Origin of the sequence: Paraburkholderia sp. RAU2J, from assembly GCF_003634845.1 — a bacterium.
GTDB lineage: Bacteria > Pseudomonadota > Gammaproteobacteria > Burkholderiales > Burkholderiaceae > Paraburkholderia > Paraburkholderia fynbosensis.
Map to the genome: position 1 here is coordinate 230686 of NZ_RBXG01000003.1, position 230686 is coordinate 461371.

The following is a 230686-nucleotide window of genomic DNA, read 5'->3' on the forward strand; positions in this document are numbered from 1 at the left end:
GACGTTCGTGATTTGACGTTCAGCCCCAACGCCGCCGACCGAAACGACGCCGACCGGAGCCGTACCGGCAAAACCGCCGTACGTCACGCCGTTGACGACAGCTTCCGTGATATTCGCTGCTGCCTTCGTCGTTTCCGATTTGTAGCCGAGCGCAACGGAATTACCGAGCGTGGCTTTTGCCTGTGTGCCTACTGCCACCGAAGTTGCGCCGCTTGCCGTCGCTTGCGAGCCCAAGGCCGTTGAACCTGCCGTGGTAGCTAGCGACAGATAACCCAATGCGGTTGTTTGTGGCGCTTCGGCTCCAGCTTTATAGCCGACAGCCACAGCGCCGCCGCCCGCAGCAAACGAGCCATCACCGATTGCGACCGGGCCTGCATCGTCTTCCGTTATCACTTGCGCTGTTGCGTTCTGACCGATTGCGATTGCGCCAGAACCGCCCTGATTCGTGCTACCCGTCGCAACGGCGTTCAAACCTTGTGCAATAGAACCTGGGCCCGTCGAACTTGCGCTTTGCCCGACTGCGACTGCGCCATCACCGTTCGCGAGTGCATTTGTGCCCGAAGCAAATGCGCCGAGGCCGGTCGATGAACTGCCCGTACCAATTGCAATTGCCTGAGCTGTATTTGCCGCGGCGCCTGCGCCGACGACCGTCGTGTATTGAGCCGCTGCATTTGCGCCTGCGCCCACGGCCGTGGCGTTCAGGCCCGTTGCTGTTGCTGTCACTCCGAGCGCGCTTGCGTTCTGGCCCGTCGCATTTGCGTTCGCACCGTAGGCCGCTGCATTAACACCGCTTGCCGTAGCCATTGCGCCGGTTGCCGTAGCGTTCGCGCCATTCGCCGTTGCCGAATCACCGACTGCGGTAGCAAAGCCGCCGTTTGCCGTCGAACTTTGACCGACTGCTGTATTCAGGCTCGTGCCATCTGCACCGGCAGTCGCAATAGAGCCCGTTCCTGCCACCGCAGGGTCTGCCGCAGTGAGTCCACCAGATGTCGCAACCATTCCCGTTGTGTTGGAACCGCCGATTGCGAAATTGTTTGCGTGCGCAGCCCCCGCCGACAGCGCGAGCGCCGTCAGAACCGCGAGCGAGATTTTGTTTTTAACCGGGTGATGCTTTTTCATTTTTTCTTCAAGAGGTTTGGTCTATTTTTGACCGCTTCGCAGCCCTTCCTACGGGCTGTTTCGCAGCAATTCACATCTTTGCTGATTTTCACGGAAAATCAGCATTCACCGCCAGCAACATCCTAGATTACATGGACGATTTGATGCAATTCTACAATATGCGCGCCAACACAACTTTTTGTGTTGCCTGAAATGCACGATTTTTGTAAGGAAAATCGAGGGATTTAACAAATTGGGGCAAAAAATCGCGACTGCGGCACGCTTTTTCGTGCCCCACAAATGTGCGCGGCAAGAAATGCAGGGAATGTAGGGAGAATCGACGGACGAACGTCGCGAGTTGGACGCGGCCACGAGGGACCGGCGCTAATTTGCGAGCGGGATTGATGCGCGGATCGCGACACGTCCCCGCTCACGTCGATTGAGTGAGCGAGGCCAACCGGAATTTAGAAGGGCGGACTTTTCAATGCGGTGATCGGGGCGCGAGAATCACGGACAACACAATGTGCAGCACGCCCCAAGTCAGCAGAATGGCGACGATCAATGCGACGATTTTTCGTCGGCGATTTTGCGGAACAACCGGCTGTTCCGTTTCGTGCGACCGAAGGACGACGCTCAGTCGCTTCAGATCGCCAATTCCATCGTTGAGATTCGGCACAGGCTGCTTCGCGTTAATCAGTTTTGAATTTCGGCGAACGCGGACCGTACAGTAACCCATTCGGCGGACCCGCAGACAGCAGGCGCGTGCTCGTCAGACCGGCTACGTCGTGCGCCTCATCCATGAGGTTATGCGCAATCTGCTTGACTGCTGCTTGCGCGAGCATGCCGACTAAACTCGTGCCGACGCTGAAATTCGTCCCGACTTCCTTACCCGTCGCATGCCCCGTTCCCTGCCAGAGCACATCGCCGGATTTCAGGTCTATCAGTTTCGCTGATGCATCAACGACCGATGTGCTGTCCACGATCCTATAGACCGAACCGTACTGCGTGATTTTCGTGTACAGCACAGCATCTGCGCCGAAGATCGAGCGAAGCTTTTCGGGCGCTACCTGCGCGATTTCAGCCGGGGAAGTCAGACCGTTCTGCTTGAACGTTTCTTCGACAAGTGCGACCGGCATGACGTAATAGCCCGCTTCGGCGAGCGGCATCGTCATTTGGGAAAGCATGCTCGCCGTTGCGTTCACGTCCGTGGTTTCATTCACAGGCGGCAGCACGAGAATCGAACGCGGCTGGCTGTTCTTGAACGCCGTGTAGTCCATCTGCTTCACCGGTTTAACCGCGCACGCGGCCAGCAGGCTCAACAACGACGCTGCAAAAATGAGTTTTAGAGAAATAGATTTGAACATGGCAGCGCCTTATTGTTGCTTGTGTTTCTTCAGCAGGAAATCCATGTAGGCGGTGGACTCCGGGAACAGTTGTTTTTCGGCCTGCAATTCCTGCTGCGCCTGCTGATCCTTGCCTACGCTCGCGTACAGCATCCCAAGCTGTGCATGAAAACCGGGCGGCGGCGTTTTGCCTTTTGCGCTGATCTGCTGCAAGCCTTTTTCAAGCGCGTCGATCTGCTGCTCCGAGCTCGTCTTGCCCTTCAGATATTCGTACACCTGCGGCTCATAAGCATCCCATTGATAAAGCGGCGGCGGTGGCGGCGTTGCGCAACCCGTCAGGATCGCGCCGAGGGCGGCGATCGACATGCCCTTGATTGCTTTATTCTTCATCGTTTTTGTTCGTGTGTGTGGTGTGTAGCTTTGCTTCGTTTATTTCGCTGCGTTCAACGCGCCCGCATCGACCTGTTCAACGAGGTGATTGACTGCCTCTTGCATCGCCAGATCGAGCACCTTGCCGTTCAGCGTCGAATCGTATGAAGCAGTTCCGCCGAAGCCGATGATTTCGCGGTTCGACAACGTATATTCGCCCGCGCCCTGGCTTGATAGCACGACTTGCGAGGTCGTCACATCCACGATATTCAGGCTCACCTTTGCATACGCGACCTGAGTCTTGCCGCTGCCGAGAATGCCGAACAATTGCTGATCGCCGACTTCCCTGCGACCGAATTCCGTCACGTCACCCGTAATGACGTAATTGGCGCCCTTGATGGCTTGAGCCTTCTTCGTGAATCCGGCCTCCTGCTTGATTTCGTCCAGGTTGTCGCGATCCATGACATTGAAGCGGCGGCTTTGTTGCAGGCGGGTAATCAGCACGGTTTTCGCCTGACTGCCCAGGCGGTCAACGCCGTCCGAAAAGAGCCCGCGCATGTAGCTCGAACGGTTATCGAATTTGCCGACCGCGATTTCTACAGGCTTGCCCGCGAACGGCGTTTGCGCGCTGCTGATGACCGGGACCGGCAACGACTGCGATGATTCGGTTGCGCAACCGGCGAGCGTAGCCGCAGCCGCCACGACGAACAGCGCGCCATATTTTTTCGTTGATTTCAAAACAGCTACTCCCTGTTGAACTACAGTGAAAAATCCGGCGGCCAGTTTTTTGGCGTTGTGGCCCCGCTCGTCAAGTCCCGCTCGTCAAAACTGTTAAATCCGGCTTTCCGAATCGCGCTCGTCAGTACTGCGCCGTCATCTGGAATCCGACCGTGACGCGTGCTGTTGGAATCCGGACGGTTTGTAAATCGGCGTATCCGGCGAACACGTCATAGCCGACGCCGCCGGAATGCAATGGGTCCGAGAAGCGGGCACCCACTCGAAACAATAAAGGCCCACGCAAACCCGAATTCGATGACGACGGCATCGCGGCCTTTTTTGAAAATCAGTTTGCTGCTCATGCGCGTTTCCGTCTTCATCCTTCCCAACCCGCGTGATCGAGGCTCCCCTCTTCCATCCACGCTGGATAAGACACGCGGATAGGAAAGCGCTCGATTTCGAACAGCCCGACAGGTGTCGAATGAGACGCGAGCTTTGCCCAGGTTGCGCCCTCTAAGTCGGGCATGCCGTACAGAATTGCCGTATCAGACGGCCAGAAGTATTCGCGCATCCACTTGTGAAACGAGTTGAATACCTCGCATTGCCAGAGCGTATCGATGTTCCGATAAATGACCGGGCGCTCCGGTAAAGCCAGCGTGTTATACCAGCCGCCCGGTGCCTTCTGCGGATTGCAGTCGACGTCTACTAACAGGTCCCAACATTTCCCGCCCTGGTGAACGCTGACGATGATCGAACGTGCGTTGACGCTGAACACGATGGCCGGGTTAATTTTCGTCAGCGTGAATTCACACCACGTCTTATGCTGCTCGATAGGCCGGATCTCGCCGACCCACGCTGCAATCTGCTCAAACCAATAGAAAACTGCGTATCGGCGCTTGCTGCACTGCATGTGCTCGTGACGAACCTCGCTTGCCTTCCATTTGCGTGCGGGAACACCATCCCGGCGACGTTTGCCGCGTGTGCGATGCGGCCACCGCGCGCGGCGCAATGCCAGGCGCTTTGCAAAGAAAACGCCTCGTGACCTGTCGGGGCGTCTTTTGATCTGCCCACTCACGTTGAAAATCGTTTCGCGTTCCATGCTCAGGACTCCCCTTCCATGTCTTTGATGGTGTCGAGCAGATCGGCTTGTTTCTTGATCGCATCGAGCGGATATTCGTTACTGACGGTAAAGACGGCTGACTGCCTCACAATGGGCGAAAATCGATGCATACGGCCTTCCTTGGCTGCAGCAGCTAATCGAGCGCGCCAAATCGCCAAAAAGATTGCAAGAGCCTGACGATTAATTCGAAAAAGAGTCGGCGAGGCGAAAACACCCCGCCGACTTGAAAATGCCCCGGCGTTACGAGGGATGCCGGGACAGGAGGGCCAAACCAATTCTGAGTAGCCGGTTTATTTGCTGACGACGCGCATCGTCGAAGAGACGGAACCGGACGCGATTGCATCGCCATGCGCCGACGAGTTGATTAGCTGCGTCACGAAGGAACTGACTTCCGGCCAGTGATAGACTTTCGCCCACACGAAAGCCGCGATCAGTACAGACGCCGTAGTCAGCGCGAACACTCTCCACACGCGCCTAGGTCGCGGTTTTTGGTCTTTCGCCACCGCGAGCGCAGCTGCAATTGGCGAAGCGGAGTTAATCGTGCTCGTGAAACGGACTTCGTTCGCGAACACCTTTCTGATTTCAAAGCGGTTGTGGGCCGGAATTTGCGGCTGCTGCTGCGCCCGCTTTGCTTCCTCGCTGACTTGTGGCCGCTGCGGTTCAAAATCCGCAGCCACAGCCGCGAGCCGCACCGATACCGTGTCGAGAAATGCATTCACGTCTGGATGCAGATAGCCGAGCGCATCAATTGACTCTGTATTCAGATGATCCGCAATCGTTGCAAGCTGCGACGCAAACAGCCCCGGCAATTCCGAAATGTCGCCCTGCTCGATCAACACGTGATGCTTGATGAGTCCGCCGAGAATCGCAGCGCAAATGCAGGTCAGTGCGCACGTAGCCTGTGCCGGTACGCCGATTTGCGACGCAATGTGATCGCTCAGGACGCTCGCATCTTTCCCGGTCGCGCGAGCCACGAGCGTGAAACCCGCGTGCTCAAGTTCCTTCAGTCGACCGGTCGTGTCGACCAGCTTTGCGCATTCGTCGTCAATGCGCGGGTTGATATCGCGTGACATCAAGGCGCCGAATACCATGACGGTATCCTCGCGCCCGTCCGATGCGCGCCCTGCGAAAGCAGCTATCAGAATCGAACCGGCGCGACTGAAAACGTCCGCGATGGCAGGCGGGGGCAATCCGACTTTCATCGCGATTTTTTGACGAACGATATCGTCGGCGCACGCACTCAGTGCGGCGCAAAGGTTTATCCGTTTCAATGCACGCTCCCCGTTGCAATTTCCGTTTCCTCAGCCTGCGCATCGTGATTGAACGCGAGCACCGTTAGATCACACGTGAGCGCTTCAAAAACAGGCGTCCAATCGCCGTATCTGGATTGCCGGTAAAGTCGCGTGTTTGCATACCACGGGCTATCAGTACGTTCCGTCATCCATACCCAATGCGGATTCACGTCGAGCAGGACCCACGTCGGCACGCCCAGACCGCCCGCCAGATGCGCGATGGACGTGCAGACCGTAATGACCAGATCGAGGCCGCTGACGACCGCTGCCGTATCGTCAAACGATGAGAATTCCGCTGCCGGATTGGCGACAGTCAGCCCCGCACCGCGCAGGTGCTGCACATCGGTTTCCGCATCCATCTGCAAATTGACGAAAGTGACGTTGCTCATGCCTGCAAACGCGCGGGCGTAATTCAGCGGATCGACTGAGCGCAGGCGGTTGCGCTGGTGTGTTTTGCTGCCGCTCCACGCGATACCAACACGCAGTTTCCGGTCGTTCGGCAGATAGTTGCCCCAGGTCTGAACTTTCTTCGGATCGGCCTTCAAGTACGGTTCAGCGGGTATTTCGTTTAGCGTTACACCGAGCACGAAAGGCAGACTGCCAACAGGCAAATGAAAATCGAACGCAGGCAGCGGGCGCTGATCGTGCGCAATGATCGTTTGCATTCCGTCACCGAGGCTGCGGGCGAAAAGCGTTCGCAGAGGGCTGAAACAGCAATAAATGAGCTTGCCGCCCTGCTGTTCCACGAATTCAGAAACAGCCGGGACGAAACGCACGAACTGCAAGGCATCGCCGTGGCCTTGCTCGCCCCACACGAAAATCGTTTTGCCTTTCAGCGATTCGCCGTTCCAGCGGGGCGCCGGAATGTTCGGCACGACATCACGCAATTCAGGCGAACCGCTCCAACGCGCCTCGTGATTCCGCCAACCATTTTCGTAATCACCGAGCAGCAATTGCAGCATGGCGACAGTCCAGATGATCGACGGGTTGTGCGGTTCCAGGCTCAAGGCGCGCTGCGCAACCTGCAACGCTCCCGTGAACTGTTGGAACTCACGCAGCACGTACGAATACGTCTGCAACGCAGTGACGAAATTCGGCGCGAGCGCGCATGCACGTTCGGCTGCGACCAGGCTGTCGTCCATCTTGCCGGTTTTCATCAGCACGGACGCGAGATTCGTCCAGGCAAACGCATGGTCCGGATCTTCAGCAATCGTCGCATCGAACAGTTCGCGCGCTTTATCGAACTGATCCAGTTCGAGATATGCCGCACCGAGGTTATTGCGCAGCATTGGCAATCGCGGATTCAGATTTGCCGCCCGCCTGTACGCATCGAGCGCCTGCGAATGGCGACGTGCCTGCTGATGCGCGAGCCCAAGCCGGAACCAGTTTCCTGCATCAGCGGCAAAATGCTGACAGAGGATGACTGCGATTTCTACCGAGTCATTTGCATTGCCGAGGCGCAAGGCCGAATCAAACCAGTCGATCAACCAACCGTCACCCCGTGCGCCCGTATTCCACGCGCGCCGGAAATAGTCCTGTGCGCCCTCGTCATCACCGAGCCGAATTGCGAGGCGCGCACGTTCGATCAGTGCATCGACATTTGCGGGCTCGATGCCGATCGCCTTGTCGAGCAGATTCTGTGCTTCAGCGAAGCGAGCGCGCAGCGTCATCAAGCGACTGCACGCAACGAGCACACGCGGCTCTGTCGATTCCATCGCGTGATGTGTGTCGAAGAGCCGTGAGGCCCCAATCAGATCGCTGCGCGTGATTTTCGTTTCTGCTTCCGCGAGCCATTCCATTTTTGTCTGCGTCATTTGGATGCGCTCCGGAAAACTTGCTGCGGACGGACAACCGTTTTTTCCGCTAGCCCGCCAATCAGCCCTGCGAAAGCGTCATCGTTCTTTTTGCCTTGCATCGCTTTGCGCATCGGCTCGCGGGCTTCGTCGTAAGACGGAATTACCGTATCGCGTCGATCATCAAGGCGCGCAACGATATAGCTGTCTCCGGCACGAACCGGCGCGCTTGTGACTTCGCCCGCTTTCATGGTCGCGATAACCTGCGCGAGCGGCACCGGCACACCTTGCGTATGGCCTTCCGTGATCGGATTCTTGAAACTGACCCAGGAGGTATCGGCGGCACTCGCCTGCGCGCGTGCCGCGACCTGGGCAAATGACTCACCGTTCTGGAGCAGCACCAGCGCAAATCGTGCTGACGGCTCATCGGCAAAAGTCAGCCGGCTCACCTGATATTGATACGGGCCGAGTTCGCTGACGACTGCGTTGTAGCGTTCACGTACTTGCGCATCCGTGACCGGTTCAGCAGACAGATGCCGCGCAACATAAAGGCGATTTTCCGTATCAACTTTGGCTTTTTGCATCGCGGCGCGAACCGGTTCGGTGTTGCCCAAACCATCACGCTCTGCTGCCTGACGAAGTAATTCACGCGCGACGAGCCCTTGCAGGATTTCCGGTCGCATCGACTCCTGACGGCCCACCATGGCTTCGTCCAGTTCCTCACGATGCAAGGCCACGCCGTTCACTGTCGCCACCACATCGTTAGGTGCCGAAAGCGCCACCGGCATATGCAGTGCAGCCGCGACCATCAGCAGAAACGTGAAGCCTGTCACGCGCGAAATCAATGGCTTGCCGACGAATGAAATGTGTACGTTTTGCATGTATGTTTTCCTCACGTGTGCAGTTTTCTGGTTAGGCCGCGACGAGCGCGGCGAGCAGTTCGTCGTAGTGGGCAATAAGCGGTTCGTGTGTCGCGAGAAAAGGTTTGATCGCTGCGCGCTGACGCACGCGGTATGTGTCCCAATCGCTGTTGTGATTTTCAATCGCGTGCACGAGCCGCTGCGTACCTGCATCCAGATCGCTTTCGGGGTAGTAATAGCCGACTTCCTTGCACAGATGCGCGTTGTGCACGAGCGCATACCCGTTCCACGCAGCATCGAAATAGAAATAGTTGAGCGCGAGGCCCCACTGATGCGAGACGACCACGTCAGTGTGTTCGGCGAGAAATTGCGGCGTGTCGTGACGACCAACGAAGCTGACCTTGCTGTCGCGTATCAGGTCCATGTAGTGCGCGATCCCGATAAATTCCGGACACGAGCGTGCCAGATGCTCAGCGTTCGTCACATGCACGTACCCGAGCTTTTCGCCAACCTGCCGATATGCACTTTCTGCGATAAGCAGCGGATTCAGGCAGAACTTCAGCACGTCGATATTCGGTTCCATGATCGAAATGCGCGCCGGTCCTTGACGCGGCCTGTATTCGCCTTCGAACGGCATGCCCTTCGTGCGCATCGCGAGACACATCGGGTCCCACACGAAAGGCACAGGGACGACCTTCTGACGCCTCAGCACGCCGAGAAAGCCTGCGCTTGTCTCCATCACCTGGGGAATGACCCACACCTGGTCATAGTTCTGATTGATGAAGACATGATCGGTCAGACGACGACCGAAAATCATCGCCTCTGTCATCTGCACGTATTCAGGCCCGCAGCAATAGCTGACGATCTTCGTACCACGTGTCTTGAGATAGGCTGTCTGCTCGTTGCTGATCTGCCCGCCCAGCTCGATCAACACATCGAGGCTGTCTTTTGCATGTTCAAATGCACGTGTCGGGAAGCGTTTCAGGTCCCAGGGCAGCGCGGATGTAACGACCACGTTCGTTGTGTTGACGAGCGTCACCTCGTGATCCAGCGGCGAATGCTGAAACAGTTTCGCGAGATACAGCGCGTTCTGCTTGATGCCGTTGACCCACAGACTTTCAGCCTCGTGGTGAAGCCCAATCGTGATACCGATTCGTAGTTTTCGATTCATGGATTCCCTCCGGAATTTTTTATAGAACCAAGCCGTTCAGGCGCTGACGACCACCGAGATGGCTGCGCTGTACTGTTCGATATTTGCAGGCGCAAGCGGATCGAGCGTCGTCAGAAAGGCACGCGCTTTCGCCTTGTAGTTAGCGAGATTTGCATCGTGTAGGGCGAACGCTTCGCGCAGCGCGAGCGCCCCGCCTTCGCAGTCAAAATCCGCGTACCGGTAACCGCAACCGCCCAACAAATCCGAATTGTGAATGAGCGGGTAGCCACCGTGCAGCGCTTCGTAGTAGACGTAGTTCTGTGTGTTTTCCCACGTGTGCGAAACGATGGCATCCGCTTGCTGCGTCAGAATCTCGTGGACCGGCAAGCGCGGCTCGAATGTCGCGCGACCCTGCGTGACCAGATCGAGGCTGCGCGCGAAGCCGACGAATTGCGCATCGTTCTTCAGTTGCAGGGTGTTGAACACTCGGAGGTACTCAACGAGGTCCGGCTGTTGACGGTACGCGAGGTCCGCGAGCAGCATCGGAATATGCGACGTTTTCACCATGCAGATATTCGGCTCGAGCACCGCAAGCCGCCAACGCGCCCGCCCCGGTTGATAGCCGAATGCGCCATTTGCCGAATGCTCAACGAGTGCGGGGCTCCAAAGGTGCTGCATTGCCTTCACTGGCGCACGCAGTGCCGTTTCGTAGTAGCTCGCGCACGTCTTTTCAAAGGCAGGCAATGTCCAGATTGCGCTATACGGTGTGCCTGACACGAGCATTCCGTGCGGCAAACCGAACATCATTCGCTCGATGTCGATCACGTAGTCATTCGCTACGCGCATGCCGATGACATGACCGCCCTTCTCCCGAAAGCTGCGCGCCCAATCCGGGTTAAGCTGCGCGCTCAGCTCGATAACCACGTCGAGCTTTTCGCGCGCCGTGTCGAGGTCGATGACCGGCACCGGTGCGAACTCGAGAAATTGCGCCGCTCCTGCCGGATCACCGTCGCCGCCGTTGACCAGATAAGCGGCTTGGACATTCGGTGCGTGCTTGAGCAACATCGCGAGGAAATAGCAATTCTGAAAGATGCCGTTTTCCCAGATGGATTGCTGCCCGTTGCGCAGATAGATCGTCACGCCGACTTTGAGCTTTTTCATGCCGACACCCCCGCCTTTTTGGCAGTCAGGGCGAGCAGGCGACGCGCGTAAGACGAAGTGTTTGGCGGTGCGTGCGGTGAGAGGGACGCGAGGAAGCTGCGCGAACGCTGCAAGTAATATTTGTGATGCGCGTCATGCGAGCGTGCACGAAGAAGCTGCGCCGCGCCAGCTTCAATGTCGGAATCCGGATAGTAATAGCCGTAATCGCCGAGCCACGGCGAATTGTGGATAAGTGGATAGCCACCGTACAGGGCATCGAGGTACAGAATGTTCTGATCATTCTGCCAATGATGCGCGATCACGGCATCAGCGCTCTGGCTCATGAAGCCCGCAAAGTCGTGCCGACCGTCGAGGCGCACGCGTTCCTGCCGGTGCAAATCCATCGAATTGAGCAGAAAGGAAAATGACGGGTGCTCGCGCATCTGCACACTGTTCAGGACGTGCAGCGATTTGACGGCCTCAGGTTCCGCGCGAAAAGCAGCTTCCCCGATGAGCATCGGGATCACGCAGCATTTGACAACCGAAATATTCGGCTCGAATACAGCCACGCGCAGACTACGACGCATAGACTCGCCAAGCACCGACCCCGATTCATAGCCGAATTGCAGTCCGGCTTTTTCGACAGCCGCGATTCGCTGCTCGATAAATGTGCTGTCCCAAAGAAACGGCACTTCGATAACCGGGCAGCGATGCAGCGCGCGCATCATCGGAATAAGCGCACGATCCTTGCCGAGAATCCAGATTTCATCGCAGCGGGTGGCCCGCGAGAAATAGCCGTCCCGCTGAAACACGCTTGGCTCGATCAGGCCCACATAAGGTTGACCGCAGCAGAAAAACACAACCTTTTTGCCTTGTGCCCGTGCGTAATCGAGCCATTCGACATCGAGGCCACCACCCATTTCGAAAATCACATCCGGCAGTTCGGCCAGATCGCGCGGCGCGATGAGCGGTACGCCTTGCGCCAAGGCTTCAGCTTCTGGCGGCAAGCGTGGCTGATCGCCGCAATTCAGCAGCACGATATCTGTCACGAACGGCAACGCGCGCAGCAGTTGCACGAAGTAAAAGATGTTCTGGCCTAACCCGTTTTCCCATATGCTCTGCCCCTCATGCGTGAGCACAGAAATCCCGATCTTCATTTCACGTTCCCTCTTTTTAGTTTGTTGGTCTCTTCGCGCTAAAGCGTGTCCGTTTAGCTTTTTATTTGAGCCCCATACCGGTCGTGCGCCAGTGCTTACTCCAACGTGATATCGACGCGCCGGTTTTTCGCACGGCCCTCAATCGTGGCATTGCTCGCGACCGGACTGCTTTCGCCGTAGCCGTGCACGTTGAATTTTTCAGCCTTCAAACCGTGATCACGCAGATACTTCGCAACCGCCTGCGCGCGCCGTTCAGACAGGTCCTGGTTGTGATCCACGGAGCCCGTCGAATCGGTGTATCCGTTGATCGTGATTGCCCGAAAAACTGTTCCATTTGCAGCTTCAACCAGAACGTCGAGTTTTTCGCGCGCATCAGGTTTCAGCGTCGATTTATCGGTGTCGAAATTCGCGTCACTGTCAAGCGTGATGCGTTTCGGGGGAGCAACTGGAACCACGACAGGCGCCGGAGCCGGTGCGGGTTTGGCTACAACAGGCTGCGCAGGTTGCGGCGGTGTAGCGCATTGAAAGGTCAACACACGCACGTCACGCGGGTTTTGATCGTCGCCCAGGGGCGAAACCTGCTCGATAGGCTGCACCTGTTTTTTGCCGCAGATTTCGCTCGCTTGCGAAAAGCAGGCGTTCTGACCTTCGAAAAGGCCATGACAATCAACCCGAAACGCCTGTTGACCGTTCGGCATGCCGACCCGATATGCATTCCAATGGGGAGCCTGGGCAGTCGAGCAGGCCGCGAGCAACGCGGTTGCGAAAGCAACAAGCAGAATTTTTGCTGACATTTTTTCCTCGTTCTTGATCGGCTTTTTTCGGCGCGGGATGGACCTCGTGAAATCCGTCCCGCGCACGTTTCAATACATCAAGCAGGCGTTACCATTGATACGACGCGCCTATGCCGTACGAACTACCGGCGCTGCTGATGCCCACACCGCCCCGAACCTTCAGGTTGCTCGTAATGCGTGCAGTGAAGCCGATTGCAGTCGCACCGTAGCCCTGATAGCTCGCCCCGCCAATTCCGACCGAAAGCGTCTTGCCTTGATCAACATCCGGAATCATCGTGAGAGCCGTCGCCGCAGCAACGCCGCCGTATGCTTTGCGAGCAACGGAATTGATGCTGTTGTTCAGGCTGTTTTGCACGCCTTGCAGTTGGGACATGTTCACGCCGTCGGTCGGATTGATACCCGGCGCCACGTTCGTCAGGCGACGTTCGTTACCTTCCGATCCAATCGATACCGTGTTCGCCTCGCTTGCGACCGAATTCATACCGAGTGCAACTGAATTCGGCGCGCTTGCGACGGCACCAGAACCGAGTGCCGTTGCGTTGTCACCCGATGCAGTCGAACCGACACCGACAGCGGTTGTATTGGCTCCGGTTGCGTTCGCGTTGTTGCCGAGCGCCGTCGCGGCTTGACCCTTCGCATTTGCCTTGTTGCCATAAGCCGAAGAATTCGTACCCCCAGCAGTAGCGTTCACGCCAACAGCGATAGCATTTGTGCCTGTTGCACCATCGTTGTTGTAGTTACCGCCTTGCACACCGTCATCGTTGATGCTCACGTAATGCGACGGTTTCAGAGTCGAAATCGCCGTGGACAGCGAAGACACATTGCTGTTCGTCGTGGACAGCCCCGTCGAAAGCGAGGTGACGCCGCTCGTCACAGTCGAAAGTCCGCTCGAAGTCGAAGTGCTCAACGACGACAAACCGGTGCTCGTGGACGTGCTCAGCGACGACACGCTAGTCGAAAGCGAACTCGTTGCTGTAGACAGCGAACTCGTTGCAGTCGAAGTCGAAGTACTCAACGAATCAACGCTGCTCGTGACGGTCGAGAGTCCGGTACTCAGGCTCGAAATACCCGTCGAAGTCGAAGTGGACAGCGACGAAGTGCCGGTACTCAAACTCGAAATTCCCGTGCTCGTGGACGTGCTCAGCGACGAAATTCCAGTCGAAGTCGAAGTGCTCAGCGACGAAACGCCCGTGCTCAAGCTGCTGATGCCTGTGCTAGTCGAAGTGCTCAGCGAGCTAAGGCCCGTACTGAGCGACGACACGCCGGTACTCAGACTGCTGATGCCCGTCGAAGTCGAAGTGCTCAGCGAGTCGATGCCGCTCGTCACGGTAGACAGACCCGTCGAAAGCGAACTGAGACCCGTGGACAATGAGCCTATGCCGGTCGACGTGGACGTACTGAGCGAATCGACGCTGCTTGTCACAGTCGAAAGACCCGTCGAAGTCGACGTGCTCAACGAATCAACGCTGCTTGTCACGGTGGACAGGCCGGTACTGAGCGACGAAATACCCGTCGACGTCGAAGTCGAGAGCGACGACACGCCCGTGCTTAAACTCGAAATACCGGTGCTCAGGCTAGATACAGCCGTCGAAGTCGAAGTGCTCAACGACGAAATACCCGTGCTGAGACTGCTGATTCCGGTCGAAGTCGAAGTAGACAACGACGACACGCCGGTACTCAAACTCGAAATGCCGGTGCTTGTCGAAGTGCTGAGCGAATCGACGCTGCTCGTCACCGTGGACAGACCCGTACTCAGGCTCGAAACAGCCGTCGAAGTAGACGTGCTCAACGACGATACGCCGGTGCTCAAGCTGCTGATGCCCGTGGATGCCGAAGTCGAAAGGCTCGACACGCCCGTGCTCAACGATGACAGACCCGTCGAAGTCGAAGTGCTCAGCGACGAAATTGCAGTCGAAGTCGAAGTCGAGAGCGACGAAACACCTGTGCTCAATGACGAAAGGCCGGTCGAAAGCGACGATACGCCCGTGGACAAAGAACTGATGCCCGTCGAAGTCGAAGTCGAAAGCGAATCCACACTGCTTGTCACAGTGGAGAGCCCCGTCGAAAGCGACGATACCCCGGTGCTCAGCGAGCTAAGGCCGGTCGAAGTCGAAGTGCTGAGCGACGACAAACCGGTACTCGCAGAAGTCGAGAGCGAACCGATTGCCGTGGACGTGGACGTACTCAACGAATCCACATTACTGACGACCGTCGAAAGGCCCGTGCTCAACGAACTGAGGCCGGTGCTCGTGGACGTGCTCAACGAGCTGAGGCCCGTGCTCGTTGAAGTCGAAAGCGACGACAAACCCGTCGAAGTCGAAGTGCTCAACGAATTTACGTCGCTTACGACCGTCGAAAGACCGGTGCTCAGCGACGACAGGCCCGTCGAAGTGGATGTGCTCAGCGAAGAAACGCCGGTACTCAGGCTTGATACAGCCGTCGAAGTCGAAGTCGAGAGCGAAATAATTCCGGTGCTCGTGGACGTGCTCAGCGTGTCGATCGCTTGGTTCGTCACATAAAGCTGCGAACCATTGATTGCATCTGTGCTGTCCTTCGTGACCTGACCGGCTGCAACGTTCGTGATTTGACGCTCAGCGCCAGGAGCACCGACGCTTACCACGCCGACCGGATTTGCACCGGCAAACTGATACGTTGCGCCGCCGATAATCGCGCTCGCCGTCGGATGCGAAATATCCGTCAGCGAACCTGCGCCGAGCGCAACCGAATTATCGTTAGCAGCATTTGCACCGTCGCCAATCGCAACGCTGCTCGCGCCGGCTGCTGTGGCGTTCGTACCCGCTGCAATTGCGTTCAGACCAGTTGCACCGTCGTTGTTGTAATTCCCTTGCTGCACGCCGTTATCGTTGACGCTGTAGTAATGCGTCTTCGCGGCTTCGATTGCAGTCGAGGTCGATGTGGACAAAGAACTGATGCCTGTCGACGTCGAAGTGCTCAATGACGAAACGCCGGTACTGAGGGACGACACGCCAGTCGAAAGCGAGCCGACATTACTTGCAACCGTAGACAAACCGGTCGAAGTTGAAGTGCTCAACGAATCAACGCTGCTTGTCACCGTCGAAATTCCCGTCGAAAGCGAACTTGCGACAGTCGATGCGCTCGTGCTGAGCGACGAAATACCCGTCGATGCGGAAGTGCTCAACGACGACACGCCTGTGCTGAGTGACGATACGCCCGTACTCAAAGATGCAACGCCGCTCGTCACGGTGCTGAGGCCGGTCGATGCGCTCGTGCTGAGTGAATCAACGCTGCTCGTGACGGTGGACAGGCTGCTCGATACAGACGTGCTGAGCGATGACAAACCGGTCGAAGTCGAAGTAGACAAAGACGACAGGCCAGTGCTTGCGGAAGTGGACAGCGAACTTACGCCGGTGCTCAGGCTAGAAACGCTTGCTGATGTCGAAGTGCTCAACGAAGCGACGTTGCTCGTCACCGTGCTGAGGCCCGTCGATGCGGATGTGCTCAGGGACGAAATACCTGTGCTCAGCGAACCGACGCTGCTCGTCACGGTAGACAGTCCGGTACTCGTGGACGTGCTCAACGAATCAACTGCGCTCGCGACCGTGGACACACTTGCGCTGACGCTCGAAATTCCGGTCGAAGCAGAAGTCGAGAGCGACGAAATGCCCGTGCTCAGCGAACCGATACTGCTTGTAGCGCCCGAAATTCCGGTGCTCAAACTCGATACAGCCGCCGAGGTCGAAGTCGAGAGCGATGCAACGTTGCTCGTGACCGTGGACAGACCGGTCGAAGTGGACGTGCTCAGCGAAGAAATGCCGGTGCTGAGCGAGCCGATGCCACTCGTCACCGTGGACAATCCGGTACTCGTAGAAGTCGAAAGCGACGAAATACCCGTGCTCAGCGAAGAAACCGCCGTGCTCGTCGATGCGCTGACTGTATCGATTGCCGTATTCGTCGCGTACAGTTGCGAACCGTTGATTGCGTCCGTGCTGTCGTTATTGACTTGTCCTGCGGCGACATTCGTAATCTGCCGTTCTGCGCCCTGCGCGCCAACGCTCACAACGCTTTGCGGATTTGCCCCTGCATACTGATAGGTCGTACCGCCGACCGTACCGCTTGCAGTCGGATTTGCGCCAGCCGTGATGGAACCTGAACCGAGAGCCACGTCGCCGGTATTTGTTGCGACAGCGCCCGAACCGATAGCAGTCGCATTGGTGCCTACGGCACTCGCATTATTTCCGACTGCGACGCCTGCGGCACCAGCTGCGGTTGCGCCCACGCCCGCCGCGAGCGCATTTACGCCGGTTGCGCCATCGTTGTTGTAATTCGCGCCCTGGACACCGTTGTCGTTCACGCTGTAATAGTGCGTCTTGCTCGCCGAAATCGCCGTAGACAGCGAACTCGTTGCACTAGACAAACCGGTCGAGAGCGAACCGATTCCGCTTGTCACGGTAGAAAGCCCCGTGGACGTTGATGCGGATACCGAATCAATTCCGCTCGTGATCGTGGACAAACTAGCAGAAGTCGCAGTGCTCAACGAAGACAGCCCGGTCGAAGCAGAAGTGCTCAACGACGACATGCCAGTCGAGAGCGACGACACGCCAGTCGAAAGCGAACCGATATTGCTTGCGACCGTTGAAAGACCCGTGCTTGTCGAAGCGCTCAACGAAGAAATGCCGGTGCTTGCGGAAGTCGAGAGCGATGAAACGCCTGTACTGAGGCTCGAAACGCCGGTACTGAGCGACGAAATTCCCGTCGAGAGCGAGGAAACGCCCGTGCTGAGGCTAGAAATCCCGGTCGAAGCGGAAGTGCTCAGGCTCGATACACCCGTGCTCAACGACGAAATTCCGGTCGATGCGCTCGTGCTCAATGAAGAAACGCCGGTGCTCAGCGATGACAAGCCCGTCGATGCAGACGTAGACAGCGATGCGACATTACTGTCAGTTGTCGAAAGTCCGGTCGAGAGCGAATTAATTCCGCTCGTGACGGTGGACAAGCCGGTCGAAGTCGAAGTGCTCAACGACGAAATTCCCGTCGATGCGCTTGTACTGAGCGACGTAATTCCCGTTGAGAGCGAGGAAACGCCAGTGCTCAAAGACGATACGCCGGTCGAAAGCGAAGATACGCCCGTGCTAAGGCTCGAAGCTGCCGTGCTCGTGCTCGTGGACAGCGACGACAAACCGGTGGATGCGGAAGTGCTCAATGAACTGAGGCCCGTCGAAGTCGAAGTGCTCAACGAGGACACGCCTGTGCTGAGGCTAGAAACGCTCGTGCTCAAACTCGAAACGCCAGTGCTGAGCGACGACACGCCGGTCGAAAGTGACGACACGCCAGTGCTCAGTGACGAAGCAACCGTGGACAGACTAGAAATGCCCGTCGATGTGCTTGTCGAAACCGCGTCCACTGCAAGGTTCGTGGCGTTCAGTTGCGAACCGTTGATTGCGTCAGTCGAATCTGCATTGACCTGGCCTGCTGCAACGTTCGTGATTTGTCGCTCAGCGTCTTTTGCTCCAACGGAAACGACGCTCGCGGGCGTGGTGCCTGCATATGCATAGGTCGTACCGCCGACCGTGCCGTTTTGCGTGGGATTTGCAGCGGCAGTCACCGAACCACTACCGAGCGCAACGTCACCTGCATTTGTTGCGACAGCAGCCGAACCCAATGCAACGCCGCCATTTGCTGCGGCAGTCGAAGTGTTGCCGAGTGCAATCGAGCCGGTTCCGGTTGCGCTGTTTGAATTGCCCATCGCGAGCGCGCCGGTGCCATTTGCCGTATTGTTTGCGCCGACCGTGACCGCGCCCGTACCGGTTGCGGAATTCGGATCACCAATTGCGACAGCACCGTCACCGCTTGCCGTTTGCTGATTTCCGATGGCGACCGCACTACCGCTCAGTACAGCCGATTTCGAACCCATCGCAACGGAACCAGGACCAGCAGCCGCCGCGACCGTGTTGCTGTCGCCGACTGCCACGCTCGAATCCGCTAGCGCCTGCGAGTTGTAACCGACTGCCGTTGCACTCGCACCGCCCGCCGATGCAGCGACGCCTGCGGCAATTGCATTTACGCCCGTTGCACCCTTGTTGTCGTAGTTCGCGCCCTGGACGCCGTTGTCGTTCACACTGTAGTAGTGCGTTTTGCTCGCATCGACAACCGTGCTCAACGAAGCGACATTGCTATTCGTCGTTGAAAGACCCGTGGACAGAGAACCGATGCCCGTCGATGCGGAAGTGCTCAACGACGACAGGCCAGTACTTAAGGAAGAAACGCCCGTGCTTAGCGACGACACGCCGGTCGAGAGCGAACTTACGCCAGTGCTCAGGCTAGAAACTGCCGTGGAAGTCGAAGTGCTCAGGGAAGACAGGCCGGTACTCAGTGAGATAACGCCCGTCGAAAGCGACGAAACGCCCGTGCTCAGGCTAGAAATGCCGGTGCTCGTGGACGTGCTGAGTGCATCGACTGCAAGATTCGTTGCGTTCAACTGCGAGCCGTTCACGGCATCTGTGCTGTCCGTGGTAAGCCGACCTGCCGCAACGTTCGTGATCTGCCGTTCGACACCCTTTGCACCGACACTCACAACGCTCGCGGGAGCTGCGCCCGCAAAATCGTACGACTTCCCGCCGATGGTTGCGCTAGCCGTCGGATTAGCAGCCGCAGTCACCGAGCCCGAACCGAGAGCGACATCACCTGCATTTGTCGTGGCTGCGTTCTGGCCGATTGCAACTGAATTTGCCGCTGCACCGGTTGCCGCATCGCCCAGGGCGACAGCGCTCGCACCTGCTGCCGTAGCGTTCGTGCCTACGGCAATTGCATTGACGCCGCTTGCGCCATCATTTGCGTAATTGCCTTGCTGCGTGCCATTGTCGTTAATGCTGACGTAGTGCGTGCGCGTTGTGGAAACGACCGTGCTGAGCGACGACACATTGCTATTCGTCGTGGACAGGCCGGTCGATAGAGAGCCTACGCCGCTCGCCACGGTAGACAAACCCGTCGAGGTCGATGCGCTGAGCGAAGAAAGTCCCGTCGATGCGGAAGTCGAAAGGCTCGAAACGCCCGTGCTGAGTGACGACACGCCTGTAGACAGCGAACCGACGCTACTTGCAACCGTCGATACGGAATTTGATAGCGAACTGATGCCGGTCGAAGCCGAAGTCGAGAGCGACGACACGCCTGTACTTAGTGACGAAACGCCCGTGCTCAAACTCGAAACGCCAGTGCTGAGCGACGACACGCCGGTCGAAAGTGACGACACGCCAGTGCTCAGTGACGAAGCAACCGTGGACAGACTAGAAATGCCCGTCGATGTGCTTGTCGAAACCGCGTCCACTGCAAGGTTCGTGGCGTTCAGTTGCGAACCGTTGATTGCGTCAGTCGAATCTGCATTGACCTGGCCTGCTGCCACGTTCGTGATTTGTCGCTCAGCGTCTTTTGCTCCAACGGAAACGACGCTCGCGGGCGTGGTGCCTGCATATGCGTAGGTCGTACCGCCGACCGTGCCGTTTTGCGTGGGATTTGCAGCGGCAGTCACCGAACCACTACCGAGCGCAACGTCACCTGCATTTGTTGCGACAGCAGCCGAACCCAATGCAACGCCGCCATTCGCTGCGGCAGTCGAAGTGTTGCCGAGTGCAATCGAGCCGGTTCCGGTTGCGCTGTTTGAATTGCCCATCGCGAGCGCGCCGGTGCCATTTGCCGTATTGTTTGCGCCGACCGTGACCGCGCCCGTACCGGTTGCGGAATTCGGATCACCAATTGCGACAGCACCGTCACCGCTTGCCGTTTGCTGATTTCCGATGGCGACCGCACTGCCGCTCAGTACAGCCGATTTCGAACCCATCGCAATGGAACCAGGACCGGCAGCCGCCGCGACCGTGTTGCTGTCACCGACTGCCACGCTCGAATCCGCTAGCGCCTGCGAGTTGTAACCGACTGCCGTTGCACTTGCACCGCCCGCCGATGCAGCGACGCCTGCGGCAATTCCATTTACGCCCGTTGCACCCTTGTTGTCGTAGTTCGCGCCCTGGACGCCGTTGTCGTTCACACTGTAGTAGTGCGTTTTGCTCGCATCGACAACCGTGCTCAACGAAGCGACATTGCTATTCGTCGTTGAAAGACCCGTGGACAGAGAGCCGATGCCCGTCGATGCGGAAGTGCTCAACGACGACAGGCCCGTACTCAATGAAGAAACTCCCGTGCTCAGCGACGACACGCCGGTCGAGAGAGAACTCACGCCCGTGGACAAGGAACTGACGCCGGTCGAGAGGGAACTTCCAACCGTGGACAGCGAACTTACGCCAGTGCTCAGGCTAGAAACTGCCGTGGAAGCCGAAGTGCTCAGGGAAGACAGACCGGTACTCAGTGAGCTAACGCCCGTTGAAAGCGATGAAACGCCAGTGCTCAGGCTAGAAATGCCGGTGCTCGTGGACGTGCTCAGCGCATCAACCGCAAGATTCGTTGCGTTCAACTGCGAGCCGTTCACGGCATCTGTGCTGTCCGTGGTAAGCCGACCTGCCGCAACGTTCGTGATCTGTCGTTCTGCATCCTTTGCACCGACACTCACAACGCTCGCGGGAGCTGCGCCCGCAAAATCGTACGACTTCCCGCCGATGGTTGCGCTAGCTGTCGGATTAGCAGCCGCAGTCACCGAGCCCGAACCGAGAGCGACATCACCTGCATTTGTCGTGGCTGCGTTCTGGCCGATTGCCACTGAATTTGCCGCTGCACCGGTTGCCGCATCGCCCAGGGCGACAGCGCTCGCACCTGCTGCCGTGGCGTTCGTGCCTACGGCAATTGCATTTACGCCGCTTGCGCCATCATTTGCGTAATTGCCTTGCTGCGTGCCGTTGTCGTTGATGCTGACGTAGTGCGTACGCGTTGCGGAAACGACCGTGCTGAGCGACGACACATTGCTATTCGTCGTGGACAGGCCGGTCGATAGAGAGCCTACGCCGCTCGCCACGGTAGACAAACCCGTCGAGGTCGATGCGCTGAGCGAAGAAATACCCGTCGATGCGGAAGTCGAAAGGCTCGAAACGCCCGTGCTGAGTGACGACACGCCAGTCGAAAGAGAACTGACGCCCGTGGACAGACTTGAAACGCCTGTGCTCAGCGACGATACGCCGGTCGATAAGGAACTTACGCCGGTCGATAAAGAACCGACCGCAGTTGAGGTCGAACTGGATAGCGAAGCGACGTTACTATCGGTTGTCGAAAGCGCGGTGCTCAGCGACGAGATGCCCGTGCTTGCCGATGTGCTGAGCGACGAAATGCCGGTGCTCAGACTGCCGATTCCCGTCGAAGTCGAAGTGCTCAACGAATCGAGATTGCTGTTCGTCGTTGAGAGGCCGGTCGAAAGCGACGAAATTCCGGTCGAGGTCGAAATCGAAAGGGTATCAATTGCCGAATTCGTTGCGAAAAGCTGCGAACCGTTGATTGCATCCGTGCTCGTGCCTGTAACACGGCCTGCGGCCACGTTCGTGACTTGACGCTCAGCGCCCGTTTTGCCCACGCTGACAACGCTCGTCGGTGCGCCCCCGGCATACGTATAGCTCTTGCCGCCAACTGTGCCCGTGGCCGTGGGATTTGCAGCAGCAGTAACTGAACCGCTTCCCAATGCGAGACTGTTTGCGTTCGCAGCGGTTGCGCCCTGCCCCAATGCCATTGCACCGGCGAGTGAAGCAGTTGCGCCCTGACCGATTGCTGTTGCGCCAGCCGCTGATGCGACCGAAGCTCCACCAAACGCAAGCGAATTTCCGCCGACAGCCGACGCACTGACGCCGAGCGCAATGTCGTTGATAATCGTTGTGCTACCCGCAACGCCTGCTACAGCATTCGTGCCTTCTGCGAGTGAATCAGTACCGTTCGCTTTGGAGCCGGAGCCGATAGTAACGGCACGCAGACCAGACGCAATCGCTGAAGCACCAATTGCTGTTGCGTTTGTATTTGAGGACGTGGAATTCGTGCCAATGACTGTTGCGTTGAGTCCTGACGACTGCGCGCCGTTCCCGATCACCAGCGAATTCGTATTGCTACTGACGGCGGAATTGCCGATTGCCATCGCTCCTGCGCCGCTTGATGAAGCTTGGAATCCGAGAGCCGTCCCCGCAGTTCCTGTCGCCATCGCGCTAGCGCCGAACGCATTCGAATTGTCACCGCTTGCTGTTGCCGCTCCACCGAACGCCATACTTCCGGTTCCGGTAGCTGCTGCAAGGTGACCTGTCGCGACCGAATCTGTGCCTGATGCAGTTGAAGACGCGCCGTTGGCGACGGAATAGTCACCGCTACCGAGCGCCCGCAATCCGAAAGCGGTACTAGCCGAGCCGCTCGCTATCGCAATGTGGCCGACGGCCAGTGCATCAGTTGCCGTTCCGGCAGCACCGGAACCAACTGCGATGGCGCCAGAAGAATAGACCTTGGCAGCAGAGCCGACTGCAACCCCGTTTCCGCCGTTAGCCGTGGCTCTAGTACCGAGTGCGGTGTCGTTGAGGATAGTTGCGTCGCCATTCGCGCCAGCCAAAGAACTGGCACCGACCGCAAAAGCCCCATATCCTAAAGCCTGTGCGCCAGCACCGATTGCGGACCCATTAGCCCCGGTCGCTGTGGATAAGGCGCCGATAGCGGTGTTGTTTTGCGCTGCGGCTGTCGCACCAAAACCGATTGCTGTTGCATAGACTGCCGACGAGGTACTGTTGCCTCCTACAGCAGTTCCGCCAGTAGTCGATGCAGTTACGTTACAGCCGAGAGCAACATCATTTACGTTGCCGCCGAACGACGCGTTCGTACAACCGGTGCCCTGATAAACGGCGTTCTGCGCATACGCTACATCAGGTGCGCTTAAACCCGCGACAACTGCAACTGCTGCGACGGTCAGCACACTGAGCGCAGGCATGCCGTCCATGAAGCCGTCCACGATTCCGCCTATGGCGCTAATACTCGTGACACTGCTCGTGACCCCACCATTCCCTTTCCCGTGCGCGGTATCCAATTCAGACACCGCGACGAAAGCCCCTAACGATTCATTCCAGATCGTTCGATAACTTATGTTCATTTTCTGCCCGCCTTTCTCAAAGGTTTTTCTTTAAACATCGTCAAGCACACGCATACCTCCGGCGCAGGGGCTACTCCACGCGACGGCGATTTGTAGTCCTATTTGTTAAATCGAAATCTACAATTGCAAGTTACTGGCAACCCATTCAAGGGCGTCAGGTGCTTTGACGAACTGGCCTTGTACCCACTTCGTCCCGCACTCGTGGACATGCAGTAAGTCCAGCGGATCATCAACGCCCTGGATCACTACATCGTCAGCCTGCTCTGCTGCGAGGCGTACTAATCGCGCGAGGCGTGCAACGTGTTTTTCGCCGTGGCGGGCAGCGGCAACGAACGACGCATCGATTTTGATGATGTCAGGCGCACGGATGCCGATCGCAGTTTCGATCCCGAAATTGTCTATCGCGATCTTGCAACCGGCCTGCTTGAGGCGATATGCGAAATGCTGTGCTTGCTCGTGGGCGTCGAACCAGGCGGGTTCCGGAAATTCAATCACCAGCCGCTCGGCCACATCAGGCGTTTCTTCGAGCAGATGAAAAATCGCCTTCCATACGACATCGGCGACAGCGCTTTGAGTAGAAATACCGAAGCCAAGCCGCAGAGTGGGCGAAGCTTGCAAGGCCGCAATGGCTTGCTTGACGACATACCGATCACACAGACGGATGAGCGACATGCGCTCAAGCGCAGGCATGAACAGAGCCGGGTTTAATGGCCTGCCCTGCGAATCAGAAACTGCCGCGGCACATTGCTGATACAGCACATTGTCGTTGCATGTGACGTCGCGCACCGGTTCACGGTGCAACCCCACACGCGAATCGATCATCGCGCTAAACACTTCCCCCGCCAAACCCCTCTCGTCCATCTCGTTCTCCGGATCGGTCATTTCCGTACCGCCATTGCGGTCAAAAGAGCGCTTTTAAATGTCGTTTTTTACCACTGCGTCAACTTAAAGATTGATTAATCGTTTTTGGCTTGCTTGTAAATTACGCACTGCGAACCGATGGTGCCCGTCGGCCGAGAAACTCCGGATGTGTAGAGATGCGGGCCCGGGGTTCGGGAACGCGACCGCGTTACGATTGGCGGCCCAACCCGCATTTCTCAGTACGGCGACGTCATCTCTCATAGCGCTACCGCCTAGGCCCGGAAGTGTTCCATCGCGAACGACTGATGCGCCAAGTACGGGTCTGAACCTAGGTCTTACCCGGCGCTCCCCATTGCACTCAACGCCACTTCCGAGACTTCCAGGGCCGCCATTGTTGCCCCGATCTATCGGTCCCGCTCGTCGACTTCCACTTGCGAAATACTGTCAAACCTTCGTTTTAAGGGCGGTCAAAAAAGGAAGGAACCCTTTTTGTCCGCCCCTTGTTGCTTTCTTCTAATCCTTACTGACGCACCTGCAGGGAAACGAAAAAACCTTGTTAATAATCTGGCTTAAAGGTTTTTTCTGGACGAGCGAGTGCCTGCGCTTCGTTTCACACAAATTTATTAAATAAATTAATTGGTGACAGATGTCACCAGTGACTCGCCTACGTATTCACAAACAATCAATAGTTTTTATTTGCGCGATCGATCTGCTTTAACACTATCTCGAAAAGTCATGACAAGGATGGATCGCGGCACTTCAATTGTCCATAAAAATTTATGCGAGTTGACTATCGTTTACGGTTCCACCAACCAGCGAAGATCTTGAATTTTCTTTAACTCGTAATTAGACACGCTCATTCCCGCTTTCAATGGCGCAAGCGCCCCAATGCTTGTTGCGGAAAGAAGAACGCACCATAGCGCGTCAATAGATCGCTCCGGATTTCCACATCGCCATTGGTCAAAAAACTTGATCGACCGGACAACAGTTGTAGCCAGCTTTTACGCATTGCACGACATCTAGCGTGCTACCAACGAACCGGCGCGCGCAAATTGCTGCCCATGCAGATACGATCCATGTTGCGGGCCCTCCATCCTGAACCTAGGCCAAATCGGCCGCCTTCCCTATTTTTTCAAGGCGGTAACCGTAGCCGTAAATAGGCGTGACACGATAGCCGTGCTCTGGACGAAGCCCAAGTTTGGTGCGCAACGAAGACACATGAGTGTCCATCGTGCGCGATGGAACGTCCACATTGGTCTTCCAGATGACGTCCTGGATATGCGCACGCGAAAGCGGGCGGTTCAAGTGCTGAAATAGCAACAGTGCGAGATCAAACTCCTTCCTTTTTAGCGCGACCGGCGTGCCACGAACAACCGCCTGCGCCGTGGCCAGGTCAAATACAACATCGTCGAACTCTGCCTTGCTCGGCCCCCTGTCAAGGAGATAGGCTCGCCGCAACAATGCTTCAACGCGCGCCAATAGCACCCCCGCGGGGACAGGCTTGACGACGTAATCGTCGGCACCCAGGTTCAATACGCGGGCGATGTCGACCTCCTCGCCACGAGCTGTCAGGAAGAGCACCGGCAGACGCTCTGATAGGTTTTCCCGCACCCATCGGAGTACCTCTTCTCCAGACACGCCGGGTACATTCCAATCAAGCACGAGCAGGTCGAAACTTTGACGCCGCAACTGCTGAATCAAAGCATTTCCATTGCTGAACGCATAGCAAACGTGTCGCTCCGTTGACAGAGCACGACAAACGTAGTCTGCATCGGCCGGTTCGTCATCCAGGACTGCAATTCTCATCGTATTCCCCGCTTTCAAACTTCTTTTAATTTAGCTCGGCTATTGCACGACTATTTTATCTCAAAATATATATTGGTGATGCTTGACCATACGAATCGGACTGCGGCGCCCTCGAATTGTCCCGACACCATTTAAAAAAAGTCACCGCGCTACGTGAATCGTCAACAATGATCAATTCTTGTTGGTTTCTTGCGATCATTTTTTTGCTTCCGTAGCGAGCCGATTTCGAACGCGATAGACGATCCCATGGCGAAGAATGAAAGTCAATTTACCAATTCGCAACACCTTTTGAGCTTTATTCAAAAAGACCGCTGCCCAATTGCTGAGACAAAACGCGTTGTCACGTAGCTGAGCTGGGGGACTTACATACCGTGATGAAAAAGACGAAATGGTTCTATCACGGCCATCGCTTTCGGCAGCTCTCACCAGTTGCGCAGTTCGCTGGTACTTTCGGTTCCGTTCAGTCTGCGAGACATCGAAGAGCTGCTGTCTGAACGTGGCGTGGTCGTGAGCTGCGAGACGGTCCGCCGCTGGCGCGGGAAGTTGGCGCAGGCTTCACATCTCCCGTCAGGGCGGCTCGCCGGAGGCGGGGCACGACCTGGCATCTGTTGAAGTATTTCTATCGTTGCGTCGGGAGCCTTGCCTGCTTTGGCGTGCGGTGGATGAGCGTGGCTACGAATTCGACGTCCTGGTGCAGAAACGGCGGGAAAAAGCGGCCGCCGAACGGTTCTTCAGGCGCGTGCTTCGTTCATGCCCGGTTTCCCTCACCCGTCAGAGCGAACCCACGCCTTCAGCAGGCGCGCCGTCGACAATTCAATGTGACAACGTCGTTCATAACAACGTCAATCATGCGGTGTCGTTCGATGTATACGAGCCTCCTCGAGAAGCCAGTTGCGAAAGGCCCTTAGTGATGTGTTGTGACTGAACTCGGTTGGATAAACAAGATGGTATGCGGAGCCCAATTTCGGCTTTGCACTGAACGGTACGGTTAGTCCTAGTTCATGTAGTCGTCCCTCGACAAACACCTTAGGAACCAGAGCGATCCCCAGCCCCTCAACTGCGCCCGCGATGAGCATTCCCTGCATTTCGAAGCGAGCCCCTTGCGCCGTCCGATCGTCTTCGACGCCGAGATCGGCAAACCACTCGGTCCAACTGTCAGGGTTCGAAGTGAGCTGCAGCAGGGGATAGGCAAGCAGTTCATCGGCGGACTGTATCGGCTTCGTTATGAGCGATGGCGAACATACTGGAACCGGCTCCTCGTCGAAAAGAAAGTCAGTAGAGGTGCCGGGCCAAGTGTGTTGGTCACCATGGTGAATGGCAGCCTCGAAATGCGACTCGGTAAGATTGAATGACGTTATGCGAACGCTCATGTTGACTCGTATCCCGGGGTAGCGATCATTGAAATTTTTAAGCCTGGGAATCAGCCACTGCATTGCGAAAGTGGGCAATACCACGACTTCGAGATCGTCATCGCCTTGTCCACCGTGCGCGACTATCGCTCTTGTGGCACGAGCAAGGCTCTCCAGCGCGCTGCGCACCTGTCCACTATACAAGCGGCCAGCGCGCGTTAGCACGAGCCGCTGCTTCACGCGCACGAATAGCTGCACGCCGAGATTCGATTCGAGCGTCGAAATCTGACGCGATACGGCGCTCTCCGTAAGAGATAGCTCTTTTGCCGCATGGGTCACGCTTTCGTGACGGGCCGTTGCTTCATATGCTTGCAGCGTGCCGATATTGGGAATCCTAAACTTACGCATCTCGCTCTCTGAAAATCACCGAGTCAAACGTTTCATTTGCATAGCGGTGCAAACGAAAAGAACTGTCCCTCGTGTGCAGGTGCATCTTCATCAGTTATTTGTTGTGTCACGCGATCTCTTACTACTAGCCGCGCGACCAGTACGCCGTATCGTTGGTCTTGCACGTTACAACCCGGTTCCCTAACTTTGGAATCCAACCATCTTCGATGCATGCGTGCGCGCGTGTCATGCATGTCACGAGTTGACACTTGTCCCGCGGCTCGGATCGCAAGCGAAAAGTATGATTCGGCCTGGAATCTTCCGCGCGCGAGTGCACGCCTGAATTTGTTGAACGCGACGGCGCGGCCCACAGTACTTATGGCGAGACGCGTGAACCCGCTCTGGAGCTTCTTTCTGAAAGACATGAAGTTGAAAGACAGAAGTGATAGGTCCGACTGCATGGAAATTTGGATCAAAGTAGAATGGATCGAGGATGAGAGGCTTGGGGATCGCTACTCACCTAATTGCTGACGCTGGCAACGGTGGCGGCGATCTCCGCGACACGTGAGCCACAAGCTAACGAAGGCCGAATGTACACGCGCGCCTTCGGATGCAGAGATGTTCGAACGCAGCTAGATGCTGTCAACAGATTGACATTCATACGTAGTTGTTGCTTCAATGGATGTCCGCTCACACCAATGCGCAGACCGACTTGAGTAAATTACAATAAATTTCAACACGCTTTCAATTACAAACACAGCGCCATGGGGCATTCAAGAAAATCGTCACAAACGGGCCGGATTGACGCAACATCCAATGCACGTTCGACACTGTTCATCGGTTCAACTGAGAAAGCCTTTATGGTGTTGCATGCGTTCGACGGAGCTAGCCGCTACATGACGCTAGGTGATATTGCGAAAGCAGCCGGACTGGACCGCAGCTCCACGCAACGTCTTGTGCATACGCTTGAAGTGCTGGGTTACCTGTGGCGAGTACCCTGCACTCGTGAGTACGGCCTTACCTCAAAGCTCCTTCATTTTTCCTACAACTACATTCGGTCCCATGAGCTCATCGACAAGGGATCACCGTATCTGCTTGACGTCAGTTTGCGCCTAGGAGAGACCACCAATCTGTTCGAACTCGACGGCCATGAAATCGTTCTTGTCTCGCGTTATCCGGGCAAACACATCTGTAACATCGACTTTGCCGTTGGTTCACGGCTTCCGGCGTTCTACACTGCTTCAGGGCTCGCCATCTTGTCCCGCTTGCCGGAAAAGCGGGTTCTCGAGATTCTTCACCAGACACCCCTCGTTCCAATGACGCCATACACGCAGACTGATCCCACGAAACTGATCGAAGGGGTTAAGAGTGCTGCTAACCGTGGTTACGCGGTAACCGAAAATCAGACCGTGTTGGGGCATATTTCAATTTCCGCTCCGATCACCGATCACACCGGCGCGCCAGTCGCCGCAATCAACATTTCACTGCCTACCTCACGTTGCTCGATCGAACGCGCTGAGACAGAACTTGCTCAACATGTCCAGGTCGCCGCGACTTCGATTTCCAAGGCGAGGCCCTTGACATTGCCGCGTTAGTGACGTAGCGCTCCCGCTCGGGATGACGCGGCACTTTGACCACGGACAACCAGCCTCATAACCTCGCGCAGGAACCTTTCGGTCTCGACGGTTAGTATTGCTTGTCGTTGCGCTGACCGCTTGGGTGGATGTTTAGCCAAACGTCCGGCTTCCGGTCGCAGCAACGGTTGATGGGCCACTAGAGCAGCATCGGTCGGGCACCCGCTTGATGACACGCTGATGTCCTTGCCTCTAGACAACACGAATCGCCCGCGAAGCAAGGTGGACTATCCGATACCTGGGTCCCATTGCTGCCGAGCGCCGGCAAGACTGCCGGTTGGCGCCTCTTTGATAACGCGGGCTGGAACCATGTCATTTGACGAATCGATCCGATGCGAAACACATTAGAGGGTGTTAGGAACTTTGAGTTAGACCGGGTGGGTATCCTGGTGGAATAAAAAAACAGGCCATACCCAACGGATGTAGCGGATGAAGAGTGGTACTTCGCCGCTGCGTACCTGACCTTGATGAACAAAGACACGCCGCAGCGCCGCTACGAACTGCGCGAGATGTTCAACGCGCTGCGCCGGATCGTACGTGCGGGTGCGCCGTGGCGTTTGTTGCCCAATGATTTTCCACCTTGGGAACTGGTCTACCAGCAGACGCAACGCTGGATTCAGGCCGGCTGTTTCGAGGCCATGGTGAATGACCTGCGTTCGATCATCCGGATCGCCCAGGAGCGTCGTGGTCAACCCAGCGCGGTCATTCTCGACGGGCGGACCCTGCAGTCGACCTGCGAGAGTGGGCCTCGCGCCGGTTACGACGGCTACAAACGCAAACGCGGCAGCAAGGTCCACATGGCGGTTAATACCTTGGGGCAGTTGCTTGCTGTGCATGTCACGCCGGCCAACGAACAGGAATGCGCGCAGGTCGGAGAACTGGCGCGTCAGGTTCAGCAGGCCACGGGCCAGACGGTCGAGGTGGCATTCGCCGATCAGGGATATAACCGCGAAGAGTCTGCGCAGGCGGAACTCGACGAAGGGATCGAGCTTCAGGTAATCAAGCTGCCGGAGGCGAAAAAGGGCTTCGTGCTGTTGCCGCGCCGCCGGGTGGTCGAGCGTAGCTTCGGCTGACTCAACCGCTTTCGCCGACCGGCCAGAGACTACGAGCGATTGCCCGGCACCTTGGCTGGCTTGCACTTCGCCGTATTCTCCGTGCTTATGCTTGTTCACTTTGCATCCCTTAACAAAAGTTCCTAACACCCTTTAGAGGAATAATACTAACTTAACAGTAAATGTCAAATTGAACGTAATTGCATTGCGATTAAACAACATTGCAACACGCGCATCCCGACGCTTTTAAGATCGATTCGGAGGAGCCGCCTGCGTTCGTTGGCGGGCCGTTGTCACGTTGACTCGTGGAGGGCACGATGCTGCAGAAGGCGTGGGTTTGCGCAGACGGGTGACGGATTTTGGGCGAGCTCGGTGAACCAATGCCTTGCGGCAAAGCGCTCAGCGAGCTGCTTGCGGTAGAGCGTACCAGCGAACGACGCAACTGATGACGATTGCGGAAAGCGATGGCCGTGATAGAGCCATTTCGTTTTTTTTATCACGGTATGTACGCGACCAGCTCAGCTACGTGGCAACGCCGGCGCATGCCAATAAGTGCGTCACCGAAAGTTCGAGCGTGGCCGACTCAGCTCGTGCAGGCTGTCTTCCCGGAGCGAGCCATCGCCCCGACAAACTCACATGAGATCAAACCTGTAAAGCTTCGCAGGCGTGTCCACGAATATCGCCCGGCGCTCGTTTCGAGCAGGAAAAATCGCGTGCAGCAGGCGGAGCGTGCGATTGAAATTCACCCGTGTTTCGAACTGCGTATGGGGCCAGTCGCTGCCCCACATGAGCCGCTTCACACTGAATGCCGTTTTCAGAAGCTGAATGGCCTCGTCTACATCATCGTAGTCGTGCCTCGAGTTCTGCCAGCTTCGATAGGCAGCCGATACCTTCACCCACACGCGCTGCGAGTTCCCAAGTTCGAGAAGACGGCGAAAGCCCGGATCATCGATGCCTTGCACGGGGTCGGGTCTACCGAAATGATCGACCACCACGTTCACGCCTTCGTCCAGAAGCGGCCGGACGATGCGCTCGAGACGTGCCGCTTCGGCGTGCACTTCGACATGCCATCCAAGTTCCCGGATATGCGCAAGCGTTTGCGCGCTCACCCAGCGATGCAGTGGCAAACCGGCCTGCCCGATCGGATTCAGGCGGATGCCGACGATGCCCGCCCGAGCCATCGCCGTGAGCGTGTCAAGTCCGCAGTGCGGCTCGATCACGGCGACGCCGCGAAGGCGTTCAGGCGCGCGACGTAACGCGTCGAGCAGATAACCGCAATCAGTGCCGAGAAAGCTGGGCTGCACCAGTACTGCGTGCGACACACCGTGCTCATCCAGTTGCGCGAGATAGGTGTCGAGCGGCGCATCGTAGTCGGGCACGTAGCGGCGCTGTCGAGCGAGCGGCAAGCCGTACTCGAACACATGCGCATGCGCATCAATCGACGCAATACGGGGCCGACGATGCACTGCCAGTGTTTGACTCGCGTCCGAACCCTGTTTCTCCATCATTGATGTTCCTCTACTATCCTTCAGCGACCTCGCGACAACGGTCTTCTTCAATGCCTGCGCGCCTGCAACAGAGTGCCTGCGTGCCCTGCTTCAGGCACGACTTCATCAAGGACTCGGCCGCGCGTCTCCGGCAGCATGAGTACAGACAGCACCACGATCGCATAAGCCAATCCTGCACCGATGCCGATGGCCGTTCCGAGCGACATGGTCGCCGATATGTGACCAACGAGCACGGGAAAGCCTGCCGACACGACGCGGCCGAAGTTATAGCAAAAGCCGACTCCTGTGCCGCGGATGCCACGCGGATAAAGCTCGCTGAACAGCGCGCCCATGCTCGCCGGAATGCCTGCTGCGAAGAAGCCGAGCGGAAAGCCGAGGAACAGCATCGCGGTGTTGCCGAGTGGCAGAAACAGATAGGCAAGGACAGTCAGCACGCAGCAGATTGCAAACAGGAGGATGGTCTTGCGTCGCCCGATACGGTCGAGCATTTGCGCACTCGCGAGGCACCCGAAAAAGAACGCGGCGATCACAACGGCGAGATAGCCGCCCGTGCCGAGCACCGACAGATGGCGTTCAGTCTTCAGAAACGTCGGAAGCCAGGTCATCAGCGCGTAGTATCCGCCATGCGCACCGACACCGAGTAATGCGCCAATGAGCGTCATGCGCAGCACTTGCGGAGAAAAGATGCCGACGCCAGGTCTTGAAGCCTGTGCATCCTGTTGACGCGCGGCGCGCGCCGGCGGCACTGGTTCCTGCACGCAACGTCGGACATAGAGGATCAGTAGCGCCGGCAGGATGCCGATCGCGAACATCGCGCGCCACGCCATCTCGCCCGGCAGCATCGAGAACATCAGCGCATAGAGCAGCACCGCCGCCGCCCAACCGACGGCCCATGCGCTTTGTACACTGCCCATCGCCTTGCCGCGATGCTCGTTGCGGATCGTTTCCGCCATCAGCACAGCGCCAGCCGCCCACTCTCCGCCAAAACCGAAGCCCTGCAAGGTCTTCAGGAAAAGAAACTGGGGATAGTTCTGCGCGAACGCACAGAGAAACGTGAACACGGAGAAGAAAGCGATTGTCCATTGCAGCGTCTTTACGCGTCCGAGCCGGTCGGACAACATGCCGGCCGCCCAGCCTCCGAGCGCGGCCGCCACCAGCGTGGCGCCGCTCACGAGTCCCGCTTGCGTACGGCTGATCGACCATTGCGCGACGATGGTCGGAATCACAAGGCTGAATATCTGCACATCGAGTGAATCGAGCGCCCATCCACCGAAGCACGCCCAGAACGTGCGTCGCTCGCTGCTGGAAATCTCGCGAAACCACTTCAAGATGGCTGCCTCCTGCGTTCGCGATCCGTTCGTGTGGACCGGCGTTTTGCTATGAGAGACGACAGTCAGCAGATCTCGGCCTGATAAATGAATTCGCTGGCGGGACCGCGCGAACGCCGCCATTCGAGCGGTTGCCTGTCGTATCCACACGCGAGCCGCTCGATCACCACAGCGGGCGCACCCGGCTTGATGCGCAAGAGCCGTGCGTGCAGAGGGCCGATCGCCTCGACGGTCAGTGTTTCTGTCGCACAGGCCACGACCTGGTTGCACGTCGCCTCGTACACTGGATATAGGAGGTCGCCGATCTCCGTCAGCTCAAGTTGCGCAAACGCGGCAAAGCGGACGTACGGCAACCATATCTCTTCGGCGAGCATTGGCACGCCGTCGATCAGACGAAGACGCGACATCTGGATGACCCGCGCGTTACTCGAAATCTGCAATGCGGCAGCGACGGCGGACGGTGCATCGACGACATCGCGACGCAGGATGCGGCTCTCGGGAATGCGCCGCTCGCCCTGGCGCGTTTGGAAACGGAAGAAGCGGAACAGCGAGCTGTCGAAGCTGGCGCGGCGAACGAACGTCCCCCTGCCCTGGAAGCGCTCCAGCAAACCCTCCGTGACGAGCAGATCCACCGCCTTACGGACCGTGCCTACGGCCACGTCGTAGCTTTTGGCGAGCGCCTGCTCGGTGGGAATGGCCTCACCCGGCCGCCAGTAGCGGGCCGCAATCAGAGCAACCATTTCATCGCGCAGCCGCTGGTAGCGAGGTAGCCGGTCTTCAGCGTGCATCATCGTCTTTCAGGAATTCATATATATGAATGCATAGATCAGTGTCGTGTCGGCTTGGTAAAAAGCCTGTACGTCCTTAAATTACGGCCTGTAGCGCGTTTATACCTATTGCGCTCAAACAAGTCAACGAAAACATATATATGAATTTGAACCGTTTCGCCGCATTAAGGCACTAAGATAAAAATTCGCGGCCCGGTCATGGATGACAAACAACGGCTGTGTCAACTTGGCGGGCACAGCCTACCTGTGTCGCTCAAGAGTGGGTATCCTTAGCAAATAAGTTTCTCGACTGCGGCAGAGACAGTCCAAGCATGCCATGCGGCGAAGCGTTCTCTGAGTACGGCACGATGACAAGCCGCGTTCATCCGATGTCTGGGCAACGCGAAGGGCTGCCGGATCGGGCCAAAGCATGAGAGAAACGCCTGCGTGCGACGCGGATCGCGAAAGCCGCACATCTGGCGTTCGCGCCTGCGGGTCGGTTGGTGGCTGTGCTCGGCGCGGTTGTTCAAGCGTGCCGCTGCTTTGACGAAAACGTGCTTCACATGAGCGAGCTCGGGAATCTCAGCCCTCGCCGCCGGATAGCTGCGCAGCTGGTCGCTAACGATCCGGCGCGGCGCCGGGTTTGAACGTAGCAGGCGCTTAAAGAAGCGCTTTGCCGCGGCCTTGTTGCGCCGCTTTTGCACCAGCACATCGAGTTCGGCGCCATGCTCGTCCCCTGCACGCCGCAACAGATACGGCTCGCCGCGCAGCGTCACGAACAGCTCGTCCAGATGCCAGGTGCTGCCCGGATTGCGCCGCGCCGCTTTCGCGCACTGGGCGAATCGAGCACCGAACTTGTTGCACCAGCAACGGATCGTTTCGGACGTGACCACGACACCACGCTCAAGCATCAACTCCTCGATGTCGCGCAAGCTCAGGCTGAACCGGAAATACCAGCGAACCGCGCAACTGATGATGACCGCAGGGAAGCGGTGGCCGTGATAAGGTGATTTTGTCTTTTTTAATTCATTCTACCGCCGCCTCCCCACCAACCTGACAGCGCCAAGAACAGTCCTGTGACCTATCAATATCTCTACATTCTCACAAATAAACTGCATGTTTAACTGGAACCGTGGCCGCTGATACTCAATGAAATATCAGCGGGCCGGCAGGCAACGAAGCGACGACGACCCCGCTTTCCCGGTATGCCGATGAAGAATGCTCGCGAGCAGTGCGCCGACCCCGAACTCCCAAGGCGCAATGCGATGCGAATAGTTGACCGTGTTGACGAGCGCTCCGAATCGCGGGCTCGATATCGTTACGGTATCGCCGATCTGATGCGTGAATCCTTGCCCCGGCACGTTACGATCTGCGGTCGGTGCAAACAACGTCCCGAGATAAAGCATCATTCCGTCCGGGTATTGATGGTGAGAGCCCATCGCTTGCGCAACGAGTTCTGACGGGTCCCGGCTGATGCACTTCATGGAACTCGCCCCTGTCAAAACATATCCATCTGTTCCTTCTACGCGCAGCGAGAGCTCCGCGGCCCGAACATCATCGAGACCGAATGTACTGTCGAAGAGGCGAATGAACGGGCCAATAGAAGCCGACGCGTTGTTGTCTTTCGCCTTACCGAGCAACAGTGCACTCCGGCCTTCGAAATCCCGAAGATTGACGTCGTTCCCAAGCGCGGCGCCGACGATTTCCGCCCGGCTGGTCACCGCCAGCACGATTTCAGGCTCCGGGTTATTCCACTGCGAATTTTCATGAATTCCGATTTCGCTGCCGGTGCCGACGGCGGACATCGGTTGCGCTTTCGTGAAGATTTCCGCATCCGGACCGATGCCGACTTCCAGATACTGCGACCACATTCCTTCCTGAATAAGCACGTGGCGCACCGCCCCGGCTTGCTCAGACCCCGGGCGGACGCTGGCGAGCCGATCGCCCAGCACGGACATGACACGCGCGCGCACTTCATCGGCCCGGCTCGCGTCGCCGCCCGAGCGCTCCTCGATCACCCGCTCCAGAAGGCTTTCGACGAACGTCACCCCGCTTGCCTTGACCGCCTGTAGGTCACATGGCGCGATGAGCCAGGGGGCGGACGGATCGCGTCGATCGAAGGCGGAATTGGCAAGAACCGGGTCCAGCGCCGCAAGCCTCGGCAGGTTAGCAGCGGCCTCCTTAAGCCGAAGGCCGATTTCTGGTTGTTCAAGCAGCGTGCTGGTCGTCAGCGCGACCGACGACACATCCACCAGTTCGCCACCGATAACGGCAACAGGACGCGGCCCGCCGATAGCGGGGCACCACGCGCGCCCCACGAGCACAGCCTGCTCCAGATCGTCCGGCAGCGCGGATCGGTCATTCAATGGCATCTATCTTTCTCCAACCTGTATGGGTTATTGCCGGGCATCAGTCCGGTGCACGCTCTGCTTATGCCCGGACACCGGCGGCTCACATGATTGCGCTAATCTGCCAGGGGACGAATTCGTTTTGTCCGTAACCGTGCTGCTCGCTACGGGAACGTGTCCCGGAGGCCACGTCGAGCAGCAGTTTGAACAGCACTGCGCCAAGTTGCTCGATCGTTGTGCTCCCTTCCAGCACTTCTCCGCAGTTCAGGTCCATATCGTCGGACTGACGTTGCCAGAGTGCCGTGTTTGTCGCGAGCTTCACCGACGGCGAGGGCGCGCAGCCGTAAGCTGAACCGCGTCCCGTCGTGAAGCAGATCAGGTTCGCACCGCCGGCAACCTGGCCAGTAGCCGACACTGGGTCGTAGCCAGGCGTGTCCATGAACACCAGACCGCGCGCCCTAACCGGCTGAGCGTATTCGTACACCTCGACAAGGTTCGTCGACCCTGCCTTTGCGATGCCGCCCAAGGATTTCTCGAGGACGGTCGTCAAGCCGCCGGCCTTATTGCCCGCCGACGGATTGTTGTTGATCTGCGCCCCTTGCCGCTGTGCATACGCTTCCCACCACCTGATGCGATCGACCAGCTTCTGTCCCACTTCGGGCGTTACCGCGCGGCGGGTCAACAGGTGCTCGGCGCCATAAATCTCCGGCGTCTCGGAGAGAATCGCAGTACCGCCGTGCCGCACGAGCAAATCGACGGCTGCACCCAGTACGGGATTGGCCGTGATGCCCGAATATCCGTCCGACCCACCGCATTGAAGGCCAATGGTGAGATGACTTGCCGAAACTGTTTCCCGCTTGACGTCATTCGCGTCGGGCAACATCTGCCGAACCAGTTCGATACCCTTTGCAATTGTCAGGGTCGTGCCACCGGTGTCCTGAATCGTGAAGGTTCGCAAGCGGTCGTGTTCTTTGAGCCCCTGAGTTTCGAGCAGCCGCGAAATCTGATTAGTTTCACAGCCCAGGCCGATGATCAGCACGCTCGCGAAGTTGGGATGGCACGCATAGCCACCAAGCGTGCGCTGGAGCATCGCGAGACCATCGCCTTCTGAGTCGATGGCGCAACCCGAACCATGGGTGAGCGCGACGACCCCATCGACGTTCGGAAACGCGGCCAGCGCTTCGGGACGAATGTCACGGCGGAAATAGTCGGAAATGGCTCGTGCGACCGTGGCCGAGCAATTCACCGAGGTGAGAATGCCGATGTAATTGCGCGTGGCCACACGGCCGTCTTCACGCACAATGCCCTGGAATGTCGCGGGCTCGGTTGACGGGACAGTGGCACGCACGCCCTGACTGAATGCGTAGTCACGGGCGAATTCGCCCATCGCAAGATTATGCGTATGAACGTGCTGCCCCGCGCGGATCGGCTGGCTCGCAAAGCCGATGATCTGGCCATAACGGTGCACGGCTTGACCCTGACCGATGTCGCGTGTCGCCACTTTGTGACCGGGCGGGATCAATCCGGAGACCGTCACCGCTTCCCCATCCAGCACCGTGCCGGACATAAGCTGATCCAAAGCGATGACGACATCGTCAGCGGGATTGAGTCGAATGACGCGCACCGGCCTGAGCGCGGTCGATGAGACGGACTTGCCCGCAACAGGGGACGACATGGAACTACTCCTTCGTTTCTCAATGCGTGACGACAGTTTCAGGGCCGGCTGCGCCGCGTCGCGTGACGCGCCGCACAGCCGTGTTCAAACGACGTTTCAGCCGGCGCTCCACGGCGTCTTGCACCGTGTGTATTCCAGTTGATAGAGCGTGGAGTCCGGCGCAACCGCAGCGGCCCCGGGCAAAGCAGCGAGTCCGGCAATGAACGCGTCCACCGCTGAGCGGACATAGTCGGCGCGGCATCCTTCGATCATCACTATCCATGTCGGCACCTCGGTGCCTTCCGAACGCGCCTTCTTCTCCGCAGTTTCCACCTTGCTGACGGCCTCATCGGCCAGACACAGGTGCACGCCCGTGATGCCGCGCTGGTCGGCGAGCGGCGGCAAGACCTGCTGACGCAATCCCTTCACGACGTCGGCCCGGGCCGCGGAAGGCACGTCGAAGCGCACCGTCATGAGATTGGCGCCCTGGCCCACGCCGTCAGAATACGCCACATGGCAGATCGAGCGGGCCACGCTGCGAAACGAGGGAACGACCTGCTTCGTCCACGGCGTCGGCGAATTCAGCCGAAGCAGGTAGTCTTGCGCGCCGAGCACCTCCACGGTGTCGGCTTCATACAGATTGAAGTACTCGGGTCCCGCATCCAGCGCAATGTAGCGCCGGCCGCGCCTGAACCCGGGAATTCCGGCGCGTTCCGGCATGTGCTCGCGGTTGTGCCACTCGTAGAATTCATCCTTCGCTTCCGGCAGCAGGTCATGCCAGATCGCGACCACGCCCGTTCCAGCAAGGCTCATATCTCCTCCTTCTACAGGTTCAATCGTTTTATCGTGCCAACGGATATTCGCCGCGGACCCATGCCGCGCCAAGCGAATCCGCGTATTGCACAACCTTCTGGACCTGCTCGCCGAGTCCGCTGCCACCAAGGGTCATGGTGTCGCCCGCTTTCAGAAAGACGGGCGGCTTCTGACCGAGGCCGACGCCGGGGGGCGTCCCGGTAATAATGACGTCGCCAGCCATCAGTGGCATGAAGCGGCTGAGATACGCCACGATATGCGCGACGTTGAAAATCATCGTGCGTGTATTGCCCGTCTGACGACGTGAGCCGTTAACGTCAAGCCACAGGTCGAGCACCTGCGGGTCGGGCACTTCATCACGCGTGACGAGCCACGGGCCGAGCGGGGCAAAAGAGAAGCCGCTTTTGCCCTTGGTCCACTGACCCTCGCGTTCGAGTTGATAAGCGCGTTCGGAAACGTCATTGGCAAGGCAGTAACCCGCCACATGATCGAGCGCGGAGTCTTCATCGATCTGCCAGGCGGGTTTGCCGATCACCACGCCCAGTTCAACCTCCCAATCCAGCTTTTGCGCGTCTGCCGGCAAGATGACCGGATCGTTCGGACCGCTGATCGAACCCGTATGCTTGTTGAACACGACGGGTTCCCGCGGGATCGGCGTATCGGTTTCGGCGGCATGATCGGAATAGTTCAGGCCAATGCACACGAGGTTACGGACATTGCCGATACAGGCGCCGAGGCGCGTGCCCGCTTCCACGGTGGGCAGACGATTCAGATCCAGTTCGCGCAGCTTTGCAAGGGCCGCTGGCGAAACAGTCGTTCCATCGATGTCGTCGACGATGCCGCTCAGATCGCGGATCGCGCCGCTCGAATCGATGACACCGGGATGCTCCTGACCAGGCTGGCCGAAACGGACGAGACGCATTTGAAGACTCCTATCATGGCAAAAAAATTAGGGGCAACGTGCCCAGATCACCGAAGCCGATATGCAACTCACAACCGATCGGCAATTCGAGCACGCCCGCGTAAGAGCCCGTGATCACAGCCTGCCCGGCCTGCAATCCAACGCCGCGGACGCGGAGAAAGTTGGCGAGCCACACGATCGGCGCGAGCACGCTGCGATCAGGGTGGCGGCCTGCAAAACTGACCGTGTCGTGCCCCGCGCGAGCCAGAGTGACGGTGAATTCAACCGGGAGATCGGCCGGCGTCGCGCCCTCGCGCAATCGAACGCGCGGCCCAATGACAAGACCGGCATTGAACAGGCCGTCTGCCAGCAATTCAGGAAACGTCAGCGATTCGGGATGCGCATAGCGACTGCCCAGCAGTTCGAGCGCGAGGTGAACATTCCCGAGAGCGTCGAGCACTTCGGCTTCGCTATACGCTTCGCGCCGTGGCGGCAGATCGCGGGCCAGCAAACAGGCGAGTTCAGGCTCTGCCCTTACCCAAGGTTGCCCAGGCACGGCGCGAACGCGGCATTGAGCGCCTCGATGAATGTTGGCGTCATAGATGGGTGCGGCGATGATTTTGCCCGCCGGCGGCAGCGCACATTTCCACGCGCCAGCCTGCCAACCGAGCTGATCGCCCACCTTTCGCTGGATCGCGAAACCTTCCTCCAGATTCGCGGGCCGCAGTTCGACGGGAAGGCGCTCCGCGAGCTTGCCTTGCCGACGCGCCGCGACGAGAAGGCGTGCTGCCTGCTCATCCAACGCGGCGATTCGCTCGATAGCCTGATGTGTTCCCGGCGTGTTCATGCCGCCTCACTCACATGCGCACCGACGCTCTGGCGCGGCCATACGGCACCCAGCTTCGCAGACGCTTGCTGCAATAGCGCGTAAAAGGCCTGGTAACGCTCCGGCTGAACCCGTGTGACCGGTCCGGCAATGCTCATCGTGCCCACCACCGCACCGTCAGGCAGCGAACGCACCGGCACCGCCAATGCGACGACGCCCGGCTCGGCCTCTTCAACGACAAGGCCATAGCCACGCTGCCTGGTCCGCTCCAACTCCGGAATCAACTGCTCGACGCTGGTGATTGCCTTCGGCGTCCATGCGCCGGCGGCAGACGCTTTTCCGAGTCCGCCACGCAGGGCGTATTCGATCGCCTGGTCGTTCGGCATTCCAGCCAGCCACACCTTGCCAACCGATGTGGCATGCAAGACGATGGGACTGTGCATGGACGGCGAATACATGAGGCCCGGTGCCGCGCCCTGGGATGCTGCCAGCCACGCGAGGGTTCCTTCGTTGACCACCGTCAGCCGGACTAACTCGCGGCACTGCGCGGCGACTTCGTCAAGAATCGGCTGCACCAGCCCCGGCAGACCGAGTCCATGCAGGTACCGCTGACCGAGCAGGGACAGCTTCAAGGTCAGACGGTACTGGGACGTCTGTTCATCCTGCTCCGCCCACCCCTGCTCGCACAGTTGCGCGAGCACCCGATGGGCAGGCCCCTTCTCCAGCCCGAGTTCGGCGGCGATATCGGACATGCGCATCCAGCGCGCCTCACGTGCGAGCAACTCGATCGCCTGAAGCGACCGGTCAACTGCTCCCTTGACAACTCTCATAATTGACGTAACATGGTTCTTACTGGAACGATGTTACAACAATAGACAACCAGCACCCAAAAGTCAATCAAGACGGAGACAAGCATGACTCGGAACACTCAGGTTCAGCCTCACGGCAAGCGCCAGTCGAAGATAGCCGCGGCCAGCGGTTGGATTGGCTCGGCATTGGAGTATTACGACTTCTTCATCTACGCGACCGCGGCGTCGCTGGTGTTCCCGCAGCTCTTCTTTCCGTCTGATAACCCAACGGTCGCGATCATCGCGTCACTGGCGAGCTTCGGTGTCGGCTATATCGCCCGGCCGGTGGGCGCCGTCGTCCTCGGGCACTGGGGCGACCGCCACGGCCGTAAGACGGTGCTGATCCTCTGCCTGTTCGTCATGGGCCTTTCGACAATGGCCGTCGGGGCCCTGCCAACGTATAAGCAGATCGGGATCTGGGCGCCGGTGCTGCTCGTGATTCTTCGCCTGATCCAGGGCTTCGCGGTCGCCGGGGAGCTTTCCGGCGCCAGCTCGATGATTCTCGAGCACGCACCGTTCGGTCGGCGCGGCTACTTCGCGAGCTTTACCCTCCAGGGCGTGCAGGCCGGACAGCTCATGGCGGCAGCGGTCTTCCTGCCTCTCGCGCACTTCATGCCCAAGGACCAGTTCACTTCCTGGGGCTGGCGGATTCCGTTCCTGCTGAGCATCGTCGTGATGATCGTGGCTTACATCATTCGCCGCGAAGTCGACGAGACGCCGGCGTTCGCCGAGGAGCGCGCACACGGCGAAGTTCCCGCCTCGCCGGTCGTCGAAGTATTCCGGCAGAGCTGGGACGATATCGTGCGCGTGGTCTGCATGGCGCTTACCGCCGTGATCGCCCTGGTCGCCGCGGTCTTCGGTGCCGCCTATGCGGTTCAGCCGGCGTACGGCATCGGCTTCCCTTCCGGCGTGTATCTGTGGATTCCTGTTCTGGGTAACATCTGCGCAGTGATCCTGATTCCCTACGTCGGCAATCTCTCGGACAAGATTGGCCGCCGGCCGCCAGTCCTTGTCGGCACCCTCAGCGCCGGACTGCTGTCGTTCGTGTATCTATACGCTATCAGCATCCATAACCTGTGGCTGGCGATGATTCTCTCGGTGCTCATGTGGGGCATCGCCTATCAGGGCTTCAACGGCGTATTCCCGAGCCTGTTCCCCGAACTGTTCCACACGCGCGTGCGCGTGTCAGGGATGGCCATCGGACAGAACGTCGGGACGACACTTTCCGCGCTTCTCCCGGCATTTTTCGTCGCGGTCGCGCCCCCCGGCTCCGCCAATATTCCGCTGAAGATCGGAGCCCTGACGTTCGGCATCTGTGTCGTGGCCGCGATCGCCGCTTTCACCACGCGCGAGACGTACCGGGTCCGCCTCCACGACCTCGGCGACCGCAACGCGGTCCCCGTACCCAAAGGCGACTACGATCGCCTGCGCGCCGGGACGATGGCCGGGACGACCGGAACAGCCGACCCACAGGACTTAACAAACCAACTGCGCTCGTAGCTGAAGCCACGGCAATATCGCTGCGACCGCCATGTTGGCGCAATTTAGGACGTTCGGATGGGCCGGGCAGGATCAAGCGGTCGCGGCACTTGCGAATATCTGATGCCACACAGGAGAAAGGCACATGCACAACCAAGGTACGCCACGTTACGACGGCCCGCGCGAACTCGCGCAATCCCTGACTCCGTTCGCACGCGTGAGCGCGTCCGCGGCGGTCTGGAACCAGGAGGGGCTGCGCGCGGACTCCGAGTATCGCGACCTCGGGCTCGCCGCAGTGACCAACGGCCGCATCGGAGCCAAGCACATTCGCGCGCTGAAGCCGTTCACCGATGCCACCGGCTGGCACTGGCACGACATGACTGCGCACTACCTGTATGTGCTGCGTGGATCGGTCACGTTCCGTTTCGCCGGCGTCGAGGGCAATGTGACTCTCAACGCTGGGGACGACCTCTCGCAGCCCGCCGGCGTTCCGCACAACGTGATCTGGCGCTCCGATGACCTTGAAGTGATCGAGATTAACGAGCCCGCGGTTTACGGAACATGGGATCTCGCCGAACCGCCGGCACCCTGGAAGTGAGCACCAAGCTATGACTGCACCTTCCGTCAACATCGGACATGAGGCCGCAATGCATCCACCTATCACAGGAAGAACGCGACTCTACGGGTTAGTGGGCGATCCACTGACGGCAGCCAAGTCGCCGCAATTGCTAAACCAGCTTTTTATCGAACAGCGCGCGGACGCGGTTTGCATTCCGTTTGGGGTCAAGGCGGAGGACCTGTCCGCATTTGTCACCGGCGCACGAGCGATAGGCAATCTTTCCGGCATGCTAGTCACGATGCCTCATAAGCAACCGATGCTCGCTTTTGTCGACGAACTACATCCCACTGCTTCCAAGGTCGGCGCACTCAACGTAATACGCTGCAAGGAAGATGGACGCTGGGTCGGTGCCATATTCGATGGCGTCGGCTGTGTGCTTGGCATGCAATGGGAAGGCAATCATCCGGCGAACAAGTCCGTTCTTCTCGTCGGTGCCGGAGGCGCAGGCAGAGCTATCGCATTTGCAGTCGCGGCCGCGGGCGCCCGGACGCTCACCATATCCGACGTCGACGAGCATCGGGCTGACGATCTCGCGAAATCCGTGGCGGCCGAAACCGGTTGCATCACGCATGCCGGACTACCTGACCCGCACGGATTCGAAATCGTTATCAATGCCACACCGCTCGGCATGAACAGGAATGATCCCATGCCGGTCAATCCCGAGCGGCTCGCGCCCGGCACCATCGTCGTAGACATTATCAATGCGCCCGAGCCGACGCCGCTTCGCCGCGCCGCGCATGCGCGCGGCTGTCGTACCCAAGACGGGGGGCCGATGCATGAAGGGCAGGCATTGCATGCCCTACGCTTCCTTGGGTTCGATTACCGCCCTGCTGGAAGGTCAGCACCAGACGATGGCTTGCTGTTCGCGCCTGCCAAGGACGCAAGCCCTTGATGCCGAACGCCTCAGGGAAAACGCCCGGAATCAACAGTTATCACCAGTCTGAATGGAGGGAAGATGCGATGAATAGTTTCAACGTTCTCACACCAGTATGTGCGGATGGCTTTAACGCGCGCATCGCGCAAGCACCAAGTCGACTTGTCGACGGTGCGAAGGGAGAACACGCATGAAAGTCGCATTGCTGGAGGCCAGCCATTGGCATGTCCCACTCTATCTTGATGCGCTCGAGGCGCCCGGGATCCAGGTGGTAGCCGTTTCGGATGCAGAGCAGGCGAAGGGACAGGCAATTGCCGCTCGATTTGGGAGCAGGTTGTACTCGTCAGCCTATGAGTTGCTAGAGCGCGAGGAAGTCGATTTTGCATTCGTGTTCGGGCGGCATTCCGAAATGCCGACGCTCGCTGAGGCGGTGATCGCACGAAAAATTCCATTCACGCTGGAAAAACCCTGCGGCGTCAACAAGTCGCAGGTCGCGCGGCTGCGCAAACTGACAGAGGAAGCCAATCTTTATTGCGCCGTACCGTTGATCTTTCGCATGAGCGAATTGCTCACCGCACTGGAAGATGCTGAGGGGCGCATTCCGTCGGACTTCAACTACATGTCGTTCCGTTTCATTGTGGGTCCGCCTGGTCGTTATGAAGCTGCGGGCGCAGGTTGGGCACTCGACCCGGTGTTTTCCGGAGGCGGATCCACGATCAATGTCGCAACCCACTTCATCGATCTCTTCAGATTACTGACCGGTAAAGAGGTCGCGCGAGTCTCCGCCACCATGAACTCCCGAACGCATCGAGGCGCCGTCGAGGACTACTCGTTGCTGACAATGCAAACCGAAGACGGCGTGATCGGGCTGGTGGAGACCGGATACAGCTTTCCCAGTACTCAAGACGAGCAGCGCGAATTCTCCTTCACCCTTTCATCTGATCGCATGTATGCGAAATCGGGCCCCGACCGGATCGAGATTCGGGACCGAAGCAGTCTTGCCTTCGGCACTCGAAGTCGCCGTCTCCAGTTAGAGACTGACATTTACTACCCACTGTTCGTCAAGCGGGTGCTGGCTGAATGCCGCACAGGTGCAAAGCCGATCGCGTCATTGCGCGACGCCGAGGCGATGATGCAGGTCATGGATGCGGCCTACGCTTCTGCTCGGCAAGGGGGTGCGCTTCAGACTCTTGCGCCAATTTCTGTATGACCCGAGCTGCGGGATCGCCTCGCACGCCTATGCCGCTAACGAGATATTGCAATTTGGCCGATTGTCCGGCACCGAAGGAAGGCGACTGGATCGCGCGAGACTTCCGTTTCCACACCGGGGAGGTGATGCCGCAGCTGCGGCTCCACTACCGAACCATCGGCGACCCGTCCGGCGAGCCGGTCCTGGTCCTGCACGGCACGACGGGCACAGGCGCCAGCATGCTGACGCCCGCCTTCGCGGGAGCGTTGTTCGGCCCGGGACAGCCGCTTGATGCCAACAACTATTTCATCATTCTCCCGGACGGGATTGGAACCGGCGGATCGTCCAAGCCGTCCGACGGGCTGCGCACGCGGTTCCCGGCTTACAACTACGACGACATGGTGCTTGCGCAGTACAGGCTCGTGACCGAGTGCCTGGGCATCCGGCACCTGCGGCTGTTGATCGGCAACTCGATGGGCGGCATGCACGCATGGATCTGGGCGGTGCGATATCCGGACTTCATGGACGCACTGGTGCCAATGGCGTCGCAACCCACGGAGATGTCCGGCCGCAACTGGATGCTGCGTCGCATGCTCACCGAGATGGTCCGCAACGACCCGGAGTACCTGGATGGCAATTACGCCAGCCCGCCCCGCTCCTTGCGCATTGCCAGCGCGTTCTTCGCGCTGGCCACCAACGGCGGAACGCTGGCCTACCAGAAGGCGGCGCCGACAATGGAGTTGGCCGACAACTACGTGGACACCCAGTTGGCCCAGCCCTTCACATTGGATGCCAACGACTTCTTATATCAATGGGGTGCCTCGCGCGGCTATAACCCGGCACCGGGTCTGGAGCGGGTCCAGGCTACGGTGCTCGCCGTCAACGCGGCCGACGACGAACGCTATCCGCCCGAGACCGGCCTGATGGAGCGCGCGATGCAGCATGTGCGCCACGGCCGGCTGTTTTTGATCCCTGCCAGCGAGGATACGTGCGGCCACGGCACCAGCGGCCTGGCTCGTTTCTACAAAGCTGAGCTGCAGGAACTGCTGCAATCAGCCCCACGCCGCGCCTCCAGGTGAGGCTGACCGGACAATACGGCGCCCGTTCGTTCGGCGCGTCGCTATTGCGCTGGACCTACACAACATGTCTTTCGAGCAACGACCATGGTTCCGTTCGGCGACGAGTGTTGCTGTCGCCGTGCGGCGGCCGAACGTGACGCTGCTGCTCTCACGTCGGCCTTGAGCGTCTGCCCGATGGTGTTGTCGCTGCGATGCTCGTTTTGGCCGTTCAGTGGATCAAGCGAGCTGGCGCCAAAGCCCGTTGCGAGATAGAAGCGCAGCGGGACGACTGGAAGCGTCCGCTGCGCAGTCCAAAGTGAATTCCGGCGCGATCAATAAATGGCTGCGGCCAAGGCACGCTTGACTATCGATTGACGGTCACGAGTATCAGCCCATTGCATAAGCGTGAGCGCCGCTTGTCCCGCCGGCGCGCCGCGACGAGAAGGCGTGCTGCCTGCTCATCCAACGCGGTGATTCGCTCGATAGCCTGATGTGCTCCCGGCGTGTTCATGCCGCCTCACTCACATGCGCACCGACGCTCTGGCGCGGCCATACGGCACCCAGCTTCGCAGACGCTTGCTGCAATAGCGCGTAAAAGGCCTCGTAACGCTCCGGCTGAACCCGTGTGACCGGCCCGGCAATGCTCATCGTGCCCACCACCGCACCGTCAGGCAGCGAACGCACCGGCACCGCCAATGCGACCACACCCGGCTCGGCCTCTTCAACGACAAGCCCATAGCCACGCTGCCTGGTCCGCTCCAACTCCGGAATCAACTGCTCGACGCTGGTGATTGCCTTCGGCGTCCATGCGCCGGCGGCAGACGCTTTTCCGAGTCCGCCACGCAGGGCGTATTCGATCGCCTGGTCGTTCGGCATTCCAGCCAGCCACACCTTGCCAACCGATGTGGCATGCAAGACGATGGGACTGTGCATGGACGGCGAATACATGAGGCCCGGTGCCGCGCCCTGGGATGCTGCCAGCCACGCGAGGGTTCCTTCGTTGACCACCGTCAGCCGAACCAGCTCGCGGCACTGCGCAGCGACTTCGTCAAGGATCGGCTGCACCAGACCCGGCAGACCGAGTCCGTGCAGGTACCGCTGACCGAGCAAGGACAGCTTCAAGGTCAGACGGTACTGGGACGTCTGTTCATCCTGCTCCGCCCACCCCTGCTCGCACAGTTGCGCGAGCACCCGATGGGCAGGGCCCTTCTCCAGCCCGAGTTCGGCGGCGATATCGGACATACGCATCCAGCGCGCCTCACGGGCGAGCAACTCGATCGCCTGAAGCGACCGGTCAACTGCTCCCTTGACAACTCTCATAATAAGACACGCATGACTCGAAAGATCCCGGTTAAGCCCCACGGCAAGCGCCAGTCGAAGATAGCCGCCGCCAGCGGCTGGATTGGCTCGGCATTGGTGAATTACGACTTCTTCATCGATGCGACCGCGGGGTCGTTGGCCTTCCCGCAGCTCTTCTTCCCGCCTGACAATCCAACGGTCGCCATTATCGCATCAAGCGACCGGCGCCAGGCGACCTAGAGGTGGCGCCGACGGCCATAATGGCCGGCAACAAGGAACCAGAGGATGACGAAACGCAACCGACGGACACACTCACTGGGTTCAAGGCAAAGGTGGCACTCGCGGCGCTCAAGGGCGACAAGACGCTGGCCGAGCTGGCCCAGCAGTTGATGTGCATCCGAACCAGATCACGGACTGGAAGAAGCAACTGCAAAAGCGTGTTGCCGAAGTGTTCGAGACGGGCCAAACATCGGCCGAGCCCCTGGTCGATGTGAAGGCGTTGCACGCGAAGATCGGGTAATTGACTCTGGAGAACGATCTTTTGGAAAGCGCGCTCGGCAAGGCGGGATTGCTGAGCGTAAAGCGACGATTGATCGCGGGCACGCATTGCCGGTGAGCCGGCAGGTGCGGCTGGTGGGCATTGCCCGTTCAAGCGCCTACTCCCAACCGCACCCGGTCAGCGAAGTCCGCTCGCGAACACGTGCAACGACAGTCGCGCTCGACTGTCGTTGCACGCCACGGCACGTCGCGCGCTCAGCGGACCAACAGCCTCATTCCGCCAATCTTGTGATCGCTACGCGGCTGCCCGCCTGCTCCCGCAGGCGAAACTTCTGTATTTTTCCGGTGGCAGTTTTGGGCAATTCGCCAAAAATCACGCGACGCGGGCACTTGAAATGCGCCAGTCGCTCCCGACAGAACGAGATCACATCCTCCTCGGTGATGCTCGGGGTATCGGGCCTCAGCTCGATAAACGCGCAAGGAGTCTCGCCCCATTTGTCATCAGGCTGCGCGACGACGGCCGCGTTCAGGACGCCCGACATGCGGTAGATGACCTCCTCCACCTCCACAGACGAAATATTTTCTCCGCCAGAGATGATCACGTCCTTCGAGCGGTCTGTGATCTGGATATAGCCGTCAGGATGGACGACGGCCAGATCTCCAGTATGGAACCAGCCGCCTGCGAAAACTTTTGCGGTTGCTTCGGGATTCTTAAGATATCCCATCATCACCGTATTCCCCCGAACCAGGACCTCACCGCAAGACTTGCTGTCGGCCGAAACCGTCTCGAGCGTCTCAGGATCGGCGACCGACATTTTTTCGAACGCTGCCGCACGCACACCCTGCCGCGCTTTCAACTTTCCTTGTTGCTCCGGCGGCAACGCGTCCCACTCCTCGTGCCACGCACAGCTGATCGGGGTGCCGGAGATCTCAGTAATGCCAAAGACGTGGTCGACGTCGAAGCCCATGGCGCCAACGGCCTCGAGAACCGCGGCTGGCGCCGGCGAACCGGCGGTTAGGACCCGCACCCGACGCGGCAGCGGCTGCCGTTCTGAATGAGGCATGCTTGCGAGGCCTGACAGGACGATTGGTGCCGCACAAAAGTGATCTACGCCATGTCTGACGATGGCGGAAAGAACATTGGCAGCATTCACCTTGCGCAGGCATACATGCGTTCCGGCCGCGGCGGTAATCGCCCATGTGAAGCACCAGCCATTCGCATGGAACATGGGAAGCGTCCACAAATAAACCGGCGCGCGCGGCAGCGGCCAGTTCGTCATCTGCAACAGGCTCATCAGATAGGTGCCGCGGTGGCTGGGAACGACGCCCTTCGGATCCCCGGTTGTACCCGACGTGTAATTCAGGGCAATGGGCGTCCACTCATCGACCGGGCGGCGACCGGCAAATGCGGGATCACCGCTCGACAGCAGCGACTCATAATCAGTTTCCCCAATGGCGGGGCCGTCAGGCGCTTCGTGGTCGTTGATGTCGATCACGCGCGGTGGATTGGAAACCGACTGCAATGCTTTCTCGACCAGCGGAGCAAATTCGCGATCTACAAGCAGGAGCTTGCATTCGCCGTGGCGCAGAATGAATGCGACACCGTCAGCATCGAGGCGGCAATTGACGGCGTTGAGCACGGCACCGGACAGCGGCACGCCAAAGTGAGCCTCAAGCATGGCCGGGGTGTTCGGCGCGATGATCGACACGGTATCGCCCGGTTCGATCCCCAACTGAACGAGCGCCGACGCGAAGCGATAGCAACGCTCGCGGGTTTCGGCCCACGTCTGGCGGAAGTCGCCATGAATGATCGCGGTCCAATCCGGATAGACGTCGGCGGTTCGATCGAGGAAGGTCAATGGCGTCAATGGAACGTGGTTTGCCGCGTTCTTCTCAAGTCCTTGGGAGTAGGCCTTTGCACTCATGACTTTGTCTCCGTTCATTCTTCGTAGAAAGTAGTGAAATCGCCGACCGGGCTGCGCTCCGTGACGAGCGAGTTCTCGATGCAACTGGGATCCGCATAACCCAGACTCATTCCGCAGACCAACATGTGATTGTCGGGAATGGACAGTTCGTTGGCGATGACACGGTGGAACTTGTTGAAAGCCGCCTGCGGGCAGGTGTCGAGGCCCCGCGCCCGGGCGGCAATCATGACGCTTTGCAGGAACATGCCGGTGTCCAGCAGACTTCCTTCACGCATGACCCGGTCAACCGTGAAAAACAGGCCTACCGGCGCATCAAAGAAGCTGTAGTTGCGTCCGTGCTGGACGTGCATCCGCTCCTTGTCCCCTTTCTGGATGCCCAGCAGGCCGTACAGATTCCAGCCCACTTCCCGCCGGCGGTCCACATACGGCGCGATCCATTCGCGTGGGTAGTAGTCGTAGGGCTCTTCCAGGTCGGAACTTCGTGCAGGATCATCATTGATCTCGTTGATGGCAGCAGACAGGCGGGACTTCATCGTGCCTGTCACAACATGCACATGCCAGGGCTGGATGTTGACGCCGGTTGCGCTGAAGCGCGCAACGTCGAGGATGGACTCGACTTCCTCGCGGGGAACCGGTATGGGCAGGAAAGCACGGACGCTGCGCCGGGTGACGAGTGCCCAGTCGACGGCTCGACTCACGTCGGCAAACGAGCTGAAAGGAGGAGGAGATAGACGGTCCATTTTTTTCGGCATGTTGAAAATTTGCTGCGGCCTGGACGTGGTGTTTTTTCGGGTGGAGAGTTCCGTAACTGCCGCACTCCTCACCCGAACGGACCCCGGCCATGAAGCCGCGTATGGTAGAGACCTCAGCGCCCTGCACTACCCTGAACTACGGCGACAGGCGCGCCGGCTGAGCGGAATGAGTCAGCACGTGTCTGATTGATCAGCGTCACCGCCGCCGCACCGATGAGGCCAGCCAGCCCAATTGCCATGAAGTTCTGTTCAAGCGGCAGCTTCAAGGAGACGAGCCAACCGATGAGCACCGGTGCCACGATGGCGCCGATCCGGCCCACGCCAGAAGCAAAGCCAACACCGGTAGACCGGATCGCATGGGGATAGAAGTCACCCGCATAAGCATAGGCAAGCAGTTGCGTACCAAGCGTCGATGCGCCGACAACGAATACGACGGCAAACAACGACACGGTCGACTTCGTAAAGCCCATCAGCGACAGCGCAACCGCCCCGACGACGTAAAACGCAATCAGCACCCTCTTGATGTTGACCTTGTCGCTGAGCCAACCACCAAAAATCGCACCGGCGATGGCGCCGACGTTGAAGACGATCACGAAGTTCAAAGCTGAACCGAGGCTGAATCCAGCCATTGCCATCAGCTTGGTCAACCAGGAGCTGAGTGCGTAGACCATGAAAAGGCCGGTCATGAACGCGACCCAGATCATCGTCGTACTGAAGCCCCGCCCGTCCTGGAAGAGGCGTCGCACCGAGGCGTCCCTGCTTTTGTCCGCCGAAGATCCGACAAAGTGCTCCTGACCGCTCACCGGATAGTCGGGCACCAACCGTTTCACCACGGTGCGCAGTTCGTCGTGCCGGCCGCTTTTAACCAGGAAGGACATCGAATGGGGCATCGTTTTGATGATGAACGGAATCAGCAGGACAGGCAGGCCCGCGGCAAAAAAGACGGATTGCCAGCCGTAGCTGCCGATAAGCTGCTTTGCGGTCAGCGCCACAAGAATTCCGCCAATGGAATATCCCGCGAATACCAGCGTCACCAATCGCGTGCGCAGGTTGTTCGGCGAAAATTCCCCCATCTGCGCGGTGACAATTGGCAAGACTCCGCCAATCCCCAGGCCAGCGATGAATCGCGTCATGCTGAAGGCGATGGGATCGCTGGTCAACCCAGCCGCTGCGGTGAAAAGACTGAACAGCGCGACGCAAACACAGATCATCATTGGTCGGCCGAAACGGTCAGCCAGCGTGCCAAGGAAAATGGCCCCGAGCATCACGCCAAAAAGTGCCGATCCGGCCATGACGCCAGCCCTGGTCGCATCGATGCCCATGTCCTTCATGATTGATGGCAGCGCTGCGCCCACGACGGCAAGATCGTAGCCGTCGAGTATCAGCATCAACAGACACCAGAACAGGACCAGGGTGTGAAAGCCATTGAATCTTGCCTCACCCGCGAGTGAGTGCACGTCTATCTGGTTCATCTTGTCTCCTTTGGTTTTAGCGTCGTGAGCGAAGTCCACGCGGGCTCCAACAGCGCCCTCAATGGGGCGGCCTTGTCGCGACTCGACTGGCCGTTGGTCTGTGCCGTAACCAGTTTCAGCGGGACGACACCGGCAGTCCATGTCCATCAACTTCAACTTGGATGAGGTCGCCGAACACCCGCGTTTGCCGGCATTGCGGCGTTGGCGACAGCACCGGTCGCGTTCCTGTACGAAATCGAGAACGTGCTGTCGGACCGACCGGCACCAGGGTCAGGCGGTCGCGCCGGTGCGCGGCGAGCCTCAGTCGAGAAGCAAAATGTGGGAGCCCAAGTCTGTGCCGCCCTGAACGACCGGATGCTTTAATTGTGGTCTGCCACCCGTACCGCAGATTGGCGGGTGGCCTCGACCAACGCCTGAAATTGAGTAGCGTCGCGTGGCGGTTGTCGCCGGTCAGCATGGCCGCGAGCGGGACGCCTGCGCTTCGGTGATCAGGCGGCGCTTGCACCGGGTCGGAGCGTATGCGCCCAATCGCGGTATCGCTAGCAGAACTGGGCGTAATACGGTAATCGCCAGGTACTGCGGATGGGCGCGCCGCCAGCCAAACTAGTTCGAGCACACAAAGCTAGCTGCGAGATTCTGGTCACCGCCGACGTATTTTGGCCACTGTGGGTATTCGCAAAGGGGTCGCGTACGTCCGGTGGATGGCGGAGCAAGATCGGTGATAGCGAGGTTATGAGGCTCGATCCCTTTCGTGACCCAATTGTCCAGTGCCGTCAGACCATCGTAGGAACCATTGAACTGTCCGCCGCCACCATGCGCCGCGCCCGGCACCAGGTAAAACTTCAGAAACTGATCAAGCGGCCCCTGCCCGAACCTGGATACCAGACCGTTATAGTAGTCAATCGACAGTTGAGCTGGAATGAACTGGTCTGATTGTCCATGTTGGAGAATGATCTTGCCGCCCCGACTTTGGAATTGAGTCAAGTCATTGCTCGTGCTATCCATGAGCGCGCTCACCGCCTGGATGCGCGCGGCTAGCGGCCCCGGCCCGGCAGGGTCGAAATTGAGAATGCTCAAGCCAGGATCGCGAGCGACCGCAAACCGGAGCATGTCGTTTGAGAACGTGTAATAAAACGCGCTTTTCCCGAGAACCCCGGGTTCGATGGTAGCATCGGCAACTGACGTGCCCCATGTCAGCACAGTGGACCAAAAGTCCGCACCGGCGAATGCGTTGTAGGCTGGAAAAGTTTGAATTCCGTTCGCCAGATCAAAGCTGAAGTTAAGCGGTGTCCCAGCGGTGGTCATTGTATTGATTTGCGCGTCGGACAGGCATGTGTCACCGGTGTCCACTCCGCCGGAGCAGCGAATCTGCTTGGGATCGAACACGCACGCTGAAGGGTTACTAACAATGCCGTCAGCCACGCCATCCAAAGCGTCACATTGCTTCATGACCGCTGCCAGAAGCGCCTTGCCTTTAGCCGGGGTGACGTATCCTCCTGGCGCCAGGAGCGCTCGCGAAATCCTGCCCATCTGGAGCCATAGTCCCGTAATTCCCGAGGCGGGGAATGTCGAGATGATACCGTCGTAGTCTTGTGGGAATCGCTGCGCCGCGATCAGGGCTTGTCGTCCGCCGCTCGATCCGCCAATAAAATAACTGTGCACAAAGGCCGAGCCATAACGTCTCTTTGCGATGTACGCCGCAAAATCATGCGTCTTCTTGATGTGGTCGCCTGCGTAATTAGCGAGCGCCTCATCATTTTCTGCGAATGAGCCATCGAAGAGGGTTCCCTCATGCCCGCTGTCGCTCCCGAGGGTCACGTAACCTCTGCGCAACGGCGTTGTGACGCCTGTTGGCTCCGCGCCGGCTAAGAAACCATCGAGCGGAGAGCCCTCAGTAGCGGGGATGGTGCCGTCGAAACCCCCGCCGCCAAAGTGAACAGCTTTTCCGTTGAAGTTAGTCGGAAGATCCACCTCCGCGTGAATATCTGGCGCATTGAAATCCACCGGATGAATACTTCCAAGTACTTTGCAATACTCACCATTTGTATTACCAGGATCCGTGTCAGCAACGAGCGTGGCGGATACGACGGTGGCACCGGTTGTCGGCAACCCGATCGAGGCGGCGGGAACCGTCATGCCAGCCAACGCATTGCACATCGCGGCTGAAGTCTTTACGTCGGCGCTTGCAGGTGCAGAGTCATGGCCGCCGCAGCCCGATATGACAATTGTTGATGCTGCTAACAAGGCACTCGCAATTGCCAAGCTTCGGCCGCTCCTTAACCGAGTTCTCATTCTCGTCTCCGTATAGTTATTACCGCCATGCTGGCTGGCTGATTTCGAGCAATTTTTGCTTTCTACCGCTGCTATGCTCGTGAGGCGTTAGTCGGAAACTGCGCGCCATATGCGTGGCGCTCGGGCAACGCTTCACTTCTCGTACCGCAGCAGTCAAGTGCGTGGCCGTCACGGCACCAGTCCCGGGTACATCCCGAAACCAGACGCGATGCTCATCTTCCTTTGCCAAACGCGACTGCAGTGTCAGCCTGGTTGGAACCCCAATCCATGTCCGCCGACCTCAATCTGAATGAGGTCTGCAGACAGACAGGCTGCTCCTGCTTCGGGGTTTGCACGCGATCGAACCGCCGCCCTGAGGATCAGGTGCGTGTCAGTGGAGTGGGTTTCGGAGCCGCACGCTATGCGCAATCCGTTCGGGCGGGCTGGTTGTGCTTGAGTGGCCTGAGACCGCAGCTCAGCTTTTGCGCGGCGCACAGTCTGAAGACGGCGCTCAAATCTGCCGACCGATCACGGCCGCGAGCGCATCCGTACGCGCCACTTGCGCTGTGACTACCCTTCCAGTTCTAAACCGAAGAAGTCGCCTTGCCATGGCGGTACATTCCCGGGCTGGCCCCGGTCCACTTCCTGAAGGCCCTGTGAAACGCGCTGGTCTCCTGGAATCCAGTCCGTGCGGCGACTTCAGCGACCGTGAGAGAACTGCTCGAAAACAGGTCGATAGCGATGTCGCGGCGCAATTCGTCTTTCAGTTGCCGGTAGTTGGTGCCCTCGGCCAGCAGGCGGCGCTGCAGCGTGGCCGAGGATTGATTCAATAACTGCGATAGCGTCTCGAGGTCGGGCCAGTCGTCGGGAACCTGGTTGCGCAACCAGCGCCTTATCAGGGCTGTAGTGCTGGATTCGTTACGGTACTTCACCAGGATGTTTGCCGGTGCACCCTGCAGGAATGCGCGCAGGCTCGTTTCCGTCTCTGTCAGTTTGAGGTCGAGGAAACTGCGATCGAACCGGATCAGGGTCTCCTCTGCGGCGAACGTCACGTCCTCGCAAAAGCGCATGCGATAGTCGCTGTAATCGATTGGTGCGGAAGCGCGAAATCTCATCTCGATCAGCGGAATCCGTCGCCGTGCCAACCAGCACGCAAGGCCGTGCACGAGGATGAACCACGTCCCGTAGGCAAACAGGCGGCGCGTGAGCCCATCATCATGCAGGACGATCAATGCATGCTCGCCTTCGCAGCGTAACTCCCCGTGAATGTCGTCGAGTACCGCATGCAGAAACTTCAACATGCGACGCAGCGCGTGCTCCAGGTTTTCAGCGTGCAGCACCGCGTGACACATGAGCGCGTAACTGCCCCGGCGCAGTGGGTGGCTGTCCAGACCAAAAAACTCGTCGTCCATCAGGTCGGCCAGAGCCGCCCACAACCGCGAAAAGGCGAGCGCGGGTACTCGGGCTCTCGGGGCATTCAACAATTCTGCCGGGATACCGGCGCGCTGTAGTGCGACCGGCACATCCAGATTACGTTGCGTAGCGACGAGAATCGCTTCACGCACCAGGCCGATTGAAGTCGTGCCCTTGTCTTGAGCTTCATGCATGGTCAGGTTCCGCCTATCGAGGTGCCCTGATGTTAATCGCTGCAAGCCGCAATTGAAACGTGGCGGCAGTGCGCCGGCAGTCTTTAGCCGACCTGCATTGTTGACGAGATCGACGACCTCTTCGATATGTCCAAAAGGCTCATGCACGACGAGGTCTATGGGCATGGGCGAACTTTCGCCTGCCGCTTACGATAACCAGCCAGTAGCTCATCGCGAACGTAGCTTTGTAGGCGAAGGCTGTGCAGCAACGTGCCGGTCATGTCACATATCGCTTCGGGCACACCCACGCGTTGCGGACTCGTGCTGGCATGCGTATCGCCCGGGTGCGCTGTGCGTCGGGGCCATCACTCAGGAGACAGAAATGCAGGTTCAGGATAAAGGTTTCATCGTCACAGGCGGCGGTTCGGGCCTCGGCGCCGCCACGGCACGCCGCCTTGTCGCGGGCGGCGCCAAAGTACTGCTGGTAGACCTGGATCAGGACGCGTGTGCCGCGCCGACGGCGGAACTCGGCTCCAATGCCCGCTTCGTCAGGGCAGACGTGTGTGATGTCGCCAGCGCGGAGCATGCATTAGCCGCATTCCGCGACAGCTTTGGCATGCTGCACGGCTTGATCAATTGCGCTGGCGTTGCACCCGCCGAGAAAGTGCTTGGCCGCGAAGGCCCGCATCGGCTGGAAAGTTTCGCGCGCACCGTTCAGATCAACCTGATCGGCGCCTTCAACATGGTGCGGCTGGCCGCAGCCTGCATGTCCGAGAACCTGCCCGACGCCGATGGCGAGCGCGGAGTCATTATCAACACCGCTTCAGTCGCGGCCTTCGATGGCCAGATCGGGCAAGCGGGCTACGCTGCCTCCAAGGGCGGCGTGGTAGCGATGACGCTGCCGATCGCACGCGAATTGGCGCGTCACGGCATTCGCGTAGTCGCCATCGCGCCTGGGATCATGGAAACGCCCATGCTCAAAGGCATGCCCACGGAAGTACAGGACGCGCTCGGAAAGATGGTGCCTTTTCCCGCGCGCCTCGGGCGACCCGACGAATTCGCGGAACTCGCGCTGCATATCGTCGCAAACACCTATCTCAACGGCGAGGTGATTCGCCTCGATGGCGCCATCCGTATGGCGGCCAGATGACGCGGCGTGCGGAGCAGTCATCGTGACGCCTGCTGCCGCTTGTAGCCGCTCCCTGCGCTTGACCTGAGTCGCCGAGCCCGAGCGCGGTCAGCTAGGTCCGGCCACGCCGATATCTTTCTTCCCCCCTTGCAACGCCGCCATTGAGCGGCGGATGGAGACTCGCATGCCTACCTCTTCGACTTCCAATGATCCCGTCGTCATCGTCGGTGCCGCCCGCACGCCGCTGGGAGCCTTCCAGGGCGACTTGGCCTCGCTGACGGCACCGCAGCTAGGCGCCAACGCGATCCGTGCCGCTGTGCAGCGGGCCGGCATGCAGCCGGAGGCCGTAGACGAAATACTGATGGGGTGCGTGCTGCCCGCTGGCGTGGGGCAGGCGCCCGCACGTCAAGCGGCGCTGAGCGCCGGGTTGCCGCTTTCGGCGGGCTGTACAACTGTCAACAAGGTCTGCGGCTCCGGCATGAAGGCCGCCATGCTGGCACACGACCTCCTGCTAGCCGGCACTCAACGGGTGATGGTGGCCGGTGGCATGGAATCCATGAGCAACGCGCCGTACCTGCTGCCCAAGGCTCGCTCGGGCCAGCGCCTCGGGCACGGTCTGGTGCTGGACCACCTGTTCTTCGATGGACTGGAGGACCACTACGGCTCGGCCTCCGACGGTCGCCTGATGGGCACCTTCGCCGATGACTGCGCTCGCCATTTCGGCTTCACGCGTGAGGCGCAGGACGCCTACGCTTTAACCTCCACGCTGCGTGCACAGCAGGCACAGCGCGACGGCCTGTTCCGGTGGGAGATTACGCCGGTGGCCGTGCCGGGCCGCAACGGCGAGAAACTCATCGTCGACGACGCAGCGCCGGCGAAGGCACAACTGGACAAAATCCCCACCCTTAAGCCCGCCTTCGGCAAGGACGGCTCCGTCACGGCAGCCAATTCCAGTTTGATCTCCGACGGTGCAGCGGCTCTGGTGCTGATGCGCGAGTCCACCGCACGCGAGCGTGGACTGGCACCGCTGGCTGTTATCCATGGGCACGCCACGCACTCACAGGAACCAGCCTGGTTCACTACTGCACCCGCGGGCGCGATTCAGAAGCTGCTCACCAAGGTGGGGTGGCAGGTCGACAATGTCGACGTGTGGGAGATCAACGAGGCATTCGCCGTGGTGGTCATGGCCGCAATGCGCGAACTGTCGCTGCCGCACGAGCGGGTGAATGTGCATGGTGGTGCCTGCGCGCTGGGTCATCCAATCGGCGCGACGGGCGCTCGCCTTATCGTGACGTTGCTGGGGGCGCTTCGCCAGCGAGGTGTCAGGCGTGGCGTGGCCAGCCTTTGCATCGGGGGCGGCGAGGCCACAGCCCTCGCGATCGAGATCGTCTGAACGACATCGTTCCTCCTCGGGGGTGATTCCACTAGCCGCTACGCGGCCGCGAACTTGCGGAACTGGCTGTCGTTGCCGATCGAAATCATCACATCGCCGCCGCAACGAATCGCCTCCAGCGAGGCCTCGTCGATGCCGGCCGACGCCTGCCGAGATGTCCAAAAGGCGAGCATTGCAAGAAGGGAGCGAAAACCTGCTAAGGCGCGTGGATGCCGTCAGATTGTTCCCATAGGGTCTTCAAGTGGTCGACGAACCATTTGCCAGCGGGTCCCGGCGGCTGGGAGGGTTGGTGATATACCGACATGGTCAGCATCCAGCCGCTGGGCGGCATGTCGTCCACGTCCAGAACGACCAACCTACCTGCCGCGATGTCCTGCTCGACCATGTGCAAGGGCATTCCCCCCCATCCCACGCAGTCTTTGAGAAACGCATATTTCGTCGACAAGTCCGCCAGACGCCAGGTGGAGGCTGACGCAACCCCGAAGTCACGACCTGCGGTCAGATCCGACCTGTCTGTCAGGACCAGTTGGACGTGTTTGGCAAGTTCACGCCGTGGTATGCGATGACCCACGCCTGCGAGGGGATGGCGCGCCGAAGCAACTGCGACGAGCGGCAGTTCGCCAAGCCGCTCGCTAACCAATGACGGAAATGCCTGCGGCAGCGGTGGCAGTATGCCCAAACTGCATCGCCCGTCCAGAACCGGTTGATAGGCCGCTCCGAGGCCCTCGACGAAAAGCCGCAGCGGCGTCAGCGGGAAATGCTCTGCGAATGCTTTGGCGACGGCGCTGATCACCGACGTTGGGAAGAAAACGTCGACCACCACCGAGAGTTCCGCCTCCACTCCCGAAGTCATGAGCCTGGCTCGTGCCTTCAGCGTGTCCACCCCGGAGACGACGTTGCGGGCGTCAGCGAGCAACAGCATGCCCTGTGGCGTGAGCTTGGGGAACCGGCCCGAGCGGTCGAACAGCACGACGCCTAATTGATCTTCCAATCCGCCAATCCAGCCGCTCACCGCGGACTGTACACGGTTGAGCTTTCGGGCCGCTGCCGAGAAGCTGCCCTCGTCCACGGCGGCAATGAAGGTTCTGAGCTGATCCAGCGAGATCCCATCCAGCATAAGCTGCGTCATCCATCTCTACGGTAGATGGATTGTATCTCAATATGCCGGCTTCTCAGATGCATGCCGCACTGCCATTATCGCTCTCAACGCAGCGACGTTTTCGTAAAACCATCTGCAGTGCTTGACGCCACGCGGCGTGAAGCCCATCCAGTCCAGGAGTTTTTTTATGACCTCTTCCATTATCGGCAGCGGCAGCGTCGGCGCCGCCATCGCCCGCCAGTTCGCCCGGAGCGGCATCACGGTCGGCATCGCTAACACGCGCGGGCCGGAGTCCATCGCGTCTATGGCCCACGAACTGGGTGACAAGGTGGTTCCCGTCACGCTCCAGGCGGCACTCGAAGCCGACGTGATCATCCTGGCGGTCCCGTTTTGGGCCCACCGCGACGTCGCCAGAGCAGCGGCGAGCTGGAAAGGCAAAGTCGTCATCGACGCCACCAATGCCTATGGCGTGCCGCTCTCCGAACTGGACAGCCTGCCATCCTCGGCGATTGTGGCGAAAGCGTTTCCGGGCGCATCCCTTGTCAAGGCGTTCAATCATTTGCCCGCCAAGGTACTCGCCGAGAATCCCGTCAGTGCCGATGGCCGTCGAGTGATCTTTCTGTCTAGCGACGACGAGGCTGCAAGCGCGACGGTCGCCGCCCTGGTCGAGCGGCTCGGCTACGCGGCGGTCAGTCTCGGCAGGATCGCGGAGGGCGGGCAGCTCGTGCAGGCCCGGGACAAGAGCTGGGCGCCCCTGATTTTCCAGGACCTGTTCAGGAAGGAGCAATAAACCATGTACGACCATGTCATCTGGCCGGAGCGCTACGACCCGAAAACGTCAGCCATCTACGCCCTCAACGACATCGACGTGAAAGCGCCGCCCGAAGTGGTGTGGAAGCTGCTCGTCGACGCGAAGAACTGGTCAAGCTATTTCCCGCCTGAGGACCAGGTCGAGATCCTGTCGGGCGAGTCGGAACTGGCCTTGGGAACCCGCTACAGCCGCGTGACGGTCGGCTTCCCGATGAGCCTCGTGGTGACCGAATACGTGCCGAACCAAAGGCTCGCCTGGGCGACCACCGTCGACGCAGACGAGACCGGTTCCAGCGCTTACCACGGTTGGGTTATCACGCCGACGGACGAAGGTTGCCACGTGCTAACGGAAGAGACGCAACAAGGTCCCTGGTTTCTGGATGTGCTCGGACGGCAACATCCCGGTGGGCTCTATCGCTATCACCAGGATTGGGTCGAGCGCCTCGCGCGAGCCGCAGAGGCGGAAGTCGCGAAGATCGCGGGGTAATGCGTCAGTTTCGACGCGCTGGCGCGTTGCGGGTTCGACTGTTTGCGTGCGGAAGCGGCAAACCGGCTCGCTCTCAAACGAAGCCTCGTTTCGCGCGTGCCCATATCGAAGCATCGTATCGGCGGATCCGTCTGCCATTCATACTCGGAGAAAAAACTATGAAGATCGAACTCAAAGGCCGCAAGGCCATCGTTACCGGCTCGACGGCGGGCATCGGCCGCGCGATCGCCGAGGGCCTTGCCCGCGCAGGCGCATCGGTCGTGATCAACGGGCGCGGAGAGCAGCGAGTAGCCGCCGCGCTAGATGAGATCCGGGCTCTCGTGCCCGACGCGGAACTGACCGGCATTGCCGCCGATCTTTCTACCGCGGAGGGATCGGCCGCCCTCGTGGCACAGGTGCCGGATGCCGACATCCTCGTCAATAACCTCGGTACCGCCCATCTGAATGGTTTCTTCGAGCAGAGCGATAGCGAATGGCTCGACCTCTTCCAGCTCAATGTGATGAGCGGCGTGCGCGCTGCGCGGCACTATCTGCCGGCCATGGCCAGGCGCGGTTGGGGACGGGTCGTGTTCATCAGCAGCGAGTCGGCGATCATGATCCCCAAGGAGATGATCGATTACGGTATGACCAAGACGGCGCAACTCGCCGTATCGAGGGGACTTGCTGAGTTGGTGAGTGGCACAGGGGTAACCGTCAACGCGGTGCTGCCGGGGCCGACCCGCTCCGAGATTCTGGGCAACTGGATGAAAGCTACCGCTCAGGAGCAGGGCATCACGCAGGAGGAAGCGGAGCAGAACTTCCTGAAAACGATGCGACCGACCACGCTACTCAACCGGTTCACGTCGACCGAAGAAATTGCCAACATGGTGGTGTATGTCTGCTCCGAGCAGGCCTCCGGTACGAGCGGCGCGGCATTACGCGTTGATGGGGGTGTCATTCGCGCGATCTTCTGAGCCAACGCCTGACAGGCCCGCGCTGCGACGGCGCCGTGACAGCAACCGAGATTTCTGCAGTCTCGGCAAAGTTCAAATCAGACCCAAATCCCAACCATGAATAACGATATGTTCGAAGCAATCCATTGGCCTGTGGACATGGCACCCAGCCGCTCACCCATCCATTTCACGAATGAGCTTGAGGTTGCCGTTTCGCCTGAAACTATCTGGTCTCTTCTCGTTGATCCCAAGGCCTGGCCCCGTTTCTATCCAGGCGTCAAGGATGTCGAGCTGTTAGACGGACACGAGCTGTTGCAAGCCGGCACGCGCTTTGAAACTAATCTGGCTGCCCAGGACGTCTTCGCGTCGGTACAGGAGTTCGACCCTATCGCCCGCATCGCCTGGGGCGGCGGTCCAAAGGCTTCGAGAGAATCCAGGGCCTATCATGCCTGGATCATCACCCCGACCCCTCGCGGCTGTCACCTGTGGACTGAAGAGACGATGCAAGGGCCGCTCTGGATCGAGTTGGCGAAGGAAGCGCCAGATATCTTCTGGCGCACCCATGAAAAGCTTCTGGAAGACCTCGCGAAGGTCGCACTCACGCTCGAAGCACAGGGCGACGCTAGAAGCCGTGAATAGACGACGGCTGTGGAATATCTGAAAAGGAGCCCGTAGGTCTGCCGGGGTATTGCCGCTTGACGACTCGCTCGCGATGACTGATCTGTGACGGACCGATCAAACACCTGTGTATTTTTAGGTCGTCGAGCACTCCGGCAGTGCCTGACGGCATCATCGTCGGTGTGTGTGAGCGTCGTGAACGTCTCTGCCAGTTGTTTCCGATAGAGCTAGGCGCGCAGTAGATGTCGCTTGAGCGAACCATCCCAGCAACGTGACCGTGCCATATTAGGGTCTTGCACTATCTCTCTCACGTTTGACTCCATGCGCACTGTATGTTTGAGGCGTCCGACGGCACGCCGGTCTATATCTTCAACCGGACCTGATCGAGGGTTGACACCTTCTTCTTTCAAGGTCTCGCCTTTTCCGGCAAAACATCCGACCTGCTTCCCGTTTTCGAGGTTGACGGCGAAGAATGTTTCCTTGATACCCCTGGCATGAGCGCGGCCCCCTTGAACGCTCTCGGTATGTGCATCGGTTCCCTTTTTGATCGACGTGAGGCCATTCTCGCGGCGCTCGACCGGAACTTCGGCGCATACTGAGCGATCACAGGGAGGCTTGGTTCGAAAGGGACGACCCTCGTATCAGCAATTCAACCTCAAACCTCTAACCATTAATCTCGCTGTTGCCCCCACCCTTGAAACCACCCCGGGAAAACCGCGATTGGAGATGCGATGCCATTTGACAAGCAACAGGAAAGACTCAGGCAGAGTGGCGCAACTATGCGTCCGGGTCCGCCAAGCTTATTGGCGAAGGTACTAGCCGTGGTAATAGGCGCTGCGCTGCTCGTCGTGGGGTTCGCCGTTTCGCTTATGATGTTGGCACTGGTGCTTGGGGCAGGCATTGTGATCGGCGGTATCGTCTGGTGGAAAACGCGCGATCTGCGCAAACGACTTCGCGAGCAAGCAATGCGCGCACAGCAGATGCACGAGCAACAGGTGCGCGAGCGCGCGGGCCAGCGCATGGATATCGGCGACGTGATCGAAGATGTCGAGTTCCACGACGAGACTCGACAAAAATGAGCGTTGCTCCGTGACTGCACATGCGCCGCCGCGTTACCGCCCCCGAGAGCGGAACATACGCAGTGAACTCCGCTTGCACCGGCACCATGAAAATCACTTATACCGCCGGCGGCGGCGTGCCGGCCGGTGTCGGAACTGAACTGAACATGCTCATCGCTGCGGACGGGACGCTCGTCGCATCCGTTGTTTACAGGGCGGTCACCGTCTCAGGCGCGAGCGCGGACGGCTCGGTAACGTGCCCGCAGTTTTGCGAGCAAGCTGTGCAAGAAAATTTCGCGGGGAAGAAGATCGTTGTCTACGGCTTCCGCTAATCGAGCCCGAGATGGGCTCACGTTCGCTGAGGCGCTTGCCATGACGACCAAATTTTCGTGACGTACCGGGCCCGATTTTTCATGGCGCCCCCTACTCTACCCGCTCGGGGCGGAGTGAGCGGCGCGCAAGGCCTCGTCTGCGGCAGCCAGACGGGACGCCATGACCTTGACGACAAAGCGATGAATTTGCTGTACGGTCACAGGGTCGTCGCGTTCGAGCGCGTGCAACGACTCGAGCGTCAAACGCAGGACGCGTGCGGGCCCCTCTGCGAGCACATCCGCACTGCGCGCCTGCTGCGTATACACCGCCATTTCGCCGACGATCGTACCCGGCCCGAACGAGCGCAACCTGAGGCTGCGCCTATCGGAGAGCGGCAGTAAGACCGCGACACGGCCGCTCTCGACAAAGTACATGGCGTCCCCTGGTTCGCCGCGACGGAAAACCGGCTCCCCCGCGCCGAGTTCCCGCACTTCCAAACGCGCCAGCAACCTTGCGAGCGCGGCTGACGTGAAATACGGCGCGAGCATCGTGTGGAAATCCTCTTCGGCGCGGGGCAACGCGCGTGAATCCGAGGCGAGAAGCGTATCTTCGATCCATTCCAATCCCGCATCGAGCGTAGAGAACTCGTGCAGCCGGAGATTCAGCGTGCCGGTCTTCATGAGTAGTTCACGCGAGCGTATCGGCAACCCCGTCAGCACCAGGTCCGCATCAGTCGCTGCGCACAACTGCCAGAGCTTGACGAAGCTAACCGATACCGATGCGTCCATGCCATTGGTCGACGCAAAGTCGAGCACGACAAAGCGAACGGACACGGGCCCGCTCGTGGCCAGCCGTTCGCGCACGCGCTGCAAGATCGAATTGGCCGTACCAAAGAATAGAAACCCCTGCAGACATGTTCCGCACACCTGTGCACCGAGTTCGTGAAGCCGTTCGGTGGCCTCGATACTGCGTTCGACAGTCGATGTACGCGTGCTGCCGTCGAACTCCATACGAACGCAGCTGACGCGCCCGTACAGCAACGCGAACATCACGCATGCGGCGATCACTCCGGCCACCACCCCCGTGACGACGCCGTAAAACGCAATCGCGCCCAGAATAAGCGGTACAAGCAAGTACTCATGCCAGTTGAGCTTGCGAAAAGCACCGACCAGCCACTGGATCAACAGACGCACTCCCATGAAGAGCTGCAATCCGACCAGCACCGGCACCGGGAATAGCGCCACCAGATCCGGTGAGACGGCCAGCACGAACAGGCAAGCAAGGGCAGCGAATACGGCGGCCAGACGACTTGTCGCGCCAGCGCGTGCATTGAGCATCGATCGATTGAACGACTGGTAGCCGACCATTCCGCCTAACATCCCGCTCGCGATGTTGGCGATGCCTGCCGCACGCATCTCGCGGTTCAGATCGATATCTTCACCCGTGGCTGCGCCTATCGCTGTCGAATTCATCAGAATCGAAATCGCCGAAATCGACGTAACGACGAGGGTCTCCGGCAAGTGCGCACCGATTGCCGACCAGTCGACCCCGCCGTGCATGAGCGATGCCGGCAAATGCAACTCGGGAATTCGCATGGCGTGCGGCGCCACGCGCGGAAGCAACAATCGCGTGTCCCGGGCGTCGTCGATCGACAGGCCGGCCGCAAAGAGGAGCACATAAAACAGAGCGACGCCAAGTGCAAGCGTGATGGGCAGTGCCGCAGCGTGTTTCCAGGTGCGCGACAGAAGCGTGGCTGACGCGCACACGAATAAAGCCGGTGTCCAGACCTGCCAGTTCAGGTGCATCACCAGCGCCGAGGTGTGCCAGTTCAAGGGCTCGCCGGTCACGACCCGAAACGCGCCGGCGAGCAGGAGGTAGCCAGTCCCGGCAAGGAAGCCGCCTACAACCGGGTAAGGCAGGAATTGCAGGGAACGGCCGCGCCTGGACGACCCGAGCGCATACAGAATGACGCCCGTCACTACCGAACACAACGCGATGGCGATCAGCACCGTCAGCAAGATTGTTTGGGGTGTTCCGCCGTCAGCCCGCACGCTGCTCGCGACGCCGGCCGCCACACCGGCAAGAAACGCTGTCGCGTTGCCGTCGGGTCCGGCGATGTTCACGCGCATCGAACTCATCAAGGCGATCACGAGTGCCGTCACTACGCAACTGATGAGGGCGGTGGGCACCCCAAGCCCGGCGTAACGGGCGAGATCCGCGCTAAAGATCATGGTACCGAGGCTCATTGCATAGCAGAGCATGACCAGCATCGACACCATGCCGGCCGTCAGATCTCCGGCCAAGCCCCGAATGCGTAGCCGGGAGCGGGGACCGGGTGAGGAATCTGACATAGCTGGCTTCACAGTATTTCCCCATGAGAGCGGATGCAATCTCGCCTGGGCCGTGCGGTTCGCGCGCCGCGCCGCCGTGTTCGAACATCACCTATCCTTTCGGATGACGAACGACCGCACGTCGCGCTCGCCTCTTCGCGGGACAACGTGCCCGACTCGTCGTGCAGTATCCGTCGTCGCCGCAACCAGTGTCAAACGCACGGTAGCACGGTGGCACGCGGCTGGCGGAATCTGCACCCACCGCGTCGCTCATGAACGCTATCCGTCTCCTTCGTGCTGGACGTACACTGTGTTTTGATCGGGAATACTTTCAACGAGAGTATCTGACTATTGCGCCCGTCGCAGCCCGGCAACGGACGGGGCGTCGATTCGTATGATCCGCGGGTCCAACACGGCCCGGTCCGGGCATAGGGTTCGACAACCTGCGCGGCAATGAGCGGCAATGAGCGGCAATGAGCGGCGCGGAGTAAATTCGAACGCATCGGATTGGCGGCGGCGATGGATATCGATCAGTGGCTGCATGCATTGGGACTTGAACAATACACACCCGCATTTGCCGGGAACGACATCGATTTCACGATGCTGCAACAACTCGACGACGCGGACCTCAAAGAACTCGGCGTCCTCTCGCTCGGCCACCGCAAGCGCCTACTCGCGGCCATTGCCGATCAGCGTGTGGCCATGTGCGCAGCGCCGCCTGCCGCGAATGCGCCTGCGAGCGAGCGCCGGCAAGTCACCGTTCTCTTCGCCGATCTGTGTGGCTTCACAGCGCTGTCGCAAACACTCGATCCTGAAGAGTTACGCGAATTGACCGCTCGTTACACCGCGCTCGTCGATGGGATCGTGCTCGGCTACGGCGGTACGATTGACAAGCACATCGGCGATGCCGTAATGGCCATCTTCGGCGCACCACGCGCGCACGACACCGATCCGCTTCGCGCGGCGCGTGCCGCGTTGGAAATTCATGAGGCACTTAACGGACTGGCCGCGCAGGTGTCGCTTCCGCTGAGAGCGCATGTGGGCATTGCCAGCGGCGAGGTAGTCGCGGGGCCGTTCGAGCGCGCGGACGTTCGGGACTACACCGTGCTTGGCGAATCCGTGAACCTGGCAGCCCGGCTAGTTGCCGCCGCCGGCCCTGGAGAAACCCTGCTCTCCGATGGCGCGCATCGCGCGCTCGGTCAATGCGTGATAAGCGACGCCGCCGGCGCGATGCGCTTCAAGGGAATCGATTCGCCGGTGCACGTGTGGCGTCTGCGCTGTCTCGCCGGTGAAACCGTCACCCCAAGCCGAAGTGTTTTCGTCGGCCGCAAGGCTGAACTTGAGCAGTTCAAGGGCCTCGCCCGCGCGTGCCTCGAGCAGCGGGCCGGCCACGTCGTCTATGTCCGCGGCGAGGCGGGCATCGGCAAGACGCGGCTCGTCGACGAAATGCGCCGCTTCGTCGAAACGCTGGGCTTTGCCTGCCACCGCGGCCTCGTGCTTGATTTCGGCGTGGGGAAAGGCCAAGATCCCATCCGCGCCATTGTCGGCAGCCTGGTGGGCCTCGCGCCGGCGGCCGGCGTCGATGAACGGCGCGCTGCCGCCGGACGGGTTGTTGCCTCCGGGGCCATCGGCCCCGAGCAGCTGATGTTTCTCCACGACATCCTCGACCTCACGCAAACCGGTGAAGGGCGCACGCTTTACGATGCGATGGACAATACTGCACGCGCGCGCGGCAAGCGCACGGTCGCGGCAGCGATCACGGAGGATGTCTGCCGGCACGGGCCGACCTTGATCGCCGTGGAAGACCTTCATTGGGCCGACCCGCAGGTGCTCGGTTATCTGGCAGCCTTCGCCGCGGCGATCGCGAACGGTCCGGGCCTGCTCGTGATGACTTCGCGCGTGGACGGCGATCCGCTCGACACGGCATGGCGAGGCAGTTGCCGCGGCACGCCCTTTGCCACGATCGACCTTGGCCCGCTGCGCAGCGAGGAGGCGCTGAACCTTGCCGGCAGCTTTATCGATGCAACCGGGCGTATCGCGCGTGCCTGCATCGAACGAGCCGGCGGCAATCCGCTGTTCCTCGAACAACTCCTGCGTAACGCCGAGGAAGGCAGCGAGGAAGCGGTCCCCGCCACCATCCAGAGCCTCGTACTGGCGCGCATGGACCGGCTGACTGCGCTCGACCGCGAGGCGTTCCAGGCTGCCGCGGTCATCGGACAGCGCTTTGGCCTCGCCTTGCTGCGGCGGCTGATCGATACACCGGACTACGTCTGTCACGGGCTCGTCCGCAATGCGCTCGTCTTGCCGGAAGGCGAAGATTTCCTGTTTGCCCACGCGCTCATCCAGGAGAGCGCCTACTCGACGCTGCTGCGGGCACGCCGGCGCGAGTTGCACCGCCTCGCGGCCGACTGGTTTGCAGCGACCGACCCGGTGCTGCGCGCCCAGCATCTCGATCGCGCCGAGGACGAGCGGGCGCCGCTGGCCTACCTCGACGCCGCGCTCGCACAACGCGCGGCGTACTTCACCGAGGCGGCATTCCGGCTAGTCGAGCGAGGCCTGCAAATCGCACAAAGGGATACCGATCGCTACGCGCTGACCTGCTTCAAGGGCGAACTCCAACGAGACCTCGGCGACATTGCCGGGTCGATCGCGACGTACCGTGCGGCCGTGGCCGCCGCGCCGAATGAAGCCGATCTCTGTCAGTCCCAACTCGGGCTCGCCGAAGGTCTGCGGGTATGCGAAGGCCTCGCCGAAGCCCTCCCGCTGCTCGACGCGGCGCAGCAAGTGGCGGAGCGTCTGGGCATGGTGCCCGAACTCGCACGCCTGCATCACTTGCGCGGCAACATCCTCTTTCCGCTTGGCAGGATCGAGGATTGCCGCGCCGAGCACGAGCGCGGGCTCGCCTATGCACGGCGGCTCGGCCTGCCTGAAGCGGAAGCCCGCGCACTCGGCGGCCTCGCGGATGCTGCCTACGCGCAAGGGCGCATGCGTACCGCCTTCGAGCACTTTAGCCTGTGCGTCGCATTGAGCCGTGAACACGGTTTCGGCCGCATCGAGGTCGCCAATCGTTCGATGGCCGGCTTCAGCAGGATCTTCCTCAACGAGGCATGCGCGGCGCGCGAGGACGTAAGCGCCGCCGCGCGCGCCGCGGCGCTAGTCAGCCAGCCGCGTGCGCAGATGCTGTGCGAAACGTTGGGCGTGTTTACCTGCTACGAAATGGGTGACATGCCGGCTACTCTCGCTCATCTCGAGCGCGAGATGCAGATCATCCGTCAACTGGGCGCTCGCCGCTTCGAAGCACAGAACATGGAAATGCGAGCGCGCGGACTGCTCGACAGCGGGCATCGGCGAGAGGCCGCCGAATTGCTGCGCGAAGCGCTGGCGATTTGCGCCGAGGTGGGAACGCAGTTCAGCGCCCCCAAGGCCGTCAGCGCACTAAGCCGCGCCGTCGAGGACGACGATGAGCGCACACGTCTGCTCGCCGAAGGTGCCGACATGTTGCGGCGCGGCGCGGTCGGGCACAATCATCTGTGGTTCTACCGCGATGCGATCGAAGCGATGTTATCCGCCGGCGACGCAGCCAGCGTATTGCACTACGCCACTGCCCTGGAAGACTATACCCGCCTCGAGCCACTGCCCTGGGCGGAACTGTTCGTGAGGCGCGGGCGCGCCCTCGCTCGTGCGAAGCACGACCATTCTGGCGAAGGAACGCGGCGCGAACTCGAGCGTGTACGCGCGGACCTCGTGGCAGCGGGATACGGCAGCTATCTGCCTGCGGTAGACGCTGCGCTTGCCTCGTAGCGGAAGCGTTGCCCGCTGCATTCCATCGATTCGGTTCGCTCAACTGCGAACGACGGGAGCAGAGACCCGCTCATGATGTGCGCATTCAGCGAACAATCCCGTCGTCCTGGCGGTGTCTGGCCTTAAGGCAAATTGTCCTGGTTGTCTTGTTATGGCCGAGTCACCCGGTCCAGCGTTATTGCCGTTGCTCGATAACATGGGCGGCGCCCCTGTCGTTGCATTGCCCTCGCGACACAACGGTGCCATTCGCGCCCTGCCCTTAATTGAACATTTCTGGCCGCAAGTCGCTCACCTCGATGATCACATCGGCAGGCAGGTTCGCCCGGCGTGCCGCAGCGCGGATGGCGTCGGCGTTGGGCGCCTCGTATAGGCAATAAGTCTTCTTCTTGTCCGCACTGAGAAACGAAAAGAGCCACTCGACGCCCTCCTCGTCGTTGATCAGTTTCACGGCACTCGCACTTGCGCCGGTGACCTCCAACTGTTCCGCAAAATTTCGTTCAATCATAAAACGTGGCATCGGATCCTCCTTGAGTAGTGGCTGCATCGCTGCGCCTCGCAACATGCAGCCGTGTACTAGTTTCTGAGCCCTGTGCTTGTCCGAGGGGCACGGATGCGCTCCACGAGGGCAAACATCTTCAGTTCGTTCGCCGCGGTGGCCGCCGCGGCGAGCAGGTCTTGCGCTCGTGCTCTATCTTCGATGCGATTGCGTGCTGCCAGCATGAGGGCGAACTCGTGCCGGGTATGCGCCAGCCAGGGCGACGCTCGCAAGCGCTCATCCATGCACAGCGCGTATTCGAAATGCTCTTCGGCGGCGGACCAATCGCCAAGAGCGCCGGCGAGCATGCCAAGATGCCGTGCCGCCGATCCGCAGCACAGCGTAAAAACAGGAACGGTGACGACCTGGTCCCGGAACGGCAGGAGAAGGGCATATATTTGTTCGGCGTGCCCGACGTCCCGGAGCCGCGCAGCGACCTCCGCCAGATACGTCAACGTGACGAGCCGCTTGCTGTCTACGGGGATGCTGGATTCCGATTCCGCAAGCCGATCGAGATTGTCGCGGGCCTGCGCTTCGAAGCCGAGATCGCTGCAAATCAACATGAGCCCCGGACGCCACGCGGCATCTTCGGAATGCTCGTCGACGAACCGCTTGAAGAGCGGCGCGACCTCGGCGAGCCGGCCTTGTTCGCGGCGTATCGAAAACATCTGCATGCCGTAGACCCCCGTTGCGAGTTTCGCGTCGACACTCTGCGCCATTTGCAACGACTCTCGCGCCTTGTGCTCCGCCACGGCGAAGTCGCCGACGAGTATGGCCCGCATCGCCTGCGCACCTGTCACGCACCACTTGTCGACGAAATGCTGTCCACTGGTGGCAATCTGCCGATATCTTTCCAGGGCGCTCTCGAAGCGTTCCACCGCGCCGATCTCCAGGTAGCCGGCGAGACAGCGAGCGCATGCGTGACCTATGGTGTGCGCATCACCGAGATCTTCTGCAATCTGGCTCAACTCCTGTAACGCGCTTGCACGCTCCGGGAACTTGTCCGCACGCAGAGGGCGAGCTCCGATATGCATCATGTCGCACGCCAATGCGTCGAACAAGCTCGGCAGGTCGTTCAGGCGTCTGGCTAGAGCGACAGCCTCCAGAACCAGTTCGTCGGCTTGTTCACCTGCACCGGTCATGTGAACGGTGCGGACCAGCCGACTCAACAGGCGACAGCGCTCGACGGACTCCTCGGCGCCGATCAAGCCAAGCGCCTCTTTCAGCAAGGAAAGCGATGCTTTGCCGGAGCCTTCGAGGAACGTCTCGGCGGTGTCGAACCCCAACGCCGCCTGCACAAGAAACGACGGCAAGTTCTGCTCGCGAGCAATTTGCGCGGCCTGGCGGAAGGTCACTATCGCCTCGCGCCGGGCTAACCGGAGTTCCGCTCCGCCTCTTGTCAGCAGCAGAGGCACCAGGTGGGCTGCCCGATCCTGACCACTATAGGAACATCGACTTATCAGTTCAAGCCCGCGCTGCACGTGAGCGATAGCCTCCTCGTAGGCTGCGCCGGCAAGGGCCTGCTCCCCGGCACGCTGCCAGTAGCCGATTGCGCGATCCGGCAGGTCGGCCGCGGCGAAGTTCTGAGCGATCAATTCGGGCTGCCGATTGACGATTTCCGGATAATGGTCCTCCAGAGCAGTGGCGATCAGCGCGTGGTATTGGCGGCGGCGCGCAAGCAACAGGGATTGGTAGGCGATCTCCTGGATCAACGCGTGCCGGAACAGATACACGTCTCCCTCCGCCGGGTTACCCGAAACGGGGAGGATAATGTCGGCTGCGATCAGGCGGTCTAGCGTTTCCTGCAGATCGTTCTCCGACCTCGACGCAATCAGGCCAAGCAGTTTCCTGCCGAACTCCCGCCCCACCGTGGCCGCGATCTGGGCGGTTTCCTTCACGGCTGGCTCGAGCCGGTCGAGCCGCGATAGTAGCGAGCCCTGTAGCGTGTCTGGGATCGCAATCGTCTGCGGCGTTCCTTTCAACTCGTAGCTCGTGCCGGCATCCTGCAACAATTCGCCTTGGAGGACGGTCTTTGTCAGCTCCTCGACGAAGAGCGGTACGCCGTCCGTTTTGGAGACGATCTGATCGACTACGAAACGCGGCAGCCGCTTTCCATTGGTCAGCCTTTCGATCATCGCGGTGCAATCGCGGCGCGAGAGCCGATCGAGGTTGACCCGTACGAGATGAGGATAAGTCCATCCCGGTTCGAACTCGGGCCGCGCCGTGAGCAGTAGCAGCAGCGAGCTGGCCACGAGCCGCTCGAGCACTAGCCGAATGAATTCGAGGGATGACGGATCGATCCAGTGCGCGTCCTCGACGATGACGAGCACCGGCTGAATTCGCGTCGACTTTTCGATGATGGCGACGAGCACGTCGAGCGTCCGGCGTTTGAAGGACGGGGCTGATGCATCGATTGCCGGATGGCGCCCGCCCGCCGGAATTCCGAGCAAGGTCGTCAGCACGAGAAGCGTCTCGTCGACATCCAGTCGGAGTCTTGCAATTCCGGCCTCCAGCCGTTTCAGATCCGACGAGTCGGGCGCGTCGGGACCGAGGCCAAAGGCGCGCCGCAGCCAGCGTAATACCGGCCAGAAAGGGCTGTTGCAATAGTACGAAGAACAGTGGAGCGAAACGACCGCGTGGTTGTCGCCACTGATGCCGTCGCCGAATGCTCGCAGCACGCGAGATTTTCCAATACCCGGCTCGCCGCTCAACACCACGCAGCGCATTTCGCCGTCGACACTCTGCTTCCAGCGTTGCCGGATCATGTCGAGTTCAGCGGCTCGGCCGATCAGCGGCGTGATGCCGTAGACCGCCCTGACTTCGAAGCGGTCGACCGCATCCGTTTGCGCCAGCACGCGTTGGACTCGAACCGGACAAGCGATCCCTTTCAGTTCTTGCCAGCCGAGGTCTTCGAGCAGGAACGATCCTTCGATCAGGCGCTGGGTGGCCGGGCCCACGACGATCGCGTCGGGCGGAGCGACCGACTGCAGCCTTGCGGCGATGATTGGCGCCTCTCCGACGATCGCCTGGTGGTCCCGCGTGGACCCAGCGCCAATCGCGCCGGCGACGACAAGTCCCGTCTCGATCCCGATACGCATCTGCAGGCGTACGCCGTGCTCGACTTCGATGCGATCGTTGGCCTCTCGAAGCGCCGAAACGACAGCGAGAGCGGAGAGTACCGCGCGCACGGCATCGTCTTCGTGCGCACTCGGGTAGCCGAAGTAAACGAGCAGGCCGTCACCGATGTAAAGCGCGATGTGACCTTCATGAACTTCGATCACGCTTGCACAGACTTGATGATAGATCCCTAGCAGGCGTCGCATGTCCTCGGGATCGAATCGCTCCGCGAGCGCCGTAGAATCGATGAGGTCGACGAACATCACGGTGAGTTGCCGCCTCTCGCCCTCGTCGGTTCCGCGCGCGGCCGGCGAAGGCAAGTCTGCTCGTTCCTTCGCGCGGTCGAGCGATTGCGCATGGGATTCGCTCAGCGCCGCAAGCCCTTTCGCGAGCCGCTTGCGATCGCCGAGCGTCAGGCCGAGCTCCTTTAAATCGCCCTCGGACAGGTCGCCGAGCACATCCCAGTCGATCCCTTGCGATGCAAACTTCGTGGCGTGCCCACCGAGGCCAATCTGCACCAGCCATGTCGTCAGATCGTCCGTCATCGTTAGAACTCTGCTGTGCCGTCGAGGACTATGATCGGCGTGGTAGCGCTACTTGTCCATGCATGTTCTCGCCCATTCCAACGATTGCCTGATCAGGCGTCGGGAATGTCTGCCGCGTGCGGGCATCGCTTAAGTAAGAGGAACGAACATTGCGCCGCTTGGCGACCCCGCGATGAGCGATGCCTTATCAACGCTAGCCAGGAGAAGCCGTTGTGCTGCTCGGGCATGCGGACCGCATGGGCGACTCCACCTACCTGCTTTGTGCCGTGCTTGAACGCAAACTCGATCGCACCGCAGTGCCCTTCCTCACCGACCCGCGAGCCGCCCCATGCAGCGGCGGCGGCTGGGGTTGGCAACTCGGCCACGATCTCGGTGGGGGGCTATAGTTCCGATCGCGCAGGCGGTCCTGCCACACTCACGGGAAAGGTCATCTTCGCCCGCGAAACGAGCTACTTCGCGACCGGGATTGGCGAAGCGCTTGCGACGCGACAGTGACAAGTCTTCGTCGCCTGCGATGCAATAACCCCGAGCGCAGGTCGATACAGCGGAGCATTGGCCTCTTTCTGCAAGCAGGGGTGCGGCGAAGCCGTGGTCCTACGCCTGTGGCGCCTGACCGTTAGTTGCGCGTGAATCTGGGCACTTGTGCGTTCGCAGGCGGCCCGTTATCCTGCGCCACGCTAGGGAATCACGCTCACGAAAAAACCCACAGAAGGAAATGCCCCATGGGATTGCGACGCATCACGGCCCGACGCTCAGCCGTACATGGCAAGGGACTGTTCGCGCTCCAGCCGATCGCAGCGGGCGAACGGCTCATCGAGTACAAGGGTGAAGTGACCAGTTGGCGCCGCGCAGCCTCCCGTCAGCAGTCCAGCGCAGGCCACACTTTTGTCTTCGGGCTGTCGGATGGTCGTGCAATCGACGGCAGCCGCGGGGGCAACAGCGCCCGCTTTCTCAACCATGCATGTGCGCCGAACTGCGAGGCAATCGAGGTGGGCGACCGCGTGTTCATTCATGCACTCGTTGATATCGCCTCCGGCGATGAGCTTTTCATCGACTATGGTCTGGCAGTCGACGGCCCGATCACTGATGAAGTTCGTGCCCAGTACGGATGTCACTGCGGTGCTCCGGGCTGTCGTCGATCCATGCTGGGCAGCGACGCGGAATCCTCGTGATTCGGTAGTGCGACCGTTACGGCCGACGCACTAGCGCTGCACATATGCCCGTGTCAATTTCGATCGCTTTGACGCGCGCCGACTATCGAATGCCAGGCCTCTACTCGCGTCCATCAGACCAGACCAAGGGGCGACGACTGCATTGAATTCCCAAACACTCACTCATCCCATTGCGATAATTGGCAGGTGAAGCGGCCCTTTGGCTCTCTCGACAGCAGACGTTCCTGAATTACTCTAAGGATTTATTTACTCGACTGGACGAGGTGTTGTCAGCTCACAAGCGTGTCGTCCACTATTCGCTGCCCGGCGCTATATCCCGCCATGAGCGCATCGCCCTCCGTCGCGAAAGGGCGCTGGCTATCTCCCGTGAGGCGTATCGGTGCAACCATGGGTCGAGTCGCGCCCGCCATGCATATGGATACGACAGCTACGAAACCCTTCGGAGGCAACAACCAGATTTTCCCGGAGGCTTCCCACTGGGGCTGAAGTTCCACGGTGACCTCAAAGCCCCTGTATCTGTAAATTCTTTTCATTGACAAATCCGGCTAGCTGTTCGAATCGGCCCTGAAACCGTGAAATTCCCTTGACTGGGAGTGTACATCTCCCAAGCAGCCGGCGAGGGCGGCATCCTTAAATGCGTCCGGTCTATGCCTACGTTCGATTGATATTGCCACCTGACTATAAACGAGCAGTCGCTTCGAGCGGCGGTTCTTGACGACGGCTGCCCAATGCGCTTTGGCTCATGCCACCCCCTTTCGGACCATCAGCCGTGCGGGAAGCAGCCGTTCACTCTCAGGAGCGCAGAGCCCTCGCGACATCCGCGAGCCGGTACGGTTTGGGGATGAACGTAAAATCGCTTACGTCGCCGTGCTGCCGCCGCAGTGCGGTCATGGGGAAACCGGATGCGAGCACAACTTTGATGGCGGGATACTGCTCCTGAACGCGACGCGCAAGCTCAACGCCGCTCATCTCCCCCGACATCACGACGTCGCTGAAAAGAATGTCGATCGCCGGGTGAGTTTTCAGAATATCAATTGCAGCCATTGCCTCGCCAGCTGTCACGACCTCATAGCCAATGCTTCGGAATAGCTCAGCTGCCGCAGCCCGCAGGTCCGGCTCGTCTTCAACGATCAGCACGGTCTCCACCATCGCGCGCCCGGGAAAATCTTCCAGCGAGCCGGCATCCGCCGCCGCCGTGGGTAAATAGAGGTCAATTGTTGTGCCTTCGCCCCCGGAGCTTCTGATCCGCACGTCCCCACCCGACTGCGCAATAAATCCGTAGACCTGGCTCAGCCCAAGGCCGGTGCCTTTACCGGTCTCCTTGGTGGTAAAGAATGGCTCGAATGCCCGTGAAGCGACCTCCGGTGACATACCGGTCCCTGAGTCCGTCACTGACACCCTGATATATGCCCCAGGCTCTAAAGTACCGGCATCGCGCTCTCCAAACTCAACGTCCTCGGTACGGATAACGATGTTTCCGCCGTCAGGCATCGCGTCGCGCGCGTTGACGATCAGATTTAGCAGTGCCGCCTCAAATCGCGCGACATCCAGTAGCACGGTCGGCCGCTTCGAGTCCAGCACGACCTCAAGCCGGATCGATCCGATTCCCGCACGCTGGAGCATGGGCTCAAACTCGCGGATCACAGCGTTAAGGTCATGCCTTTCGTTCCTGAGCGGTTGCTGCCGGGCAAAGGCGAGTAGTTGTTGGACGAGCGACGCTCCGCGGTCAACAGCGCGCTGCATCATATCCAGCATTTTCACGTCGAGATGCGTTCGCGACTGCGCGCCCAACACCTGCAAGCCATTTGATAAGACCGACAGCAGATTGTTGAAGTCGTGCGCAACGCCCCCCGTAAGCTGTCCGACGGCTTCCATCTTCTGCGAATGAAAGAGCGCGGCATTGGCACGGTCCAGCGCCTCGGCCGCCTCCTTGCGCTCTGTAATGTCCCGCGTGATTTTCGCGAATCCGATGAGCGTACCCGCTTCATCCCGGATCGCATCTACCACGATGTGCGCCCAGAAACGGCTCCCGTCTTTGCGGACCCGCCAACCCTCACGCTCGACCCGGCCCTCGCCGGCTGCGATGGCAAGAATCTGCGCCGGAACACCCCTTGCAATGTCTTCCCCGGTGTAGAAACGGCTGAAGTGCTGGCCCACGATCTCATCGTGTTCATAGCCTTTGATCCGCCTTGCACCGGCGTTCCAGCTGGTGACCACCCCTGACGGTGAGAGCATGTAGATAGCGTAATCGGTGACACCCTGAACGAGAATTCGAAACTGTTGTTCGCTCCTGCGTAGCGCTTCCTCGGCCGCCCTGCGCTCGGAGATGTCACGCGTGATCTTCGCAAATCCGACCAGCTGTCCGGACGGCCTCCGGATCGGGTCGATCACCACGGACGCCCAGAATCGCGTTCCGTCCTTACGCACACGCCACCCTTCCCCCTCAAATTTTCCCTCATCGAGCGCCGTACGCAGCGCTCTGTCAGGGAGCCCAGTCACCCGGTCTTCGTCCGTATAGAAAGCGGAGAAGTGCTTTCCGATTATCTCCGAGGCGGTATAACCCTTGAACCTCTGCGCGCCCGTATTCCAGCTGACGACATATCCCTGCGGGTCCAGCATATAGATCGCATAGTCCCTCGCGCTGGTCACCAGCAACTCAAAACGCTGTGCGTCGGTGATTTCCGGTGCTTGGTCACGCTGCTCGGTTTTCATGTCAGTGTGTGATATTAGTAGGGCGGGGGACCCGTTTAAAGTAATGATTCTAGCCCGGCGCGCAGTGAGCTCCCCGAGACCGGAAGCGATTCCTCTGCGATTGTTGACGATCGAGGGCCAGGTGTCGAATGGCTCAAGATGGCCGAACCGGGAAGTCCAGCCGCCGCCGGCAATCACCGGTCGCGCCGCTTATATTGTGTTGCATCGACCGGTTGAATCCGCAACCCTGAGCGGTAGATCAGCGTTCGAAATCAAACCCCCGCTGTCGGTGCCATTTCGGCCCCTCAACACAATCTCGTTCAACATTGCCCCTTGGTCGAACCTTGGCCGATGACGAACTGCATAGCGGCCCGGCGCGAATAACCCGCCGCGCCTCGAAACCGTCGCACGTTGTTCCTTTTGCGCAAAGGTGATTTCGATGTCCGGCACTTCTGGCGCAAACGCCGCGCGCCTAAAGTCAGGTCAGCCTTCGGACGCGGGTCCTCATAAATGGACCCGCGCGAAGCCTCCTCAAAAGTCGAAAGGACCAAAACCATGCTGACCAGGACATCCCCCGCGCTTCGCACCGAACCGAATGTCGCCACGGAAGACGCGCAATACTTCGAATACACCTCGTCCGCCAATCCGATTGGTGCGAAGCTCATCTCGCGTGTGCCGTTCCGTAACTTTCCGCCTTCGCTTTATGCAGACGGCGCAACCCGGGTCGTGCCGCTCGACCTGTCTGTCGAGCTGGGTTGCCCCGGTCCCGCGACCAGTCCAGGTCTGAGCGCCAGCTTCCTGCGCATCAATGCGGGCGATGCGTTGACACTCGATCCCAATGCGACCTCGCAGGTCTGCTACGTCATTAGCGGATCGGGTAGCGTGAAGCAGTCGGAAACGAACTTCCCGTTTTCGGTGGGCGATTTCTTCACGTTCCCGGGCGGTCATGCCACGGTGCTGTCCGCTGCTGCGACGACCACGCTGTATTACGTCAATGACGCGCCGCTGCTGACCTATCTTGGTACCACCGGGGCACAAGCGCGCTTTGCGCCGACGCGCTATCCGGCCGCCGAGGCACAGGCAGCTTTGCGCGCGGTCGCGGAACAAGCGAACGCGGGCCGTCGCAACCGCATCAGCGTACTAATGGGCAACACCAACTTTCCGCAGACGCGCACGGTCACGCATGTGTTGTGGGCGATGTTCGGCATCGTGCCACCCAACTCGGTGCAGAAGCCGCACCGGCACCAGTCGGTTGCACTTGACTTCATCGCCGGCGGCAAGCCGGGTGTCTATACGCTGGTCGGAACCGAACTGGACAGCGATGGCAATATCGTGAATCCAACGCGCGTCGATTGGGAAGCGGGAATGGCATTCGTCACGCCGCCGGGACACTGGCATGCGCATTTCAATGAAACGAACGAAAACGCCTATGTGATTCCGATCCAGGATGCAGGTTTGCAGACTTACCTGCGCACGTTAGACATCCGCTTCGCCCACTAAGGCTGATGCTCCAGTGCGAGTCCGTCGTCCCAGTACGGCGGCTCGCCAAACGACTCGGCATAGAAATCCACGAAGGCACGCACCTTCGACGAGACGATCTTCTTCGGTGGGTAGACCGCCCAGACCGCGGGTGCGGTTCGTCCCGTGCGTGCTTCCCATTCCGGTAGCACGTGCTGCAGGCGCCCTTCGCGCAGGGCCGTAGAGGCGAGCCATGTCGGCAGGAGCGCCACGCCACAACCGGCCACGGCGAGCGCGAGCACGGCTTCGGAGTCGTCAGCGCGCAAGCGCCCCTGCAATTCCACCAACACCTGTTCTTGTTCTTGCAGCGCCCGCGCGTCCGCGGTGATCAACGTGAAATACCATTTGTCGTCCGGTACCAGGGACATGCGAAGCGCGTCGTGCGCGCCCAGATCGCCAGGGACACGTGGTGTGCCACTACGCGCGAAATACGCCGGGCTGCCGCAGACGATACGACGATGCGGTGCCAGGCGCCTCGCCATCAATGACGAATCGGGCAGCACGCCAGTACGGATCGCCACATCAATGCCCGCATCGATCATGTTGAGCGTTTCGTCCGTAGAGACAATGTCGAGGTCGATATCAGGGTAGCGCGCCATGAACGCCGGCAGATGCGGCACGATGTGCAGGCGGCCGAATGCCGGCGGCATTGTCATGCGCAGCACGCCTTGTGGCGTGCGATTTAGCGACGACGTCACTTCGCGCGCGTCATCGAGTGCCTGCAACGCTAACAAGGCGTGTTCGCGAAACAGCCGGCCGCCTTCTGTCAGGACGAGGCCGCGCGTCGACCGGTTGAACAGGGCGATACCCAGATCTTGTTCGAGTTCGCTTACGTAGCGGGAGACAGTCGAGGTCTTGACGGACAGTGCATTGGCCGTCTTGCTGAAGCTCTGCAGTTCCGCTGCGCAAACGAAGGCCCGTACTGCGGCGAAGTAGTCCATGGACTATCTGACGTGGATGGGAGCACTGGCTAGCTTTGGGTAACGGCGCGGTTCACGGCCCTCGAGAACATCACGCCCCCGCGCTGTATCTGCGTATATGCGGCCATAAGTTATTTTGCCGTCATCGCTCATTTTGAAGAGGAAAAGATGCTCGTTCTCCATTGAGAAACCCGTCTTTGTCTTCGCGCGTGCAACCACAGGCACGAAGATGTAGCCGTCAGCCTCAACGACCGTCCTCAGGTCATAATTGAAATACTCGTATTCTTTGTACACATGCGCCCAGAATGCGAGAAATTCCTCCTTTCCCGTGTACTTTCCCCCATACGGCAACGAATCTGAAAATTCGAACTCGACATCATCGGCTAATGCGGCAACCAGGTCAGTTCTGTCGTTACGCTCGAATCCGGTGAATGCCTTCCTGCATGCATTAACAAGGTGTTGCTCGCTCATTCTCGTCTCCAGTAAATACGTTGATACGCTTCTGTCAATCAGAACCAAAAGGCCCGACACGTCTACCGGCAGCAAGATTGTCCGCTTTCGTTTCTCAGGCCGTACTACGCTTGAGCGTCGACTGAACTGTCTGCCCAAGGGTCAAACCCACTTTTCAGCACCGCTCGCAAGGCATCTCGAAGACGCGCAGCAGGTGACGCGCCATACGCCCCCTCGAACTTCGACTGAGCTTCGCTCCACAGCGGCAGGGCCATTTTGTATCTGGCGAACCCCGCCTTCGTCACGACCGCCTGCTTCGAGCGCCGGTCCTCGCCCGGAACGATATCGATCAATCCGTCCCGCTCTAACGGCTTCAGGTTCGAGGTCAGTGTCGTCCGATCCATGGCCATTTTTCCGGCCAACTCGCCCATCGCGAGCGGGCCACCTTTGACGAGCTTGTGAAGAATCGAAAATTGCGTGATCCGAAGCTCAGCGGGACTCAAGGCCCGGTCATACACCGCGGTCAGGTAGCGCGAGGCCTGCCTCGCGGCGAGACAATTGCACCGGCCGTCTATGTTGGGAAGCTTGCCTTCTGTACTTGTCATTTGCATATTCTCGATAGTTCCTGATATCGAAAATATACGCTCATATGCTCCTGTTGTAACCGAACGTGTCCTACGCGGACTGCGGAAGCATCACCGATCCACTTCCAATAAAAAGTCACCTAGCGCAGTCGCGGTATCGCCCGGTTGTTCCAGATGCGGCCAATGCCCCGATTGCGCGATCCGCACTAGCCTGGCGGCGGGGAAACGGGCATGAGCCATCGCGTCAATCGCATCAATCGGCACTACCGGATCCTCTTGAGCGCCGACAAGGAGCATAGGACCGGCGTAGGCGCACGGGCCATTGCCCAAGGAATCCCCGCCGCTGAACGCGTCAAAGTATCCCTCCACGGCGGCAACGCCCATCGAGACGTCCTCGCAAACAAGACGTTCGATTTCCTGCACCGAGAGATTGCGCGAAAACTGGCGTCGAATTTCCCGTTGCGCGGCTGCGTCATCGCCAGAAGTGCGCAGGAACGTCGCGACTTCAGGGGGTAAATCAGTTCCAGCCAACGAGACCGGGGTCAAAAGCACCAGCGCGACGACCCGCTCGGGCAACTTCATCGCGACCAGTTCGGCAATCTGACCGCCCATACTGTGCCCGACAAGTACCACCCGCGCCATCTGCTGTTGGTCGATCAAGCGCAGAACGTCAGCGACCGACTGTGCCAGGGTGTATGGTCCGCGCTCTGTCCGCAACGCGCCTGCCCCTCGCAAGTCGAGCGTGTAGTGCGCACGTTCCACTGACCCAAGCTGCTGGATGAGCGGCGACCAAACCGCCTGATTGTCGAGAAAGCCGTGTATGAACACGATAGAAAGCGGGGCCCCGCTCTGCTCGCCTACTGATGCGACTCCCATCATTTAGTCCTCCTTGCGTAGCGCGCCTGGACCTTGCCAAGCAGTGCGATGAGTCCTATTATGCGCATATCAACGTATTGTTACGCTAATGGTAAACACGAAGATGAACATACGCAGAGACATCGAATTCAAAACCCCAGACGGTCTGACATTGCGAGGCTGGCTGTTTGTGCCTGAAGGAGACGGAACACGCTACCCTGCGATTTCAATGTCGCATGGATTTGCCGCAGTCAAGGAACACGGACTTGCGCCGTTCGCCGAGGCTTTCGCCGATGCGGGATTTGTTGTGCTGGTCCATGACCATCGCAACTTTGGGGCAAGCGATGGTCTCCCGCGTCAGGACATCGACCCGTGGGTACAGGTTAACGACTGGCGTTGTGCGATCTCCTGGCTGGAGACTCGCCCCGAAGTCGATGCCGAGCGGATTGGCATTTGGGGAAGCAGTTACAGCGGGGGACACGCTCTCGTCCTGGGCGCCACTGATCGACGATTGAAGTGCGTCGTATCGCAGGTGCCGACAATCAGCGGATATGAACAGGGCAGGCGTCGGGTCTCGCCGGACGCTTTACCCGCATTTGAACAACTGCAGTTGGATGATCTGCGCGCACAGCATCGCGGCGAATCGCCCCGGATGCAAGCCGTCGTCAGCGGAAATCCAGCCGAACTCGCGGCCTACCGCGCGCCCAACTCGGTCGCATTCTACACGCAAGCACTTTCAGAAGGCGCATGGAGCAACACCGTCACGCTGCGCTCGACATTTGCCGCGCGCATGTATGAGCCGGGTATATGGGCCGAGCGTATTTCGCCTACGCCGCTACTCATGATTGTCGCGACGCACGATGGTGTAACGATGACGGATCTCGAGTTGCAAGCCTACGAGCGCGCGCTACAACCTAAGCGCCTGAAACTGATTCCCGGCGGACACTTCGATCCTTACGGGGCGAGTTTGGACGAAGCCCGTTTAGCGGCGACCGCGTGGTTTCTTGAACATCTTGATCATTGAATTCGCTCCAGACATTTTTCGACCCGGCTACAGCTACTCTGCCGGCAACTAAACGGCTATTAACGCTTCAATCAGTCGTATTCCTGGCGGCGCCTGGATACGGCATCAACTCCGCGGAGACATCATGCCAGTTTTTCACGCCCACATTCCCACCGGTCGATTTTCGAAGGAACAGAAGAAAGCTATCGGCAACACGCTGAACCAGTCGCTCGTCGACGGACTCGGCATTCCGCCCGGCGACCGCTTCATCATGATTAGCGAGCACGACGAGGACGAACTGTTCATCGATCCGACTTTCATGGAGATGAATCGGACCGCTAATGCGATGATTATCACCGTCCTAGTCGGGGCACATCGTCCTCTTGAGGACAAGCAGAAGCTGCTGGCAACCATCACCCGACTGCTTCACGATAACGTTGGAATTTCTCCCGACGATGTATTTATCGCACTGGTTCCGGTACCGAACGAGAATTTCTCTTTTGGTCGGGGCATCTCGCAACTGGCGGAAGGTGCGCCGCGCTGGTAACCGCCCCGGCCAGCGAAATGCGACGACAAAGACCATACCGCAGTCGCAATGAAGGGCGGTATGGCCAATACAAGGTCGACGCCAATTGTCAGAGAACTGGCAATGTCTATAGGCGACGGAACAACGTTCAACGGCTCTGTCAGGTTGAAGGACGTAGACTACCTGCGCATCGCCCGAGCGATATCTTCGAGTTTGGGAACGGCTTCGTCCGTTGAATCCTTTGTATAGAGCTCGCCACGCGCCGCGCTGTACCAAAGCGGAAACGTGGTGCCTTTGACCGTTACGGCAAACTCCATTGGCCCGTTCGCAGGATCGTTCACCACTCGCGGGTCGGCTTGGACGTACGCTCTCCACTGCTCGAATGTTATCGCCGGACCGGACGTATTCGCCCAGAAAGCCTTCCCGGGGCTCTGTCACGTTCGTTGAGCCGTGGGCTAAGATGACGTCATGAAAAAGTCGAAATCGCTGTATCACGGTCATCGGTTTCCGGCATCGATCATCAGCCACGCCGTTCGCTGGTATTTTCGCTTTCAGCTTCGCCTTCGCGATATCGAGGAGCTGCTGTTCGAGCGCGGCGTGGTCGTTAGCTACGAATCGATCCGTCGGTGGATAGACAAGTTCGGCGCTGATTTCGCGAATCGTGTGAAGGCCGTTCGTCGCAAGCCGGGCAGTACGTGGCACCTCGACGAGATGTTTGTCACCCTGCGTGGCGAACCGTACCTGCGGTGGCGAGCACTCGACGAGCACGGCGTCGAACCCGACGTCTTACTGCAAAAGCGGCGCGAAGGCCGCCGCCAAACGTTTCTTCAGGCGTGTGCTGCGCGCTAACCCGGTGCCACGCAAAATCGTCACCGATCAGTTACGTAGCTATCCTGCGGCGAAAGCCGACATCCCGGAACTGGTCAACGTGAAGCACGTGTTCGTCAAGGCTGCGGCCCGCGTCAACAATCGTGCAGAGAACAGCCATCAGCCCACGCCTGAACGCGAGCGGCGCATGCGAGGTTTTCGCGATCCAAAGCGCACCCAGGCTTTCCTGTCGAGCTTCGCTCCGATCCGGCAGCACTTCGCACTCAAGCGGCATCTGCTGCGCGCTTCTCTCTATCGCAAGCACCTCGCCGCACGATTTGACTCATGGCGGCTTTTCACTGGCATCGCCCAAACTCCGTCTGCGGTCTTCTGAGCGATCCCTTCACCTGCCATCGCTTTGCCCAGGAATCGTCAACGTGACAGCGCCTCAGCGAGCATGAGCCCGTGGAACCCGTTTAGCGGAAGCCGTAGACAACGATCTTCTTCCCCTCGAAACTTTCTTGCACAGCCTGCTCGCAAAACTGCGGGCACGTTACCGAGCCGTCCCCGCTCGCGCCAGAGACGGTGACCGCCCTGTAGACCACGGATTCGACGAGCGTCCCGTCCGCAGCGACGACCATGTTCAGGTCAGTTTCGACACCCGCCGGCACCGCTCCGCCGGCGGTATAGACGATTTTCATCGTGCCGGTGCAATCGGAGTTGACCGTGTATGTCCCGTTCTGGTTCGGATTGAAGGTCGTCAGGCCCCCTTTCGGCAGCCCGCCGATCATGCCGAAGTCGGTGCGCGTAAAGCCGCCTGTGCCATCGAACGTCACGAGGGCGACGTCATCAAGAATCGACGTGGACGCATACGGAGAAACCTTATTGTTCGGTCCTATCAATCCGATGATTTCTCCGTGACCGGTAAATGCATACGGTCCTTTGAGCGTTGCGTTCGAACAAAGGCCGCGTGAGCCGCCGTGTCCGTCGTGTCCGTCGTGTCCACCGGGACCGTCAGCCTGCGCGGCGCCGCTGAGTAAGAGGAGTGCCACTGCGGTTGCTGACAGAATGCTGACTCGTTTGATCTTCACGATAATCTCCCTGTCATCCAAATCAGGCGCGAAACATCACGGCGCGCGGGGGCTCCTTGCCTGGCGGGATGAGGCGGCCGTGCGCCGTGTCGATGTTCAGAGCGAGCACGGGAGTGCTGTCTCAAGTTCGCATCGCAAGCACGAAGGCGATGTTCAATGGTGACCGAACAAGTTACTGGACACGCGGCTTTGGTCTGCGGCTTGCGGCCAATGGCCGGACACCTCGGCAGATTGCCGCATAGAAGCCATGGAGTGCCCCGCCTCCCCTTTCGGCGTATCTGCAACGCCTCCGACGTCCTGGGCAGCCGGTTCGGTTTGCGACGTTGCCGTCTTGTCTTGCGCCCACGACTGCACCGTGACGAGGGCGACAAGCGCGCAAGCGGCAGCAATTCGGATTGTCTTCATGTCCATTTACTCCTGCAAAGTGAACTGCACGGTCAGAGCATGACTGGCCTCGAAGGCGGTCCCGGACGGCTGCTCGTCCGCATAGGAGGCCTCGTGCCGGCATCGCTATGGCCATGCTGCGACTGGACCGCGAACAGAACCATCGACGGCATCTGAAGAAATCGTTAACTCGTGCGGGCAACAGGGAAATCTGGGCTCAAAAGAACAGGTTCAGTGCCCAATCCGGCGCGATAAAAAGACACAGTCTGTGAGTTATCGATGACGCGATCGGCACGACGCTGAGCCAACGTCCGTTGACCAGTACATGAAGACGCTCGAACGTCCACGCGCGTAGCGGAGGCGAGCGGCCGAAATTGGCCGAGATGGAATGGACACTGCCCGCCCTTCGGGAAGGTGGGCATGATTGAGGGCCTCCAGAACCGAACCCTTCAAGGGTCAGGCCTGCCTTTCGCATACGACGGTCGGGAAGACGCGTCACCGGAACGTCGCCCTTGGCCCAGTGCGGCGGACGGGTCGTCCCCCGGTGGCATGCGTAGCCGTCCTAATAGCCGATACGCCTTTCCACCTCTCTGAACCGTCCCATCGATCGATAGCGATGGAACCATGCGTTCGTGCGGAGTTCACACAGGCGCGGCGAATGCTCGGCAAGTGCCACACCGAGCCAATGGAACATCTCGTCCTGCTGGCCGAGCCTCGCGTAAATCTCGGCGAACAGGAACGGCGACGTATAGCTCCGCTGATGCCGCGCCATCAGGTCCTGCAAATACCATTGCAGGACCTTCGCATAACCGCCCGAATCCCACACGCTTCGAATCGTCGATGCCCGTGTGAATTCGTTGCAGCGCGTGAGCGCGTCGATCGTGGCTTCGATCGCTTCTTCGTACTGGCCGCGAACCTCGAAGGCGATTGCCAGCAGCTGATAAATCAGCGGCGACCGGTTGCCATGTCCAGCCTTGATATATTCGCCGATGACGTCGTCATACCTGCCCGACTGTAGCAGACCGAGCAGGCGCGAGCCTTCGAAGCCGAGCGGGTCGACCCTTTCGGCAAGCTCAAACTGCGCCCGTCCTTCCGCTTCTCGTCCGACCACGGTTAGAAGCCTTGCGTACAGGCGGCTCGTTTCGGCGTGGCTCGGATTGAGCCGTAATGCCTCAAGAAATTCCTCCTCGGCCCGGCGCCAGTCCCAGTCGTAGAAGTAGTGCACGCCGGCGAGTGCCTGATGGGCTTCGGGCAGGTTCGGGTCGAGTTCAAGTGCTCGCAGCGCAGCCTCGCGCGCCTTGGGATAGCCTTGCGACGGCGCATAGAATCCGTGTGTCGCGGTCGAGCCGAAAATGTTCGACAGGCCGACATAGCCGAGCGCGTAGGTTGGGTCGAGGTCGACGGCGGTTTCAAAATAGCCGTACGCGCGAATGAAGTCTTCGTCGCTCAATCCGTGGTGGGCGGCAAACCCCGCGTCGAAGTGAACTCGCCGGGTCCAGAAGTAGCGCCCACGCAGGTAAGCGTCGTGCGCCGAAGGATCGACGGGCAGGCGCCTCGCCAGCCTGTGCTGCTGTTGCTCCGCGAGCGCTGGCGACACCTCCTGGGCCAACGCGGCGCCCACTTCCTTTTGAATATCAAGCGCACCTTTTGCGATCGGTTCATGAGCGCGGCTCCATATCTGGACCTGATCAAAAGAACGTATCAGTTGCGCCAGAATGCGGATTCTTGTGCCCTCACGCGTCAGCGCGCCTTCGAGCACATAATCGACGGTCAACTCATGCGCGATCTCCGAGATGCTCTTTGCGGACCGCCGATAGCATGCAGCGGTCGTCCTGGCGATGACCAGGATCTGTTCCGGGTAGAGAATGCCGATGTTGGCCGAAGTCTCGTCCGCGAGGGCGGAACAGAAACCGTCGAGGCTGGCATCGTCCGTCTTGTTCTCGAACGGCAGTACGAGCACGCGAACGGCCGGCGCAGAACCGGTCGGCGCCTCACGGTTCGGAAGCCGAATGCCGTCGAGTCGATAGCCCTTGCCTTTGACAGTCATGAGGTACCTGGGACTCTCGGGGTCCTCACCCAGCGCGACGCGGATCTTACGGATCGCTGTATTGATGCTGTTGTCGGTTTCGCGATACGTGTTCGTGCCCCAGAGTGCCCTCACAATGTCGGCACGGGTGACCAGTTGCCCGTGACGCGACGCCATTAGCATCAGCAGTTCCATTGGCAGCCGCTCGAGTCGCACCATCTCGCCGCCGCGACGCAATTCGTAGCGCTGGACGTCAAGTTCCACATCCGTCCTGATACCCTCTTGCGAACTCATGCGCGCTCCTTGCGGCGTGAGCGCCTGCTTGCCTCCTTGGCGTCACCTCGCCGCGGCAGGCTACGCATTCCGAAGGACGCGGCGAATGCGAACGCGGCACACGCGACAAGCGGCAGCGCGGGACTCCAGTGAGCATGTGCGGCGGCGATATGAGCGGCGAGAGGAGTGAGGCCGAGCGAGGCAGCCAGCCCGAGGTTCATGGCCGTCGCGAGGCCGCTAAATCTGACGTCGACGGGAAACATTTCGGCGATTGCGCACGCGTAGACCCCGTTTGCCAGTGAAGCCACCGCACCGGCAAGCAAGAACCAGGCAGTTAGGTCCACGTGATAACGGGCGACCGCCATGAAGAAGATCGGCGTGAGTAGAGCCGACAGGACGGTCCCCGCCCTGAACACGTAGTGTCGCGGCAACAGGTCGCCAGCATAGGACGTGACGAGAATGCAAGCCGCAACGGCAATCAGATAAAAGGTCTGCGCGCTCGCAATTTCCCGTGCATCGTAGTGAAGTCCTTGCAGATAACTTGGCATGAACCCGATGAACATGCCACTCGATGCACCCACCAGCGAGCACGCGGCAACACCCGTGACGACTGGCTTGAGATGGCTGCGAAACAGCACGGCCAGCGGTTCACGGTGTCGAGCGCCGATGGCCTGCGCGTACTCATCGGTTTCTGCGAGCGTACGGCGCAACGCGAAGCTCAACAGGCCGACCATGCCCCCAATAAGGAAGCCGATGCGCCACCCCGATGCGCTGATCCGCTCGGTGGTGAGCGTGCTTTGCACCACCATGTTGACGGTCGTGGCCAGCAGCAACGCAAGATTGACCGCAACAAAGACGATGCCGCAGACGAACCCTGGCCTCATGCGCGTGGTCTCTACGGCATAGATGACAGCGCCGGGCAGTTCGCCGCCCAGACACAAGCCCTGAACGAGCCGTAACGTTAAAAGAAGGCCCGAGGCAGTCACGCCCCAGACGGCGTATGAAGGAAGCATTCCAATCAGGAGCGTGGAAACGGCCGCGACCATCGCCGACGATATGAACACTATGCGCCGGCCATACCTGTCGCCAAAATGACCGAGGACGATGCCTCCGAGGGGCCTCGACAGGTAGCCTGCCGCCAGCACCGTGAACGACAGCGTCTGCCCCGATACGCCCATTTGTCGCGGAAAGAACTCCGCGCCGATATTTTGGGCAAAAAACCCGTAAATCACGAAGTCGAAGACTTCGAGCGCGCCACCCGTGCTCGCGACCAGAATCGTCCAGCGATGACGGACAGTGACTGGCCTGATTCGGTCCGGGAGCGAATCGTCAAGCATGGCCCTCCCCCGCTTTGTCAAGGACGGCGTCCAACCTCTGCATGGCCGGGCAACACGGATACGCCTGATCTGCCGCTTCGCGCACTGGACATTCATTCTGGACGACAATCGGCCGCGGAGAAAGCACGATCGCAAGGGAAGTGCTGAGCGCGAATGTCGTCGGTCCCGCTACTGAAGGTACGCGACGAGCGGGTAACTCCAGATCGGGCAAGTCAATGACCGCCTAACGTGGGCCTATTTCGGCCATTGATCCGCGCTCTCGCGAGGATGCTCGAACGTCGGCTTAAGCTTGCGGATTCAACCGGTCGATGCAACACAATCTAAGCTGCGTGAGCAGCGGGGATGTTGCAGATGAAAGTACAGAACCCGGACCTTCTAATGCCCCAAAAGGGCGCAAAGCCGGGTCAGTGAATCAACAAGCAGCCTGCATAAATTCGAAGGGGACCCAACGCTCGTCCACCCCTTCTTCAGGCATCTACCCGTCCGCTATGTTTCTGATTTGTGTGTAAACAAATCGACAAGGCTAGGAGCGGTTCAGTTAACCCGTGTTGCGTCACAACAAGGTCAACGTTTCCCCGCGCTAAATCTCGACGGCTCGCTCCGCCACCGCCGCCGTCCACCCCGCGCGCGCCTCGACCCACTCCGCGAGCGCTAGCAACTGCGCATCGCCGTGCGCGGCGCCCACAAGTTGCGCACCAAGCGGCAGGCCAGCGGGCCCGAACCCCACCGGAACAGTCACGGCTGGTACACCTAGATACGTCCACGGCGCGCAGAACGAGGCATCGCCGGTGAATTCAAGGCCACGCGGCGGCTCGCCCGTTGCGGGCGCAACGAGCAGCGCATCGAGCGCCATCGTCTGCGCCAGCCATGCGTTAAAGCGCAGCGCCATCGGAACCTGCAATGCCTTGATCCGCGCATAAATCGTGGCTTGCAGCGCGCGCCCTTCTTCGATAAGACCGCGCATCGGAGAACTGACGAGTTCCGGCGTGCGATCGACCAGATCGCCGTGCGTGATCGCCGCTTCCACCGACATCAGTTGCAGCGCGTAAGCCGGCGTCTCGAACAACTCAGCCGGAAGATCGACCGTGACGATCTCAGCCCCGTCACGCGCCAGGCGGGCCGCAAGCCGGTCGAGCGCCGCCTGCTGCGCGGGCTCGACAGCGCCGCCCACCTGCCGTCTCAACACACCGATCCGCCGCCCCCCAGGCCGATCCGCTTTTAACGCGATATGCGAAACATGCGGGTCGCGCGCGTCCGTACCGGACACGAACTTCAGCGTGTACGCGATGTCCGCCACCCGCCTCGCAAACAGCCCAACGTGGTCGAGCGACCACGCGAGCGGCAATACGCCTGTGCGCGCAATCGCACCGTACGTGGGCATGAAGCCGACGATCCCGCAATACGCCGCGGGCCGGATGACGGAGCCCTGGGTCTGCGTGCCGAACGCAAGCGGTACGATGCCGGCGGCAACGGCCGCCGCCGATCCGCTCGACGATCCGCCCGGCGTGTACGCGCTATTCCACGGATTGACGGTCGGCCCAGGATTGCGCCATGCGAATTCCGTAGTCACAGTCTTGCCGAGAATCGACGCGCCGGCCGCGCGCAGACGCGCCACGACCCACGCATCGTGCTCGGGGCGTCGCCCCTTGTACGCGGCCGAGTTGAACTCGGTGGGCATGTCGGCGGTGTCGATGACGTCCTTCACCGCGACAGGCACACCCGCGAGCGGCGCAGCTCGATCCGCACGGTTGAAGGACGGTGTGTCCGGCAAATAACAGAAAGCGCGCAATCCGGATTGCGAATCTCTCGCCACGTCGAACGCGCGGGAAACGTAATGCTCGACGCTGACCTCGCCTGACGCGACGGCAGCGCGGATTTCCTGCACGGTCGAAGATTCGTAGAACGTGGTCATGGAAGTGTTGGATTCCTGATTCATTTGGCGGCAAGCGCGGGCTGGATGTAGCTGTGGACGATGAAGGCATCGTACTTCGGCTGCGCTTTCAGGTTGCCGAGGGCAATCTGTGTATCCATCGCAACCTTGAGCGCCTGGGGCGTAATGTCGACACTCTTCGGATACACGCCCTCGGTTAGCATGCGCTTGACGGCCGCATCGACCACGACGGGGTCGAGCGTCGGAAACTCCTTGCGCGCGATAGCAGCCGTTTCAGCAGGATTGCTTTGCATATACGACAGCGCCCCCTGCAGGCCCTTTACGAAGCGCGCGGCGGCATCGGGGTCGACGCTCCGTTTGGCCGTGATCGACGAAAATGCGTACTCGCCATAGTGCTGCGGAAAGCCGAGCACGACTTTCATACCCTTCGCGACCGCCTGGTCGAGGCCCGGCTCATACATTACCGCGATCTTCGCCTGTGCGGCCACCAGCGGCCCGATTTCAGATCCAAGCGGGACCTGCATCAACTTGACGTCGCTTTGCGACATGCCGTTCTCCTTCAACAGCTTGAAGAACAGTGACGTGCTGGTGGTCGGCATCTGCCCCGACACCACGACCTGATCCTTGACGTCCTTGATGCTGTTAAATTTCACGCCGGGCGCAACGGCAATCCACACGGCCGCACCATTGACCACGTTCGCAATCACGTCGACGTCCGCGCCCTTCTCGGCTGCAACAGCCGTCCACTCCGGGCCATGCAGCGAAAATTCGGCGCTTCCCGAGAGCACCGCCGATAGCGCCGCGCTCGGACTGCCCGCCGTCTGCTTGGTGACGTCGAGTCCTTCTCTGGCGAAAAAGCCACCGTCGATCGCAACATAGAGCGGCAGATAGAGCATCGACTGGAAGGCCTGCGAGATGGTGACTTTCTTGTCGGCGGCGAGCGCCGGCACCGAAACCGATGCGGCAGCGAGTGCGAAGGCGGTCGTCAGTGCCGCGAGTGCTTTTCTTGCGTTCATGCCATCGTCCTGTATTAAATGAAGAGATTTGACAATACGAAATACCTTCAGACCTTCAGACCTTCAGACCTTCAGACCTTCAGACCTTCAGCGAGCTGGCATTCGACGCCTGCCGCCACGGCAGCAGCTTGCGTTCGATCGTGTCGATCAGGAAGTAGAGAACGAAGCCGATCGCCATCAGCACGAAGAGTCCCGCCCACACCGTGTTGAGGTCGTACAGGCTCGACGCGGTGAAAATCATGTGCCCGAGCCCCTTCTCCGACGAGATAAACTCGCCCACCACCGCGCCGACGAGACCGAATCCGACGTTGATGCGGAACGTCGAGATCACATACGGAAGCGTGAACGGCACCACCACCTTCATGAACACGTCGTTCTTCTGGGCGCCGAGCGTGACGAGCAGCGCCTGCAGATCCGGATCGGCGTCTTTCGCCGCTTCATAGGCCGCGATCAGCGCGACGATGGCCGTCAGCGAAATCGCGAGCGCGACCTTCGATACGAGGCCGGTGCCGAACCACAGGATCACGATCGGTGCGAACGCGATCTTCGGCACGCTGTTGATCGCGACGATGAACGGTTCGATCAGCCGCGCGACGAACGGCGAGTACCAGAGCGCGAGTCCGCATACCGAGCCCACCGCCGTGCCGAACACGAAGCCGAGAATTGCTTCGAAAAGCGTGTAGCCGGTATCGATGAAGAGTTGCCCGGACTGCATGTCGCGCACCAGCGCTGCGAAGATTTTCGACGGCGAGCCGACCAGAAAATTCGACACCCAGCCTGCGCGCGCCGCACCCTCCCATACCGCAAAGAACGCAATGACGGCCACGAGTTGCAAAAGCGCCCGGCCCCAGCCGCTATCCAGCGCGAGCCGTGATCGCGCTTTCGCTGCACGCTGTTGCGGCACCGGTTTATCGATCGAAACGGATTGCGTCATGCTGCCCTCACCTCGGTCTGGATATCAAGTTCGCCGCACAACGCGTGGAAGTAACCCGCGAAGTTCGGATCGCTGCGCGCGCCGATCGGCGTGCGGGCGGCGATATCGATGTCGTAGATCTTCTTCACCTGCGAAGGCCGGCCGCCGAGCACGACCACGCGTTTCGACAACGCTACGGCTTCGTCGATGTCGTGCGTCACGAGCACCACCGTCTTGTTGAACGTTTCCACGGCTTCCATCAGCACACCTTCCAGATAGAGCCGTGTCTGATAGTCGAGTGCCGAGAACGGCTCGTCGAGCAGGATGATGTCGGGGTCGTTGATGAGCGTGCGAATCAACGCCACGCGCTGACGCATGCCGCCCGACAGCATGCGCGGGTACGCATTTTCGAAACCCGCGAGACCGTATGTGTTGAGGTACTCCATCGCCATCTCGCGTGCTTGCGCCGCCGGCATCTTCTTCAGTTCCGGCCCGATCAGCACATTCTGCAGGACGGTGCGCCACGGCAGCAGCAGGTCCCGCTGCATCATGTAGCCAACCCTGCCGCGCAGGCTTTCAATGGGCTGCCCGCGATACACGATCTCGCCGCTATCGGACTCGAGCAGCCCCGCAACGATATTGAAGACAGTTGTCTTGCCGCAGCCCGAAGGCCCGATGATGCTGACGAAATCTCGCTCGTGAATATCGAAGGTGAGTCCACCTAGCACATCGACCGAGCGCATCTTGTTCGAAAACGATTTGCGGATATTGCGTAAAGCCAGCTGAACGGACATAAGTGTTCCTCAATGGCAATCAGTCAAGCAAGGGGCCAGCGAATGGACCCCTCAAAAGCGTTGCGCAGCCGCAAGGAAACGGCGGCGCATCGGCTTGAGCACCGCAATCGCGAGCACCGCGGTGACAATGTCGAGCGTGATCGCCGCGCCGAACACCGGCAACCAGCTACCCGCGTGCTGGTGCATCAACGCAGCGAGCGGGCCGCCCAAAATCGAGCCGATGCCCTGCGAAATGTAGAGCCAGCCATAGTTTTCCGTGGCATGCCGCGTGCCGAACGTGTCGGTCAGCGTCGCCGGGAACAGCGAGAAGATTTCGCCCCAGCCGAAGAACACCACGCCCGAGAGCAACACGAACAGCACCGCGTTATCGCGCGTGAACAGCCACAGCGCCATCGCGATGCCTTCCAGGGCGAACGCGAAGAACATCGTGTTTTCGCGGCCGAGTTTGTCGGACACCCAGCCGAACAGCGGCCGCGTGAGCCCGTTCGTGAAGCGGTCGATCGTCAACGCAAGCGGCAGCGCCGCCATGCCGAACACGAGCACTTTGGTCACGCCGAAATCGGCGGCGAAGGTGGCCATTTGCGACGTGACCATCAGGCCGGACGTCGACATCATCGTCATCATGGCGAACATCAGCCAGAAGATCGGCGTCCGGAGCGTTTGTGACGGGCGCAGATTGGCCACCGCCGAACCGGCGTCATTCACATTGCCGCCGGCGGCACCATGCGCGGGCGGCACACGCAGGCCCTGCGATGCCAGCAGCCCCACCACCGCGAACGCGATGCCGAACATCCACAGCGTGGCCTCGACACCACGCGCCTGCAACGACGCTGCGATCGGAAACGTCGTGACGATCGCGCCCATGCCATAGCCGGCGGCGACAGCGCCCGCCGCGAAGCCTCGCTGCGCCGGGAACCAGCGCACCATCAGCCCGACAACACCGACATACACGATGCCCGTGCCAAGGCCGCCGATCACGCCATACGTCAGATAGAGCATCGGCGCACTCTGGACTTGCGATGCGAACACCCAGCTCAGGCCGGACATCACCGTGCCGAACGAGATCAGCGTGCGCGGACCGAAGCGGTCGATCAGCTTGCCTTGAAACGGCGAAAAAAACGTCTGCAGAATGATCAGCAGCGAGAACGTCACCTGCAGTTCTGGCAACGCGATGCCTAGTTTCGCGGCGAGCGGTTTGGTCATCAACGTCCAGACGTATTGCGGACTCGAGATCGCCATCATGCAGACGAGACCCAGTCCAAGTTGAATCCAGCGGTTATGCGTGGCGGGCGTCGAGGCATTCTCGATACGCGGCGCCGTCGGTTGCAAGCGTGTGTTCATGGTGTTCTCCGTTTCCTGAGCGCATGCCAGCCGGCATGCGCGAGACGTGCGCCGTCCTCCGGGCCTGAGCGCCCGGAACTGCAAGTCGTTTGAGAAAAAGCGCGCGGTGTCTACCAGCCCGCAGCGGCCCCGTCACTGCGCGGATCGTAGCCCGCTTCGATTAGTCCATCAGGCTGCCGAACGATTGCGCCGGCATGCCCCATCGCTTCGTCGTAAGGCGCCATCATCTCGACCTCGTGCCCGAACGCGCTGAGCGTTGCTGCCGTGTGCTCGGTGAAACGTGATTCGAGCTTGAGCGTGTCGGTCGATTGGCCCCATGTGCGGCCGAGCAGCCAGCGAGGCGCGTCGATCGCCGCCTGCGGGTTCCAGCCGAAATTCGCGATGCGTGAAAACACGGCGCTTTGCGATTGGGGCTGTCCGTCTCCGCCCATGTTGCCGTACACCATCGTGCGGCCATCGGCAAAGCGCGCCAGCGCCGGATTGAGTGTGTGAAATGGCCTGCGCCGCGGCATCAGCGGATTGAGCGCGTGCTCGTCGAGCGAGAAACTGCAGCCGCGGTTCTGCCAGTTGATGCCGGAGCCCGGCAGGACGATGCCGCTGCCGAACTCATGATAAATGCTCTGGATGAAGCTGACCGCCACGCCCTCGCTATCCGTCACGCCTAGCCATACGGTGTCGCCCGGTCCGCGACCGGCCGGCCAAGGCGCGGCTCGCGTCGGCGAGACGCGCGCGGCCATCGCGTCGAGTGCGGCCGGTTCGAGCAGCGTGGCGGGATCAACCTTCATGTGATCGGGATCGGTGACGTGCGCGTCGCGAATCGCGAAAGCAAGCTTGGTTGCCTCGACGCACGCGTGGACGAACTCGGGCCCGAGCGGATCCATGTCTTTCGTCAGCACGCGGTCGAGAATGCCGAGAATCAGCAGCGACACGAGACCCTGTGTCGGCGGCGGCATGTTGTAGATCGTGCCGAGCGAGTGCTGGAGTGCGAGCGGCTTGCGCAGGCGCGCCTCGTGCCGTTCGAGATCGGCAAGCGCAAGCAGCGAGCCGGCGGACTGAAGATCGCTTGCGATGCTGCGCGCGAGATCGCCGCGATAGAAGTCGTCGAGACCTGCTTCGGCGAGGCGCTCCAGAGTCGCGCCGAGACGCGGTGCGACAAAGCGCTCGCCCGCTGCAGGCGCACGGCCGTCATGCAGAAACGTAGCCGCGAAACCGGCGATCGGGCTCAGTTCGGCGCGCCGGCTGTCGACACATTGTGCCTGGCTGCGCGTGACCGGCACGCCGGACTTCGCGTAGTGAATGGCGTCTTCGAGAAGACGCTTGACGGGCAGCTTGCCGCCGAGCACGTCCCTCGACCAGCGGTGCGCGAGTTGCCAGCCGGACACGGTGCCTGCGACGGTGTTCGCGGCCAGCGGGCCACGCGTCGGAATCGTCGCGTGTCCGCGCGAGCGGTAGGCGTCGATTGTGGCGGCCAATGCGGCCGCGCCGCACGCCTCGATGCCCACCGGCTCGGCGCCGGGGCGAGAGATTAGCCAGAAGCCGTCGCCGCCAATGCTGTTCATGTGCGGATAGACGACTGCGATAGTCGCGGCAGCGGCAATCATGGCTTCGACGGCGTTGCCGCCGTCCCGCATGATGGCCAACGCGCTCTGCGCCGCGAGCGCATTCGGCGCGACGGCCATGCCACGCGCGCCGCGCGTCGGATTCAGAAAACTAGATGACATATTGGACGGGGATTTTGCTTGTATACATACCCGTTACTAATGCGAGAAGCATGCCAGCATGCGAGTCACCCGCGCATGCGCGCCAGATAGGGTTTCGCACGGCTCGGTACGCCCGGAGATGTCGCTACTTGGTGCCCCGCAGCCTGGGTGGTGCATAGGGGACCGCGTTCGGCCCCATTGCAGTGCGTGCACGTTGCAGGCGCTCGCCCGTCAAGCTGCGCACCGCAACGCGGCTACCCTCGATATGGCGCGCGATCAACGCAACACTGCGATCCGTTTCGCGACAACGGATTGCATCGAGGATCGCCACATGTTCGTCGTAGGTTTCGTCGATGCAGTCGCCATACACGAGATCGAGTCGCCGCACGACCCGGATGCGATCGGTCACGCGCTGCATCGCATTGGTCAGCTCGGCGTTATCGGCGGCCTGCACGAGGGCGTGATGAAATGCCTCGTCGAGCGCGACCATCTCGCGGCCGTCACGCCGGCGATGAGCAGGCGGGATCTTCCAGATTTGTTCGAGCTGGCCGAGCATCTGTGCGACGCCTTCGGAGAGCTCTCCTTCGGCACTCGCAAGCTTCGAGACCGCGAAGGTTTCAATCAGCTTGCGCATTTCGTACAGGTCTTCGAAGCGCTTGAAATCGACCGGCACGACTTCCCAGCCGCCGCGCACATAGCCGCGCATCAGGCCGTCACTTTGCAGGCGCTGCAAGGCCTCGCGCGCAGGCGTGCGGGACACGCCGAAGCGCTCGGCGATGCTGCCTTCCGTCACGCGGTCGCCGGGCAGCAGGCGCATATCGAAGATATCTTCGCGGACGCTGACATAGACATGATCAGCCCGCGAGGGGGGAATACCGGTGATGTCGTTCACGCTTGGAACCTGAGTTGGCGAGTGTCGGGGCTGAGATTATTGTCCGACCCGAACGCGCCATGTCAACACGCGATGAAAAAACCGGCATTGCACGGACCTCAGCCGCGAGCGAAATACGCCCTTACAGCCGACAGAAACGTATCGATGTCCGCGCGCGAGACGTCCTTATGTGTCGCAAAGCGCGACGCATACAGCATCTGCGTGAGAATGCCCTGTGCCTTGAGCCACGCTTCGAGCGGGGCGCAATGTTGTTGCGGAAACTGCGCGAACACCATGTTGGTGGCGTGTGACTGCACCGTGACCTGATCGATCTGCGCGAGACCGTCGGCAAGATGTTGGGCGTTGGCGTGATCGTCCGCGAGCCGCTCGACATTGTGATCCAGCGCGTACAGACACGCCGCCGCCAGCACGCCCGATTGCCGCATGCCGCCGCCCAGCACTTTGCGCCAGCGATGCGCGGTGTCGATCAGCGCCTGGCTGCCGGCCAGCACCGAACCGACCGGCGCGCCCAGTCCCTTGGAGAAGCAGATCGACACCGAATCGAAGGGCGCACACAGCGCCGCCAGCGATTGGCCCGAAGCCACCGCGGCGTTGAACACGCGCGCCCCGTCGAGGTGCGTCGCAAGCCCGCGCTGACGAACGAATTCGACCGCACGCGCCACATAGTCCGCAGGCAGCACTTTGCCTCCAATCGTGTTCTCTAGCGCGAACAGACGCGTGCGCGCGAAATGATCGTCGATCGGCTTGATGGCGGCCGCAATCTTATCGAGCGGCAAGGTGCCGTCAGCGGCATTTTCCAGCGGCTGCGGCTGAATGCTGCCGAGCACCGCCGCGCCGCCGCCTTCGAATTTATAGGTGTGCGCCAGTTGGCCGACAATGTATTCGTCGCCACGTGCGCAATGCGCCATCAAGGCCGCAAGATTGCATTGCGTTCCAGTCGGAAAGAACAGGCCGGCTTCCTTGCCGGCGCGTTCGGCGACCACGGCCTGCAGACGCAGGACAGTCGGATCGTCGCCCCAGACGTCGTCGCCCAGTTCGGCGGCTGTCATCGCGGCGAGCATCGGCTTGTCCGGACGGGTCACGGTATCGCTGCGCAAATCGATCATGTGCTGCTCCTCAGAGTCCCGCCGCGTCGCGCCTGCAGCGCGGACGATTTGGATTGAATTGAAAATCGGGTTATGCCGCCATGCGCTCACGAGTAGCTGCTGGCGAGTGAAGGCGCCGGGTTGCGCGCAGTGGCATCGCGCTGCTGTGGGTTGGGCGATTTCAGTTCCGAGCCGCGTTCGGACCCAACGGAGAAAAGATTGACCGCTCCAAGAAGGTTTCGTGCTTGCCGGTTCAGGGCATCCACGGCGGCGCCCGATTGCTGGACGAGCGCGACGTTCTGTTGCGTGCCGTGCTCCAGGCTTGTGATCATCTCGCGGACCTCGCCGATCTGAAGCGTTTGCTGCTGACACGCGTCATGGATTTCGCTCATGATGCCCGTGACACGCGCCGACGAACCCACGACCGCGGTGATGGTCGAGCCCGCGTCATCGACCTGGGTAGCGCCGTCTTTCACGCGAGCGTCGCTCGCCACGATCAGTTGCCTGACTTCCTTCGCCGCTTCTGCGCTACGTTGCGCGAGTACTCTGACCTCGCCGGCCACCACGGCAAAACCGCGTCCCTGGCTACCCGCCCGTGCGGCCTCGACCGCCGCATTCAGCGCGAGGATGTTGGTCTGGAACGCGATCCCGTCGATGACCGAGATGATCTCCGCGATGCGCGCCGACGACGCCCGTATCCCATGCATCGTCTCCACCACCCGGCCGACCGCCATGCCGCCTTCCCCAGCCGTTTCCGAGGCCTGCCTGGCAAGCTCGTCCGCGTGTCCCGCATTTGCAGCGTTGGTGGCCACGCTCGCGTCGAACTCCTTGAGCGCGCCGGTGGCCTGCTCGAGCGCGCTGGCCTGGAGCTCGGTGCGTGCGCCAAGATCGGCATTGCCGGCGGCAATCGCGTGACTCATGTCGGCGACGGCATCGGCGCCATCGCGCACCTGTCCGACGATGTCCGCGAGCGCTTCTCTCATCCGCACGACAGTCGCCATCACGCTACCCGTATCGCCGGTGCGCAAGTCGGCGCGCCGGGAAAGATCGCCGCGCCGGATCGCATCGGCGAACGCGATCAGCTCACGCGGCTCGGCGCCGAGCGAGCGGCCTATGTTGCGCACGACAAGCACCCCAACGCCAAGACCGATCACGCACGCAAGCCCGGTCAGCGCGAGCATCATCAAGCGGAAATCGACGCTTATCTGGCGTGCCTCGGCGCCGCCCTGCCGGTTCAGTGCTTCCTGAAAGTCGATCAGCTGGTTGATTGCCGCGAGCCACTCGACCAGCGCGGGGCGCGCTTGCTGGAGCAGCACGGTGCGTGCCCCTTCGGAGTCGCCGGAGGTTTGCCGTGCAATCACCTCGTCGATAAACGGCGTGGCCTCGTTGCCCGCCTCGATCACGCGCGAATAGATTGCGCGCTCGGCTGCGGTGATGTCGGTGCGCTGCGCGTAGACGGCGGCAAGCGGCTTTGCCGCCTCCTCATAATCCGCCGCGAGTTGCTGGATATGCGCGACGACGGCCGGCAGTTCTTCATGCGATACGAGAGTGACATCGCGCACGGCGATTGACCGGTCATGGACGCTGCCGCGAAAGTTGATGGCGTATCGTTCTTTGACGCCGTTCACGTCGATGATCTGATCGAGTCGCTGCCGCACGGACTCGACGCGTGTGATGGCGATGACCGTCAGCGCAACGAGGGCGAAAAGGACGATGCCGAAGCCGGCAACTAACTGGGTGTGGACACGCAAACCCGCCATAGTCCTCAAGAGTTCACCTTTTTCGTGAGAGATGCATTATTTGCTGCGCGTGTCTTCGGCTGTTTCTCTTTGGCTGTTTCGAAGACGGCGCCCGCAGACCGCGTGCAATGACTCGCGGCCTGACATATCGCGTGAAACGCCACCACGATGCGCCACGGCATTGTGCCGAGGCGCAGGCCGTTCGTGAAATTGGTTTGCCTCATGGCGACGATTGCGAACAGTTATGACGCAGCCGCCATGCGAAAGCCAGGCACTGCTTATGTGCGGACGGCGGCGCAACCCGAACGGCAGACGGCGCGGCAACGCAGCTCAATTTCGCAGAATTATATCGTCACTTGACGAGTTGCGCTGGAGACGAATCGGACGATCGCAGCGATAACACCGGCGAACCTCCCGGCGCCGACTCGCAATGCGTTATAGCGCAGGCAGCAGGCTCGGCAGGCTCGTCAGAAAGGCGCGCACGTGCATGGCAATCACCGCTGCGGCGGGCATGCTGTTTTCGTTCGAATAGATGCGACGGCGAATCGCCAGATGAGACACCGCGCCATGTAACAGCCAACCCACTTCGCCCAGTTGAGCCGGGTCGACTGGCATGCGTAGACCCAGTTCATGCGCAGTCTCCGTAACGATGATCTCGAGCGCATGGCTGACGATCGCGTTCGTATAGGCCGGCGCCGTGCGCAGGCCCTCGAGCGACGAATAAAGGAAGAGCCTCAGCCAGCGGCGCGTCAGGAGCGTGTCATAGTACTCGCAATAAAAGCGGTTGAGTCGGCTTTCAATCGGCACACTTCGGTCTTGCAATTGAACAAACCAGATTGCGTCGAAGATTCCGACGACTTCCCGCTTGTAGACTTCATCAATCAAAGCGGCCTTGCTCGGGAACAGGCTATATAACAAGCGTTGCGATACGCCGCAGGCTTCCGCGATGGCGCGGGTCTGTGCGCCGAGACCATGCTCCGCGAAATATTCCGCGGCCTTCTCCAGCACGCGCGCCTGACGCTCGGCGCGCGGCAAACGCTGCGGCGCTTTTTTCATCGGCCGCTTGACCGCCACGCGGGTGGCGCCGGTTCCACGGATCGCCTTCTCGATAGTGCCTTTGGTCTTCATAGCTCCCTACGGTGTCGGATTGTAGCTGTTATCATCACATGACGATTTATGTTCTGATAAAAGTATACACCCCGGGCGTGGGGGGCCGTCCCGCGATGCCCTGCGCGACCCTCGCATTGTCTCAGCCGTTGCGAAGCGAGCGTCGTCCTTGCTGCTGCCAACTGACCTGAAACCGGATGTTCGTCCATGTCCGCGTTGCCACGGAGGCATCGCAATGGGAGTCGGCGTGACGGCGCCCGCATTGGCATCGAACCCCGCCCAGCTGATGGCGGGCCGCCACGAACGCTCTCTTTAGCAAGCCTGAAGCACGTTGATGACGCGGCTCACGAGCAACGGGCGCGTATTGTGTCCATATTCGGCCATATGCGCGGAGGCCCCGTGCGCCCTCAACGCTTCCGCGCTTTCCCAGCGCTCGATGACAGCGAACGTGTCCTTGCCGAGCGGTGTCTGAATTGTCCCGAACTCGGGTACGTCGATGACGGCCTCGTAGCTGATGCACCCCTCTTCGGCCAACACCGCCGGCCGGTTCTTGTTGAAAAGTGCCAGCACGGCTTCGCGTTGACCGGGCTGGGCAGTGATTGTGGCAATGACATGGATCATCCGGGTACTTCTCCTTTTCTGTTTCGGCGCCGATCGCCGCGTGAAATCATAGCCGCGTTAGCGTACGTTTGCTGAAAGAGCCTCATCGAACTCAGACCACACTTCCGACGTGGCTCCTCGTCTGGAAGCTGTTCGCGACACACACGACGACGCTCTCCGTACCCGCACTCATTGGCGCGATCATGTGCATGGCGGTGGCGACTGCCAATTCGATTCTGGTCGTCAGCTTCTGCCGCGAACGTCTTGCCGTCCATGGCGATCCGTTCAAGGAGACGCTCGAAGCGGGTGAAACTGGCCCTGCAAGTGGCACTCGCAGACAATTAAATCGGTTTGCGGGGCCTCGACCAGCAGACCGCGCTGCTGAACGAGACGGTCATGGCGTATGCGAAAGCGCTGCAACTCACGCAGACGCTGCATGGCAGCGGCATCGTGGCGGGCCTCGACGTTTCGCGGGCTCAAACAGCGTGCTCGATATCCAGACACGCCAGCTAAGTGCCAACGTGCAACTGCTGCATGCGCTGGGCGGCGGATGGTCGAGCGATGAACTCGCCCAAGTGGCTGCCACGCTAGCACTCGTCGCGACAACGATGGCACAGGTCGCAAATTGAAGGCCTGCGCAGGTCGCAACCGGGAGGATGACCCGGTTGCGACCGCTGTCGATAGCATGGCGTAGTAGTCCGATGTGGCGGAACCTCATGGGAATGCCGCGACTCCAGAAATTCTCTTGTGCGTGTCCGGCTTACGAACCGTGCCGGGGAATCCGCCCAAAGAAAAGATGCTTGGGATCATTGAACCCGGGCGTCGAAGGGTGGCCCGTAGTGACGAGCGAGTCGACGAAGTCTTCGTCTTCGGCGCTCAGGCGATAGCTCAAGGCTGGCAGATAATCGTCCCATTGCGCCATGGTGCGTGGTCCGGCGATGGTTGAACTGATATAGCTGCTGTTGAGCACCCACGCGAGTGCGAATTGTCCCGCACTCAGTCCACGCGCCTCTGCATGCTCGCGAACGCGCCGTGCCAGCTCCAATGATTCGGGCCGCCATTCGGCCTGCTGCAAGCGGCGGTCGCCGCGCCCTGCACGCGTATCGGCCGCGGGCGTCACGCCCAATTCGTATTTGCCGGTCAGCACGCCGCGCGCGAGTGGGCTGTACGAAATCACGCCGAGGCCATAACGGTGCGCGGCTGTCAGCTGTTCCGCCTCGGCCTGCCGATTCGCGAGGTTGTAGAGCGGCTGACTGGCTACCGGAGCAGCGAGACCCAGTGCCTGGGCGGTATGACTGAATTCGGCGATCTTCCATGCGCGATGGTTCGACAGGCCGTAGTAGCGCAATTTGCCGGCCTGAATCAGATCATTTAGTGCGCGCACTGTTTCATCGACCGGCGTATTGTGATCTTCAGCGTGGAGGTAAAGCAGATCGATATAGTCCGTGTTCAGGCGCTTGAGGCTAGCCTCAACGGCTCGCACCATGTGTTTGCGCGACGCGCCGCGCGCATTGACGTCACCATCGCCGAATGGACTGGCAAATTTGGTCGCCAGCACCCAACGATCGCGCCGGGCGGCGATGCAACGCCCGACGACACGCTCCGATTCACCGCCAGCGTAGACGTCGGCGGTATCGATCGAGTTGACGCCTTGTTCATGCGCCTGGTCTACGATGCGTGCCGCGGTTGCTTCGTCGGTCGGATCGCCGAACAGCATCGTGCCAAGCGTCAGCGTCGAAACCTTGAGGCCGCAGCGGCCAAGTTGGCGAAATTCCATTTGAGACTGTTCCGTTAATTTGAAGGATCTAACCTGGGAATTCCACGTGACACGTCCATAGAGACAGGCACGTCGAGACCAGGTGATTGAAGCGAGGACAGTTGGCACCGTCGTCTGGGCAACGCGTGCAACGCTCCGCCGTCGCGGAGAAACGGCCGCTTGGCCATTCATTCACCTTTACCGTCGTACTTATCCACGAACTCGGCCGCCGTGAGCCCACGAAAATCGGCCAATGCCGCGTCAATGCGCTCGGCGCTCCAGTCCCACCAGGCGATCTGCTGCATGCGCTCCGAGGTGCGCGCGTCGACGCGAAAACGCAGCACCCGCGCCGGCACCCCGACGACGATGGCGAACGGCGGAACGTCCTTGGTCACAACGGCTCCTGAGCCGACCGCGGCGCCAGTGCCGATCGTCACGCCGGGCATGATGATGGCATCGTGGCCGAGCCACACGTCGTGACCAATCTCCACCGACTCCTGCGCCCGCCACTGCAAGATGTCAGCGTCGTCGTCGAGAGACAATCCGTACGATCGCGAGCGATAGGTAAAGTGATGGTGGGTCGCACGCCACGAAGGATGATTGGGCGGGTTGATGCGTACGCCGGTGGCGATATTGGCGAACTTGCCAATGAGTGCGTGGGCGATCTGATTGTCACCCATCGCATAGCCGTAGTCGCCGATGACGGATTCGGCGACATGGCTGCGCGGACCGAGATAGGTGTAACGGCCAAAGTCGCTGGCGCGAACTACCGCCGTTGGATGGATTTCCGGATGCTCCGACAGAATGCGACCGAGCGCCCACGGATCGACGCCGACGCCATGATTGATCAACATGTCAATTCTCGTGCTTCAATGATAAGGAGGGCCCTGGGCCGCCGGCTGCGCACTTCCCGTGACGATCGCGCCAGGGCATGAAGAGCGACGGCGACGCAGGTGAGCGGCCCGAGTTCAGGTGACACGGCTGCGCAGGTAAGCGGAAACGCGTTCGGCACAGACGACCAGGACGAAGGTGGCGATCAACAGGAACGACACGGTCTGGTACTGGAACAGGTTCATTGCAGTCAGCAACTGGAAGCCGATTCCGCCTGCTCCAACAAAGCCGAGCACGAGCGACGAGCGCAGGTTTTCGTCGAAGCGGAACAGCCCAATGCCGAGCAGCGAGGGCAACACGCCCGGCACGACAGCATGGCTTAACACCTGCAGGCGCCCTGCACCGGTCAGCGTCAACGCTTCAACGGGGCCCATATCCATGTCTTCGATTACTTCCGCGAACAGCCGCCCAAGCATGCCGACCGAATGGACCGCAAGCGCAAGTGCGCCAGGAAACGGCCCCAGCCCTACAGCTGTGACGAACAACAGTGCCCAGACCAGATCGGGCACTGCCCGGGTGATGCCGATCAGCGCGCGCGCGGCGTAGTACAGGGGCAGCGCCGGCGTGACATTCGCGGCCGCCAGAATCGACAGCGGAAAGGCGAGCAGCACCCCGAATACCGTGCCGAAAATCGCCAGGTCAATCGTTTCGAGAACCGGCCACAAGTTCGGGACGAACTGATCGAACGCCGGCGGCACGGCGCGCGAAATAATGTCGACCATACCGTGGGCACCGGTCACCAGATCCTGCGGACGGGCCTGGACGACGATCCACGCCTGCACAAACAGCGCGAGCAGCACGACGGCGACACACACCGACCAGATGGTCCGGCCGCCCGACGAGCCCGTCGATGCGCGCATTTCAAGAACCTTGCTCATGACACCTCGGCCAAATAAAGGCTCGCGATCTGTTGACGGGAGACGGCCGACGCCGTCCGATCGAATTCAAGCAGGCCGCCGCGCAGACCGATCAGTCTGTCGGCATATCGCGTCGCCAGTTCGGGCTGGTGCAGTACGCACACCACCGCGAGACCGTCCTCGTCGGCGAGGCGGCGCAGCAGCCGCATGACTTCGTCAGCCGCTTCGGGGTCCAGACTGGCGACCGGCTCGTCGGCGAGCAAGACGTGAGGACGTTGGGCCAGCGCACGGGCCACCGCCACGCGCTGCGCCTGTCCGCCCGAAAGCGTGCCGGCGCGCTGGCGCGCCAGATGCAGCAAACCGACCTCGTCCAGATAGGACAGTGCCGGATCGATCTCCTCGCGAGGCACCCGACCCAGCGCGGTTGCCAGCGTCCGGTGTTGGCCGAGCGCGCCGCAGCAGACGTTCGCCAGCACGCTGCGCCGCTTCACGAGATTGGCGTTCTGTGAGATCAACGCAAGCGGCAGACGCGCCTCACGCAAAGCTTTGCCGGACAGTGCGGCGAGATCGCGCCCAGCCACCTCGACCGACCCGGCGGTCGGCCGATTCAGTCCGACCACGCACTTCATGAAGGTCGACTTGCCGCTGCCATTGCTGCCCAGCACCACGACCAGCTCACCGGCGTGGACCGACACATTCATGCCGCGCAGCGCAGTGTGGCCATTTGCGTAACGCATCGTCAGATCACGGACAGCCAGCTTTACGCCGGGCCCACGCGTCGTATGGAGTGCTGTTCCGGGTAGGCTCGACACGCCGGCTGAAAGCCGGCTCACCGAATCTATCGGGACGCCACCCGAGGTGCTGGACAGAGTGCTCACAGTTTTGCCAGGTCGATGTGAAGAGTCGAAACCAGATCGCGGATCTGGTTATAAGCAGCATCCGTTTGCGGCACCGTCTTCAGTTCCGGGTTTTCGTTCGATGCCAGGAACTTCTGATCGGCTTCCGGTAATTGGCTTAGATCGAGCGAACTCAGCACACTTGCCAGACGGGCCTTGAAATCCGCCGGCAAGTCTCCGCGCACGGCCAGCGGGTCGAGCGGAATCGGTTCCGATTGCCACAGCGTCACGTAAGCCGCAGGATCGAATTCCTTGTGTAGCTTGGCGCTGGCGATTTCTTCGCTGTTCAGCTCCCCCGCATCGACCTTGTGGTTGCGCAGCGCCTCGAACGACGCCGTGTGGCTGCCCGCGTAGACCGCTTTTACGCCCTTGTCCGGATCGATGCCGTTCTTGCTCAGACCGAAGGCGGGAAACAGATGGCCGGACGTCGAAGCCGGATCGGCGTAAGCGAACGAGCGACCCTTGGTATCGCCCAGCGTCTTGATGCCCGAGCCGGGCCACGTGACGATGGAGGCGTAGTAAGTGGCCGGCTTGCCCTGCTCGCCGGCGAACGTGGCGACGGCTTCAGCGTGCGCGACCTGGTGCGCGAGCACGTAGCCGAGGGGACCGAATTCGCCGAATTCGAGCTTGTTATTGCGCATTGCCTCGATCTCGGCGTTATAGCTGGTTGCGACGTAAAGTTGCACCGTGCAGCCGAGCTTGTCGCCGATCATCTTGGCGAGATCCGTATAGACCGGCAGCATGCGCTGGGCCGATTCGTATGGTTCGACACCAAAGCGAACCACGCCATCGTTCGGACACGTACCAGCTGCATGTGCCGTAATGGAGACAAAACTCACGGCCAGAGCCGCGGCAGATAAAATTTTGGATACCTTCATATATTCCTCAATTTATGTTTCGTACATGCCAGGCGATTCAACAACGGATTGCTTTGTTCCGTCCATCAGACGACGCGCTCGCCTGCCCGATACGTCGCGCGGGGGACAGGCAGCGCATCGTGCATCCGCACGCGCACAAAATCGGCACGCAAACCGGGGGCGATGGCGCCGCGGTCGTCCAACCCAACTGCGCGCGCGGGTTCCGCGGATACCGTTGCCATCGCGCGCGGCAGCGTCCAGCCGGCCTTGCCGACCAGTTCGAAGGCGGCGCTCAACAGGCTCGAGGGCACGTAGTCCGAGGACAGGATGTCGAGCAGTCCGGCTTCCGCAAGTTCGATTGCCGAGACGTTGCCCGAGTGCGATCCGCCTCTTACGACGTTGGGCGCGCCCATAATCGTTGCGATGCCGTGTTCGCGCGCGGCTTGCGCGGCGATGCGGGTGGTTGGGAATTCCGCCAGGACGATGCCTTCGGCCGCGGCCTGTTCAACGTGCTCGATTACGGTGTCGTCGTGGCTCGCCACCGGCACGCCGAGCTCCATGCAGCGCGCAACGATCTCGCGACGGTGCCGGTCGGCGAAACGTTCCTGTCCGTCTGAAAGCTCGGCAATCACTGCGGCGAAGTGTTCGTCGGTCAATTTGCCGTGCCGTTCCTGCCAGCGACGCCATTGATCCCGATCGTGCCATTGGCGCTGGCCCGGCGTGTGATCCATCACCGAAGCGAGCCGCAGCAATGGATGCGTGCACAGTGAATCGAATACATTCACGACGTCGGGCGCGGCGATTTCGCAGCGCAGGTGGAGGAAATGCTCGGCACGCAGCAACTTGCGCGCGGACAGGCGCGCGAGTGCCTGCACGCACTGCGTCTGAAGATCCCGGCTGTGCATGTCGACGTCCGAACGCGCGCCGATCCTGAGCGAATCGAATACGGTTGTGATGCCCGCCGCGGCCACTTGTGCGTCATGAATCACAAACGCCGCGTCGATATTCCATCTCACGCCCGGCCGCGGCGCCAGATGCTTCTCGAGATTGTCTGTGTGTAGTTCGACCAAGCCCGGCAACAGATAGTCACCGTCCCAGTCTTCGGCTTCGGCCGCCGACGTCGTGCCCCGTTCAAGGTCGACAATGACGCCGTTTTCAATCCGCAAGGTTCCCGTAAATTCCTCGTCCCGCGTGACGACGCGAGCGTTCCTGATCAGCATCGACATGCTCCGTATGTGTGTCGGCTTTAGCGTGCTGCTGTACGACGCAGCTTTGGTCGTGATTCGAAGCGATGAGTCGTGCTGTTGCGTTCGCGAACTCGGCGCTCGTGCTTCATGGGCGTTGCCTGCCGGCCCAGAAAGCGCTTGCTAGCGGTGTTTTCGTCTAAACGTCTAGATGTTTAGGGAAAGATCCAACCGGCCGATTCCGCGAGCACGACCGTATGGGTTCATCACGGCCCGCGCTCTGCCATGCACGACTGCGAATTCATTTCACCTGACCGGAATGACAAGACCATGACAGCGACCGACAACAAACACCGCGCGTTTCAATGGAGAGCGCGGAGGTAGACGTTGTAATGGGGCGGCAGATCGAACAGATTCTTGATTGACGAGGTGGTCACGGGCATCGCAAGTGGACGCCATTCGTCGTCGATGAGCGTCGAGGGCAGTCGCCGTGCTGAAGCTGGCTGCCTCGACACTGGCTCATGTTGGGACGGCCGCCCTAGCATCCACGTAAAGCGCGTAGAGCGACTGGCCGGCGGCCATGAACAGGCGGTTGTGCGCAGCGCCGCCAAAGCACAGGTTCGCACAGCGTTCAGGCAGCGCGATGCGGCCGATGGCCTCGCCGTCCGGTGCGAACACCATCACGCCGTTCAACGTCGGTCCTGTGCCCCAGCCGGCCCACAGGTTGCCGTCGGTGTCGCAGCGGAAGCCATCCGGCGCGCCGTGCTCGCCGCCGTCGACAAAGATGCGGCCGTTGACGAGGCGTCGGCCATCCTCGACGTCGTACGCCCGGATGCGTCTTGGCGTGGATCCGGACTCGACAATGTAGAGGCGGCTTTCATCCGGCGAAAAACAAAGGCCGTTCGGATTGGCGATGTCGCCAGCGACGATCTCTGCTTCGCCGGAGCGCGGGTCCAGGCGGTAGACCTGGGTTGGCAGTTCGGCCTCCCCCCTGACACCCCCGTAATCACTCAGAATTCCAAAGGTCGGGTCAGTGAACCAGATGCTGTCGTCGCTCTTGACGACGACGTCATTGGGCGAGTTGAGCCGCTTGCCGTCGAAACGGTCCATGAGAATGGTCAGGGTGCCGTTGTACTCGGTGCGCGTCACCCGGCGGTTGCCATGCTCGCAGGTGATCAACCGCCCCTGGCGGTCTCGCGTGTTGCCGTTGGCAAAACCGGACGGCCTGCGAAACACCGCAACCGCACCGGTTTCTTCATCCCATCGCATGATGCGGTTGTTCGGAATATCGCTCCATAGAAGGTAGCGGCCGTCGCCGAACCACACGGGCCCTTCACCAAAGCGCATTCCAGTCGCAAGGCGCTCCACTGCGGCATTGGTAATGCGGTATTTCAGAAAGCGCGGATCGAGGACCTCCACCGACGGATCGGGATAGGTTTCGCTCGGTCGCCACCTTGGAATCTCTGCCATCTCGCATCTCCCATCTTCCACTTACGATTTGCGGGGCGGGCAAGTCAGTCGTTCTTCTGGATATACGCTGCGAACGCCTGCTCGTAGTCCGGATGCCAACGCGATAGCGCCGGGCGATTCTCTACAATGTCTCCCGCAGCCCAAAGGATGCGTCGCTCGTCGAGGGAGCGAGGCACATCGTTGTCGGGGCACAGAATGTAGAAATCGCCGGCATCCAGTCGCTCGATCATGAAATCGACAGTCTGCTCGGGCGTCCAGGCAGCGGCCGGTTTCTCGGTACGACCTTGAGCGGCAAGCTCCGTAAACACAAAGCCAGGGATCAGCAAATGCGCGCTGATCCGGCAGCCTGGCGTATTGCGCAACTCGTGCTGCAGTGCTTCGGTAAACGCCTTCAGGCCGGCCTTGGAGACGTTATAAGCCGGGTCGCCGGGCGGTGTCGTGATGCCCTGCTTCGATCCGGTGTTAATGACGAGACCCGGGCGTCCGCGCGCGATCATCGCGGGCACGAAGGTCTGAGTGCCACGAATGACACCCCATAGGTTGACGTCGAGCACCCGCTCCCAGTTAGCGGCCGCTCCGAACATGACGCTACCCGGTTGAATCCCCGCATTGTTCATGAGGATATCCGTGCCGCCGAAGCGATCCCGAACCGCTGCTTCGAGGCGGACCAGGTCTTCGAGGCGGCTGACGTCCGTCTCGACGGCCAGTACATCCTTCGCGCCTTCAGCGGCCACGCTGGCAATCGCCTGCGTCGCATGCGCAAGGCGGTCCTCACCCAGATCCGCAATGCACACGCGAAGCCCGAGCTGCGCGAACCGCTTCGCCGCAGCGAGTCCAATGCCGGCAGCGCCGCCTGTCACGACGGCGACGGCTCCGGGAGTGAAAGTAAAGTGTGTCATCAATAGTCCTTTCTGATACGTCATAGGAAGTCAGCCCGACTGCCTTACGTCTGCACGCGCTCCACCCACGCCGCGCAACACCGAAGGCCTTCACGAAATTCATCCAGTACGCGGCACCCGTGGCCAACGCGGCCGGAAAATTCATCACTCACTTCGGTCCATCGGGCAAAACGGCACGGGCGACAGGAACACCGATTCCTGATGGACGAGATACGGCAGAATGCGCGGCGTGAAAGCTTGCCAGCGTGGATCGGCTGCGAGTTTCGCGCGCTGCGCTGCCCGATGCGCATAGTCCTCGTAGCCCCAGCAGAACACGATCGAGTTCAACGTGCCTGAGTCCTTCGTCCAGCAACCCTTGAGCCGGGCGTACTGACTGATGATGCCAAGCCCTTCGCGCTCGTAGATGCCCAGGAACTCGCCTGTCTTTCCCGCCGTAATCTGATATGTACGCATTTCTACCAACATGATGCCCTCTGTTTCGATCGGTACTCTCTCGCAGCACACCGCCGTCAGAGCGCGTGGCTTTCGACGTGCGCCTTCAGCGCGCTGAAGAACTCGTCGAGATTCTTGCTCGCGGCGGACTGAATCAGGCGCGACCCCACGCTCATCAGCTTCCCGCCGATCTCGACGTCAGCGTCGTACACCAGCACGGTCGTATTGCCTTGCGCTTCAAGTTGCAGGCGCGCAGTGACTTTGGCAAAGCCCAGCGCACCTGCACTGCCCATACCGGCAATCGTATAGGCCCTGGGCGGATCGAGATCCGACAATTCGACGTTGCTTTTGAAGGTCGCCGCCATCGGGCCGACGCGAATCTGCACGGTCGATTCGAAATGCAGGTCGTCGAGCCTCTTCAGCGCTTTGCAGCCAGGCAGGCATGCTTCGAGTACTACGGGATCGTTCAATGCACGCCATGCGGCTTCAGGGGGCACGGGCAGGATGGTTTGATCTGTCAGCTTCATCGCCGCCGCTCAGCGCTCGTAGAGTTTGAACAGCGCCTGCGTGCCGTTGCGCGCGCAGCCCCGCTCGGCCAACTCCTGGTACATGACGCGCACCAGTTCCAGACCCGGCAATTCACGTCCCATGCTCCGCGCTTCCTCGTGCGCAATCCGCATGTCCTTGATGAAATGCTCGATGAAGAAACCGGGTGCAAAATCGCCCTTGGCGATGCGCGCCCCCAGGTTGTTCAGCTGGAATCCACCCGCCGCGCCTCCGCCAATCGCGCTCAATACGGTGTCGGCGTCCAGCCCGGCGCTGTGCGCATAGGCGAGCCCTTCGCACACGCCCACCATTGTCGATGCAATGACGATCTGATTGCACAGCTTGGTGTGCTGACCCGCACCCGGGCCGCCTTGCAGGACGATGTTGGTACCGAGGCACCGCAACATCGGTTCCACGCGTGCGAGCACAGCGCTTGCGCCGCCGACCATGATCGACAGGCGCCCTTCGCGGGCACCGATGTCGCCCCCCGATACCGGCGCATCCAGCATGTGCACCCCGCGCTCAGCGGCGTGCGCGGCCAACTCTTCGGCCAGTTTTGGACTCGACGTCGTCATGTCGACCAGCACCGCATCGCGCCGCGCATGCGTGATCAGACCGTCGTCGCCCAGATATAGGGTGCGGACGTCCGCAGGTGTGCCGACAATCGTGAACACGACGTCCGAGACTTCGGCGAGCGCCCGCGGGGTCGCTTGCCAGGTCGCGCCGGCCTCGATGAGCGGCTCAGCCTTCGCACGCGTACGGTTATAGACATGCAGCGGATAGCCAGCGGCGGCGAGCCGCGAGGCCATCGAGAAACCCATGATGCCAAGGCCGATAAAGCCAATCGCGGGTTTGCCTGTGGATTGAGTCATGATTGTTGGTCCGTTCGGAGTTTGTCGCGCAGCAGGTCGCGCAATAGCATGGGAGTCAGTGGATGACGGTCGGCAACGACGCCAAATGGCGCAAGCGCATCATTGACCGCATTGGTCAATGCGCCGATCGCTCCCATCACCCCGCCTTCGGCCATCCCCTTGATGCCGGCCGCCGTCGACTTGCCAGGCGTATGCAGCGGGATGATCTCGAAGTTGGGCAATTCAGTTGAAGTAGCGATCAGGTAGTCGGCGAGTGAGCCGGTCACGTTCTGTCCTGAGTCGTCGTAACGCATCTGCTCGAACAGCGCGCCCGACAGTCCCATCGCCACGGCGCCATGCTGCTGCCCTTCCACCACGGTGGGATTGAGCAGCGTGCCGCAGTCTTCGGCGATGACGTAACGCGCGATGCGGATTGCGCCGGTCAAGACGTCCACCTCGATCTCGCATCCATGAGCCGCATTCGAATAGGTCATGGCCGGAGGGTCGTAAGTCAGGTGAAATTCAAGGCCCGGCGTCAAACCTTGCGGCAACGCGGTGGGATCCAGGTACGCACGCCGCGCCACGTCGGCGAGCGTCAAACCCGTGTCGATCCACTCGTTCGCGCTACTACGCTCGATTCTCGCGTCGATCAGGCGTAGCGACTGCTCGTCAGGCAAACCAAGGCAACCGGCGGCGATCGCGAGAACCTTGCGGCGTGCGTCGAGTGCGCACAGGTAAAGCGCGCCACCGCCTGCCGTGCCGCTGCGGGCGCCACGACTGCCCATACCGTATGGTGCGATATCAGTGTGGCCCATATGAATGCGCACGCTCGACGGCGGCACGCCCAGGCCCTCCGCCACCGCGTTGGCCATCGCGCTTTCATAGCCCTGGCCGCTGGGCCCTAGACCGACCGACGCGTTCACCACCCCGCCTGGTTCGATACGGATCCAGCTTGCCTCGTGCCCCGAACCGGGAATTCCCGCAGCCTTATAGAAGCGCGAACCATACGTGGTCGGTTCGACCACGTTGCACAGGCCAAGCCCCAGGTAATGGCCATCTGCGCGCGCCGCCTGCTGGCGCTCGCGAAAGCCCGCGTAGTCGAGCGCCGACAGCAAGGCCTCGAACGTCTGGGTCGGCGTGATGTCGTCCAGACATTCTCCCGTAGCAGTGCGGTACGGCAGTTCTGCCGGACTCAGCAGGTTGCGCCGGCGTACCTCGACCGGGTCGAGTGCCAGTTCCCGCGCGATTGCATCCAGCGTGCCGTCCATCACCCAGCTGGCGATGGACATCGGTGCGCGCATCGGTGCATTGCCACATTTATGACTGAGCACGACCTTCACATCGAACGCGTAGTCCTGCAGCCGGTACGGTCCGCTCAGGATCATCGCAACGACGCGCGCCAGATAGTTGGCAGGAAAGAAGCAATAGGCGCCAAAGTCTTCGCGGAGTTCGAGTTCGAGAGCGAGCAGCGTGCCGCGCTCATCGACCGCCGAGCGGGTGCGGCAGAAGTCCTCACGTGAATTGGCGGCGGCCGTCAGGTTCTCGAGGCGATCCTCACGCCAGCGCACGGGCCGTTTCAAATGGCGAGCCAGCGCAGCAACCGTCAACTCTTCGCGGTACAAGGCGATTTTCTGTCCGAACGCTCCACCGACATCGGGCGAAATCACGGTCACCTGAGACTCGTCGAGCTTGAGGCGCTGCGCCAGTTGAGTGCGCAAAGGATGTGGCACCTGCGTTCCAATATGGAACGTCAGGTGGTTCCGTCCGGCGTCCCAGATCGCTGCACAGCCGCGGGTTTCGATCGGCACATGGGTCTGGCGCTGCTGCTGGAAGGTCGCTTCGACTATCCGGAAAGCCCGGCTGTTGGCGCGTTCAGGGTCGCCATGCACGTAGGTCTGGTGCGAGACCAGGTTGCCTGGCACGGCCGGGTCGACTTGCGCCGCGTTGGGCTCCAGCGCCTGCCACATGTCTGTCACCACGGGCAGCGGCTCGAACTCGACGAGCACCTGCTCGGCAGCGTCTTCAGCGAGGTACCGGTCTGTCGCGACGACGCAAGCCACCAGATCGCCCTGAAAACGCACTGTGTCCACCGGCATCGCCGCAAATTCGACGGGCTTCAGTCCTTCGACGGGTGGTGCGACACGGGACGGCGTGGTCCACTGCGCGAGCTCCAGGCCCGTGATGACGGTTACAACGCCGGGCATTGCGGCGGCGCCGTGAATATCGATGGAGACGATCCGCGCATGCGCGTGCGGCGAGCGAACGAAGCACACGTGAAGGGCACCGGGTATCTCGATGTCGTCGAGATACCGGCCATAGCCGGTCAGCAGCCGATAGTCTTCGGTGCGAGGCGTCGCTTTGTTGAGGTAACGGAACATCTGCTCAGACATCGACCGTCTCCGCGCGCATCCGCTCGGCCGCGAGCAGGATCGCCCGCACGATGTTCTGATATCCGGTACAGCGGCACAGATTGCCCGACAGCACCTCGCGTACCTCCGCCTCGGATGGCCACGGGTTCTCGCGCAGGTACGCCTCAAATGTCATGACGATGCCGGGCGTGCAGAAACCGCACTGCAGACCATGGCACTCATGCAGCGCGCGCTGGAGCGGCGACAGACGACCGTCTTGCGCTACCGCCTCGATGGTCGTGATCTGCGCTTCATCCATCTGCACGGCGTAAGCCAGACATGAGCGTGCCGGACGACCATCGATCAACACGGTGCATGCGCCGCACACACCGTGCTCGCATCCGACATGCGTGCCCGTCAGCCGGCAATCTTCGCGCAGCACATCGGACAATAGCTTGCGAGGCTCGCAATGCACATCATGGCGCGCACCGTTCACACTCAGATAAATTGCTGTCTTTTCCATGAACGACCTAAGCGGGTTGCGTAACGCCAGCGGTTATCCGCTGCAATGCTCGAGCGATGAGCGCCTTGAGGAGATCGCGCCGATACGCGGCGCTAATGCCTGGCTGATCGTGCACCTCGACGGCGTTTGCGACTGCCTCGGCAATCCTGCCGACGCTCGGCGCATCGGCCGTTTCGCCGACGAATCCCGCAGCGAGGTCGTCAAGCACCAGTGGCACATCTGCCACACCGCCTACGCCGATCCGCAACGAGGCGAACCTGTCACTCGCGAGCACGGCGGTGACAGCGCAAGCCGCGATCGCGAAATCGCCGTGCCGTCGGCTAAATGCTTCGAAGGCATGCCGCTCGCCGGACAACGCCGTCGGAAAGCGCACCGTGCGAATGATTTCGTCAACCGCCAGATCGGTGGTCATCACCGCGATCAGAAACTGTGCCGCCGGCACCTGTCGGCTGCCGGCCGGCCCGACAATCTCGATGCGTGCACCTAGCGTGCTCGCAATGAGCGGTAATTGCGCCGCGGGGTCCGCATGCGCGAGACTGCCGCCGAGTGTCCCGCGCTGTCGGATGGCGTAATGTCCGATCGTCGCCGCCGCTTCAGCCAGTAGCGGGCAAGCAGCGCGTACTGTGCTGCTGGTGGCCAGCTCGTGATGGCGCGTCATTGCGCCGACCGCTAGCGTATCGGGTTCAAGCGTGACGCCCTCGAGTTGAGGCAGCGCATTCAGATCGACCAGATGCGCCGGTTGTGCGAAGCGCATATTCATCATCGGCGCGAGGCTTTGTCCTCCGGCGATCAGCTTGGCGTCAAAACCGTGAAGAGCAAGAAGCGACAGCGCGTCGTCGAGCGTGCGCGGCCGATGATACGAAAATGCGGTGGGTTTCATATGCCTTGCGCCCGCGGACTCAGGCCGCAATTCCGGGCGAAGACCGGCAACCTGCGACAGCCCCGGCCCGCCGACAACCGAGGCAATCGATGTCGGCCATTCCCGATTCGCTTGACGCTGCTCATGATTCGCTCCAGCCGCATGCGCGGCGCTGTTCACCCCGTGGGACAGCTACTGTTTCAGCCATCGCATTGGCAACGAGGATATCGCCGATAAATTAAATCGTCAATTGACGACTACTTTTCCATGAACAGGCTCGACGTCGCTCCAGCATGCAAGCTGGTGTATCTGTCAGTTTGTAAGGGGATTCGCGATTCGGCGTTTTTATCGGCGGCCGTTTGATCGGCGCCATCCCCGCCTTCATGCCCCTCCCTTGTTTAACGGGCTTTTCAAATACATCTTCACATGACGACTTATGATTTGATAGAGTACATCGTCCGCAAGCATGAACCGGTGTCGCCATGCTCCCGGTCTAGCCATGCACTATCTCAGTGCCATCGCGAAGCGAGCTTCATCTGTGACTGCCGGCGTCGGCAAACACCCGCGCCAGAGCGTTTGCGAGTCTGCCACTCAACCCGTATCGGTTCTCCGCTCATGTCTTTGTCAAGCCGTCAATCGGTCATCATCGCGTTGATCGTCGCCAGTGCCTATTTCATGGAAAACCTGGACGCTACGGTGATTGCGACAGCGCTGCCCCACATGGCCGCTACGTTCGGCGTCACGCCCGTGAGGTTGAGTATCGGCATGACCGCCTATCTGCTCGCGCTCGCGGTTTTCATCCCCATCAGCGGCTGGGTGGCGGATCGCTTTGGGCAACGCTCTGTGTTCGGTAGCGCCATCGTCGTGTTCACGGGCGCCTCGATACTTTGCGGACTCAGCAACGGTCTCGTCGAATTCACAGTCGCGCGGATCCTGCAGGGACTCGGCGGTGCAATGATGGTGCCGGTAGGCCGGCTCGCGGTGCTGCGCGGCACTGAGAAGCGTCACCTGATGCGCTCGATCGCCTACATTACCTGGCCCGGGTTGGCCGCGCCGGTGCTGGGTCCAGCGTTGGGCGGCTTTATATCGACCTATTTCAGCTGGCGGTGGATCTTTTTGCTGAACGTACCGATCGGTCTGCTGGGTCTGGTGCTGACCGCCACCTTCATTCCGAACTACCGTGAATCCAGCCGCCGCCCGTTCGATGTGCCCGGATTCGTGCTCAGCGGAGTCGCGCTAACCTGCCTCATGTATGGCATGGAGCTCGTTGGGCAACCGTATGGCGACTGGCACATCACGGTCGCCGCCCTGACGGGTGGCGTGGTCGCCGCGGCCTTCGCGGTACGGCATTTCCGGCGTGCCGAACATCCGCTGATCGATCTTGCGCCGTGGCGAATCCCGACCTTTCGCTTGACCCTCGAAGGAGGTTCGTTGTATGTCGTCTCGGTCAGCGTTTCGCCCTTCCTGTTGCCGCTGTTCTTCCAACTCGGTTTCGGGCTGAACGCGTTCGCCGCCGGTTTGCTCGTGCTCGCTTACGCGGCCGGCAATCTGGCCATGAAGACCGTCACCACGCCCATTCTCAAGCGCTTTGGTTTTCGCAAGGTAATGATCGTGAATGGGCTGCTCACTGCCGCCAGCATCGCCCTGTGCGCCCTACTCTCACCGGACACGCCACGCACGCTGATCATGCTGGTGCTGCTGATCGGCGGGCTATGCCGATCGATGCAGTTCACCAGCATCAACACGCTCGCATTCGCGGACGTGCCGCCGGCGCGGATGAGTTCGGCGAGCACGTTTTTCAGCATGGTCCAGCAGATGACCATCGGTCTAGGCATCGCATTCGGTGCGATCGCGCTGCATGCTGCAGTCCTGATACATGGCGGCCACGCGCAGCTTTCGCTCGCTGACTTCCGGGTCGCGTTTCTGCTCGTCGCGGTGTTGGTGCTGATCTCCATGCTCTACTTTATCGGCATGGAACCCGATGCCGGCTGCGAGGTTAGCGGCCATACGCGAGCCGCATCGCAGTAGTGGGAAATTGTATCGAGCGCATTGACGGCTATCGGTCCAAATTAAACAGAGAGAGTCCGTGCAGAATAACCGGGGTACGCCGTTGACGACTTCACAAGCCGCCTCACCCCACGCGGCGCCAGCAGGGGGCAGCGAAGACCCTCGCAGCGCTTCGCAACAGGCGCTGATCCTCTCGGGCGTTTGTATCGCGGTGCTTGTGCTGCCGCTGAATTTCGGCGGTGCGGCGGTGTCGGCGCCGACTATCGGCACCGCGCTGGGAGGTAGTCCGGTGGCAATCAACTGGATCCTGAACGCGTTCATGCTGAGCTTCGGCAGCAGTCTGATGGTCGCGGGAGCGCTTGCGGACCTGCTCGGACGAAAACGTGTGTTCGCCGTCGGGGTAGTGCTCTTTGCAGCGACATCACTAGGAATTTCCGCCGCGCCGAGCCTTGCGTGGGTCGACTTCCTGCGCGCGCTCCAGGGCATTTCGGCCGCGTTGGTGCTGGCCGGATCATCAGCAGCGCTCGCACAAGAGTTCCACGGCCATGGACGCGCTCGCGCGTTCAGCATGCTCGGCACGACCTTTGGCGTGGGCCTGGCGTTGGGTCCGCTTCTCGCCGGGTTTCTTACGCAAACATTCGGCTGGCGATCGTTCTTCCTGGCAGATGCGGCAATCGGCTTGACGGGCTTCGTGCTCGGCGTCCCAAAGCTGAGGGAATCCTATGATCCGCACGCCAATGGTCTTGATTGGCCTGGCGCCATCAGCTTTACTGCGGCGCTTACATTGTTCACCTTCGGCCTGCTGCAGGGGCCGGAGAGCGGCTGGAGTAGTCCTCTCATCGTTGCACTGTTCGTGGGTGCCGCGGTCATGACGATCGCCTTCGTCTGGATCGAAGGTCGTGTTACCCGGCCTATGCTCGATCTGTCGTTGTTTCGCTATCCGCGCTTCGTCGGTGTGCAGGTACTCCCGCTTGCGACCGCATTCTGCTATGTCACGTTGCTGCTAGTCTTGCCGACGCGATTCATCGGCATCGAAGGACATACTGCGACCGGCGCGGGCTTGATGATGGTTTCGCTTTCGGCGCCGATGCTGATCGTACCGCTCAGCGCTGCGCATCTCACGCGCTGGATGTCGGCCGGTGTCATTTCAGCGATCGGTCTCGTCATCGCGGCCATCGGCATGCTCTGGTTCAGTGGTATCGGACCTGATGGGTCAGCCGCTGTCATTGCGATTCCGCTGTTTGTGATCGGTGTGGGTGCGGGGCTGCCGTGGGGACTGATGGACGGCTTGTCGGTCAGCGTTGTTCCAAAGGAACGCGCCGGTATGGCGACGGGCATCTTCAGTACGACGCGCGTGGCGGGCGAAGGCATGACCCTCGCGGTGGCTAGCGCGATATTGGCAGTGCTCACACGCTTGCGACTATCCGACGCACTCGCGGGATCTCCTGGCGCGCCAGCTTATGCCGTCACCGAAGCCGCCCAGCGCGTGGCCACCGGTGATCTGACACATGCCGCGGCGCTTCTGCCCGCACTCGGGCAGCCTCTGCTCGTGCATGCGTACGACGGCGCGTTCCGGGTACTGCTCCATATACTGGTGGCAATCACCCTCGCCTCCGCGATCATGGTGCTTGGATTCCTTGGCCGCACACCATCTGCCGCGAGCCCGGACCATGCCAACCCGGCGCTTTCAGGAGGCGAAGAAGTCACCGACCGGTGAGACGCGCGCGGCGGCATCGAGCCGACGCTCCGGAACCACATCGGCGTCGCACTTTGATGATAGGGATGAGAGAGGTGACCGAATACTGACCGGCGCATTACCGAATCGATATCCCGGCTCTTTAACAGCGCATTCACTCTGAATACAAAAACGATGAATTGCCATTCATGTCAATTCAGTCAATATCTGTTCCCACAATTGATAAAACGCGATAAGACGAATTTCTACCGATCCACTATAAATAATTTAAGATGCCTTACTAATTACAGTATTGGTCTCGACTATTAATTTGAGCAAGACTGTTTTCCGATTTTTGACGTTAACGACGCATGCTCTGCGGGCGAGCGCGATGAGCCGGTCTCCCCTTGTGCAATCTTGCACCGCACTCCAGCCCGCTATTCATGGACTTTTTTCGAAGCGGAGCAGCATTGATAACTTACTCGAACGCCCTTTCTGGAGAGCCTGCAACGCGCTCTTTGTCATGCCGCTTGCAGTCGTCCTTGTGAAACCAATTGAGCTATATCACAGAATTCAATTCGGCTATTTCTTTCATTTTTGTCATTTTCATTTAGCCCTGAAAGAAATTGATCTCCTATTGCCGGAATAGGAAAAATAGATTGGTGAGATGAAACGTTCGATCATAGGATGTGCTCGGTTTCCTCCTGAATTGGGATCGCAACGTGAAATTACTCAAGACACAAATCGCTACAAGCATTCTCTCCATCGCCTCGGCAATCGCCGCTGCGCAACCGGTGTACGCAGAAGACATGACGCAGGATAGTGGCTCGCCGATCGGCGACAACCAGAACTCCCAGACCGCCGGTCCTGAAGGTCCGGTACTGCTGCAGGATTCGCATCTGATTGAGAAACTACAGCGCTTCGACCGGGAGCGCATCCCGGAGCGCGTCGTCCATGCACGCGGCACGGGTATCTTTGGCGAGTTCGTGCCTACCGCTGATATCAGCGCGTTGACCACCGCCAAAGTGTTCACGCCCGGCACGAAGACTCCCGTCTTCGTGCGCTTTTCGACCGTCATGGGCTATCGCGGATCGCCTGAGCAGGCGCGCGACCCGCGCGGCTTCGCGGTGAAGTTCTATACGCAGCAGGGCAACTGGGACGTCGTCGGCATCAACTGGCCGCTCTTCTTCATCCGGGACGCGATCAAGTTCCCGGACTTCGTGCATGCGAACAAGCCGTCCGCCGTGACGGGCGTGCAGGATCCGAATCTGGCCTTCGACTTCTTCGCCCACACGCCGGAAGCGACCAACATGCTGACGCACCTCTACACCGACGAGGGAATGCCTGACTCGTACCGTCACATGGATGGCTTCGGCGTGCACGCGTTCAAGTTTGTCAATGCCAAAGGCGAAGTTCACTACGTGAAGTTCCACTGGAAGAGCCGTCAGGGCATTGAGGGAATCCGCCCGCAGGATATTGCTCATTCGATCGGCGCCGACTGGAATCTGATGACCGACGACCTGTACAACTCGGTCAAGGCGCATTCGTATCCGCAATGGGATCTGTACATCCAGATCCTGTCGCCGAAGGATCTGAACAAGTTCGACTTCGATCCGCTTGACGATACGAAGGTGTGGCCGTCGTCGATTCCTGAGCAGAGGGTCGGGACGATGACGCTCAACCGGGTTCCGGATAACTACTTCCAGTCCACCGAAGAATCGGCATTCGCGCCGTCCCGCCTCGTGCCGGGAATCGAGCCTTCCGAGGACCGGATGCTGCAGGGTCGTCTGTTCGCGTACGCCGACACGCAGATGTATCGCCTGGGACCCAACTACAACGACTTGCCGATCAACCGTCCTGTTGTGCCTGTGTACAACAATAATCAGGATGGCTCGATGAATTCCGGCGATCGCAAGGCTGAGGTGAACTACGAGCCCTCCAGCATCGCGGAGATCTCGCAGCAGGCCAGGTACAAGTCCGTGCAGACGCCGCTCAGCGGAACGACGCAGCAAATGGCGATCCACAAGACGCTCGACTTCCGTCAGGCTGGCGAGTATTACCGGGCGCTGTCTGAAGCCAACAAGACGGATCTGGTCACGGCATTGTCGGGCGACCTGGGCCATGTGACAAACGACGCGAACAAGTACACGATGCTGTCGTACTTCTACAAGGCCGATTCCGATTACGGCACCCGCCTCGCACGCGCCACGCACGCGGATCTCTCACGCGTGCAGGATATGGCGTCGCACCTTAGCAATAACTGAAGCCAGTAAGCAAGGCGCACGGGGCCTGCGCAAGCAGGCCCTCGCGTTGCCTGAATACGATTTCCGACGGAGAACGTCATGCGAGGTTTTTCTACTGCGCGGCGAGTAGTTCGAAACGCAGCCGTGGCAGCGATAGCCGCACTGTTGACTGCGGGTTGTGCGGAGCACGTTTATCGGCCAGGAACATATTCCAGCACGGTTGACACGCGCGGCTACACCGATGACTGGTTCGCCGCCGCGCGCGAAGGGCGCACCGATATCGTTCAATTGCTGATCGACGCGCACTATCCGGTCGAAACCGCAACGCCTGAAGGATATACGGCGCTCATTCTTAGCGCGTATGACAATCACCCGGACACGCTAAAGGCGCTTCTTGCCGCACACGCCAACGCATGCGCCGCCGACAAGCACGGCAATACCGCGTTGATGGGTGCGCTTTTCAAGGGCGAAACGAACATTGCGCAAATATTGCTCGGGACGCGCTGCCCTATCGATCAAATCAACAACGCAGGGGAAACGGCGCTATCGTTTGCTGCGCTGTTCGGCCGACTCGATATGCTGGCGGTGCTGGTGGCGCACGGAGCGAACGTCAATCATGTCGACGCACGCGGAGGCACCGCGCTGCAAATGGCCCTCTCGCAACACAATACCGCCGCGGCCGATGCGCTGCGCCAGGTCGGCGCTACGCAGTAATGTGGAGGGATGCGATCAGCTTTCCGGAAGGTCACGAGCGTGTTTGGCAGAACCATTTTTCGAAGAGCGTAAGAAGGAATACAACGGGGTTGCCTTCAATGACGGAAATCACCGCCGTAGTCAGCGTCAGGATTGCGGATATCACGCGTCTGACCCACATATTCGGCGCGGAGTCGACTCAAGAGGCCCTCACTCAGTTCGGCGAGGAAGCAACGGCTTTGCTAAAGCGGTTGCTGGCTCAGCATGAGGTAATTGACCGATATCGTTCTGATGTCGACGGACATTGCTCTGCGTGTTTCCGTGTGCTGTCGGGAGACTTGCCGCGTGATGCCAGCGAAGTGACGCAAGCCATAGAAAAGGCAGGGCGTCATCTGATTCGCGAGCGGCTACTTGCTATTTTTGGCGGCGGGACAGGCGCCCGGATCGACTACGATCTGTCGGTGTTCGTTGTGCCTTCCGAAGCAGTCTCAGGAGATGACAAAACAGGTTGGGTTCAATGGACGAAAGATCGATCGAGGTCCCAACCAAAACATCAACATAAGGACCGGGACAACTCATCGACCAGAGTGAGAGCAATTCTGCGCGAACGCTCCATACAGACCGTGTTGCAGCCGATAGTGCGCATTAAAGACGGTACAGTGACGGGTTTTGAAGCCCTTTCCAGAGGTCCGCAACGCACGCCGTTTGAACGCCCGGACGTGCTCTTCGACGCGGCCCATGCCGCCGGCTGTGCCGTGGAGATGGAATTATTGTGTGCCGAATTGGCTCTCGAGCGCACCCAAGGCAAGCTGCCGCCCGGGATGTTTTTGACCATCAATCTCGGCCCGGATGCCTTGACCCTTGCTGCGGAAAAACTGCCGTTGGCGGGCCGGCAGGAAGTCATGTTCGAACTCACCGAGCACTTGCCGCTCAACGAAGCCGAGGGTTTGCGAGACGCGGTCGAACACCTGCGTACCATCGGCATTGGCTTGGCCCTGGACGACACGGGCTGCGGGTTCGCAGACCTCGATACCGTCCGCCTGTTGAAGCCAGAAATCGTCAAACTGTGCATTACAGTGATCCGCAATGCCGATAAGGGTGCGCCCTTTGCAGCCGCTATTCGCGCGTCGGCTGAACAGCTCGGTAAGCTCGGCTGCGAGGTGCTTGCTGAAGGTGTCGAAACAGCAGCCCAGCACGACGCATTGCAGAACTGCGGAATCGAACTTGCACAAGGGTGGTTTTACGGCAGGCCGTTGGCCGTTGCGTCAGTGCCCGGCGGCAGGTGACCCAACGGCGGGTTCGCAGAACGATTTCGAAAGAGATGGCGCGCCCCGAAGTGCGCCGAGCACCGCCGCCCGCGCACAGCGTTCCGTTGACGCCACAGCTCTATCGTTTAACGCTGATTTCATTCTCACGGTAGGCAGCCGCTCGAACTCCGTTGCGTTTCGCCGCTACGCCCGTTTCAGCAGCGACGTATCCACCGGCAACGCACGAATGCGCTGACCGGTCGCATTGAAGATCGCGTTGCAGATGGCCGCTGAAGTCGGCGGTACGCCCGGCTCGCCAACACCGCCCGGCGGCGCATCGCTCGGCACGATATACACGTGTGTCTCGGGAACGGAATCGATACGGGCAACCTGGTAGTCCGTGAAGTTCGATTGCTCCGACGCGCCGTTCCGGAAAGTGAGTTCACTGTATAACGTGTTGCCGAGCGCCATCACCACCGCGCCCTCGAACTGCGCAATGACCCGATCGGGATTGACGATGCGCCCGCAGTCGACGGCCAGATCGACGCGTGTCACACGCACCGAACCGTCGTCGGCCACCTGCACATGCGCGACCGCGGCCACGTAACTCAGGAAGCTGCGATGTACCGCAATCCCGCGCCCATGCCGCGCCGGCAATGCAGTCGACCATCCGGAGCGCACGGCGGCTGCGCGAACCACGGCCGCATAGCGGGCGGTGTCGATCGGATACTCGTCGATCGAAGCGCCGTAGTTCGGATAATCGACCCCTAGTGCATGCAGATCGACATGCCGCGGAGTGCCGAGCAGCGTGAGCAGGTGCTGCACCGGGTCCTGCCGCGCGGCCGCGGCAAGTTCATCGACGAACGACCCCAATGCGAAGCCGTGGGGAATGTTGTACACCGATCGATACCAGCCGATGCGCGTGTGTGCAGAGGCGGCGCCGTTCTCACACCGCACGTTGGCGATGTCGTAGGGCATGTCGGTCACGCCCTGCCCCAGTTCACCCGCCGCCCCGTAGCGGACATCAGCCTTGAATGTCGAACTGATCGACGGGAACACCGTGCGGTGCAACCACGCGACCGTCTTGCCTTGCGCATCGAGCCCGCCTTCCATGTGCTGGGCGCACACCGCATGGAAATAGTCGTTGCGCACATCGTCCTCGCGAGTCCACGTGAGCTTCACGGGCGCGCCAACCTCGCGTGACAGGAACGCCGCCTCGGCCACATAATCAGGCTTGGACTTGCGGCCGAAGCCGCCGCCCAGTAACGTGACATTGATCGTCACGGCCGGCTCCTGCACGCCGAGCACCTGTGCCACGGTCGCGCGAGCCTGCTGTGGATTCTGCGTCGCGGTCCATACTTCAACCGCACCGTTCGCGTAGGACGCGGTCGCGGCGAGCGGCTCCATCGCCGCGTGTGCCAGGTGCGGCACGTAGTAGTCCGCCGAGACATGGTGGGCGGCGCTCTGTAGCGCAGCCGCTGTGTCGCCGTTGTTGCGAACGATTTTGCCCGGCTGCCGCGCGGTGTCCTCGAGCGCCTTGCGATAAGCCTGACTGTCATAGGATGCATTCGGCCCAAGGTCCCAGTCGAGCCTCAATTTCCGCCGCCCTTGCATCGCTGCCCAGGTGCTGGTCGCCATCACCGCGACGCCGCCCAGCGGCTGGAAACCGGCAGGCAGCGGGGCGGCGGGAATACGCACCACATGCAGCACGCCGGGCACTTTCATCGTTTCGGTCGAATCGACGCTCTTGAGCGTCGCGCCATAGACCGCCGAACGTTCGATCGACGCATAGGTCATTCTGGGCAACACGACATCGATGCCGTACGTCGCCCGGCCGCGGACGATGTCGTCGAGGTCGACGATCGGCAGCGACTTGCCGATATAGCGCCACGTACCCTCGTCCTTCAGATGCAGCGTGTCACGGCCCGGCACCGGCTGATGCGCCGCCGCCGCTGCGAGCGCGCCGTAGGCCACGCGCCGCCCGCTCGCCGCGTGCACGACATGACCCGGCTCGGTGCGGCAGGTCGCCGGCGCCACGCGCCATTGCACGGCGGCCGCCGCCACGAGCATCTGCCGCGCCGTGCCACCTGCTTCACGCAGCGGCTGGAAGAACTGGCGGATGCTGCGCGAGCCATCGGTATTCTGGTCGCCATACTTCGCATCGCCTTGCGCCTGCACGATCTTGACGGCGTTCCAGTCGGCGTCGAGCTCGTCGGCAAGAATCATCGCGAGACTGGTACGGATACCGGTCCCCATCTCTGAACGATGCACGACCAGAATGATCTCGCCGGACGGCGCGACCGAGACATACACGTTCGGTGCGAAAGCCCCTTTAGCGCCGTTCGCGGATGACAGCACGCTCGCCGCGAACGCGGTACCCGCGCCGCCGATCTGCAAGCCCAGCACAACCCCGCCCGCCAAGGTCCCTTTCAACACCCCGCGCCGGCTCAGATTGACGATTTCTCCCATCACGCCTCCGACGCTGCGGCCTTAATAGCGGCCTTGATGCGTTGATAGGTGCCACAGCGGCAAACATTGCCGGACATCGCTTCGACGATCTGCTCGTCACTCGGCTTCGGCGTCTGTTTGAGCAGCGACGCGGCCTGCATGATCTGCCCCGGCTGGCAGTAACCGCACTGCGGCACATTGGCGGCTTTCCACGCGCGCTGCACCGGGTGATCGCCGCCTTGGCCGAGTCCCTCGATGGTCGTTACGGGCTTGCCCTGAACAACCGCCAGTGCGGTCACACACGAACGCACAGCGACACCGTCCAGATGAACCGTGCATGCGCCGCACGCACCGACCCCGCAACCGAACTTGGTACCGTGCAGCCCGAGCAGATCACGGACTGCCCACAGTAGCGGCATATTCGCATCCGCATCGACGTTGTGATGAACGCCGTTCACAATGAGTTCCATCAACTGATTCCTCGTAGTCGATGCGAACGGCACGAAGTTGTCATGCGCCGTATCGCTTTACCCGCCCAACGCCTATCAGGCTCTCGCCTGATAGGCGTTGCACCATCCCGTGCCGCTCACCTGCTTCGCACCGAACAGCGCGCAAAGCGCGCTCGTGTCGGCTGGCTTGCCCTGATAGAACTGGCAATTCGAGCAGCGCTGGGTGGCGCTGAAGCGCGGATATTTCGCGTGATCGACGCGCGATGCGTCGGTCCGGTAGCCGAGCGCCTGCGCGGCCGGATCGCTTTCCTGAAGCTGCGTGGGCGCGGCCCACGCCGTGCCGCCGGTTATTGCCAGCGCCGCGGCGCCAACGGTATGCACAATGAAAGTTCGTCGATTGGTTCGCATGTTCAATACACTCCTTTCACGACACCAGAACACGTTGCGGCGGCGCCATAAACTCCGGGCCCACCGGGTCCTTGACAAATTGCGAGACGATCGCGTCGATTTGCGCGAAGGCCTTGTCGTCGAGGTGCCAGCCGAAGGCGGCTTCGAGTCCGTCCAGTTGCGACGGACGGCGCGCACCCCACAGCGCGATCGTCGGGCCGCGGTCCAGCACCCAGCGCACGGCAAGCGCAAGCACCGACTTGTCGAAGTTATCGCGCGCGAAGACGTCCAGTGCTTTCACAGCGTCGACATACTGCTGACGACGCGGCGCACGGAACTTCGGGTCATGTTGACGCAGATCGTCGCCCTCGAAGCGCGTCTCGGCGCCGATGCGGCCTGCCAGCAATCCGCGGCACAGTGCGCCATAGGCGAGTGCAACCAGCCCATGCTGTTTCACATAAGGCAGCACATCGCGGTCGATGTCGCGTTCAAACAGGTTATAAGGCGGCTGCGTGGTGGACAGCGGCGCCACGCGGCGGAACGCGTCCATTTGCGCCGAAGAGAAATTGCTGACGCCGAGCGCGCGAACCTTGCCTTCCTTGCGTAGGTCGTTCAGCACCGCGGCCGTCTCTTCGATCGGCACGAGCGGATCGGGCCAGTGAACCTGGTATAGATCGATGTAATCTGTCCGCAAGCGGCGAAGTGTATCCTCTACTTCGTGACGAATGCGCTCCGGCGAAGCATTGCGAAATACCTTGCCGTCCTGCCATTCGAGAGCGACTTTAGTCGCGATGACTGCCTTGTGGCGATATCCATCAGCCAGCGCTTTGCCGACGATTTCCTCCGATGCGCCGAAGCCATACGCCGGTGCCGTGTCGATAAGGTTCACGCCGCTGTCGAGCGCCCGGCGGATCACCGCAATCGAGTCCTTTTCATCAGTGCCGCCCCACATCCATCCGCCGATCGCCCACGTGCCCAGGCCGATACGCGAGACAGGCGTCGATAAACCCTCAACTTCAATTGTTTCAATTGTCATGCGATGCTCTCTGGTTAAAGCGCCGCATCCATGTCGAATGCGGTCCGAGAAAATGCGACGTGCCCAAAGGACGGGCAGGCGAGTCGATTATTTCAGCCGTATCCGGCGATCACAAGAAGGCACCTGAAGGTTCCATACTTTCCCCATGGAAACAAATTGCTACGACGGCCCTCACGCCGCCGAGAACGCACAGAAGAAAACCGATGACCTCGCGCGCAACGTCATCGAGCAGATCGCCGACAAGTGGACGATCCTTGTGATCGACGCGTTGGGCACACATGGCGAGATGCGTTTCTCGCGGCTACGCGATGAGGTGGGAAGCGTCAGTCAGAAGATGCTCACGAAGACCTTGCGGCAACTCGAGCGCGACGGTCTCGTCACGCGCTATGTGCATCCCGTGATACCGCCTCGTGTCGACTATCAGTTGACGCCGCTAGGACGCAGTCTGCTCGACAAGATCTGTGGGATCTGGGACTGGGTGGAAGCGCATATGGCGGAAATGGAATCGGCGCGACGGCAGTTCGATCTCGGCGAAAAGCGTACCGATCGCGCGCCTTCGAACCGGGACGCGGAGTCGGGCTCAGAAACGCGCCAGGAATAGCCGAACGCGCACTGTCAGTTTGGCCGCGAGCTTGGTAAGACGTTGCGACGGCTGGCGCCGCGCAGCCCTGGCGCGATGTGCGAAGCCGGCGCCGAACTTATCGTCCCCCTGCGGATCGATTCCTGGCTGACGACGACGCCGCGCTCGAACAGCAACTCCTCGATGTCGTGCAGGCTGAGCTGGAAGCGAAAATACCGCCGAACGGCGTGGCTGATGATTGACGCCGGGAACCGGTGACCGTGATAGAGAGATTCCGTCTTCTTCATCACGACATCTTGGTCGACCGGCACTGCGAACGTGACAACGCCCTGCATACTCCTGTGCGGAATCGTTTCAGAGACCAATGAAATAAGTCTGCACATCCATCTCTTCGGCCCAGATCTGGACGTCGAGCATCTCGCTAAAATCTATAGCCACCCCGCGATAGACGCAGCAGAACCCCTGCGCAGTCCGGTAAATGATCACCCATTCAGGGTCGGCCTCCGTCGTGGCGGACGAGCCTGTCAGGGCATCGAGGTGAAGCACTTTGCCGATGCGTTTGCAGGCAGCATCCAGCCGATGTCCCAGTCTCACTTGACGCTCCACTACCGGGGGGGTGCGCCTGACGGCCTACCCCGGAAATATCGTGATGCTACTCGCGACAGCATCCGCAATGTGCTCTTTCGCAATCACGCCGAGCACGCGCGCCGGACCTCGTCCTTCGTGTCGCCCCACGACAACCGCCATCACCGCACGCTGCTTGCGGAGCCGGGTGATTACACCAAACGCTACATCGTTCTCCTGCACGACAATAAAATTACGCTGCGCCAGTGCCCCAAGCGTAATCTCCGAGTCGCTCTGGCTGACCGCGCGGCGCAAGCCAGTGTTGATGCGCAGTACGCCGTAGATCTCATGCTGCTTCGTGACCACAACGTGCCGGAAAGCAGGTCCTTCCGAGTGAGGAAGCAGGTCGCGAAAAGGTACCTGCGCATCGAGCACGAAAACGTCTGTCTCCATCACCTGAGCCGCGCTCTGCACGAGAAACATGTTCGCGTGAAGCGCATTGGGAATCTGATGACCGCGCCGCACGAGCTTGAGCGTATAGATGCTTTCGGGCGACAATAACCGGCGCGCACCAAGACTGAATGCCACCGCGATGATCATCGGCAACACGATGTCATAGTCCCGCGTCATCTCAAAGATCATCGCGACAGCAGTCATCGCGGCGCCCGTGCCACCCCCTACCATCGCGCCCATGCCGACCATCGCGAACGCCGGCGCGCTGACCGGAGCGCCAGGCAGCGTCATGGCAACCAATGACGAAAATGCCGCGCCGAGCGTCGCACCAATGAAGAGCGACGGCGAGAATACGCCGCCCGATGAGCCCGACCCGAGACTGACGGACGTTGCCAATGTCTTGCAAAACGCCAGCATCAGCAGAAATGCGCCACCTTGCAATTGACCATAGAGCGTGGCCTGAATAGTCGAATAGCCGACACCTTCGACGTAATAATGCCCCGCATAGCGAAACAGCAGATACATGGTCAACCCGACAATCAGCATCCCGATTGCGTGGCGCAGGTAACGCCCCGGTATCCGGTCGAACGCATCTTCGGCCCAATGCAGCGCACGGATCAGCAGGGCGGCTGCCGCACCCGCCACGACGCCGAGCAGCGCATACAGAATCAGCGTAAACGCACTGCCCGGCTGGTTTGGAATCGCACCCAGCTGCGCGGGGACAAAGAAGGCGGGCGCCGCGCCAAAGAAGAGCCGGCCAATAAAGGTCGCGGTGCCGGTTGCGATCGCTACGGGTAAGAACGTGTTGACACTGATCTCCGGCATCATCAGTTCAGTAGCGAAGAGCACACCACCAATCGGCGTGTTGAAGGTCGCCGCAATGCCTGCACCAGCCCCTGCGGCCACCAGTGTGATGCGTTGTCCGGCAGTCATCCGTACGACCTGACCAAGCGTCGATCCGAGGGCCGAGCCGATCTGGATAATCGGCCCCTCGCGCCCCACTGCGGCACCGGAACCGATCGCCAACGCCGACGCAATCGACTTCACAACCGCCACCACCGGTCGGATCACGCCGCGTTTGTAATAGATCGCATCCATGACCTCCGGTACACCGTGCCCCCTGGCTTCCGGCGCGAAGGTACTCACGATCCAGGTAACCGCGAGACCTCCAACGACGGGCACGAGAATCACCCACACGCCCCACGGCGCCGCCGGCGTAAAGTGGCTGGCGTCGTACACAAACGAAAAATGACCGAGAAAAAACGCGTTGTGCACAAATCCGATCAAACCCCGGAACACAACGGCCCCTAATCCCGTGACGATTCCCACGACGAATGCGAGAAAGCACAGCCAGTACAGCGCAATCGGGACCACGGAATCGTCTTCCTGGTGTGCGACCGCGCGCGGCTGCAGAGGCGCAACCTTTACATGGCGCGTCTGGTCTGCTGCCGTATCAGGCCGGTGCGAATCACCCGTCATTGTTTGCTTTCCTCTGAGGTGCCACTGGTCGGCCACTTCACCATTTTTACTCCCGACCAGTTTTTCCGGCTCAGCCAGCTTCGAGGCGTCACCCGGGATCGCATCGCGCGTCGATCAACAACCGATCAACAACATGCGCCGGGTGCACTCACATTTTCAAATGTCTGCTTCCTCAACTTGTACCGTCCATGCGCTGCATCATCATGGCAGTTTCCGCATGTCCTAGCGCGCACCGCATCGCGAGCAGCATGACGACCACGCTCCAGACCGACACAAGGAGGATGTCCCAGCCAAAGCCGATCACGTCGCGTCCGCCGCCAATGTTACCGAGCCACGACAGTACCCAGATGCCGCCAAACCACGGCAGCAGCCACGCGATCTGCCGCCAGCCGAACTGACCGGCCGGCTTGCGGGCAATGAGGTGGTAGTAGACAGCGTAGGCCACGAAACCGATCGCGACCAGCGAAAAAAGGAACGAGTTGGTCCTGAACCCGGTCCAGTAGATCACGAGGTTGCTGCAGATGAACGCCAGTGGCGCAATAATCGACGCGCCGGCCATGCGAAACGGCCGCTTCAGGTCAGGCAGATTGCGGCGCAGCACAAGCAGCGCGATCGGGCCGAGCCCATAGGTGAGTACCGTCACCGACGTGATGTAGCTGACCATTTGTTGCCAGGCAGGAAATGGCAGCAGGAAGATCGCACCGACCACCCACATCACGAGCACCGCCACCCACGGCACCTTGTTGCCATTGAGCTTCGTCAGCACGCGTGGTCCTGCTTTCATCTCGCCCGCGGCAAAAAGGACGCGCGAGCCACCGGTCACGTACATCAGGCCCGTGCCACCTGGCGACAGATACGCATCGATGTACAGCAATGTCGCCATCCAGCCAAGCCCGAGCGTTGCCGCGAGGCCGGCGAACGGTCCCATCTCACCCTTGAAACTCAGGTTGGCCCAACCATGCGCGAGGTCGATCGGAGCGAGCGCCCAGATAAAGGCCACCTGGAGCATGATGTAGAGCGCAGCCGCCAGCACGACCGCGCCGATCACCGCGAGCGGAATATTCCGGTGTGGATTGGCTGTTTCGCCGCCAAGATCAATCGCCGTGCGAAAGCCAAGATAGCTGAACACGATTCCCGCCGCCGGAAGCGCCGTGAACATGCCCGAAAACTTGTAGCTGCCGGGCGCCGCGCTCATCACCCCCCAGTGTGAGCTGGCTGCCATCAGCCCGATGATCGTCAGCACGGGCACGAGAATTTTCCACCATGTGATGGTCGAATTGACGTTCAGCAGCCATCTGACAACCATCAGGTTCAACAACGCCGTAACACCTAACAGTGCCGCACAGGTGATGAAGCCCGTCGTGGTCAGCAACCCTTCGTTGCCGGGCCGGATGAAGTACGGCAGGTAATTGTTGGCGTAGGTGACGATGGCTTCCGTTTCGACCGCCGGCACCGGCACATACGCCAGAAAGAGCAGCCAGCACCAGATGCGACCCAGACCCTCGCCGTGACTTGCGTGGCTCATGTGCACCAGCGCGCCACTGCGCGGAAACAGCGCGGCCAGTTCGGCAAAGCAAAGCGCGATCAGCATGATGATGATTGCGCCTAGCACCCAACTGCCAATGCTCAAAGGACCGGCGATTTGCGCAGCATGATACGAACCGAATAGCCAACCCGACCCAACCATGCTGGTAGTACTGGCAAACAGGAGGCCCACGATGCCCGCATCGCGACGCAATTTCCCCGATAGGGTGAGTGAGGTTGTGCTCATGATGAACTCCCGTGCGTTCCCGCGCCAAAGCGCCCTTCTGACTCTCGGGGCTACCTCACGTAGCATCGCCCTTACCCTCTCTGCGGATGCACGCTCAGGCGTCCCTCCATGGCAGCTTTGACGGAGTCACAGACCAAAAAATCCCACCAGCAGATTAGGGACAACGCGTAGATAAAGTACACCGTGATCATCGCCATTGACTGGGGTCGTGCGTGATTGCTCCTGTCGGCAAAAGATGTCCGGTACTCCGGCACACATGCACGCCGCCCGGGTGCGACCAAACGGCGTCACTTTCTCCTGTCCATCCAATCGCTCACTTAAGACTCCTTTAAGTCTTGCAGTCTACGTTGGATATGTCACATCGTGAAGTACCGGTCTGGCGCCCGGACGTACCGTTTGCGCGTCACGCCGGCAAGCTCTGCATTCACGGGAGATCTCATGCCATACGCACAGTGGATACCGACACTGGTGACAGCGTGCGCGATGACGGTCTCATCGGCCGGCTGTTCTGCCGGATTGTCCAGGCCGTCGCCGGCACCTGACTTCGCGCTCGCTTCGGTCGCCGCGAAGGCGCAGCCGCTCACCGCCCCCGGCTTCGTCAACAAGTTCTCAGCGCTCGTTCAGCAGAACGGGCCTGCTGTGGTCAATATCAGTTCGATCCCGAAGGAACAGATCGCCAACGCGCAGTCCCTGTGGCCGCCGGCAGCGAGTGAGCACGATCCCTTCCTGCAGTTTTTCAGGCAATTCCCGTCCAGTCCGCTCCCTGACGCGAGCACTCCGCCGCGCAATGTCGGCTCGGGTTTCATCATACGGCCGGACGGCTATATCCTGACTGATGCCCGTCTCGTCGCCGACGCCAGCGAGGTCAAGGTCAAGCTGACTGACCGCCGTGAATTCAAGGCGTCAGTTGTCGGCGTCGATCGGCCGAGTGGCATCGCACTGTTGAAAATTGATGCGAACGGCCTGCCCACCGTAACGATCGGCAAACCGTCCGACATGAAGTCCGGACAATGGGTCGTCGCAATTGGCGCGCCATACGGGTTCAAAAACGCGGCCACCGCCGGCATCGTCAGCAACACCGCGCGCCTTCTTCCACAAGAGACGTACATTCCGCTGATCCAGACGGATATGACAGCCACCACCGGCGACGAAGGCGCTCCCCTCTTCAATCTGAATGGCGAGACCATTGGCATTACCCTGATTGCGCGACCGCCTGAAGGCGCGTTCGAGGGAATTTCGTTTGCCATTCCGATCGATGCCGCGATGCGGATCGAACAGCAATTGCTACTTCACGGGCGAGCAGAACACGGGCATCTTGGTGTGACGATTCAGGACGTCACTTGGCCGCTCGCGCAGTCTTTTGGTCTGAAAAAACCAGTCGGAGCACTCATCAGCTCGCTGGACCGTAACGGTCCCGCGGCTCGATCCGGCCTGCGAAGTGGCGACATCATCCTGCAACTTAACGGCACCGACATCAACGACTCATCCCAACTGCCAGTCGCCGTGGCGGATCTTCGTCCGGGCACGTCTGTGCACCTTCAATACTGGCGTGATCACGGCCCTCATGAAACCGTTGTGGTGCTCGGCGCGATGCGCGGCGCCATGCTGGCTTCGATCGGTTCTGGTGCCGCGACGCCGGGCAGGTTGGGCCTGATGGTGCGGCGCCTGACACCAGATGAAAAACACCGTGCCGAGGTATCCAGCGGGGTCCGCGTCGAACAGAGTGCGGGACCGGCTGCTGTGGCTGGCATCCTCCCTGGCGATATTGTTCTGCAAGTCAACCATGAACCGGTGTCGGACCCGGCCCAGTTCCGCCAGAGAATAAGCGGCGCCCGGAATACGATTGCATTGCTGGTGCTGCGCGACGGTCAGCAGATGTTTGTACCGCTTGATTTGGGGTGAGCGCGTCCGTGCCGGACGCCTCATTAGTCTCAATGTATTCGATGGGGGTTGAAATGAAGTCAGGCTCGATCTTGCTACGCACATCAGTGGCCGCTCTGGCCGTCTTTGGCAGCCAGCTTGTACTGGCCGCCCCACTAGGTCTTCCACCCGCGCACGAGCAGGGTGCCATTACCTACCTGTCCGGCGGCATCGGAAACGACCAGTCTTCGGCGATCAAGAGCGTGATGAACAAGTACCCGCTCGCACTCGAATTCGTTGCTCGCACGAACGCCGGAAATGACTATCTGGCAGACGTGCCGGTGCAAATCTCCGATTCGCATGGCAAGGATCTGCTGAGCACGCAGTCAGATGGGCCTTTCATGCTCGTGTCGTTGCCGCATGGACGGTACAACGTGAGTGCCACCTACAACGGAAAGACCGAACATCGGCAAGTGAACGTTACCGACGAGACGCATACTCGCGAGATCTTCTTGTGGCCCATGTAGTCCACGTGACCATTTTTGTCACGCGGCAGTCATTGCGGGTAGAGACCCGTGCGAGCCATCCACAGCCATTTGAGTGGTGAAAGCGCGGTCACAGCCACTACCATCGGCGCGACCATGACTGAACCCGAGATCCACATCGAACCAGTTGCGATCGGATCAGTCCGGTAGTCGCGCCGAGCGGTGCCGAGGCACATCAGAACAGCCGTCGAGTGCGGTCGAGCCGTTACCCGCACAATCGACCACGCCGAGGAGACTGCTGATTCTAGTGCTGAGGTTGCCCGTCACGATCGCGGTGCTAGCGGTCACTCTCGGAATCTTCGGCGTTGTTTGGAGACTGTTCTGATGCGATACGCAAGGTGGCCAGTGGTCGCACGAGAGGATCGCTGCCCTGTCGGCGGCGGGCGCGGGAGGTTCCGTCGTTGCCTCATCCCCCGCCGGGGCACGCCGGAATGTTCATGCAGAGTCCGCGCTATTCCGGAATGCCCAGCCAAATGACTGGATCTCAGACTTGTGCAAGAGCGCGAGCTTAGCGAGACAACGCTCGCCCTTGGCAAGCAGGTGCACTTCCACCTGGCGGCGGTCCTGTGCACTGGGCTTTCGTTTGACGAGCCCCGCAGCCTCGCAACGGGACACGAGCGCAACGGTTCCGTGCGGCGACGCCTGCAGACGTTCGGCCAGTTCGCCGACAGTGGCCCAGTCCCGGTCAGGAAAGCCCTTCACATGTAGCAGCAACATGTACTGCAGAGGCGTGATTCCCTCGGCATGGACGATCGTCTCGGAAAAATGCAGGAAGCGCCGCAACCGATAGCGAAACTCAGACAGTTCCTCAAGTTCCTGCTTGGTTAGCCCGGCATCCTTTGAGCGAGTTCTGGTGCCCATAGCCTGCTTTCCCTGGGAGTTACGTTGAGTATTGGAAGTATGTCACTTGATGATCTAATATAAATGGAGATCGTGCCGATCGCAAAGACTTTCCGATGAACGATTTCCTGCATCGCAATACACGGGGGACGGCTCCGCAGCGGCGATGACCGCTCCGGAACACAGGTTCCGGATGAGGCTTTGCACTCCGACACCGGACAGGTCGTGTTTCACAGAGTCGCGAACGTGGTGAGGGACGGCCCCGGAACGGAGCAAATGGGATGAAACACTGTCTAATCGCCTGGGTGACAATCCTTGCTACTTCGATTGCAAGCGGTGCCGTGCACGCCTGTCCGGAAGACGGCTTCGACGTTGCCATGGCAAACCACCTAGATGCGAGCTCAACCATTCTGGCAAACGGGTTGACAGCGCAACGCGGTGCTCTTGCCCATGTTACCTACGTGCCCTCATCGCCGACCCGCGTGTGGTCCTTCTACCCTGTGCTCCCGAACGCCGACACGCATCGTTACAAACGACATACACATTTGCATGGCGACAGCTTCGAATGGCCGCAACACGATGATGGCAAATAGCCCCGGGCGGGACTGCGAAACCGGCTGCGTTGTCATCCCCTGGCCAGCCCCTTTCCGGCATCACGCGAATTCGCAGTCTTGCGCAATATCGTCAGTACGTCGTGCGTTGTCGATCCGGTCGTTTGCATGAACACAGCTCTCCCACGCGTCTTGCTGCCGCGGCCTCCCCATCGGTCCCACGACCAGACTTCAGGGACATTCCCGTGATAGCAAAGAACGCGTTCGCAGATTCGAACTCAAACGCATATGGGCTCGCGGATGCATGGAGTACGAGATGGCGCAAATTGCACAGGATCGCATGGACGACGGTCGCCGCAGGTGGTTGATAGCGACATCGGTTGCTGGAAGCATTGCTGGCGCTGCCACCCTTGTACCGTTCATTGATTCATTTGCCCCGTCCGAAAAGGCCAGGGCGGCTGGTGCCCCGGTTGCTGCGGACATCAGCAAACTGGAGCCGGGCGGGATGATGACCGTCGCGTGGCGCGGTGTCCCGGTGTTTGTAGTCAACAGGACGAAGGAAATGCTGGCTGCGGTGGTAAAGGCGAACGCGATGGTTGCTGATCCCGACACGACGCGACCGTTCTCGATGCCGCTACCGGCTTACTGCAGGAACGAATACCGGTCGCGGGCAGATCGCAAGGGCATTCTCGTCGTGGTGGGTGTCTGCACTCACCTTGGCTGTACGCCCAGACCGCGGTTTCAGGCCGGTCCGCAGGCCAATCTCCCGGACAACTGGCCAGGAGGGTTCCTGTGCCCCTGTCACGGCTCCACCTACGACCTTGCAGGCCGTGTATTCAAAGACAAACCGGCGCCGCAGAACCTGGATGTGCCGCGCTATATGTTCGATTCGCCCACGAGCGTACTGATTGGGAAGGATGAGCACGGAGAGGCATAACTGAGCATCACATCCAGCAGAAATGTGCAGCAAGCTTGCCTCGATGTCTGCCATGAAAGACGTCTCCGTAGGGCTGCAATATGGAGCGCGGGCGATGTCGTGCATAGTGTCCGGCGAATCAGCTACAAACATGGTTGTACTAATCGATAAATTAAATGTCACATCGTGAACAGGGGACCCGACGAGCGGCGATCGTGGCCCTGACTCAACAGCGCCCCAACCTCTGATAGAAGAGGCGAACGGGAACGGCCGCGGTTAACGCCAGAAAAGGGAACATAAAATGATCAATCGCTCAGTTAGCGGCAACCGGCAGCGCAGGACCGTGCTCAACGCGGCCGCTGCGGTCGGCATCATGCAAGTTGCGGCGCCTTTCGTGATCAGGGCGCGCGGAGATGAACCGGTCAAATTCGGACTCGACGATCCGCTCACGGGAACCTATGCGGAGCTAGGCAAGAACGAGCAGATCGGGTGCGAGCTCGCGATAGAACAGATCAATGCGAAGGGTGGGATTCTCGGTCGGCCTGCGCAACTGCTTGTGGAGGATTCCACCAGTGCCGATACCGGCACTGCGGTGCAGAAAGCCCGCAAGCTGATCGAACGCGACAAGGTGGATTTCTTGCTCGGTAACGTCAATTCTGCGATGGCACTTGCAACCGGCCAGGTATCGAACGAACTCAAGACGCTGCATATCGTAACAGGCGGCCATACCGATGCCGTGACCGGGACAAACTGCCACTGGAATGTCTTTCGGGTATGCAACACGACACGGATGGAAACCAATTCCGTCTCCAAAGTGCTCTTCGACAAGTACGGAAAGAGATGGTTTTTCATCACACCGGACTACGCGTTCGGGCATACGCTGCAGCAGGGGTTCGAAGCCAGCCTGAAGAAGTTCGGCGGCACCGAAGCCGGTGCTGCACTCGCACCTCTTGGGACGACCGATTATTCTTCATATCTCATCAAGGCCCAGGCCGCCAATCCGGATGTCATTCTGTTTCTGACGGCGGGCCAGGACGCGGTCAATTCGCTGAAGCAGGCGGTGCAGTTCGGTCTCGACAAGCATTTCCATATCGCGGGCGCGCAGCAGGAACTGGAGGTGCTCGAAGGATTACCGCCTGCGGCCCGCACCGGTACATGGGTGTTCGAGTGGTACTGGAATCAGCCCAACGTGCCCCATGTGGCGGATTTCGTCGCGGCGGTCCAGAAAAAAGCTGGCCGGGTGCCGACGGCGCGCCACTGGTTCGGATACGTTTCAGTGTGGACGGTCGCGCTGGTGGCGAATCAGGAAAAAACCCTGGATGCCGTGCGGCTTGCAAAGGCACTGGAAGGCTTCAAATTGCCGCCCGAAGTCGGCTTGATGCCAGATGCCCCCTTCTACCGCGCCGGGGATCACCAGTTAATGCCCGACCTGTTTGTCGGACATGCTGTCGCCAACCCACCCACGCCGGACGATCTTTTCCATGTCGACGCAATAGTCAAAGGTATCAATGCAGCGCTGCCGGTCTCCGAGAAGGGCTGTCATCTGAAGTGGGCGTGAGTATGGCGCGTCCACTGAAACAGCTGGAACGTCGAGGCGGCACCGGCAGTTCAGGAGAACACGCACTCAGCTAAAAGAGACGGCATGCAACGAACGAATGACCGTACGACAACATGCGGCTCCCAGGGCCTTGCCGTGTGAGCCGCCCGGAGATGCTCCCGGCGGAAACATGACACAACTCATCCTGTTTAACGTTTTCAACGGGGTCATTATCGGCGCGTTCTACGCGCTGATGGCGCTCGGTCTGTCCCTGATCCTTAACCTGAGCGGTGTCATCAATTTCGCTCATGGCGGGTTTCTCGCGATCGGCGGCTATCTGGCGTATACGCTGATTCCGTACACCGGATTCTGGGCCGCCCTCGTGATCGCGCCACTGCTAACCGCTATGTTCGGTCTTCTGATCGAGCGCGTGCTGATCAGGCGGCTCTATGGTCGCGACCCGCTGTACAGCCTGCTCCTCACGTTCGGACTGGCTTTCATGCTGCAGGACGGTACGCGCTATATCTGGGGGCCGCAAACGCTGCCCTACCAGATACCTGCCCTGCTCAATGAGCCACTTAGCAACACATTCTTTTTCCTCACAGGTTACCGGCTGTTCATGGTGGTTCTAGTCGTCGTAGTCGTAGGCGGCCTCTTCATGATTCTCAATCGAACCCGTCTCGGTATGCGTATCCGGGCCGGCACCACCGATCTGGAAACGGTATCGGCACTGGGTGTCAATGTGCGAATGCTGCGTAGTCTGAATTTTGGCCTCGGGATTTTTCTGGCGGGACTCGCCGGCGTGCTCGCGGCCGGCATGCTGGGCCTTGAACCAACCATCGGCGACTCACTCATCATGCCCAGTTTCGTTGCCATCATTGTGGGCGGTCTCGGCAGTCTGCCCGGCACGCTACTCGGAGGCATCCTCATCGGTGTCGCGTCGGGCGTAACCTCTGTCTTCTTCCCGTCAGCAACCGAGGCTGTGATCTACGTGATGATGGGTCTGGTGCTGCTGATACGGCCGCGCGGGCTGTTGGGCGAAGAAGGGAGAACACAGTGAGCGACGTGCAATATCGATGGGCCCGCACCCTCGTCATCTGGGTGGCGCTGCTCGCCATGCCTTTCTGGATCAACTGGATCGGCGGATATACCGCCTTGGGGACCCGGCTCCTCGTGATGGCACTGGCAGCCATGTCACTCAATTTCCTGCTCGGCTTCACGGGTGTCCTCTCGTTCGGCCACGCGGCTTATTTCGGGCTTGGAGCATATGGCGCGGGCATGACGATCCGGTACCTCGTCCCCAGCACGCCGATCGGGATCCTGGTCGGAGTCGCCGTGGGCACGCTTGCGGCGGCGATCATTGGTGCCCTGATCGTCAGGCTTCGAGGGGTGTACTTCGCGATGGCCACGATCGCGTTCGGGCAGGTGTTCTATTTCATCGCGTTCAGATGGAACTCGATCACCGGTGGTGACGACGGCCTATCAGGCTGGCACCGCATGCCGATCAATCTCGGATTCTGGACCGTCGATATCCTCAGTAACGGGATCGTATTCTATTACTTCGTTCTGTTTTGCTTCGCGCTCTCCGTGGCCATCATGGCCGGGATACTACGTTCACCGTTCGGCCGCACGCTGCTCGCCATCCGCGAAAATGAGCGGCGCGCACGCTTCCTCGGTGTACCGATAGAAAAACATATCTGGCTGTCGTTCGTCATCTCCTGCTTTTTCGTCAGCCTGGCAGGAACACTCTATGCCCTACTGAACAACTTCGCCGATCCCCACGGATTGCGCTGGGACCAGTCGGGCGAGTTCGTCATCATGTCAGTCCTGGGGGGGATGCGCTCATTATGGGGGCCGCTGATTGGCGCGGCCATCTTCGTCGTGGTGCAGGATTACATCTCCAGCCGGACAGAGAACTGGATGTCGTTTATCGGCCTGCTGTTCGTTCTGGTTGTCCTGTTCTTTCCGCGCGGCGTGCTCGGCATCATACGGAAAAAGGCGAACCCATGAGCTTACTTGCAGTCGAACGCGTCTCGCGTCACTTTGGCAACCTGCGAGCGGTCAACGATGTATCGATGAACGTCCAGACAGGCGAACTGAGAGCGGTCATCGGACCCAATGGCGCAGGAAAAACAACTTTCTTCAATTTGATCAGTGGATTCTTTCACCCCACGGCAGGACGTATCCTGTTCGACGGGAATGACATCACCCGCCTCCCTCCCCATCGGCGGGTGGCATTGGGTATGGCGCGCACGTTCCAGATCACTGAAGTATTTCCGGAGCTCTCGGTCCACGACAACGTGCGTATTCCCGTCGAAATCCAGTCCGGCTACCGACTGAGTGCGTGGCTCTCGCGTGCTGCCGCGGTGAAAATACATGACCGGGTTGACGAACTGATCACGATGGGTGGACTTGGCGCCAAGGCAAACCGCCTCGTAGGAGAACTATCGCTGGGTGACCAGCGCACCACAGAGATCATCATGTCGCTTGCACTCAGACCGCGACTGCTGTTGCTTGACGAGCCGACTGCGGGAATGGGCGACCAGGAAACCTACGACATTACAGAACTGATACATAACCTGCACAAGAATCAGGCACTCGCGATGGTGCTGATAGAGCATGACATGCGGGTCGTTTTCCAACTGGCCCAACGCATTATGGTGCTTGCCGAAGGACAGGTGCTCGCGGAAGGGACGCCTGTCGAGATTGCCGCGAATGGGGAAGTTCAGGCGGCCTACCTGGGAAAAGCAGTATGAACGTGCTGGACGCTGAAGGCCTGCAGACCTACTACGGAAAGAGCCACATCCTGCATGCGGTGTCGCTGCGGGTATGCGAGGGGGAGATCGTCGCTCTCCTCGGCCGCAATGGTGCTGGCAAGACAACGACGCTGCGTAGTCTGATGGGATTGACACGACCTCGGGAAGGTGCCGTGCGCATCTTCGATCACGCCACGTCCGCATGGCCACCCTACCGAATTGCCGAACTGGGTGTTGGATATGTGCCGGAAGGCCGGCGCATCTTTCCAGGACTGACCGTTGAAGAGAACCTCCTGGTGCCGCTCGCCCGCCCTGGCTCCTGGACAATCGAACGGGTCTATACACTTTTTCCCCGTTTAAAGGAGCGTCGTTCCAGCAAGGGCAGACAACTCTCCGGGGGCGAGCAGGAGATGGTCGCGATCGCGCGGGCCTTGATGCTCAATCCCAAACTTCTGTTGCTTGACGAACCGTCTCAAGGGCTCGCGCCACTTATTGTCCGAGAGGTCTTCGAAGTAATCGCCGGAATGCGCCGTGAAGGTATGTCCGTGCTTCTCGTCGAGCAGAACGTGAGGGCGGCCGTCGACATCGCCGATACCGCGTGTGTTCTCGATGACGGGCGGGTCGTCTTCACAGGTCCGGCTAGCGAGTTCGGGAGCGATGAAGCAAGAGTGCGCGCGCTAGCAGGTGCAAGCGTCGAGAATTGGGATGTACCGGATGCGGGCAGCGCGAGTCGCGATGGGCGGAGCAAGCGTAGCCCTCCTCCGTAGACAGCCGACGTCTCAGTAGCAAAATATCAATGGATACACGACTGCTGGCAATTCGTACCCCCCGGCTTCCCAATCCGGGAAGAATACCTAGGCCCGTAACCAGCGGAATGCGCGCCGCAACTCGTTCACCCCATCTTTCTCATACCAGCGGCCATGGGAAAGAATGACTCTCTCAGGGTTCCACTGGATCATCTTCTCGATCGCCGCCCTCAGCTCCTCCCGTCGCCCGATGAATGTCAAGCGCATATCACGCGGCATCTGCCCGTCTGGATCCTGCACACCCCCCAGGCGTGTCAACGTACGCATCGCGAATGAGTTGAGCTTCCGTGGCTCGAAGTTCTCGATGAGGTCGGTCAGAATCAGTGTTCGACTCGAGTAGTGAAAAAACTCAACTTCGGTCATATAGCTGCCGGCAACCGGAAGTGTCGCCAGTTCGGTATCCCATTCGTAACTGCGGCTACCTTCCAACGGCAGTCCGCGAAATCTGATGTGATTGCTCGCCTGTTCGCTGATGCCGGGTGCCAGATAAACAAACGCCTCAGGGAACGCAGCTCGCCATTCTGGTATTGACCAATAATGAAGTCGGTTTGGTCCGACAATCCATCGCGGTTCGCCGATGGCCTTGATCTCGGTCCTGAGTTCGACGGTCAGGTGTGTCGGTGAATGAATGAACAGATGCGAATCTGCGAGACGTATGACAGTCATTCTGGTAGGAAACGGCATCTTTGGCCAAGGCATGCCAAACCGGATAATCGGACCGTCGACGATCCAGAGATTCTCCGCGACAAACTTGAGCGTGTTCAACGGCGGATAGGTCGAATGCGAAGCGTCAATCATTTTCTGTCAGGAACCGCAATCTTCGACGGATGTATATGGTGACATACCAACGCATCTTGACAGCAAGCCAGCTCGTCTGAATCAGGCCCGCCGCTGGCTAAAAAGGTCTGCTTTGAATCTGTCACTATGTGATATAAAATATAGATGGGCCTTCTTGTGACTGGACTTGGACCAGAGGCGCGCGAAGCGCACGTCACAATGAATCAGGAAGACTCCGTGCGCCAGTGAAAACACCAAGTTCCGCCTCCGACACACGGTAGCCAGCCATCCGGAAGGTCCTCACCAATACGTCACCGGCGCCACCTAGCCGTCGCGCATGGCAATTCCGGGGCGATCGCAAACAGCACCGCGGCGACCGGGTGCAATTGATGGCCGTCCGTCCGCCTTTCGTGCACATCGAAGCCCCGCGGACCACATACAGGAGGTTACATCATGCTGGTCACTTTCCAATCGCCTGCCGCCCCGGAGGTTGTCATGCTCAGGAACCTCGCTGAATACTTGCTGACCCTCATCGGCAAACACCTCGGTACACGCGGGGTAATACGGCATGACGAAATGCCTCACGCAATCGTTCGCCTTGAAGCAGCGATTACTGAGGAAGCGCATGCGGAAATCGCGCTTGAATCGCTGTACCATTTGTCGAATGGGCGCAATTATGATGCGGACGATGATCGTGGTGGACTTGCGCGGCGGGCATGGCCGCTGCTTGATATGATGCGCGAGGCACGGCGGCAGAATGCGGATATTATCTGGGGTCTATAGACAGACTGTTATGAGGTGACACGACACTAGGTGCGATCTGCTCGGACAGAAGGATGGCGTGCGAGGCAGAGGAATCGTGTTGTTGACCTTCGATGCCCAGATAAAGCGATACGACTTCGCGCCAGTGCAGCACGTCTAGAGCGCTTTTCGTAATTCCTTGATGGTTGTAAAACACTGCCCCCTCGCAGCAACTATTGGCTCGATCCTTGTGCGCGTCAGCCTCTCATCGGCGAAACGCCGCGTGTAGCGATGTCGCTTCCCCGATAGGCAATGCTACATACGTAGGTTTCCATATTAATTTGCGAATAGCTCGTTGTTTCGTTGCCGAGGCATCTCTTGCTTCAGACATGTCAAATCGAAACCGCGTCCGCGAGAATGTAAACGCGCGCAAAGTCACAGTCAGACGTTACCGGATGCCGCGACCGTCATTGCGCCTGCCTTTCACGGCGGCGGATCGCCTGCTGTGGGACAGTGCACGGCGTCGCCCGCCTCAATCGGATGAACGCCCAACACACACGTCCCCGCCCTCTTCGCGATGAGCACCCGTGAGGCCTCGTAATCACAGCGGCCGCTGCGCGAATCGCACCACGAAACCGTCAGGGTCTGCAAAGGGTTCGGCGACACGTTCAGGTCAAGCGAATCTTCGGCTGGACGAGACCGTTGATCCGTTCCGCGGTCCACAGCAGCGTCGCCTTTCGAAATCCATGGAGAGCCTGCTGATGGCGCCGGTAGAGCATCGCGTGACTCAGTTGAGCGAAACGTCCGCGTATGAAACCGCCACGAAAGAGCCCGAAGCGCCCAAGCGTGCCGAACGCGTTGTAGTCGCTCAGTGAGACGAGCGAACCGAAATCGCGGAAACTGAAATCGGCAAGCGGCTTGCCTGCAAGCCACCCCGGAAGGTGACGCGCGAGATGCTCGGCCTGCTGCGTGGCGACCTGCGCGGTCGGTGCAAGTTGCCGTTCGTGACCGGCAAGCGTCAGGCTTGCGCAATCGCCGAGCGCGAACACGTGATCGTCACGCGAAGACTGCAGACTCGCTCCGACGACGATCTGGTTGGACCGGTTCGTTTCGAGTCCGTCGAGATTGTTCATGAAATCCGGCGCTTTGACGCCCGCTGCCCAGACCATCAGATCGGCTTCGACAAGCGTGCCGTCGCCGTGGCGAAAACCATTCGCCTCTGCCGCGGTAACACGCGCCGAAGTCAGCACGCGAAAACCGATATGCTCGAGCTGCGACTGGCTCGATGCCGATATCTCCGGCGGAAACGCCCCGAGCACGCGCGGGCCGCTTTCGAGCAGCGTCAAATTCAGCCGCTCTCGCACAGTCGGGTCTCCGTAACTCGACGCAACGTCAAGCAAGCGGCTCAGTTCAGCGGACAACTCGACGCCCGTTGCACCCGCGCCGACGATCGCCACACGCAGTGGTTCGTCCTTCGCGACGCTTCGAAATACGCGCGCTCGCAACGCGGCGTTGAACGCTTCGGCCTGCTTTTGACTGTCGATGAAATGGCAGTGCTCTTTCACGCCCGGCACGCCGAAATCGTTCGCCCGGCTACCCAGCGACAGCACAAGCACGTCGTACCCGACCGTTCGCGGACCGAGCACTACCTCGCCTTCCGGCGTCCTGAGCTCGTCGAGCTGAACCAGCTGCCGGCTTCGATCGAGCCCGTGCATTGCGCCGGGCTGATAGGTGAAGCCGTGATCGCGGGCATGGGCGAGATAGATCACCTGCTGCTGCTGAACATCGCGCGTGCCGGCTGCAATAGTGTGCAGCATCGGCTTCCATATGTGCGTCGGGCTCTTGTCGATCAGCGTGACGCTGGCCCGGCCGCTACGCCCTAACTGGTCGCCCAGTCGGGTAGCCAGCAAAATTCCAGCAATCCCGCCGCCAACGATGACAATCCGTACTGGTTGTGACATAATAAATTCAACGCGTGATGAATAAAATCGCATGGTAGCCGAAAGCACGAGCTCCGTCAAACCGTGGCGCTCCTCAGCGTCTCACGCGCCGTCGGTTGAACTTCGGCTGAATTGATATCCACAACTCACACCAAATGAACGACGTAACGTCAGGACCTGCCAGGCTGATCGAGAAAAAGCGTACCCGCGGACGACCCGCGCACAGTGCTTCCGTTGGTGCCGACCTCCTCCTGCGAAATGCCCGGCACACCTTCGCCAAGCGTGGATTCGACGCGACCAGCGTGCGGGAAATCGCGCGCGACGCGGGTGTCGACCCAGCGCTGATCGCGCATCATTTCGGGTCGAAAGAAGCGCTATGGGTTGCAGTGGTCGAGCAGATCGCGGTTCAGGCCGCGCCAATGATCGACGCCACAGCCAGGTTGCGCTCGGCCACGCTAGGTGCGCGTGAGCGTGTCGAACACGCAGTGGTTCTTTTCATCGATCAGATTTTCGACGAACCCGACATTGGGATGTTTTTTTCGACTGCCGCGACCGAAGAAGGCGAGCGGTTCGACATACTCATCGCGCGTCTGGTGCGCCCCTATCACGATGTGTTCGTGCCTTTGCTCGAAGATGCATCGAGGGCGAAGGAATTGAAACCGCACCACCCCGAAGTCATGTTTTCCATGCTGATGAACGCCATCAGCAATACCGTGGCTTACAGCCATATGCTTCGGGCTTTCTCGTCACTTCCCGAAGATCAGATCAGGTTCAAGCGCGCGGTGCGGGACACGGCGCTGAACATGATCAGAAAGTAATCAGCAACACCCAATGCGCTTCGCGACAAGCCCAGAATCCTCCACCTGCTTATCGTGCGCGTCGTCCCCTGACGCATTCGCTGCCCAAGAGAACTACCATGGCGATGACCGCCCCAAGGAACGTGTCCACGATCCGCTCGCCGACGAGGGCGAGGGGAGCGCTCGTCCCGCCCACCGCTGAGATGGTCAACGCGGTTGGGGTAATGAAGGTCAGGGCCAGGGCGTAGTGCCGCGCGGCCACGACTTCGATCGCGAACTGGAGCAGCGCGAGGACCCCGACGAGCCAGAGGCCTTCCGGGCCGACGATCTGGATCAAGCCAAAGACAGCCGCGCCCAAGACCGTGCCCACAACGCGGTGCACGGCCCGAATGGCACTTGAGCGCGAGACGTGGCTGCCCTGCAGCACCGCACCCGCGACCATAACCGTCCAGTAGGCGCGGTGCTCCCCAAAAGACAGGCTCAGCAGGCCGGCGCTGGCAACCGCAACAATCACCCTCGCGGCGATCGTGGCCGTTTCCCCGTTGAGCAAGCTGGGAGGAAACCGCATGCGCAAGCTGGGCGCTTCGCCCTTGCGCTGGCGCACAAGCGGCAGCGCGAGGGGTGCGATGACGAGCAAATACGCACTGAGCGCGCCGACCGCGACCAGAGAGGGGATCATAAAGACGCCAAGGGGCGAATCGCTGAAACGCGCGGAAGCGGCCAGATGACCGCTGACACCGGCGACCAGCACGAACTGCATCGGCCCGGGCGGGCCCATTCCGACACCGAGCACAATGATGCTGGCGAGCGCAGCTACGGCGACGAGGCAGGCGATGCTCAGCCACGCATTCGCCGCGCACAGTACGCCCAGCGTGGAGGCGGCCACGAACCCCGCCGCGACGAACGGCAAGGCCTGGAGCCGGTCGCCCAGGCGCAGCGTCGAGCCGTAGAGAGCCGTGAAGGCGCCGAGAGAAGCGATGAGCCCGAGTGACTGGTGGCCGGCCAGCATGAACGCGGTCAGAGGCACGCCCATGGCGACGCCCCCTCCGACGCCGGCCGACCACCGCCACGGGCCGTCGTTCAAGCCGAGCAGGCTTTTCAGTACGCGGGGCGGCAAGAAAGGTCTTCTCATTTGGGATTGTTCTGTGAAACCGCCAGGTAATTGGGTAATGAAATTTGAATCGAAGGCAGAGATCGCGTTTTCGCTCCGACGGCGCTCCGGATTGCACGTCTTGTCTGTCGACGCTTCAGAGCCGTATCCCGCAGGGCCGCAAGTGACCAACCGCCTTTTTTGCCGCTTCAAGACGGCCCTCTCCTGACGACGTCGGCCTACGCGTTCGTGCTACCAGTTCGTTTGTCGCAAGTGCCGCCTGCCTGGATCGATAACCCCTTCACTGTTCCTTCATTTCTTCCTGACGTAGATGCGCGTTGGCCGGATACAAGCCTCACAGGATTTCTGCCTGAGCGTGCTCAGCACAGATTGCAGAGCGGTCCGATAGGGTGCGCCGGCGGCGCTCGTAAGAGTACGATCTCACATGCTTAGGTCCTCAAAGGTTAGTTTCGCGTGGGGCGTGAGAATGGCTTGCGACCATCATTAGATAGGATGACAAATTAAAAGAATCCTGACAGTACCCACGCGCGCAGTACCCGCTGCTATCAATGCTCCGTCCGACGGTCGCTTCCGTTCCGACGCCCTCGAGGACAACACAATGAACGCAGCCAAGCGTGACAAGCTTCCCCCGAACCCACCGAGGTTCAAATGCGCGAGCGCGATCGAATGATGTTCACGTGACGGCCATCATGCGGACCGCTTGGCTCTCGCAACGGTATGCGACGGCGTGATGGCTCCGGCCCCCCGACTTTCAATCAACGCACGCGTACGCTGCGAGATTCGCGCCGCTGCCTCCTGGATCGATTCGACAAGACGGTCCAGATTGGCAAATTCGAGTCGCTGGGTCGGCACGATCACCGCAAGCGAACCGACTGCTTCACCGGAGTCGTCCGTAAATAGCGGCGACGCCAGTGCGGAAACGCTGCTTTCCAGTTCGCCCCTCGACAGATAAAAACCAGCACGCCGGATTTTGAGCAGCGACGCGCGAAACTCGTCGAGTGTCGCCCCAAGGCCGCTTTGCGCAATCTCGTCGGCATACTCATCGAACAGGACGGCGAGCTTGGCCTTCGGAAAGGTGGACAAGATCGCTTTTGGAGCGGCACCGAGAAACAGGGGACGAGGACGACCCCGGCCGTAACGGAGGTCAAGCGCCGCGCCGTGAGTCTCCCGATGCGTGTCCACGAGTTCGTTACCGTACCAGCGCGACATCACCACATCGAAGCCGGAGTGTTCGCTCAACTCACGCATGATCGGCTGCCCGACCGCAAGCAGCGGATCCGACATGCGCAAGTGGTAGTCAAGCTTGATGATGCGAGGGCCGAGACCATAGTCTCCTCCTGCAAACCGGATGAGCAAGCCAGCGTCCAGGAGTTCGCGCACATAGCGATAAGCCGTTGGAATCGAGCAATCGAGTTCGGCGGCAACGTCTTCGACGGACAGGAACGGCTTCGCCTCCGAAAACAGCTCGAGTATGGATAAGAGTCTCGTAATGCTCGACATCTCTGCGCTGCGCCTCCTCATGTGTGAACCGATTATATCCACTGGCAAGAGCGCCATTGACGCGTTCGACGACCACTGCGCGGAAACAGTCGCACGCGAGCCACGCAGCGCCACGCTTATGCAAGCCCCATGCGCTCGGCCATTTCGGCTTGCCAGACACTTCGCGGCCTGAATCCCGATAGCGTTCTTGCGTGGTGTTCGACAGCGGTCATCAGTTCAGCATCGGGCAAGCCGAAGTCCACCGGCACTCGCATCGGCTGGTCGACGTACCAGGGCGTGTCGATGTAGAGCTCGAGGCGGTTGCCCTCGGGATCGCGCGCATAGATCGAAACCGAATTGCCGTGGGTGACGGGGTTGATTTCCTGCAGGCCTTCCGCAATGAACTGCTGATGAAACCGCCTCAGCGTGGCAAGGCTGTCGGCTGTGAACGAAATCTGGTTGATCGGGTTGAACGCCAGGTGCTCGGGGCGGCCGCTCGCGAGCACGATCTGGTGATGCACCGCGGGATCGCGGCTCAAGAATACCAACTGCACAGCGCCGTGCGGCGTCTGCAGCGAACCGCGATCCGTCACGGTGAATTCCATCACCCGCGTATAAAAGTCCTCCACCCGCGCCATGTCGCTCACATAGAAGCCCATGTGACTGAGGGACAGCCCCGCCCTCGCTTTCTTCATACCGTTCATGCTTGTCTCCAAGTAGTGATAAACCCTAACAAAAAACACGTTGTGGCCTTTGTTAAATTTAGTCTATTCTCACTATAAGATAAATGCACGGTTTTTTACGAATCGAAGCGTTGATCCTATCGACTTTTTATCTATCTGGAGTATCAATGAAACTCGCCAGCTTCTCCACCCACCTCGGCTCATCGTTCGGCATCGTTCGCGATGAAACCGTGTTCGACCTTGGCAAGCGTCTTGGCGGCCGCTATCCCGATCTGAAGGCACTGATTGCCGCGGACGCCTTCGGCGAGGCTGCCCAAGCCGCCGATAGCACGCAGGGCGACTACCCGCTGTCGGAAGTCACGCTACTGCCTGTGATTCCGAACCCCGAACAAATCTTTTGCGTGGGACTCAACTACGCGGACCATGTCAAGGAAACCAACCGCGAAACCACCGAACATCCGGTCATCTTCATGCGGGTGCCGGCTTCGCAGGTTGGCCACGGTCAGCCGATGCTGCGTCCGCCCGAGTCGCAGAGGTTCGACTATGAGGGTGAGATTGCCGTCATCATCGGGCGCGGTGGACGACGCATCGCCGAGGCCGACGCGTGGAATCACATCGCTGGCTACGCCTGCTACAACGACGGTTCCGTGCGCGACTGGCAGCTTCATACGGGCCAGTGGGGCCCGGGCAAAAATTTCTATCGCACCGGCGCGTTCGGACCGTGGATGGTGACGAGCGACGAGATCGAACCCAACGCGGTGATGACGCTCATCACCCGCCTGAATGGGCAGGAAGTACAACGCGCGACGACGCAGATGCTGATCCACGGCATTGCCAAACAGATTGCCTACCTGTCGACGTTCACCCCGCTCTCTCCGGGAGATGTGATCGTGACCGGCACGCCTGGCGGCGTCGGCGCGAAGCGCAATCCGCCGCTGTTCATGAGGGCCGGCGACGTGGCGGAAGTGGAGGTTGACCGGATCGGCGTTCTGTCCAATCCGATCGCGGACGAAGCGTAAGAGTCGTAGCCGGGCGCGTTCGTGTGCGCCCGGCGTCTTATCAGGCGGAACAAGACATGTTAGAGAAAACTATTTCGACGCACGCGTGCGACTACGACGTGGCCGTTATCGGCCTCGGGCCCACCGGAGCGACGCTAGCGAACCTGCTGGCAATCGAAGGCTTGCGGGTGCTGGTGCTGGAGAGAGACAAGGACATTTTCGCGCTTCCTCGCGCGGTGCATTTCGACGGTGAATGCATGCGCGTGTTCCAGACCCTCGGTTTAACCGAGAAGCTGCTACCCAGGCTGTTCGTGGGTCCCGGCATGAAATTCGTGAACGGGGAAGGCAAGTTGCTGATCGACTGGCAACGACCGACCTGTATCGGACCGCAGGGATGGAGCGCCAGTTACAAGTTCCATCAGCCAGATCTCGAGAATGCGTTACGCGAGCGCCTCGCGCGGCAATCGAGCGTTGACGTCCGGGTGCGCCACGAGGTGTTCGCGCTTGACGAGGCGGACGATGGCATCCAGTTGCGCTTCGAGGATACGAGCTGCGGCAAACTTGGACATACCACCGCGCGATATGTAGTCGGCTGCGACGGTGCGCGCTCGATTGCGCGACGCTTCATGGGCACCGAACTGACCGACCTGAAATCGCATGAACGCTGGGTTGTGGTCGACGTATTGCTCGACACGCCGCGGCCCGATCTCGGCGACTACTCGGTCCAGTACTGCGACCCGGCGCGTCCGACCACTTACACGCGTGGTCCCGGAAATCGTCGCCGCTGGGAAATCATGGTGATGCCCGGTGATGATGTGACGCAACTCACGTCCCCCGAATGGCTGTGGGACAAACTCGCTCGCTGGATTTCGCCGGCCGATGCGCACCTCGAACGTTCCGCCATCTATACATTTCACTCGGTCGTGGCGAACGGTTGGCGCCGTGGCCGACTGTTTCTTGCAGGCGATGCCGCACATCAAACGCCACCCTTTATGGGCCAAGGCATGGGAGCCGGCATTCGCGACGCGTCGAATCTCGCATGGAAGCTTGGTGCCGTCATTCATGGCGAGGCGCCCGATACCCTGCTCGACAGCTACGAATCCGAACGCTCGCCGCACGTGCGCTTATTTATCGAAACGGCGGTACAACTCGGCTCCGTCATTCAAACGACGAGGCCAGAACTGGCCGATGTCCGTGATGAAGAGATGAGTGCAGCGATTCGCAATTTTGTGACCCCACAACCCAGGCTCGGCCCGGGCGCATGGATCGATGAGCCATCGGGCGTGGCCGGGCATATTGCACCGCAACCCCGCCTGCCGGACGGACGACTGGTGGACGACGTGGTCGGCTATCGGTTTGCGCTGGTTGCGCGAGCGGAGTTGCTCCGTGAATGCCGCGACGTCGTTAATAGCGCTGCGCAAGCGGGCGTCGCAGTTGTGGCCAGCGACGGGGCGGCCGTTCGCGAGTGGCTGGAGTCGATCAACGCGGCAGCGGTGCTCGTCCGCCCCGACCGGTATGTGTACGGCGTCGCGCAGGACGGTGAATCGTTGCAACACCTTCTGCAGCACGCCTTACCCGGCTTGCAAACCGAAGGTGCTGTGGCCGTGTGAGCCTGCAAAATCCGTTGCCACGCGAGACGTCTCGCGCTCAACGCACGTAAATCATCGGACAAAGAAGCCGACAATCAGTTGGAGGAGTCATGGGAATATCCCGCAATCCGGTCGGCGGCGCCGACCGTCGGCAATCATCCGGCTTGTCCCGGTCGCAGTGGAAGATGATTCTCATCGCAAGCCTTGGCGGCTCGCTGGAGTTTTACGATTTCATCGTCTACGGTTTTTTTGCCCATAACATCGCGGCCCAGTTTTTCCCGAGCGCGTCGTCGTTGATCAGCATGCTGGCTACCTTCTCCGTGCTCGCAATCGGGTACGTGATCCGACCGCTCGGCGGAATTGTGCTCAGTAGCTGGGGCGACCGGTATGGACGGCGTCCGGTGTTCCTCGGCTCGATCATTGTGGTCACGACCGCTACGATCTGTCTCGGTCTGCTGCCCAATTATCAGAGCTGGGGCATGACCGCATCGCTCCTGCTGATCCTGCTGCGCATGCTTCAGGGATTTTGCGTCGGCGGAGAAATGCCCGGTGCGATTACCTATGCAGTGGAAGCCGCGCCGCATCGGGCGGGGCTCGCTGCCGGCATTATTATCTGCGCGGTGAACGTGGGCGTGTTGCTCGCCACGTTCGTCAACTTGGGCATCCAGACCTACCTGTCCGCCGCGGACGCGGCGGCGTATGGCTGGCGGATCGCGTTTCTTTTCGGCGGCGTTTGCGGGATTGCTTCCTACCTGATGCGTCGCAATCTTGACGAATCGCCCGAGTTCAAGGAAATGCATGGCGCTGTCGTCAAACAGCCGTTTCGCGAGACCTTGCGACGTCATGGCAAGGCGGTCGCGACGGGCGCATTGTCAATCGCCGTGATGGCTGGCATCAATGGCGTACTTTATGGCCATATGCCCGCTTACCTCGTCCAGCAACTGCACTATGCGCCGCGGACCGCGGCAATCGCCCAGAACGCTTATCTGATCGTCAGTTCCTTCGGTCTCCTGGCCGCGGGCTGGCTTGGCGACAAGATCCCGCGCCGGTACCTGCTTCGAGCGTCGGCGGCGCTGCTGATCGCGTTGAGTTACCCGTTCTATGAAGCGCTGGCGAGTCATACCGTCAATCCGGTGTTGCTGTTTGTGCTTGCCGGCCTGGTTTTTTCACTGGCAAGCGGGACATGGGCGTCGGTGCTCGCCGACCAATTCCCTGTCCAGGTCAGATTCAGCGGAATCGCGCTGGCTTATAACATATCGGTTGTCGCATTCAGCGGCTTTGCGCCGTTGCTGGCGACCATGCTGATTCGCGTAACCGGCTCCCTCGCAGCGCCAGCCTGGTATGTCATCGGCGCATGCACGGTCGCGCTGCTTGCCAGTTATGGGTTGCCGACGGGAAGGTCGGGGGCCGGGTCGCCGTCGAAGACAGATGGACTGAGCGGTGAACTATTGCGTTGAGCCGAATCGACTCACCACGCGGCCCGCCACCGTCCCTGACAAGAAGTATCCATGCCGTTTTTTCGGGAGATTGACGATGAAAGATGCGCCCATTCAGGCCGCCGTCGAGGCGTTGGAACAACAGCGCTGCGACGCCACGGTGGCGGAGGACCTGCCCAAACTGGCGTCACTACTCGACGACGACCTGACGTTCGTCCATTCAGCTGGCTACGTTCATGGCAAGTCGGAGTATCTGTCTTTCCTTACCGAGAAGATCAAGGTACGTCAAATCGTGCGTCCGCAACCGCTCGCTTACAGGTTCCTGCCAGACATGGTGATCACGACAGGTCATCTCGAGCAAACCCTGGCGCACAGGACCGATGGATCGGAGCTCAACATTCGCGCGGTCGTAACGGAAATATGGGTCAAACGCGAGGTCGGCTGGAAACTGCTGCATCTCCATTCTGGGCGCTTGCCCGATTGACATTGCGTTGCTAACCGGCGGCTTTGGCACGACCCCGACTGATCTCTTGACCACCATTCTCGACATATTCGGTGGCGCGCGACCGACATACAACTGGCTGAGCGCTCGACGGTCATCGTCCCCAACTCTCATCTGATCTCGCAGAACCTGCGCAACGTGACGATGGGAGACCGTACCCAAGGTGTGACGACGCTCACGCTCAGTTGTCCACTGGACACCGACCCCGAACAGGTCCAAGGGGCTTCTTAAACCCACGCGGACCAACGGAAATCAGCGGCTCTACAGCCGTGGGATGCTGAGACGGATAGCTATCATCAAGGTGGCTCAGCGTGTCGGCGTCCCCCTTGTCGAGATTGGGGCAGCCTTGGCCGCCACACCCCACGATAGGAAACCCACTGCCGCAGAATGGGCGCAGGTTTCCGCCAGATGGAATGAAGCCTTACAACAACGGATCGACACGTTATTACGCCTCAAAACTAATCTGGAGTCCTGTATTGGATGCGGTTGCCTATCGCTTGGCGAATGTCCGTTAAGGAATCCCGAAGATAATCTGGGAAAGGGGAAATCAGGGGCTGTCTTGCTTGAGGATGGAGAGTCGAATTCGGATGGCAGCCCCTGAACGCCTTACTGCTGCCGTGGCCAACCGCGGCAGCAGTAAGGCGTTCAGGGGCTCAGCGTGAAGACCGTCGAATCAATCGCGAGGCGGCTAGGTTGGGAAGTGAACCGGCTTGCTCATGCCCGCATCGGACAACGCACACAATGCTACGGCCGACCAGTCGTGCGCGGCGCCAATCCCTTGCGAACGCAAGGTCAGGAAGCGGTCGCGCACGAGGCTCGCCAGCGGCATCGGCACACCCAGCGCCTCGGCGGCCGCCAGCATCAGACGGTTGTCCTTCTGGCCGAGCGGCAACGAAAAGCCCGGCGGCTGGAATTGCTGGGACGCGATCAACGGGCCGTAAATCTTGTACGGCGGCGCGTTGAAGTTCGCGCTCGTCAGCAATTCGACGAGGCGCATCGGATCGATGCCCGCCTTGCCGGCCACCGCACATGCCTCGCCCAACGTCTCGATGATCGCGGACAGCATGAAATTGCCGATCAGCTTCACGAGGTTCGCCTGCGAAGGATCCGTGCCGACGATGCCGACCGACTGTCCGAGTTGCTCGAGAAGCGGGACCGCGACGGCGAGATGCGCGTCCTCGCCCGCGGCCATGATGAAGAGCTTGCGCGCCGCCGCGGCGTCGGGCCGGCCAAACACCGGCGCGGACACGAAAGCGAGCCCCGCTTCGCGGTAGCGCGTCGCGTGATCCTGCGCGGCCGCGACGCTAATCGTGCTCATCGAGATATGCATTGCACCCGGCCGCAGCGCGCCAGCAATGCCGGCCTCGCCGAACGTGACGGCTGCATGCGCGGCATCGTCGGCGACCATCGTGAACACGACGTCGGCCGACTCCGCGGCGTGCGCCGGGCTGGCGGCGACATGTGCGCCGGCGGCGCGCAAAGGCTCCGCCCTCGCGGGCGTGCGGTTGAAAACATGCACCTCATGCCCGGACTCGATCAGGTTCATCGCAATTGCGGCGCCCATCGAGCCAAGACCTACAAATCCAATCTTCATGGTGATAATCCAGGAGAACAGTCAAGCGGACACGGGATCGCTCAGACTGCAAGTTGATAGACCTGGCGGCTGACTTCGAGCGTCACGTCGCCGTGCTCGCCCAACGCCGTCATCCCGTGCTCTTCGAGCTTGTTGATCAGCGTGCCGATGGAGCTGCCGCCAATCTGGTAGTCGCGCAACCGGGTCCCGAGCGACATGCGCTCGAAGAACACGCGGGTTGCCGTGATCGCCGCACTGATGCGCTCGTCCTCGCTGCCCTCGGTAATGTTCCAGACGCGCTCCGCGTATTGCAGCAGCTTGGCGTGCTTCTGTTGCCGTCGCACGTTCAGCATGGCCGGCAGCACGATCGCGAGCGTCTGCGCATGATCGAGCCCGTGCAGCGCGGTGATTTCGTGGCCGAGCATGTGAGTCGCCCAGTCCTGCGGCACGCCTGCGCCGATCAGGCCGTTGAGCGCGAGCGTCGCGGTCCACATGAGGTTGGCGCGCACCGCATAGTTGTGCGGCTCGGCAAGCGCCTGCGGGCCCACTTCGGTCAGCGTGATCAACAGCCCTTCGGCAAAGCGGTCCTGCACTTTCGCATCGACCGGATAGGTCAGGTACTGCTCGACGACATGAACGAATGCGTCGACAACGCCGTTGGCGATCTGCCGTGGCGGCAGCGAGTAGGTCGTGACGGGATCGAGCACGGAAAACCGCGGATAGGTGGCTTCGCTGCGAAACGGCAGCTTGTCGCCTTTCGCGCGATGGCTGATCACGCCGCCGTTGTTCATTTCGGAACCCGTGGCCGGCAACGTCAACACACTGCCGAACGGCATCGCGTCGCGCACTTCGACCTGTTTCGCGAGGATGTCCCACGGCTCGCCGTCGAACTTCAGTGCGGCCGCGATGAACTTGGTGCCGTCGATCACCGAGCCGCCGCCGACTGCGAGCAGAAAGTCGAGGTCGCGCTCACGTGCGAACTCGACCGCCTGCATCAAGGTTTCGTAGGTGGGATTCGGCTCGATGCCGCCGAACACGAAAAAGGCACGCTCGCCGAGGGCTGCCTGCACCTGCGCGAGCACGCCATTGCTCTTGATGCTGCCGCCGCCGCACGTAATCAGCACGCGCGCGTTGGCCGGGACCTCGGTGTCGAGTGCGGCGATCTGGCCTTCGCCGAACAGAATGCGAGTGGGGTTGTGAAAGATGAAGTTTTGCATGGGGACCTTGCTTTCCTGCATTGATATGACCGGTCGTCTCAACTGCGGACAAACCCCGCACCGCAGAGCGACTGCGCGCCGCCCGGCGTGCCGACCTCGCTTACTGTTGCTACCGGGACTTGAAAAACAGATCGAACATCGAATGCATACAGGCGTTCAATGGTTCGATCGAGTCCTCCAGCTTCATCCGCAACAGGCTGCCTTCCCACATGTTCCAGAAAAGGTCTGCCATTGCTTCAGCCGGAAGATCGCGGCGCACCGAACCGAACTCCTGTCCTCGGCGCAGGTACGCGGCACAACGCATGCGCCATTCGTCAACTGTCTGGCGCGCCGCACGACGGCACAGATCGCTCGACTGCGCGATCTCGCCGGCAAAATTGCCTAACAGGCATCCGCAACGATCGTCGCAAGCCTCGTAGTCGGCCGCGATGCGCTCGTAGATGCCGCGTAGCGCGAGCAGCGGATCAGGCGCATCCGCTTCGATCGAATACTGCTGCCACTCTGCCGCCTGCTCGTCCGCGTAGTGACGCAGGATCGCCGCGCCAAACGCTTCCTTGCTGTCGAAGTAGTTGTAGAACGAACCCTTCGGCACGCCCGCGCGCGCAACGATGTCCTTCACGCCGGTGCCGTGATAACCGGTTTCGGCAAACAGCGCGACGCCGGCCTCCAGCAGCTTCTGGTGAAAGTCCGCGGTTCTGCGCACAGGCGCTCCCATCGCCGCGCCTCAGGCTCGCCGCGTGGCGAGTTCGGCGCCCTGACGCAAGGCTTCGAGGAGACTGCGCTCATCGGCAATGCCCTTGCCGGCGATGTCGAACGCCGTGCCGTGATCGACCGAGGTGCGGATCACGTCCAGACCGACCGTCACATTGACGCCCGCCTCCAGCCCGAGAACCTTGACCGGACCGTGGCCCTGATCGTGGTACATCGCGACCACCAGGTCGAAATCGCCGCGTCCGGCGCGGAAGAAAAGCGTATCGGCAGGCAACGGACCTTCAATGTCCCAGCCTCGCTCGCGAAGACGCTGCACCGCGGGAACGATCTTTTCTTCTTCCTCGCCATAACCGAACAGGCCGTTTTCGCCCGCATGCGGATTGATGCCGCACACGGCGATGCGCGGATTGGCGATGCCGGCTTTCACGAGCGTCGCATGACCGCGTTCGATCGTGCGCTGCACGAGGCCCGGCTCGATCTTGCGAATCGCGTCGATGATGCCAATGTGCGTGGTCACGTGAATCACGCGCAATTTAGGCGCGACGAGCATCATCGAGACTTCGTCGATGCCGGTGAGATGCGCGAGCATCTCGGTGTGTCCGGGGTACTTGTGACCGCCCGCGTGCAGCGCTTCCTTGTTCAAGGGCGCGGTGCAGATCGCGTCGATCTCGCCGGCTTTTGCCAGCTCGACCGCGCGCGCAATGTAGCGGTACGCGGCGTCGCCCGCGAGTGCCGACAGCTTGCCAAACGGCAGGTCGGCGGGAATCAGCGCGAGGTCGATACACTCGATGCTCCCCAGCTCATAGCGGGCATCCGACGCCTTCTCGATACGACGCACCGTGGCGCTGCCGCCGAGAATCTCATTCGCGCGCTCGAGGCGTGCCGCGTCGCCGATGACGAGCGGGCGGCACTGCTGATAGACCGACTCGTGCGTCAGGCTCTTGACCACGATCTCGGGACCCACGCCGGCTGCGTCGCCCATCGTGATGCCGATGACAGGAAGGTAGTTGCTCATAATGTTTTGGCTGAATTTCGTGGGCTCGTGTTGCAAGCCGTTGAGGGTGTGGAGGTGCCGGCCGGATTGCTGAGTTCCGGCCCGCTGCGCGCGGAGTCGGTCACGCTCCTCAGATGAAGGTAAGCGCCGTACAGCGCATGCTCGCTGCCGAATGCGCCGGCCTTGGTGACAATCGCGAGGTGCTCGCGGCCATGCGCACGCGCTACCGCGACGCCCGGCTCGATCTCCGACAGCAATTGCAAACTGGCGATGTCGACCGCGCTCAGCATCGCTCGCGCGGTTTCGCCACCGGTGGCGATCAGTCCGCTGAGATGCGCAAACGATGGCGCAACGAGCGCCGCCAGCACCTTCGACAGATGCGCACCCTCGGCCGGATCGAACGCCTCGTCGCGCCCGATTCGCAGCAGCAGATCGGTGCGTTCGCCAAGATGCGCGGCCACGCGGGCCTGCCAGGCCGGCCATTGCGGATGCCGCTCGGCGTCTCGCAGCACGGCGGGCGGCACCACGAACTCGGCGATGCCCGCGCGCTCGCGTAGCATCGCGCATTGCCGCTCCGAGACCGCCGAGAGGCTGCCGACCAGAATCAGCACCGCGCCGTCCTGCCTGTCTATCTGCGACGCCGCCGCGTTTTCGTCCGGCGCGGGCGTGGACTGGTCGCTCACCAAAGCCAACTCGCGAGCCAGTCCGCCAGAGCCAACCCAGAAGAACGCGCCGTCCAGCGACGCCGTGGCCTCGGCGAGCGCCCTGAGGTCCGCATCGGTTTGCGCATCGACGACTAGCGCCTGCGTGCCGCTGCACATCACCGCGCCAAGCGTCTCGCGCAATGCCTGCCGATCGCCGCGCAGCGCCGCGACCGTCAGCAGTGCCGTGGTGAGGCCCGCGCACTCCAGCATCGTCGTGAGATCGGCAGAACGCCCAGCGTGTTCGAGCTGCCAGGTTTCAGTCTCTTCGAGCGGAACGCCGCGCACGAAGACCCGGCCGTCACACACGGTACGCCCGGTTGCCGGGTACGCCGGCACGACAATGGCGAGCCCCGCGAGCGGCTGCAAGCCGGCGACTTCGGCGGCCCAGTTGCCGCGCAAGGTGGAATCGATTTTTTTGTACAACCGGCAGGCCGACGCGCCGTACACCTGCCACGCCGCGCTCGTGCAACGTGCCGCGTCAGCGGGCGACATACGGCGCGTGTCGGTATCCACCGCGATCACTTCGGCGTGAGGCATCGCCTGCGCCGCCGTGAGGCTCACCGCCGTGCGCAGACCCGCAGCGGCGAAGGCAATCGCGCAATCCGCGGCGCCGGACAGGTCGTCGGCGAGGATCAGAAGTTTAGTCATGCTCAACGTGTCGCTCCGACGGTCGAGCCGCTCGCTTCCGCACGCGCGGCGGCGCGCTTTGCGACAGCCGCGGTGAGTATGGGCGAGACGATTGCCGTCACGACCACGCAGGCGGCTACCAGCAGCGTCGCGCTTTTGGCGGCTTCAGCGTAGACCGGATTGGCCGCGGCGATCAGCGCCGGCACCGCCGCGCCGTTGCCCGCCGTGTTGGCGGCGGCCACACCAGCGACACCCGTGCCGCCCGTCAGCCGATCGGTCAGGTAAAGGGGAATACCCGTGACGATCACCACGGCAAAGCCGAGGCCGATGCCCAGCAGGCCCGCTTGCCACACCTTGTGCAGGTCGAGGCTCGCGCCGAGCGCCAACGCGAAGAACGGAATCATGACCGGCACGGCGCGGCCAAGAAAGGCGCGCATTTCCCGGTCGAGATTGCCAAGCAGCATGCCGGCCGCCAGCGGCAGGACGCTGCCGACCAGCGTCTGCCAGGGAAACGCCGAAAGCCCGGCCACGCCGAGCGTGACCATGGTGAGGAACGGGCCGGATTCGAGCGACATGATCGTGTACGCGCCGACGTCTTCAGATTTGCCATATTGCCCCATCAACGCCATGTAGAGGCCGCCGTTGGTGTCGTTCATCGCGGCGACCACCGCGAGCGTCGACATGCCGGCGAACAGTCCGGAGGAAACGGGCATCTCGCCAAGAAAATGGCCCAGCACGAAGCCGACGACAATCGCCGATCCCACCTTCGCGGCAAATAGTGCGCCGCCCTTCTTCAGCAGATAGGGCGTCGCCTTGATATCGATGGAGGAGCCCATGCACACGTAGAACACAGCAAGGATAGGCAACGCACCCGTAAACAGCGCATTCGTGAACGAGCCGAAAAATCTCGGCATGCCCGGCAGAAAGGTGGCGATGAGTGCGCCGAGCAGGAGCGGGACGATCATCATTCCGCCGGGTACGCGTTCGATTGCGCGCTTGATGGGTAATTGGGCCATAGTTGTCTCGCGGTTATTTGTGATCGATATGATCACTTTAGTGATCGATTCAATCACTTTGGAGTGTACGCCCGCGCTCCGCTTCGCGCAAATCTTTCTGCAATAACCCTTTTTTCAGGCGGTATTTTGAAATGACGGGGACAATGACTTTCGCCTGAATTGATCGATGCAATCAATTCAGTCAATTGGTCGGAGCAGGCCTGCCTGCGCGGGCGGCACCTTCGCGCGGCGCGCACCTGCCTGCCCCGCCCCATTGCCGCACCAGCCGGTTTGATTACACTTACGCGATTCGACGCCTTTGCACGGCGCACCATCCAGGCAAACCATCACCATGAAAGTTACGAACCGCCGCGAGGCAATGCTGCAGGCCGTCCTCTCCGGCATGACCGATGTCAGCGCGTTGTGCGAGCACTTCGGCATGTCCGAGGCGACGGTCCGTCGCGACCTGCGCGCGCTCGCCGACGAACGGCGCATTGTGCGCACCTACGGGGGCGCGGCCGCTTCGCTCGGTATTCACGAACCCGAGGAATCGCTCGATAGTCGCCGCGAGAGTTTTCGCGAGCAAAAGGAGGCAATCGCGCGCGTGGCCGTGAGCCATGTACAGGATGGCGACACCATCTTTCTCGACGGCGGCACCACCACCGCGGCAATGGCACGTTTGCTCGCCGGCCGCCGCGAGGTTCGCGTTGTGACCAACAATTTGCTGGCCGTCAACACGCTCGCTGCGAGCGAAGTGCCCGTCACGCTGATCGGCGGCGATCTGCGTCCCTCCAGCATGAGCACGCTCGGCCCGCTTGCGCAGCTTGCCTTGAGCCGCCTGTCCGTCGACAAGGCATTTCTCGGCGCGGACGGCGTGGTGGCTGACCGAGGCCTCTGCGAGGCGTCGGCGGAGCAGGCCTACCTGAAGGAATGCGTCATCAGGCAGGCTGCTCAACTCTTCGTACTGGTCACCTCGCACAAGCTGGACCGCGCAAGCCAGCAGCACTGGACACCGCTCGAACGCGACTGGACGCTCGTGACCGATGCCCGTCGCGACGCACCCGAGATGGCGTCATTCCTGTTGCACGGCGAGGTGACTGTCGAGACGGCGCGGTAGCACGCGAGTACGTTGACTGCCTGGTATAACGGCTGCACCGGGTCGCTGTTCAACTCGGCCTGCGAGCAATGAAGTCAATTTCGACGAGCGCGTCACGCGCCAATCCCGTTACGCCGATGCGAGTCCGCGCCGGCAATCTGCCAGTCGGAAAATAAGCTGCATAGACGGCGTTCATCGTCGCGTAATCCCGTCTGAATTCGGTCAGGAAAATCCGCGCCGAAAGAACATGTTCCATCTGCGACAATTCCGTGGAAGTAAGGAAAGCATCGTGCGCGCACCGCTTCGGCAGACCGATCGCACACGCACGACAAGACGATCATTCCGCGAACAAGGCCTTGCGGATGATCGCGTGCACACACCCCAGTTGCCGTCGACGACCTGTGTCACACCAAAGTCGACTGCAACCGATATCAACGAGATTGCTTCGTCTTCGGTAAGACCCTTGGTCGTCATCAGAAAGCGGCGTGTCTTGATGAACGCGTCACGCATCGCGAGATCCAGCGTCGACTTCTCGTAGACCTTGCTCTGCGCGTGCGCGCCGAATGAGTATTCGCATCGTGTTGCAACCTGTCGTTCAGTTAGCCCGATTCGCAAAAAATCCGGCGGCACAGTGGTTTCAACTCACGCGGTCCGCCCGCACTACAGACAAAAGCGAATCTGCGTGAGAGATTCGCATACCTGCCACAAACGCTGGGCGGTCAATTCATCCGTGGCCTGCGTCGCGACACTCGCTTCGCCGATCCTGCGCCCGCGTGCCTCGAGGAAACCTTGTGGTCCGTAATAGCCGCCGCCATCGACGTGGGGCGACGTCGTCGCGTAAAGCGTCGGCAGCGCGCCGGCGGATTCGCTGTTCAGCGCGATGCCGATAACGCGGCCAGCAAGGCCGCGAGCAGCACGTGACAGCGCGGATCGCTCGCCGGAACGAAACAGATTGGTATTCGCGACCCCCGGATGGGCGGCCACAGACATGACACGGGAATTCGTCGCGCGCAGTCGACGGTCGAGCTCGAAGGCAAACATCAAGTTCGCAAGCTTCGACTGGCGATACGACTGCATCGGCGAATAATGCTTCTCGGACTGCAGATCGTCGAAATCTATTCTCCCCTGCTTGTGCGCGATGGAAGCTATCGTCACAATGCGTGGCCGCTCAGGCGATTCAGCCGCGGCAAGTTCGAGAGCGGGCATGAGCAGCGCCGTGAGTGCGTAGTGGCCAAGCATATTGGTGCCGAACTGCAGCTCGAAGCCATCGGCGGTCTCGAGACGTTTCGGCGGCGCCATGACGCCGGCATTGCTCACCAGAATATCAATGCGACGTTGTTCCGCGAGTTCCTTGTGCGCGAACGAGCGGATGGACGCGACGGAAGCGAGATCGAGAATCGCCAGTTCTGCGCGTGCTCCGGGAACTTCGGCTTTCAGACGGGCGAGAGCTTTTTCTGCGCGGCGCTTATCGCGGCACGCCAGGATGACCTGTGCCCCTTTGCGCACCAGCGTCAATGCGGCGTGATAGCCGATTCCGCTATTCGCTCCCGTGATGAGCACTCGCTTGCCGGTCTGCGGCGCAATGTCGTCGGTGGTCCACCGTGTGTGCATGTTGGTCCGGGGCGGCGTGAAGATTGAATACGCGAGGTCGAGACTACCACGGTGGTGATCCGAAAACATATCCGGTGACAATCATGCCGCGAGCCGGCCCAACATGAGACTCGCACCGACATCAATTGCTCTTCGAGTACTGCATCGATTGCTGTTTGCTCGCCCAGTAGGTCTCGGCAGAATGGATGATGCCGGTTGTCATTATCGGAATTCGATTGTGAACACGACATGGCTCCTGAATGACATTTCAGTCATGTCGGAGCATCACTTGAAGTCCGACGAGTGGGCCCGCTTCAACGTGCAGGGGGCGCTTCAGGATTCGGAAAATAAAGCACGCTAAGGTGTCGAGAACTTCCGTCCGACCGGCGCTCCGCGACTATCGCGCTGCAGTTCCGCCCCGCGGGCAAGTGCATGGGAGGCATGCGTATGACGCCTATGTCTGCGACGAGATAGTCGCGTCCCAACCTGTGCCGTAACGCGCGGATTTTGCCTCCCATTTCACGGCAGAGTAGCTGTTTTCAAATGTCGAAGGCATGGAGGCTAAAAACGCTTATGAGAGGTTGACGGGTTCAGTCCGAGGAAGCGGCTTCGAATGTCACTTTCAAGCGTCCAACAGGTGACGCTTTAGGTTGGAGTTGCAACGAGCATGTAGCCGAGGCCCCACACTGTGCGGATATGTCGCGGCGAGGTTGCCTCTGTCTCAATCACCTGTCGTAAGCGAAGAACTTGCACGTCAACGCTGCGGGCGCTCGCCTCATATTGCGACCCGCGCGCGCGCTCTATCAGATTTGCGCGGCTTACGGGACGGTTTGGCGTCTCCGCAAGCGCACACAGGAGACGCATTTCAGCTGCGCCGAGCTCGACGATGCCCGCTTCGTCCGACATCAATTCTCTACGCCGAACGTCCAGCCTGAAGGCGCCGAACCGCAAGCATTGCGACTCGCCTGCGAGCAGCATCTCGCCCCGCACGTTTTGCAGGCGCACCTGAAACTGCTGCCGACGTAACATCGCCCGAACCCGCGCTATCAGCTCGCTCGGCAGAAACGGTTTCGCGAGATAGTCGTCGGCGCCGATCTCCAAACCTACGACCTTGTCCGCCGGATCGCCACGCGCTGTTAGCATGAGGATGGGGATTGTCTCTCTCCGAGCACGCAAGCGACGGCAGATGGACAGTCCGTCTTCGCCTGGCATCATGATATCGAGAATCAACAGGTCGAACGGGTAGCGCTCGATCAATACGTCCAACTCAATGCCGGTCTTCACCGCGCGCACCGAGAAACCTTGTGCCGTCAGAAAGCGTTGCAGCATATTGCGGATTTCAACGTCATCGTCAAGCACGATGATGCGACCGGTTGGCAAATCATCTGACATATGATTAAGCAGACACCTCTAATAAAGCCTGTCTTTTAGTTCCTGTTTCCGATGCTGCGCGGCAAACCGCTTAGCTCTGCTCCAGCGTCGCGTACCATGGTGGGCGGCGACAATCTGGTCGAAGTGGGTTGCGCCGGCCTGCGCGCCTGCGGTTGCAACGGAATATACAAGAATCTCCGCACTGCATGTGTTGGAAAGGTATGTCAAAAGATGTCATCGATTGCGCTGGCCACAACACTGACTGGCGAAAGCCCACGACCGCCCGGCGCCACCCGTACGTACCGGGCATGCCAATCCCTGACTGCTCATATTACAGTTGTCGCTCGTGATCAGCGAGAAAGCGCGTGCGCCCGTGCGTTTGCGGACAGAAAAACAGGCGCCGTCGATGACATTTCTTGACATGATTTGCTAACACCTGGCGTTATGAAATTCGCCTACATTTCTTCGATCGATCGTCTGCTGCAGGTTCTGCGGTGCGCTCGCATTGCGGTCAGTCGCGGCCCCGATCATCACTCGTTTGTGAGCATTGTCCTCTTCCTATGTCCGCTCAGATTCTTCTAATCGACGACGACGCCGAATTGTGTGATGCGATTTGCCGCTACCTGGTAAATTGGGGTTTCGACGTGTCAGTGCTGCATGACACGCGTTCGCTCGAATACCGGCTCAAACACGAACGCCCGGACCTGATAGTGCTCGATCTTATGATGCCGGGCGTCGACGGTTTGACGGCACTGCGCAGGTTGCGCGCATCAGGCGACGACATTCCCGTCTTGATGCTCACCGCCCGCGCCGACGAAGAGGACCGCATCGCTGGCCTTGAATTGGGTGCCGATGACTATCTCCGCAAACCGTTTAACCCGCGTGAGCTGGTAGCACGGATTCACTCAGTGCTGCGACGCCTGGCCGCCGTTCCCGATGCGGCCATTCCCCCACGACGGCAGCCTTACGCATTCGGCGCGTTCACGCTGGACTTTCAGTCGCGCACGCTGAACAGGGGAGAGACGTCTCTTACTTTATCTGCCAGTGAGTTTGCGCTGCTGCAGATTTTCGTTAATTCTCCCATGTGCACACTCACCCGTCGGCGTCTGCTCAAGTCACTTCATGGCCCGGACTCCGAGATTGCCGATCGCGGCATCGACATTCAGGTCTGGCGTCTGCGCCGCATCGTGGAAACTGACCCATCGACACCACGATTCATCCAGACCGTTCGCGGCTGCGGATACGTCTTCGTGCCGGACCTCGAAGAGCATGCTGCCGGCACATCGGCCCACCATTCGCATAACTGAGGTCTCTGGTTGCCCTCCTGCTGCTGATGCGCCTTTCGCGGAACATGCGCTGATTGCTTTTCGAGCGCGACCAGTCGCAAAACTGCTATGCGGTAACAGTGGACACGTGGCGAGCTGGGCGCGAACGCCACGGCAAGGGTAATTGAAGATACGTCGAGCGCCGGCTAACTGACCCATGCAGATGTACGCGATTTTTGAGCGGCCGTTATATCCTGGCCGCTATCCGTGAACTGGACGCAGTTGCGCATCGTCCCTGCGTCGAGCTTCGGCAGGATGCAAAACGGCCGCTATGCATCCCGCCCGCCCACGGGGCGGACACGAATAGACTCAGGTCAATAGTACCCGGGAGCGACAATCAGTGGCGGTCGAGGGACTACAACCAGTGGCCGGGCCATTACTGGACGACCCACCGGAACGACTACACAGCCGCTAAGCACCGCGGCACTCATGCAAAAACCGGCAGGAAGCACAAAACGACGAAGAATACGCGCATTAAGCATTATTTAAACTCCTTTCAATTGAGACTCAGTGACTGGCAGTAGGGATGCGTTCAGGCGTTGCCGCTGGGTGCGATGCGCCGCTCGTGTTCCCAGACCGCAGTCCGCCTTTTGGGGGGGCAAGATTCGAGGTGTTGGTGTCCCTGTCCAGGTCGCCCGCGACTGGACCGCCGGGCGCGACGAGCACGCGGGGATTGATTTCGGTGCGCCAGGCGCGCAGAACTTCCAGCTATCGGCTTGCGCACGGCGGGTTGCTAGCGTTGGGGTTGCCGGAGCGCGCAGCAGCCCCATCTTTCGACCTGATGAGGCGACCCGCTGCGACATATACACAGTTAGACCAGCCGGGGGTATTGAAGCTTGCCTTACAAGCGCTTACCGCTGATGCTGTGCAACAAACTGCTCGATCTGCTCAAGCGTCACATACCCTTGATGCGTAGTATCGATTTCATCGAAATGGGCTGCGACGCGCGGCATACCTGCCTGCGCCTGTTCTTTCGTGAGCTTGCCGTCATGAGTTGCGTTCGCGGCAGTAAAGCGCGCTTCCAATATCTGCTGCATGCTGTTCTGCGCGAACACAGACGACACAGCGAACATCGCAGCCAGAAGAATGAATAAACGTTTCATCAAAGATTCCTTTAAGAAAATGAATGACGTGCACGGAATAGCCAGGGGACGAAGCTCGACCCAGGATTGCCAGCCGGCAGAATTCCAGATCAAGCCATGCCACGACCATATGAGCGAAATCAGTACGGTGCGTAGTAGTAAGGTGGGGGGGCGCCATAGATTAGGGCGCGGGGCGGCATGGGGCGTACGGGCACGACAACCGCTGCCGGACGAGGTGTTTCGATCGTATCTCCCTTCGCCGTGATGCATTGCGCGTACGCGTTGTCGTATTGCTGCTGCAACGACGCTTCGGTCTGATTGTGCTGCGCCGAGCCCATCATGCTGCCGAGCAGCAGTCCGGCACCCGCACCGATTGCGGCGCCGGCACCGGCGTTGCCCGCCCCGGCGCCGATCAGAGCCCCGGCCGCAGCGCCTCCAGCCGTGCCCACGGCGGTAGAAGCAAGTCCGGAGGTTGCCGCCTGATGCGAGCCCGCCGCCGGATTCACGACCTGCGTCGCGTACGTGCGGCAGCCATAGTCGTCCTGCTGGAACTGGTTGAGGGTCTTGCCGTTCGCTGGGACCGCCATGACGGTAGGAGCACTCGGCGGCGTAACCGCACACCCCGCCATCCCCAACCCAACAGCGAGGCAGACAAGCAGCGGCGCGGTACGAGTCGATGTCAGATTCTGGTTCATTGATAATCCTCTCACGATGATGCAGCGCGAAGTAAGCGCTCAGAAGTGGTAAGCAGCGCCCACCGATCCAAATACAGCCGCGCGCCGTTCAACGATCGGACTGTTCGCCGCATCGCCGAGCAAGGAACCGACGCCGAAGGCGCTTTGCAGTGACCACTGCTGGTTCAGCCGATGATCCCAGTCGACCTTGAGGTCGGCTCTCGAAAAGCCAGCTGAGGGGTGATACGGCGAGAGGCCGGCCGTGCTGGACGCAGCCTGCTCGCTGTCGATACCGAACCACGTCTGCTGCGAAGGTCCGTTGGACCACACGGCGTCGGCGGATACCGACACCCGGTCAACGGGCTTCTGGACCAGCGCATAGGACGCGCTCAGCGTGACGCGATTGCCATAGCCGGCATGCGCGGACTGAAGGAAGCGGAGACCGGCGCTCGCTGGACCATAGTGCCAGCGCGCGAACGCACCGAAGTCGAAGGACGTTGGGATATCTCCGGTGCCGTTGAGCACCGCGGCATCGTCCTGGTTGCGGGCCAGTTGAACGCCGATCAGCGGCCCCACCGCAACACTCGGCCCCAACGGATAGGCGACGCCGGCCGTGAGCCCCTGCACGAAGATTGCCCCGTTCGACAGCGACAGCATGGGCAACGGCAGCACACGATAGGACTTGCTGCCTTCATAGTGGGGCAATGCGGTTACGTTGATGCCCACGCTATTGCCCGGCGACGACTGCGCCAACGCCGGTGAGTAAGGCAGGCACGCGCTGGCGATGACAGCGAGCGCGCCCAGCCACCGTCGTGCGCGGCCTCGCTTGAAAACCGCGGCGACAGAGCGATAGTCATGCATGTTCAAGCACATCCATCGATGGTTGTCGGGCGAACCGCAACGCCCACGCTGATATCAATCGCCTGGGACCCCGCAGGCGCCGTGCCGACAGCCATAGAAATTGCCGCACTGGCAGCAGACACGAGAACGATTTGAAATTTCACTGCACACTCTCCATGTGATGGATTCGCCCCACTGGCGAACCCCGCATGACACAGCCGCCAATGTAGAGAACCTGTGCGCTACATGTTGTTAGAAATGTGTTGCATGTCATGTCAAGTCACGTCGCGGGGAAGCGATACCGCACGAGTGGACGTAACAGGGCCTTTGCACGCAGTTCGAGACGCGGACTTTGAAAAACGGTCGTGGGCGCGACCGGACTCTGGACCGCGCAGATCGGCAGACGACGTTACAACGGCGCGCCCGTCATCATGGGATCGGGGCCTGGCTCTTCGACGACGTCCAGCCGCCGCCGAGGTTCTTCACCAGCCCAACGTCGCTTTTCGCCAGTGCCCCCTGCGTGTCGTTCAGGTTCTGTCTGGCCGTCAGTAGCGTCACTTGCTGAGTCAAATCGGACTGCTCGCTCGCGGTTCCGGCCGTCAGTTGCGCGGCGACGCTCTCCAGCAACTGCCGGTTGCGCTGGTAAATGTCGGCAAACGCGTGCTCCTGCTGGCGCAGATGGTTCAATGACGACAGGCTGTCTTCCACGTTCTGGAACGCCGTGAGCACGGCTTCGCGGTAAGATGCGACGTCTTCGTCATAGGTCGCCTGCGCCTTGTGCACGGCGGCCACGCGGGCACCACCGTCAAACAGCGTGGCGGCAAGTGAGGGACCGAGCGACCACATCCGGGTCGGCAATGAGAACAGCGTCGCGAAGGTGTTGTGTTGCACGAGACCCTGTGCCGATAGATCGAGGTCCGGAAAGAATGCGGCCTTCTCTACCCCGATGAGCGCGTTCGCAGCAGCAGCGGTGCGTTCCGCGCTGACCACGTCAGGCCGTCTTTCCAGCAACGCAGACGGCAGCACGGATGGCACCTCGGGCTCGCGAAACACATAGTCGAGCCGCGGTGCAATCGACAACGAAGCCGGCGGCACACCCGTGAGCGCCGCGATTGCGTGCTCGTCCTGCTCGCGCGAGGTCTGTGAAATTTGCAGGTTCGCGACAACCGCCTCCTGCGTGTCCTGCGCATACAGCAGATCGACTTGCGACGCAGTCCCCTGTGCCAGCGCTGCGCGCGTGATCGCGAGAATGCGCCCGTTGACCGCCTCCTGCTGCCGCAACAGGTCGATGTCGATATCAAGCTGGCGGATGTCGAAATAGTCGGTCGCCAGCGTCGCGGCAATCGACAAGCGCTCGCCGGCAAGCGTCGCATCCGCGCCCTGCGCGTTTGCCTTGCCCGACTCGATCTGCCGGCGCACGCCGCCCCACAGATCGACTTCCCAACTCGCCTCGGCCTTCGCGTATTGGTTCGTTGTGCTTGAGCTGTGCGAGGCCGACGCGTCGACACCGAGCGTCGGAAACAGGCTCGCCCGGTCTGCAGCGACGGTGGCCTGCGCGAGCCGATAGGCAGCCGCCGCGCCTGCAATCGACTGATTCGACTGCAGCGCTGCGTCGACGAGCCGGGACAGCTCGGGATCGTCGTAGGCGTCCCACCACCGGCTTGAGAGCGATGCCTGCGGGCTGGGCGCCGCAAGTCGCCACTGTGTGCCCGCTTCCTTGAACTGCGTTGGAATCGCTACGGCCGGCTGGTGATAGTCCGGGCCGACCGCGCAGCCCGAAAGCCAAAGCGTGGCGCCGAGCGCACAGGCGCAGCAGCGCATGCCGACCGACACGGCCGACAGGTATCCGATGGGCGATTTCATGCGTGTTTCCTTCGGCGCCGCAACCGCTGCGACGCCCGATCGAGCCAGAGATAGATGACAGGGGTGGTATAGAGCGTGATGACCTGGCTGAACACCAGACCGCCGATAATCGAGATGCCAAGCGGCTTGCGGAATTCGGACCCATAGCCCGAGCCCAGCACGAGCGGCAGCGCGCCGAAAATTGCGGCGACCGTCGTCATCATGATCGGACGGAAACGGATCAGGCCCGCGCGCACGATCGCTTCTTCCGGTGGCAGTGCATGCTGACGCCCTTCGGCAATCGCGAAGTCGATCATCATGATCGCGTTCTTCTTCACGATGCCGATCAGCATCAGCACGCCGATCAACGCGATGATCGACAGCTCCGTATGAGTGAGCAGCAGCGCGATCAAAGCGCCGACGCCCGCAGAAGGCAGCGTCGAGAGAATCGTCAAAGGATGAACCAGGTTCTCGTACAGCATGCCGAGCACGACGTACACCGACAACAGCGCGGCGAGGATCAGCAGCGGCTCGCTCGCCATCGACTCACGAAACGCTGCTGCCGTGCCGGCGAACGCGCCGGAGATACTCGCCGGCATTCTGAGCGCAGCGACGGCCTGACTGATCTGCTGCGTCACGGGTCCGATCGATGCACCGGGGCGCAGGTTGAACGATACGGTAATGGCGGGGAACGTAGCCTGGTGATTGATCGAAATGGCGCTGGGGCCGGTCGAGAACCGGGCCATCGCGGCGAGCGGCACCAGCGCTGAGCCGTTCGCCTGGGCCGCGGCCGACGGCGTAGCGGCGCTTGCGCCGGTTGCCCCCGCGGCGGCGGTCGTTGACGCGCCGCGCGTGGCGAGCGCCGGGCTCGCCGGAACATAAATGTCCTTCAGTACCGAAGGACTTGTCCAGTACTCAGGTGCCACCTCCATCACGACGTGATACTGATTCGCGCTCCCGTAGATGGCCGAGACCTGCCGTTCGCCGAACGCGTCATACAGCGTCTCGTCGATATCTTTGAAGTTCACGCCCATTCGCGCGGCGGAGTCGCGGTCGACGTCGATGCCGACCTGCATGCTCTTGTCCTGCTGGTCGGTGTTGATGTCGGCCAGCGCCGGCATCTTGTGCATCTGCGCGACTAACTTCGGCACCCATTGATCGAGTGTCGCCTGGTCGTCCGCGGTAAGGGTGTACTGGTACTGCGCGGCGCTCTGTCGGCCACCGGCCGCGAGGTCCTGCAACGACTGCAGATAGAGCTGTGCCCCCGGCATATCGGCAAGCCGTCGGCGCACCTGAGCGATCACCTGATCAGCCGTCGCGCGACGCTCACCCAGGGGCTTGAGCGTGACGAACAGCAGTGCGTTGTTGAGCGCGTTCGCTCCGCCCACGAAGCCACCCACGAACGCGACGTTCGGATTCTCCTGCACCGCCTTGTTGACCATCTGGAACTGATGCTGCATCTCGTGCCAGGAGATGCTTTGCGACGCCTGCAGCGTGCCAAGCAGCAGCCCCGTGTCTTCCTCCGGGAAGAAGCCTTTCGGAACCACGGTGAACAGCCAGAGGTTCAGCACGAACACCAGCACCGTCACGCCACCCATCAATAGCGGATGCCGGATGACCCAGCGCAACGACGTGCCGTACAGGCGAGAAAATCCGCTCTCGTGATGGTCGTCGCCGTTCCCGGCTTGCTGTTCTCCGCGCAGGAAAATGCTCGCCAGCATCGGCGTGACCGTGAGCGAAATCACCATCGACATCACGATCGCAACGGAAAGCGACACCGAGAATTCACGCAGCAGCCGGCCCATCAGGCCACCCATGAACAGCAGCGGGACGAATACCGCGATCAGCGAAACGCTGATCGAAAACACCGTGAAGCCCACTTCCTGCGCCCCTGCAAGTGCCGCCTCGATGGGCTTCTTGCCGCGCGCCAGATGCCGCATGATGTTTTCGACGACAACGATTGCATCGTCGACCACGAAACCGGTTGAAATCGTCAAGGCCATCAGCGAGAGGTTGTTCAAGCTGTAGCCAAGGAAATACATGACCCCGAATGTACCCAGCAGCGACAGCGGTACGACGATCGCCGGAATGAGCGTCGCGCGCCAGCTGCGGAAGAACGCGAACGTCACGGCCGTTACGAGCACGATGGATACAAGCAGGGTGATTTCGACGTCGAGCAGCGAGCCACGGATCGTCTTCGTACGGTCAACCGAAATCGCCAGCTTGATGGTCGACGGGATCGCCGCTTCGAGCGCCGGCAGTTCGGCCTTCACGTTGTCGACGGCGTCGATCACGTTCGCGCCCGGTTCCTTGTAGAGGACCAGCAACACGGCCGGCTTGCCGTTCGACAGGCCGTAGTTCTCCAACTGCTCGACATCCTGACGTACATAGCCGAGGTCCGACACACGCACGATGTTGCCGTTGTTCTGCCTGACGATCAGCCGTCCGTAGTCGGCTGGCGAATACAGCATGTCGTTCGCGCCGATCGAATAGTTCTGTCCGCTCGCCGACATCGATCCCTTGGGCAAATCGACATTCGCATTCCCGATCGTGCTGCGGATCTGCTCCAGACTGATGCCGTAGTGGCTCACGCGCTCTGGATTCAGTTCAACCCGCACCGCCGGCAGCGAAGCGCCGCCCACCACCACGTTGCCCACGCCGGTTGTCTGCATCAGCTTCTGTTGCAGCACCGTCGACGCCGCGTCGTAAAGCTGCGCTGGCGTGGCCGTGTCGGAGGTCAGACTGATCACGAGGATGGGCGAATCCGCGGGATTGACCTTGCGATACGTCGGGCTGCCGTCCATGTTCGGCGACAGGTTGGTTTTCGCCGCGTTGATCGCGGCCTGCACGTCGCGTGCCGCGCCGTCGATATTCCGGCTCAGGTCGAACTGCAACGTGATCTGCGTTTGCCCGCGCGAGCTGACCGACGTCATCTGGGCCAGGCCCGCAATATGGCCGAACTGCCGCTCGAGCGGCGTCGTGACCGAGGTGGCCACGGTCGTCGGATCGGCGCCGGGCAGTTGCCCCTGCACCAGGATCGTAGGAAAGTCGATTTCAGGCAGTGGCGCGACCGGCAGCAGCCTGAATGCCAGGATACCGAACAGCGCAAGGGCAACTGCCAGCAACGTCGTCGCGATGGGCCGCCTGACGAATGGGCCAGACAGGTTCATTGCACATACTCCGTTGCGATCGGCTCGTCCGCGGCAAAGCGTCTTTCCAGACGATGCATTGCCAGATAGATCACCGGCGTCGAGAACAAGGTCAGCAACTGGCTGACGCACAGGCCGCCGATAATCGCGATGCCGAGTGGATGCCTCAACTCGGAGCCCATGCCGGAGCCGAACGCGAGCGGCAGTGCGCCGAACAGCGATGCCATCGTCGTCATCAGAATGGGACGGAAGCGCTGTTCAGCCGCACGCCGGATCGCATCGTGTGCGGACAGGCCGTGGTTGCGCTGCCCTTCCAGCGCGAAGTCGATCATCATGATCGCGTTCTTCATCACGATGCCGATCAGCAGCACGATACCGATCAGGCCCATGATGTCGAACTGCGTCCCGGCCATCAGCAGCGCCAGCAGCGCGCCAAGCGCCGCCGAGGGGAGCGTGGACAGGATCGTGACGGGATGAATGAAGCTCTCGTACAGGATGCCGAGCATCAGATAGACCACGATCACGGCAGCGGCGACCAGATACCCTTCGCTCGCCAGCGACGACTGAAAGGTCGCGGCCGATCCTTCCAGCGACACCTGGACGGACTGCGGCAACCCTATCTGCTCCTTGACCCGATCAAGACGGGCAATCGCAGTGCCGAGGCTGTATCCGGGAGCGAGATTGAATGACACGTCCGCATACGGGAACTGGCCCTTGCGATCAATCCTCAGCGGCGCGGGCATGACCTTCATCGTCGCCATCGACGCGAGCGGCGCGAGGCTGCCCGATGACGTATCGACATAGAGTCCTGAAAGGAGATGCGCAAGGTCGTCGGCGTTGTTTCTCGCGACCAGCACCACGTGATACTGGTTCAGCTGCGTGTAGATCGTCGACACCTGGCGCTGACCAAACGCGTCGTACAGCACGTCGTCGATCGCCTGCGGCGTGATGCCAAGGCGCGACGCGGTATCGCGGTCGAACGTGAGTTGCACCTGATTGCCTGACTGCATCGCCTCGCTCTGCACGTCGGCAAACGCCGGATCGCGGCGCAACGCGCCAACCAACTCGCCAGTCCAGCGAGTAAGCAGCGCGGGATCGGTCGACTGTACGCCGAGACGGTAGCTCGTCGTTGAGACGGTGTCGTCGAGCGTCAGATCCTGCACCGGATGGAGAAACAGGCGCACGCCCGCGAGGTCCGCGGTGTCATCGGTCAGGCGGCGGATCACCTGGTCGATGCGTGCTCGCTCGCCTTTGTCCTTCAGATTGATCAACAGCGTGCCCTGATTGATCGTCGGTCTCGTCTGGTCGATGCCGACAAACGACGAGAGACTTGCGACTGCCGGATCGCGTGCGATCCGGTCGACGACCTGCTGCTGTTGGCCGATCATGCGCTGGAACGAAATGGTCGGTGCGGCCTGCACGACACCTGCGATCAGACCTGTGTCCTGCTCGGGAAAGAAGCCCTTCGGCATCAGCATCAGTGCGACGAACGTCAGCGTGGCCGTCAATACCACCGATGCGATCGTCAGGCGCCGATGCGACAACACCCAGTCGAGACCGCGTACGTACCTGCTGTTGAGCCGGTCGAAGAAATCGACCCGATGCGAGTGTGGCCGCGCTTTTAACATGCGCGAGCACATCATCGGCGTAAGCGTCAGCGACACCAACGCCGACAGGACGATCGCAACCGACAGCGTCAGCGCGAACTCACGGAACAGGCGCCCGACCACGTCGCCCATGAACAGCAACGGGATCATGACCGCAATCAGCGACACGGACAACGAGACGATCGTAAAGCCGATCTCCTTCGCACCCTTGATCGCGGCGCTCAGGGGCGTTTGCCCGGCCTCGATGTAGCGCGTAATGTTCTCGATCATGACGATCGCGTCGTCGACGACAAAGCCTGTCGCGACGGTCAGCGACATCAACGTGAGGTTATTCAGCGAAAAGCCGAGCCCGTACGCGAGCGCGAGTGTGCCGGCCAGCGAAAGCGGCACGGTGACTGCGGGAATCACGGTAGCGGGCACATTGCGCAGGAATACGAATATCACCATCACGACGAGCGCCACGGCGATTGCCAACTCCGTTTCGACGTCGGCAACCGACGCGCGGATCGTCTTTGTGCGATCCGTCAGCACGGCGACCTTCACCGATGCGGGCAAGCTCGCCCGCAGTTGCGGCAACAGCTTCTGCACGCTATCGACCACATCGATCACGTTGGCGCCCGGCTGCCGCTGGATGTTCAGCACGATAGACGGCGTGCTGTTGGTCCACGCCGCCTGTTGCAAATTCTCGGCGCTGTCGATCGATTTGGCGATCTGCGCCAGCCGAACCGGTGCGCCTTGCCGGTACGCGATGATCAGGTCCCGATAGTCCGCCGCCGATTGCAGCTGGTCGTTCGCGCCGATCGAGTACGACTGGTATTTTCCGTCGAGACTGCCCTTCGCCAGGTCAACGTTGGCACTGCCGAGCGCGGTACGCACGTCGTCGATCGACATGCCGAGTGCGTTGAGCGCGCCGGTATCGGTCTGCACCCGCACGGCCGGCCGCTGACCGCCGCTGATGGTGACCAGGCCCACGCCTGAAATCTGCGAGATCTTCTGCGCAAGCCGGGTATCGGCCAGGTCCTCGATCTTCGTCAGCGGCAGCACGTCGGATGTCAGCGACAGCGTGAGCACCGGGGCATCGGCAGGGTTGACCTTGCTGTAGACAGGCGGATACGGCAGATTAGCCGGCAGAAAGCTCGAGGACGCATTGATCGCGGCCTGCACTTCCTGCTCGGCGACGTCGAGCGAAAACGACAGATCGAACTGCAACGTGATCACCGACGTGCCGTTCGAGCTCGTCGAGTTCATCGCCTTCAGCCCCGACATCTGGCCGAGCTGTCTTTCGAGCGGCGAGGTGATCGACGAACTGACCACATCCGGGCTTGCGCCGGGATACTGCGTGTAGACCTGGATCGTCGGATAGTCGACTTCCGGTAGCGCCGAAACAGGCAGCAGGATGTATCCCAGCACCCCGGCCAGAAACAACGCGACCATCAACAGTGCGGTCGCAATGGGCCGCTCGATAAAGATTCGTGAAGCGTTCATCGTCAGCTCCGCTCAGTGCGCCACGACTTTCACGAGCGAGCCGGTATCAAGCCTGTCTGCACCGTCGGTCGCGACCTGCTCTCCTGCCTTCACACCGCCATCGAGAATCGCCGTGTCGTCGCCTTTTACCGGCCCGGTCTTCACGTTGCGCAATACCACTGCGCCTGCGCCGCCGATCACGAAAACGAAATTGCCGTTCGCGCCATGCTGGATTGCCGTAGTCGGCACGACCGGAATCCGGCGCAGCGTGTCGACCTGCATCCGGACATTCACGAATTCGTTTGGGAACAGCGCGCTGCCGGAATCGGGGAAGACGGCCTTGACGTTGATCGTGCCGGCGCTCGTATTGACGAGGTTGTCGACCGCAAGCAGCGAGCCCTTCGCGAGCAACGATTTGCCGTCACGGTCGTAGGCCAGCACCTGAACCTCCCCGTGCGACATCGCCCGCCGGATCTGCCCCAGGTCGTCTTCCGGCACCGAGTAGATCACGGTCGCCGGCTGCATCTGCGTGATGACCGCGATACCGGTCGTGCTGGTGCTGCTCACGTAGTTGCCGGGGTCGACCAGGCGCAGACCCACCACGCCGTCCACGGGAGACGTGATGGTGCAATAGCCAACCTGAACCTGCAGATTGTTCACGTTGCCCGTGTCCGCCAGCACGGTGCCTTCGTCCTCCTGGACGCTAGCAACTTGCGTATCGAGCGTCTGCTGCGTAATCGAACCCGCTTTGATCAGCTGCTGATAACGTTGCAGGTCCAGTTTCGCGTTTGCGAGTACAGCCTGGTCATGGCGCAGCGTACCCTGTGCCTGTAGCAACTGCGCGTCGAGCGCCCGCGAATCGATGCGTGCAATCACCTGTCCTTTCCTGACCGTCTGCCCCTCGCTGAAATCGACGGAACGCAGTATCCCGTTGACCTGCGTGACGACCGTGACGGTACGTGTCGGTGTCACGGTGCCGAGCGAATCGATGTAGACAGGAACATCGGTAACCGAAGCCGCAACCGCGCTCACGGGGATCGGATCTGATGCGACAGCCGTCTGACGGTGACCGTGAGCCTGGTGGAACCACCCAATAGCCACGACGCCGGCTATGAATATACTTAGTATTGCAAAGTATTTTGTAAGGTTTTTCATCACACAACCTGAAAAAAATGGCCATCTCATCAAATGCTCACGCTGCCCTGCCGGACCTTTGGGCGGGGCTCGAGGATCACATTAAATCGTAGTCTTTACGACACGACGACGGTGCAGTCATCGCGCTGACAAGCGCCCGTTAAGGAATGGGAATTTGCACCACGGCCTTGAGTCCGCACGGCGCATTCTGCAAGAGTTCGAGCGTGCCGCCATGCTGCTGTGCGACGTGCTCCGCTATCGCGAGGCCGAGGCCGCTTCCGCCCTTTCGATCCGCCTCAGAGCCGCGCCTGAATGGTTGCTTTATCAACGACAGAAGCGCTTGAGGCACACCCGGTCCCCGATCCTCAACCGCAATCGTGAGAGTTCGCGCGTCGATGGCAGTCCGGACTGCGAGCCCGACCTGACCGTGCACGACCGCGTTCTGCATCAGGTTCATCAACAGGCGCTGCATGCCAACCGGTCGGAACGCAACAGGTGGCAATTCCGCGAGCGACAGTTCGAAGGTGCGACCGAGACCTGCATAGTCGGCAGCGAGCTGTTCGATCAGCGCGTTCAGGTCACCGTGCGTCGCCGGTTCGCTATCCCACCCACGGGCGAAATCGATAAACTGCTGGACGATCGCGTCGATCTCCTCGACAAAACGTTCCGCGCTGGCGGCCGGTGCCTCGAATGACTCCGGTGCGAAGATGGCCATGCGCAGCTTGGTCAGCGGCGTGCGGATATCATGCGATATGCCCGCAAGCATTTCGGCGCGCGTCGCTTCGAGATCTTCGAGTGTCGACGCCATCCGGTTGAACGCCTCCGCTACTGCTGCCAGCTCGCGCGGGCCGCTCACGGGAACCGCGTCGGGCCAAACGCCACGCTCGATGGTGCCGGCAGCGCGCGCCAGCCGGCGCAGCGCCTGTTCGACCGGCCGGTGAATCAGATAGGCCCCAAGAGCAGGAAGGGTAGCCGCACCTAACAACAGGCCGATCAGAGCCCAGGGCAGCGTACTGCTCATGGCCGAGGTTCCACGCAGCGCCACCCAGTACCACGCATCCTGCACATGTAGACGCACCCAGATCCGGTGCCCGTCGCGCTCCCAGCGAAACTGTTCGTCCGGGGAAAGTTCCGATGCCAGTCGACCGAAGAAGCGGTGCGCCATGTAGTCGGGAGGCAACCCGTCGTGAGCCTGCGGCGGCGGCAGTTCACTCTGGGGCGCTCGATTCATTTCAAGCAGTTGCCGGTTTCGCTCGTCGTCCGGCAGGACTGACAACAGCCGGTCCAGGATCCGGATCTGCGATGCCACGAGCGCTGCCCCGTCGTCAACTCTCGGCTTCTGGATAAAGTTCAGATAGACGCCAAAGACCAGGATCTGACTTGTCAGCATCAGTACAATCAACAGCAATACGTTGCGCGCGAAAAGGGAACCCCGCCATACCGACATGCCGCTTCCTTTCATCTCGCTCTCTCGATTGACCTGCTACGCAGGTTATACATAAAACAGTCAGGTGCCTTTGGCATTCGATTGACCGGTCCCGGGACCGCGGCCGGTCCTCTGCATCGTTGCCTGGGAAAGGCACTTATCCACTTGCGCGGTCATGCCGTACAGCGCGTCCAAAAAGTTGGCGGACGAATTGCCATAGCGTCGCGCGAGCTGCGCCAGGTCCATTAGTGCCGCATACGGCACTGTGCACTGTGATGCCAGGCTATTGAACGATCGTGAAGGTATCACGGCGGGGGATAATCGTTTCGGTGCACGTCCATTCACGCTGATGTACCCTCCGAGCGCAAGTGCACTCAGGACGACCAGCAGCACAAAGTCGGCAACCCGCAGACCCCGACGAGCAGCCCTGGCGCCGAAGTGATGTGCAACATTGCTTTGCTGCTTTGACGGACGGGGGTGATGTATCGCACGATACAGGTAGGGCGCAGACATTTCACAACCAGTGACCGGCCACCCAGACCCCACCTACCCAGTGACCAGGCATCCAGACGCGACGCGGCCCCCTAACTACAATCACAGGACGACGTGGCATGACGACAACCGCCATGGGAGGTCGGGGCGCTGGCGCAACCGTCACAACCGGCGCGACTGCCGGTGGCACGGCTGCTGCATAACCATTTTGCACGACCACGGTCGGCGGCGCATAGACAGGTGCCGCAGGAACGACCACGACGGGAGCCGGCACGCCGACACCGACGACCACGCCGGCGAATGCCGAAGCAGTCATGGATGTGAACAAAGCCCCGCCCGCCAGCATGGCAAACCTTCGAGTTTTCATGAGCATCTTCCTTTACAGAGAGGACACGAGGTGTATCGCGCGCCGAGAAGGAAATGTACAGAGATCGCGTCCTCAAATCTGTTGGAAAGGTGTGTCAAAAAATGTCACTTTGGCACCGGCGCGGAAATGACGATGCTTGATTGCTCGTGTAGCACTACGACACCTATGCGCCCCTGTCGTCTGATCCCGCTGCCCGTACTCTTTCCAGAGTGTGGGCGCGACGCCCAGTTGTCCGGCAACGAACGGCAGCAGCGCCGGCGGGGGCGTTTCGCCAGCGACCAAGGTTACTCCGGGATAGCGCATGCAGCAGAGCAGTGCGGCAAATCCCAGACGGTTTCAGCGCTTCGATGCTGCCGGATCAGCGACACGTCCGGTTCGCTGAAGGTGGAGTGGCGGATGAGGTCATCATGGCTGTCCGGAACCGCAAACAGGCTGTCTCGCTCGCCAGGCGAGAGAACGGAATGACGGGACATAATGGGCTCGACAGGGAATGGAGATGGCGTTGCGATGGGGTGCAACACCGATTCCACCGGACTGGCGGATCAAAAAAAAAACAGCAGTTTAAAAGGCAGAGGATTTTTAGCGAAACGCAGACGGCGCAACAGGCCCGCATTGGCACGACGCAGGAGCCGGCTGCGCTTCGCTAAAAATTCTTTGAGCTAAACCGCTCCGCTGACGGTTGCGGCTATGGGCATTTGAATCGAGTCGCCTGCATGCGATGTTCTCGACGACAGTGTTCGTGGCGCCCGCGATGGACGGCCCGTGGACCGTTTCCAGGGTGGAGTATGCGCAGAACGCATGTGATAAACAGACGCGTGCAGACGGGACAGTCGCGGAGCGACCGGCCGGTCAGTTTCTCGTAGCGGTCGCGATAGTCAGGTTCGGCCGCGCTGGGGACTTTGCTGGCGGGCGCGGCGTCGAGCAGACGACGGCATACGGTCAGCCGGGACTCACGCAGACGATTGCTGAGCAACCCGTAGTGACGGATACGTTGTACCAACGAGGCAGCACATGTAGCAGGAAGCGCCGGATAAATTCGTGGGGGCCAGGCGCATCACGCGCGGCCTGCCCGGCTGACGATAATCTTTCCCGTGGAACGTGACATGCTCGGCGGTCATGCCGACGAGACGGTTGTTAGAGATCGCGACGCGGTGTGTGTAGCGACCGACGAACCGGTTGATGACAGATAAAAACAACCTTGCTCGGTTTAGACCCGCCACTCTCGAGCGATGCCACTGTGGTGGATCCCGCCAGTCTCAGCCAGAATCCCTTGTACCGATGAGTGATTCCGGTCAAAAAGCTGGGCGATCTTCTGCAGAAATTCTCCCTTCCGCCAACGTTCCCACATCAGCGATTTCTGCTTCTCGCTGTAATAAATCCGGTGTCGCTGTTTCACCTGCATCATTCCCACGGCTTGTGCAGTCTTCAATGCGTTGCATCCACCGGTTAAATCCGCCATCAGCGATCCGCCATTGAATGGACTCTTCTCCCAAATGCGCGATCCACGGCCGTCAAGCTATCAGTTGGGCACCTTTTCCTCGGATCGTAGTGTTAAGACCTGTACGCCGTTTTGGGTCACGGCCACGGTGTGCTCAAACTGCGCCGACAGTTGCCCATCGCGCGTGACCACCGTCCAGCCGTCTTCTTCGGTTCGAACAGAATGTCGCCCCTGGTTGATCATGGGTTCGATGGTGAACACCATGCCTTCCCGCAACAACAAACCCGTCTGTGGCTTTCCCCAATGCAGCACTTGCGGGTCCTCGTGCATTTCACGCCCGATGCCATGCCCACAATATTCCCTGACGACCGAATAGCCATTTCTGCGCGCGTGCCGCTCAATGGCATGACCTACATCGCCAAGTCTGGCGCCGGGGCGAACGGCCTTGATCCCTTTCCACATCGCTTCGTAGGTCACTTGCACGAGCCGTTTAGCCAGTGGAGACACCTCTCCCACAAGATAGGTCTTACTGGAATCAGCGATGTAGCCGTTCTTCTCTAGCGTAATGTCGAAATTAACAATGTCCCCGCTTTGCAGGACGTCTGTCGTGGACGGAACACCGTGACAAACAACATTGTTGCGTGAAGAGTTTAGCGCGTACGCGTAGCCGTACTGCCCTTTGCTTGCCGGGCGTGCCTTGAGTTCGTTGACGATGAGGTTATCGATCAGATCGTTGACCTGCATGGTAGACATGCCAATCAGGCTCATTTGATCCAGATAGCCAAATACATCCGCCAGCAACTGGCCCGACTCCGCCATCAATGCGATCTCTTCGGGTCGCTTGGTCATGTCAAAGCCACCTTGACGGCTTGCGCCACGACGCCTGCGGCTCTCAGTTCACGGGTAGCTATCTCATTGAAACTCAGCGTCGGATTCATTTCGCACAACATGCCGACCTTGATCCAGAAGCCCGCTTGCGCGTTGATCGACCGGCATGACACTGTGCTTGCCTTACGTATCTGGTCGTGCAAGTCGTCGTCAATATTCACAATGCCCACGTCACCCTCAATATATGAAATATATATGTATCATATAGGCGAACCATCTGACAGGGCAAGCGCTTTACGAAGTTAGATGCGCCGGTTTGCGGATATCAGCTTCAAAAGGTGAGTTGGCGCGTACGTTGCTGCCGCCTGAGTCGAAGGGACTGGTGTGCAGCAGCCGGTTCTATTCCGACGCGACGCGCCTGAAAGGTTGGGGGAGCCTGCTCGCCTCCTGACGATCGATCATCCAGCCGGGATAGTAGGGAGGCAAAGCACTCACGGCTTCAAGGCGCGCAAGCTCGTCCTCAGTAAGAACGACACCGACCGCGCCGAGATTATCTTCGAGCTGTTCGACCCGTTTGGCGCCGATAATGACGCTCGTGACATGCGGCTTGGCGAGTAACCAGGCGAGTGCGATCCGGGCGACCGAGACCCCTTGCGCGTCGGCGATGGAGCGCATCTCTGCAACGCACGGCCAGGCTCGATCAAGATCGACGGGCGGAAAATCGAAATGGCTGCGGCGCGAACCTTCTTCGGTTGGCGCACCAGGACCAAACTTCCCGGAAAACAATCCGCCGGCCAAAGGCGACCAGACGAGGAGCCCCATCTGCTCCTCGATAACGAGTGGCACCAGTTCGCGCTCCACGTCACGTCCGGCGATCGAATAATAGGCCTGGAGCGTCTCGAAGCGCGTGGCGTATAGCGCTTCACTCAGCCCGAGCGCCTTACCGATCTTGCCTGCGCGCCAATTCGAGACGCCGACATAGCGGACCAGCCCCTGCCGCGTGAGATCGTCGACGGCGCGCAGCGTCTCTTCGATCGGCGTGACAGGATCGCTGGCGTGTATCTGGTAAAGGTCTATATGGTCGACCTGGAGCCGTTCCAGGCTCCTCTGCACAGAATCCATGATGTGACCGCGCGACGCGCCCTGATCGTTGGGTTTCGGGCCCATCACACCGGCTGTCTTCGTAGCTAGCACTATCTCGCTGCGTGGTACTCCGATGTCTCTGAGCGCCTGTCCGACGAGACGTTCAGACTGGCCGAAGGAATAAATGTCGGCGGTGTCGATGAAGTTGATTCCCTCAGCAAGCGCGCGGGCGATCAGTTGATTCGCCTCGTCCTGACCGAGTGCGCCGATCGCCGTCCACATGCCAGCGTCAGCATTGCCCCCCAGCGTCATCGTGCCGAGGCACAGTTCGGAGACATACAGGCCGGTGCGGCCAAGTTGCTTATATCTCATGGCTTTCCCTTCGAGATTGGCTAGATGAAATGCGGGCGGCGTCCGGTCCGTCGCTTTTCGCGCGTCACACATTTCAGCTGCTTTGAGATCTTCCGGACCGAAACTGCCCGGCGACCATCGCGACGCGTGCGCCATAGCGGCGGGCCGTCTCGAGGTCTCCTGGCGACATCTCTTCAGGCGACGCGTCGGCCGGTGTCTGCGCCATCGGCGCGATGTAGGAGCCCATGCGATTCAGGTCGTCACGCAGTGAGGCTTTCAGGTTCGCCGGCTTGATATCCATGCTGACCCAGATGCCGCCGTGCTGCCCAGCTAGCAGGAAGAAGTATTCGAGCGTATTGAGTTTGTCGCCGTTGATACTCGCGCTATTGGTAAAGCCGCCAAAGATCTTGTTTTGCCACCCGCCTTCGAACCAGGGCTTCGAGGATGCGTCTGCAAACTTCTTGAACTGCCAGCTAGGGCCGCCCATGCAGGTCGGCGAGCCGAACAGGATCGCGTCCGCGCCGGCAAGCGTTTCCCAGGCATCCCCGGCAATGTTTCCATCGCTATCGATTGCGACGAGTACTGAGCCGGCGCCTTCGGCGATAGCTCTTGCCATACGCTCGGTATGCCCATAGCCAGAGTGGTAAACGACGACCGTTTTAACCGGAGAGGTGTATTGATTCATGGTTGCTCCCTTTCGTTCAGGTTGTCTTGTGGACGACATGGGAAGCTAGTCTACTGAGTCGCAATTGAGCTATAAATGACTTCAAAGAGAACGTTCTGTTACCCCTCAGGTGAACAATGCAAAACCTTGACGCACTTCTGATCTTTGCCCGTGTCGCTGAAATGACGAGCTTCACGCGTGCGGCCGAAAGCCTGGGTATTCAGAAGGGACGTGTCTCTATGGTGATCCGCGGCCTTGAGCGAGATGTGGGGGTCACCCTCCTGCATCGGACCACGCGAAGTGTTCAACTCACCGAAGATGGACGCGCCTTTTATTCACGCGCACGGGACCTGCTGGCCGAAGTACAAGAATTGCAATCTATGTTCTCGGGTAATGGCGCACCACTACGGGGAAGGTTGCGCGTCGACATGCCCACCGAATTGGCACGAAGCGTCGTGGTGCCTGCACTACCGCAACTGATGGCGGCGCATCCGGAGTTGGAACTGGAACTTTCCAGCACCGATCGGCGTGTCGATCTCGTCCAGGAAGGGTTCGATTGCGTGATCCGTCTGGGTCCGATCGTCGACGAGACGCTGATTGCCCGACCGCTGGGCAGGCTGCGCATGACAAATGCGGCGAGCCCGAGCTATCTGGCACGGTACGGCATACCGCATACGCTCGATGATCTGCTCAGCCAGGGACACCAGATGGTCCACTACACGCTAACACTCGGTGCGAGGCATGCCGGATGGGAATACCCAGACGGCGACGGCTATGCGGCGCTTGCGTTGCCAAGCGCGATGCAAGTCAACAGTGTTCAGACCTATCATGCAGCTGGGCTTGCGGGCATTGGGTTGATCCAGGCGGGATATTCAGCGCTCGCGCATTACATTGAAAGCGGCGCGCTAGTGGAGGTTCTGCCCGACTTACGTCCAGAGCCCCTCGCCGCGTCGCTCGTCGTGGCCCATCGGCGTAACCTGTCGCCACGCGTGCGGGCCTTCATGGCTTGGATCGAGAGGGTATTGGAGCCCTATTTTGACTAAGGCAGGTACAGCGGCTCAAAGGGGCAGCGGGCAAGTGCCGGTGAACGTCTGCTTCCACAAGATGCGCATGAGTCTTGCCGACCCACATCTGCCCTTCGATCCGACGCGATCGCTGCGGCAGCGCATTGCGATAGACTGTCTTGATCCTGGAGGGGTTTTTTGTGGCTGAACTTAAAATCATGTTGGTCCGTTCGAACGCCGCTTGCGCCCTGTTTTGCATGTCACTGCTGACGTACGCCGGGACGTCGGCAGACTCAGCCACAGTTACCCATGCGACTGAGCCTGAAATATCTGCCTCTGCAGATGTCCTCTCGACTCGGCCTTTCGTGGGCGACGACCCGGTTGCCGTCAGAGACGCTTTGGCGGAGCAGAGCTTCCATGCCGATTCCCCTTCGTTGAGCGATCGCATCAAAAACCTGATCCACGTCCCTGTCCTTAAGGCGCCAGGCGATCTCGACTTGCCGAAAGCCAGTCTTGACCGCGACCTCGCTTTCGTCGTACCGGCGCCCTACGGAATACGATATCAGTCAAAGACGCACTTGCTGACGGTCAACATAGATCTATCTGATGAAGCCAATCCGGGAGTGATCCTGCTCAGGAAGACCATCACCGGACCACGCGGTCGAGGGCTTGTGGTGGCGCCTGAGGCGAAGGCCAAGGGGTACATCCAACATATCGATCTGATTGAACTCAAGTCCGGCAAACTGAGCAAAACCAGGGTTCACGGACGCATCACACTCTCGCAGGCGGCGTTCCACGAAGCGAATGGAGACTTCGCGATTGTGCTGATGTGTACCATGGCGCCGCCTTACCTGACCGACCGACGCGAACACAGCGATCCCAGCAACGACGAGCCCACAGACATCACAACAAGAACCTCGACGCTGTACGCGAACATTCACGCCATCTGGCTGGTGAGCCCGCAGCGGGGTATCGTGCTATCGAAGAAGCTGCATCTGTCGAAGTAAAAGCCCTTGATTGTTTTTTGAGGTCGCAGTACGGAATGGTCACGCTCAAGCGACATCTACTGCGCGCCTCGCTCTATCGGAAACAACTGGCCGCACGCTTTGACGCCCGGCATCGCTTCACTGAGATTTGCCCGAGATCCGTCCGCTGTCTGAGCAAATGCGCGTCCTCTCCGCGATTGTGTTCAAACGCTTAACGTGGCAGCGCCCTCCGACGCCTTCGCACTTTCTTTTGCCGCGCCAGCAGCCGGCCACGTGAGATGACGCGGCACACATGACGTCGTTTGGGTGGTCACTCAGATGGCCGCGTACACACCGGCCATCGTCGTAAAACCTTCCAGCCGTTTGAGTCGATCCATCCAGCGCCCAAGCGCCGGATAGTCGATCGACTCGATCTGCGCTTCGTCGAGCAGCGCAACCGGCACGAAGCACGCGACATCGGCGATGGTCGGCTTCGGCGTCGCGCAGACGAAGGGCACGCCAGCCGCTTCGTTGAACCAGCACGTCTCATCGAGAGAGCGCAGCAGCTTCTTCGCCGCGTGCCTCGACGCATGAACGGGCTGCGGCTCGCCATGCAGCACTTGCGAGCGCAGCGGCAACACCACACCGCACAACTGGCCGGCGAAATCGAGCCAGCTTTGCACTTGCGCAAGTTGCAAGGGATCATCGGCTGGCAGCCAATGTGCGCGATTTTTTTCAGCCACGTCTTCATTCGCACCGTAGCGACGCGCGAGATACACGAGAATCGCGTGCGCGCCGCGCAGCAACGCGCCGTCCGCATCGAGTACGGGTAGCGTGCCAAGTGGATTCAGGGCGAGAAAACGCGGCGTGCCGTTCTGCTTCGACGGATAAAGCTCAACGCGGATTCGTTCGTAACTGACGTCGAGTAGACCCAGCATCAGACGCACCTTGTAGCTTTCTCCGCACAATTCGTCGTCGTAGAGTTTGAGCATCGCGGCCTCACAGATCCAGAGTCAGCGCCGCGCCGCGCGCGCGCGACACGCACACCATCATGCAGTCCCCCGCCGCGCGTTCCTGCGGCGTCAGAAAAACGTCGCGATGTAGCGGCGTGCCGTCGAGCACGCGCGTGCGGCACGTGCCGCATACGCCTTGCTCGCACGAAGTCGGCACGTCGATACGATGCTCGCGCAAAGTCTGCAGCAAGCTGACGCCTGCGGGCACCCTCAGCGTGCGGTCGCTGCGCGCCAGATGAACTGTGAATGCGTGATCGTCGGCGTGGTCAATGGTGCCGGGCGCGCAAGCCGCTTCGGCGGAAACGGCTCTGGCCATCGCGGGCGGTAGAAACACCGCTTGCGTGGACGGCTGCGCATGCGGCATAACAGGTGGCGGCCGGTCCGCGAAGCGATCGCGCGATAAATGCTCATCACGTCCGGCTTGCTGTTCCAGCGCATCGCGCAACGCGTTGAGCCGCTGCTGATGATGCCGCTGGACAGCCAGCCGCTCTTCCCCCGCGAACGCGCCGAGCGCGATTCCGTGCAGATACGTGCGCCCTGCGCGCGCGGGCTGCATCAGAAACACCACGCGTTGCGCTGCGTCGTCCAGCTGTTCGATCAATACCGCGTGTGCGCTGAGATCGAACGCGACGCAGTCGGTGGTACGCCATGCGTCGAAGTCCGCATGGTCGAAGCAATATGCGCTCAGCGCGCGCTGCACGTCGTCGGCGCAGGCATCGATCGCGACGGTGCGCAAGCGGACCTGCTGCCCGTCGTCTTCGAGTTCGTCGAGCGGCACAAATGGCGGCACCTCGTCCGACTGCGCGAGACACGTCCACACGAAGCCATAACGCACCTGCGCCGGCCATGTCTTCACCGCGACCGGCGGCGCAGCGCCGCCGGGATGCGCGGGCACGAAGCGGCAGCCGCTGTCGCCCGAACCGAATTGCCAGCCGTGATACTGGCATTGCAACGCATCGCCGCGATGATGGCCGATCGACAAGCGCACGCCGCGATGCGGACAACGGTTCTCCCACACGTTCACGACGCCGTCTTCGGCGCGCCACACGACGAGTTGGTTGCCGTGCAGTTCGGTGTGATAGATCGCGCGCTCGCCGAGCTGATCGACGTCGCACAGCGCAAACCAGGTGAAGGCGCTGCTGTCTTTATCGGCCATGGGTGGTTCCGTAGGTGATCCGCTGAGCCGCCAGCCAACGCCGGTACGCGACCGACATCGCATCGGCGCGCACGGGATGTTCGGCTCCGGTGCCGAGCGGCAGGCGCTTCGGCACCTGATTGACGAGGATCTTGATGTCCTGCGCGAAGATGGTTTGCTGAAAGCCGCGCAATTCGTCGTCGCGGCTCGCGTCGTCGAGATAGCTCATCACCGTGTGCGCGACGCACCAGTCCTCGTCGACCGGTTGCACGAACAGCGCGATCACGTCGAAGCGCTCGGGCTGCGGCGGACAGGTCTTGTAGAGAATCGCGCTGTACGGACGCGCGACGCGGTACACATACTGAACGTCGAGCCCGGCGTCCGCGGTCATCGCCGCACGCGGCTGATAAAAGCGGCAGTCGTATGCGTACAGCTCGTCGTTGAGTTCGTCGCGCTGGACCCGGTACGGGGCGACCTCGGTGTACGGCTCGACGCCCAGATACCCGGTATGCACGAACGGGAAATGCCCCATGTCGAGGAAATTTTCGATCGCCCGCAAGCCGCTGACGTGCACGCGAAACGCGCCCGCATGCAGCAGACGGCGATCGGGCTCAGCGGCTTCGGGAATCGCGAGCAGATCGCGGCGCGGCTCGCCGACGCACACCCACAACACGCCATAGCGCGCCTGCACGTGACACTCGGCCTGCGTATCGAGCCGCCACGCGCGGTAACGGTGTGACGCGCGGGCCGCCGCGACGACGCGCGTCACGGCTAGGCCGAGATCCACACCGAGCAGCCGCGTGGCAGTGGTGGCCGTCGCGGCCTGCGCCGGAACATCGCCGGACGAAGCCGCCGCGACGAGCGCATCCAGCGCTTCCAGCGCTGAGACCGGATGCCAGTCGTTCCAGACCACCGCATCGCTGCTTGCGTGATCCGCCGCGCCGTTCGTCGCTTCGTTGTGCGCATTCAGCGCATGTGCCGTGCTCATAGCCACCGCTCCGTCATTTCGCGACGCTGCCCTGCACACCGTCGACGAACCAGTCTATCCGGTTCGTATCGTCCGCGGACAGCACCGAACCGGCGGCGACGCGCAGCTTGCCGCTCTGGTCCTTCAGCGGGCCGGCGAACGGATCGAGCCGACCGGCGACCAGCGCGGCGCGCTTCTCCGCGAGCGCGCGCTGCGCATTCGCGGGCACGGCCGTCGTGTTCACATTCACCAGATCGGTGATCCCTTCCTTCACGCCCCAGTACACCGGCTTGTTGGTCCACGTGCCGCGCTTCACTTCGTCGATCACCTTGCTGTAGTAGATGCCCCAGTCATAAGCGACCGAACCGAGATGCGCATGCGGACCCCAGTGGCTCATGTCCGAGTCCCAGCCGAACGCGTGAATCTTGTGCTGCTCGGCGACCGCCATCGTCGCGGTCGAATCGGTGTTCTGGAGCAGCACATCGGCGCCGAGGCCGACCAGCGTCTCCGCCGCCTGGCGTTCCTTGCCCGGATCGAACCAGCTATTGATCCACACGACCTTGACCGTGGTCTGCGGCGCGACCGAACGCGCGCCGAGCGCAAACGCGTCGATATTGCGCACCACTTCCGGAATCGGCACCGAGCCGACAAAACCGAGCGTGTGCGACTTCGACACATAACCAGCGACGACGCCCGCGAGGTACGCCGACTCGTACACCTTGCCGTTGAAGTTGCCGAGATTCGGCGCGCTCTTGTAGCCGGAGCAATGCAGGAAAACTGTGTCCGGATAGTCGCGCGCGACCTTCATCATCGAGTCCATGTAGCCGAACGACGTGCCGATCACGATCTTGTCGCCCTTCGCCGCGCGGTCGCGGAACACGCGGGCCGCATCGGCGTTTTCGGGGACGTCTTCGATACGCGTCACCTTGATCTCTGAGCCAAGCTGTTTTTCGGCGGCGCCGATGCCGAGATCATGCGCATGCGTCCAGCCCGCATCGCCCGGATTGCCGAGATACACGATGGAGACGTCGAGCGGCGCATTGCTGGCGGCGTGAGCGGCACTGCTCAAGGTCAGGAGCGCGCCGAGCGAGCCTGCAAGGAACGCCCTGCCCGCACGTTGCGCGAAGCGTGCGGATAGGCACGCGCTGCCATGCGACGACAAGCGCGCGGGGAAAAGCCGGCCGAGGCGGGAGAGTCGGGTCATGACGAAGTTCCGGTGGTGAGCGTAGTGGGCGTGGTGCGCGAATCGGAGACGGCGGACAGGCTGGGAGCCGGGCCGGTTGGCGAAGCGGATGTATCGTTGGCGGCCGTGATGCCGATGCCGGCAAGCGCATCGCACACCAGCGAGGCGAGTTCGGCGGGCCGCGCGAGTTGGGGCACGTGACCGCAATCGATCGAGCGCACTATCGCGCCGGGCACCAGCGCCTGCATCCTGCGCTGCAAAGGCAGCAGCACCGAGCGGTCCCGCAGCGCTTCGACATAGATGCGCGGCACCTGGCCGAAGCGCGCGGCGCTGAGCGACGTGACCAGCGTGCGGCCGCTTTCCCGTTGCGGCGTCAGCCGGGCGGCTGCCTCGCGCGCGGCATCGGGCGGGCAATCATGCAGGAAAATCTCGAGCGCGGCGGCGGGCGGCACGACCGTGGTCGCGTGATCCTCGCTCCACTGCAGATACGGCGCGATGCCGGCGGCCCCCGGCACTTCGGCCGCGCTCGCCTCGACCAGCTCCGCATAGCCCATCGCGGAAGGCAGCATCATGCCCACCACGTACACGATGCACGCGACGCGCTCCGGACATGCTTCGGCCAGTTGCGAAGCGGGCACGCCCGCGCCGCTATGCGCAACTACGACGACTGGACCGGCGAAGGCATCCAGCGCTTCGCGCAGCGCATCGACATAGCGTTGCAGCGTGACGTCGAGGCCGGCATCGCGCGCCGGCTGCGCGCCGTTGCCGGGCAGATCGACGGCGCGGCACGCCCAGCCGCGCGCGGCCATCTTCGGCAGCCAGGCGTCCCACGCCCAACTGCCCTGCCACGCGCCGTGGATCAGCAGCATGCCCGCCGCGCGCGCCGTGCGAGTGGCGGGACTCATCCGTAAGTCCTCCGGTAGCACGCTTCGAGATGACCGGCGACGGTGATCGGCGCATACGCCGGCGCCTCGCCGGGCGCGCAGCAGCCGGGCAGGCAGCTCACCACGTAGTCGGGCCGGCCGGTGAAGAAGAACGGCATCGAATAGCGCTCGCGACCCGATGCGTTGACCACGCGATGCAGCGTGGAGCGATAACGGTCGTTGGTCCAGCGCGCGATCAGATCGCCGAGATTTACGACGAAGGTGCCGGGCAGCGGCGGCACGTGAACCCAGCCGCCGTCGCTATCCTGCACCTGCAAGCCGCCGTTGCTGTCCTGCCAGAGCAGCGTCAGGCAGCCGAAATCGGTATGCGCGCCGCAGCCCTTCTGCTCGGGCAGCGCGTGCGGCGGTTGCGGCGGATAGTGCAGCAGGCGCAGCGTGCCCATCGCGTCGTTGCAGAACGCATCGAAATGGCCTTCCGGCAAATCGAGCGACAACGCGAGGCCGCGCGTCAGACGTTTGGCCAGGTCGAACAGCGCATCGAAATAGGCTTCCATCGCCGGACGAAAACCGGCCTGGGCCGCCGGCCACTGGTTCGGCCCGCAGTTGAACGCGCGAGCGACGACGCGCGGGTGATCGAGCGGCAATTCGTTGCCGATATAAAAGCCTTCCTTCAGATCGGGCGGCGTGCCGGCCTCCAGCACCTGGCCGCGCAGAGGCTCGTAGCCGCGATTGCAGAACGACTTCGCCTTGTCGACCTGACACTTGTCGGCCTCGTCGAGCGCGAAGAAACGCTCCGCTTCGCTGCGCGCCGCCTCGATCAGCGCCGCGTCCACGCCATGATTCGCGATGTAGAAAAAGCCCTTGTCGATACACGCGGCGTGCAGCGCCGCGCCCACCGCAGCGCGTTGCCGCGGATCCACGCAGGCAAGGCCCGACACGTCGATGACGGGCAGGCTCGCGTGCGGCACCGCCCTCGCTGATAGTACTTCGGACATTCCGGCTCCCTTGACCCGCGTTCGATTTGCTTCGATCTCGTCTTGAGAGGGAGTCTAGGGTGCGGCGGATGACCAAAAAAGCGCAGAAAAACGTCCATGCTGATGCCGTTTCGGCATCAGCGGGGCCATTACATGGCTGGCTCGCCGCCTTCCCGGTCGGCGAGCGCTTCGGCGAGCAGCCGGACGAACGCGTCCAGCGCCGGAGTCAGCATGCGGCCGGCACGTGCATAGGCGCCCAGCTCCGAAACCAGCGGACGCGGTGAGCGCAGCGGAATGTGCGCCAGCGTGCCGTCGGCGAGATCGCGTTCGAGACCGAGCCGCGTCTGAAAGCCCACGCCGCGACCGCGTGCCGCCATGCGCCGCATCAGCTCGATCGAATCGCTTTCGAGAACCGTCTGAAACGGCTTCGCGTAATGACGGATCAGCGGTTCAAGCAGGCCGCTGATCGACAGTTGCGCGTTGCCGAGAATCAGCGGATAGCGCGCGCACTGCGCGAACGTCACGCTCGTTTCGCTCGCGAGGGGATGATCGGCGGCGACGATCGCGCCCAGCTGAAAACGTCCCACCGCGAGCTGTTGCAGGTCGCCGGTGCGCGGCAGCGAGAACGCGAGGCCGAGGTCCGCGTCGCCGTCGAGAATGGCCCGGGCGATCGTCGCCGATCCGGCCGTGTGCACCTGAAAGCGGATTGCCGGGTAACGCGCCAGCATCCGCTCGACGAGGTCCGGCAAAAAACTGGAGTTGAGCCCCTCGACCGTGACGATGCCGATCTCGCCACGCCGGATGCCGCGCAGCGCGTCCATCTCGCTCTCGAAGCGGCGCGCGTCCTGCAACACGGTGATGACGTGCCGCGCGAACACTTCGCCGGCCGCGGTTAGCGCGAGCCCCGACGCGAGCCGCTCGAACAGCGGCGTGCCGACCTCCGCTTCGAGCTTCAGCAATTGCCGGTTAACCGCCGACGACGCGACGTGCAGTTGCCGCGCCGCTTCGCGAATCGACCCGCAGCGGCGGATCGCATCGAAATAGCGCAGAGAACGGGCGTGGATGTGCGAGGCGAACGTCTCGGCGGCGGTGGGCTTCGGCATGGTGGCGCGGGCTGTGAGCGGTGTTGTCGGCGAATGTATGGGCAGCCATGTTTGATGGCACGGCAGCCGACAGGATGATACGTGGCTTCGCCGTGTGGCTCGACTTTTCGCTCAACGGCAAAGCAGAGCAAACCAGTGCGCTCTGGATCTGGCGGCCCACTCCGATGCCGTCATTCTGACTTGCGCTACGCTCGGGCCGGCGGTCGAAGAAATTGCAAGTTCGCCCATCCCCATTGTGAGAGCAGATGCCGCGTTGGCCGCCGCGGCAGCAAAGGCAGGCGGCAAAATCGTTTTATGTGCTGTCGAATCCGCCATCGAATCGACCAGACGTCTTTTCGAGCAGCACGTGAGCGACCGTGGTACATCGGTGAGCGTCATCCACGTTGCGTGGGTGTGGACGCTGTTCAAAAACGGCGACCTCGACGAATGCTTCGCCGCCGTCGCGGCATCGGCGGATGAAGCCTATGAAGCAGGCGCAACTGCGGTCGCGTTCGCTCATCCTGGATGGCGCCCGCGGTCCATCTCGCGCGCAACGAACGCCGAGCGCTCGATAGCGCCCATGTTGCATTGCGAACCGTGATGCAGCAGATGGGCGGATAGTCGGACTGCGTCTGAGCTTCAGCGTTGCGACGGGTTGCTGACGATGGTCATGTCGGGAGTGAATGTTGCGCAGGAGCGGAAGCACCCTCTCTCCGACCGTCCGAAAAGCCCGTACTCGCTACAATCGACGATTCGAATTTCATTTGCAGGAGTCCGGCGATGGTCGATTCTGGCAAGCCAGACCGTGAGATCGAGAAGCGGTTTCCGATTGGAACGCGCCTACGCATTCTTCCCAATCATGCCTGTGCGACGGGCGCGCAACATCCGGCCTATCAGGCCGTCATGCCAGACGGCGCGGTTGAAACCTGGCCGCGTTTCTACGGCTGGTGATTCGCCGCTCCAGCGAGTCAGGTCGCTGAGCGCGCCACATAAAATGCTGCCCAAGGCGCGCCAAACGCAGTTTTCGTACTCTTTTGAAATTTTTTTCGAGCGTCGTAGTGTGACAGTGACCACGTAACATGAAGATGCTGTCGGCCCATAGCGCCCGTGAAATCTTGCTGATCCGCGGGCTCCTCGAAGCCGACTGCCAGCATCTCGACACTGGCAGGCTCACGACGGATTAATCGAGGACAAACAGATGGTACGTGCTGCACGAGGATACGCTGCCACTTCAGCGACGACGCCGTTGAGCCTGTTCGACTTCGAGCGCCGCAGTCTCCGAAACGACGATGTCGTGATCGAGGTGTTGTATTGCGGTGTTTGTCATTCCGATCTGCATACCACGCGCAACAATTGGGGCAACGCTAAATATCCCATCGTGCCGGGCCATGAGATCGCGACGTTAAATATCGGTTTGTGATTGATCTTGGCGCGGAAGTCCGAGATCTGAAGTCCAGGATTGGCAAGGAAATCTAATGAACGATGATTGTGTCGTGAGTGCTACGCCTTCAACGCAAGCGCTTCACTATCGAAGCTTCACTCCGGCGGATATTCCGACGGCTCACGCTCTGTCGATGACATTCAACTGGCCGCACCGTCCAGAAGACTGGCAGTTCGCCGTTGAGCAGGGAACGGGATTTGTCGCTGCAGAAAACGGCGTGGTGATTGGCACGGCGTTGTGCTGGAAATACGGCACGGACCGCGGCTCGCTCGGTCTCGTGATCGTGTCGCCGGAACATCAGGGACGCGGCATTGGCCGCAAGCTGATGGAGTTGGTACTCGAAGAGTTGGGACCACGCATCACGTTCCTGCACGCGACACCAGCAGGTCGTCCGCTCTACGAAAAGCTCGGTTTCAACGTGTGCGATTCGCTCGACCAATATCAGGGAAACGTCGGCGAAACTTTGCCTGTCACGCTGCCCGACGATGAACGGCTGCGTCCCGCGACTACCGCCGATTTCCCTGCGCTCATCGAACTCGCGACGCGCGCTTCGGGCCTTGAACGAAAAACGATGGTGTCGGCGTTGCTGGAAATGGGCGAAACCGTGGTGCTCGAACGTGACAGCGAGATCATTGGCTTCTCGATTCTGCGCCGCTTTGGCAGAGGCCAGGTTATCGGTCCGATGGTCGCGATGCGCTCGCCCGACGATCTTCGTGCGAAAGCCTTGATAGGCTATTGGCTGAACGGTCGCGAAGGTCAATTCATTCGAATCGACGTGCCCTGCGGCGCGAGTCTGGCTGACTGGCTGGTGGCGCAGGGACCGAAGTGCGTCGACACCACGGTGAAGATGGTCCGCAACGCGCCCGCCGTCGCGCATCAAGGCGCACCCGATCCGGTCTACCGGTTGTATGGGCTCATTAGCCAGGCGATGTTCTAGGCGTTGCGACAAGCAAACTTGCCGACAGACGATTGACCCGACACGCGACTCACGAAGGAGCTTTCACAGATGCGCGTACCGTTGACCCGCATTGATACCACCCCGACGCTACCCGGTAGTGCCGACGTCGTCGTGATAGGCGCGGGCATTGTCGGCGTATTCACAGCATGGTTTCTCGCGAAGCGCGGCGTGAAAGTCGCGTTGATCGAAAAAGGCATGGTAGGCGGCGAGCAATCCAGCCGGAACTGGGGCTGGTGCCGGCAACAGAACCGTGATGCGCGCGAATTGCCGATTGCGACCGAAAGCCTGCGACTGTGGCAGCAGTTCGAAGACGAATCCGGGGAATCCGCCGGCTTTCGCCGCAGCGGTCTGCTGTATCTGAGCAATGACGACGACGAACTCGGCGGATGGACGCGCTGGTGCGAATTCGCCCGCACGGCCGGCGTCAAAACCGAAGTGCTCGGCAGCAAACAGGCCAACGAGCGGGCTGCCGCCACCGGGCGCAGCTGGAAAGGCGGCGTGTTCGCACCGACCGATGGCACGGCCGACCCGGCCAACGCCGCTCCGGCTGTGGCACGCAGCATTATCAAGCTGGGCGGCACGGTTCATCAGAACTGCGCGGCACGTGGAATCGAAACCGAGGGCGGCAGGGTCAGCGGTGTCGTGACCGAGCACGGCGTGATCCGCACGAAGATCGCGGTCCTGTCGGGCGGCGCATGGGCCTCGACGTTTTGTCGGCAGCTCGGCATCCGCCTGCCTCAGGCGACCATTCGCTCGTCGGTCATGTCGGTCTCGCTGCCACGCGGCACGTTGCCGGACGCGCTGCACACGAAGGACATCACCATCACGCGACGCGGCGACGAAGCGTATTCGCTCGCCATCAGCGGATTGGCGAAGTTCGACCCCACGCTGCAAAAGGCCCGCTATGCCAAGGACTTTCTGCCGATGTTCGCGCGTCGCTGGCACAGCCTCAGGCCGGGCAGTCTGGAAGGCATGCGGTCGGGCCATGAAAGCATGAGCCGCTGGCGGCTCGATCAGCCGACGCCGATGGAAAAGATGCGCGTGCTGGACCCCAGCGTCGATGAAGCCACCCTCACGGAGATTCGCGGGCGTGCCATCGATCTGTGTCCGGTGATTGGCGAAGCACGCGTGGCCGCCTCCTGGGCTGGCTATATCGACATGACGCCGGACGGCATCCCCGCTATCGGCGAAACGCGGTCGCTGCCCGGCTTCGTGCTGGCTGCGGGCCTGAGTGGCCACGGCTTCGGCATCGGGCCAGGGTGCGGTCATCTCGTGGCGGATATGGTCACCGGCGTGACGCCGATCGCCGACCCCGAGCCTTATCGTCCGGATCGGTTCGACAAATCGGTGTGGGGCAAGGTCGCCGACTTCTGACAACGGTTTCGACTTTTATCCGTGCGCTTTCGCCTGCCGCGAGCGCACGGTATCCACGCAAGGACACGCCGCAATGAAATCACCCGTACTTCACCTAATGCAGGCTGGCCATCTCGACCGGTTCTTTATCGACGGCGAATGGATCGCGCCTGTCGGCACAGAACGCGCCGCCGTGGTCTGCCCTTCCACCGAAGAGACGCTCTGCGACATCCCGTTAGGCGACGCGAGCGACGTCGACCGCGCCGTGCAGGCCGCGCACAAAGCGTTCGTGAGTTGGTCGAGGACTTCGCCCAACGAGCGTGCCGCGCTGCTCGAGCGCGTTCATGCCCTCTTCCTCGAACGAGCCGAACTGTTCGCGTTCGCCCTGTCGATGGAAATGGGCGCGCCAATCAACTACGCGCGCAGTGCCCACGTGCCGCTCGCGGCCGAACATATCCGCGTCGCACGCGACAACCTCGCGACTTACCCATTCGTCGCCCAGCGTGGCACCACCGCCATCGCCCGCGAGCCGATCGGCGTGTGCGCGCTCATCACACCGTGGAACTGGCCGATCTATCAGATCACCGCGAAGGTCGGGCCGGCGCTCGCCGCCGGCTGCACCGTCGTCCTCAAGCCCAGCGAGTTGTCGCCGTTGAGCGCCCTGCTGTTTGCCGAGGTCATCGCCGAGGCGGGCATTCCTGCGGGCGTGTTCAACCTCGTGAGCGGCACGGGCCCGGAAGTGGGTACGGCGCTCGCCTCCCATCCACAGGTCGATATGGTGTCGATCACCGGTTCGACGCGAGCGGGCGTGCTGGTCGCCCAGGCGGCCGCGCCGACGGTCAAGCGCGTTGCCCAGGAACTCGGCGGCAAGTCACCCAACATCGTGTTGCCTGATGCCGATCTGCCTCGTGCGGTCACGCTCGGCGTAGCGGCTGCGTTTCGCAACACGGGACAGTCATGCAGCGCGCCGACGCGCCTGATCGTCCCGCGCAGCGTCATGGCCCAGGTCGATGAACTCGCCGTGGCGGCGACCAAACAGATGATTGTCGGCGATCCGTTCGCCGAGGCGACGACCCATGGTCCGCTAGCGAATCGCGCACAGTTCGGCCGAGTGCAGCAGATGATCGAAGCGGGCGTAGACGATGGCACGAAGCTGATCGTGGGCGGCCCAGGAAGACCCACCGGATTGAGCCAGGGCTTCTATGCGCGCCCGACGATATTCTCGGATGTACGCACGGACATGCCGATTGCCCAGCAGGAGATCTTCGGGCCCGTCCTTGCGATCCTTGCGTATGACACGGTGGAAGAAGCAATCACCATCGCGAACGACACCGTGTACGGGCTTGGCGCACATGTCCAGGGCACGGACAAAACGCTGATGCGTCAGGTCGCCGCACGCATCGAGTCAGGCCAAGTGCATCTGAACTACCCGGCGTGGGACCCGCAGGCTCCGTTCGGCGGATACAAGCAATCCGGAAACGGTCGCGAGTACGGGATCGAAGGAATGGAAGAGTACATGGAGGTGAAGTCGATCGTCGGGTACTACAATTAAACGACCGCAAGACGTCACACAGTGACGTCGACAACTTGAAGCTGTCAGCTTTCGAAAGGTGCTGAGATTGGAAACCGCCGATATTCCCGAGACATCGTTAACCGCGCATCAACCGCATTGGGCAAAGTTGCGACGCGACCTTCACGCACATCCCGAGTTGCGCTTCGAAGAACACAGGACGGCTGACGTCGTCGCGCGTGAGCTTGAGGAACTCGGTTATACGATATCGCGCGGACTGGGAGGAACTGGCGTCGTGGCGAGCTTGCCGGGCGCGAATCCGGATTGGGGCATCGTGCTCCGTGCGGATATGGATGCGTTGCCCATCCACGAAGCCAACGATTTCACGCACGCGTCGTGCGCGCACGGAATCATGCACGCGTGCGGGCACGACGGTCACACGGTGATGTTGCTCGGCGCCGCGCGCATCCTGAAGGGCATGCCGCAGTTGCCCGGCAGCGTTCATTTCGTATTTCAGCCGGGAGAAGAAGGCGGCGCGGGTGCGCGAAAGATGATCGACGATGGGCTGTTCGAGCAATATCCCACCGAGGCGGTATTCGGCATGCACAACTGGCCTGGGTTGCCAGCCGGACATTTCGGCTTGCGGGTTGGTCCGATCATGGCGGCCGGCTCGCGCTTCAGGATCACGGTCACCGGCAAGGGCGCACACGCGGCACAACCGCATCTTGGCCTCGATCCTATCCCGCTAGCCTGTTCGATGGTGCTGCACTGTCAGACCATCGCGGCGCGGCACAAGGACCCCGTCGATCCCGCCGTGATCTCCGTCTGTATGATCCACGCGGGCGACACCGACAACGTCATCCCGGACAGCGCCGAGTTGCGCGGAACGATACGCACGCTGTCGTCGGAGTTGCAGCAGAAATTGCAGCGCGACATCCGGCAGATGTGCGAAGGGCTTGCCGCCGCTCACGGCGCTCAGGCCGAGGTCACGTTCTTCCAGTACTATCCGGCGACCATCAACACGCGGGTCGAGACCGCCCTATGCGAAGCGGTCATTCGCGAGACGTTCGGCGATGAACGTACGCACGCCGACGTGCCGGCCAACATGACATCGGAAGATTTCGGCTTCATGCTGGAAGAGCGTCCCGGCACGTATGTGCTGATCGGCAATGCGAACCCGGGCACGACCGCCCCGAGTCTGCATAACCCGAAGTACGACTTCAACGACGACATCATTCCGGCTGGTGTCCAGTACTGGATCACGCTGGCACAGCACTACTTCCGGACTCGTCAGCTAAAGAGCGTGAGCAGCGCCTGATCCACCGGCACGCTGGCGAGGCTTTGCATAACGCAGACCTCGTCCGAACTCGAAGAGACTCGACAAAATCCGCAGGAGACCGCTCACAGCGGTCTCCCTGCTCCGTCATCCCTGCCACCACACATATTCGCCGAAGCAGAAACCCATCAATCCACCGGTCGGGATCGAGCCCAGACCTTTGACGCGCTTGTCGTAGCCGTCGAGCAGACTGATGAACGACGGTATACCGATGCCGCCTTCCTTGTGGACGATCTCCTGCATGTCGCCGTACATCTGTTTGCGCTTCGCGTCGTCGGTTTCGGCACGCGCGGCGATCAGCAGTTGATCGAACTTCGGATTGTTCCAGCCCGACTCATTCCACGGCGCATCCGATTTGAAGAACTGGGTGAACAGCACATCGGCGCTCGGCCGCGGGTTGATGCTGCCGAATCCCAACGGATGCTTCATCCAGTGATTGGACCAGTAGCCATCGGCAGGCACCCGGTTCACGGTGAGATTCACGCCGATCTTCTGCGCCGACTGCTGCATCAGCACCGCCATCTCGATCGAGCCATTGGCATCCGAGGTCGCATAGATCGGCGGAATCGGTGCGCCGATCGCGCCGGCCTTCTGCAGGTAGAACTTCGCCTTGTCGAGATCGTACGGGCGCTGCGGCAGCGAGGCATTGAAGTAACGATGCCCGGGAGGAATCGGCTGATCGTTGCCGATCACCGCGTAGCCGCGAAAAATCGCCGTGCGGATCTGCTCGCGATCGAACAGGTACTTCATGCCGAGCACGAAATCCGGATTGCCTGTCAGCGTGGTATCGCGCCGCATGATGAGGTCGGTATAGAGCCCCGACCTGGTTTCCTTGATCGCATAGCCGGCCGTCGATGCAACCCGTTGCGTCGCTCGCGGATCGACAGCGCTGATCAGATGCACGTCGCCCGACAATAGCGCGTTGACACGCGCAGCGTTGTCGCTGATACCGATCAGTTCCACCTGGTCGAGATACGGTTTTCCCGGCTTCCAGAAGCCGTCGTTGCGCACGCCGACAGTCGACACACCAGGCTTGAACGATTTCACCTTGTAGGGGCCCGTGCCGACGGCGGTCGTGAAATCGGTCGTGCCGTCCTTGATAATCACCAACTGCGGCGTGGCGAGAATCACCGGCAAATCCGCATTCGGCACGGTCAGCGTGATCGTCACTTCGTCGGGACCGGTCGCCTTGACGTCGGCGAACTGGTCGGCCACTGACTTGACCTTCGACCCCGTCGCCGGGTTCTTGTGACGCAGCAGCGAATACACGACGTCGGCCGGTGCGAGCGACTTGCCATCGGTGAACATCACGCCCTTGCGCAGCTTGAGGACCCACGTCTTCGCATCGCTGCTGTCGAGCGATTGCGCGAGGTTCATCTGCGGCGTGAGGCTTTCGTCGAGCTGCGTGAGGCCGCTGTAAAAGAGAAAGAAGCGGATGTAGTCGGGGCCTGCGGAACCCTTTGCGGGATCGAGTGTGTCGGCGGTCGAACTCGAATCGTAGGCGACCCGAATCTTGCCGCCCCGCTTCGGCGCATCGGCCGCGAACGCGCTGTTCGCACCGGCGAGCAGTCCACCCGCGCCGCTCGCCATCATGCCGCCGGCCGCCAGAATGCGCATCATGTCGCGGCGAGTGACGCCACCCTGTTTGATATCGTCGTCGTTCATACGAGTGCTCCTGGAAACGTTCGGGAAGGAATGTGCGTCGGTAGTGCTGTAGCTTGTCGTACACGCCTGCCGGCGTTAAAACCAGAGCCAACCTGCTTGTCGCTGCGTCCCCCGGTCAGCCCGGTCAAGAAGCGCTCGTCTTGATTGAATTTCAACATTACAGAATAGTGGGAGTGTTCCGTTCGATGCCATCCCGCCAGCACAAGCGATCGTTTTGACGATGCTTTTCAGCATGAATTGCTGCGGCGACGACGGCGAGGCCCGCAGGGCGACGTACGGAATCCCGCGCAACTGGAAGAACAAAGAATCGCGGCCGCTGCGGGACGCTTAGCAGGAAACCAGCGAAGGCCGCGCCACATAATCTCCCGGCGTCACACCAACGGTGCGCCGGAAGTGACGGCCAAGATGGCTCTGATCGAAGAAGCCCACTTCGGTCGCCACCACCGATGGCGGCACACCATTGCGCAGCAGCGTCTGCGCGTGCCGCACGCGCACGAGACACACATAGCGATGCGGCGAGATGCCGACTTCCTGACGAAACAGCGTCGCAAACCGTGACACGCTCAATCCCGCCGTTGCGGCGAGCATCGCAAGACTGACCGGCTGCGCAAACGACGCTTCGATGAACGCCACCGCTCGTGCAACCGAGCGCGACCCCGCTATCGGTTCGGCAATCGGACGTTCGCCTGCGGCATACATGAGCATTTTCGCCACGATTTTCTCCGCTACGCGGCGATCGGCGCAGCGTTCGCCTGGACGGCGAAGCGCTCGATCGCGAAAGGCTCGATGGGCGTACTGGTCGCACCGGTGTCGATCAGTTCGGCCATCACGTCGCCGACGCCCGGACCGAGCTGAAAGCCGTGTCCGCAAAAGCCGAATGCGTAATACAGGCCATTCACTTTGCCGCTGCGTCCCATGATCGGACGGTCGTCCGGCATGTAGCCTTCGACCCCGCTCCACACGCGAATGATGTTCAGGCGCGACAGCGCCGGCGCGACGCGCGCCGCCTGGCGGCACTGCAGCAGGGTGCTTTCCGGCAGAACCTTCGCACGACGCTCGTCGAGATAGGCCGGACCCCGCGCGCATCCGCCGATCACGATATTGCCGCGCTTCACCTGGCGAAAATACACGATCTCTTCGAGATGCGGCGACGACACCCCGACAACGGGCGTGAGGCCATACGGCACCGGTTCGGTGACCGCCATCTGCGGGCCATGAATCGCGATCGGGACAGCTTCGCCGAACTGTTCGCTCAGCCGGCTGCCCCACGCGCCAGCAGTGATCAGCAGGTTCGGCGCGCAGAACACGCGGCCATCCGTGCTGGTCGCGCGGAACGTGTCGCCGTCTTTCTCGACTGTGGCGATCTCGGTGTTTTCTTCGATCTGCGCACCGGCTCTCACCGCTGCGCGTCCAAAAGCCGGTGCCGCGAGACGAGGATTCGCGTGTCCGTCGATCGGTGCGTGCGATGCTGCCCGTACCTCGGGACCCAGAAACGGAAACTTCGCGCGCATCGCGGCGCCACGGTACAGATCGAGCTTGAGCCCGTATTGCGCAGCTTCACGCGCATACACCTCGAACGCATCGTCCTGTTCCTGCCGATAGCACACGCGAATATGTCCGGTCGGAAGAAACTCGGCATCGTGACCGATCAACTCCGGCAGCTTTCCCCAGATTTCGCGCGAGCGGTTCGCCAGCGGCAACTGCGGCAGATAGCGGCCCTGCCGGCGTACGTTGCCGAAGTTGACGCCACTCGCCTGCTGACCGACCAGGCCGCGTTCCAGCAAAATGACCGAGCGGCCGCGCTGGCGCAGAAAGAACGCCGCCGCGACACCCATGAACCCGCCTCCGACGATCACGATATCCGTATCGGTCCGTTTCATTCTTCCTCCACCGTGCTGCTTGCACTCGACGGTGCTGCGGCCGGCGTGGCAGCCGCCGGTTGCCAACCAGCAACGGTCGACATTGCCAATGGCTTGACCGGCGCCTGCCCGCGCAAGCGGCCGACCTGTTCGAGCGGCACGCCCGCCGCATCGGCGATCACCTCGGCCGCCGCGTGGCCGCAATAGCGGCCTTGGCAGCGTCCCATGCCGACCCGGCTGAACGCCTTCGCGCGATTCGCTTCGCGCGCGCCTTCCTCGCGGATCACGCGACGCAATTCGCCTGCGCTAATTCCTTCGCAACGGCACACTATGGTGTCGTCGGCCAATCGCGCGGCCTGTTGCGCCGGCCACGGAAATGCTTCGGCAAGCCCGGCGCGAAAGCGGTCCATCTTCGAGCGCTCACGCGCGAGCGAAGCGACCAGCGAAGCATCGACGGAATGTCCAAGGTCTTGCAATACGGCCAGCGCCGCGAGTTTTCCGGCGTTCTCCGCGCCATCGGCGCCGAGCACGCGCACGCCGTCCCCAGCCAGATAAACGCGCTCAACCGAACTGCGGCCCATCCGGTCGAGTTGCGGCAACCATTGACGCGTCGACGCATCGAACGCGAACTCACAACCGGCGAGGTCCGCAAGCTGCGTTTCAGGGCGCAGGTGATAACCCATCGCGACGGCATCGCATGAAATACGCTGGTGCGCGCCACGCTTGTCGCGGTAGCTGACCGATTCGACGCCGCGCTCAGCGTCGCCGTGAATCTCAAGCGGCTCGACACCCTGCTCGATCTTCACACCGCTCCTTTTCAGCGACGACACGAGCGCCGCCCCCTTGCGCAGCACGTCGGGCCGCGCGAGCAGCTTGGGCAACGCGCGCAGACGCTTGCTCGACGGCGACGTGTCGAGCACCGCGGCCACCTTCGCGCCCGCCTGCACGTACTGGTTCGCGACCAGATATAGCAATGGCCCGGAACCCATGAACACCACGTTGCTGCCGATCGAACAGGCTTGCGCCTTCAGCGCGATCTGCGATGCGCCGAGACTGTAGGTACCGGCAAACTGCCAGCCCTTGACCGGCATCAGCCGATCAGTTGCACCGGGGCACAGGATCAGCGCGTCGAACGCATGATGGTTGGCGACACTGTCGCGTGCCGTGTAGAGCTTGCCGCCGGATACGTTCCACGCAAGCGTCTCCGGTGCGTAGTCGATCTGCGCACGCAACCGTTCGAAACTGTCGTGCAGATTCTGCGCACTTGCGGCTTCGGTGCCATAGAGCTTCGTATAGGGCCGTGAAAACTGCTCAGGCTGCCGGCGATAAATCTGTCCGCCATCACGCCGGCTTTCGTCGATCACAAGGGGACGCAGCCCCGCCGCGACCAGCGCTTGCGCGCAGCGAATCCCGGCCGGTCCGGCACCGACGACGATTACACGAGGTTGGGCCATTGCAGCTCCGGTTGACGGGTGACGATATCGAGTTCCTCGCTGACCACCGTCGTGCAGGCGCGAACGCGTTGGCCATCGGCGGTCCAGACCCAGCAATCCTGGCACGCGCCCATCATGCAAAAACCCGCGCGCACTTCCGGACCGAACTCGGACTGCCGCACGTGGCCGGTGTTGCACAGCATCGCTACCAGCAGCGTGTCGCCTTCGAGACCGTCGACCATTTCGCCGTCGATCCGAAACGAGACGGTGGCGCGCGTGGTTTCAGCGAGCCGGACGAATCTGGACTTCATGCGCGTGACTCCCATTGCGCGCCGACGCCGCGACGCAGAGCGTGAATGCCGTTCAGTGGCGGCATGGCCATCAATGCAGGATGTCCTGCAATCGGTAATACGCGCCGACTAACGGCAGAAACCACGCGTGACCGAAGTGACCGGGAATAGCCGGCCATTCGAGATCGCGCCAGGGATTGCCAGCCGCCGCGCCGTACAGCACGTCGGCCATCACGCGGCCCATGTGTACCGACATCTGCACGCCATGGCCGCTGTAACCCATCGAATAAAAGAGACCTTCATGCTGGCCCGCACGTGGCAGACGGTCGGCGGTCATGTCGACGAGACCGCCCCAGCAGTAGTCGAGCCGCACATTCGCCAGTTCGGGGAAATAAGCCGCGAGCCCGGCGCGCAGAATCTGCCCGCTTTTTTCATCGGAACTGGGGCTCGACATCGCGAAGCGGGCGCGGCCGCCGAACAGCAGCCGGTTATCGGGCGTCACGCGAAAGTAGTTGCCGATCTGACGCGACGTCACATAGGCGCGGCGCGTGGGGAATAGCCGGTTCAGTTGCTCGGGCGGCAACGGTTCGGTCACGACGATGAAGCTGCCCACTGGCGCGATACGCCGCCGGAACCACTGGAACGGCCCGATCTGCGACGCGCCGGTTGCGACCAGCACGCGATCCGCGCGGATCGTGCCGCGCGCACAGGTGATTTCATAGCGCTCGCCGTCGAGCCGCTTCATCTGCGTGACGGGCGCCTGTTCGAAGATCCGCGCGCCGTGCCGTACCGCAGCCTGGGCCAGCCCGACGCCGAACTTGCCCATATGCATCTGCGCGCCGTTGCGCTGCAACAGCCCGCCAAAAAAACCATCCGAGCCGACTTCGTCGCGCAGGTTTTCACGCGGAATCAGATCGATATCCTGGTCGACTTCGCGCAGCAGGACTTCATAGGTCTTCTCCAGCTTTGCGAAATGCTCGGGCTTGGCGGCCAGTTTGAGCTTGCCCGTACGGACGAAATCACAATCGATCTGATGCGCGGTGACGATCGAATCGACCGTCGCCACGGCGCTTTCATACGCGCGATAGAACGCCTTCGCCTGGGTTGCACCGATCTTCGCCGCCAGCGACGCGTAGTCGTGCGCGAGTCCGGTGTTGCACTGGCCGCCGTTGCGTCCCGACGCTTCGCCGGCGATCTGCCCGGCTTCGAGCACCGTCACCTGGACGCCGCGCGACGCGAGTTCGAGCGCCGCCGACAAACCGGTGAAGCCGCCGCCGATCACGACCACCTCGGCATGACCCTCCACCGGCCCTTCGCGACTGCCGCGGAAGGCCGGACGCGTGTCCAGCCAGTACGATTCGAGTTTCATCCAATCTCTTCAGCGAAGTTCAGGTTAAACCGCCGCGGCGTTCACGGCATGACAGCATGCGCACTTACAGACCGACTACGCCCGGAAGACCGCCGATGTCCTTGATTTCCGTATAGCCGTAGAACGGTGTTGACGGTTCGTGGCCGCGTGACACGAACACCTTGTTCCTGATACCCATATCGTGGGCCGTCATCAGGTCGTAACGCAGGCTCGACGACACATGCAGGATGTCCTCGGGACCGCAGCCTAGATTGTCGAGCATATATTCGAACGCCTGCATGCGCGGCTTGTACGCCTGCGCCATCTGCGCAGTAAAGACCTTGTGGAACGGCGCACCGAGCTTGTCCACGTTGCTCTGGATCTGCTCGTTCATGGCGTTCGACAGAATCACCAGCGGAATTTCCTTCGCCACCTTCGCGAGGCCTTCCGGGACGTCCGGGTGCGGACCCCAAGTGGGGACGGCGTCGTAGAACTTCTGCGCTTCGGCGTCGATGTACTCGATATTCCAGCGCTTGAGCGTACGGCGCACGGCGTTCTTCACCACGTCCTGATACGGCTTCCACGCGCCGAGCACTTCATCGAGGCGGTACGCCGCGAAATCCTTGACGAACTGTTCCATCTGATCAGCCGGAACGCGGTCGGCGAAAATGTCGCGCGCCAGGTCGCCCATACGAAAGCGAGTGAGCGTGCCGTAGCAGTCGAACGTGATGTATTTGGGTTTGAAGCGGGTCATGTCTAGTCCCTGTGGTCAGCGAAGATCAAGTCAGAGCCGAAAGCGAACGCGATCTGAAACCGCGTCAACGAAACGAAAACCAGCGACACGCCGCCGTTAAACAGCGGCGCGCCCGTAGCGCGGCGCGGGGGAGAATCGTTCGCGGCCTCGCTTGCTGAGAAACATTAAATCACCTCAAAAAAGCCGAGTTACCGTGTATTGGCGGTTCACCAGCACAGAATCCACCGTTTTTCGCGCCCCGTTCAGCACACTATGCGGCAGGGTTTTGCGTGGCTTTTGCGCAGTCCCGAGTGGCTTGTCAGGCCGTCAGTTGCGCTCGTATTGCCCGCGCAAATGCGAAATGGCCGCGTCGGCACGCGGCCTCTTTCAGCCGCTTCAGAGTACGCGGCAAGAAGGACCGGGCGCGACCGGGCGCCTGGTATCAGGCACCGTCCGTCAGGTCGATCAACACGCTCTTGAAACGCAGATTCGCCTCGAATGCCTGGCGTCCCAGGTCCTTGCCGATACCCGACTGCTTGTAGCCGCCGGTCGGAATCACGAAGTCGGCTGTGCGTCCATAGCGGTTGATCCACACCGTACCGGCCTCGATGCCGCGCATCATCCGCAGCGCACGGCTCAGATCGGCGGTGTGCACGCCCGCTGCGAGACCGTACTTTTCATGCGCGGCCAGCGCGAGCGCTTCGTCGTCGTCATCGAAGGTCTGCACAGTCAGAACCGGCCCGAAAATCTCTTCACGCACCGCTTCGGACGCCGGAGTCACGCCGGTCAGGATAGTCGGTGCGTAGAACGCACCGTCGCCGTCCAGTTCGAGCCGCGCGCCGCCCGCGGCCGCTTGCGCACCGCTATCGAGTGTACGGCGCACGATGCCGTCGATGCGTTGCAGTTGCGGTGCCGAGATGATCGGCGGCAACGTGGTGCCCGGCGACCAGGTTTTGCCCGGCTTCAGCGCGGCGAACGCGCTCGCGATGCCGTCGATCAGGCGCGGCGCCGCGCTGCGTTCGACCATCAATCGCGAGCCGGCCACACACACCTGTCCGGCGTTACCGGCAATCGCCGCTGCGACCCGGCGTGCTACCCGGTCAAGATCCGGCGCGTCGGCGAACACGAGTTGCGGACTCTTGCCGCCCAACTCCAGCGTGACCGGCTTGGTGCCGCTCTGCGCGCAAGCCGCCATGATCGCCGCGCCAGTCTGCGTCGACCCGGTGAATGTGACTTTCGAAATCTTCGGATGACGGCACAGCGCGTCGCCCGTCGTGCGGCCATCGCCTTGCACGACATTGAAGATGCCCGGCGGAATACCCGCTTCGATCGCGAGTTCGGCTAGACGCAGCACCGAAAACGGCGTCAGTTCCGAGGGTTTGAGCACGACTGCATTGCCCGCAGCGAGCGCCGGTGCGATCTTCCACGATGCCATCACAAGTGGGAAATTCCACGGCGAAATCGCAGCGATGACGCCATAGGGTTCGGCGATCGTCATGCCGAGGTGATCGGGGCGGGTCGCGGCCACTTCGCCGCCGACCCGGTCGGCAAATTCGCTGTAGAAGCGGATGCCTTCAGCGGTGAAGGGGATGTCCCAGCGCGCCGCGTCCGCGATCGGACGCGTCGAGCCGAGCGCTTCGAGCGGCGCGAGGGCCGCCACATCGGCTTCGATCAGTTCAGCCCAGCGGCGCATGGCGCGGGCCCGCTCGCGTGGCGCACGGCGCGTCCAGTCGCTGGTTTTGAACGCGCGCCATGCGTCTTCCACGGCGCGATCCACCACCGCTGCATCGGCGACTGGCAATGCCGCATAGAAGACGCCGTCGGACGGCCGTGCGACATCGAGCGCGCCCTCGCCTTCCACATACTGTCCGCCGATGAAATGCGCGCTGCGCACGCTGACTCGGTTGGGGTCGAAGCTATCCATCTTGTCCGCTCCAGTTAGGAAGAAGGGATGTCACAGGGTGGGCGCGTGTCCACAGCGCCGGATGCCACGCTGCGAATCGACCGTGCCGGGTTCACCGCGCCGTGTCGTACGATGCGGTGCCGCGTGGTGTCGCGCCGCGCTCACATTGCATTCAACTGCGGATACTCGCGACGCAGTTCCGCGAACATCGCCTGCACAACCTCGCCGCCGCGCTCTTGCGCGAGATGCGGATCGGACGCAATCCGGTTATCGAGCGCCTCGAACAGCCGATGCTTGATGAAGTAGCGCCACTGCACCGGCACGCCCGCCAGGATCACCGTCAATGCGGCATAGCGTTCGCGAGTCCACTTCGCTTCGAACGCATCGCGATACGGGCCGAACGAGAACGCAGGCGGTACCGATGCACCGATCCGAGCCCGTGCTTCGTCGCGCAACTGTTGCGTGCGTGCACTATCCAGCCTGTCACCGTCGAGTGCGACGCCGTAGACGTCGCGTGCTTCGTCGATGCTTACATAGCCCCGCAACACGTCCTCGCGCACCTTCTGCGGATCGCGATCGATCGGCCGTCCATAACCGCCCGCGCCCGCGCCGACGAGACGGATCACGTCGCCCGGCATGCAGACGACCAGATCGTTGTTATCCAGCTCTTCCGCTTGCGGCGTATCCGGATTGCGCGTGAAGTGCGCATTGCCACCGGCGTGCCCGCCGCGAACGCCCCACGACGCGAAACGCGTGCGATCGCGATTACGCGCGGTCACGAGCGTATTCGGCGAGAACACCTTGAATTCCATCACGAGGCCCTGGCCGCCGCGATACTGGCCCGCGCCACCCGAACCGGGCGCCACGCCATAGCGGGTGATGCGGATCGGCACCTCGGTTTCGTTGATTTCGACCGGCGTATTGCGCAGGAACGCGTTGTTGGCACCCGAGCCGTCTTCGCCATCATCCGACGGACTACCGCCCGCGCCGCCGCCAATAGGTCCGATCGACGCCATCACGGTCGCGCCCTGACGGTCGAGCGTCTTCACGCTGAGAATTGACAGACCGCCGGCCGGACATGCCGCGAGCCGGTCAGGCACGGCCTGCGAAAACGCACCGAATGTCAGCAGATGCAGCAGCTTGCACGTCAGGCTGCGCATGCCGACCGCTGCGGGTTTGGTCGCGTTGACCACCGTACCTTCCGGCAGGATGCAGCGTGCAACACGCAGCATGCCCGTGTTGAGCAGGATGTCGGGGTTGAGCGTGTAGAGCACATAGACGAAGCCGACCAGTGCGAGCGCATGGCGCTCCCGTCCGCCAGTCGGAATGTTGAGCGACGACTGCAGTTGCGGATCGCTGCCGGTGTAATCCATCTCCACCGAGCCGCCCTTGATCCGCACCGTGAGCGCGACGCGCATCGGCTTGCCGCGCACCGAATCTTCGTCGGCGTATTCGGCGAAGAAATAGTCGCCGTCCGGAATGCCACGCAAAATCGTGCGTGCCTGCTCTTCCGAATAGTCGAGCAGCGCACCCATGCCCGCCTTGAAACCGTCGATTCCAAAACGTTCGATGATCTCCAGCACGCGCCGCTCGCCCGTATGCAGCGACGCCAGTTGCGCTTGCAGATCGCCAATATTCTGATTCGGCACGCGCACGTTCGCCGCCATGATCTTTACGATCGAATCGTCGAACACACCCGCGCGCACGATCTTGCACGGCGGAAAGCGAATCCCTTCCTGTTCGATTTCCGTCAGCGTGCGCGACAGCGACGCGGGCACCGCCCCGCCCATATCCGTGTTGTGGATATGTCCGCCGACGAAACAGACGATCTCGCCGCCGTAATACACCGGCTTCCAGATCAGGATGTCGGGCGTGTGCGTGGCAACGAAGCCGCTATACGAATCGTTGGTCATGCAGATGTCGCCCGGCTCGTAGTGATCGATCATCGCGATCACCGGGCTGTAGTCGAGACCGACATACCACGTCGCGCCGAGCGTCTTCGGCGACGCGAACGTGAGGCCTTCCGGCGTCATGATCGCGCAGGAGAAATCCTCGGTTTCCTTGACGAACGTCGAGTGCGCAGTACGCACCAGCGTGTACGCCATGCTTTCGGCTGCGGCCACGCAATAGTTGGCGAAAATCTGCAGCACTGCCTTGTCGAATTGCATTGCGATGCTCCGTCCGAAATCAGTTGACGACCGTGAAGACCAGATTGCCGTATCCATCGACGCGGCCGCGATAACCCGGCAGCACGCTCGTCGTGCAATCGTCCTGGGCGATCACCGCAGGTCCATCGATCTGCTGACCGGCCTTCAGGTCGGCGCGGTGATACAGCGCGGCATCGTGGAACGCGTCGTCCATGAAGACGCGGATCGTGCCCGACGGCGTCGGCAGCCGGTCGCTCGACTCGATGGGTTGCAGCTTCGGCTTGGGCGTCGCGGCGGTGATCACGAGACGCAGCGCGACCACCTGGACTCGGGCCGCAGCGTCGCGATGACCGTATAGCCGCTCGTGCTCGCGATGAAACGCTTCATGCACCGCGCCGAGATCCTGGCCAGTGAGCCAATCGATATCGAGCAGCGTGTCGATTTCGAACGACTGGCCCTTGTAACGCATCTCCGCCGATACGACGATGCACGCCGCGCTGCCATCGCCGGTCTGGCCGGTCATCCAGTCACGGGCGGACGTTTCGAGCCCGCGTACGTCGTCGGCAAGACTGGCAATCGAGACCGTATCGAGGTCGTAATAGGTCGTCTTGACGAAGTCATTGCGGGTGTCCGCGATCAGGCCGCCCAGCGCGCTCAACACGCCTGGCGCGGTCGGCACGACGATCTCCTGCATCCCGATCGCGCGGGCGAAGTAGCACGCGAGCATTGGACCCGCGCCGCCAAACGGCAGCAGAGAAAAGGTGCGTGGATCGATGCCGAAACGCGACACGATCCGGCTCACGCCCGCGTACATGCCCGACACCGCGACATTGACGATCGCCTCGGCGGTCTTGTAGACGCTGGTGCCGAGCTGGTTGGCGAGTACCTCGAGCGCGCGATGCGCCGCGTCATGATCGACCTTCACCGAGTTGTAGCCAAGGCTCGCGTTGCCGATCACACCGAGCACGACAAACGCGTCGGTGATCGTTGCTCGCGTGCCGCCGCGTCCGTAGCAGACCGGGCCGGGATTCGAGCCCGCGCTTTCCGGGCCTACCTTGAGCACGCCGAAATCGTCGACCCAGGCAATCGAGCCGCCGCCATCACCAATCGACGACACCGAGACCGAGGGAATATGAATCTGGAAATCGCCGATGTATTCGCCGCTCGCATATTGCGGCTCGCCGTCGACGATCAACGCGACGTCGGCGGTGGTGCCGCCGATGTCGAGGCTCATGCATTGCTTCAGTCCGCTTTGTCGCGCGACATAGGCGGCGCCGATCACACCCGACGCGGTACCCGACAGGATCATCTGCACGCAGTTGGTCTTGCCCGCTTCCGCGCTCATCACGCCGCCGTTCGACTTGGTCACTTTCATGTCGGCGGTGATGCCGGTTTCGATCAGCGCGCGTTGTAACGAGCTGAGATAGTGCGAGACCTTCGGCTGCACATAGCCGCCGATCACCGCCGTCGAAGTGCGTTCATATTCGCGGATGATCGGCCACACGTCGCTGGAACACGACACGAAGAAGCCCGGCAGCGCGCGTTCGAAAATCGCTTTCACTTCGTGCTCGTGCGCCGGATTGCGGTACGAATGCAACAGCGACACGACGACGCCTTCACAGCCGGCCCGTTGCAGATTCCCGGCAGCTTCGAGCACGCTCGCTTCGTCGACTGGCGTTTCGACAGCACCTTGCGCCGTCAGCCGTTCGACCACGCCGAACACGCGCTCGCGCGGCACCAGCGGCGCCGGCCGCTTCGACAGCAGGTTGTACATGTCCGGGCCTTTGAGGCGCGCGAGGTCGAGCACGTCCTCGAAGTGGCGCGTCGTGATCAGACCGAGACGCAGGCCCTTGCGCTGCACGACCGCGTTCACGCCAACCGTCGTGCCATGCGTGAAGTAATCGACGTCGCGCGGCGCGATGCCATAGCGCTCGGCAAGCTGCTCCATCCCACGCAGCACTTCGCTGCCCGGACTGTCAGGCCGCGAAAAAACCTTCAGCGTTTTCAGCTCGCCGGTTTCGTCGTTCAACACGGCAAAATCGGCGAACGAGCCACCGATATCCACCCCGATTCTCATGCCCATGAAGTTCCCTTTTCGACGTAAGCCCCGGCGAACCGGATTTCACCGGACGACAGGCGGCACGCCCTGAAGCCGCGCCTCAGGACCTGTGTGAAATCGTTTCTTGACGGTTATCGTTGCGGTTCGCACCGGGTGGTTCGGTCGCCGGGCTAATGCAGCTTCGGCATCGCTCGCTGCGTTGGAACCAGCCGCATCAGGCGCGCTCCACGTGTTCCACCGATAGCGGTTCGAGCGGCGCCTGGAAGCGGATCAAATCGGCCTCGCTGCGATGACACAGCACCTGTGCGCCGTTTTCGAGCGTGCGCAGCGAAGGCGTCGTCTGATTGCACACGCCGTCGATGCGCATCGAACAACGCGACACGAACGTGCACAGTTCCGGGTTGTCGTTCGACGGACCGATGGGCGCGAGCTCGCGGTGACAGCGCTCGCTCGCTTCGTCGAGCCAGCCCGCGCGCAACTCCGGTGCGGACGACACCAGCAAATGCGAATACGGATGGTATGGCGGCGCCGACAGGGCGGCACGCGTGCCCGTTTCGACGCGATGACCCGAGTACAGCACGACGATGTCGTCGCTGATGGCACGGACCTTGGCGATGTCATGCGTGATGAACAGATACGAAATGCCGAGCTTTTTCTGCAGATCGCGCAGCAGGTCGAGAATCGCGGCACCGACGACCGTATCGAGCGCCGACGTGACTTCGTCGCACAGGATCAGATCGGGTTCGGCCGCAAGCGCACGCGCGAGATTCACGCGCTGCTTCTGGCCGCCCGACAGCTCAGCGGTACTGCGCGATGCCACCGACGCGGGCAGCCGCACCAGTTCCAGTAATTCCGCGACACGCGCCTGCGCGCGCGCGCCCTTCATGCCGTGATAGAACGCGAGCGGCCGCGCCAGCGTGCGTCCCACCGTGTGGGTCGGATTCAAAGCGGTGTCGGCGTTCTGGAACACGATCTGGATGCGGCGAAACTGCTCTTTCGTGCGTTTGCTCAGATCGCCCGCGAGCGGTTGTCCATCCAGCAGCAATTTGCCACCCGACGGTGTCACGAGCCCGGCGATGACCTTCGCGAGCGTGGTCTTGCCCGAACCGGATTCGCCGATCACGCCAACCGTCTGACCGCGCTCGATCTTGAGATCGACGTCGTTCAGAATCAGCGTGGCCGGCGAGCCTTTCGCGTTGCGCCGGCCATAACCCGCCATCATGCGGCGCACTTCGAGCAGCGGCGTCGAAGGACCGGCCGCCGGTTGCGTGGCCTGATCGATCGGGTTGCGCGGGTCGCCAGAGCGTGATGCGCCATCCGGTGTCACCGCCGCGATCAGGCTCTGCGTGTACGGATGCGCGGGCGCGTGCAGGATCTGCTCAGTCGCGCCCGCCTCGCGGACCGCGCCGTCGCTCAGCACGAGGATGCGATCGGCCATCTGCGCGACCACCGCCAGATCGTGCGACACATACACCGCCGTCATCCCGAACTCCTTGATGACGCGCTTGAATGCCTGCAACACATCGATTTGCGTGGTGACGTCGAGTGCCGTGGTCGGCTCATCGAGAATCACGAGTTCAGGATCGGTAATCAGCGCCATCGCCGCCATCAGACGTTGCAGTTGACCACCCGAGACCTGGTGCGGATAGCGCTTGCCGATCGTGTCCGGCTCGGGCAACGCCAGCGCGCGAAACAGCTCGATGGCCTTGGCCTGCGCAGCACGCTTGCTCAGCGTGCCGTGAATCAGCGCGCTCTCGATCACCTGGTCGAGGATGTTCCGCGACGGGTTGAAGGCGGCGGCCGCGCTCTGCGCGATATACGCGACCTTGCGTCCGCGCAACGAAGCCAGCCCTTTCGGCGACAGCGCCCGCACGTCCGTATCGCCGACGCGGATCGAACCGCCCGCGATGCGGCAACCACTGCGCGCATGCCCCATCAGCGACAACGCGATGGTGGTCTTGCCCGAGCCGGATTCGCCGATCAACGCGAGGACTTCGCCGCGCGCCACTTCGAAATCGACATCGTGCACGATCGTCGTATCCGGCTCGCCCGAACGGCTGCCGACCACGCGCAGTCCGCGTACTTCAACGAGGTTGCGCGAGTTCGTGCCGAGCTTCGTGTCAGGTTTCGTTCTCAGTTGCGTCTTCATTAATGACCTCCGTCGGCGCTGCGTGCGATCTTGCTTTTGCCACCGCGATGCGGCAGACCGTCGATCAACAGATTGACACCAACCGTCAGGATCGCAATGGCCAGCGCCGGCATGATCACGACCGGTGCTCCCTCGCCGAGCCCGGCGATGTTTTCGCGCACCAGCGAGCCGAGATCCGCGAATGGCGGCTGCACGCCCAGGCCGAGGAAGCTCAACCCGCTCAGCAGCAGTACGACGAACGTGAAGCGCAGCCCGGTGTCGGTCAGCATCGGATGCAGCATATTCGGCAGCATCTCGACGCATGCGATATAGAGCGAGCTCTCGCCGCGCGCCCGAGCCACCTGCACGTATTCGAGCTGGCTGATATTCACCGCGAGCGAACGCGCGATCCGGTAGGAGCCCGGCATGTAGCTGATCGCGGCGGTCAGGATCAACAGCGTCAGCGATGAGCCGAACGCGGCCACGATCATCAGCGCGAACATCTTCGACGGAATCGAGGTGATCGCGTCGAGCAGGCGGCTCATCGTTTCATCGATCGCCTTGCCTGCGACGGCGGCCAGCAAACCGAGCGTCGTGCCGGTGACAGCCGCGAGCAGCGCGGCTGCGAGGGACAGCAACACGGTCAGCCGCGTGCCGTAGATGATGCGGCTCAGCATGTCGCGGCCGAGGTAGTCCGAGCCGAGCGGCAGCTTCGCGCTGAAGCTCGCGAACACATCGGGCGTGACGATCGAGCCGACCTCGTGCGGCGCGATCAACGGCGCGAACACCGCGACGAGGAGCGCGAGACACACCATGCCGAAGCCGATCCAGCCGCCCGTAGACAACCTCATCCGTGAGGCGAGCGAGCGGCGGCGTGCCGGTTGCGGTTGGGTCGGCGGCGGCGTCGAACCACCACCGAACGGCTGCGGACGGTCCGCGCCTGGCGGCAATGCGCTGCTGCGCTGAACGAGTTCGGGCGTGGTCATGGGCCGCACCTCCTGCGGAAATGGTCGGTTGGAGTTCATGTCCGCAGCCTCGGGTTCGAGACGATCGCGCACAGGTCGGCCAGCAGCACCAGCACCAGATAGCCGAGGCAGAACAGTAGCGTGCAGGCCTGCACCAGGGGAAAGTCACGGTTGCTGACCGCATCGACCATCAGGCTCGCGAGGCCCGGATAGTTGAAGATGGTTTCGACGACGATCACGCCGCCCAGCAGATACGACAGGCTCAGCGCAATCGCGTTGGCGATCGGACCGATCGCGTTCGGCAGCGCATGGCGTAGCACTACACGCGCCGGGCTCGCGCCCTTGAGCACCGCCATTTCCACATAGGACGACCCCAGTTGTTCGATCACCGCTGCGCGTGTCATGCGCGCCATTTGCGCGATCACGACCGCGCACAGCGTCAGCACCGGCATCGCGTACGCACGCAGGAACTGGTTGAAGTCATCGATTTCGCCGCCGTACGACAGTGCAGACAGCCAGTGCAGCTTCACCGCGAAAATCAGCACCGCGATCGTCGCAATCAAAAATTCCGGCGTCGCGACGAGCGACAGCGTGGTCAGACTCACGATGCGGTCGATCAGCGAATTACGATTGACCGCCGCGAGAATGCCGAACGAGACCGCGAACGGCACCGAGACCGCCGTCGTGATCGCCGCGAGTGTCAGCGATTTCGGCAGACGGCCTTCGATCAGTTCCGAGACCGGCAGATTGTTCGACAGCGAGACGCCAAAGTTGCCGCGCATGAGACCTGCCAGCCAGTGCACGTAGCGCAGATAAGCGGGTTGATCGAGGCCAAACTGCAGGCGCAGCGCCGCGACGGTTTCGGGGGTCGCGGACTGACCGAGCGCGGCTTGCGCGGCGTCGCCCGGCAGCAGGTTCGTGATCGCGAAGATGATGACGGACACGATCAGCAGCGTGAGCGCAGTCACCGCGATGCGTCGGACTATCAGTGCGACTATGTTCTGGTTCATCGTCCAGATCTCCTGAAAATGACACCTGCCGGAACCGGCGCGTGGGGGGCGCCGGACTGACCCGGCGCACGCGGCGCGCGGGTCAGATTTGCTGCGTGCTACGACTACACTCAATCAGGCGTTCCACCACACGTGCTCAGCGAACGAGAAGCCCATCATCGCGCCACTCGGGATCGAGCCGAGCCCCTGCAGATGCTGGTCGTACGCATCGAGCAGGCTGATGAACGCAGGGATGCCGATACCGCCTTGATCCGCGACAATCACCTGCATGTCGCCGTACATCTGCTTGCGCTTCGCATCGTCGGTTTCCGAACGCGCCGACAGCAGCAATTGATCGAACTTCGGATTGTTCCAGCCCGACTCGTTCCACGCTGCATCCGACTTGAAGAACTGCGTGAACAGCACATCGGCGCTCGAACGCGGATTCACGCTGCCAAACCCCAACGGATGCTTCATCCAGTGATTCGACCAGTAACCGTCAGTGGGCACGCGGTTGATGGTGATGTTCGCGCCGATCTTGGCACCGCTCTGCTGAATCAGTTCGGCCATTTCGATCGAGCCGTTCGCATCGGCGGTCGCGTAGATCGGTGGCAATGCCGGACCGAGCGCACCAGCCTTCTGCAGATGGAACTTTGCCTTGTCGAGATCGAAGTGGCGCTGCGGCAGTGACGCGTTGAAATAACGATGGGTCGGCGGAATCGGCTGATCGTTGCCGATCACGGCGTAGCCACGGAACACGGCCGAACGGATCTGGTCGCGATCGAACAGATACTTCATGCCCTGCACGAAATCGGGGTTGCCGACGAGCGGATTGTCGCGGCGCATGATCAGATCGGTATAGAGACCCGACTTGGTTTCCTTCACCGCATAACCCGGCGTCGACGCGATGCGCTGCGTGGAGCGCGGATCGACGGAGTTGATCAGATGCACGTCGCCCGACAGCAGCGCATTCACGCGTGCGGCGTTGTCGCTGATCGCGATCATCTCGACCTGGTCGAGATGCGGCAAACCCGGCTTGAAGTAGCTGTCGTTGCGAACCCCGATGGTTGTAACACCCGGCTTGAAGGTCTTGACCTTGTAGGGACCGGTACCGACAGCCGTCGTGAAATCAGTGGTGCCGTCCTTGACGATCACGAACTGCGGCGTCGCGAGGATCACAGGCAGATCCGCATTGGGGTTTGTCAGCGTCAAGGTCACTTCGTTCGGGCCGGTCGCCTTGATCTCGGCGAACTGATCGGCCAGCGTTTTCACCTTCGATGCCGTCGCTGCATTCTTGTGGCGGTTTAGCGAATACACCACGTCCGCCGGCGCGAGCGCTTTGCCGTCGTGGAAGGTCGCGCCCTTGCGCAGCTTGATGACCCAGACCTTGGCGTCGTGCGTGTCGAGCGCTTCGGCGAGGTTCATCTGCGGCGTCAGGCTTTCGTCAAGCTGCGTGAGGCCGCTGTAGAACATGAAATAGCGGATGTAGTCCGAACCCGTCGAGCCTTTCGCGGGATCGAGCGTGTCGGCCGTCGAGCCCGCGTCATAAGCCACGCGAATCTTGCCACCTTTCTTCGGCACAGGCGCCGGTGCGCTCGCAGCCAACGCCGATTTTGCACTCGCCAGCAGTCCTCCCGCGCCGGTCGCGAGCATGCTCCCCGCAGCCAGCACACGCATCATGTCGCGGCGGCTGAAACCATTTTTGACTTCGTCGTCCTTCATGCGAACTGCTCCTAACAATGACAAGGTTGGATCTGATCACGGTACCCGCAGCGCGGGCCGCTGGACGCGCTTCAGCACCGATCTGTTGCAACAGCACGACTTCCGCTGGATTGGAACCCGGCAGCGTCAACTCGATTTAAGCATCCCAAAAAAGGGGCTGTTGTCGCATTCGGGACGTTTCAACCATTCGATTCGGTGGTTTTCAGCGCGTCGCGCAGCATGATTTGCCGTGCAGCGCAGCACGCACTCCGTGCCGGCATCGCCTGCGACGGGCCTTGCAGCGCGGCGTGGCTGCGTCCTGACATCCATCGTAAAGTCACACGACTGATATATGCCGCCGACAAAAATGCCAATTCAGCACAATCCGCTCGTCCAGGCTGGCTGGACAGCTGTTTCGCATCGTGTGGACGTGCTGGGACCGTCAACGCGGCAACATAGAAAGATCGTCCTATCAAGCACACAGACGACATGCGACAGTCGCGGGAAAGCGTGACGTCACATGAAGGAGTTCGCCGTGCCTGGATCATCGGAAAGTGGGTCGCTGACCTACCGACGCTTTACCCCTGACGACATTCCCGCCGCCCATGGCCTGTCGACGGCCGTGAGCTGGCCACACCGCCCCGAAGACTGGCGCTTTGCCGCCGATGCCGGCGGCGGCTTCGTCGCAGAGCAGGCCGGTGTCGTGATCGGCACGGCGCTGTGCTGGAAGTTCGGCGCCGATCGCGCGACGCTCGGCATGGTGATCGTGTCGCCGGAACACCAGGGACATGGCATCGGCGCGAAGCTGATGCAACTGATCCTCGAAGAAACCGGCAGCCGCGTCACCTTTCTGCACGCCACATCGGCGGGTAAGCCACTCTACGAGAAGCTCGGCTTCCGGACATGTGGCGCACTCGACCAGCATCAAGGCGCGGTGTTTCAGCCGCCGCTCGTGTCGCTGCCCGCCGGCGAGCGGTTACGCCCGCTCGGCATCAACGACACGCCGCGACTGATTGCGCTGGCAGCGCGTGCGAGCGGGCTCGACCGCGACGCCGTGCTGTCTGCGCTGCGGCAAAGTGCGGATGGCATTGCGCTCGATCGTGATGGCGAACTGCTCGGCTTCTCGCTGTTCCGGCGCTTCGGCCGCGGCTATGCGATCGGACCCGTGATCGCGGTCGATTCCCCGGATTCGAGCCGCGCCAAGGCGCTGATCCACCACTGGCTGGCGCTCAACGAAGGCGCGTTCATCCGCATCGACGTGCCAGCCGGTAGCGGGCTGACCGACTGGCTCATTGGGCTCGGCATCCCGCGTGTCGATACCGTGGTGAAGATGGTCCGCAATGATGATCCAGCCCGCCACGAAGGCCCGCCAGACGACCGCCTCCGTCAGTTCGGCATCATCAACCAGGCCATGATGTAGGCACGGTACGCAGATGGCCTTCCTCTATAAAGCCGATCCGGTTCGCGGCGCACAATGGGCCGCGCGCTTTGCGCAGCTCGCGCCGGAACTGCCGTTCCGTATCTGGCCCGATGTCGGCGATCCAGCCGCCATCCGCTATCTCGCCGCATGGCAACCGGACGATCTCGCGCAAACGCTACCGAATCTCGAGATCGTGTTCTCGGTGGGGGCGGGCGTCGATCAGTTCGACCTGACGCGCGTGCCCGAGCATCTGCCGGTCGTGCGGATGATCGAGCCGGGAATCGTCGACGGCATGGTCGAATATGTGAGCGAAGCCGTGCTGGCCGTTCATCGCGATCTGTTCGACTATGCGCTCCAGCAGCGCGAGCGCGTCTGGAAGCCGCTGCCGGTGCGCACTGCCGCGACGCGCCGGGTTGGCATATTCGGGCTCGGCATGCTCGGCACGGCCGTACTGGAGCGGCTGCGCCTGTTCGGCTTTGCCTGCGCGGGATGGAGCCGGTCGCCGCGCGAGATTGAAGGCGTGCAATGCTTTGCTGGCGAAGCGACGCTCGATGCGTTTCTCGCGCGGACCGACGTGCTGGTCTGCCTGCTGCCGCTCACCGACGCGACGCGCGGCCTGCTCGGCAAACGCGTGTTCGATGCATTGCCGATGGGGGCGTCGCTGGTTCATGCCGGACGCGGCCCGCAACTCGTGACGACCGATCTGCTCGATGCGCTCGAGCGCGGCCAGTTGCGCAACGCCGTGCTCGACGTTACCGATCCGGAACCTCTGCCGGTCAGTCATCCGCTGTGGGATCACCCGCGCGTGCGCATCACGCCGCACGTCGCGAGCGCGACGCAGCCCGATACCGCGGTCGATGCCGTGCTCGACAATCTGCGCCGCCATCGCGCAGGCGGCCCGATGCGGGGCACGATCGATCGCACGCGCGGCTATTGAGTGTCGGCGAGCGAGTCGCGGCGAAAACGCGCGCTATTGAAGCGCCGTCGAAGCGACGTCGTACAGGCAAGGCTTTTAAACGCATGCAGCAGAAAATGCTGCGCACGGGGTTCAAAACGCGACGCCTGCGCTTTTTCAAACTTTTTTTGACGACGCGGCCAATAGGGGTGAATGGGTAGTATGGATTGGTCAACAGTCCACCCCGCGACGAGATACCCAACATGTCGAATCAATCGCTCATCGAAGCCGACCGCAAGCATCTGATCCACCCCGTCATCAACTACCGCGCGCATGAAGCGCGCGGCGTCACCGTGCTCGAATCCGGACATGGCGCTTACCTGCGCGATATCGACGGAAACGAGTTGCTCGACGCGTTCTCCGGGCTCTGGTGCGTCAATACCGGCTATGGCCAGGAAAGCATCGTCAAGGCAGCCTCCGAACAGATGGCTCGCCTGCCCTACGCGACCAGCTATTTCCACTTCGCTTCGGAGCCGGCGATCCAGCTGGCCGAAAGGCTCGTCTCGCTCGCACCGGCTTCACTGCAGCATGTGTACTTCACGCTCGGTGGCTCGGATGCGGTCGACTCGGCGATCCGTTTCATCACGCATTACTTCAATGCAACCGGCCGCCCGACCAAGAAGCACATGATCGCGCTGCAACGCGGCTACCACGGCTCGTCGTCGGTCGGCGCCGGCTTGACGGCTTTGCCCGCGTTCCATCGGCACTTCGATTTGCCGCTGCCACATCAGCACCATTTGCCGTCGCCTTATGCTTACCGTCAACCGAATGGCAGCGACTCGCAGGCGCTGATCGCGTCGTCCGTGGCAGCGCTCGAAGCGAAGGTTGCCGCGCTCGGCGCGGATAACGTCGCCGCGTTCTTCTGCGAACCGATTCAGGGATCGGGCGGCGTGATCGTGCCGCCGGTTGGCTGGCTCAAGGCCATGCGTGATGCGTGCCGCCGTCTCGACATCCTGTTCGTCGCCGATGAAGTCATTACCGGCTTCGGCCGCACCGGGCCGCTGTTTGCATGTCAGGGCGAACAGGTCGAACCCGATCTGATGACCGTCGCGAAGGGCCTGACTGCGGGCTACGCGCCGATGGGCGCGGTCTTGATGTCGGACGCGATTTATCAGGGGATTGCCGGCGACGTCGGCAACACCGCGGTCGTCGGTCATGGTCACACGTATTCGGCGCATCCGGTGAGTGCGGCGATCGGACTTGAAGTCATGCGCCTCTATCACGAAGGCGGGCTGCTCGCGAACGGCCAGGCCATGGCACCGCAGTTCGCCGCGGGTCTCGACGCGCTGCTGGAGCATCCCCTGGTCGGCGATTCGCGGCATCGCGGGCTGCTCGGCGCGCTCGAACTCGTATCGGACAAGGACAGCAAGCAAGGGTTCGATGCGGGGCTGAAGCTGTCGGAGCGCATCGCGACAGCCGCGTATCGCAACCGCCTCGTGTTCCGTGCATTCGGCGACAACATTCTCGGCTTTGCACCCGCGCTCTGCTATACCGAGGCCGAATTTGCGCTGATGTTCGAACGTTTGAAACAGACGCTCGACGACGTGCTGAATGAGGCGGAAGTCCGCGCCGCGCTTCGCGGGGCAAGCCGCGCAGCCGCATAACTTCGTGATAACATCGCCCTGCCCGATCGGAACAACCTTCGATCGTTAGACAAAATTTTAAGCCATGAGCAGCGACTGCAAACTCGACCGGATTGATCTGCGTATTCTTTCGCAACTGCAGAAGAAAGGCCGTATTACGAACGTCGAGCTTGCCGACGCAGTGGGACTGTCACCGAGTCCGTGTCTGATCCGCGTCAAGCGGCTGGAAAAGGCCGGTTATATCGTCGGTTACGGCGCGCAGATCCAACTCGAAAAGCTCGGCGACGTGCAGATCGTCTTCACCGAAGTCACCCTTGCAGATCACCGCCGCGAAGACTTCATCAAGTTCGTAGCCGCGATCCGCGACATCGACGAAATCGTCGAATGTCATCTGGCAAGCGGTGGTTACGACTACCTGCTGAAGTTCGTCACGCGCAGCGTCGGTCACTATCAGAGCATTGTCGAAGGGCTGCTCGAACGCGATATCGGCATCGAGAAGTACTTCAGCTACGTGATCATCAAGACGCCCTTCATCAAGACGCATTACCCGCTCGAAACGCTCTTCTCGCCGAATCAGCATTAAGCACTCTTTCTGAGTGTTCAATGCGCGCCCCGCTTTTTTCTGCTCCTTTCCGCTCCATTCCAGCCTCTTTCGATGCAGCCCGCGACAGGCGGTTTGGCGCTGCATTCTGTTCGCGTGCGTTTTTCGGAATGCATGCTGCGTCTGTGGGTCAAATGCAGATTTTTATGCGGTGAACCCCCACATAGAATGAGTCTCGTCGCTCAGCGCGTGCCTGATGTGCGCGCTCAATGAGGAGAAATTCGCTATGACCCGCAGTTATCGCGTTGCCGTCATTCCCGGCGACGGCATCGGTGTAGAAGTGATGCCCGAAGGCCTGCGCGTGCTCGATGTGGCATGCCAGCGCTTTGGTATCAAGATCGACTATCAACATATCGAATGGGCAAGTTGCGATTACTACGCGCAACACGGCCAGATGATGCCTGACGACTGGAAGGCGCAACTCGAAGGCTGCGATGCGATCCTGTTCGGCGCAGTGGGTTGGCCCGACAAGGTGCCCGACCACATTTCCCTTTGGGGCTCGCTGCTTAAATTCCGCCGCGAGTTCGATCAGTACATCAATCTGCGCCCTGCCCGCCTGTTCGACGGCGTGCCGTCGCCGCTCGCGGGCCGCCAACCCGGCGACATCGATTTCATGATCGTGCGGGAGAATACCGAAGGCGAATATTCGTCGGTAGGCGGCACGATGTACGAAGGCACGGAACGCGAAATCGTCATGCAGCAAGCGATTTTCTCGCGTCATGGCACCGATCGCGTGCTGAAGTTCGCGTTCGATCTGGCCGCGCGTCGCGAGAAAAAAATCACGGTCGCAACCAAGAGCAACGGCATTTCGATCAGCATGCCGTGGTGGGACGCACGCGCCGCCGAGATGGCCGCGCGCTATCCCGATGTCGCGTGGGACAAACAGCATATCGACATCCTCTGTGCGCGTTTCGTGTTGAGCCCCGATCGCTTCGATGTGGTCGTTGCGTCCAATCTCTTCGGAGACATCCTGTCGGATCTCGGTCCCGCCTGCACCGGCACGATCGGCATCGCGCCGTCGGGCAATCTGAATCCGGAACGCACGTTTCCCTCACTGTTCGAACCGGTGCATGGGTCCGCGCCGGATATCGCCGGACAAGGCATCGCCAATCCTGTCGCGATGATCTGGTCGGCGGCGATGATGCTCGATTTCCTCGGCAACGGTGAAGGTGCCGAGCGCGCCGCGCACGATGCGATGCTCGAAGCCATCGTGCAGGTGCTCAAGGAAGGGCCGCACACGGGTGATCTCGGTGGCAAGGCATCGACGAGCGAAGTCGGGATCGCGGTCGCCGCGCAACTCGCGCAACGTGTCGGCGCAGCATCCATCGATTGATTGATAGCGTCATTAAAAGTGGAGTCGATCATGACACTTGAAGAGCAGGCCGCCGCGTTGATCCGCGCGGACAATTTCATCGACGGTGAATGGGTGCCCGCGCAAAGCGGCCGGCGCTTCGCCGTCACGAATCCCGCGACCGGCAAGCTGATCGTCGACGTCGCCGATAGCGGGGCATCCGACGCACGCGCCGCCACCGATGCCGCCGCCCGCGCGCTACCGGAATGGCGCGCACGTCTGCCGAAAGAGCGTGCTGCCGTGCTGCATCGCTGGCACGCGCTGATACGCGAACATCTAGACGCGCTTGGCGCGCTGATCTCGCTCGAACAGGGCAAGCCGTTCGCCGAAGCATGCGGTGAGGTCGTTTATGGCGCATCGTACGTCGCGTGGTTCGCCGACGAAGCGACGCGCATTTACGGCGATCTGATTCCGCAGCAGCAGCGCGGCAAACGGATGAGCGCGGTGAGAGAGCCGATCGGCATCGTCGCGGCCATTACACCGTGGAATTTCCCGCTTGCAATGATCGCGCGCAAGATCGCCCCCGCGCTCGCGGCCGGGTGTACGGTCGTCGCCAAGCCGGCCGAAGATACACCGCTCACGGCGCTAGCACTCGTTCATCTCGCGCACGAAGCCGGTGTGCCGAATGGTGTACTGAACCTGATTGCGGCCTCCCGGGAATCGACGGTCGAAGCAGTGGCGGACTGGCTCGCCGATGGGCGCGTGCGCAAGATCACCTTTACCGGTTCGACGCCGGTCGGCAAACACCTTGCCCGTGAATCGGCGGGTACGCTGAAGAAGCTGTCGCTAGAACTCGGCGGCAACGCACCGTTCATCGTGTTCGACGACGCCGACCTCGATGCTGCGGTCACCGGCCTGCTCGCCGCCAAGTTCCGCAATGGTGGGCAGACCTGCGTGTGCCCGAACCGCGTGTATGTGCAGTCGGGTGTTTACGAGCGCTTTGCGCAAATGCTGTGCGCACGCGTTGCCGAGTTGCGCGTCGGTCCCGCCAGCGATCCGGCGTCGCAGATAGGCCCGATGATCAATGCGCGTGCCGTCGACAAGATCGCGCGCCATGTCGAGGATGCCGTCGCACACGGCGCAACTGTATTGAGCGGCGGCAAACGCCTGGCCGAACTCGGCCCGAACTACTTCGCGCCAACCGTGCTCGGCGACGCGGGTTCGATGATGGCGCTGTGCTGCGAGGAAACCTTCGGTCCGGTCGTTCCGCTGTTCCGTTTCGATACCGAACAGCAGGCCATCGACGCATCGAACGATACGCCGTTCGGTCTCGCGTCGTATTTCTACAGCCAGGATTTACGCCGTATCGAACGCGTTTCTCGCGCACTTGAAGCCGGCATCGTCGGGATCAATGAAGGGGCCCTTGCATCGGAAGCGGCGCCATTCGGCGGCGTCAAGGAATCGGGCTACGGCCGCGAAGGGTCGAAGTATGGCCTCGACGATTACCTGTCGATCAAATATCTCTGCCAGGGCGGACTGGAATGAGTGTCGAAGGATATCCTGTTGACATGGCGTTCCCTGATATCGACACGCGCACGGCAAGATCAACTCAATAGAAACAGGACTACGCAACGTGAAAGTACAGCAGATCAAAGAGGCCAGCGAACTCGGACTTGAAGACTGGGGCACCGCATCTCTTCCGGGTAATGAGGCAGTACGTGTAGCGGGCAAGCGGTACGCGATTCCGGGCAGCGAGGCAGTAGATACCGGTGTGTTCGAGTGCTCTCCGGGCGCCTATCGTCGCGTGGTCAAACAGGCGGAAGTGATGCATCTCCTGAGCGGCTCTGGGTCCTTTACCCCGGACGGACAACCCACCGTCCACTTTCGCGGCGGCGATACGCTGTTTTTCGAAGCCAATACGGAAGGCCTGTGGCAGGTCGACGAAACGATGCGGAAGATCTACGTCATTCTCTGACAGTCACTGTTCTGTGCGTGCGCTGGCGCCCGCGTTGCAAAAGGATGTGACGAGGCATTGGCCTGTGTTCGCATCTGGGTAATGCC

At 61.0% G+C, this 230686-nt stretch carries 193 protein-coding genes and 16 pseudogenes (1 of these 209 cut by a window edge); 72 read left to right on the forward strand and 137 right to left on the reverse strand.

What is annotated here, in order from left to right:
- The 18 genes and pseudogenes from B0G69_RS32485 to B0G69_RS42270 form a co-directional block, all read right to left on the reverse strand.
- A protein-coding gene (locus B0G69_RS32485) for a YadA family autotransporter adhesin (RefSeq protein ID WP_121324203.1) crosses the window boundary here: on the reverse strand, positions 1 to 1119 show its 5' portion. 738 nt of this gene lie to the left of the window's left edge; the window shows 1119 of its 1857 coding nt (coding positions 1-1119); the start codon lies at positions 1117 to 1119; its stop codon lies off the left edge, out of view.
- A 460-nt stretch (positions 1120 to 1579) separates the two neighbouring features.
- Positions 1580 to 1774, reverse strand: coding sequence for a hypothetical protein (locus tag B0G69_RS32490; protein ID WP_121324205.1), 195 nt, complete (start codon positions 1772 to 1774; stop codon positions 1580 to 1582).
- Between the two features lie 13 nt (positions 1775 to 1787).
- Positions 1788 to 2462, reverse strand: coding sequence for a DUF799 domain-containing protein (locus B0G69_RS32495; RefSeq protein ID WP_121324207.1), 675 nt, complete (start codon positions 2460 to 2462; stop codon positions 1788 to 1790).
- A 9-nt stretch (positions 2463 to 2471) separates the two neighbouring features.
- Complete coding sequence (locus B0G69_RS32500; protein WP_121324209.1) at positions 2472 to 2831, reverse strand: DUF4810 domain-containing protein; 360 nt, start codon at positions 2829 to 2831, stop codon at positions 2472 to 2474.
- Between the two features lie 39 nt (positions 2832 to 2870).
- Positions 2871 to 3548: a CsgG/HfaB family protein gene (locus B0G69_RS32505; RefSeq protein ID WP_121324211.1), complete on the reverse strand. Its 678-nt coding sequence runs from the start codon at positions 3546 to 3548 to the stop codon at positions 2871 to 2873.
- Between the two features lie 121 nt (positions 3549 to 3669).
- A pseudogene (locus B0G69_RS42255) lies at positions 3670 to 3774 on the reverse strand (activator/secretion protein); the annotation flags it as partial.
- Entirely contained in the window at positions 3758 to 3889 is a 132-nt protein-coding gene (locus B0G69_RS42840; RefSeq protein ID WP_277873620.1) for a hypothetical protein, read from the reverse strand. The gene B0G69_RS42840 and the pseudogene B0G69_RS42255, both read right to left, overlap by 17 nt.
- A 14-nt stretch (positions 3890 to 3903) precedes the next feature.
- Positions 3904 to 4626 (reverse strand): hypothetical protein, encoded by a 723-nt coding sequence (locus B0G69_RS32510; protein ID WP_121324213.1) that lies wholly within the window; start codon positions 4624 to 4626, stop codon positions 3904 to 3906.
- 2 nt (positions 4627 to 4628) lie between these two features.
- The gene (locus B0G69_RS42845) at positions 4629 to 4757 is read right to left on the reverse strand and encodes a hypothetical protein (RefSeq protein ID WP_277873598.1); all 129 of its coding nucleotides are present in this window, start codon (positions 4755 to 4757) and stop codon (positions 4629 to 4631) included.
- 180 nt (positions 4758 to 4937) lie between these two features.
- Positions 4938 to 5738 carry a hypothetical protein gene (locus tag B0G69_RS32515; protein ID WP_241991584.1) on the reverse strand — a complete coding sequence of 267 codons (801 nt, stop codon included), beginning with the start codon at positions 5736 to 5738 and terminating at the stop codon, positions 4938 to 4940.
- Positions 5739 to 5914: 176 nt separating this feature from the next.
- Entirely contained in the window at positions 5915 to 6754 is an 840-nt protein-coding gene (locus B0G69_RS42260; RefSeq protein ID WP_241991707.1) for a hypothetical protein, read from the reverse strand.
- A 339-nt stretch (positions 6755 to 7093) separates the two neighbouring features.
- Positions 7094 to 7753, reverse strand: a pseudogene (locus B0G69_RS42265) (tetratricopeptide repeat protein); the annotation flags it as partial.
- Positions 7750 to 8613: a peptidyl-prolyl cis-trans isomerase gene (locus tag B0G69_RS32525; RefSeq protein ID WP_121324216.1), complete on the reverse strand. Its 864-nt coding sequence runs from the start codon at positions 8611 to 8613 to the stop codon at positions 7750 to 7752. The pseudogene B0G69_RS42265 and the gene B0G69_RS32525, both read right to left, overlap by 4 nt.
- A 31-nt stretch (positions 8614 to 8644) precedes the next feature.
- Positions 8645 to 9763, reverse strand: coding sequence for a DUF2827 domain-containing protein (locus B0G69_RS32530; protein ID WP_121324218.1), 1119 nt, complete (start codon positions 9761 to 9763; stop codon positions 8645 to 8647).
- A gap of 36 nt (positions 9764 to 9799) precedes the next feature.
- Positions 9800 to 10903: a DUF2827 domain-containing protein gene (locus B0G69_RS32535; RefSeq protein WP_121324220.1), complete on the reverse strand. Its 1104-nt coding sequence runs from the start codon at positions 10901 to 10903 to the stop codon at positions 9800 to 9802.
- On the reverse strand, positions 10900 to 12039 hold the full coding sequence (locus B0G69_RS32540; RefSeq protein WP_121324222.1) for a DUF2827 family protein: 1140 nt from the start codon (positions 12037 to 12039) through the stop codon (positions 10900 to 10902). The genes B0G69_RS32535 and B0G69_RS32540 overlap by 4 nt, the downstream gene beginning before the upstream one ends.
- Before the next feature lie 95 nt (positions 12040 to 12134).
- Positions 12135 to 12833 (reverse strand): OmpA family protein, encoded by a 699-nt coding sequence (locus B0G69_RS32545; RefSeq protein WP_121324223.1) that lies wholly within the window; start codon positions 12831 to 12833, stop codon positions 12135 to 12137.
- Positions 12834 to 12921: 88 nt separating this feature from the next.
- Positions 12922 to 13605 carry a YadA-like family protein gene (locus B0G69_RS42270; RefSeq protein ID WP_241991585.1) on the reverse strand — a complete coding sequence of 228 codons (684 nt, stop codon included), beginning with the start codon at positions 13603 to 13605 and terminating at the stop codon, positions 12922 to 12924.
- A gap of 31 nt (positions 13606 to 13636) precedes the next feature.
- Here B0G69_RS42270 and B0G69_RS42275 point away from each other — a divergent pair, with 31 nt between their 5' ends.
- The 7 genes from B0G69_RS42275 (at position 13637) to B0G69_RS42300 (ending at position 22294) form a co-directional block, all read left to right on the forward strand.
- A complete protein-coding gene (locus tag B0G69_RS42275; RefSeq protein WP_121324225.1) occupies positions 13637 to 15352 on the forward strand; it encodes a hypothetical protein in 1716 nt (571 codons plus the stop codon).
- Between the two features lie 396 nt (positions 15353 to 15748).
- Positions 15749 to 16903: a hypothetical protein gene (locus B0G69_RS42280; RefSeq protein WP_241991586.1), complete on the forward strand. Its 1155-nt coding sequence runs from the start codon at positions 15749 to 15751 to the stop codon at positions 16901 to 16903.
- A gap of 372 nt (positions 16904 to 17275) precedes the next feature.
- Positions 17276 to 18367: a hypothetical protein gene (locus tag B0G69_RS42285; RefSeq protein WP_241991587.1), complete on the forward strand. Its 1092-nt coding sequence runs from the start codon at positions 17276 to 17278 to the stop codon at positions 18365 to 18367.
- 579 nt (positions 18368 to 18946) lie between these two features.
- Positions 18947 to 19651, forward strand: a complete 705-nt coding sequence (locus B0G69_RS32570; RefSeq protein WP_147440807.1) for a hypothetical protein — start codon at positions 18947 to 18949, stop codon at positions 19649 to 19651.
- Between the two features lie 63 nt (positions 19652 to 19714).
- Positions 19715 to 20287 carry a hypothetical protein gene (locus tag B0G69_RS42290; protein ID WP_241991588.1) on the forward strand — a complete coding sequence of 191 codons (573 nt, stop codon included), beginning with the start codon at positions 19715 to 19717 and terminating at the stop codon, positions 20285 to 20287.
- 597 nt (positions 20288 to 20884) lie between these two features.
- Entirely contained in the window at positions 20885 to 21634 is a 750-nt protein-coding gene (locus B0G69_RS42295; RefSeq protein WP_158609018.1) for a hypothetical protein, read from the forward strand.
- Positions 21635 to 21697: 63 nt separating this feature from the next.
- On the forward strand, positions 21698 to 22294 hold the full coding sequence (locus B0G69_RS42300; RefSeq protein WP_121324230.1) for a hypothetical protein: 597 nt from the start codon (positions 21698 to 21700) through the stop codon (positions 22292 to 22294).
- 1679 nt (positions 22295 to 23973) lie between these two features.
- Here the strand turns inward: B0G69_RS42300 and B0G69_RS32600 are convergent.
- Positions 23974 to 24738, reverse strand: a complete 765-nt coding sequence (locus B0G69_RS32600; protein WP_121324232.1) for an EAL domain-containing protein — start codon at positions 24736 to 24738, stop codon at positions 23974 to 23976.
- Between the two features lie 1080 nt (positions 24739 to 25818).
- Positions 25819 to 26523, reverse strand: a complete 705-nt coding sequence (locus B0G69_RS32605) for a response regulator transcription factor (protein ID WP_121324234.1) — start codon at positions 26521 to 26523, stop codon at positions 25819 to 25821.
- A 374-nt stretch (positions 26524 to 26897) separates the two neighbouring features.
- Between B0G69_RS32605 and B0G69_RS32610 the strand changes: the two are divergent.
- Positions 26898 to 27280, forward strand: a pseudogene (locus B0G69_RS32610) (DDE-type integrase/transposase/recombinase); the annotation flags it as partial.
- A gap of 85 nt (positions 27281 to 27365) precedes the next feature.
- On the opposite strand, the gene B0G69_RS32615 reads toward B0G69_RS32610, so the two are convergent.
- Positions 27366 to 28280: a LysR substrate-binding domain-containing protein gene (locus tag B0G69_RS32615; RefSeq protein ID WP_121324235.1), complete on the reverse strand. Its 915-nt coding sequence runs from the start codon at positions 28278 to 28280 to the stop codon at positions 27366 to 27368.
- Between the two features lie 743 nt (positions 28281 to 29023).
- On the opposite strand from B0G69_RS32615, the gene B0G69_RS32620 reads away from it, so the two are divergent.
- Positions 29024 to 29854, forward strand: a complete 831-nt coding sequence (locus B0G69_RS32620) for an IclR family transcriptional regulator (protein WP_121324237.1) — start codon at positions 29024 to 29026, stop codon at positions 29852 to 29854.
- Between the two features lie 443 nt (positions 29855 to 30297).
- A pseudogene (locus B0G69_RS32625) lies at positions 30298 to 31092 on the forward strand (IS5 family transposase); the annotation flags it as partial.
- Positions 31093 to 31577: 485 nt separating this feature from the next.
- Here B0G69_RS32625 and B0G69_RS32635 read toward each other — a convergent pair.
- The 10 genes and pseudogenes from B0G69_RS32635 to B0G69_RS32680 all read right to left on the reverse strand — a co-directional run bounded on the left by B0G69_RS32635 (position 31578) and on the right by B0G69_RS32680 (position 41920).
- On the reverse strand, positions 31578 to 32453 hold the full coding sequence (locus tag B0G69_RS32635; RefSeq protein ID WP_121324240.1) for an amidohydrolase family protein: 876 nt from the start codon (positions 32451 to 32453) through the stop codon (positions 31578 to 31580).
- A 47-nt stretch (positions 32454 to 32500) separates the two neighbouring features.
- Positions 32501 to 33784 carry an MFS transporter gene (locus B0G69_RS32640; protein WP_199731488.1) on the reverse strand — a complete coding sequence of 428 codons (1284 nt, stop codon included), beginning with the start codon at positions 33782 to 33784 and terminating at the stop codon, positions 32501 to 32503.
- Between the two features lie 62 nt (positions 33785 to 33846).
- Positions 33847 to 34569, reverse strand: a complete 723-nt coding sequence (locus B0G69_RS32645) for a GntR family transcriptional regulator (protein WP_121325065.1) — start codon at positions 34567 to 34569, stop codon at positions 33847 to 33849.
- Between the two features lie 269 nt (positions 34570 to 34838).
- A pseudogene (locus tag B0G69_RS32650) lies at positions 34839 to 35573 on the reverse strand (IS6 family transposase); the annotation flags it as partial.
- A gap of 132 nt (positions 35574 to 35705) precedes the next feature.
- Positions 35706 to 36920, reverse strand: a complete 1215-nt coding sequence (locus B0G69_RS32655) for a fumarylacetoacetate hydrolase family protein (RefSeq protein WP_121324246.1) — start codon at positions 36918 to 36920, stop codon at positions 35706 to 35708.
- 79 nt (positions 36921 to 36999) lie between these two features.
- Positions 37000 to 38571, reverse strand: a complete 1572-nt coding sequence (locus tag B0G69_RS32660) for an altronate dehydratase family protein (protein WP_121324248.1) — start codon at positions 38569 to 38571, stop codon at positions 37000 to 37002.
- Positions 38572 to 38667: 96 nt separating this feature from the next.
- On the reverse strand, positions 38668 to 39342 hold the full coding sequence (locus tag B0G69_RS32665) for a hypothetical protein (protein ID WP_241991589.1): 675 nt from the start codon (positions 39340 to 39342) through the stop codon (positions 38668 to 38670).
- Between the two features lie 49 nt (positions 39343 to 39391).
- Positions 39392 to 40285, reverse strand: a complete 894-nt coding sequence (locus B0G69_RS32670) for a fumarylacetoacetate hydrolase family protein (RefSeq protein ID WP_121324251.1) — start codon at positions 40283 to 40285, stop codon at positions 39392 to 39394.
- A gap of 13 nt (positions 40286 to 40298) precedes the next feature.
- Positions 40299 to 41111: a 2-keto-4-pentenoate hydratase gene (locus B0G69_RS32675; RefSeq protein ID WP_121324253.1), complete on the reverse strand. Its 813-nt coding sequence runs from the start codon at positions 41109 to 41111 to the stop codon at positions 40299 to 40301.
- Positions 41108 to 41920 carry an IclR family transcriptional regulator gene (locus B0G69_RS32680; protein ID WP_121324255.1) on the reverse strand — a complete coding sequence of 271 codons (813 nt, stop codon included), beginning with the start codon at positions 41918 to 41920 and terminating at the stop codon, positions 41108 to 41110. Before B0G69_RS32680 ends, B0G69_RS32675 begins: the two co-directional genes overlap by 4 nt.
- 84 nt (positions 41921 to 42004) lie before the next feature.
- Between B0G69_RS32680 and B0G69_RS32685 the strand changes: the two genes are divergently transcribed.
- The 5 genes from B0G69_RS32685 (at position 42005) to B0G69_RS32705 (ending at position 47178) form a co-directional block, all read left to right on the forward strand.
- Positions 42005 to 43438 carry an MFS transporter gene (locus B0G69_RS32685; RefSeq protein ID WP_121324257.1) on the forward strand — a complete coding sequence of 478 codons (1434 nt, stop codon included), beginning with the start codon at positions 42005 to 42007 and terminating at the stop codon, positions 43436 to 43438.
- A gap of 124 nt (positions 43439 to 43562) precedes the next feature.
- Positions 43563 to 44015 carry a cupin domain-containing protein gene (locus B0G69_RS32690; protein ID WP_121324259.1) on the forward strand — a complete coding sequence of 151 codons (453 nt, stop codon included), beginning with the start codon at positions 43563 to 43565 and terminating at the stop codon, positions 44013 to 44015.
- Between the two features lie 10 nt (positions 44016 to 44025).
- Positions 44026 to 44928: a shikimate dehydrogenase gene (locus B0G69_RS32695; protein ID WP_241991591.1), complete on the forward strand. Its 903-nt coding sequence runs from the start codon at positions 44026 to 44028 to the stop codon at positions 44926 to 44928.
- A gap of 172 nt (positions 44929 to 45100) precedes the next feature.
- The gene (locus B0G69_RS32700; protein WP_121324263.1) at positions 45101 to 46120 is read left to right on the forward strand and encodes a Gfo/Idh/MocA family oxidoreductase; all 1020 of its coding nucleotides are present in this window, start codon (positions 45101 to 45103) and stop codon (positions 46118 to 46120) included.
- 29 nt (positions 46121 to 46149) lie between these two features.
- Positions 46150 to 47178, forward strand: coding sequence for an alpha/beta fold hydrolase (locus B0G69_RS32705; protein WP_121324265.1), 1029 nt, complete (start codon positions 46150 to 46152; stop codon positions 47176 to 47178).
- Positions 47179 to 47664: 486 nt separating this feature from the next.
- On the opposite strand, the gene B0G69_RS32715 is transcribed toward B0G69_RS32705, so the two are convergent.
- A complete protein-coding gene (locus tag B0G69_RS32715) occupies positions 47665 to 48477 on the reverse strand; it encodes an IclR family transcriptional regulator (RefSeq protein ID WP_121324267.1) in 813 nt (270 codons plus the stop codon).
- 12 nt (positions 48478 to 48489) lie between these two features.
- Between B0G69_RS32715 and B0G69_RS32720 the strand changes: the two are divergent.
- Together B0G69_RS32720 and B0G69_RS42305 are read left to right on the forward strand one after the other, a co-directional pair.
- Positions 48490 to 48672 (forward strand): annotated as a pseudogene (locus tag B0G69_RS32720) (MFS transporter); the annotation flags it as partial.
- A 69-nt stretch (positions 48673 to 48741) separates the two neighbouring features.
- Positions 48742 to 49137: pseudogene (locus B0G69_RS42305) on the forward strand (transposase); the annotation flags it as partial.
- A gap of 89 nt (positions 49138 to 49226) precedes the next feature.
- Here the strand turns inward: B0G69_RS42305 and B0G69_RS32725 are convergent.
- The 5 genes from B0G69_RS32725 to B0G69_RS32750 form a co-directional block, all read right to left on the reverse strand.
- On the reverse strand, positions 49227 to 50879 hold the full coding sequence (locus tag B0G69_RS32725; RefSeq protein WP_121324269.1) for an acyl-CoA synthetase: 1653 nt from the start codon (positions 50877 to 50879) through the stop codon (positions 49227 to 49229).
- Positions 50880 to 50893: 14 nt separating this feature from the next.
- Positions 50894 to 51619, reverse strand: a complete 726-nt coding sequence (locus tag B0G69_RS32730) for a nitroreductase (RefSeq protein ID WP_199731489.1) — start codon at positions 51617 to 51619, stop codon at positions 50894 to 50896.
- Between the two features lie 125 nt (positions 51620 to 51744).
- Positions 51745 to 53103 carry an MFS transporter gene (locus tag B0G69_RS32735; protein WP_121324273.1) on the reverse strand — a complete coding sequence of 453 codons (1359 nt, stop codon included), beginning with the start codon at positions 53101 to 53103 and terminating at the stop codon, positions 51745 to 51747.
- A gap of 603 nt (positions 53104 to 53706) precedes the next feature.
- Entirely contained in the window at positions 53707 to 55395 is a 1689-nt protein-coding gene (locus tag B0G69_RS32740; protein WP_121324275.1) for a tannase/feruloyl esterase family alpha/beta hydrolase, read from the reverse strand.
- 563 nt (positions 55396 to 55958) lie between these two features.
- Positions 55959 to 56981, reverse strand: a complete 1023-nt coding sequence (locus B0G69_RS32750; protein ID WP_121325066.1) for an AraC family transcriptional regulator — start codon at positions 56979 to 56981, stop codon at positions 55959 to 55961.
- A 361-nt stretch (positions 56982 to 57342) separates the two neighbouring features.
- On the opposite strand from B0G69_RS32750, the gene B0G69_RS32755 reads away from it, so the two are divergent.
- Positions 57343 to 58110, forward strand: a complete 768-nt coding sequence (locus tag B0G69_RS32755; protein ID WP_121324278.1) for a 3-hydroxyacyl-CoA dehydrogenase — start codon at positions 57343 to 57345, stop codon at positions 58108 to 58110.
- Positions 58111 to 58273: 163 nt separating this feature from the next.
- Positions 58274 to 59482 (forward strand): acetyl-CoA C-acyltransferase, encoded by a 1209-nt coding sequence (locus B0G69_RS32760; protein ID WP_121325067.1) that lies wholly within the window; start codon positions 58274 to 58276, stop codon positions 59480 to 59482.
- A 38-nt stretch (positions 59483 to 59520) separates the two neighbouring features.
- Here the strand turns inward: B0G69_RS32760 and B0G69_RS42850 are convergent, their stop codons facing one another.
- Both B0G69_RS42850 and B0G69_RS32765 read right to left on the reverse strand, forming a co-directional pair.
- Positions 59521 to 59655: a hypothetical protein gene (locus tag B0G69_RS42850; RefSeq protein WP_277873599.1), complete on the reverse strand. Its 135-nt coding sequence runs from the start codon at positions 59653 to 59655 to the stop codon at positions 59521 to 59523.
- A 23-nt stretch (positions 59656 to 59678) separates the two neighbouring features.
- Positions 59679 to 60599 (reverse strand): LysR family transcriptional regulator, encoded by a 921-nt coding sequence (locus tag B0G69_RS32765; RefSeq protein ID WP_121325068.1) that lies wholly within the window; start codon positions 60597 to 60599, stop codon positions 59679 to 59681.
- Positions 60600 to 60768: 169 nt separating this feature from the next.
- Here B0G69_RS32765 and B0G69_RS32770 point away from each other — a divergent pair, with 169 nt between their 5' ends.
- From B0G69_RS32770 to B0G69_RS32800, 6 genes are all read left to right on the forward strand, one after another.
- Positions 60769 to 61371: an NADPH-dependent F420 reductase gene (locus tag B0G69_RS32770; protein WP_121324280.1), complete on the forward strand. Its 603-nt coding sequence runs from the start codon at positions 60769 to 60771 to the stop codon at positions 61369 to 61371.
- Between the two features lie 3 nt (positions 61372 to 61374).
- Positions 61375 to 61878, forward strand: coding sequence for an SRPBCC domain-containing protein (locus B0G69_RS32775; RefSeq protein WP_121324282.1), 504 nt, complete (start codon positions 61375 to 61377; stop codon positions 61876 to 61878).
- Between the two features lie 158 nt (positions 61879 to 62036).
- Entirely contained in the window at positions 62037 to 62831 is a 795-nt protein-coding gene (locus B0G69_RS32780; RefSeq protein ID WP_121324284.1) for an SDR family oxidoreductase, read from the forward strand.
- Between the two features lie 108 nt (positions 62832 to 62939).
- Positions 62940 to 63449: an SRPBCC domain-containing protein gene (locus B0G69_RS32785; RefSeq protein WP_121324286.1), complete on the forward strand. Its 510-nt coding sequence runs from the start codon at positions 62940 to 62942 to the stop codon at positions 63447 to 63449.
- A gap of 710 nt (positions 63450 to 64159) precedes the next feature.
- Entirely contained in the window at positions 64160 to 64507 is a 348-nt protein-coding gene (locus B0G69_RS32795; protein ID WP_121324290.1) for a hypothetical protein, read from the forward strand.
- Positions 64508 to 64593: 86 nt separating this feature from the next.
- Entirely contained in the window at positions 64594 to 64818 is a 225-nt protein-coding gene (locus tag B0G69_RS32800) for a hypothetical protein (RefSeq protein ID WP_241991592.1), read from the forward strand.
- Positions 64819 to 64914: 96 nt separating this feature from the next.
- Here the strand turns inward: B0G69_RS32800 and B0G69_RS32805 are convergent, their stop codons facing one another.
- A complete protein-coding gene (locus B0G69_RS32805) occupies positions 64915 to 67149 on the reverse strand; it encodes a SulP family inorganic anion transporter (RefSeq protein ID WP_121324292.1) in 2235 nt (744 codons plus the stop codon).
- Between the two features lie 498 nt (positions 67150 to 67647).
- Between B0G69_RS32805 and B0G69_RS32810 the strand changes: the two genes are divergently transcribed.
- Positions 67648 to 70929 carry an adenylate/guanylate cyclase domain-containing protein gene (locus B0G69_RS32810; protein ID WP_121325069.1) on the forward strand — a complete coding sequence of 1094 codons (3282 nt, stop codon included), beginning with the start codon at positions 67648 to 67650 and terminating at the stop codon, positions 70927 to 70929.
- Positions 70930 to 71188: 259 nt separating this feature from the next.
- Here the strand turns inward: B0G69_RS32810 and B0G69_RS32815 are convergent, their stop codons facing one another.
- Together B0G69_RS32815 and B0G69_RS32820 are read right to left on the reverse strand one after the other, a co-directional pair.
- Positions 71189 to 71473: a DUF4242 domain-containing protein gene (locus B0G69_RS32815; RefSeq protein ID WP_241991593.1), complete on the reverse strand. Its 285-nt coding sequence runs from the start codon at positions 71471 to 71473 to the stop codon at positions 71189 to 71191.
- A 29-nt stretch (positions 71474 to 71502) separates the two neighbouring features.
- Positions 71503 to 75126, reverse strand: coding sequence for an adenylate/guanylate cyclase domain-containing protein (locus B0G69_RS32820; protein ID WP_121324295.1), 3624 nt, complete (start codon positions 75124 to 75126; stop codon positions 71503 to 71505).
- Between the two features lie 722 nt (positions 75127 to 75848).
- Here B0G69_RS32820 and B0G69_RS32825 point away from each other — a divergent pair.
- Positions 75849 to 76298 carry an SET domain-containing protein-lysine N-methyltransferase gene (locus B0G69_RS32825; protein ID WP_121324296.1) on the forward strand — a complete coding sequence of 150 codons (450 nt, stop codon included), beginning with the start codon at positions 75849 to 75851 and terminating at the stop codon, positions 76296 to 76298.
- A gap of 792 nt (positions 76299 to 77090) precedes the next feature.
- Here B0G69_RS32825 and B0G69_RS32835 read toward each other — a convergent pair.
- Positions 77091 to 79010 carry a PAS domain-containing sensor histidine kinase gene (locus tag B0G69_RS32835; RefSeq protein ID WP_121325070.1) on the reverse strand — a complete coding sequence of 640 codons (1920 nt, stop codon included), beginning with the start codon at positions 79008 to 79010 and terminating at the stop codon, positions 77091 to 77093.
- 534 nt (positions 79011 to 79544) lie between these two features.
- Here B0G69_RS32835 and B0G69_RS32840 point away from each other — a divergent pair.
- On the forward strand, positions 79545 to 80489 hold the full coding sequence (locus B0G69_RS32840) for a cupin domain-containing protein (RefSeq protein ID WP_121324299.1): 945 nt from the start codon (positions 79545 to 79547) through the stop codon (positions 80487 to 80489).
- Here B0G69_RS32840 and B0G69_RS32845 read toward each other — a convergent pair.
- The 4 genes from B0G69_RS32845 to B0G69_RS32860 form a co-directional block, all read right to left on the reverse strand.
- The gene (locus B0G69_RS32845) at positions 80486 to 81448 is read right to left on the reverse strand and encodes a LysR family transcriptional regulator (protein ID WP_121324301.1); all 963 of its coding nucleotides are present in this window, start codon (positions 81446 to 81448) and stop codon (positions 80486 to 80488) included. The two genes, B0G69_RS32840 and B0G69_RS32845, sit on opposite strands and share 4 nt — an antisense overlap.
- 3 nt (positions 81449 to 81451) lie before the next feature.
- Positions 81452 to 81898 carry a nuclear transport factor 2 family protein gene (locus B0G69_RS32850; RefSeq protein ID WP_121324303.1) on the reverse strand — a complete coding sequence of 149 codons (447 nt, stop codon included), beginning with the start codon at positions 81896 to 81898 and terminating at the stop codon, positions 81452 to 81454.
- A gap of 104 nt (positions 81899 to 82002) precedes the next feature.
- Positions 82003 to 82482 carry a MarR family transcriptional regulator gene (locus tag B0G69_RS32855; protein WP_121325071.1) on the reverse strand — a complete coding sequence of 160 codons (480 nt, stop codon included), beginning with the start codon at positions 82480 to 82482 and terminating at the stop codon, positions 82003 to 82005.
- Positions 82483 to 82572: 90 nt separating this feature from the next.
- Entirely contained in the window at positions 82573 to 83340 is a 768-nt protein-coding gene (locus tag B0G69_RS32860; RefSeq protein ID WP_121324305.1) for an alpha/beta hydrolase, read from the reverse strand.
- A gap of 100 nt (positions 83341 to 83440) precedes the next feature.
- Here B0G69_RS32860 and B0G69_RS32865 point away from each other — a divergent pair, with 100 nt between their 5' ends.
- The 3 genes and pseudogenes from B0G69_RS32865 (at position 83441) to B0G69_RS32875 (ending at position 86046) form a co-directional block, all read left to right on the forward strand.
- Positions 83441 to 84340, forward strand: a complete 900-nt coding sequence (locus B0G69_RS32865; protein ID WP_121325072.1) for an alpha/beta hydrolase — start codon at positions 83441 to 83443, stop codon at positions 84338 to 84340.
- Positions 84341 to 84464: 124 nt separating this feature from the next.
- Positions 84465 to 84866 carry a tautomerase family protein gene (locus B0G69_RS32870; protein WP_121324307.1) on the forward strand — a complete coding sequence of 134 codons (402 nt, stop codon included), beginning with the start codon at positions 84465 to 84467 and terminating at the stop codon, positions 84864 to 84866.
- A gap of 447 nt (positions 84867 to 85313) precedes the next feature.
- Positions 85314 to 86046: pseudogene (locus B0G69_RS32875) on the forward strand (IS6 family transposase).
- Between the two features lie 82 nt (positions 86047 to 86128).
- Here B0G69_RS32875 and B0G69_RS32880 read toward each other — a convergent pair.
- The 15 genes from B0G69_RS32880 to B0G69_RS32955 form a co-directional block, all read right to left on the reverse strand.
- Positions 86129 to 86743, reverse strand: a complete 615-nt coding sequence (locus B0G69_RS32880; RefSeq protein WP_121325073.1) for a hypothetical protein — start codon at positions 86741 to 86743, stop codon at positions 86129 to 86131.
- Between the two features lie 153 nt (positions 86744 to 86896).
- Positions 86897 to 87148 carry a hypothetical protein gene (locus B0G69_RS32885; protein WP_147440809.1) on the reverse strand — a complete coding sequence of 84 codons (252 nt, stop codon included), beginning with the start codon at positions 87146 to 87148 and terminating at the stop codon, positions 86897 to 86899.
- A 541-nt stretch (positions 87149 to 87689) separates the two neighbouring features.
- Complete coding sequence (locus B0G69_RS32890) at positions 87690 to 89447, reverse strand: winged helix-turn-helix domain-containing protein (protein ID WP_121324311.1); 1758 nt, start codon at positions 89445 to 89447, stop codon at positions 87690 to 87692.
- Positions 89444 to 90763 (reverse strand): MFS transporter, encoded by a 1320-nt coding sequence (locus B0G69_RS32895; protein ID WP_121324313.1) that lies wholly within the window; start codon positions 90761 to 90763, stop codon positions 89444 to 89446. Before B0G69_RS32895 ends, B0G69_RS32890 begins: the two co-directional genes overlap by 4 nt.
- A gap of 580 nt (positions 90764 to 91343) precedes the next feature.
- A complete protein-coding gene (locus B0G69_RS32900; protein ID WP_121324315.1) occupies positions 91344 to 92675 on the reverse strand; it encodes an amidase in 1332 nt (443 codons plus the stop codon).
- A 20-nt stretch (positions 92676 to 92695) separates the two neighbouring features.
- Positions 92696 to 93670: an ABC transporter substrate-binding protein gene (locus tag B0G69_RS32905; RefSeq protein WP_121324317.1), complete on the reverse strand. Its 975-nt coding sequence runs from the start codon at positions 93668 to 93670 to the stop codon at positions 92696 to 92698.
- A 79-nt stretch (positions 93671 to 93749) separates the two neighbouring features.
- Positions 93750 to 94604 carry an ABC transporter permease gene (locus tag B0G69_RS32910; protein WP_121324319.1) on the reverse strand — a complete coding sequence of 285 codons (855 nt, stop codon included), beginning with the start codon at positions 94602 to 94604 and terminating at the stop codon, positions 93750 to 93752.
- Positions 94601 to 95377 carry an ABC transporter ATP-binding protein gene (locus tag B0G69_RS32915; protein ID WP_116120576.1) on the reverse strand — a complete coding sequence of 259 codons (777 nt, stop codon included), beginning with the start codon at positions 95375 to 95377 and terminating at the stop codon, positions 94601 to 94603. Before B0G69_RS32915 ends, B0G69_RS32910 begins: the two co-directional genes overlap by 4 nt.
- 51 nt (positions 95378 to 95428) lie before the next feature.
- On the reverse strand, positions 95429 to 96718 hold the full coding sequence (gene oxlT / locus B0G69_RS32920) for an oxalate/formate MFS antiporter (RefSeq protein WP_121324321.1): 1290 nt from the start codon (positions 96716 to 96718) through the stop codon (positions 95429 to 95431).
- Between the two features lie 110 nt (positions 96719 to 96828).
- Positions 96829 to 98439, reverse strand: coding sequence for a gamma-glutamyltransferase family protein (locus B0G69_RS32925; protein WP_121324323.1), 1611 nt, complete (start codon positions 98437 to 98439; stop codon positions 96829 to 96831).
- Positions 98440 to 98563: 124 nt separating this feature from the next.
- Complete coding sequence (locus B0G69_RS32930; protein WP_121324325.1) at positions 98564 to 99310, reverse strand: GntR family transcriptional regulator; 747 nt, start codon at positions 99308 to 99310, stop codon at positions 98564 to 98566.
- A gap of 98 nt (positions 99311 to 99408) precedes the next feature.
- A complete protein-coding gene (gene ltaE / locus B0G69_RS32935) occupies positions 99409 to 100416 on the reverse strand; it encodes a low-specificity L-threonine aldolase (RefSeq protein ID WP_121324327.1) in 1008 nt (335 codons plus the stop codon).
- A gap of 86 nt (positions 100417 to 100502) precedes the next feature.
- Positions 100503 to 102155: a methyl-accepting chemotaxis protein gene (locus B0G69_RS32940; RefSeq protein WP_121324329.1), complete on the reverse strand. Its 1653-nt coding sequence runs from the start codon at positions 102153 to 102155 to the stop codon at positions 100503 to 100505.
- Between the two features lie 414 nt (positions 102156 to 102569).
- Positions 102570 to 103262 carry a TetR/AcrR family transcriptional regulator gene (locus B0G69_RS32950; RefSeq protein ID WP_121324333.1) on the reverse strand — a complete coding sequence of 231 codons (693 nt, stop codon included), beginning with the start codon at positions 103260 to 103262 and terminating at the stop codon, positions 102570 to 102572.
- Positions 103263 to 103553: 291 nt separating this feature from the next.
- The gene (locus tag B0G69_RS32955; RefSeq protein ID WP_121324335.1) at positions 103554 to 103862 is read right to left on the reverse strand and encodes a putative quinol monooxygenase; all 309 of its coding nucleotides are present in this window, start codon (positions 103860 to 103862) and stop codon (positions 103554 to 103556) included.
- A 188-nt stretch (positions 103863 to 104050) separates the two neighbouring features.
- Here B0G69_RS32955 and B0G69_RS42315 point away from each other — a divergent pair, with 188 nt between their 5' ends.
- A complete protein-coding gene (locus B0G69_RS42315) occupies positions 104051 to 104470 on the forward strand; it encodes a hypothetical protein (RefSeq protein ID WP_241991708.1) in 420 nt (139 codons plus the stop codon).
- Between the two features lie 131 nt (positions 104471 to 104601).
- Here the strand turns inward: B0G69_RS42315 and B0G69_RS32965 are convergent, their stop codons facing one another.
- From B0G69_RS32965 to B0G69_RS33030, 14 genes are all read right to left on the reverse strand, one after another.
- Positions 104602 to 105618, reverse strand: coding sequence for an aldo/keto reductase (locus tag B0G69_RS32965; RefSeq protein ID WP_121324337.1), 1017 nt, complete (start codon positions 105616 to 105618; stop codon positions 104602 to 104604).
- A gap of 167 nt (positions 105619 to 105785) precedes the next feature.
- Positions 105786 to 106451 (reverse strand): DapH/DapD/GlmU-related protein, encoded by a 666-nt coding sequence (locus B0G69_RS32970; protein ID WP_121324339.1) that lies wholly within the window; start codon positions 106449 to 106451, stop codon positions 105786 to 105788.
- 114 nt (positions 106452 to 106565) lie between these two features.
- The gene (gene phnE / locus B0G69_RS32975; RefSeq protein ID WP_121324341.1) at positions 106566 to 107366 is read right to left on the reverse strand and encodes a phosphonate ABC transporter, permease protein PhnE; all 801 of its coding nucleotides are present in this window, start codon (positions 107364 to 107366) and stop codon (positions 106566 to 106568) included.
- Positions 107363 to 108082 (reverse strand): phosphonate ABC transporter ATP-binding protein, encoded by a 720-nt coding sequence (locus B0G69_RS32980; protein WP_121324343.1) that lies wholly within the window; start codon positions 108080 to 108082, stop codon positions 107363 to 107365. Before B0G69_RS32980 ends, phnE begins: the two co-directional genes overlap by 4 nt.
- Before the next feature lie 137 nt (positions 108083 to 108219).
- Entirely contained in the window at positions 108220 to 109119 is a 900-nt protein-coding gene (locus B0G69_RS32985) for a phosphate/phosphite/phosphonate ABC transporter substrate-binding protein (RefSeq protein WP_121324345.1), read from the reverse strand.
- Between the two features lie 65 nt (positions 109120 to 109184).
- A complete protein-coding gene (locus tag B0G69_RS32990; RefSeq protein ID WP_121324346.1) occupies positions 109185 to 110318 on the reverse strand; it encodes an alpha-D-ribose 1-methylphosphonate 5-triphosphate diphosphatase in 1134 nt (377 codons plus the stop codon).
- Positions 110319 to 110801: 483 nt separating this feature from the next.
- Positions 110802 to 111752, reverse strand: coding sequence for an SMP-30/gluconolactonase/LRE family protein (locus tag B0G69_RS32995; protein ID WP_121324348.1), 951 nt, complete (start codon positions 111750 to 111752; stop codon positions 110802 to 110804).
- Between the two features lie 44 nt (positions 111753 to 111796).
- Positions 111797 to 112651, reverse strand: coding sequence for an SDR family NAD(P)-dependent oxidoreductase (locus B0G69_RS33000; RefSeq protein ID WP_121325074.1), 855 nt, complete (start codon positions 112649 to 112651; stop codon positions 111797 to 111799).
- Between the two features lie 144 nt (positions 112652 to 112795).
- Positions 112796 to 113116: an NIPSNAP family protein gene (locus B0G69_RS33005; protein ID WP_121324350.1), complete on the reverse strand. Its 321-nt coding sequence runs from the start codon at positions 113114 to 113116 to the stop codon at positions 112796 to 112798.
- A gap of 44 nt (positions 113117 to 113160) precedes the next feature.
- The gene (locus B0G69_RS33010; RefSeq protein ID WP_121324351.1) at positions 113161 to 113610 is read right to left on the reverse strand and encodes a carbon monoxide dehydrogenase subunit G; all 450 of its coding nucleotides are present in this window, start codon (positions 113608 to 113610) and stop codon (positions 113161 to 113163) included.
- A gap of 9 nt (positions 113611 to 113619) precedes the next feature.
- The gene (locus B0G69_RS33015; protein ID WP_121324352.1) at positions 113620 to 114501 is read right to left on the reverse strand and encodes an NAD(P)-dependent oxidoreductase; all 882 of its coding nucleotides are present in this window, start codon (positions 114499 to 114501) and stop codon (positions 113620 to 113622) included.
- Complete coding sequence (locus tag B0G69_RS33020) at positions 114498 to 116870, reverse strand: xanthine dehydrogenase family protein molybdopterin-binding subunit (RefSeq protein ID WP_121324354.1); 2373 nt, start codon at positions 116868 to 116870, stop codon at positions 114498 to 114500. Before B0G69_RS33020 ends, B0G69_RS33015 begins: the two co-directional genes overlap by 4 nt.
- Entirely contained in the window at positions 116863 to 117351 is a 489-nt protein-coding gene (locus B0G69_RS33025; RefSeq protein ID WP_116120535.1) for a (2Fe-2S)-binding protein, read from the reverse strand. The genes B0G69_RS33020 and B0G69_RS33025 overlap by 8 nt, the downstream gene beginning before the upstream one ends.
- 7 nt (positions 117352 to 117358) lie before the next feature.
- Positions 117359 to 118231: an FAD binding domain-containing protein gene (locus B0G69_RS33030; protein WP_121324356.1), complete on the reverse strand. Its 873-nt coding sequence runs from the start codon at positions 118229 to 118231 to the stop codon at positions 117359 to 117361.
- 594 nt (positions 118232 to 118825) lie between these two features.
- Between B0G69_RS33030 and B0G69_RS33035 the strand changes: the two genes are divergently transcribed.
- From B0G69_RS33035 to B0G69_RS33055, 5 genes are all read left to right on the forward strand, one after another.
- Positions 118826 to 120238, forward strand: a complete 1413-nt coding sequence (locus B0G69_RS33035) for a DHA2 family efflux MFS transporter permease subunit (RefSeq protein ID WP_121324357.1) — start codon at positions 118826 to 118828, stop codon at positions 120236 to 120238.
- Between the two features lie 190 nt (positions 120239 to 120428).
- Positions 120429 to 121934: an MFS transporter gene (locus B0G69_RS33040; protein ID WP_277873615.1), complete on the forward strand. Its 1506-nt coding sequence runs from the start codon at positions 120429 to 120431 to the stop codon at positions 121932 to 121934.
- Positions 121935 to 122701: 767 nt separating this feature from the next.
- Positions 122702 to 124156 carry a catalase gene (locus B0G69_RS33045; RefSeq protein ID WP_199731490.1) on the forward strand — a complete coding sequence of 485 codons (1455 nt, stop codon included), beginning with the start codon at positions 122702 to 122704 and terminating at the stop codon, positions 124154 to 124156.
- Between the two features lie 78 nt (positions 124157 to 124234).
- The gene (locus B0G69_RS33050; RefSeq protein WP_121324358.1) at positions 124235 to 124849 is read left to right on the forward strand and encodes an ankyrin repeat domain-containing protein; all 615 of its coding nucleotides are present in this window, start codon (positions 124235 to 124237) and stop codon (positions 124847 to 124849) included.
- 98 nt (positions 124850 to 124947) lie between these two features.
- Complete coding sequence (locus B0G69_RS33055; protein ID WP_158609021.1) at positions 124948 to 126114, forward strand: EAL domain-containing protein; 1167 nt, start codon at positions 124948 to 124950, stop codon at positions 126112 to 126114.
- A gap of 165 nt (positions 126115 to 126279) precedes the next feature.
- Here the strand turns inward: B0G69_RS33055 and B0G69_RS33060 are convergent, their stop codons facing one another.
- From B0G69_RS33060 to B0G69_RS33075, 4 genes are all read right to left on the reverse strand, one after another.
- Positions 126280 to 128544, reverse strand: a complete 2265-nt coding sequence (locus B0G69_RS33060) for a molybdopterin cofactor-binding domain-containing protein (RefSeq protein WP_121324361.1) — start codon at positions 128542 to 128544, stop codon at positions 126280 to 126282.
- Complete coding sequence (locus B0G69_RS33065; RefSeq protein WP_121324362.1) at positions 128544 to 128996, reverse strand: (2Fe-2S)-binding protein; 453 nt, start codon at positions 128994 to 128996, stop codon at positions 128544 to 128546. The genes B0G69_RS33060 and B0G69_RS33065 overlap by 1 nt, the downstream gene beginning before the upstream one ends.
- A 72-nt stretch (positions 128997 to 129068) precedes the next feature.
- Positions 129069 to 129380 carry a high-potential iron-sulfur protein gene (locus tag B0G69_RS33070; protein WP_121324363.1) on the reverse strand — a complete coding sequence of 104 codons (312 nt, stop codon included), beginning with the start codon at positions 129378 to 129380 and terminating at the stop codon, positions 129069 to 129071.
- Between the two features lie 16 nt (positions 129381 to 129396).
- Complete coding sequence (locus B0G69_RS33075) at positions 129397 to 130395, reverse strand: aldo/keto reductase (RefSeq protein ID WP_121324364.1); 999 nt, start codon at positions 130393 to 130395, stop codon at positions 129397 to 129399.
- 145 nt (positions 130396 to 130540) lie between these two features.
- On the opposite strand from B0G69_RS33075, the gene B0G69_RS33080 reads away from it, so the two are divergent.
- Positions 130541 to 130996: a helix-turn-helix domain-containing protein gene (locus B0G69_RS33080; protein WP_121324365.1), complete on the forward strand. Its 456-nt coding sequence runs from the start codon at positions 130541 to 130543 to the stop codon at positions 130994 to 130996.
- 113 nt (positions 130997 to 131109) lie between these two features.
- Here the strand turns inward: B0G69_RS33080 and B0G69_RS33085 are convergent.
- The 4 genes and pseudogenes from B0G69_RS33085 to B0G69_RS33100 form a co-directional block, all read right to left on the reverse strand.
- Positions 131110 to 131262 (reverse strand): annotated as a pseudogene (locus B0G69_RS33085) (IS6 family transposase); the annotation flags it as partial.
- 67 nt (positions 131263 to 131329) lie between these two features.
- Positions 131330 to 131569 (reverse strand): hypothetical protein, encoded by a 240-nt coding sequence (locus B0G69_RS33090; RefSeq protein ID WP_121324366.1) that lies wholly within the window; start codon positions 131567 to 131569, stop codon positions 131330 to 131332.
- Between the two features lie 36 nt (positions 131570 to 131605).
- Positions 131606 to 133471 carry a chloride channel protein gene (locus B0G69_RS33095; protein WP_121324367.1) on the reverse strand — a complete coding sequence of 622 codons (1866 nt, stop codon included), beginning with the start codon at positions 133469 to 133471 and terminating at the stop codon, positions 131606 to 131608.
- 172 nt (positions 133472 to 133643) lie between these two features.
- Positions 133644 to 135242 (reverse strand): APC family permease, encoded by a 1599-nt coding sequence (locus B0G69_RS33100; RefSeq protein ID WP_121324368.1) that lies wholly within the window; start codon positions 135240 to 135242, stop codon positions 133644 to 133646.
- Positions 135243 to 135680: 438 nt separating this feature from the next.
- Between B0G69_RS33100 and B0G69_RS33105 the strand changes: the two genes are divergently transcribed.
- Entirely contained in the window at positions 135681 to 137144 is a 1464-nt protein-coding gene (locus tag B0G69_RS33105; RefSeq protein WP_121324369.1) for a trypsin-like peptidase domain-containing protein, read from the forward strand.
- A gap of 53 nt (positions 137145 to 137197) precedes the next feature.
- Positions 137198 to 137629, forward strand: coding sequence for a carboxypeptidase regulatory-like domain-containing protein (locus B0G69_RS33110; RefSeq protein ID WP_241991595.1), 432 nt, complete (start codon positions 137198 to 137200; stop codon positions 137627 to 137629).
- Between the two features lie 453 nt (positions 137630 to 138082).
- On the opposite strand, the gene B0G69_RS33115 is transcribed toward B0G69_RS33110, so the two are convergent.
- Entirely contained in the window at positions 138083 to 138508 is a 426-nt protein-coding gene (locus B0G69_RS33115; protein WP_121324371.1) for a MarR family winged helix-turn-helix transcriptional regulator, read from the reverse strand.
- A 260-nt stretch (positions 138509 to 138768) separates the two neighbouring features.
- On the opposite strand from B0G69_RS33115, the gene B0G69_RS40830 reads away from it, so the two are divergent.
- The 7 genes from B0G69_RS40830 to B0G69_RS33145 all read left to right on the forward strand — a co-directional run bounded on the left by B0G69_RS40830 (position 138769) and on the right by B0G69_RS33145 (position 145014).
- Positions 138769 to 139080 carry a hypothetical protein gene (locus B0G69_RS40830; RefSeq protein WP_147440810.1) on the forward strand — a complete coding sequence of 104 codons (312 nt, stop codon included), beginning with the start codon at positions 138769 to 138771 and terminating at the stop codon, positions 139078 to 139080.
- Between the two features lie 274 nt (positions 139081 to 139354).
- A complete protein-coding gene (gene petA, locus B0G69_RS33120; protein WP_121324372.1) occupies positions 139355 to 139975 on the forward strand; it encodes a ubiquinol-cytochrome c reductase iron-sulfur subunit in 621 nt (206 codons plus the stop codon).
- Positions 139976 to 140255: 280 nt separating this feature from the next.
- Positions 140256 to 141512 carry an ABC transporter substrate-binding protein gene (locus B0G69_RS33125; protein WP_121324373.1) on the forward strand — a complete coding sequence of 419 codons (1257 nt, stop codon included), beginning with the start codon at positions 140256 to 140258 and terminating at the stop codon, positions 141510 to 141512.
- Positions 141513 to 141681: 169 nt separating this feature from the next.
- The gene (locus tag B0G69_RS33130) at positions 141682 to 142551 is read left to right on the forward strand and encodes a branched-chain amino acid ABC transporter permease (protein ID WP_121324374.1); all 870 of its coding nucleotides are present in this window, start codon (positions 141682 to 141684) and stop codon (positions 142549 to 142551) included.
- A gap of 56 nt (positions 142552 to 142607) precedes the next feature.
- The gene (locus tag B0G69_RS33135) at positions 142608 to 143501 is read left to right on the forward strand and encodes a branched-chain amino acid ABC transporter permease (RefSeq protein WP_121325077.1); all 894 of its coding nucleotides are present in this window, start codon (positions 142608 to 142610) and stop codon (positions 143499 to 143501) included.
- Positions 143498 to 144247 (forward strand): ABC transporter ATP-binding protein, encoded by a 750-nt coding sequence (locus B0G69_RS33140; protein WP_121324375.1) that lies wholly within the window; start codon positions 143498 to 143500, stop codon positions 144245 to 144247. Before B0G69_RS33135 ends, B0G69_RS33140 begins: the two co-directional genes overlap by 4 nt.
- Positions 144244 to 145014 carry an ABC transporter ATP-binding protein gene (locus B0G69_RS33145; RefSeq protein WP_121324376.1) on the forward strand — a complete coding sequence of 257 codons (771 nt, stop codon included), beginning with the start codon at positions 144244 to 144246 and terminating at the stop codon, positions 145012 to 145014. The genes B0G69_RS33140 and B0G69_RS33145 overlap by 4 nt, the downstream gene beginning before the upstream one ends.
- A gap of 87 nt (positions 145015 to 145101) precedes the next feature.
- Here the strand turns inward: B0G69_RS33145 and B0G69_RS33150 are convergent, their stop codons facing one another.
- Positions 145102 to 145851: a DUF4336 domain-containing protein gene (locus tag B0G69_RS33150; protein WP_121324377.1), complete on the reverse strand. Its 750-nt coding sequence runs from the start codon at positions 145849 to 145851 to the stop codon at positions 145102 to 145104.
- A gap of 432 nt (positions 145852 to 146283) precedes the next feature.
- On the opposite strand from B0G69_RS33150, the gene B0G69_RS33155 reads away from it, so the two are divergent.
- Positions 146284 to 146613, forward strand: coding sequence for a DUF1840 domain-containing protein (locus tag B0G69_RS33155; RefSeq protein ID WP_121324378.1), 330 nt, complete (start codon positions 146284 to 146286; stop codon positions 146611 to 146613).
- A 626-nt stretch (positions 146614 to 147239) separates the two neighbouring features.
- Here B0G69_RS33155 and B0G69_RS33160 read toward each other — a convergent pair.
- On the reverse strand, positions 147240 to 148532 hold the full coding sequence (locus tag B0G69_RS33160) for an NAD(P)/FAD-dependent oxidoreductase (protein WP_121324379.1): 1293 nt from the start codon (positions 148530 to 148532) through the stop codon (positions 147240 to 147242).
- A 134-nt stretch (positions 148533 to 148666) separates the two neighbouring features.
- Between B0G69_RS33160 and B0G69_RS33165 the strand changes: the two genes are divergently transcribed.
- Positions 148667 to 149329 (forward strand): TetR/AcrR family transcriptional regulator, encoded by a 663-nt coding sequence (locus B0G69_RS33165; RefSeq protein ID WP_121324380.1) that lies wholly within the window; start codon positions 148667 to 148669, stop codon positions 149327 to 149329.
- A gap of 49 nt (positions 149330 to 149378) precedes the next feature.
- Here the strand turns inward: B0G69_RS33165 and B0G69_RS33170 are convergent, their stop codons facing one another.
- From B0G69_RS33170 to B0G69_RS33180, 3 genes are all read right to left on the reverse strand, one after another.
- Positions 149379 to 150611, reverse strand: a complete 1233-nt coding sequence (locus B0G69_RS33170) for an FUSC family protein (RefSeq protein ID WP_147440811.1) — start codon at positions 150609 to 150611, stop codon at positions 149379 to 149381.
- 495 nt (positions 150612 to 151106) lie between these two features.
- Entirely contained in the window at positions 151107 to 151919 is an 813-nt protein-coding gene (locus B0G69_RS33175) for an IclR family transcriptional regulator (RefSeq protein ID WP_121324382.1), read from the reverse strand.
- Between the two features lie 116 nt (positions 151920 to 152035).
- Positions 152036 to 152602 carry a VOC family protein gene (locus B0G69_RS33180; protein WP_121324383.1) on the reverse strand — a complete coding sequence of 189 codons (567 nt, stop codon included), beginning with the start codon at positions 152600 to 152602 and terminating at the stop codon, positions 152036 to 152038.
- Positions 152603 to 152748: 146 nt separating this feature from the next.
- On the opposite strand from B0G69_RS33180, the gene B0G69_RS33185 reads away from it, so the two are divergent.
- The 5 genes and pseudogenes from B0G69_RS33185 to B0G69_RS33205 all read left to right on the forward strand — a co-directional run.
- The gene (locus B0G69_RS33185) at positions 152749 to 153600 is read left to right on the forward strand and encodes a fumarylacetoacetate hydrolase family protein (RefSeq protein ID WP_121324384.1); all 852 of its coding nucleotides are present in this window, start codon (positions 152749 to 152751) and stop codon (positions 153598 to 153600) included.
- Between the two features lie 56 nt (positions 153601 to 153656).
- A complete protein-coding gene (locus B0G69_RS33190; RefSeq protein ID WP_121324385.1) occupies positions 153657 to 155189 on the forward strand; it encodes a bifunctional 3-(3-hydroxy-phenyl)propionate/3-hydroxycinnamic acid hydroxylase in 1533 nt (510 codons plus the stop codon).
- Positions 155190 to 155278: 89 nt separating this feature from the next.
- A complete protein-coding gene (locus B0G69_RS33195) occupies positions 155279 to 156625 on the forward strand; it encodes an MFS transporter (RefSeq protein WP_121324386.1) in 1347 nt (448 codons plus the stop codon).
- Positions 156626 to 156701: 76 nt separating this feature from the next.
- The gene (locus B0G69_RS33200) at positions 156702 to 157088 is read left to right on the forward strand and encodes a nuclear transport factor 2 family protein (protein WP_121324387.1); all 387 of its coding nucleotides are present in this window, start codon (positions 156702 to 156704) and stop codon (positions 157086 to 157088) included.
- Between the two features lie 75 nt (positions 157089 to 157163).
- Positions 157164 to 157325 (forward strand): annotated as a pseudogene (locus B0G69_RS33205) (mechanosensitive ion channel domain-containing protein); the annotation flags it as partial.
- Positions 157326 to 157794: 469 nt separating this feature from the next.
- Here the strand turns inward: B0G69_RS33205 and B0G69_RS33215 are convergent.
- From B0G69_RS33215 to B0G69_RS33240, 6 genes are all read right to left on the reverse strand, one after another.
- Positions 157795 to 158700, reverse strand: a complete 906-nt coding sequence (locus tag B0G69_RS33215; protein WP_121324388.1) for an NAD(P)-dependent oxidoreductase — start codon at positions 158698 to 158700, stop codon at positions 157795 to 157797.
- Between the two features lie 41 nt (positions 158701 to 158741).
- A complete protein-coding gene (gene yqhD, locus B0G69_RS33220; protein ID WP_121324389.1) occupies positions 158742 to 159896 on the reverse strand; it encodes an alcohol dehydrogenase in 1155 nt (384 codons plus the stop codon).
- Between the two features lie 109 nt (positions 159897 to 160005).
- Positions 160006 to 160599 carry a TetR/AcrR family transcriptional regulator gene (locus B0G69_RS33225; RefSeq protein WP_121325078.1) on the reverse strand — a complete coding sequence of 198 codons (594 nt, stop codon included), beginning with the start codon at positions 160597 to 160599 and terminating at the stop codon, positions 160006 to 160008.
- A gap of 21 nt (positions 160600 to 160620) precedes the next feature.
- Positions 160621 to 161622, reverse strand: a complete 1002-nt coding sequence (gene pdxA, locus B0G69_RS33230; protein ID WP_121324390.1) for a 4-hydroxythreonine-4-phosphate dehydrogenase PdxA — start codon at positions 161620 to 161622, stop codon at positions 160621 to 160623.
- A complete protein-coding gene (locus tag B0G69_RS33235; protein WP_121324391.1) occupies positions 161619 to 162953 on the reverse strand; it encodes a four-carbon acid sugar kinase family protein in 1335 nt (444 codons plus the stop codon). The genes pdxA and B0G69_RS33235 overlap by 4 nt, the downstream gene beginning before the upstream one ends.
- A 2-nt stretch (positions 162954 to 162955) precedes the next feature.
- Entirely contained in the window at positions 162956 to 163948 is a 993-nt protein-coding gene (locus tag B0G69_RS33240) for a 2-keto-3-deoxygluconate permease (RefSeq protein ID WP_121324392.1), read from the reverse strand.
- A gap of 331 nt (positions 163949 to 164279) precedes the next feature.
- Here B0G69_RS33240 and B0G69_RS33245 point away from each other — a divergent pair, with 331 nt between their 5' ends.
- Positions 164280 to 165044, forward strand: a complete 765-nt coding sequence (locus B0G69_RS33245; RefSeq protein ID WP_121324393.1) for a DeoR/GlpR family DNA-binding transcription regulator — start codon at positions 164280 to 164282, stop codon at positions 165042 to 165044.
- A gap of 49 nt (positions 165045 to 165093) precedes the next feature.
- Here B0G69_RS33245 and B0G69_RS33250 read toward each other — a convergent pair.
- The 4 genes and pseudogenes from B0G69_RS33250 to B0G69_RS33265 all read right to left on the reverse strand — a co-directional run.
- A pseudogene (locus B0G69_RS33250) lies at positions 165094 to 165279 on the reverse strand (RidA family protein); the annotation flags it as partial.
- An 81-nt stretch (positions 165280 to 165360) separates the two neighbouring features.
- Positions 165361 to 165683 (reverse strand): annotated as a pseudogene (locus B0G69_RS42320) (hypothetical protein); the annotation flags it as partial.
- Positions 165684 to 166634: an oxidoreductase gene (locus B0G69_RS33260; RefSeq protein WP_121325079.1), complete on the reverse strand. Its 951-nt coding sequence runs from the start codon at positions 166632 to 166634 to the stop codon at positions 165684 to 165686.
- Positions 166635 to 167258: 624 nt separating this feature from the next.
- On the reverse strand, positions 167259 to 168005 hold the full coding sequence (locus tag B0G69_RS33265; protein ID WP_121324394.1) for a response regulator: 747 nt from the start codon (positions 168003 to 168005) through the stop codon (positions 167259 to 167261).
- A gap of 539 nt (positions 168006 to 168544) precedes the next feature.
- Between B0G69_RS33265 and B0G69_RS33270 the strand changes: the two genes are divergently transcribed.
- On the forward strand, positions 168545 to 169291 hold the full coding sequence (locus tag B0G69_RS33270) for a response regulator (protein ID WP_121324395.1): 747 nt from the start codon (positions 168545 to 168547) through the stop codon (positions 169289 to 169291).
- 869 nt (positions 169292 to 170160) lie between these two features.
- On the opposite strand, the gene B0G69_RS33275 is transcribed toward B0G69_RS33270, so the two are convergent.
- The 16 genes and pseudogenes from B0G69_RS33275 to B0G69_RS33350 form a co-directional block, all read right to left on the reverse strand.
- The gene (locus B0G69_RS33275) at positions 170161 to 170505 is read right to left on the reverse strand and encodes an EF-hand domain-containing protein (protein WP_241991597.1); all 345 of its coding nucleotides are present in this window, start codon (positions 170503 to 170505) and stop codon (positions 170161 to 170163) included.
- 26 nt (positions 170506 to 170531) lie between these two features.
- Positions 170532 to 171086, reverse strand: a complete 555-nt coding sequence (locus tag B0G69_RS33280; protein ID WP_241991598.1) for a glycine zipper domain-containing protein — start codon at positions 171084 to 171086, stop codon at positions 170532 to 170534.
- Positions 171087 to 171125: 39 nt separating this feature from the next.
- Positions 171126 to 171926 (reverse strand): MipA/OmpV family protein, encoded by an 801-nt coding sequence (locus B0G69_RS33285; protein ID WP_158609022.1) that lies wholly within the window; start codon positions 171924 to 171926, stop codon positions 171126 to 171128.
- 408 nt (positions 171927 to 172334) lie between these two features.
- On the reverse strand, positions 172335 to 173768 hold the full coding sequence (locus B0G69_RS33290; RefSeq protein ID WP_121324399.1) for an efflux transporter outer membrane subunit: 1434 nt from the start codon (positions 173766 to 173768) through the stop codon (positions 172335 to 172337).
- Positions 173765 to 176917, reverse strand: a complete 3153-nt coding sequence (locus tag B0G69_RS33295; RefSeq protein WP_121324400.1) for an efflux RND transporter permease subunit — start codon at positions 176915 to 176917, stop codon at positions 173765 to 173767. Before B0G69_RS33295 ends, B0G69_RS33290 begins: the two co-directional genes overlap by 4 nt.
- Positions 176914 to 179988, reverse strand: a complete 3075-nt coding sequence (locus tag B0G69_RS33300; protein ID WP_121324401.1) for an efflux RND transporter permease subunit — start codon at positions 179986 to 179988, stop codon at positions 176914 to 176916. Before B0G69_RS33300 ends, B0G69_RS33295 begins: the two co-directional genes overlap by 4 nt.
- A gap of 12 nt (positions 179989 to 180000) precedes the next feature.
- Positions 180001 to 181122 carry an efflux RND transporter periplasmic adaptor subunit gene (locus tag B0G69_RS33305; RefSeq protein ID WP_241991599.1) on the reverse strand — a complete coding sequence of 374 codons (1122 nt, stop codon included), beginning with the start codon at positions 181120 to 181122 and terminating at the stop codon, positions 180001 to 180003.
- A 139-nt stretch (positions 181123 to 181261) separates the two neighbouring features.
- Positions 181262 to 182563 carry an ATP-binding protein gene (locus B0G69_RS33310; RefSeq protein ID WP_241991600.1) on the reverse strand — a complete coding sequence of 434 codons (1302 nt, stop codon included), beginning with the start codon at positions 182561 to 182563 and terminating at the stop codon, positions 181262 to 181264.
- A gap of 895 nt (positions 182564 to 183458) precedes the next feature.
- On the reverse strand, positions 183459 to 183689 hold the full coding sequence (locus B0G69_RS33315) for a DUF4158 domain-containing protein (RefSeq protein WP_121324403.1): 231 nt from the start codon (positions 183687 to 183689) through the stop codon (positions 183459 to 183461).
- Entirely contained in the window at positions 183671 to 183859 is a 189-nt protein-coding gene (locus tag B0G69_RS41205) for a hypothetical protein (RefSeq protein WP_158609023.1), read from the reverse strand. Before B0G69_RS41205 ends, B0G69_RS33315 begins: the two co-directional genes overlap by 19 nt.
- A 212-nt stretch (positions 183860 to 184071) precedes the next feature.
- Positions 184072 to 184558 (reverse strand): annotated as a pseudogene (locus B0G69_RS33325) (transposase); the annotation flags it as partial.
- A gap of 71 nt (positions 184559 to 184629) precedes the next feature.
- Positions 184630 to 184782 (reverse strand): annotated as a pseudogene (locus tag B0G69_RS33330) (IS30 family transposase); the annotation flags it as partial.
- 123 nt (positions 184783 to 184905) lie between these two features.
- Positions 184906 to 185673, reverse strand: coding sequence for a type I methionyl aminopeptidase (gene map / locus B0G69_RS33335; RefSeq protein WP_121324405.1), 768 nt, complete (start codon positions 185671 to 185673; stop codon positions 184906 to 184908).
- Positions 185670 to 185882 (reverse strand): ParD-like family protein, encoded by a 213-nt coding sequence (locus tag B0G69_RS33340; protein ID WP_121324406.1) that lies wholly within the window; start codon positions 185880 to 185882, stop codon positions 185670 to 185672. The genes map and B0G69_RS33340 overlap by 4 nt, the downstream gene beginning before the upstream one ends.
- Before the next feature lie 169 nt (positions 185883 to 186051).
- Positions 186052 to 187107: an aldo/keto reductase gene (locus B0G69_RS33345; protein ID WP_121325081.1), complete on the reverse strand. Its 1056-nt coding sequence runs from the start codon at positions 187105 to 187107 to the stop codon at positions 186052 to 186054.
- Positions 187108 to 187180: 73 nt separating this feature from the next.
- Entirely contained in the window at positions 187181 to 187771 is a 591-nt protein-coding gene (locus B0G69_RS33350; RefSeq protein ID WP_121324407.1) for a flavodoxin family protein, read from the reverse strand.
- 116 nt (positions 187772 to 187887) lie between these two features.
- Here B0G69_RS33350 and B0G69_RS33355 point away from each other — a divergent pair, with 116 nt between their 5' ends.
- On the forward strand, positions 187888 to 188793 hold the full coding sequence (locus B0G69_RS33355; protein ID WP_121324408.1) for a LysR family transcriptional regulator: 906 nt from the start codon (positions 187888 to 187890) through the stop codon (positions 188791 to 188793).
- A gap of 161 nt (positions 188794 to 188954) precedes the next feature.
- Entirely contained in the window at positions 188955 to 189761 is an 807-nt protein-coding gene (locus tag B0G69_RS33360) for a hypothetical protein (protein ID WP_241991601.1), read from the forward strand.
- Positions 189762 to 190054: 293 nt separating this feature from the next.
- On the opposite strand, the gene B0G69_RS33370 is transcribed toward B0G69_RS33360, so the two are convergent.
- From B0G69_RS33370 to B0G69_RS33400, 7 genes are all read right to left on the reverse strand, one after another.
- The gene (locus tag B0G69_RS33370) at positions 190055 to 190711 is read right to left on the reverse strand and encodes a glutathione S-transferase family protein (protein WP_121324409.1); all 657 of its coding nucleotides are present in this window, start codon (positions 190709 to 190711) and stop codon (positions 190055 to 190057) included.
- 7 nt (positions 190712 to 190718) lie between these two features.
- Complete coding sequence (locus B0G69_RS33375) at positions 190719 to 191888, reverse strand: Rieske 2Fe-2S domain-containing protein (protein WP_158609024.1); 1170 nt, start codon at positions 191886 to 191888, stop codon at positions 190719 to 190721.
- Positions 191878 to 192855, reverse strand: coding sequence for an aromatic ring-hydroxylating dioxygenase subunit alpha (locus B0G69_RS33380; RefSeq protein WP_121324411.1), 978 nt, complete (start codon positions 192853 to 192855; stop codon positions 191878 to 191880). Before B0G69_RS33380 ends, B0G69_RS33375 begins: the two co-directional genes overlap by 11 nt.
- A 13-nt stretch (positions 192856 to 192868) precedes the next feature.
- Complete coding sequence (locus tag B0G69_RS33385; protein WP_121324412.1) at positions 192869 to 194038, reverse strand: BMP family ABC transporter substrate-binding protein; 1170 nt, start codon at positions 194036 to 194038, stop codon at positions 192869 to 192871.
- Entirely contained in the window at positions 194035 to 194922 is an 888-nt protein-coding gene (locus B0G69_RS33390; protein WP_121324413.1) for an alpha/beta hydrolase, read from the reverse strand. The genes B0G69_RS33385 and B0G69_RS33390 overlap by 4 nt, the downstream gene beginning before the upstream one ends.
- Positions 194919 to 195896: a 2-oxoglutarate and iron-dependent oxygenase domain-containing protein gene (locus tag B0G69_RS33395; RefSeq protein WP_121324414.1), complete on the reverse strand. Its 978-nt coding sequence runs from the start codon at positions 195894 to 195896 to the stop codon at positions 194919 to 194921. Before B0G69_RS33395 ends, B0G69_RS33390 begins: the two co-directional genes overlap by 4 nt.
- A gap of 128 nt (positions 195897 to 196024) precedes the next feature.
- Entirely contained in the window at positions 196025 to 196978 is a 954-nt protein-coding gene (locus tag B0G69_RS33400) for a LysR family transcriptional regulator (protein ID WP_121324415.1), read from the reverse strand.
- A gap of 253 nt (positions 196979 to 197231) precedes the next feature.
- Between B0G69_RS33400 and B0G69_RS33405 the strand changes: the two genes are divergently transcribed.
- The 7 genes and pseudogenes from B0G69_RS33405 to B0G69_RS33435 all read left to right on the forward strand — a co-directional run bounded on the left by B0G69_RS33405 (position 197232) and on the right by B0G69_RS33435 (position 203537).
- Positions 197232 to 197558 (forward strand): hypothetical protein, encoded by a 327-nt coding sequence (locus tag B0G69_RS33405; RefSeq protein WP_199731452.1) that lies wholly within the window; start codon positions 197232 to 197234, stop codon positions 197556 to 197558.
- Between the two features lie 188 nt (positions 197559 to 197746).
- Positions 197747 to 197908 (forward strand): annotated as a pseudogene (locus B0G69_RS33410) (DSD1 family PLP-dependent enzyme); the annotation flags it as partial.
- A gap of 247 nt (positions 197909 to 198155) precedes the next feature.
- A pseudogene (locus B0G69_RS33415) lies at positions 198156 to 198353 on the forward strand (alcohol dehydrogenase catalytic domain-containing protein); the annotation flags it as partial.
- A gap of 79 nt (positions 198354 to 198432) precedes the next feature.
- Positions 198433 to 199335, forward strand: coding sequence for a GNAT family N-acetyltransferase (locus B0G69_RS33420; RefSeq protein ID WP_121324416.1), 903 nt, complete (start codon positions 198433 to 198435; stop codon positions 199333 to 199335).
- A gap of 69 nt (positions 199336 to 199404) precedes the next feature.
- Positions 199405 to 200730 carry an FAD-binding oxidoreductase gene (locus B0G69_RS33425; protein WP_121324417.1) on the forward strand — a complete coding sequence of 442 codons (1326 nt, stop codon included), beginning with the start codon at positions 199405 to 199407 and terminating at the stop codon, positions 200728 to 200730.
- Between the two features lie 73 nt (positions 200731 to 200803).
- Complete coding sequence (locus B0G69_RS33430) at positions 200804 to 202261, forward strand: aldehyde dehydrogenase family protein (RefSeq protein ID WP_121324418.1); 1458 nt, start codon at positions 200804 to 200806, stop codon at positions 202259 to 202261.
- A 67-nt stretch (positions 202262 to 202328) separates the two neighbouring features.
- The gene (locus B0G69_RS33435) at positions 202329 to 203537 is read left to right on the forward strand and encodes a M20 aminoacylase family protein (protein WP_121324419.1); all 1209 of its coding nucleotides are present in this window, start codon (positions 202329 to 202331) and stop codon (positions 203535 to 203537) included.
- 105 nt (positions 203538 to 203642) lie between these two features.
- Here the strand turns inward: B0G69_RS33435 and B0G69_RS33440 are convergent, their stop codons facing one another.
- The 14 genes from B0G69_RS33440 to B0G69_RS33505 all read right to left on the reverse strand — a co-directional run bounded on the left by B0G69_RS33440 (position 203643) and on the right by B0G69_RS33505 (position 222796).
- Positions 203643 to 205220 carry an ABC transporter substrate-binding protein gene (locus B0G69_RS33440; protein ID WP_121324420.1) on the reverse strand — a complete coding sequence of 526 codons (1578 nt, stop codon included), beginning with the start codon at positions 205218 to 205220 and terminating at the stop codon, positions 203643 to 203645.
- A 327-nt stretch (positions 205221 to 205547) separates the two neighbouring features.
- Positions 205548 to 205925 (reverse strand): AraC family transcriptional regulator, encoded by a 378-nt coding sequence (locus B0G69_RS33445; RefSeq protein ID WP_241991686.1) that lies wholly within the window; start codon positions 205923 to 205925, stop codon positions 205548 to 205550.
- Positions 205926 to 205945: 20 nt separating this feature from the next.
- Positions 205946 to 207100 (reverse strand): FAD-dependent oxidoreductase, encoded by a 1155-nt coding sequence (locus B0G69_RS33450; protein WP_121324421.1) that lies wholly within the window; start codon positions 207098 to 207100, stop codon positions 205946 to 205948.
- Positions 207097 to 208533, reverse strand: a complete 1437-nt coding sequence (locus B0G69_RS33455; RefSeq protein ID WP_121324422.1) for an FAD/NAD(P)-binding oxidoreductase — start codon at positions 208531 to 208533, stop codon at positions 207097 to 207099. Before B0G69_RS33455 ends, B0G69_RS33450 begins: the two co-directional genes overlap by 4 nt.
- Complete coding sequence (locus tag B0G69_RS33460) at positions 208515 to 208823, reverse strand: (2Fe-2S)-binding protein (protein ID WP_121325084.1); 309 nt, start codon at positions 208821 to 208823, stop codon at positions 208515 to 208517. The genes B0G69_RS33455 and B0G69_RS33460 overlap by 19 nt, the downstream gene beginning before the upstream one ends.
- Before the next feature lie 70 nt (positions 208824 to 208893).
- Positions 208894 to 210171: an FAD-binding oxidoreductase gene (locus B0G69_RS33465; protein ID WP_121324423.1), complete on the reverse strand. Its 1278-nt coding sequence runs from the start codon at positions 210169 to 210171 to the stop codon at positions 208894 to 208896.
- A gap of 64 nt (positions 210172 to 210235) precedes the next feature.
- Entirely contained in the window at positions 210236 to 210904 is a 669-nt protein-coding gene (locus tag B0G69_RS33470; protein ID WP_121324424.1) for a haloacid dehalogenase type II, read from the reverse strand.
- Between the two features lie 421 nt (positions 210905 to 211325).
- Positions 211326 to 212807 carry an aldehyde dehydrogenase family protein gene (locus B0G69_RS33475; RefSeq protein ID WP_121324425.1) on the reverse strand — a complete coding sequence of 494 codons (1482 nt, stop codon included), beginning with the start codon at positions 212805 to 212807 and terminating at the stop codon, positions 211326 to 211328.
- A 140-nt stretch (positions 212808 to 212947) separates the two neighbouring features.
- On the reverse strand, positions 212948 to 214954 hold the full coding sequence (locus tag B0G69_RS33480) for a hydantoinase B/oxoprolinase family protein (RefSeq protein WP_121324426.1): 2007 nt from the start codon (positions 214952 to 214954) through the stop codon (positions 212948 to 212950).
- Positions 214955 to 214973: 19 nt separating this feature from the next.
- Positions 214974 to 217016: a hydantoinase/oxoprolinase family protein gene (locus B0G69_RS33485; RefSeq protein WP_121324427.1), complete on the reverse strand. Its 2043-nt coding sequence runs from the start codon at positions 217014 to 217016 to the stop codon at positions 214974 to 214976.
- A 190-nt stretch (positions 217017 to 217206) separates the two neighbouring features.
- Positions 217207 to 219141 (reverse strand): ABC transporter ATP-binding protein, encoded by a 1935-nt coding sequence (locus B0G69_RS33490; RefSeq protein WP_121324428.1) that lies wholly within the window; start codon positions 219139 to 219141, stop codon positions 217207 to 217209.
- Positions 219141 to 220106 carry an ABC transporter permease gene (locus B0G69_RS33495; RefSeq protein WP_121324429.1) on the reverse strand — a complete coding sequence of 322 codons (966 nt, stop codon included), beginning with the start codon at positions 220104 to 220106 and terminating at the stop codon, positions 219141 to 219143. The genes B0G69_RS33490 and B0G69_RS33495 overlap by 1 nt, the downstream gene beginning before the upstream one ends.
- A gap of 35 nt (positions 220107 to 220141) precedes the next feature.
- A complete protein-coding gene (locus B0G69_RS33500; RefSeq protein ID WP_121324430.1) occupies positions 220142 to 221095 on the reverse strand; it encodes an ABC transporter permease in 954 nt (317 codons plus the stop codon).
- A gap of 114 nt (positions 221096 to 221209) precedes the next feature.
- Positions 221210 to 222796, reverse strand: a complete 1587-nt coding sequence (locus B0G69_RS33505) for an ABC transporter substrate-binding protein (RefSeq protein WP_121324431.1) — start codon at positions 222794 to 222796, stop codon at positions 221210 to 221212.
- Between the two features lie 514 nt (positions 222797 to 223310).
- Here B0G69_RS33505 and B0G69_RS33510 point away from each other — a divergent pair.
- From B0G69_RS33510 to B0G69_RS33540, 7 genes are all read left to right on the forward strand, one after another.
- On the forward strand, positions 223311 to 224195 hold the full coding sequence (locus tag B0G69_RS33510) for a GNAT family N-acetyltransferase (RefSeq protein WP_241991602.1): 885 nt from the start codon (positions 223311 to 223313) through the stop codon (positions 224193 to 224195).
- A gap of 13 nt (positions 224196 to 224208) precedes the next feature.
- Positions 224209 to 225132, forward strand: a complete 924-nt coding sequence (locus B0G69_RS33515; protein ID WP_121324433.1) for a glyoxylate/hydroxypyruvate reductase A — start codon at positions 224209 to 224211, stop codon at positions 225130 to 225132.
- 221 nt (positions 225133 to 225353) lie between these two features.
- Complete coding sequence (locus B0G69_RS33520) at positions 225354 to 226754, forward strand: aspartate aminotransferase family protein (RefSeq protein WP_121324434.1); 1401 nt, start codon at positions 225354 to 225356, stop codon at positions 226752 to 226754.
- Positions 226755 to 226818: 64 nt separating this feature from the next.
- The gene (locus tag B0G69_RS33525) at positions 226819 to 227316 is read left to right on the forward strand and encodes a winged helix-turn-helix transcriptional regulator (protein ID WP_121324435.1); all 498 of its coding nucleotides are present in this window, start codon (positions 226819 to 226821) and stop codon (positions 227314 to 227316) included.
- Between the two features lie 244 nt (positions 227317 to 227560).
- Entirely contained in the window at positions 227561 to 228667 is a 1107-nt protein-coding gene (locus tag B0G69_RS33530) for a tartrate dehydrogenase (protein ID WP_121325085.1), read from the forward strand.
- Between the two features lie 30 nt (positions 228668 to 228697).
- Complete coding sequence (locus B0G69_RS33535) at positions 228698 to 230170, forward strand: NAD-dependent succinate-semialdehyde dehydrogenase (protein WP_121324436.1); 1473 nt, start codon at positions 228698 to 228700, stop codon at positions 230168 to 230170.
- A gap of 88 nt (positions 230171 to 230258) precedes the next feature.
- The gene (locus B0G69_RS33540; protein ID WP_121324437.1) at positions 230259 to 230600 is read left to right on the forward strand and encodes a cupin domain-containing protein; all 342 of its coding nucleotides are present in this window, start codon (positions 230259 to 230261) and stop codon (positions 230598 to 230600) included.
- Positions 230601 to 230686 lie beyond the last annotated feature (86 nt).

Bases quoted from the DNA above. Each gene is read 5' to 3' on its own strand.
- B0G69_RS33270 (WP_121324395.1), top strand. From the start codon at position 168,545: ATGTCCGCTCAGATTCTTCTAATCGACGACGACGCCGAATTGTGTGAT.
- B0G69_RS33150 (WP_121324377.1), bottom strand. From the start codon at position 145,851: ATGATTGACGCTTCGCATTCGACCTATCCGCCGTTGAACACGCTCAAG.
- B0G69_RS33000 (WP_121325074.1), bottom strand. From the start codon at position 112,651: ATGACACACTTTACTTTCACTCCCGGAGCCGTCGCCGTCGTGACAGGC.
- B0G69_RS33165 (WP_121324380.1), top strand. From the start codon at position 148,667: ATGAACGACGTAACGTCAGGACCTGCCAGGCTGATCGAGAAAAAGCGT.
- B0G69_RS32735 (WP_121324273.1), bottom strand. From the start codon at position 53,103: ATGAACCAGATAGACGTGCACTCACTCGCGGGTGAGGCAAGATTCAAT.
- B0G69_RS32985 (WP_121324345.1), bottom strand. From the start codon at position 109,119: ATGAAGGTATCCAAAATTTTATCTGCCGCGGCTCTGGCCGTGAGTTTT.
- B0G69_RS32740 (WP_121324275.1), bottom strand. From the start codon at position 55,395: ATGAGAACTCGGTTAAGGAGCGGCCGAAGCTTGGCAATTGCGAGTGCC.
- B0G69_RS32870 (WP_121324307.1), top strand. From the start codon at position 84,465: ATGCCAGTTTTTCACGCCCACATTCCCACCGGTCGATTTTCGAAGGAA.
- B0G69_RS32890 (WP_121324311.1), bottom strand. From the start codon at position 89,447: ATGAGTTCGCAAGAGGGTATCAGGACGGATGTGGAACTTGACGTCCAG.
- B0G69_RS32840 (WP_121324299.1), top strand. From the start codon at position 79,545: ATGCTGACCAGGACATCCCCCGCGCTTCGCACCGAACCGAATGTCGCC.
- B0G69_RS33380 (WP_121324411.1), bottom strand. From the start codon at position 192,855: ATGAGCACGGCACATGCGCTGAATGCGCACAACGAAGCGACGAACGGC.
- B0G69_RS33060 (WP_121324361.1), bottom strand. From the start codon at position 128,544: ATGGGAGAAATCGTCAATCTGAGCCGGCGCGGGGTGTTGAAAGGGACC.
- B0G69_RS33500 (WP_121324430.1), bottom strand. From the start codon at position 221,095: ATGAACCAGAACATAGTCGCACTGATAGTCCGACGCATCGCGGTGACT.
- B0G69_RS32760 (WP_121325067.1), top strand. From the start codon at position 58,274: ATGCCTACCTCTTCGACTTCCAATGATCCCGTCGTCATCGTCGGTGCC.
- B0G69_RS33110 (WP_241991595.1), top strand. From the start codon at position 137,198: ATGAAGTCAGGCTCGATCTTGCTACGCACATCAGTGGCCGCTCTGGCC.
- B0G69_RS33280 (WP_241991598.1), bottom strand. From the start codon at position 171,086: ATGAACCAGAATCTGACATCGACTCGTACCGCGCCGCTGCTTGTCTGC.
- B0G69_RS32530 (WP_121324218.1), bottom strand. From the start codon at position 9,763: ATGAATCGAAAACTACGAATCGGTATCACGATTGGGCTTCACCACGAG.
- B0G69_RS33070 (WP_121324363.1), bottom strand. From the start codon at position 129,380: ATGCGAACCAATCGACGAACTTTCATTGTGCATACCGTTGGCGCCGCG.
- B0G69_RS32800 (WP_241991592.1), top strand. From the start codon at position 64,594: ATGAAAATCACTTATACCGCCGGCGGCGGCGTGCCGGCCGGTGTCGGA.
- B0G69_RS33175 (WP_121324382.1), bottom strand. From the start codon at position 151,919: ATGTCGAGCATTACGAGACTCTTATCCATACTCGAGCTGTTTTCGGAG.
- B0G69_RS32660 (WP_121324248.1), bottom strand. From the start codon at position 38,571: ATGTCGTCCCCTGTTGCGGGCAAGTCCGTCTCATCGACCGCGCTCAGG.
- B0G69_RS33115 (WP_121324371.1), bottom strand. From the start codon at position 138,508: ATGGGCACCAGAACTCGCTCAAAGGATGCCGGGCTAACCAAGCAGGAA.
- B0G69_RS32755 (WP_121324278.1), top strand. From the start codon at position 57,343: ATGCAGGTTCAGGATAAAGGTTTCATCGTCACAGGCGGCGGTTCGGGC.
- B0G69_RS33350 (WP_121324407.1), bottom strand. From the start codon at position 187,771: ATGAATCAATACACCTCTCCGGTTAAAACGGTCGTCGTTTACCACTCT.
- B0G69_RS32860 (WP_121324305.1), bottom strand. From the start codon at position 83,340: ATGATGGGAGTCGCATCAGTAGGCGAGCAGAGCGGGGCCCCGCTTTCT.
- B0G69_RS33215 (WP_121324388.1), bottom strand. From the start codon at position 158,700: ATGAAGATTGGATTTGTAGGTCTTGGCTCGATGGGCGCCGCAATTGCG.
- B0G69_RS33355 (WP_121324408.1), top strand. From the start codon at position 187,888: ATGCAAAACCTTGACGCACTTCTGATCTTTGCCCGTGTCGCTGAAATG.
- B0G69_RS32695 (WP_241991591.1), top strand. From the start codon at position 44,026: ATGACTGCACCTTCCGTCAACATCGGACATGAGGCCGCAATGCATCCA.
- B0G69_RS32690 (WP_121324259.1), top strand. From the start codon at position 43,563: ATGCACAACCAAGGTACGCCACGTTACGACGGCCCGCGCGAACTCGCG.
- B0G69_RS33515 (WP_121324433.1), top strand. From the start codon at position 224,209: ATGGCCTTCCTCTATAAAGCCGATCCGGTTCGCGGCGCACAATGGGCC.
- B0G69_RS32700 (WP_121324263.1), top strand. From the start codon at position 45,101: ATGAAAGTCGCATTGCTGGAGGCCAGCCATTGGCATGTCCCACTCTAT.
- B0G69_RS32540 (WP_121324222.1), bottom strand. From the start codon at position 12,039: ATGAAGATCGGGATTTCTGTGCTCACGCATGAGGGGCAGAGCATATGG.
- petA (WP_121324372.1), top strand. From the start codon at position 139,355: ATGGCGCAAATTGCACAGGATCGCATGGACGACGGTCGCCGCAGGTGG.
- B0G69_RS32850 (WP_121324303.1), bottom strand. From the start codon at position 81,898: ATGAGCGAGCAACACCTTGTTAATGCATGCAGGAAGGCATTCACCGGA.
- B0G69_RS33460 (WP_121325084.1), bottom strand. From the start codon at position 208,823: ATGAAGTCCAGATTCGTCCGGCTCGCTGAAACCACGCGCGCCACCGTC.
- B0G69_RS33305 (WP_241991599.1), bottom strand. From the start codon at position 181,122: ATGAAAAACCTTACAAAATACTTTGCAATACTAAGTATATTCATAGCC.
- B0G69_RS32980 (WP_121324343.1), bottom strand. From the start codon at position 108,082: ATGCGTTACGCAAATGGCCACACTGCGCTGCGCGGCATGAATGTGTCG.
- B0G69_RS32955 (WP_121324335.1), bottom strand. From the start codon at position 103,862: ATGATCCATGTCATTGCCACAATCACTGCCCAGCCCGGTCAACGCGAA.
- B0G69_RS33005 (WP_121324350.1), bottom strand. From the start codon at position 113,116: ATGTTGGTAGAAATGCGTACATATCAGATTACGGCGGGAAAGACAGGC.
- B0G69_RS32910 (WP_121324319.1), bottom strand. From the start codon at position 94,604: ATGACGCAATCCGTTTCGATCGATAAACCGGTGCCGCAACAGCGTGCA.
- B0G69_RS33235 (WP_121324391.1), bottom strand. From the start codon at position 162,953: ATGACTAAACTTCTGATCCTCGCCGACGACCTGTCCGGCGCCGCGGAT.
- B0G69_RS33385 (WP_121324412.1), bottom strand. From the start codon at position 194,038: ATGACCCGACTCTCCCGCCTCGGCCGGCTTTTCCCCGCGCGCTTGTCG.
- B0G69_RS33145 (WP_121324376.1), top strand. From the start codon at position 144,244: ATGAACGTGCTGGACGCTGAAGGCCTGCAGACCTACTACGGAAAGAGC.
- B0G69_RS33375 (WP_158609024.1), bottom strand. From the start codon at position 191,888: ATGGCCGATAAAGACAGCAGCGCCTTCACCTGGTTTGCGCTGTGCGAC.
- B0G69_RS32525 (WP_121324216.1), bottom strand. From the start codon at position 8,613: ATGCAAAACGTACACATTTCATTCGTCGGCAAGCCATTGATTTCGCGC.
- B0G69_RS33240 (WP_121324392.1), bottom strand. From the start codon at position 163,948: ATGGCCCAATTACCCATCAAGCGCGCAATCGAACGCGTACCCGGCGGA.
- B0G69_RS33245 (WP_121324393.1), top strand. From the start codon at position 164,280: ATGAAAGTTACGAACCGCCGCGAGGCAATGCTGCAGGCCGTCCTCTCC.
- B0G69_RS33300 (WP_121324401.1), bottom strand. From the start codon at position 179,988: ATGAACGCTTCACGAATCTTTATCGAGCGGCCCATTGCGACCGCACTG.
- B0G69_RS33310 (WP_241991600.1), bottom strand. From the start codon at position 182,563: ATGAAAGGAAGCGGCATGTCGGTATGGCGGGGTTCCCTTTTCGCGCGC.
- B0G69_RS33475 (WP_121324425.1), bottom strand. From the start codon at position 212,807: ATGGATAGCTTCGACCCCAACCGAGTCAGCGTGCGCAGCGCGCATTTC.
- B0G69_RS32815 (WP_241991593.1), bottom strand. From the start codon at position 71,473: ATGCAGCCACTACTCAAGGAGGATCCGATGCCACGTTTTATGATTGAA.
- B0G69_RS32865 (WP_121325072.1), top strand. From the start codon at position 83,441: ATGAACATACGCAGAGACATCGAATTCAAAACCCCAGACGGTCTGACA.
- B0G69_RS33425 (WP_121324417.1), top strand. From the start codon at position 199,405: ATGCGCGTACCGTTGACCCGCATTGATACCACCCCGACGCTACCCGGT.
- pdxA (WP_121324390.1), bottom strand. From the start codon at position 161,622: ATGAGCAACTACCTTCCTGTCATCGGCATCACGATGGGCGACGCAGCC.
- B0G69_RS32950 (WP_121324333.1), bottom strand. From the start codon at position 103,262: ATGAAGACCAAAGGCACTATCGAGAAGGCGATCCGTGGAACCGGCGCC.
- B0G69_RS32795 (WP_121324290.1), top strand. From the start codon at position 64,160: ATGCCATTTGACAAGCAACAGGAAAGACTCAGGCAGAGTGGCGCAACT.
- B0G69_RS33180 (WP_121324383.1), bottom strand. From the start codon at position 152,602: ATGAACGGTATGAAGAAAGCGAGGGCGGGGCTGTCCCTCAGTCACATG.
- B0G69_RS33095 (WP_121324367.1), bottom strand. From the start codon at position 133,471: ATGACGGGTGATTCGCACCGGCCTGATACGGCAGCAGACCAGACGCGC.
- B0G69_RS33190 (WP_121324385.1), top strand. From the start codon at position 153,657: ATGTTAGAGAAAACTATTTCGACGCACGCGTGCGACTACGACGTGGCC.
- B0G69_RS33420 (WP_121324416.1), top strand. From the start codon at position 198,433: ATGAACGATGATTGTGTCGTGAGTGCTACGCCTTCAACGCAAGCGCTT.
- B0G69_RS33075 (WP_121324364.1), bottom strand. From the start codon at position 130,395: ATGACAATTGAAACAATTGAAGTTGAGGGTTTATCGACGCCTGTCTCG.
- B0G69_RS32825 (WP_121324296.1), top strand. From the start codon at position 75,849: ATGGGATTGCGACGCATCACGGCCCGACGCTCAGCCGTACATGGCAAG.
- B0G69_RS33140 (WP_121324375.1), top strand. From the start codon at position 143,498: ATGAGCTTACTTGCAGTCGAACGCGTCTCGCGTCACTTTGGCAACCTG.
- B0G69_RS32775 (WP_121324282.1), top strand. From the start codon at position 61,375: ATGTACGACCATGTCATCTGGCCGGAGCGCTACGACCCGAAAACGTCA.
- B0G69_RS32750 (WP_121325066.1), bottom strand. From the start codon at position 56,981: ATGCATGAAGCTCAAGACAAGGGCACGACTTCAATCGGCCTGGTGCGT.
- B0G69_RS32770 (WP_121324280.1), top strand. From the start codon at position 60,769: ATGACCTCTTCCATTATCGGCAGCGGCAGCGTCGGCGCCGCCATCGCC.
- B0G69_RS33285 (WP_158609022.1), bottom strand. From the start codon at position 171,926: ATGCATGACTATCGCTCTGTCGCCGCGGTTTTCAAGCGAGGCCGCGCA.
- B0G69_RS42850 (WP_277873599.1), bottom strand. From the start codon at position 59,655: ATGCTCGCCTTTTGGACATCTCGGCAGGCGTCGGCCGGCATCGACGAG.
- B0G69_RS33495 (WP_121324429.1), bottom strand. From the start codon at position 220,106: ATGACCACGCCCGAACTCGTTCAGCGCAGCAGCGCATTGCCGCCAGGC.
- B0G69_RS42840 (WP_277873620.1), bottom strand. From the start codon at position 3,889: ATGAGCAGCAAACTGATTTTCAAAAAAGGCCGCGATGCCGTCGTCATC.
- B0G69_RS40830 (WP_147440810.1), top strand. From the start codon at position 138,769: ATGAAACACTGTCTAATCGCCTGGGTGACAATCCTTGCTACTTCGATT.
- B0G69_RS32680 (WP_121324255.1), bottom strand. From the start codon at position 41,920: ATGAGAGTTGTCAAGGGAGCAGTTGACCGGTCGCTTCAGGCGATCGAG.
- B0G69_RS33450 (WP_121324421.1), bottom strand. From the start codon at position 207,100: ATGAAACGGACCGATACGGATATCGTGATCGTCGGAGGCGGGTTCATG.
- B0G69_RS32655 (WP_121324246.1), bottom strand. From the start codon at position 36,920: ATGCCATTGAATGACCGATCCGCGCTGCCGGACGATCTGGAGCAGGCT.
- B0G69_RS33155 (WP_121324378.1), top strand. From the start codon at position 146,284: ATGCTGGTCACTTTCCAATCGCCTGCCGCCCCGGAGGTTGTCATGCTC.
- B0G69_RS33485 (WP_121324427.1), bottom strand. From the start codon at position 217,016: ATGGGCATGAGAATCGGGGTGGATATCGGTGGCTCGTTCGCCGATTTT.
- B0G69_RS32905 (WP_121324317.1), bottom strand. From the start codon at position 93,670: ATGAACGCAAGAAAAGCACTCGCGGCACTGACGACCGCCTTCGCACTC.
- B0G69_RS33395 (WP_121324414.1), bottom strand. From the start codon at position 195,896: ATGTCCGAAGTACTATCAGCGAGGGCGGTGCCGCACGCGAGCCTGCCC.
- B0G69_RS32715 (WP_121324267.1), bottom strand. From the start codon at position 48,477: ATGAGAGTTGTCAAGGGAGCAGTTGACCGGTCGCTTCAGGCGATCGAG.
- B0G69_RS33030 (WP_121324356.1), bottom strand. From the start codon at position 118,231: ATGAAACCCACCGCATTTTCGTATCATCGGCCGCGCACGCTCGACGAC.
- B0G69_RS33045 (WP_199731490.1), top strand. From the start codon at position 122,702: ATGACGCAGGATAGTGGCTCGCCGATCGGCGACAACCAGAACTCCCAG.
- B0G69_RS32730 (WP_199731489.1), bottom strand. From the start codon at position 51,619: ATGGACCGTCTATCTCCTCCTCCTTTCAGCTCGTTTGCCGACGTGAGT.
- B0G69_RS33055 (WP_158609021.1), top strand. From the start codon at position 124,948: ATGACGGAAATCACCGCCGTAGTCAGCGTCAGGATTGCGGATATCACG.
- B0G69_RS33010 (WP_121324351.1), bottom strand. From the start codon at position 113,610: ATGAAGCTGACAGATCAAACCATCCTGCCCGTGCCCCCTGAAGCCGCA.
- B0G69_RS33185 (WP_121324384.1), top strand. From the start codon at position 152,749: ATGAAACTCGCCAGCTTCTCCACCCACCTCGGCTCATCGTTCGGCATC.
- B0G69_RS33535 (WP_121324436.1), top strand. From the start codon at position 228,698: ATGACACTTGAAGAGCAGGCCGCCGCGTTGATCCGCGCGGACAATTTC.
- ltaE (WP_121324327.1), bottom strand. From the start codon at position 100,416: ATGATCGATTTGCGCAGCGATACCGTGACCCGTCCGGACAAGCCGATG.
- B0G69_RS33200 (WP_121324387.1), top strand. From the start codon at position 156,702: ATGAAAGATGCGCCCATTCAGGCCGCCGTCGAGGCGTTGGAACAACAG.
- B0G69_RS33465 (WP_121324423.1), bottom strand. From the start codon at position 210,171: ATGAAACTCGAATCGTACTGGCTGGACACGCGTCCGGCCTTCCGCGGC.
- B0G69_RS33050 (WP_121324358.1), top strand. From the start codon at position 124,235: ATGCGAGGTTTTTCTACTGCGCGGCGAGTAGTTCGAAACGCAGCCGTG.
- B0G69_RS33315 (WP_121324403.1), bottom strand. From the start codon at position 183,689: ATGCGCTATCCCGGAGTAACCTTGGTCGCTGGCGAAACGCCCCCGCCG.
- B0G69_RS32925 (WP_121324323.1), bottom strand. From the start codon at position 98,439: ATGTCATCTAGTTTTCTGAATCCGACGCGCGGCGCGCGTGGCATGGCC.
- B0G69_RS32780 (WP_121324284.1), top strand. From the start codon at position 62,037: ATGAAGATCGAACTCAAAGGCCGCAAGGCCATCGTTACCGGCTCGACG.
- B0G69_RS32990 (WP_121324346.1), bottom strand. From the start codon at position 110,318: ATGCTGATCAGGAACGCTCGCGTCGTCACGCGGGACGAGGAATTTACG.
- B0G69_RS32545 (WP_121324223.1), bottom strand. From the start codon at position 12,833: ATGTCAGCAAAAATTCTGCTTGTTGCTTTCGCAACCGCGTTGCTCGCG.
- B0G69_RS33370 (WP_121324409.1), bottom strand. From the start codon at position 190,711: ATGCTCAAACTCTACGACGACGAATTGTGCGGAGAAAGCTACAAGGTG.
- B0G69_RS32615 (WP_121324235.1), bottom strand. From the start codon at position 28,280: ATGCGTAAGTTTAGGATTCCCAATATCGGCACGCTGCAAGCATATGAA.
- oxlT (WP_121324321.1), bottom strand. From the start codon at position 96,718: ATGAACACACGCTTGCAACCGACGGCGCCGCGTATCGAGAATGCCTCG.
- B0G69_RS33490 (WP_121324428.1), bottom strand. From the start codon at position 219,141: ATGAAGACGCAACTGAGAACGAAACCTGACACGAAGCTCGGCACGAAC.
- B0G69_RS32605 (WP_121324234.1), bottom strand. From the start codon at position 26,523: ATGAGAATTGCAGTCCTGGATGACGAACCGGCCGATGCAGACTACGTT.
- B0G69_RS33100 (WP_121324368.1), bottom strand. From the start codon at position 135,242: ATGAGCACAACCTCACTCACCCTATCGGGGAAATTGCGTCGCGATGCG.
- B0G69_RS33135 (WP_121325077.1), top strand. From the start codon at position 142,608: ATGCCTTTCTGGATCAACTGGATCGGCGGATATACCGCCTTGGGGACC.
- B0G69_RS33470 (WP_121324424.1), bottom strand. From the start codon at position 210,904: ATGACCCGCTTCAAACCCAAATACATCACGTTCGACTGCTACGGCACG.
- B0G69_RS33400 (WP_121324415.1), bottom strand. From the start codon at position 196,978: ATGCCGAAGCCCACCGCCGCCGAGACGTTCGCCTCGCACATCCACGCC.
- B0G69_RS32645 (WP_121325065.1), bottom strand. From the start codon at position 34,569: ATGCACGCTGAAGACCGGCTACCTCGCTACCAGCGGCTGCGCGATGAA.
- B0G69_RS32620 (WP_121324237.1), top strand. From the start codon at position 29,024: ATGGGGCATTCAAGAAAATCGTCACAAACGGGCCGGATTGACGCAACA.
- B0G69_RS32515 (WP_241991584.1), bottom strand. From the start codon at position 5,738: ATGGTATTCGGCGCCTTGATGTCACGCGATATCAACCCGCGCATTGAC.
- B0G69_RS32510 (WP_121324213.1), bottom strand. From the start codon at position 4,626: ATGGAACGCGAAACGATTTTCAACGTGAGTGGGCAGATCAAAAGACGC.
- B0G69_RS33035 (WP_121324357.1), top strand. From the start codon at position 118,826: ATGTCTTTGTCAAGCCGTCAATCGGTCATCATCGCGTTGATCGTCGCC.
- B0G69_RS32940 (WP_121324329.1), bottom strand. From the start codon at position 102,155: ATGGCGGGTTTGCGTGTCCACACCCAGTTAGTTGCCGGCTTCGGCATC.
- yqhD (WP_121324389.1), bottom strand. From the start codon at position 159,896: ATGCAAAACTTCATCTTTCACAACCCCACTCGCATTCTGTTCGGCGAA.
- B0G69_RS32495 (WP_121324207.1), bottom strand. From the start codon at position 2,462: ATGTTCAAATCTATTTCTCTAAAACTCATTTTTGCAGCGTCGTTGTTG.
- B0G69_RS33015 (WP_121324352.1), bottom strand. From the start codon at position 114,501: ATGACTCAATCCACAGGCAAACCCGCGATTGGCTTTATCGGCCTTGGC.
- B0G69_RS42315 (WP_241991708.1), top strand. From the start codon at position 104,051: ATGGCGGTGGCGACTGCCAATTCGATTCTGGTCGTCAGCTTCTGCCGC.
- B0G69_RS32900 (WP_121324315.1), bottom strand. From the start codon at position 92,675: ATGACCACGTTCTACGAATCTTCGACCGTGCAGGAAATCCGCGCTGCC.
- B0G69_RS32685 (WP_121324257.1), top strand. From the start codon at position 42,005: ATGACTCGGAACACTCAGGTTCAGCCTCACGGCAAGCGCCAGTCGAAG.
- B0G69_RS33265 (WP_121324394.1), bottom strand. From the start codon at position 168,005: ATGTCAGATGATTTGCCAACCGGTCGCATCATCGTGCTTGACGATGAC.
- B0G69_RS33020 (WP_121324354.1), bottom strand. From the start codon at position 116,870: ATGTCTGAGCAGATGTTCCGTTACCTCAACAAAGCGACGCCTCGCACC.
- B0G69_RS32705 (WP_121324265.1), top strand. From the start codon at position 46,150: ATGCCGCTAACGAGATATTGCAATTTGGCCGATTGTCCGGCACCGAAG.
- B0G69_RS33505 (WP_121324431.1), bottom strand. From the start codon at position 222,796: ATGAAGGACGACGAAGTCAAAAATGGTTTCAGCCGCCGCGACATGATG.
- B0G69_RS33125 (WP_121324373.1), top strand. From the start codon at position 140,256: ATGATCAATCGCTCAGTTAGCGGCAACCGGCAGCGCAGGACCGTGCTC.
- B0G69_RS41205 (WP_158609023.1), bottom strand. From the start codon at position 183,859: ATGTCCCGTCATTCCGTTCTCTCGCCTGGCGAGCGAGACAGCCTGTTT.
- B0G69_RS42845 (WP_277873598.1), bottom strand. From the start codon at position 4,757: ATGCATCGATTTTCGCCCATTGTGAGGCAGTCAGCCGTCTTTACCGTC.
- B0G69_RS32970 (WP_121324339.1), bottom strand. From the start codon at position 106,451: ATGTTGATCAATCATGGCGTCGGCGTCGATCCGTGGGCGCTCGGTCGC.
- B0G69_RS33105 (WP_121324369.1), top strand. From the start codon at position 135,681: ATGCCATACGCACAGTGGATACCGACACTGGTGACAGCGTGCGCGATG.
- B0G69_RS32820 (WP_121324295.1), bottom strand. From the start codon at position 75,126: ATGACGGACGATCTGACGACATGGCTGGTGCAGATTGGCCTCGGTGGG.
- B0G69_RS32995 (WP_121324348.1), bottom strand. From the start codon at position 111,752: ATGGCAGAGATTCCAAGGTGGCGACCGAGCGAAACCTATCCCGATCCG.
- B0G69_RS33440 (WP_121324420.1), bottom strand. From the start codon at position 205,220: ATGAACGACGACGATATCAAACAGGGTGGCGTCACTCGCCGCGACATG.
- B0G69_RS33290 (WP_121324399.1), bottom strand. From the start codon at position 173,768: ATGAAATCGCCCATCGGATACCTGTCGGCCGTGTCGGTCGGCATGCGC.
- B0G69_RS33430 (WP_121324418.1), top strand. From the start codon at position 200,804: ATGAAATCACCCGTACTTCACCTAATGCAGGCTGGCCATCTCGACCGG.
- B0G69_RS32670 (WP_121324251.1), bottom strand. From the start codon at position 40,285: ATGCGTCTCGTCCGTTTCGGCCAGCCTGGTCAGGAGCATCCCGGTGTC.
- B0G69_RS32675 (WP_121324253.1), bottom strand. From the start codon at position 41,111: ATGAACACGCCGGGAACACATCAGGCTATCGAGCGAATCGCCGCGTTG.
- B0G69_RS33345 (WP_121325081.1), bottom strand. From the start codon at position 187,107: ATGAGATATAAGCAACTTGGCCGCACCGGCCTGTATGTCTCCGAACTG.
- B0G69_RS33130 (WP_121324374.1), top strand. From the start codon at position 141,682: ATGACACAACTCATCCTGTTTAACGTTTTCAACGGGGTCATTATCGGC.
- B0G69_RS33295 (WP_121324400.1), bottom strand. From the start codon at position 176,917: ATGAACCTGTCTGGCCCATTCGTCAGGCGGCCCATCGCGACGACGTTG.
- B0G69_RS32785 (WP_121324286.1), top strand. From the start codon at position 62,940: ATGTTCGAAGCAATCCATTGGCCTGTGGACATGGCACCCAGCCGCTCA.
- phnE (WP_121324341.1), bottom strand. From the start codon at position 107,366: ATGAGCAAGGTTCTTGAAATGCGCGCATCGACGGGCTCGTCGGGCGGC.
- B0G69_RS33080 (WP_121324365.1), top strand. From the start codon at position 130,541: ATGGAAACAAATTGCTACGACGGCCCTCACGCCGCCGAGAACGCACAG.
- B0G69_RS33160 (WP_121324379.1), bottom strand. From the start codon at position 148,532: ATGTCACAACCAGTACGGATTGTCATCGTTGGCGGCGGGATTGCTGGA.
- B0G69_RS32635 (WP_121324240.1), bottom strand. From the start codon at position 32,453: ATGATGGAGAAACAGGGTTCGGACGCGAGTCAAACACTGGCAGTGCAT.
- B0G69_RS32965 (WP_121324337.1), bottom strand. From the start codon at position 105,618: ATGGAATTTCGCCAACTTGGCCGCTGCGGCCTCAAGGTTTCGACGCTG.
- B0G69_RS32835 (WP_121325070.1), bottom strand. From the start codon at position 79,010: ATGAAAACCGAGCAGCGTGACCAAGCACCGGAAATCACCGACGCACAG.
- B0G69_RS32725 (WP_121324269.1), bottom strand. From the start codon at position 50,879: ATGAGTGCAAAGGCCTACTCCCAAGGACTTGAGAAGAACGCGGCAAAC.
- B0G69_RS32915 (WP_116120576.1), bottom strand. From the start codon at position 95,377: ATGTCCGTTCAGCTGGCTTTACGCAATATCCGCAAATCGTTTTCGAAC.
- B0G69_RS33525 (WP_121324435.1), top strand. From the start codon at position 226,819: ATGAGCAGCGACTGCAAACTCGACCGGATTGATCTGCGTATTCTTTCG.
- B0G69_RS33025 (WP_116120535.1), bottom strand. From the start codon at position 117,351: ATGGAAAAGACAGCAATTTATCTGAGTGTGAACGGTGCGCGCCATGAT.
- B0G69_RS33195 (WP_121324386.1), top strand. From the start codon at position 155,279: ATGGGAATATCCCGCAATCCGGTCGGCGGCGCCGACCGTCGGCAATCA.
- B0G69_RS33390 (WP_121324413.1), bottom strand. From the start codon at position 194,922: ATGAGTCCCGCCACTCGCACGGCGCGCGCGGCGGGCATGCTGCTGATC.
- B0G69_RS32500 (WP_121324209.1), bottom strand. From the start codon at position 2,831: ATGAAGAATAAAGCAATCAAGGGCATGTCGATCGCCGCCCTCGGCGCG.
- B0G69_RS32855 (WP_121325071.1), bottom strand. From the start codon at position 82,482: ATGACAAGTACAGAAGGCAAGCTTCCCAACATAGACGGCCGGTGCAAT.
- B0G69_RS33455 (WP_121324422.1), bottom strand. From the start codon at position 208,533: ATGGCCCAACCTCGTGTAATCGTCGTCGGTGCCGGACCGGCCGGGATT.
- B0G69_RS32765 (WP_121325068.1), bottom strand. From the start codon at position 60,599: ATGCTGGATGGGATCTCGCTGGATCAGCTCAGAACCTTCATTGCCGCC.
- B0G69_RS32805 (WP_121324292.1), bottom strand. From the start codon at position 67,149: ATGTCAGATTCCTCACCCGGTCCCCGCTCCCGGCTACGCATTCGGGGC.
- B0G69_RS32535 (WP_121324220.1), bottom strand. From the start codon at position 10,903: ATGAAAAAGCTCAAAGTCGGCGTGACGATCTATCTGCGCAACGGGCAG.
- B0G69_RS33520 (WP_121324434.1), top strand. From the start codon at position 225,354: ATGTCGAATCAATCGCTCATCGAAGCCGACCGCAAGCATCTGATCCAC.
- B0G69_RS33480 (WP_121324426.1), bottom strand. From the start codon at position 214,954: ATGCAATTCGACAAGGCAGTGCTGCAGATTTTCGCCAACTATTGCGTG.
- B0G69_RS32810 (WP_121325069.1), top strand. From the start codon at position 67,648: ATGGATATCGATCAGTGGCTGCATGCATTGGGACTTGAACAATACACA.
- B0G69_RS33530 (WP_121325085.1), top strand. From the start codon at position 227,561: ATGACCCGCAGTTATCGCGTTGCCGTCATTCCCGGCGACGGCATCGGT.
- B0G69_RS32895 (WP_121324313.1), bottom strand. From the start codon at position 90,763: ATGCTTGACGATTCGCTCCCGGACCGAATCAGGCCAGTCACTGTCCGT.
- B0G69_RS33260 (WP_121325079.1), bottom strand. From the start codon at position 166,634: ATGCACACACGGTGGACCACCGACGACATTGCGCCGCAGACCGGCAAG.
- B0G69_RS32885 (WP_147440809.1), bottom strand. From the start codon at position 87,148: ATGAAGACAATCCGAATTGCTGCCGCTTGCGCGCTTGTCGCCCTCGTC.
- map (WP_121324405.1), bottom strand. From the start codon at position 185,673: ATGACCAAGCGACCCGAAGAGATCGCATTGATGGCGGAGTCGGGCCAG.
- B0G69_RS32600 (WP_121324232.1), bottom strand. From the start codon at position 24,738: ATGACCGATCCGGAGAACGAGATGGACGAGAGGGGTTTGGCGGGGGAA.
- B0G69_RS32845 (WP_121324301.1), bottom strand. From the start codon at position 81,448: ATGGACTACTTCGCCGCAGTACGGGCCTTCGTTTGCGCAGCGGAACTG.
- B0G69_RS33445 (WP_241991686.1), bottom strand. From the start codon at position 205,925: ATGCTCATGTATGCCGCAGGCGAACGTCCGATTGCCGAACCGATAGCG.